Here is a 226,707-nt window from a genome sequence, read left to right as displayed (position 1 = left end):
GGCCAGCGAGAGCAGGTTTTCGGTCTCGGCAATGGTGAACGTGTTGATCGGGGACGTGAAGTAGTAGTTGAGCAGCAGCGAGCCGGCCAGGGCGGTGAGCACCGCCGGCCACAGCCCGCCGACCAGGGCCACGAGGATGACCCAGGACAGGTAGAACAGGATGTCGGAGGCGAGCGCGAGATCTCCGCGCAGCGCGGCCAGCACGACGGTGAGCAGCGGCAGGCCGAACACCGCGAGCGCGAAGCCGGCGATCCGGCGCGAGCGGGACAGCGCGGCCTGGCCGGTGAGCAGCGGACGGCGGCGGCCCTGGCCGATCTGCTCGTGGGTGACCAGATGTACGTCGATCGGCCCGGACCGGGCCGTGGTGGTGACCCCGATGCCGGTGGAGAACAGCTGCGCCAGCCGGCCCCGGCGGCTGGCACCGAGCACGAGCTGGGTGGCGTTGACGCCGCGGGCGAAGTCGAGCAGGGCGTGTGGCACGTCCGCCCCGATGACCTGGTGGTACGTGCCGCCGAGGCTCTCCACCAGCAGTCGCTGCCGGGCGAGCAGGGCCGGGTCGGCGCCGGCCAGCCCGTCGGAGCGGGTGACGTGCACCGCGAGCAGTTCGGAGCCTTTGCTGCGGGCGGCGATCCGGGCTGCGCGACGGATCAGGGTGTCGCCTTCCGGGCCGCCGGTGAGCGCGACGACCACCCGCTCGCGCGTCTCCCAGGTGCCGCCGATGCGGTGTTCGGCGCGGTAGCGGTCCAGCTGCTCGTCGACCTTGTCTGCCAGCCACAGCAGGGCCAGCTCGCGCAGCGCGGTGAGGTTGCCGACCCGGAAGTAGTTGCCCAGCGCCGCGTCGATCTTGTCCGCCTGGTAGACGTTGCCGTGCGCCATCCGCCGGCGCAGCGCCTCGGGCGTCATGTCGACAAGCTCGACCTGCTCGGCCCGGCGGACGACCTCGTCCGGCACGGTCTCGTGCTGCACGACGCCGGTGATCTGCTGCACCACGTCGTTGAGTGACTCCAGGTGCTGGATGTTCACTGTGGACAGTACTGTGATGCCGGCGTCGAGCAGCTCCTGGATGTCCTGCCACCGCTTGGTGTTGCGGGAGCCGGGCACGTTGGTGTGCGCGAGCTCGTCGACGATCGCGACCTCCGGCCGGCGGGCGAGGACCGCGTCCACGTCCATCTCCTCGAAGGTGGTGCCCCGGTAGGCCATCTGTTTGCGGGGCACCACCTCGAGGTCGCCGACCATCTGCGCGGTGTGCTTGCGGCCGTGCGTCTGCACGAAGCCGACCACGACGTCGGTGCCCCGCTCCTTGCGGCGGTGGGCCTCTTCGAGCATGGTGAAGGTCTTGCCCACTCCGGGGCCGCGCCGAGGTAGATGCGCAGTTGGCCGCGTGCCATGAGGTCTATCCTGCCGCGTTACCGGGGAAACTCGCGGTCTAAGGCCAGGTTGAGCGCCAAGACGTTGACGCCCGGCTCGCCCATGAAGCCCAGCGCCCGCCCGTCGGTGTTCTTGTCGATCAGCGCTCGGACGGTCCGCACGTCCGCGCCGCGTTCCCGGGCCACCCGGGGGGCCTGCAACCGGGCGTAGGCGGTGCTGATGTGCGGGTCCAGGCCGCTGCCGCTGGCGGTGACCGCGTCCGCCGGGACGGCCGGCTCGGCCGGGGCGTCGCCGCGGACCGGGACGATCACGGCGCCTTCGGCGCGGTAGTCGACGCCGACCTGGGCGCTCTGCACCGGTACACCTTCGTATCGGGCGATGAACGGGGTGCCGGTCTGGTTGACGCTGACCACGCGGGTGACCGGACCGGTGAGGCCGTCGCGGTGGAAGACGGCCAGGACCGCGCCCACGCCGTCCGCGGTGCAGTACGGGCGGCTGCCGTCCACGCCCTCCAGCCGCCCGATGGCGAGGCTGCGGGCGCACACCTGGGTCAGCAGGCTCTGCGACGCGCCGTCCGGGTTGTCGGCGAGCGTGTCGACGATGCTCTCCGGGCCGAGGTTGCTGGCCGCGGTCGCGGTGGGGTCGTAGCCGTCGCCGGCGGCGGACGGGCGGGACTGGAAGTACGCCGGGATCGGGTTGCCGCCGGCGTCGGTGAACGCCTGCCCGATCAACGAGCTGCCGACGCTCTGGCCGGCCGCGTTTTGGACCAGCGAGCCGCGGGCGTTGTCGCGCAGCCCGGGCAGCTGGGCGACGCCGACCATGGCGAGCGGGTAAGCGAGTCCTAACAGGACGGTGAAGACGAGCAGCGCGCGCAGCGCGGCGAGGTGCTGGGCGAGCCATGCGGGTAGGCGCATCACGAGATCCCTGGGACGAACTGGACGAGCAGGTCGATGAGCTTGATACCGGCGAACGGCACGACCACGCCGCCGAGGCCGTAGATCCACAGGTTGCGGGTCAACAGCTTCGACGCGCTGGACGGCCGGTACCGCACGCCGCGCAGGGCGAGCGGGATGAGCGCGACGATGACGAGGGCGTTGAAGATGACCGCGGACAGGATCGCCGAGGTCGGTGAGGCCAGGCGCATGACGTTCAGGTTGTCCAGCGACGGGTACACCGCGGCGAACATCGCCGGGATGATCGCGAAGTACTTGGCGATGTCGTTGGCGATGGAGAACGTGGTCAGCGCGCCGCGGGTGATGAGCAACTGCTTGCCGATCTCCACGATCTCGATCAGCTTGGTGGGGTCGGAGTCGAGGTCGACCATGTTGCCGGCCTCTTTGGCGGCTGAGGTACCCGTGTTCATGGCGACGCCGACGTCCGCCTGGGCGAGCGCGGGCGCGTCGTTGGTGCCGTCGCCGGTCATCGCGACAAGCCGGCCGCCCTCCTGCTCCTTCTTGATGAGAGCCATCTTGTCTTCGGGCTTGGCTTCGGCGAGAAAGTCGTCCACGCCGGCCTCGTCGGCGATCGCCTTGGCGGTGAGCGGGTTGTCGCCGGTGATCATCACGGTACGGATGCCCATCCGGCGCATCTCGTCGAAGCGCTCGCGCATGCCGGCCTTGACCACGTCCTTGAGGTGGATGACGCCAAGCGCGCGGGCGGTGGTACCGCTGGGGTCGGTGACGCATTCGGCGACCACGAGCGGGGTGCCGCCGGTGGCGGAGATCCCGTCGACGAGCGGGCCGACCTCGTCCGTGGGGTGGCCGCCGTTGTCGCGTACCCATTTCATCACCGCCGCCGCGGCGCCCTTGCGGATCCGGCGCACCCGGCCGTCCTCGTTCAGGTCCACACCGGACATCCGGGTCTGCGCGGTGAACGGCACGAAGTGCGCGTGGGGGATGAACCCTTCGTCCCGGGCGCGCAGCCCGTACTCCGTCTTGGCCAGGACCACCACGGAGCGCCCCTCCGGTGTCTCGTCAGCCAGGCTGGACAGCTGCGCCGCGTCCGCGACCCGCGCGGCGGTGACGCCCTCGACGGCGAGGAACTCGGATGCCTGCCGGTTGCCCAGCGTGATCGTGCCGGTCTTGTCCAGCAGCAGGGTGTTGACGTCGCCGGCGGCCTCGACCGCGCGGCCGCTGAGGGCGAGCACGTTGCGCTGCACGAGGCGGTCCATGCCGGCGATGCCGATCGCGGACAGCAGCGCCCCGATGGTGGTGGGGATCAGGCACACCAGCAGCGAGACGAGCACGATGCCGGTGACGCCGTCGCCGTCGATCGCCTGGGTGTCCGGTGCGGCGGCCTGGAAGCCCTTGGCGAAGATCGCCATCGGCTGCAGGGTCACCACGGACAGCAGGAAGATGATCGTGAGCGCGGCGAGCAGGATGTTCAGCGCGATCTCGTTCGGCGTCTTCTGCCGGTTGGCACCCTCGACGAGCGCGATCATCCGGTCGATGAAGCTCTCCCCCGGCTTCTGGGTGATCCGCACGACGATGCGGTCGGAGAGCACCTTCGTGCCACCGGTCACCGCGCTGCGGTCGCCGCCGGACTCCCGGATCACCGGCGCGGACTCACCGGTGATGGCCGACTCGTCCACCGACGCGATGCCCTCGACCACGTCACCGTCGCCGGGAATCACGTCGCCGGCCTCACATACCACGATGTCGCCCTGCTTGAGGTCGACGGCGTCGACGCTCTCCTCGCGGATGCTGCCGGTCCCCCATCCCACCAGGCGGCGGGCGACCGTGTCCTGCTTGGCTTTGCGCAGGCTGGCGGCCTGTGCCTTGCCCCGCCCTTCGGCGACCGCCTCGGCGAGGTTGGCGAAGACCACGGTGAGCCACAGCCAGATCGTGATCAGCCAGGCGAAGGCCGTCGGTTCGGTGATGGCCAGCACGGTGGTGAACACCGCGCCGACCTCGACGATCAGCATCACCGGGTTGCGCCACAGGGTGCGCGGGTCGAGCTTGCGCAGTGCGTCGGGCAGCGAGGTCCACAGCTGCTTCGGGTCGAGCAGCCCGCCGCCCACCGGCTTTGCCCGCTCCAGCGGCGCCTGCGATGTCACTGACGTGACAGTCATTGTCTGTCTTTCCTTTGCTTGACGGGCGCTTGACGGGCGGCTCAGAGGCCCTCGGCCAGCGGGCCGAGCGCGAGCGCGGGCAGGAAGGTGAGCGCGACGAGAACGACCGTCACGCCGGCGACCATGCCGACGAACAGCGGCCGGTGGGTCGGCAGCGTGCCGGCCGACTCGGGCACCGGCTGCTGCTTGGCCAGCGAGCCGGCCAGGCCGAGGACGAGCACGAGCGGCAGAAACCGGCCCAGCAGCATCGCCAGCCCGAGCGCGGTGTTCCACCAGGCGGTGTTCACCGTGATGCCGGCGAATGCCGAACCGTTGTTGTTCGACGCCGACGTGAACGCGTACAGCACCTCCGAGAAACCGTGCGGACCGACGTTCAGCGCGGTGCCGTGGTTGCTCGTCGCCATCGCCGCCGCGGTCCCGATCAGGACCAGGGCCGGAGTGACCAGGAAGTACAGCGAGGCGAACTTGATCTCGCGGGCGCCGATCTTCTTGCCCAGGTACTCCGGGGTGCGGCCGACCATCAGACCGGCCACGAACACCGTGATCACGGCCAGGACGAGCATGCCGTACAGGCCGGCGCCGACGCCGCCGGGCGCGACCTCGCCGAGCATCATGTTGACCATCGGCATCATGCCGCCCAGGGCGGTGTACGAGTCGTGGAAGGAGTTGACCGCGCCGGTGGAGGTGAGCGTGGTGGCCGCGGCGAACGTCGCGGAGTTGGAGACGCCGAACCGGACGTCCTTGCCCTCCATGGCGGCGGACACCGCCTGCGGCACCGTGCCGTTGCCGGACAGTTCGAACGCGTTCGTCAACGCGATGCTGGCGATCGCCAGGATGCCCATGACGGCGAGGATCGCGTAGCCCTGGCGGTTCTGGCCCACCATGCGGCCGAAGACGCGGGGCAGGCTGAACGGGATCACGAAGATCAGGAAGATCTCGATCCAGTTCGTCCACGACGTGGGGTTTTCGAACGGGTGGGCGGAGTTGGCGTTGTAGAAGCCGCCGCCGTTCGTACCCAGCTCCTTGATGGCCTCCTGCGAGGCGACCGGGCCGCCGGTGACGTGCTGCGTCGCGCCGGCCAGGGTGGTGACGTCGGTGCCGCCGGACAGGTTCTGCACCGCGCCGCCGATGACGAGCGCGATCGTGGCGAGCACGCTGATCGGCAGCAGGATGCGGATGGTGATCCGGGTCAGGTCGACCCAGAAGTTGCCCAACCGGTCGGTCTTGCGGCGGGCGAAGCCGCGCACCAACGCGACCGCGACCGCGATACCGACCGAGGCGGAGACGAAGTTCTGCACGGCCAGGCCGGCCATCTGCACCAGGTGGCCCATTGTGGACTCGCCGGAGTACCACTGCCAGTTGGTGTTCGTCACGAAGGACACCGCGGTGTTCCACGCGCCGTGCGTCATCACGTTGTCGAAGCCGAGCGACAGCGGCAGGTAGCTCTGCAATCGCATGAACGCGTACAGGAACAGGATCGAGACCGCCGAGAAGGCCAGGACGCTGCGGGCGTACACGCCCCAGGTCTGCTCGCCGCTCGGGTTGACGCCGACAAGGCGGTAGATGCCGCGCTCGACGGCAGAGTGCTTGGTGCCGCTGACGACCCGGTACATGTAGTCGCCCAGAAAGCGGTACGCCACGGCGAGGGCGGCGACCAGCGAGAGGACGAAGAGCAGGCCCATCAGAACCGCTCCGGAAACAGCAGGGCCGCGACCATGAAGATCGCCAGGCCGGCGGCGACGATCAGGCCGATCAGGTTCACGGCGTTCACAGCCGCTCCACCGCCCGCACCACCAGGGCGAGGAGCGCGAACAGCCCCACCGTCAACAGCACCAGGGCTACATCGGCCACTGGAGCGCCTCCTTCGAAAAGCCGTAAAACGCGTATATCGGTTGTACCGCTCCGGACCCGCCGGCTACACCAACTCGCGGGTGGCCGCCGGGACGACCGTGCCGGGCAATAGAAACGCCTGCTCGCGGTCGCCGTAAGGGCCCTTGACGGGATCCATACGCCGGAAGGGCCTTTCTTGACGTGATCTTGACGCCGGCAGGGCTCCCGGGCAGTGGCGTCCCCGCCGGCTGGCCTCCGCGCCGGCTTCGTCGAGACAGGGCGTAGGCGTGGGACTTGATCTATAGAGCCGCGCCGGCTATCCGGGCGGCCCCATGATCAAGGTTTAGGGCCAGGGGATTCGGGAGCGAGCGCATGGACGGTGGACACCAGGGCTGATCGGCCGTGTTGCGGCCACCGATCGAGCCGATGCTGGCCAAGCCGGTACCCGACCTGCCGCCCGAGGGCCGTGGCGGCGGCCTGCTGCTGGAGCCCAAGTTCGACGGGTTCCGGACCATCGCCTTCCGGTTGCCCGACGGCGTACACCTGCAGTCCCGCAGCGGCCGCAACCTGACCGCCTACTTCCCGGACGTGGCCCGGACCCTGCGCCGGTGGCTACCGGTAAACGCCGTGCTCGACGGGGAACTCGTCGTCTGGGAGCCGGACCGCGACCGCACCAGCTTCGCCCAGCTCCAGCACCGCCTCGTCGCCGGCGCCGCCGTCCGCCAGCTCGCCGCGCGGTACCCGGCGACACTCGTCGCCTTCGACCTGCTGCAAACGCCGGACGGCGACAACCTCATGCCCCAGCCCTTGATCCGCCGGCGCGCCAGCCTCACCGACCTACTGGCGGACATGCCGGGCACCCTGACGCTGTGCCCGCAGACCACCGACCGGGACGAAGCCGCCGAGTGGGTGGCCGCCTGGACCGCCGCCGGGGTCGAGGGCCTTGTCGCCAAGAACCCGCACGGCCGGTACACGCCCGGACGGCGCGGCTGGCTCAAAATCAAGACAAGACTCGGTACCGAGGCAGTCATCGGTGGCATCACCGGCACGCTCAGCCAACCCGACACCGTCCTGCTCGGCCGCTTCGACGCCACCGGCCGCCTCCGGCACGTCGGCCGCAGCCACCCGCTGTCCCCCACACAGCAGCGCGAGCTCGCACCCGTGCTCTCCCGCGCCCCGCACCACCGCCGCGGCGGCATCGACCACCCCTGGCCGCAGCCGTTGCCGGCCGGCTGGTCCGGCCACTTCCAGAAGGCCGAACCCCTCTCCTACGTGCCGGTCGAACCGACCACCGTCGTCGAGGTCGACACCGACGCCGCACTCGACCGGCACCGCTGGCGCCACCCCGTCCGCTACCTACGCGTACGCCTGGACATGTCCGTCTACGACGTGCCGCTCCTGGTCGACGAATAACCGCGCACAAGATCCCAGACAGGCACGTTGACGCAGGTCACCGGCATTTCGCCGGTTGCCCCGAGCACACCCCGAGCCTTACCCTCGCTTCGAACATGTGTACGTACGACGGTGCTCCTCCCGCGCGCAGCACGCACCACCCAGGCGAAGGGACTCATGGTGTCGCAGCCCGCCTCCACCGCCGAGGGCTCCGGCCCCACGCGGCTGGCGCGGCTGCTGGAGCAGGTCAACCAGGCCGGCGGCCGGCGAGACCGGACCAGACACCTGACCCGCCTCGTCGAACGCGCCGCCAGCGTCGAGGACACCCCGCCGAGCACGGCGGACACGCTGCCCGTGGTGCCGGAGCTGGCACCGCTACTGCCGGCCGGCACGCTGCGCCGCGGCGGCGTGTACCAGGTGACGGGTTCCGGATCGCTGCTGTGGACGCTGATCGGAGGAGCGATGACCTCGGGCGCGTGGTGTGCCGTCGTGGGCATGCCGGCCATCGGGCACGCCTCCGCCGTGGCACCCGAGTACGCGGTCGACCTGACCCGACTGGCGTTCGTCAACGCACCCGGCCCCGAGTGGCCGGCGGTCGTGGCCGCACTGATGGACGGCATCGACCTGGTCATCCTGGCACCACCGCCACAGGTGAGCGCACCGCTGGCGCGGCAGCTGCGGGCAAAGGCCCGCACGCACGGCTCGGTCCTGATCTGCGCGAGCCAGTGGCCGCACCCGCCGGTCTCCTGGCCCGACACCGACCTGAGCGTGACCGTGACCCGCCAGCAGACGTTCGGCCTCGGGCTCGGACGCGGCCGGATCCGCAGCCGCGCACTCACCGTGCAAGCGGTCGGACGCGGCGCCGCCGCCCGGCCGCGCGAGGTCACGCTGCAGGTGCCACCCGCGTCGCTGCAGGCCGGTGCCGCGCCGACCCCGTCCACAGCGCCTCAGGACACCCGGGACGGCGGCGCCGTCGCCCTCGGCGCGGAGAGGCTGGCCGGCTAGCGCACCACCGCCGCCGGCAGGTCCGCCGGCGGTCGCCGATCGTTATGGAAGGAACGGATTCCAACTCTCATGATCAACGAAGCGGAACGGGGACGCGCGGTGAATACGGATGCGGCGGTGGTATTGCAGTGGGTGTTCGCGCCGGTGCTGGCCGGGCCGGAGGCGTCCCCGTACGCCGGGCAGGCCGGTAAGACCGTGCGGTCGGTGGGCCGGCGCGCGGCCGCCGACGGACGCGTCGAGGTCGTGCTGGCGGACGGCGAGACCGTGCGCGCCCTCCGCCACGAGCTGCGGCCCGGATGATCTACCGCTGCCGGGTCGGAAGGCTCTCGATGGCCCGCTGGAGAGCGCGGGAGACCTGGCCGAAGACGATGCCGTCGCGGGTCTTCAGCAGCAGCACGCGGCAGCCGCGATGATAGGCCCACAACTCCTGTCTGGGCGGCCACCGGTACACCGACACCACGGCGACCAGGCACGGCACGAGCACCGCCACCGCCGCCATCGCCCAGCCGGCGAGCGAGCCGACCATAGTCATGATCGGAATGGCGGCCGTGACGTCGAGGGCCGCCACGACCAGCGCCCCCTGCGCGGCGGGGTGTAACCCACCGCGTGCGCGAACCACCTGCTCAAGATCGGCCACTCGGTACCGGTGACCGCGCGTGTAGATCCACTGTCGTGTCACCACCAGCTCGGGCGTGGCGTAGAGGACGACCGCCGCGGCGTCATCGGGTTGTGTGACTGTCATGACCAGCTCCAATCTCGTCACGGAAAGTGTCCGAAGAAGGCGACGCGGAAAGCAGAGGTCGAGGGCCCTGCCGGCGGCGTGACCAAGGTCCCGAACCGGACGCGCACCACGAACCGGACTCCTCGGACCAGGGCCTCTACCAGCCAAAACATCGTGTACCGCGGAACGCCGTAACGATCAGTGACAAGAGCCGGCTGAACAGCCGACCACCGGCGGGCGACCGGAAGCCGGCCCGCTCAGTGGGGCGTGCCGAACCAGCGGGCGAGGTGGCCGTCCAGGTCCCGCTGCTCGTCGCCGATCCAGGCGACGTGGCCGTCGGGGCGCAGCAGGACGCACGGAGCGTCCAGTGCCGCGGTGGCGTCCCCGAGGTAGTCGACCCGATCCGACCAGCCGCCGGCGGTCAGCCGTTCGGTGCGGTCCAGCAGCAGGCCGCGGCCACCGTGCAGCAGGCCGTAGAGGCGGCCCTGTTTGACGTCGATGTCGGGCAGGCGGCGGCCGAGCAGGTCGGGGCCGGCGCCGAAGTCGTAGCGGATGCCGGTAGCGGCGATCTTCTCGATCAGGTGGCGGTTCACCTCGTTGAAGTCCATCAGCTCGGCGAGCAGCCTGCGCACGGCCCGCGGGCCCGGCTCGACGGACAGCAGTTCCATCTGGGCGCGGGTGTTGTCCAGCACGTCCTCGGCGACCGGATGGCGTTCGGCCTGGTACGTGTCCAGCAGCGCTTCCGGCGCCCAGCCGCGCACCTGCGCGGCAAGTTTCCAGCCGAGGTTGAACGCGTCCTGCACGCCCAGGTTGAGGCCCTGCCCGCCGATGGGTGGGTGGATGTGTGCCGCGTCGCCGGCCAGCAGCACCCGCCCGACCCGATAGCGTTCGGCCAGCCGGGTGGCGTCCCCGAAGCGGGACAACCAGCGCGGGGAGTGCACGCCGAAATCGGTGCCGGCGACGGCACGCAGCTGTTGCTTGAAATCGTCGAGGGTGGGCGGTTCGGCACGGGCGCTCACTCCCGCGGCGGGGACGACGACGCGGTAGAGCCCGACGCCCGCGGGCCCGATGATGAGCCGCTTGTCGGTCTCACGGACCTCGGTCACCTTGGCGGCGACCTCCTCCTGCGGCATCCCCACTTCCATCTCGCCCATCAGCGTCTCGGTCCGCGAGGGCTCCCCGGGAAAGCCGACGCCGAGCATTTTGCGCACCGTGCTGCGCGCGCCGTCACAGCCGACCAGGTACCGCGAGCGCAGCCGCTCCCCGCTGGCCAGCTCGACGGTCACGCCGTCGCCGTCCTGCGCGAAGCCGGCCACCGCGTCACCGTGCCGGACCTGCGCGCCGAGTCCGATCGCATGTTCCTCGAGCAGCTTTACGATGACCGGCTGCGGGATGCCCAGCAAATAGGCGTACGCGGAATTGAGGCCGTCCGGCACAGGCTTGTTGATGGCGGCGAAGAAGCCCGCGGCCGGACGCTGCCTTCCGCGTTCGTGAATGCGCTTTAGCAGGCCGCGCATTGCCATCAGCTCGATACTGCGAATATGCAGCCCGACGATGCGCACGAACGACGCGGGCTCGGTTGCCTTCTCCAGGACGAGCACCCGCACGCCGTGCAGCCGCAGCTCGGCGGCGAGCATCGCACCGGTCGGCCCGCACCCGACAATGATTACGTCGAACATAGGTGTTGCCTTTCAGGAGTGCCTTTGGCGAGGCGCTCCCGGCGACACCTACCTCAATCGCCCGACCGTGACGGCGAGTGGGAGCACCCACATCGATACAACGTTCATGGGTCTCACCTCCTCAGGCGGTGTCGCGGTCAGCTGCAAGCTACAAGCCCGCGCATCGTCCCGTCCACTCTTTTCCCCGCGCCCGCGGGCGTACGGTGTGGTGATGGAGCCAGGCGACCCGGCGCAGGTGTTGGTCGTCGGTGCCGGTCCGACCGGGCTGGCGCTGGCCGCGCAGCTGACCGCGTTCGGGGTGCGGGTGCGGCTTGTCGACCGGGCCGCGGATCGGGTACACGAGTCGCGCGCGCTGGCGATCCAGCCCCGAACCCTGGAGGTGCTGGCCGGCCTCGGAGTGACCGAGCGCCTGGTGGCGGCGGGAAACCGGATGGTGCGGCTGGTGCTGCACGTGCGGGGACGGGCGTTGAGCCTGCCGATGTTCGATTTCGGCCTGGCCGACACCGCGTACCCGTACCTGCTGTTTCTGTCCCAGGCCGAGACGGAGCGGATCCTGACCGAGCACCTGGCCGCCGCCGGGGTGGTGGTGGAGCGGCAGGTCGAGCTGACCGCGCTCACCCAGGACGGCGACGGGGTCAGCTGCGAGCTGTCGCACGGTGACGGCCGAGCCGAGGTGGTCGCCGCGCGGTACGTGGTGGGGTGCGACGGCGCGCACAGCAGCGTCCGCCGGCTGGCCGGGATCGGGTTCGAGGGCGGCACCTACCCGCAGACGTTCGTGCTGGCCGATGTGGACGCCGACGGGATCGAGCCTGGGGCGGCACACGTGTTCATCGGCGACCGCGGCCCGCTTTTCTTCTTCCCCCTGGGTTCGCCGGCGACCTGGCGGCTGCTGGCCATCCGCCCGCCCGCCGAAGTGGACGATGGCCGGCCGGTCGACCTGCCGGCGGTGCAGGACCTGGCCGACGAGTACACCGGCGGTGGTGTGCGGCTGCGGGATCCGGTGTGGATGACCGACTTTCGCATACACCTGCGCGCCGCTACCGCCTACCGGAGCGGCCGGGCGTTCCTGGCCGGCGACGCCGCGCACATCCACAGCCCGGCCGGAGCACAGGGCATGAACACCGGTATCCAGGACGCGGTCAACCTTGCCTGGAAGCTCGCACACACCCTGCGCGGCGCCACACCTCGGCTGCTGGACACCTACGAGACCGAGCGGCTTCCGGTGGGCCGGACGGTGTTGCGGTTTACCGACCGGGCGTTCACCGCCGCCACCTCCACCACGCCCCTGGTGCGCGCGGCCCGCGCCCGCGTGCCCGCCCTGCTTGTCCCGCTGGCCGCGAGGGCCAAGCGGGCACGCGCGTTCGTGTTCCGCAACGCCGCCCAGTTGGGCATCCGCTACCGCAACAGTCCACTGTCGACCGATAACGCCCGGTCGTGGCGGCGTGGCCCGCGACCGGGAGACCGGCTGCCCGACACCGCCGTGCTGCACAACGGCGAACGGACCACGCTGCACGCCGCGGTCGCCGCGCCAGCCTGGCATCTGATCGTCTGCGGTGCCAGCCCGCCACCGGCGGCCCTGGTGGAGCTCACGGGCCGGTACGAGGGGTGCTGGTCGTGCACCGGCTCACCGCCCAACCCGACCCGGGCGTCCTGCACGACCCGAGCGGGCAGGCCCTGCGCCGCCTCGGCCTGACCACCACCGACACCGCCCTACTGCTGGTCCGCCCGGACGGCCATGTCGGCTTCCGCACCGCTGAGCTGGCCGATCCCGGGCTGCCGGCCTATCTGGCCCGCTGGCTCTGACCGCGTCAGCCGACCACTCCACCGGATGTGCTCGGTACGGGGCCGACGCAATGCCTCGCGGACCGCGGCACCAGGAGCAGGGTGAGTCCGGTCGCCGAGATAAGGACCAGCGGCGTTCCGATGACCATCGCCGCGAACGAGAGCATGCCCTCACGCGCGTCGGCTGTCGCCGCCGCGACCATCACAGACGCGTACCCCGCCGTCGCCAGCAGTTGCACCGCGACGGCGACCATCCAGCTCCACCGGCGCGCCGCGCCCAACCGGACCGCGGAGCCGACCGCGAGGATGAGCAACCCGACCGGGCCCGCGCCCAGCAGAAGGCCCAGCCAGAGCGGACGCAGCTCCGGATCGGCCAGGAACAGCCCGGCAGCGTCAACACGGTGATGAGCGAGAGGATCAGGGCCTGAGCCACGAGGAGCATCCGGGCAAAGGGAAGAGGGGGCGGCACACGGCGATTCTCGGCCGGCGACGTCACGATCAAGCATCCGAATCCGTAACGAGCTCAGGCGCAACGCCAACCTGGTGGGGCGGTCCCGTTTCGGGTGGTCCGGTAAACGGGTACCGGCGGGCATGGACCGCAACTTCGTAAAGGCGCTGCTGTTCGCCTGGGACCGGCCGCAGTTCCGGTCCGGGCTACAGCACCTGATCGACCTTGACGAGGTGACCGCCCTGCTGGCGGCGCTTGCGGTCGAGGGCCACGACCACGAGGTCGAGCTGCGCGCGATGCAGCTGCTGCGCTCGGCGATGGACACGGCGGAGATCCGGCGGGCGACGCTGCTGCTGGTCGAGGCGGACGACGTCCGGCAGGGCCTCGTGGACGGGATCACCGAGAGCCTCGCCGACCGCCCGGGTTTGGCGCGGTCGATCCGGTCCGCATTGGACGACCCCGCTGTACGCGTCGAGATCCGCGCCGTGCTCGAATCCGCACCCGTGCGCGCGGTGATCTGGCAGGTGACAGAGGACCAGTTCCGGGGCCGGCGCTGGGCACTGATCCGGCAGGCCGTGGTGCTGCTGGTGCGGCACCGGCACGCCCGCCGCCTGGTGTGGGCCTTGAAGCGGCACGGGGTCCTGCGCGAGCTGCGGCGCCGGCCCGACCAGCAGGACCTGGTCGCCTGACCGCGCCGCAAACCCACGGGCTACGCCGGCGTGCCCTGTGCTTCGAGGATCTCGTCGAGCTTGCGCAGCGCCTCGTCGGCGGCCGCGGCCACGTCGGCGTCGTCGGGCTTGGCGCACACCTCGCCGAAGAGCTCCACGATGCGCTGCTGCAGCTCTTCGGTCGTCGCGGGCGCGAGGGTCTCGGTCATCGGTTGCCTCCTGTCAGAGCGCGTTACAGGCGCGGAAGATGTGTACGAAGGCGGGAATGCTGGCCGGGCCCTGAAACGCCGCGTACTCCGGCAGGACGATGCTCTGGTTCCACTTCCGCTTGTAGTCGAGCTGGGTGGCGGCCGGGTACACCGCTTCGCCGTGCTCCCACAGGAAGCTCATGAACCAGCGGAAAGCCGGGCTGCTGCCGGGCAGTTCCAGTTTCTCGTCGAGCCCGGTAAACGGGGTGAAGCCGAAATGCAGCCAGCGGACGCCCTCTTCCTGAAACTTGTCGATGGCGGCCTTGTTGATGGCTTCCATGACACCCGGAGAGAGGTCGGGGCGGCGCCGGCTCAGGTCGTGCATCCAGCCGGGCCGGCTGCCGTACACCGGCGAGTAGAGGATGTAGCCCGCCATCTTGCCGTCGACGAGCCCGATGAAGAGCCGGCGGTATCGCTGCGCCGGCCCACCGCATTGTCCGACAAGGAATTCGAGCTGTCGCTTTCCCTCGCCCTTGAGCGGCAGCCAAAGCCGGTCGATCTCTTCGACGGAAGCCTGCCACTCGTCGTAGTCGGCCTCGATGATGGTCAGGCCGTTGCGCAGCGCGCGGGAGATCTTGTTGCGCAGCTGCATGAACCTGGTGCCCGCGAGCGTGAACGTCTCCAGGTCGACCGCGTAGGAGGCGCCGATCTGGCTGACGCTGAACCCGCAGTCGGCGTACGTGAGCGCGTCCGCGCGCTGCAGCTGGACGGCGACGATCTCGCGCTCCTGCTCCTTGGCGAACGCCACGAACTCCGCGAGCAGCTCGCGGTACGACTCCTCAGGTGCGAACGGGCCCCCGAACTGTACGAAGTACCGGCCTGTCGCGCGGTACACGATGACGCCTTTTCGCCCTGGCGAAATAAAGTACGAGTTGCCCTGGCTCATTGCTAGAAATGAGCTCGGGTTGTCTGCTGACGCGTACTCCATGATGGTGTTTCGTACGTACTCAGTGGTCTCGACTGCCGTAATCATAGGTCACCTAATCCCATGTTGATCTTCGACAACCGGCATCGACAATCGTCACACGGCTACGCGGCCCTCCGCAAGCTCCCGACTGTGCCATGACGAGCCGAATCCCCATATCAGCTCGACGTCAGCGAATTGTCAGCTCGCCATCGACGTGGTCAGCCTTCAGTCAGTCGGCGGTCAGGAATCCCTATTAGCGTCCACGCTGAATCAACAGGAAATCGGAATCCCCCGGGAGAACTGACGTGACGGTGACTGGGATTACGAGCACCCGTGCATCCGAGAGTCCACCGGCCCGCACCAAACCATTGCTCAGCTATTCCCTGTATATCGGAGGAAAAGACGTAGAGGGAGTCGGCTGGGTATACACGGTCAGCGCGAAGTCGCTGCTGGAGGACGTCTTCACAAGCGTCCGCCTCAAGCGGGCCCTTGAACGGGACCCCGACCCGGCCTCCCCCGCCGCCCAGCACCCGTACGTGGTCGGCCGGTGCGCGGTCGTCGGTGACGACGAGATCGACCTGGCGACCGAGGCGGCCGCCGGCGCGGTCCGGGAGTGGGCGGCGTTTCCACTGGCCCAGCGGCTGGAGTTCGGCGCCCGCTTTCGCGAGCAGCTGATCGCACACCGGGAGACCATCCTGGAGATCCTGGTCGCCGAGGCGCACCCGATCACGCTGGCCCGCTGGGAGCTGACCTGCCTGCTGCAGGGCCTGAGCCCGGAGAGCATCTCGTACTACGAGTCGCAGATGCACGCCGAGTACACGCACGGCGGGCGGCGGCTGATCATCCGGCGGCAGGCGGACGGGGTCGTCGGGATCCACCCTCCGCAGAACGCGCCGCTGCCCAACTCCGGCCTGGCCATACCGATCCTGATGGCCGGCAACGCCGTGGTCGTACGCGCGCCGCGCAGCATCGCGCTGAGCACCCTCTACATCCTGCGCGGCCTCGCGGCGCCGCTGCTGGAGGAGATGGGCGCGCCGCCCGGCACGCTCAACGTGATCTGCGGTCGTCCACAGCAGACACTCGACCGCTGGCTCGAGCACCCCGCGATGAACGACATCCTCTACTCCGGCGGCAGCCCCGAAGGGCTGCGCTTCGAGCAGGAGTGCCTGAAGCGCGGCAAGAAGCCCATCCTCGAACTGGCCGGCAACGACGGCGTGGTGGTCTGGAAGGACGCCGACATCCCCAACGCCGTGCAGGCCATCACCGAGAGCTTCTTCGGCTCCGGACAGATCTGCATGGTGCCCAACTACGTGATCGTGCACCCGGACATCGCGGACGAGCTGATCGAGCGGCTGCGCGTAGCCACCGAGGCTGTCCGGCCCGGCTACCCCGACGACGAGAGCGTGCTGCTGTCGCCGGTGCGGCGCAGCGAGCGGTTCTTCGCGCTGCTGCGCCAGGCCCTGGAAGCCGGCGGCCAGCTCATCGCAGGCGGGCACCGGGTCGAGCTCGACGGCAGCCCGTCGCAGGCCGGCCAGTTCCTGCAGGCGACGGCGGTACGCACCGACGGTCTCCTGGACGCCCGCGAGCGTTTCGACATGGTCCGCGAGGAGACGTTCTTCCCGCTGCTGCCCGTGGTGGTACCCGAACCGACCCCCGACGACGTGCTGCTGGACCAGGTCATCGACTTCGTCAACGCCAACGCGTACGGGCTGCGGAACTCGCTGTGGTCCCGGTCGCCGGCCGTGGTCGACGAGTTCGTCCGGCACGTGCGCAACGGCGGGATGTTGAAAGTCAACGACTCGCACATCGGTTTCCTGCCCTACCTGCCGACGCACGGCGGCACGGGCCTGACCAGCGGCGCCTTCGGCGAGGCGAACTACCCGATCCTCAAGGCCTCCCACCTGCAGGGCGTGAGCATCAGCGAGGGTGTCTCACCCCGCGTCGCGATGCTCGATCTCTGACCGGACCACGACGGAAAGGACTGCGATGCGTTCGTTGGACATCGCGCGCGAGACCTGCGAGCGGTACCACCCCGGGCTCAACAAGAGCCTCGGCGAGATCCCCCTGCTGGAGCGCGAGGCCAAGGGAAGTTCGGTCGTCGAGGCCTTCCGCACCCACCAGGGCGCCTCGTTGCTGGTACCGGCCAAGTACGGAGGCTGCGGCGCCGACCCCCTCGAAGCCGTGCGGGTGACCCGCGCGATCGGCTCGTACTCGCCGTCGCTGGGCGCGGCGGCGACCATGCACAACTTCACCGCGGCCATGCTCTTCGCCCTCGCCGACCGGGTCGGGAAGCCCACCGAGTCGCAGGTGGAGCTGCTGTCCCGGATCGCGCCCGACGGGCTGCTGCTCGCCTCGGGATGGGCCGAGGGCAAGACCGAGCAGAACATCCTCAATCCCAGCGTGGTGGCCGTGCCGACGAACGACGGGTTCGTGGTCAACGGCGCCAAGAAGCCGTGCAGCATGTCCGCCTCGATGGACCTGCTGACCGCGAGCGCGATACTGCCCACAGAGGACGGTGCGCAGGCGCTGGCCATCCTGCTGATCCCCTCGGACTCCCCCGGCATCTCGATCCGGCCGTTCTGGTCGAGCAACATCCTGGCGGCCGCGCAGAGCGACGAGGTGCGCCTGGTCAACGTGCACGTGCCGGACCGCCTGATCATCCGGGCCACGCCGGAGGACCCGGGCCGGCTGGACGACCTGCAGGTCGCGGCGTTCATCTGGTTCGAGCTGCTCGTCACCTCCGCGTACGTGGGCGCCGCCAGCGAGCTGGTGACCCGGGTGCTCGAACGCTCGCGGGGCAGCATCAGCGACCGGGCGGCGATGTGCGTGCAGCTGGAGTCCGCCGTGTCGCTGACCGAGGGGACGGCCCGGGCCGTCCGCGACGGCATCGCCGGCGACGACGCGGTGGCGGCCGTCCTGGTCACCCGGTTCGCGGTACAGAAGGCGCTTGCCGCCGCTACCGAGATGGCGGTCGAGCTGCTGGGCGGCATCGCGTTCATCTCCTCCGGCGAGATCGCCTACCTGGCCGCGGCGGTGCACCCGCTGGCCTACCACCCGCCGTCGCGTACCAGCACAGCGGAGGCGCTCGTCGACTACTTCGCCGGCGGGCCGCTCGTGCTGTCCTGACCCACGTCCAAACCACTTGCACGGCTTCGCAAGGAGGACAACCGTGACCCTCTCCTTGGGCATCGACCAGAAGGAGTCGGCCGAAAACCAGATCCTCGGCCTGTACCGCAAGCATCTGAGCAAGGGCCGCGCGACGGTCGCCGAAATGTTCGGCAGCCGCATGGAAGTCGCCTCGTCCGGCGCGTGGCTGGAGACCGCCGAGGGCAGGAAGTACCTCAACTGCGGCGGGTACGGGGTGTTCATCGCCGGCGCCCGCCACCCGATCGTGATGGAGGCGGTGCGGCGCCAGCTCGAGCTGCACCCGATCTCGACCCGCATCCTGCTCGAGCCCACCGTCGGGCGCGCGGCGGAGGCGCTCGCCTCGGTCGTGCCGGCCTACCTCAACCGCATCCACTTCGCGGTCTCCGGCGCCGAGGCGGTGGAGACCGGCCTCAAGCTGGCGCGGGCACACGGCAAGCGCCGCCTCGTCTCGACCCAGATGGGCTACCACGGCAAGACGCTCGGCGCGCTGTCGGTGACCGGCAAAGCGGTGTACCAGAAGCCGTTCCGGCCGCTGCTGCCCGACGTCACCCACGTGCCCTTCGGCGACCTGCAGGCGTTGGAGCCGGAGCTGGCCGCGCACCCGGGCGAGGTCTGCGTGATCCTGGAACCGGTGCAGGGCGAGGGAGGCGTGCACCTGCCGCCTCCGGGCTACCTTCCGGCAGTCGAGGCGCTGTGCCGCAAGTACAACGGCTTCCTGATCCTGGACGAGGTACAGACCGGGATGGGACGGCTGGGCGAGTGGTGGGGCGCCGACCTGTACGGCATCACCCCTGACGTCCTGCTCACCGGCAAGGCGCTGGGTGGCGGTGTCATGCCGGTCTCGGCCGCGCTGGCCAGCCGCGAGGTCTTCGCCCCGTTCGACAAGGACCCTTACCTGCACACCGGCACGTTCACCGGCGCGCCCATCCTGATGGCGGCCGTGCAGGGCGCGATCGCGGCGGTCAAGGAGGACCGCTTGATCTCGAAGGCGGCGAGCCTCGGCGCCAAGCTGCTGCCGGAGATCACCCGCATCGCCAAGGAGAACTGCGACGAGCTGGTGGCCGAGGTCCGCGGCCAGGGCCTGATGATCGGCGTCGAGTTCCACGAGGCGGGCATGGCCGGCGAGATGCTCATGGAGCTGTTCAACCACGGTGTGGTGGCCAACCACTCGATGAACGGCAGCTCGGTGGCCCGGTTCACGCCACCGGCGATCCTCACCGACGGCGACGTCAACTTCCTGCTCGAGGCCTTCGACCGGGCCACCCGCGACCTTGTCGAGCACCAGGCCCGCGTCCGGGAAGGGGGCAAGTGACATGCGCAAGGTCATCCTGGACGCCGTGATCTTCGGCGAGCGCGCCGAGACAGTCTTCGAGAACGTGCTGCAGTTCCGGCTGTACCCCGAGCTGTCGCCGCACGTGCAGTCGACCACCGTCTACGAGTCACGCCCCAACCCGACCGGGTCGTCAAGCTGGGAGCTGCTGTTCCGCAGCGGGCTGCTGACCTGGTCGGAGACGGAGCGCTACCTCAAGGAGGAGCTGCGCGTCGAGTTCGAGCAGACCGACGGCGACTTCGACGAGTTCGGTGGCTTCTGGACGTTCGAGCAGGACGGCGACGACTGCGTCCTGCACTTCGAGTGTGACTTCGACTTCGGCATCGACAGCCTCGCCGGAATCCTGGACCCGATCGCCGAGCGGGTCATCAAGGAGACGGTGGCGTGGGCGATCGTCGGCCTGCACGAAAAGGTCCGGCTCGGCGGTGACCTGGAGCTCGTACCCGTAACCGATGGCGCGGGCATGGCCGGCGCCAGGAATTCCAACTAGAGGTGGTCCACCATGGACATGGCCAACCAGTTCGAAACCCCCAACACCTACCGCCTGCACCGCGCGGAGTACCTCTTCGGGCTCCTCGTCGCCCTGGTGCTGTTCATCATGCACATCGGCGAGATCAGGTGGATCCCGGCGATCCTGCTGTTCGTCTACATCGACCTGATCGGGTACATCCCCGGCGCGATCGCCTTCCGGCGCAGTAAGACCGGGCACATCAGCAAGGGCTACTACGTCGCCTACAACATCATGCACAGCATGGTGACGCAGGGCGCGGTGGCCGTGGTCTGGACGCTCGTCTACGGTCCAGATTGGACTCTGCTGGTGCTGCCGCTGCACCTGTTCGCCGACCGGGGCATCTTCGGCAACTTCCTCAAGTCGTTCAAGCTGCCCTTCGAGCCGGTGCCGAACCCCGCGTTCCAGCAGTTCATCCAGAAGCTCACCGGTGGCGGTGCCCCGGCCGCGTCCGAGCAGCCGGTGGCCACCGGCGCGGGTGCGACTCGATGACCGTCGACCAAAGGCCGAGCACCAAGCAGAACGCCCGCCGCCGCGCACTGCAGGCGGCGGCGGCGCGCCTGACCACCGGGGTGACCCTGCTGACCGCGGCGCACGAGGACACCGTGCACGGTGCCACCGTCAGCGCGGCGAGCCTTGTCTCCCGCGGCCCGCTCATCGTGGCCGCCGGGCTGCGTACCGGCTCCACGCTCACCAGGCTGGCGGTGGCCAGCGGCCAGTTCGCGGTCAACGTGCTGTCGGAGCGGCAGTCGCTGATCGCCGACTGGTTCGCCAATCCGGCCCGCCCGGCCGGGCACAAGCAGTTCGCGCTCATCGACTGGGAGCCGGACCCCGCCACCGGCCTGCCGCTGCTGCGCAGCGCACTGTCCGTACTGATCTGTCGAGTCCACGGCCACGTCGGCGCCGGCGACCACGAGCTGCTGCTCGGCGAGGTGGTCGACGGCACCGTCGGGGTCGGCGGCCCGCTGCTGAGTTTCGCCGGGGCCCTGCACGGCGCCGAGCTGCGCGACGTGATCCGTGGGCGGGCCGGCACCAGCCCTTGCACCACGACGCTGGACTGACCTTCGAAGGGACGTCGAATGACCACACCCACGAACGCGGAGACGGACTGGGACACCGCTCCCGGACTGCTCGACGGCGCGATGAACCTCAACCTCACGGCGAGCCAGTGCGACCTGAGCTACTGGCTGCGCAACGTCGCACAGGGCACCCTGGCCGGCCGGGCCGCCACCGGCCACGCCGAGCACGAGGGCACGCCGGAGCACATGCGCCAGCCCGGCCCGCTGCGCGACGCGCTGGTGATGGAGCTGGCCTACCGGTCGGTCGCCGAGGAGCAGGCCACCCGGGTGCTGTCCTACTACGTGGCCAACGCGCCGACGGTGCCGGACATGGAGTTCTACGCCACCCAGCTGCTGGACGAGGCGCGGCATTCGATGGTGTTCCGCGGCCACCTGCTGGAGATGGGCGTACCGGCCGACACCCTGCACGCCACCATCGCCGAGATCTCCGCCGACTACCGCCGTGACGTGGTCGACCCGATCCTCGACTTCGCGCTGAGCGCGGTCCGCGACGAGGACGACTTCATCGGCGGCGTCGCGGTGTTCACCATCGTCATCGAGGGTGTGCTGGCTCCGGCGGCAGAGCTGAGCGAGCGGAAGTGGAACGTGCTGGACCCGGCGGCCGGCGCGATCGCCCGCGGCGCGTCGATCGACGAGATCCGGCACCTGTCCGTCGGCAGCTCGATCGTCCGCGAGCGCCTGATCCGCGAGCCCGGCTACCGCCCGCGCCTGCTGGACATCCTGACCCGGGGCCGGCAGCTGTGGGACGGGATCCCGGACCGCAAGTACGTGCTGGAGCGCGAGGAGCTCTTCCAGGCCGGGATGCACGAGCACGCGCACCTGATCGCCGACTACGAGGCGTGGCCCGGCGTGCGGCTTCTGGACACCACCCCCGAGGGGCGCTACGACACCGCCGAGCAGTGGACCGACGAGATGGCCAAGGTGCGCCTTTCGTACATGGGCATCCCGGAGGCGCTGCCGCTGATGCTGACCAGGCAGGAGCCATGAGCGCGGCGCGGGCGGGCACGCACGCCGTGGTGGCCGGGCTGGGCTCGTACCTGCCTCCCCGGATCGTCACCAACGACGACCTGGCCGCCCATCTGGACACCTCCGACGAGTGGATCCGCAGCCGCACCGGCATCGCGACGCGCCGCTGGGTGGAGCGGGGCGTGAGCACCAGCGACCTGGCGGTCGAGGCGGGCATGCTGGCCATGAAGGCGGCCGACGACGACATGGTCGACGCGGTGGTTTTGGCCACGACCACCCCGGACCGGCTCTGCCCGGCGACCGCGCCGGAGGTGGCCGCCAGGCTGGGCCTGACCGGCCGCGCGGCGTTCGACGTCTCGGCGGTTTGCGCCGGCTTCCTTTACGGCGTGGCCGTCTCCGCCGGGCTGGTCGCCTCCGGCGCCGCGACCCGGGTGCTGCTGATCGGCGCCGAGACGTACTCGACGATCCTCGACCCCGCCGACCGGACCACCCGGGCCATCTTCGGTGACGGTGCCGCGGCGCTGGTGCTGCGCGCCGGGCGCGCGGACGAGCCCGGCGCCATCGGGCGCTGCGTGCTGGGCAGCGACGGCGAGCACAGCGAGCTGATCAACATTCCGGCCGGCGGGTCCCGCCAGCGCTCGTCCGGGGTACCCGCCGCGCCGGCGGAGCACTACTTCCAGATGCGCGGCGGCGACGTGTACCGGCACGCGGTGGAGCGGATGACGGCGGCGGCCCTGGAGTCGCTGGAGCTGGCCGGTTGGGAGCCCGGCGACGTCGACCGCTTCGTACCGCACCAGGCCAACGCCAGGATCGCCGCCGCGGTGGCGGAGCGGCTGGGCATCGAGCCCGCCCGCGTGCTCGGCAACATCGCGGAGGTCGGCAACACCGCGGCCGCCTCGGTACCCCTGCTGCTCACCGAGTCCGCGGCGGACGGACGGCTGGAGCCCGGACACCGGGTGCTCGTCGCCGCGTTCGGCGGGGGCCTCGCCTGGGGCGCGACGACGCTGGTCTGGCCTCACGTCACCGCCCTGCCGAGCCGCTGACGCGACCCGCACATCGATCGAAACCCAGGAAGGTTGACCATGTTCGAACCATTGAAGAGCCTCATCGCCAGCAAGTACCAGGTGGAGGTGGACCGGATAACACCGGACGCCACGCTGGATGACCTGGGTCTGGACTCCCTGGACGTGGTCGAGCTGGCGATGGCCGTCGAGCACGAGTGGGGGCCGAAGGTCACCGACGACGAGCTGCTCGAGGCGCAGCGGCTGGACGCCATCATCGACCTGATCGAAAGCCGAGTGGCGAGAATCTGATGGCCACCAACCCGACCGCGGCCGCCACCCACCTGAAGCCGTCGCTGTCCACCGGCAAGATCGTCTTTCTGATCGTCGCGGCGGCCACGCCCCTCGGGGCCATGGTCGCCACCGTGCCGCTCGCGTTCGTCATCGGCAACGGCGCGGGCGTACCGGCGATGTTCGCGTTCGCAGGGCTGACGCTGCTGTGCTTCTCGGTCGGATACGCCGCGATGAGCCGGCGCATCGTCAACGCCGGCGGCTTCTACACGTACCTGTCCAGCGGCCTCGGCAAGCCGGTGGCCGTCGCCGGCGGCCTCATCGCCGCCATCGCCTACAACGCCATCACCATCGGCGTACTCGGCGCGTTCGGCTACTTCACCCAGTCGATCGCGCGCTCGCACGGCCTGGACGTGCACTGGGTCGTGTGGGCCGCCGCCGGCGGCCTCGTCGTCGCGGTGCTCGGCTACCGCCAGGTCGATCTCAGCGCGCGGGTACTGGCGCTGCTCATCGTCGGCGAGGTCGGGATCCTGGTGGCGCTCGACATCGCGGTGGTCGCGCACGACGGCCTGTCGGCGCTGCCGGCGACGACGTCGTTCAGCCCGGGCGTGGCGTTCGGCAGCGGGGCGGCGGTGGCGATGATGTTCGCGTTCGCCTCGTTCATCGGCTTCGAGTCCGCCGCGCTGTACGGCGAGGAGGCACACGACCCGACGCGGAGCGTGCCTCGGGCCACGTACATCGCGGTGGTGGTCATCTCGCTCTTCTACACGCTCACGAGCCTGGTGGCGGTCGGCGGCGTCGGCGCGGACCGGGTGCGCGAGGTGGCCGGCGAGCAGCTGGGTGACCTGTTCTTCGTGCTCAGCGACCGGCACATCGGCGGCGCGGCCACCACGATCATGCAGGTGCTGCTCTGCACCAGCCTCTTCGCGTGCATGCTCGCCCTGCACAACGCGACCAACCGGTACGTCTACGTCCTGGGCCGCGAGCGGGTGCTGCCCGGCTGGCTCGGCGGCGTCCACAGCAGACACCGGTCGCCGCACCGCGCCAGCCTGGTGCAGATCACCATCTCCATGGCCGTCATCGTGGTGTTCGCGATCGGCGGCCTGGACCCGTACGTCGCGCTGGCATCCAGCATGATCGGCCTGGGCACGCTCGGCATCGTGCTGCTGCAGGGATGCGCGGCCATCTCCGTCATCGCGTACTTCCGCCGGCATCCCGACCGGCACTGGTGGCGCACCACGCTCGCTCCGGCGCTCGGCGCGGCCGGGCTGATCGCCGCGACGGTGCTGCTCAGCCTCAACTACTCGCTGCTGACCGGCACAAGCCTGGCGGTCATCAACTACATGCCCTGGCTCTACGTGATCGCCGCCGTCGCCGGCTTGGTCTACGCCAGGTGGATGCGCACCGCCCGGCCCGAGCGGTACCGGGATCTGGCCGAGGTGCAGGCACAGTCCGATCCGGCCCCCGTCCCCGCCCGCCCCGAGGTGGTGCTCGGGTCCAGGCGCTGACCCACCGGAACCGGGGCGGCGGGCTGTCCCGCCGCCCCGGTGTTCTCATGCCGTGGGTCGCAGCACCGCCTGCGTCTGTAGGGTCAGCGACACCCGCCGGTCCTCGTCGTCGACCAGGTCGGTCTGCACCACGATGAAGGACCTGCCGGCGTGCAACGGCCGGCTCGTCGCGTGGACCGCGCCGGCGCGCACGGCGCGGAAGAAGTTGGTCTTCGACTCCACCGTCGTGGTGCTGGCGCCCCCCGGCAGGTTCAGGTACGCACTGATGCCGCCGGTGGCGTCGGCCAGGCTCATCAGCGCCCCGCCGTGCAGCACGCCGCCGGTCGTGCAGCGCTCCGCGGACCAGTCCAGGCTCCCCCGGACCACCTCCGCGGTGGCCTCCCGCAGGCGGATGCCGAGCGCCAGACCATAAGGCATCAGGGCGATCAGCTTGTCGATGTCACCCTGGCGGTCTGCCGCCATGCGGGTCCTCCGAGTCTCGCGGCGCGGTCGAGCCGGATTCTAGCGGCCGGCCAGCACGAGCTCGCGCACCTCGGCGGCCCGCTCCAGCTGGGTCACCGGCCGCATCGCGCCGATGCGCAGCACGATGTGGCGGGCGCCGGCCTCGACGTAGCCGGCCAGCCAGCGGGCGCAGTCGGCCGCGCTGCCGCCGTGGTACGCCTGGATGGAGGTCATGAACTCGAGGGAGCGCGCGTAGTAGCCCTGCACGTAGCGCTCGAGCTCGGCTTCCGCACGCGCCGGGTCGGGGTTGACGTGGACGGTCGCGTAGAGGCCCGGTGTGATCGACTCCAGCGGCCGGCCGCGCTCACCGGCCAGCTCGCCGATCCGGCGCCAGGCGCGCTCGTACTGCTCGGCGCTGGGCACGAAGGGCAGCCACCCGTCGTACAGCGCGGCGACCCGCTTCAGCACGCGGGGCGTGTCGCTGCTGGCCAGCCAGAGCCGGGGACCGCCGGGCGTGGCCGGTGGCAGCAGCCGGTCGATGCCCTTGATCTGCCAGAACCTGCCGTCGAAGGCGGCCGCCCGGTGCGTACCGTCGCGCCAGGTCTCCCGCCACAGCCGCACGATCTCGTCGAGCCGGGCCGCGCGCGCCTCGAACGGCAGTCCCACGGCGGCGAACTCCTCGACCGACTCGGGGATCGGGAAGCCCGAACCGAGGCCCACCCGCAGCCGTCCGCCGCTGGCGTGGTCGAGGCTGGCGAGCATGTTCGCGCCGATCAACGGATGCCGCAGCGCGGCGGTGAGCGCGGCCGTACCGATGGTGATCCGCTCGGTCACGGCGCTGACCGCCGACAGTACGACGATCGGGTCCAGCCGCGGCCGCGCGGTCAGCGAGTCGCCGGTCCACACCGAGTCGAAGCCGAGCCGCTCCGCCTCGCGCGCGAACTCCAGCAGCGGCGGTACCGAGCTGTCGCCGGTGATCGCCATCTCCCGGGTCGGCAGTTGGACTCCGATGCGCACGCTCATCCTCGCTCCCTACGGTCTGTCAACCAGCAACGTCAGCCGAACAGGGCCTGGCGGATCAGCGAACCCATCGCCGCCGGGCCGATGTCGCACAGCTCGGCCACCGCGTCGGCGACGTCCGGTGGCCCGCCGGCCGCCAGGAACTTCTCCCGGGTCAGCTCGTAGTGCGTGGCGTACCGCTCGGACCCGGCCGCGCCGACCGGGATCAGCCGCCCGCGGGAGACGACGGTGCCGTCGCGAAACTTGACGGTCACCCGCGCGGGGGTGCGCTTGGTGGCGTTGGTGAACGACTTGCGCGGTGGGGCCGGCACGTCGAGCAGCTGTACCAGCTCGTCGCCGCCGACCGACCGCAGCCACGGGTCGGCGCGGCTGCCCGCCTGCCGGATCGCCTCGCCGAAGGGCGCGTCGCCGGAGAACAGCTCGCGGGTCATGACCTCGTCGTGGTCCAGCTTGATCTTCGCGGCCAGCCGCCACCGCTCGTGCCGGCCGACGGCCGGCGGCAGGAAGTCGTCCGGCCGCAGGCCGCCGGTCATCAGAGCCGTCGCGACCGAATACTCGGTCCGCAGCAGCAGCGCGCCCATCGGTGTGGCGGGCCCGTCGACGTACGCGGCGGCGGTGCGGTCGGCCAGCGTCGTGTAGAGCGAGGCCCGCACGGTCACCTCGGCGATGTCGTCGACGCCCCGCTCGGCCACGGCGTCGTGCAGCTCGATCGCGCAGTCGACCGCGGTGTCGATGCCCGGCCCGCCGGGATGCAGCTTGAACGACAGCGTGTCGGTGTGCCAGCGCTCGCCAAGCCCCGCGGTGACCGACTCCGGCAGCGGCACCGTGGCGAACTGGTCGAGGAAGCCGCCCGGGTGCTCCAGGATGTCCGCTGGTCCGGTAAGCCCGACCGCGGCCGCGTCGCACGAGTCCATCGCCGACCGGATCGGGTTGAACGCGTGCAGCACGCGCGCGTCGCTGGTCATGAAGCCGTGGTTCAACGCCCACGGCGCCATCGTGAAGGCGATGCCCAGCGCGTTGCTCCACTGCTCCAGCGGCGCCCGCTCGCACCGCAGCCGGCCGGCCACCGCTCCGGCCAGGTGCGTGTGCATGGCGGTCTGGCCACGGAACGGGCCCAGCGTCGCGGCGGCGCTCAGCCGGGCGGCGCACTCGTTGGCGGCCAGCACCCCGGTGATCAGCTCCGGTCCACCGAGCCGCCGGGCGTACGCGTAGGCGAGCGGCACACCGACCGCGGAGCTGGACAGGTGGCCGACGAAGCAGGTGTCCTCGAGGTTGAGCCAGGACCCGATGGCGCCGAGCACGCACGCCGAGCGCTGGACGTCCGACTGCAGCGGCGGGCCGAACGCCTCGATGAGCTGCCGGCCGTAGGTGTTTCGCATGCCGATCCGGATCGTCGCGAGCTGCGAGAGGATCTGGCTGGTCACGAGATCGACGACGCGCGATGGCACGTCGGCAAGGTCGAGACCACCGAGAAACTCCGACAAATCCTCGATCAGCGTAGACATGCGGAAGCCATGTCGAGTCTGGCCGGCGTGTGCCCGAAGGCGCGTCGGACGGACCGCTGGACATGGTGTGCCATCTTGCCTCCGGGGTTCGGCACTCAATTCCTGCGCGCTGAGCGACACGCCGATTCTGGCCCCCCTCACTGACCCGCGACTGACACGGCGCTGACGCACGAAAAACAGGCAGGGAAAGGGCGTTCGCTGGCATTTTCTTTGGTGCTGCGCACATATCACAGTCGTTTGTCCCGGCGACCGCGTGCCATAGACTCGGATTTCGTTTCGCGGCCAACGCCGCGCAACCTCCACCGTCACCTGTTGAGGGCCGATGCCATGAGGATCTTTCCGAGCCCCGACCATCTCTCGCCGTTCGTCGGCCAAACATTGGGCACCAGCGCGTGGCATCAGGTCACCCAGGCCAGGGTCGACCGGTTCGCCGAGGTGACCGCGGACCATCAATGGATTCACGTCGACCCGGCGCGCGCCGCGCAAGGGCCATTCAGGACAACGATCGCGCACGGTTTTCTCATCGCGTCGATGCTGCCCGCCCTGCTCGCGGAGGTCGTCTGCGTGAAGGGGTGTGAGTTGGCGTTGAACCGCCGCGTCGACAACGTGCGTTTCGACACGCCGGTGCCGGTCGGCTCACACATTCGCGCGCGTTTCGTGCTGGCCGACTCGCGCGCCCGCCCGCGCGGTTTCTGGCAGGCCGTCTACGACGCGTACCTCGACATCGAAGACGGCGCCGAGGCGGCCTGCTCCGCGCGGTTGACCTGGCTGTACGGGCAGGCGCCCGCGTCGGCCGGGGCCTGAGACCTCTCGCCACCGGCGCCGCCGGCCACCGTAAGGTCGGACGCGCCCACCCCCGCGTCAGCGCTCAATCAGGGAGTCGTCAGTATCGGCTGTTTGTATGAGCCCATGACCATCAGCCAGCGCCTACGCGAAATGTCCTCATTGGAGCGTCGAGACGCGCTGGAGGAACTCGTCCTGGCCTACCTGCGCAATGTCTTGTCGATGACCGACGATGAGGATTTCGCGGTGGACCGCAGCTATTTCGACATGGGCATGACCTCCCTGACGCTCACTGACGCCAGGGATTACCTGCAGAGCCTGCTCGACGTCACGATCGACGCGACGGTCCTCTTCAACGAGCCCACTGTCGGGCACCTGGTGAACTACCTGACCGACGCGCTGTCGGAGGTACCGGCCGATGAGGAGACAATCCATGCCGCGTGAGTTCGAGGCATCGGCAGCGTACGGGACTGATCTGCACGAGCCGATCGCGATTATCGGCATCGGGCTGAAGTTTCCGGGTGGCAGCGAGTCGGCGGACGACTTCGACGAGTTTCTGCGCGATGGGCGAAGCGGCATCCGGCCAATTCCTGAGGACCGCTGGGATGTAGCGGCGTTCCAGGCGAACGGCACGGAGGAAAAGGGCAAGATCACGCCGTCGGCGGGCGGCTTCCTGGACCGGATCGACCTTTTCGACGCGCCGTTCTTCAACATCTCGCCGAAGGAGGCGGCCTACGTCGACCCCCAGCAGCGCATGGTGCTGGAGACGGCGTGGCAGGCGCTGGAGCACGCCGGCGTGGACCCGACGCCGCTGCGCCGCGGCAACGGCGGTGTCTACATCGGAGCGACGTCGTTCGACTACGCGCTGGCCCTGGACAGCCTGGCGTACGAGGATCTCGACGGTCACCTCGCCGCCGGCATCACGATGTTTCCGATCTCCGGCCGGCTCTCGTACTTCCTCGGCTGGCGCGGCCCGAGCGTCAATGTGGACACTGCCTGCTCCTCCTCGCTGAGCGCGCTGCACATGGCGATGCAGGGGCTGCGCCTGCGCGAGTGCGACATCGCGCTGTGCGGCGGGGTCAACGCGCTGCATCACCCGCGCATCATGGTCATGTTCTCCCACGGCCAGATGCTCGCCGCCGACGGGCGCTGCAAGACGTTCGACGAGTCGGCGGACGGCTACGCGCGGGCCGAGGGCTGCGGCATGGTGGTGCTCAAGCGGCTCGCCGACGCCGAACGCGACGGCGACAACGTGCTCGCCGTCGTGCGCGGCACCGCGATCGGGCAGGACGGCGACAGCGCCGGCCTCACCGTCCCGAACGGTCCGGCCCAGGAGCTGGTCTTCCGCAACGCGCTGGCCGACGCGGGCCTCAAGCCGGCGGACATCCAGTACGTGGAGGCGCACGGCACCGGTACGCCGCTGGGCGACCCGATCGAGCTCGGTGCGATCAGCAACGTCTTCGCCGCCTCGCACACCAAGGACCACCCGCTGATCGTGGGTTCGGCCAAGACCAACGTCGGGCACATGGAGCCGGCCTCCGGCATCGTCGGCGTGATCAAGTCGGTGCTGCAGCTGCGCTCGGGCACCATCTACCCGCATCTGAACTTCGAGGAGCCCTCGCGCCGCATCCCGTGGGACGCGTACCCGGTGAGCGTGCCGACCGAGTGCCGGCCGTGGGACGCGCCGGTACGGCGGGCACTGGTCAACAGCTTCGGTTTCGCCGGCACGATCGCGGCCGCGGTCCTGGAGCAGGCGCCGGAGCGGGCCGAGCCGGACGCCCCGCCGCGGCGGCCGGCGGTACCCAGCGTGTTCACGCTGTCCGGCAAGAACGCGGCCGGGCTGCGCCGCCAGGCCGAGACCTACCGGGCCTTCGTCGACCGGGAACCCGACATCGACGTCGCCTCGCTCTGCTTCACCGCGGCGCTCACCCGCGCACACCTGCCCCACCGCCTCGCCGGCGTCGTCACCGACCGGGCCGACCTCGTCAAGCTGCTGGACGCGGGCATGGCGGCGGACCGCCCGGCGGCCGGCTCCGGCGTACGCAAGATCGCCTACATGTTCGCCGGCCAGGGCTCGCAGTACGCCGGGATGGGCGCCCGGCTCTACGCCCAGTTTCCGGTGTTCCGCCGGCACGTGGACGAGTGCGACCGGCTGTTCGCCCGGCACCTGCCCGAGTCGGTGCGCGCGGTCATGCACGGCCAGGCCGCCGACGCCACGCTGCTGAACCAGACCGGGTACACGCAGCCCGCGCTCTTCACGCTCGAGTACGCGCTGGCCCAGCTCTGGATGTCCTGGGGCGTGCGGCCCAACGTGCTGATCGGCCACAGCATCGGTGAGGTCACCGCGGCCACGATCGCCGGCCTGTTCAGCCTCGCCGACGCGGTCACGCTTGTCGCGCACCGGGCCCAGCTGATGCAGGCGGTACAGGCGCCCGGCGGCATGGCCGCGATCAGCGCGCCGGTCGCCACCGTGGAGCCGCTGCTCGCCGCCCACCCCGGGCTCGCCCTCGCGGCCGTCAACTCGCCCAACCAGACCGTCGTGTCGGGCGCAGAGGCGCCGCTGGTGGAGCTGATCTCCCAGGTGCGCGACCTCGGCCACCAGGTCGAGCGGCTGACCGTGTCGCACGCGTTCCACTCCCCTCTCATGGTCGAGGTCTTCGACAGGTTCCGGTCGGCGATCGCCGGCATCACGTTCCGCCGGCCGGCCATCCCGCTGATCTCCAACCTCACCGGCGCGGTGGCCAAGTTCTCCGAGATCGGCACGGCGGAGTACTGGGTGCGGCACATCGGCGAGCCCGTGCTGTTCATGGCCGGCCTGCAGGCGATCGAGCAGCGCGGGCGGCACGCCTTCATCGAGATCGGGCCGTCGACGGCGCTGACCGCGATGGCCAGGCTGTCGCTTCCGGCCGGGGACCACCGCTGGATCGCCAGCCTGCGCCGCAGCCAGCCGGACGGCGACCACGCCCTGCGCGGCCTCGCCGAGCTCTACTCGGCCGGCGTCAACGTCGCCTGGCCGGCGGTCTACGCCGACCAGGAGCACCCGAAGGTGCCGCTTCCCACGTACGCCTTCGAGCGCAAGCGGTACTGGCTGCCGGCCAAGAGCCGCACGGCGAGTCCCGCCAGTGCGGCGAGCCACCCGCTGCTCGGCCCGGAGGTGCACGAGGACGTGCCGCGCGACGGCGGCGTACGCGAGTTCGTCGCGCACTACGCCGCCGACCAGCCGGCGACGCTCAACGGGCACGCCGTCGGCGACGAGCCGGTGCTGCCCGCGGCCGCCTACGTCGAGCTGTTGCTGGCGCTGCGCGACGCCGTGTACGGCGACACCCGCGCCGCGATCCGCGACCTGCGCGTGCACGAACCGCTGCCGCTGTCCACCGAGGCGACCGTCGAGGTGCGTACCCGGCTGCGCCCCCTGCCGGACGGCGGCGCCGAGGTCGAGGTGGTGGCCGGGCCGGACCTGCAGCGGTACGCCACCGCGACCCTCACCGGCGACGAATCCGCGGCTGGCGTCGACGAGCGCCTGCGCGCGCTCGCCAGCGAGCCGGGTGCGGTGCTGGAGGTCGCGGACGCCGACGACATCTACACCGACCTGGCCTCAGTGGACCGCCGGTACGAGGGCGCCTACCGCCTCGTCACGTCGGCGAGCCGCCATCCGGACGGCGTGGTGACCGCGACGCTCACCGGCCGCACCGGCACCGCCGTGGAGCACCTTCCCGTCGAGATCCTGGAGTGCGCCCTGCACAGCGTCGTCGCGCTGGACACGCAGAGCCCGGCGTTCACGCCGGAGCGGTTCGGCAGCGTGCGGCTGCTGCGCAAGCCACGCGGCGAGCACCTGCGCGTGGTGGCCCGCGTCGAGGCCGTCTCCAGCGAGCAGCGGCGCGCCGACATCCTGCTGCTCGACGGCGCCACGCCGGTCGCCGAGCTGCTGGACGTGCGCCTCGTGCTGCCCGGCGCACCGCAGAAGCGCCCGGCGTTCCTGCACCGCCTGAACTGGCTGCGGCAGCGTGCCACACCCGGCCCGGCCGGGCGCGCCCGCCACGTGGTCGTCCTCGGCGGTGACCGGGCCCGGCTGGCCGCCCTCACCGCGACACCGGGACTGCGACTGTCCTACCCGGACGGTCACAACAGCCTGGCCGTCGCGCTCGCCGACAACTCGGTCACCGACCTGTGCTGGTTCTGGCAGCCGGCGGAAGGACCGCCGTCGGTCGAGCGCTGGCACCGGGAGTGGGAGACCAACTACCGCGACCTGCTGGCCGTCGTGGGCACGCTTCTGGCCGCCGGTACCGGCGTTTCGGCGCGCCTGTGGCTGGTCACCGAGTCCGCCCAGTGGCTGCCCGGAGACCGCCCCGGGACCGGTGAGCAGCTCGGCGCCGCCACGCTCTGGGGCTTCGCGCACTCCCTGCTCAACGAAAACCCGAAGTACCGCACGACGCTTGTCGACCTCCCGCTCGGCGGCGACCTCGCGGTCCTGGCCGAGGAGTGGCAGGCACTGGACAGCGGCGAGTTCCAGGTCGCCTACCGCGACGGCCAGCGGTACGTGCGCCGGCTGCTCGCCGGTGAGTCCACGCCGCCGTGGGACGGCGAGTTCGAGCTGCGCCGCCAGGACGCCGGCGAGCCGGAGCTGGCGCCGGTGCCGGCGGACGGCGCCCCGGCCCGGGGACAGATCCAGATACGGGTACACGCCGTGGCCGTGGAGCAGGACGAGTCCGGCGAGGCCGCCCCCGTCACGGGTTCGGGCTTCGCGGGCACGGTCGTCGCCGCCGGCGAGGGTGCCACATTCGCCGCCGGTGACCAGGTGATGGCCTATCACGTCGGCGCCGTACGGAAGACCGTCACGGTGCCCACCTTCGCCGCGGCCGCGGTGCCGGTCGGTGTCGGGCTCGACGCCGCGGCCGGGCAGCCGGTGCCGTACGTCGCCGCGCATGTCGCTCTGGTGGAGCGTGCGAAGGTGGCGGCCGGAGAGCGGGTGCTGGTCCGGGCGGGCGGCGGTGCCGGCCAAGCGGTGGCGGCGCTGGCGGTCCGCGCGGGCGCCGAGGTGATCGCCGTGGCCGGGCCGGAGGCACGGCCGTGGCTGGCCCGGGCAGGCGTACGGCACGTTGTCGACCCGCACGCCGCCGACCTGCCCGGCGAGGTGCGGCGGCTCACCGGCGGGCACGGCGCGGACGTCGTGGTCGACGGTGGCCAGCTGGCCGATCCCGGCCCCCTCGCCGAAGGCGGCCGCCACGTAGCGGTCGAGCGCACGGCGGACCCGGTGAAGGCCGGCGAGCTGATGCCCCGGATCGCGGACCTGCTCGACTGCGGCGAGCTGCCGCCGCTGTCCACCGTGGTCTACAGCTTGGACGAGGCCGGCGAGGCGCTGGCCCACGCGCCAGCGGTCATCTCGACCGTGGAAGCGCCGAGCACCGAGCGGGCGCCGGTGACCATACGGCCCGACCGGGTGTACCTGGTCACCGGTGGCCTGGGCGGTCTCGGCCTCGTGACCGCCGCACGCCTCGTCGACCTCGGCGCCCGGCACCTGGTCCTGGTCAGCCGCAGCGGCCAGCCGCGAGACGAGTACGCCGAGCTGCTGCGCGGGCTCGGCGAGCGGGCCGACGTGCGGCTCGCCCGCGCCGACCTCGGCTCCCCGTCGGACATCGCGCGGGTCATGGCGGACATCCGGAACGGCGCGGTACCGCTGGGCGGCATCGTGCACGCCGCCGGTGTGGCGGGCACCTCGCTGGTCTCCAACCTGACCTGGGAAGCGATCGAGGAGCAACTGCGGGCGCAGGCGTACGGCGGATGGCTGCTGCACGAGGCGAGCCTGGACTTCCCGGAGCTGGAGCTCTTCGTGGTGTACTCGTCCATCTCCGCGGTGATCGGCGGCGCGACCCAGTCCCACTACGCGGCCGCGTTCGCCTTCCTGGACAGCCTCGTCGCCTGGCGCACCCGGCAAGGGATGCCGGCGCTGTCGATGAACTGGGGCGTGTGGTCCCGGGTCGGCGTCTCGGCCCGGCTGGACGACAACCTCGCGCAAGGCCTGGAGCGCGGCGGTATCCGGTACTTCTCCCCGGCTCGCGCGCTGCGTACCTTCGAGCGGCTGCTGTCGGCGCCGCCGTCGCAGCCGGTCGTCGGCCAGTGGGACTGGGACGCGCACGTGTCCACAAGCCCGCTGGACAACGCGCTGTACTCGCGGCTCGTGGGCGAGCGCACCGTCGGCGAGTCCGGTGTGGACCTGAGCGGGCTGATGGCCCAGCCCAAGCAGCAGCGGATGGAAGCCATCGAGAAGCTCGTGCTGGCCAGCGTCGCCGCCGCCCTGCACGCCGACGACCCGGACGGCATCGACAGCACCACGAAGTTTGTGGCCCTCGGCCTGGACTCGCTGATGTCGCTGGAGGTCAGGACGCGCCTGGAGTCCGCGTTCCGGCTGCCGCTGCCCGCCTCGCTCACGTTCGACCACCCCTCGCCGCAGCAGCTCACGGAGTTTCTGGACGGGCAGCTCGCACCCGGTGCGGACGACGCCCGCGGACCGCAGGCATCCGGCTGATCCGGCACCAGTCACCTATGGAGGAGACGATGCAAGACTCTCCATCGTGGACGTTGGTCGCGACGTCCGCCGCGCACGCCCGCGATCGGGCCGAGCACACCGCAGTCATCTGTCAAGGGCGCAAGGTGGACTACGAGTGGGTGCACCGGTCCAGCAACCGGGCGGGGCACGCGCTTCTCGCCGCGGGAGTCGGCCGCGGCACGCGAGTGGCCTACCTGGGCCGCGAGTCCGAGTACTACTACACCGTCATCGTCGGCTGTGCCAAGGCGGGCGCGGTGCTGGTGCCCATCAACTGGCGACTGACCGCGCGCGAGGTCAAGCACATCCTGATGGACTCCGGGGCGGCGCTGCTGTTCGTGGACGCCGAGTTTCGGGCGGTGGCCGAGCAGGTGCGGGCTGAGCTGCCCGCCCTGCGTACCCTCGTCCAGGTCGACCAGGTGGGTGTCGACGATCCCGGCGCCGGCGTCAAGCAGTGGTGGTCCTCGATGCCGGAGACCGACCTCGACCCCGGCACCGGGCCCGGCGACGCGGTGGTGCAGATCTACACCAGCGGCACCACGGGCCTGCCCAAGGGTGCCGTCGTGCCGCACCGCGCCTTCTACACGTTCCCCGCCATCATGAAGGACGCGGGCGTGGACTGGATCGACTGGTTTCCCGAGGACATCAGCCTGATCTCCCTGCCCGGCCTGGGCACCGCCGGCATCGCCTGGTTCTTCCTCGGCTTCAACGTCGGGCTGACCAGCGTCGTGATGCGCATGTTCGAGCCGCAGGAGGCGGTACGGCTGATCAAGGCGCACGGCGTCACGATCACGTTCGCCGCCCCGGCGATGCTCCGGATGATGCTCGACGAGCGGGAGGCCTCGCCCGAGACGTTCGCCTCGATGCGCAAGATCTCGTACGGCGGCGCGCCCATCCCCACCAACCTCCTGCTGCGCTGCCTGGAGGTCTTCGGCTGCGAGTTCGCGCAGATCTACGCCAGCACCGAGACGGCGAGCGTCGCGGTGTGCCTGCCACCGGAGGACCACAAGCCCGGGCCACGGCTGCGCTCGGCGGGACGGATCTGCCCCGGAAACGAGCTGAAGATCATCGACAAGGACGGCAACCCGCTGCCGCCCGGCGAGATCGGCCAGGTCTGCATCCGCACGCCGTCGCGGATGCTCGGCTACTGGAACCTGCCGGAGGCCAACAAGAAGACCATCGTCGACGGCTGGCTGCTGATGGGTGACATGGGGTACGTCGACGAGGACGGCTACCTGTTCGTCGGCGACCGGATCAACGACACCATCATCGTGGCGGGCCAGAACATCTACCCGGCCGAGGTGGAGATGCAGCTCGCTGAGCACCCGGCCGTCTCCGACGTCGCCGTCGTCGGCATCCCCGACGAGCGCTGGGGCGAGGTGGTGCACAGCTGCATCGTGCTCGCCGAGGGTGCGCGGCCCACGCCCCGCGAGCTGACGCTCTTCCTGCGCGAGCGGCTCGCCGCGTACAAGATCCCTTCCGTGTACCACTTCGTTCCCAGCCTGGAGCGCAACCCCGCCGGCAAGGTGCTGCGCCGCGCCATCCGGGACCGCCTCAAAGCCGAGGCCTCCTGACCCGCGCCGCGCTCGCGTGCCGGTCCGCACCAACCCCGCAACCACCCGTGAAGGAGCTCGACAATGACCATCTCTCTCGCCGGGAAGGTGGCCACGCCAGGTCAGTGGTTCCACCCGGCCGAGCCCGACCCCGAGGCCCGGATCCGCCTGCTGCTCTTCCCGCACGCGGGTAGCGGGGCCATCATCTACCGCGACTGGAGCGACCTGCTGCCGGACGACATCTCCGCGCAGGCCGTGACGCTGCCCGGCCGGCAGGAGCGCCGCGAGGAGGTCGCGTACACCGCCTGGAACTCACTCGTGGAAGGGCTGTACGAGGCCGTCCTCAACGAGCTCGACGACCGGCCGTTCGCGTTCTTCGGCCACTGTCTGGGTGCTCAGCTGTCGTACCAGCTGGCCGTGCAGATGGAACGGGACGGCCTGCCCGTGCCTCTCGTCGTCGGCATGTCGGGGTGGGCGCCGAAGGGCTTCTTCAACCCGACCGAGGAACACATCAACATGCCCCAGGAGGAGCTGGTCGTCTGGATCAAGCGGCTCGGCTCCTTCCCCGCCGAGATCTACGACAACCCCGAGATGCTCGCGATGGTCGTGCCGGCGCTGCGGGCCGATCTGTCGGTGGCCGCGCAGCGGGTCGACGAGGGCGCGACGGTGCCCTGCCCCCTGGTGTCGTACGGCGGGCGCAACGACCCGCTGCAGGAGGAGGACGACGCGTTCGAGTCGTGGCTGCCGCGCAGCCCGCAGCACCTCGGGCACCGCGAGTACTCCGGCGGACACTTTTTCATCGACCGGCACGCCGACGCGGTCACGCAGGACTTCTGCGGCCACTTGTACCGCCAGCTCGACGCCCTCCAGCGAAACTGACGCCCCCCCCCGGCGCCCCGGTTCACGGTCCACTTCGGATCGTGGACCGGGGCGCAGCCCGTGTCTCGCCTTCACGACACGCGAGTACGCCCCTCCACTGTGGAGGGGCGTCGCTGTCGTTCGGATCAGGCGTCGCCGGCGGCAGAGCGGGCCAGCGGACCGGCACCCGGCGCCGCGAAACGGTCGTCGTCCGGCTGTGGCGTGCACAGCGCGGGCAGGGCCGCGGGGACCACTTCGAGCGTGACCTTCGCGCCGGCGTCGGCCACCAGCTCGCCGTCGTGCTCGAAGCAGAGCGGCTCGCCGTCGGTGCGCTCGATGACCACCTGCCGGCCGCGGGTGTAACGCACGCCCGGCTCGGACAGGTGCGCGCCCGAACGCAGCAGTGCGGGCACGCCGGCGACCGGCACCGCGGCACCGACCACGCACACGTCCAGCAGTCCGTCGTCGAGCCCGGAGTGCGGCAGGATGAGGTACTGCCAGGCCCGGTACCGGCCGCCGCCGGCGTTGGCGAACACCGTGGGGCCCTCGTGCAGCACCACGCCGTCCACGGTGACGCGCCCCGGGTACGGGACGAACCGGAGCGCGGCCAGCTCCAGGCCGGCGCGCAGCCGGTCGCGGCCCTTCATCGACTGCGGCGCGAGGTTGAGCACGTCGGCGGTCAGGCCCGCGCCGGCGCCGAGCACCACCAGCCGGTCACGCTCGACGAAGCGGGCGACGTCGAGCCGGCGCAGCGAGTCCTGCGGCGCGGACAGGGCGGTGTCCAGCGCGGTGCGCCAGTCCGTCTCACCCCAGTGGGCGCGGTAGTTGGAGTTGCCGGTGCCGGCCGGCACGATGAACAGCGCGTGCCGCGTCGAGGCGTGACCGCCGCCGACCACGCCCTCCACGACCTCCCTGGTCGTGCCGTCGCCGCCCACCGAGATCACCACGCGCAGCGTGCCGTCGTCGGGCTCGGCCAGGACCGCGCGGGCCAGCAGCGTGCCGTCGCCTTTGCGATGGGTCCGCAGCAGGCGCGTCGGGCCGTGCCGTCCGCACCGGTCCATCAGGTCGTCGAGGATGCTCGCCGTGATGGTGCCGGCGGCGGGATTCGCGATGACGACACAACTGACCGCGGTCAGGTCTGCGGACTGCGCCATTCGTCACTCCAAGACGTCGTCGACGTGGATTCTCGACCGTGTGTTTCGGCCACCGGTGCGAAACAGCGACGAGGAGACGCGGCGACGGCGCCGTCGCCGCGTCTCCATCGGCTCGTGTGGAGCGGAGAGGGCAGGATTCGAACCTGCGAAGGGATCAGATCCCTCACCAAGCCGAAGCTCGGTTCCGTTAGGCCTCTGCGGTACCTCTCCCAGCTTCCCGGACTTTTTCTTTTTCCCGTCCGGCTTCGCTGATAACAACTATGGCAGACCGCGCTGAGCGCGCACTGACAGCACACTGACGGCACCTGGGACGCATTATCACTGAACCGGGTATTCGCAGGATCGACCGATCAGCGCCATATCACCTGACTGTCAGCGACACGGACGATTATTGTGATGGCATCCGGTGCAGTTGACGGCCGGATGAATGGTGGCGTGAAGCCAAGTATGGCGTGCCATTCGCAATCTCGCATGCCGGCAGGATCCGCGCATGCGACTGTTCCGGCGGTTCTCAATTCTTGGCCCGGCCTGGGGATGGGTCAACCGATCAACGCGCCAGTCAAGAAGGGAAAGTGATGGCCAGTCTCACCGAGGAACTGTCCGAGTGGGCGAGCTCTTTACGTCTTGGCGACATACCCGACCGCGTGGTCAGCTTGGCGAAAAGCCAGATCCTCTCGCAGCTGGCCGCGATACGTGCCGGTATGGCGCACCCGCTCGGCGCGTCGCTGGTGCGCGCGTTCGGCCCGCCGCTGCAGGCCGACCCGGCCCGGTCGGCGTGCATCCTCGCCGGACTCGGCTCCTGGCTCAACCTCGACGACACCGCCTACGCCGGGCACCTGTCCAACTCGACCGTTTCGGTCCCGCTCGCGTTCGCGTACGCACGCCACCTCGACGGTGCGGACCTGCTCACCGCGGTCATCGCGGCGAACGAATGCGCCGCCCGCATCACCGCGAGCGCGACCCTCGGGCCGTTTCGGGGGCAGACCGCGCCGCAGACAAGCCTCGCCGGCGCGGTGAGCGGGCGCCTGCAAGCCGAAAACGCGCCCGCCCGGCAGTGGGTCGACGCGTTCGGGCTGGCGTTCTCCATGCCGCCCTGGACGCTGTTTCACGCCTTTTTGGGAAGTGACGCCCGCGTTCTGAGCGCGTTCATCCCGGTGCGTATCGGCATGGACGCGTGCGACAGCGCCCGGGCCGGATTGGCCGGGCCTTCCGACATCTTCGAGCACGCCGACGGATTTCTGTCGCGCTTCGCGTCCGTGCCACTGCCGGAGACGATCGTCAATGGCCTGGGACGGCGGTGGCACACCGAGACGCTGTCTTTCAAGGTGCGCCCCGGAGGGCCCGGTATCGACGCGGCGGTCGACTGCGCCATCGAGATCAATCAGCAGATCGGCAACGTGGCGCCGGACGATGTGGCGGAGATTCTCGTGGACGCGTCGTTCTACACGACGTACGCCAGCCGGATCTCCGGCTCCTACACCGGCGCCGCGGTGCCGGTGACCAGCACGCTTCCGCTGTCGGTTCCGTACACCGTCGCGACAGCGCTGATAAGAGGCGACCTGGCGGTATCCGACTTCGCCCGGCCGGCCATCGACGACGCGGCTCGGTGGGCGCTGGCGAGCAAGGTGCGGCTGTCGCACAGCCCGGAGATGACCCGCAAGCTGCTCGCCTCCGACGCCCCGCTCGGCGAGGCGCTGCGGCAGGCCGGCGAGCGGGCGACCGGGTGGCTGAGCCAGTTCGGCGGTTCCGCGCTCGTCGACGCGTTCGAGGCGGCGGCGCCTCCGGTAGCGACCTTCGAGGCGGCGACCAAGCAGACGGCCGCGCGGGTCACGGTCCGGTTCGCCGACGGCCGCTCGATCAGCCGGGAGCGGGACATCCCGATCGGAGCCGCCGGGCCGGACACCCGCGTCCACCACCACCAGCTGGTACGCAAGAAGTTTCTGGCCAACGGCGGTGGCGCCGACATCGCCGCGGCCTGCGCGGACCTCGACCAGCTGAACTCCGCGCAGGTGCGCAGCCTGCTGCAGGACGCGCTCAGCCCGCCGAGCACCACCGCGTCGCAGGCGGGGCTGTCGATGGCGTGAGCGCCCGGTGGCTATGCGGCCCGGCCGCTGCGGTAGGACAGCCAGGGAAGCTCGGTGTTCTCCTGTCGCATCCGGATGTCGTGGTTGAGGATCGCCCGCTCGAGATCCTGTACCGCCGGCGACGGCTCGATGCCCAACTCGTCGATGAGGTTGGTGCGCAGCTGCCGGGCCACCGTGAGCGCGTCGGTCTGCCGGCCGGAGCGGTACAGGGCGATCATCAGCAACGAGCTGAAGCACTCCTGGGAGGAGTTTTCGGTCACCAGCTCACGCAGCTCCGGCACGATCTTGGCGTGCTCGCCGCCGGCGAGCTCGGCCTCGTAGAGCATCACCAGCGCGGCGGTCCGGTACTCGTCGTACTTGGCGACGGCGGCCTGGCAGATCGGACCGCCGGTGAGGCCGCCGAATACGGGACCGCGCCACAGGGCGAGCACCTCCCGCAGGTCGGCGACGTCGCGGCGGCGGTAGTTGCCGGCTCGGGCCCGGATCGAATCGACGGTTTCGAGCATCTTCGCCGCGTCCAGCTCGGCGCGCTCGAGGTTGAACTGGTATCCGGAGGTCCTGGTGGCAAGCCGCGACTCCTGGCGGCGGGGCTCCAGCCGCGCGAGAGTGCGGCGCAGCCGGCTGATGTTGGCCTGCAGTGCGTTTTCCACGGTTGCTGGTGGTGTGGTGCCCCAGAGCTCCTCGATGAGCGCGTTGACGGTGATCAGCTTCTCACCGCTGCACAGGAACATGGCGAGCAACGTTTGCTGGATTGGCCCTTTGAACGTCACTGTGCGGTCATGAGTGCGAACCTCCATAGGACCGAGCACCAGAAAGCTCAACATCACTTACTCCCCCATTGGCTTGCACGCGACAGGCCCCAACACCGTGCTTCGACGCACCGGTGGACAAAAAAGGTGTACCCGGAAAAGGCGGCGCCGACACTTGGCGACCAACTGCCCGAGGATATTTGGGTCTCGCGGCCAGACCAGGCTCGGGCAGCATTTACCGATGGGGAAACCATAGATGATGATCAACCCAATGTCAACGGGCGATCACGCTGCGCAACCACGCAGTTTCCCGAATGAAATTGCGCATGCACGCCCATCCTATTTGATAAACATAGACGTCGCCGAAAGTTTCGAATGCTTCAACAGATCATCGCGAGGCCCATGCATTCAGCCGTTTCGCCACTTTTCACCGCGGCGAAAGCCACTCCACCCGGCGATGTAACCAGCCAAATAGGCAGGCCACCGTACCCGTCAGCGCGCGGTCAGGTCGGCGCAACAGCCGGGCGGGATGCTGCAAGCCGGGGTACCAACCGGCACCGCGCCCACGAAGACGAGGTCCGCTGATGCACGATCCACGAGCGTTGCTCGACCCCGCCACGAACTCCGTCCAGAAGCTGGCCCGGCGCGGCTACCAGCTTGATCTCGACCTGCTGGGCAAGATGTCGGCGGAGCGCACCGCCGCGGCACAGGCGGTCGACGCACTGCGCACGCAGACCAAAAGCCTCGCCGAGCAGGTGCGCCGGGCACCCTCGGCCGCCGAACGCGACGGCCTGGTGGCCCGCGCCCGCGACGTGAAGTCCGCGCTGTCCGAGGCGGAGGCCCGGCAGCGACGGTGCGACGAGGAGCTGCGCGACCTGCTGCTGACCATCCCGAACCTGCCGGACGACGCGGCGCCCGACGGTGCCTCGGACGCGGACGCCCAGGAGATACGCAGGGTCGGCTCGATACCGGCGTTCGACTTCGCACCGCAGGACCACGTGAGCCTGGGCGAACGCACCGGCATCCTGGACCTCAAGCGGGCCACCAAGCTGGCCGGAGCGCGTTTCGCGGTCCTGTCCGGGGCGGGCGCGGCCCTGGAGCGGGCACTGACCACCTTCTTTCTCACCATGCACACCACCCGGCACGGCTACGTCGAGCACTCGGTGCCCGTCCTGGTCAACCGGGCCACCATGACCGGCACCGGTCAGCTGCCCAAGTTCGAGGAAGACCTGTTCAGCACGAGCGTCGCCGACCGCGAGCTGTTTCTCGTTCCCACCGCCGAGGTGCCCCTGACCAACCTCTTCGCCGGCGAGACCATCGCCACGGAGTCGCTGCCACTTGCCCTGACCGCATGCACCCCGTGCTTTCGCTCCGAGGCCGGCTCGTACGGCAAGGACACCCGCGGCCTGATCCGGCTGCACCAGTTTTCCAAGGTGGAGCTGGTGCGCATCTGCGAGCCCGCGCGGGCCGGCGCCGAACTCGAGGCCATGGTCCGGCATGCCGAGGCGTGCCTGGCCGAGCTCGGGCTGGCCTACCGGGTGGTGGTGCTGCCCGCCGGCGATCTGGGCTTCGCCGCGCAGTACACCTACGACATTGAAGTCTGGCTACCCGGGCAGAACAGCTACCGGGAGGTCTCCAGCTGCTCCAACATGGGCACGCTGCAGGCACGGCGGGCGAACATCCGCACCCGAAGCCGCGACGGCGCCCGGGGGTTCGCCGCCACCCTCAACGGCTCCGCGCTGCCGATCGGCCGCACGCTGGCAGCGATCCTGGAGCAATTCCAGCAAGCCGACGGCTCGATCCGGATACCTGACGCATTGACGGCGCTGACCGGCTTTACGCACATCAGACCGGACGGCACGACGACGTAGAGATTACCTCCAAGGTAATCGACACGATCAGTTGCCTGGTGACAAGATCGGACCTGCCGGAGTGGTCGCGGCGACCGCGCTCCGGAAAGCCTCATATCTGCAAGGGAGAAGAACCCGTGAGCGACAAAGAAGCGATGGTCGGAAAGTATGTCGCGTCTTGGCATATGCCGGATCCCGAGCTTCGCCGGAAAGCCATCGCCGAAGTCTGGGACGAGGCGGGGGTTTACCGTAACGCTGGCGCCGAATTCCACGGCCACAAGGGCGTCGAGGAAGCGGTTACGGAGGCGTACGAGGCTTTCGTCAAGAAGGGCTTCGTCTTTCAGGTCGCCAAGGTGGACGTCAACCACGACGCCGTGCGCTACGTGTGGGAGATGAGGCCGGCCGCCGGCGGTGAGCCGGACTCGGTCGGCACCCACGTGGCCATGGTCGGCCCGGACGGTCGCATGGTGCAGGACCACCAGTTCGTCGACAAGGCACCCAGCGGATGGTCTCCACTGCCCGACGGGCAGTGACCCACCACGACACCGAGCAAGGCTCCGCGCCCCCGGCTACCCGGCGCAGCACGTTTCTGCGAGCGCCTGCCAGTCGGTGGCGCGGAGCACCTCGGCGGTCTGCGGATCGGCCGGGAAGAAAGACTCGATGGCGAGCTCGGCGACCGTGATGTCAAGCGGTGTGCCGAACGTGCTCACCGTGCTGTAGAAGACCAGCTCCTTCTCTTTGTGCCGCAGCCGGAGCGGGACCGCGATCTCCCCTGGCCCGGGCAGCTCCACCTCCGGCTCGGGCTGGTCGCACGGGTACTCGACCAGCTCGTCGTAAAGCTTGATGAGTGCGGGATCGGCGGTCATCGTGATCTGCTGGCGCACCCGGGCCAGCAGGTGAGCCCGCCACTCGCCGAGGTTGGCGGTGCGCGGAGCGAGCCCCTCGGGGTGCAGGGCCAGCCGCAGCACGTTTACCGGCTCCTCGAGCAGCACGGGTGATACGCCCACCCGAAAGAGCCAGGCGGGGTCGTTGGCCTCCACCCGGTTCCAGTAGCGGTCCAGGACAAGGGCCGGAAACGGCTCGTGCGCGGCCAGCACCTGGCGCACCATCTCGCGAACCGATGCCATGCGCGGATCCTCCATATTGGACTCCCGGTATGCCGGGGCGTAGCCGGCCGCGAGCAGCAGCTGGTTGCGCTCCCGCAAGGCCAGATCGAGCGCCTCACCAAGCCGCAGGACCATGTCGCGGCTGGGCACCGAGCGGCCGGTCTCCACGAAGCTGAGGTGGCGCGCGGAGATCTCGGCATGCACCGCCAGCTCCAGCTGGCTCAGCTTGCGACGCTTTCGCCACTCCCGTAGAAGATCGCCAATAGGCTGCGTGAGCTGCGATTGCATGGTCACGTGATCATCACCTTGTCACTGACGGGTAGTCGGCCCGTACATTCTCCGCTACGCCGGCATGATTCTCCGACACCGAACCCTCCAAACTGGTCCGGTGCCGGCGCAGGTGGTCACTCAGCTCGCCAGAAACGACAGCAGATCCTCGTTGAGGCGGCCGGGGTGGGTCGCGAACAGGCCGTGTGCGGCGCTGTCGTAGATGACGAGGCGGCTGCCCGCGATCAGCTGGGCCGTACGCCGCCCGCACAGGTCGAGCGGGGCGGCCAGGTCGGCGGCGCCGTGGATGATCAGCGTCGGCACGGTCACCTTCTCCGTGTCGGCGCGCAGGTCGGTGATGGCCATCGTCCGGTACAGCTCGACCGCGGCCTGGGGCGAGCAGGTCAACGCCAGCTCCACCAGCCCTCGGGCGACCTCGGGCGGGATGAACAGGCGGTCGGGCGTCGCGCCCGCCCCGCCGAAGAACGGCCCGGTGAGGCTCGCCAGCCAGCCGGCGCGGTCCGCCTTCATACGGGCGATGTCCCCTTCGAAGAAGTCGAGGTCGACGCCGTCGGGATTGTCCTGCGTACGCATCAGGAACGGCGTGACCGGGCTGACCAGCACGAGCTGGCGCACCCGTGCGTCGCCGTGGCGGGTCAGGTAGCGGACCGCCTCGCCGGCGCCCATCGCGCCGCCCACAAGGGTGACCTCGCGCAGGTCCAGCCGCTCGACGAGCGCGGCGAGGTCGTCCGCGAGGGTGTCGTAGTCGTACCCACCGCCCGGCCGGCCCGAGCGCCCGCAGCCGCGCCGGTCATAGGTGACGCAGCGGTAGCCCCGGTCCACCAGTACCGGCACCTGGAAGTCCCACATGGCCGAGCTCATCATGGCGTTGTTGAGGAAGACGACCGGCCGGCCCTCTCCCCTGTCCTCGCACCGAAGGCCCGTACCGTCGCCAGTGACGACTGTCGGCATCGTAATCCTCCACCGTGGACGATCAGGCGGCAGCCGGCTGTGCGGACCGGCGACTCATGAGCGCCACCAGCGCGGCGGCGCACACACAGAAGACGATGAGCGGCACGAGGGCCGTCTGGAAGGCGTGCGGGTAGGCCGCACGGTCGGTCAGCTCACCCAGTACCGGGAAGAAGACGGCCCCGGCGATGGCCACGCCGACCGCCGCGCCGCCCTCCTGCGCCGTGTTCGCGACCCCGGCGGCCGAGGCGGCGTGGTCGGGTGCCACACCGGTCAGCACGGCGTTGGTCAGCGGGCCCGTCGTCATGCCCATGCCCACGCCGGCGATCACCAGCGGGAGGATCAGCCACCCCTCGCTGCCGCTCACGCCGGTGCGCGCGGTGACGAGAATGACCAGCAGGTAGCCGACCGCGACGGTGAGCGGGCCGAAGACGATCAGGCGGTGCCCCACCTTGGCGGCCAGCTTGCTGAACACCATCGAAGAGATGAAGAAGCCGGTGCCGAGCGTAAAGAACATGAGCCCGGACTCAAGGGGCGACAGGCCGTGCCCGTCCTGCAGGTACACGGCCAGCAGGAAGAAGAACGAGCCCAGAGCCATGAAGTAGACGACCATCGCGGTCACGCCGGCGGTGAAGGACCGCTCGCGGAACAGCGCCGGCTCGATCACCGGGCTGCCGCCGAGCCGCTCGCTGCGGCGGGCGTGCCGGACGAACGCCGCCAGCAGCGGCACCGCCGCGGCGAGGCAGAGCCAGCTCCACCACGGCCAGCCGAGCTCCTGGCCCGAGAGGAAGAAGAACACGACCGCGCCGAGGGCCGCGGTCACCAGCACCGCACCCGGCAGGTCCAGGCGGGCCGCTCGCGGGTTGCGCGACTCGGGGACCACCCGGCGGGCGGCGACCAGCGCTATGCCGCAGACCGGGACGTTGATCAGGAAGATCGCCCGCCACCCCACGGCGGCGACGTCGAGCGTGATCAGGAGGCCGCCGATCACCTGCCCGAAGACGGCGGCCATCCCGATCACCAACCCGTAGATGTTGAACGCGCGGGCACGGCTCTCGTCGGTGGTGCAGATGGTGCTGACGATGCCGAGCACCTGGGGGACCATCAGCGCGGCCGCCGCTCCCTGCGCGATCCGGGCCACCACGAGCGTCGTGGCCGACGGGGCGAGGCCGCAGGCGGCGGAGGTCAGCAGGAAGAGCGCGAGGCCGAGCACGAACAGCCGCCGGCGGCCGTAAAGGTCTCCGAGCCGCCCTCCGGTGATCATGCCCGCGCTGAAGGCCACCCCGTATCCGACGATGACGCCCTGGATCTGCGCCGAGGTCGCCTGCAGGTCTTCCTGGATGGAAGAGACCGCGACGTTGGCGACGAAGTAGTCCAGCACCGTGACGAAGGTGCCCACCATCACCACAGCCAGGGCGCCGCGCGGGAACCGGTTTGCCGGCGGCTCCCGCTCCGCCAGCGTGGTCGCGTGCGCGTCGGACTCAGCGGTCATCCCTGGTGCTCCCGAATGGTTGGTCAGCCTATGTACGACGCCATGCTCTCAACACCGGCGGTGCACCGTCGATTACCTGGCAGGTAATAAATGCACCCCATCGGCAATGGCGAAGGTCACACCCATTACCACGTAACCGGCAGCTCGTACACGCCGTGGAAGACAGTCTCCCGACGAAACAGCCCGTCCGGCTTGTCGATGGCCAGCTTCAGGGTGGGAAAACGCTGGAAAAGGATCTTCACAGCGAGCTGCATCTCCAGCCGCGCGAGCGGCGCGCCGGTGCAGTAGTGTGGACCGTTTCCCCATTGCATGTGGCCGTGCGTGTCACGGTGGACGTCGATGTGACCGGGGTCGGGAAACTTCGACTCGTCATGGTTGGCCGACGGAATCGAGATGACGACCGCGTCGCCCTTCTTCATCTGCACGCCACCCAGCTCCATGTCCTCCAGCGCCATCCGAAGAATGCCGTCCTGCGAAATCGACCAGAAGCGCAGAGCCTCCTCGACGAACTGCGGAATCAGCGCTCCGTCGTTAGCCATGACCGCGTCACGCAACTCATCGTCGAGCAGCATGCTGAGCACGTTCAGCGCGATCTGGTTGGTCGTGGTCTCGTGGCCGGCGATCAGCAGCAGGCGGACCAGCGCGACGAGCTCGTCCATCGTCAGCTCGCCCTTGGCCATGTAGTTCACGGCCAGCCGGCTCATCACGTCGTCCTTGGGGTCCGCGGCCCGCTCGGCGGCCAGCTCACGCAGGCGCTCCGACATCGTCATGAAGGCCGCGTACGACCGCTGGGGGTTGCCCTGCGAGATCGAGACACGCGTGCTCTCCACGAAGAAGGGCGACTCCTCGTCCGGGACCCCCACCAGGCGCGCGATGACGAGCGTCGGCAGTTGCCGCGTGAAAGCGTCCTGCAGATCGGCCGGCCGTGGCTTGCTTTCGAAGTCGTCGAGCAGTTCGTTGATAAGCCGCTCGATGGCGGGTCCCATGGTCCGGACCCGGCGCGCGGTGAACTCCGAAACCACCATTCCGCGCAGCCGGTCGTGCTCCGGGTCGTCCGCGCGCAAAAACGAGGACGGTTTCTCACCCGGTGGGAGTTGGATTCGCACCGGCGCGCCCGGCAGTGTTTCGTCGACGCTCAGTCGGGGATCCTTCAGCGCCTGTGTGACATCGGGATACCTCGTCACCAGCCACGCCCGCCGGGACGGAACCGCGCCCGCCGGAATGCGGATGACACACGGCGGCGCCTCACGCAGTTCCGCGAGAATGTGCGGCACGTGCCCGTTGCTGGGGCGGGGAAATGGCCAGTCGAGTACCTGTTGTGCTTCGTCGAGCATGGTCTGATTCCCTTGCTGTGTCGATTGGCGTTTGGCCTTCACGCCAATATCGTCGCCACACCTGACCCGAGACTGATCTCTCTCTGACAGCACAGTTGTTTTTCGCGTATCAGCCGCCGTCCCGCGCAAATCCTCCGCGCATGGGTTACTGTTCAGGACGGATCGCCACCCCGGTGTATCAGTAGGCGAGGTGCGCAGGCCCACACGGCGACCGCCAGCCAGGGTCTGCTCTACATGGCCGAGGCACTCTACAACGCCTCCCGACTAGGGCTGCCGATCGTGATGACCGTTGCCAACCGGGCCATCGGCGCGCCGATAAACATCTGGAACGACCACAGCGATGCGATGAGCCAGCGGGAACTCCAGCTCTACGCCGAGGACGACCAAGCCGCCACCGACCTGCTCGCGTTCCGGCTGGCCGAGGAGCTGTCCACGCCGCCCGCGGCACAGAAGACGACGGGCCTCGGGATGCCCGAAGGTCACGAACGGGCGCGCTGCCCTGCGCTGGAAGCTGGACGAGGGCGCCCGGGAGGCCGTGCAGAGTTTCGACACCGGCATCGCCGATGCCTTCCACAGCCCCCGCCCGGTGTGGACGTCGTAGCGGCGGGCGAGTTGGCGGCTGGGTCGTCCGGGTCCTGGCAGGGTGGGTTTGGCGCGCTGGCGGGACAAGCGCTTGTCGCGCGTAGGTGCCGAAATCGGCGGCGGACCCGGGCGGGGTGAGTTGTTCGGGTGGGGCTGCGGCGTTCCCATGGGCAGCGTGGGTCGGCGGCGAGTGATCGGGCCAGCCGCGGTGCGCATCCGCGCCAGGACCCGCACCGGCGGGTCCCGCAGCAGATCAGCCAGCCGGGCCGCGTCATAGCCGGCGTCCATCACCACCCAGACATCTGGGTCACCGGGCCGCCAGTGCCCAGCCGCGACAAGCCACCCACCACGGCCCGCAACTACGCGGCGGTGACCGCAGCCGTTCCGCCACGTCCAACGACTCTGTTGGGAGCTCTAAGCGATCTACCGGGCGCCGCCGCCGAAACCTTGCGGAAGGCCGTCCGGCCCTCCGCCACGGGCTTCCCGGCCGTGTTTGCCGCCGTCGCCGACCGTCGACTCTGGAGCGTAGGAGCGTGCGTGAGACGACACGCCCTCCGGTTCTGCGTGCACGGCGCCCCCAGGGCCGCGTCACGCCCGCGATGAGGGAGATGACGAGTCGTGACCACCGTTGATGCCGATACCCTTCCGCTCGGGCCACCGCCGGCCGGAGACCCACCGGACCAAAGCGGCGGCGGTCGGGGAGGCAGCGGCCGCGGCCATGGACACCCGCGCCGACTGTGGCTGATCATGGCGACTGTCGCCGCGCTGGTGCTGCTCGTACCGCTCGTGGCCTACGCGGTCACGCGCTCCAGCGGGGCGGACCGGCCGGCGACCACTTCCCGAACGGGCCAGCCAGCGGCCACTTCCACGGCGAGCCGGCCAGCGGCCGATCCGAGCTCGGGCCAGTCGGTCACCACACCCGATCTGAACCAGCCTGCGCCTGACGCGCCGGCGCCCGGTGCACGGTCCACCAGGCCACCCGTGGCCCCGGACGGCCGCATCCCGATGAGCGTCCTGCGCAACGCCACCATCTTTGTCCCACCGTGGCCCGCGGGCGGACCATCCGGCTGGTTGACCTTCAACGACGGCCTGTTCGTTGAGCCTCACATCGGGGACGTCCGCGTCACCGCTGTGGCGTACGGTGACGTCGACCGTGACGGCGCACAGGAGACGGTCGTTAACGTGCACGGCGGTTACACGTACGGCAGCTGGCAGCTGTTGGCGCTCGACCGGACCTCGGCTGGCAAGATCCGCACGATCGGCCCGGTTGTCGCGACTACCGGACAGGTCAAGCGCATCAGCGACAGCTTCACGGTGACGCCAGCCGGTCTGGTCAAGGCCAACCTGGCCGACTTCCTGGTCCGCGCCGACGAGGACCAGACGATCCCGCAGTGGCAGACCCGGGTGTACGGCTGGCGTTCGAGCCGGTTCGTCCAGGTGGCGGGACCTCGGTCGTTTCCGCCCAACCCGCGCGTGACCGAGTTGTCGGTGACCGCGTCAGCACTGGTGCTCGGGCAGGCCGAAAGCGGGTTGCGGCATGGCACCTTGCGGGTCACGGTAACAGTGAATAAGCCAGTCGCGCCGCACCATGTCGCGCTGACCTTCGATATGGCGCCCAGCCTCCTACGGGAGGGCAACGGTTGGACCAGTGCGCGGGTCGAGGAGGAAGGCCATGGGTGGCTCCAGGTGCATCTGGACAACCTGCCCAGCCCCACACTCGGTAAGTCCCAAACGTTCACCTTCGGCTTTGCGCGCGCGCAGAGCGTGACCCGGGACAACTTCGTGACGGTCACCGCCGAGAGCTGGGCCGCGAAGAACAAGTACATGGTGGACCTGGCGACCTGGAACAACGCCACGACGGTCGAGATCTCGACCGTCGGGTGAGGTGCCCACGGCCACACGGCCCGTCACCGTGCGGAAGGCTGTCCGGCCGCACCACCTGACAATGATGTTCGCGATGCCCGCCGATCTCATCTGCGAGGGCGACGGATGGACCGCCGAATGGGTTGAGCCGAAGGGAACCAACATCGTCTGGCTGCGCTGGACAAACGTGCCGCCGCCGGCGGCGGTCGGCGCGTCCCGCGTTGACAGTCCCGGTGGCGCAGGACAGGCGGCCTTGTCCCCGCCGAGCCTGCGCCCGCACGCTGGGTGAAGGAAGGAGATCCCGATCCTGCGCCTGCTTCCCGATCCCTGCACCACCGGCGGGGCTGGTCACCGCGTGAGATGTTCGCCCATCGGGTGGAGAATGTTTGGATGAGCCGGCGTCCCGCGTACTCAGTGGAGCCTTGGCGGGTGCGGGAGACTCACCTCGACCACGAACTGCTGGCGCAGTCTGAGTCGATCTTCGCGCTCTCTAACGGGCACATCGGGCTGCGCGGCAACCTCGACGAAGGTGAGCCGCACGCCATGCCTGGTACGTATCTCAATTCGTTCTACGAACTGCGGCCGTTGCCGTACGCCGAGGCCGGGTACGGCTATCCCGAGTCGGGCCAGACAATCGTCAACGTCACCAACGGCAAGCTGATCCGCCTGCTGGTCGATGACGCGCCGTTCGACGTACGGGACGGCCGGTTGCGCAGGCACGAGCGGGTGCTCGACCTCCGCGACGGGGTACTGCGCCGGGATGTGGAGTGGGAGTCCGGGGCCGGCCGCGCGGTCCGCGTGCGGTCGACCCGCTTGGTGTCCTTCAGCCAGCGCTCTATCGCCGCGATCGAATACGAGGTGGCGCCGGTGGACGACACGGTGCGTGTGATCGTCCAGTCCGAGCTCGTGGCCAACGAGACGCTGCCTGGCCCCGTCAAGGATCCCCGGGTGGCGGCGGTGCTGGCGGCACCGCTGATGGCCGAGGCCTGCTACGCCGGCGGCACCCGAGCGGCGCTGGCGCACATCACCCGCGAGAGCCGTCTGCGTATGGCCGCCGCGATGGACCACATCCTGGACGGGCCGCCCGACATGCGGGTCAAGAGCGACGCGGACGCGGACCTCGCCCGCACCACGGTGGTCTGCCGGCTGGCGCCCGGCCAGCGGCTGCGCCTTGTCAAACTCGTGGCCTACGGCTGGTCGAGCCGCCGGTCACTGCCCGCGATCCGCGACCAGGTCGCCGCCGCGCTCGAAGGCGCGCTATTCGACGGGTGGGACGGCCTGTGCGCCGCCCAACGGTCCTATCTGGACACGTTCTGGGACGGCGCCGACATCGAGTTGGACGGCGACGCCGAGGTGCAGCAGGCGGTCCGCCTAGCCATGTTCCACGTGCTCCAGGCCGGAGCGCGGTGCGAGCGGCGGCCGATCGCGGCCAAGGGCCTCACCGGGCCCGGCTACGACGGGCACGTTTTCTGGGACACCGAGCGCTTCGTACTTCCCGTGCTGACCTACACTCAGCCCGGTGCGGCGGCGCAGATGCTGCACTGGCGGCACGCCACGCTCGACCTCGCCCGCGAGCGCGCGGAGACGCTGGGCTGGGCAGGCGCCGCGTTTCCGTGGCGGACAATCCGCGGGCACGAGTGCTCCGGCTACTGGCCCGCCGGCACTGCGGCCGTCCACATCGGAGCTGACATCGCTGACGCCGCGGTCCGGTACGTGAACGCAACCGGCGACAAGGTGTTCGAGCGCCACGTTGCGGTCGAGTTGTTGGTGGAGACCGCGCGGCTGTGGCTCTCGTACGGCCATCACGACCGGTACGGCGCCTTCCACCTCAACGGCGTCACGGGCCCGGACGAGTACACCGCGGTCGCCGACGACAATGTCTATACCAACCTGATGGCGCGGCGTAATCTCACCGCCGCGGCCGACGCCGCTACGCGCCATCCCGAACAGGCTAGTGCCCTCGCCGTGGACGAGCAGGAGATCACCGCCTGGCGCGCCGCGGCGGCGGCCATGAGCATCCCGTACGACGATCAGCTCGACGTGCACCCTCAGGTCCGCAACTTCACGCTCTTCAAGGAGTGGGACTTCGAGGCCACCGGCCCAGAGATGTACCCTCTGCTGCTCAACTTCCCGTACCTCGACCTGTACCGCACGCAGGTGGTCAAGCAGGCCGACCTGGTCCTGGCGATGCACTGGTGCGGCGACGACTTCAGCGCGGAAGACAAGGCCCGCAACTTCGCCTACTACGAACGGCGCACCGTGCGCGACTCCTCTCTGTCCGCCTGTACTCAGGCCGTCCTGGCCGCCGAGGTCGGCCACCTGGAGCTGGCGCACGACTACATCGGCGAGGCTGCGCTGATGGACCTCTACGATCTGCACCGCAACACCCGCGACGGGGTACACATCGCCTCCCTCGCGGGCGCGTGGCTGGCGCTGGTTGCCGGGCTGGGCGGCATGCGCGACCACGGCGGCATGCTGTCCTTCGCACCGCGGCTGCCCAGCCGGATCGACCGGCTCGCCTTCTCCCTGCTCTGGCAAGGGCTGCGTCTGCGGGTGACCGTCCGCCCGCACGAGGCTGTTTACTCGCTGCGCACGAGCGACGGCGACGCCACGCTGCGGCTGTGGCACCACGGCGAGCCGGTGCTCCTCACCGCGGCCACCCCGGTGGCCCGCCCCATTCCGACCGCGACACCTCTGACCGAAGAGCCGGTCCAGCCACCGGGCCGCCGACCCGCCCGCCGGCGAGACCTCATCCGCCAGGCGGGGAGCGACACGGCGCCGGCGCCAGCCTGATACGGCTGGCGCCGGCGTGGAGGTGGTTCACGGGGTGGTCACGGTGATGACGTTCGACCACTCCGACGGTATGCCCAGGTCGGCGGCCCGGACCCGGTAGCGGTAGGTCGTGCTCGCTCGCCTGGACACTAGCGTCCACATAGGAGTGTGCTGGTGATGACCCTGGGCGGATGAGGTCGCGACCGGCACGGAGGCGCCGATGCCGTTGGCCCGTTCGACGACGAAGCCGGTGTCGGTCGTGACCTACACCATCCTCACCGCCCCGCCACCACTCGCCGAAACGCGATCAACGGGTTGACGTCCATTGGGCATCACGGCCTTACTGAGCCCGATTAGAAGAGCCGACACCACTACAGGCGGGAGCGATTTCCGCATCCCGCCGAGCACGCAAAGCCGGTGAGGCCGAAGCGGGACCCGACCCGCACCGACACCTGCGTGCGCGAACCGCCATGCGAGGGCCGTCCCGTCCCGCGCCCAGGACCATGACTCTCTCATCGGCCCGCCGCCCAGCCGCGTGACCTTTGGCCCTGCCGCGAACCGCACCGGCCGCCGCACGCTTGCGGCATGTCGACAAACAAACCACTTCCTTCGCTCGACGATCTGCTGACTGGGATGGGCGTCGCCGGCAGCCGCATCTGCGAGATCGACGCCAGCGAGGCCGGCGCCGGAAACATGTCTGTCCTCATCGGCTGGGAGGTCGATCTGCGAGGCTTTTTTCCCGCACAGCAACGGATCGACCTGCCGCTACCCGCCCCGTCGTTAGCCGGCCACACCTTGCTGGTCACCGGCTCCGGTCGCCGGCTGCGTCAGATCGGCACAGACCCACTGGGGAACGTCGGCGCCGTACGGGTCCACGACGGCGGTCGGACGGCCACGCTGCACACCGCCCCACGTCGCCTGTTCGACAAACTGACCAGCGAGTTGAACTCACACCTGGCCGTACACGACGACCAGGTCTCGCGTCAGGGCCTGCACTTCCAAGCCATCGTGCACGCCCAACCACCGCACCTGACCTACCTGAGCCACATTCCGACCTACCGGAACACTGGCGTGCTCAACCGGCGGATCTTGCGCTGGGAACCCGAGACGATTATCAGCCTGCCACAAGGCGTTGGCGTGCTCGATTTCATGATGCCGGGCTCACCTGAGCTCATGGCGGCCAACGTCGATGGGCTGCGCATCTTCGATGTCGTGCTGTGGAGCAAGCACGGGGTCATGGCCCGCTCTGACCACTCCATCACCAGAGCGGTCGACCTCATCGAGTACGCCGAAACCGCCGCCCGCTACGAGTACATGAACCTGATCGCCGGCAGTCCGGCCGAAGGTCTGACTGCCGACGAGGTCAAACAGATCGCCGCCACGTTCGGCGTCACCTCACCCTGGATCGACTGACGTTGCCCGTCGCGGCCGCCTATTGGAAGCCTTCCTAGATCTCCTGTTCGCCGGCCGTCTCGGAGACGATGAGCAGCTCGTCTCCCGGACGGAGGCGGAATCCCGGCCCGGCGGCGAGCGGGGTCTCGTCGCGGACGACCGCGGCCACGAGCGTGCCGGGCGGCGGCGGTATGGCGGCGAGGTCCCGGCCGGCACTCCGCGACCAGCTCGTGATGACCGTCGTGATCAGCGAAACCTCGGCTTTGGCGAGCCCCAGCAGCAGGACGGTGTCCGCCGTCCCGCTGCTGAAGACGTAGACGAGGAACTTGCGGATGTTGTGGTACACCGATCGGCCCAGCCGCACCGCGGCGGCGATGCTCGCGAAGGAGTCGTCCAGCAGCACAATGACGGACGCCTCGCGGGCGACGTCGGTGTCGCACGCGCCCATCGCGACGCCGATATCGACGTGCTTGAGCGCGGGTGCGTTGTTGGCGCCGTCGGCGGTGACCGCCACGACCTCGCCCCGGCGGCGCAGCGCGGCCACCACCCGCAGCTTGTGCTCCGGGTAACCCGGCTGACGAGCCGGTCGCCCGGCGCCGCCAGTAGTGAGTCCAGCGCCGGCTCGTCCATCGCCTCCAGACGGGCGCCGGTGACCACGGTCAGTGCGCCGCCGGCGACGATGCCAGCCTGCCGGGCAATCGCCTCGGCGGTCAGCGGGTGGTCGCCGCTGACTATGACGATGCGGATGCCGGCGCGCCGGCAGTCGGCGACCGCGTCCGCGACGTCCGGGCACGGCGGATCCGTCATCGCGGTCAGGCCCAAGATTGTCAGGCCCGACTCCGCGACCTCGCGGGGCCCGCGGGTCGTCCAGAGGGCGTTCCGCGACGGCGCGAGCACGCCGGTACGGGCCGGTTCTGCGCATCGACGAGGAGGACTACGCCAAGCTCGCCACCCTCGCCACCGCTACCGCGTTCCTAAGCGCGGTCGATGTAGTAGGTCTGGCTCGTCGCTCAAACGGCCGGCACGTCGACCTTGACCAGTGATCTGCTCAAGCGGCGCACGGTCGGCACGACCGTATCCAACGATGGAGGCACGTAAAGCTGGAACCAGGTGTCCGGCCCGACCACACCGTCGACCACCAGGCCGAAGGAACTCTGGTAGGCCCAGACACTGGCCAGTGTCCGATCACCGAAGGCGCCGTCGGCAGGCCCCGGATCGTGTCCCGCGACGGTGAGCATCTGCTGCAGATGGCGCACCCATTCGCCATGATCACCACTACGCAGGATCGGCTCGTCAGTCATGTCCTCACCCCCTCGTCGGCGCCCGGCAACCCACACCCGGGCTCGTAGTTCCGTTTTCACGCAGACGCACGCTCCGCAACAAGGGCCGATTGTCGCTACGGGCAGGGTCGGACGGCACAGCGGTGCGATCTCACGCAGCAAGTGGAGAGCCTGACGGAACGAGTCAGACAAATATCGGTGAACCTCTATCGCATGAGGTCAGCTAGCCGAACAATCGTCCTGAGACCTTGGCCCGGTTGGAAAGGAATGAGATGTTTCGGCGATTCGGGATCCTGCACTCGTCGCTGTGCGTTCTGGCGCTGGTAGCCGTGCTCGCTGTCTCCGTGAGGTCCGCATTCGCCGACCCCGTCGGTGGGTTGGCCAGGGGTACCGAGCTCATGAGCGACGGCGCACGCCCGGCCGGCATTCTCCGTGTCTCCTGCCGGAAGATCGTCGACGACGTGGGCCGGCCGATCCCGCTTCGCGGCGTCGCATTCGGAAACGCGGTCTGGTCCGACGTCGAGCTGCCCACCGCACACCATGGCGAGATCGACTATGAGCGCGTGCGAGGCATGGGGATGAATCTCGTCCGGTTCTATCTGAACTACCGGACGTTCGAGGACGACGCCGCACCCGGCGTCTGGAAGGAGGCCGGCTTCCGGTGGATCGATCAGAACATCGCCTGGGCGAAGGCGCATAACATCCGACTGCAGCTCAACATGCACGTGCCGCAGGGCGGGTTTCAGTCACTGGGGAAGGGTGTCGCGCTCTGGAACGACGTGCGTAACCAGGATCGACTTCTCGCGCTGTGGCGGGAGATCGCCCGACGGTACCGCGCAGAGCCAGCAGTCCTCGGCTATGACCTGCTCAACGAGCCGATCACCGCCGGTGAGAAGGAGCAGTGGGTACAGCTCGCGCACCGCCTCGTGGACGCCATCCGCGAGGTCGACCCCTGGCACATCGTGACCGTCGAGCGCCTGAACGGGAAGAACGCCGACGGCAGTGGCTCCTCCGAGCCGGTGACTGACGAGGACCACGGCTTCGTCCTCGTCGACGACCCCAACATTCTCTACGAGTTCCACACTTACACGCCTATCGAGTTCACCCATCAGCTCGCGCCCTGGGTGAGCTGCTGCCAGATCCCGACCTCGTACCCCGACCCCTCCGCGATCACTGTCTCCTGGAGCAACCTCACCTGGAGACACTGGACCTTCGACGGCACGCCGCCGGCCGACGTGTTGCGCGTCCCCGACGGCACCACACCATGGACCCCGTACAGCGTCCGGTACACCGTCACGGATCCCACCTGGAACGTCGGGCGCCCCACTTTCATGTCCCAACACAACGCCGGGACCGTGTACTTCGACGACTTCGAGGTCAACGAGTACGACTCAGAGGGCCGCCTGGTCCGGCAGCTGGCCAAAGTGGACATCGAGGACCCTGTCTCCTGGTACCTGTGGCTCGACACGAGCACCCCGGGCGCAGGCGGCACCCGCGTCGCCGGTGCCGACGGCCACTCCGGCACTCGCTCCGTCGGCATCTCGGAGACCAACACCGACGCGTCCCTGTCATCCGACGCCTACTGGTTCAAAGTGCGGACCGGAAACACCTACGAGCTCAAGTACTGGGCCCGGGCGGAGGGCAGCGCCACCGGCTCGACGTCGCTGGGGCGGCTGGAGTTCCTCACCAGCGCGGTGCCGGTCGTCGGACGGGAGAAGGCAATGCTCGCCGCGGAAGTCGACCGGTACGCGGCCTGGGGCGAGGCCCACGACGTTCCGCTCTACCTCGGCGAGTTCGGCACCATTCGCTCATCGTTCGAGCGCGGCGGCCTGCAGTGGTTGACCGACATGCTCGACCTGCTCGCCACGCGCGACCTGGCGTGGACCTATCACTCGTACCGCGGCGACGGCGGGCTCGGAATCTACTATGACGACTACCCAACCCCGGTGAACTCCGCGAACGCAAATGACGCACTCATTGAGCTGTTCCGGCGCACCCTGTCGTGCCACCGCTGAACGGTCTGTTCCTCGTCGCCCGCCGCCGCGTCATAGCCCTCGTCGTGGGATCGCTCTGGGCGCCGTCCTGCTCGGCTGGCTCGCGCCGCTGTGGCTGTAATCGACTGCGTGGACGTTCGGCACAGGCGCCGCGGACGCGTTCCTGCCCGCGACAGTGCCGGGCCGCCTGCGGCGACCCGGCACGGCCTCCCGGAGGGGAGTCAGATCATCCAGCGGTTCTTCTGGACGAAGGGCAGGCGGGCCCAGAACCGGCCCAGGCCCCAGGTGTGCCCGGCGTAGGTGAGCGCCAGCACCACCAGGACGATCGCGTAGATCAGGTGGTAGTCCATGAACGGGTTGGTCGAGCCCGACGCCTCACCAGCAGCGGTGAACCGGTCCGGCGGGAACTCCGCCGCCCACATCATCACCATGATCAAGGAACCGGCGGCCGCCGCGACGCGCAGGCCCACACCGGCGATCAGGGCCAGACCGACAGCACCCATACCGATCATGAACAGGGCGTCGACCCACCACAGACCGGCCATGTCGTGGGAGATCGACTGGAACGGGCCGACCTCCACGCGGGACAAAAAGCCCTTCGTGGGGGAGCCACCGTTGATCCACGCCCGCTCGTCCGGCGTGGCGAAGCCGAATCCGAACGTCTTGTCCAGGAACGCCCACAGGAACACGATGCCGGTGCTGATCCGCAACACCGCCAAAGCCCGGGCGGCGACAGTAGTAAGCATGTGGCCGGGAGCCTCGGCCTTCTCCAGCGCGTGCGCCGGGACCTTGACCCGGCCGGTGTTGGTGGTCATCGTTGCCTCCGGGAGCGGAAGTCGTACCTCTTGACACCCACAGCCTCCCGGCGACAACGCGCATCGCACCGCTGCCGAAACTCCTGAGGTTGCCGGGACGGAAGTCCCGAACAATCCCGCCGTGCCTACAGGACGGTCATCGCCGAACGCATCGGCGCTCGCTGGTTGAGCCGGCAGCTCGGCGCCCGAGGCTGTCGGGCATCCGACAACCACTGGCGCTCATCGGCGAGGCTGGCACTTGTACCACGCCTCGTACGTTGGAAAAGATGACGTCCCGACGTGATCCGTCCTGTTTGGCCTCGGAGAGTCGATGTCGCTTCGGCTGGTGTTCGTCCACGGCATCGGCGCCGCACGCCGTGCCGACGAGGAGTGCGCGCGGTGGAGCGCGGCGCTGGCCGAGGGCTTTCGCCGGTCCGGACACTCGGACCTGGCCGACCGGCTCGCCGGCGGCCGGCAGGTAGACGTGCACTTCTGCCACTACGGCGACCTGTTCACCCCCGGCCAGGCGCAGGGCGCGGGTGCGGCCCCGCTCGGCGCGGGCGAGGCGCAGATCCTTGTCGAGCTGCTCACCGAGACGGTCGAGGAGCATCTGGCGGAGGTGTCGCAGGAGCAGGTGCGGGCGCAGCTGCTCGCGGCCCGCGCGCAGTTACGCCCGCCCGGCCCGGCGCAGGGGGCGGGCGACCTGCTCCGCCGGGCGATCAACGCCGCCACGACCTTGCTGGGCATCGGGCCGCTGCGGCGCTCCGGCCAGTGGGTCAGCGCGAAGTTCCTCGTGGGAGACCTGGCCCAGGTGGCGCGCTACCTGGCCCGCGGCGAGCACGATGCGAGCGGGGCCACATTGGACGTACGCATCCGGGCCAGGGTGCGCGCGGCGTTCGGCGACGGGCCGGTGATCGCCGTGACGCATTCGCTGGGCACAGTCGTCGGCCTGGAGGCGCTGCACGAGTACACCGGCGAGGTGCCGCTGCTGGTGACGCTGGGTTCGCCGATCGCGATGCGTACCGTCGTGCTGCCCCGCCTGGTGCCGCAACCACCGCGCACTCCGCGGGCGGTGCGGCGGTGGCTCAACTTCTGGGACCGCGACGACGTCGTCGTCAGCCGGCCGCGGCTGGCCGAGGACCTCAAGCCCAACGAGACGGGGGTACTGCCGCAGAGCGCGCGGATCGACTCGGACGGGCTCTGGGTGCACACCGCGACCAAGTACCTGAGCAAGGCCGACGTCGCCGGTCCGATCGCGGAGACGCTGCGCCGCCATGTGAGTGCCCGATGACCACGCATCCGCGGCGTCACCTGCTCGTGGTCGCGTCCCAGTGCCGGGACCTGCCGTTCCTCGACGGGCTGGAGGAGGCGGCGCGCGGCCTGCACGACGCCTTGGCCGACGCCGCGGTCGGCGGCTGCGCGCCCGGGCTGCCCGACGGCGGGTCGCTGCACCACGGCGAGCTGGCCGCCGAGCAGATCGAGCAGCTGGTACGCGCCGCCGCCGGGCACGCCGCGCGGCACGAGGCAACCCTGGTACTGGCGCTGCTGGGGCACGGCTTCATTCCCGGCACCGCACCGACCCTGTACCTGATGGGGCTGCACTCGCGGCAGGGAGTGCGGGAAGGCGCGGTCGACGTGCGGCGCCTGCTGCTGGAGGCGGCCGACCGGCCCGGTGTCAACGGCGTCGTCGGCATCATCGACACCTGCACCGCGGCCGCTGCCCAACCCTCGATGGCGGAGCTGGCCACCGGCACCCGGGGCGGCCGCACCCGGCTGGCGCTGCTGATGGCCGCCGCGGTCGGGCAGGACGCGTACGAGCTGCGGCTCAGCCGCGGCGCGACCGGGGTCCTGCGGGCCGGGGTCGCCGACGCGGGACTGCTGCTCGACGTCCACAGTGTCGCGACCCAGCTGCGGCGGCCGGGCCTGGGGCAGGACATCGTGGTATCCGCGTTCGACGGCGACCCGACGGCGGTCGGTGGCCTGTGGCTCGGACACAACGTCGCCTACCGAAGGCCACACCGCTCGGGCACGGCACGGGCAGCGCTCGGCCGGGTCGGCGCGGCGGAGCTGCGCGCGGCGCTTTCCGGGCTGCCCGAGCACGTCCCGCTACCCGCGGAGTGGACGGAGTCCGCGCTGCGTCAGCTGAGGGAGCAGATGGAGGCGGCCGCGCCGGCCGGGCCGGAGTATGTGCGGGCAGCGCGGGCCGCGGACAGCCTGCTGGTGGCGCTGCGCACCACAGCCTTCCTGCGTACCTGGCTGGGCGCCGCGCTGACCAGCACGCGGTTGCGCCGCGCCGCGGCGATCCTGCGCATCCCGGTGGCCGACCGGCAGCTGACCACGGACGCCGACCTTGTCGAGCATGTGGCGCTCTCGCACCCGGTGAGCCAGACCTGCCGTATGACGATGGTCCGGTTTTTGATCCTGCTCGCCGCCGACGCCGGCCTCGACGTCGAAGGGCCCGAGCTGCGCGGTTGGGCGGAGTCGGTCGGCGCGACCGTGCAGGCCAACGACGCGGCCGAAGCGATCCGTACCCGCTCCCGGGAGCAGCGCCTGCGCCTGATCGTGAGCCTGCACGCGTCCATCGCCGGCGACTGGCCGGAGACGCTCGGCGGGTGGCTGCTGTGTGACGGTGACCTGTACCAGCGCGAGGAGTTCCCCTGCGAGCCAAGCCGCGCCGGCGTGGAAGCGGCGCTTGCCTCCGCCATCGACTGGGCGGAGGAGCACGCCGCGGAAGGGCGGCTCACCCTGCGCCGCGTCGACGTGGCGATCCCCACGCCGCTGCTGCTGCGCTGGCGTCCGGAGGAAGTGGAGTACGGCGCGCGCCTGGGGGTCGACTACGACGTGGTGACCCGGTGGAGTGAACGGCTCAGCCCGCCGCACGGCCTGCGGTGGATCAACACCTACGCCGCCAAGCGGCTGGAGGAGATCTCCGCGTACGAGGGGCAGGCGCCGATCGACTGGCTGGCCGAGCAGGACACCCGCGAGCTGCGGGCGCTGCACGAGCGGCTGCGCTCCGGCGCGTACACCCGGGCGATCGGGCTCAGCAGCAGCCCGGGCGAGGACCAGCGGCTGATGGAGATGCTGCTTGCCTTCAGCCCGATCCTTCTGTGGCCCGACGACACGGCGGAGTTCCGCGCTCAGCACCGCGACGGGCTGGACACGTCATGGCCGGACCTGCCGGCCGGCTTTCTGGTCGCCTACCGGCAGCGGTGGCGCGCCGAGCCCGCCGAGGCCATCGCCGACCTGCGTGCCGTCTGGGACGACCGCGACTGGCTCGAGTTCTGCCGCTACTTCCAGCGCCGCCTCACCGACCCACCGAGGAGCCCGTGATGACGTGGAGCCCCTACTACCGCGGCGACGGCGTGCCCCGCGACGTCACGCTGCACCGGCCGCCACCGTGGCGCGAGTTTCCCCGGCGGCCGCTGGCGACGGTGTTTCAGCCGCCGCCGGGCCTGACCGACGCGGTCAATGCCGCCCTGAGCCTGCGCCGCCCGCTGTTGATCACCGGCGCGCCGGGTTCGGGAAAGTCCACAGTGGTCGACTCCGTCGCCGCCGAGCTGAAGCTGGGTCCGGCGTTGCGCTGGCACATCACCTCGCGCAGCACGCTGCTGGAATCCCTGTACCGGTACGACGTGCTGGGCCGCATCCACGCCCGCCAGCTGGGGCAGCCGGCGCACACCGACGACATCGCGCCGTTCATCCAGCTCGGCCCGTTGGGCACGGCGCTGCTGCCCGCCGACCGGCCCCGCGCGCTGCTCATCGACGAGATCGACAAGAGCGACCTCGACCTGCCCAGCGACCTGCTCGACGCCCTGGAACGGGGCGAGTTCGAGATCCCGGAGCTGGCCCGCCACGAACATCCGGTGGTCGCCGTGCGTGAATGGGGCGGCAGCGCCACCCATCCCATCGAACGCGGGATGGTGCGCTGTACCGAGTTTCCGGTCATCGTGATGACCAGCAACGGCGAGCGGGACTTCCCGGCGCCGTTCCTGCGGCGGTGCATCCGCTACACGATGCCGCTGCCGACCCGCGACATGCTGCACCGCGTGGTCCGTGCCCACCTCGACCTGGCCGTGCCCGGCTCCGGTCCGCTGGCCGACCTCGTCGACGACTTCCTGCAACGCCTGCGCGACGGCGAAAACCTCGCGATCGACCAGCTGCTCAACGCCGTCTTCATGCTCTCCGGCGACCAGCCACCGCAGGACGGGCAGCGCGAACACCTTGTGGCCATGCTGCTGCGCGAGCTGTCCCGTGCCTGACCCGCCGCGCGGCCTGGTCGGTTGGTTGCGGACGGTCGCGCCGGAGCTCGACGCGACCGGCATCGCCGAAGCCATCTGGCTTGCCGCCGCGCAGTCCGCGGCCCTCGACCGCGGATCCGGGCCGGCCGCCGCGCAGGTGCCGGCCGGCGCCGCCACCGCCGCGTCCGCCTCGGCCGAGCAGCAGGCACCCTCCACATCACCACCCGATGCGGTACAGCAGCTGCACGACGCCTCCGAGGAAGCGGAAGCCGAGTCGACCGGCCGCCGGGTGCGGGTGCGGCACAGCCGGCTGCTGCCCCGGCCGCTGGAGCTGGCCCGGTCCCTGCGCCCGTTCAAGACGCCGTGGCGGACCGGGCGGCGTTCCCAGCTCGACCTGGACGCCACGGTCCGCGACTACGCGCGGGTCGGGCAGCTCATCCCCGCCTTCGTGCCCGCGCCTGAACGCTGGTTCGACGCCGTCCTCGTCGTCGACGAGTCGCCGTCGATGGCGGTCTGGTCGGACGTGATCGGCGAGCTGACCAAGCTGCTGCAGCAGCTCGGCGCGTTCCGTACCGTGCAGACCTGGCGGTTGACCGCGACCGAAAACGGCCCGGTGCTGCGCGACCACCGCGACCGGCCCACCCCCGCCGACCGGTTGTGCCCGGCGGGCGTCCGGCGGCTCGTGCTCGTCGTCTCGGACTGCTCGGCGCCCGCGTGGCGCCGACCGGCGATGTGGCGGGCGCTGCGCGGCTGGTCGGCCTCGGCCTCCACCACCCTGCTCAACCCGCTGCCGGCCAAGCTGTGGCGGCAGACCGGGCTGGACCTGCCCGGGGTGCGCGTCGGTCCGGGCACGCCGGGCACCCGCAACACCGGACTTCGGTACGGCGTGCCGCTGCTGCTGCAGACGCAGGCGTCGCAGTGGACACCGCTGCCGGCCGTCAGCCTCACGCCCCACTCCCTCGGCCGCTGGGCACGCACCGTCATGCGCGGCGACCCGGGCGGCTGCGACGCCGTGCTGATTCCCGCGCAAGGGCGCCTGGACGCCTCCTCCGCCGACGGCGGGCACATGACCGGCGCGCAGCTCGTCCAGACCTTCCAGCTCGTCGCCTCACCCGCGGCGGTGCGGCTGGCCGTGTTCTGCGCCCCGTACCAGCAGGTCAGCCTCCCCCTGCTCAACCTGATCCGCCAGGAGCTTGTGCCCGAGGCCACGGTGTCCGACCTGGCCGAGGTGGTCATCGGCCTGTTCAACGCGGTCACCGAGGCGGGACAGCCGCCGATCCTGCGCCCAAGGCCGGGCGTGCAGGAGCGGCTGCGGGAGATGCTCGGCGCCCAGGACGCCTGGCGCATGTACGCCGTCCTGAGCAATCACGTCGCCTCCAGCGCCGGCCTGCCTGCGGGCTTCGCCGCTGTCATCTACGACCCCACCGGCGACGTGCGGCTCCCGGCCGGGCTGCACCCCTTCGCCGAGGCGACCCGGGACACCTTGCGCCTGCTCGGCGCCATGCCGGGCGGCGCGCCGGCCGACCCGGAACGGTCACCCGAGCCCGACGACGAGCCCGAGGAAGAGGGGCGCCCAGAGATTTGGAACCTGCCCAGCACCAACCTGACGTTCAGCGGCCGCGAGGAGCTGCTACGTGAACTTCGCGAAAGGCTCACGCAGGGCTCGAAGGTATCTGTCCTGCCCTTCGCGCTGCACGGCATGGGCGGCGTGGGCAAGACCCAGCTCGCGCTCGAGTACGCGCGCCGTCACGCCGACTCCTACGACGTCGTCTGGTGGGTCCCGGCCGAGGATGGCGCGTCGGCCCGGCAGTCGCTGCGCGAACTCGGTCGCCGCTTGGGCCTGCCAGAGGCCGTCGACCAGCAGCAGGCCGCCATGATGCTGCTGGACGCCCTGGCGGCCAGTCCGTTGCGCTGGCTCCTGATCTACGACAGCGCGAACGACCCCGACGACCTGGCGCACCTGATCCCGTCGGTCGGCGGTCACGTCATCCTCACCTCCCGAAACCTGGCCTGGAGTGACGTCTGGTCCGCCGTCGAGGTCGACGTCTTCATGCGCAGGGAGAGCGTCGAGCTGGTCCTGCGCCGCGCACCCCACCTCTCACCCGAGGATGCCGACCGGCTGGCCGACAAGCTCGGCGACCTGCCCCTCGCGATGGGCCTGGCCGCGAGCCTCCTGGAATTCACCGGCATGCCCACCGCGGAGTTTCTGGCCCTATTTGACGCTGAGGTGCGGGAGCTGCTGTCCGAAGGAAGGCCCGCCTTCTATCCGGTCACCCTCATCGTGCTGGTCAGCATCGCCCTCGACCACATGGAGGCGACGGACCCGACGGCTGCCTACCTACTGAAGCTCTTCGCGCACCTGGGGTCGGAGGCGATCTCGACGTCTTTGCTGATCGGTGGTCTGTCCGACCGGGTCGCCGCGCACGGCGCCATCCGCAATCTCCAGCGATCTGGCCTGGCGGACACCGGCCCGATGAACGACTTCATCCAAGTATCGCGCCTCGTGCAACTCTCGCTACGAGAGTGGATACCGGAACAGGATCTCGGACAAGGGCGGGCGGATGCGTGGCAGCTACTCGCCACGGCCAACCCGGGCGATCCCGAGAATCCCGCGACCTGGTCGCTGCACGCACAGATCGGCCCGCACATCGCCCCTACCGGACTGATCGACGCCCCCGGTGACGAGGCGCGTCAGGTGATCCTGGACCAGATCCGCTACCTGTGGGCGATCGGCGACTACGACGCCAGCCGCCGGCTGGGCGAGCGCGCGGTGGAACGATGGCCACAGGCACTCGGGCCGGATGCCCCACACACGCTCCTTGCCACCGCTCACCTCGCGGCCGCCCTGCGTGCCCTCGGTTTCAACGAGCGAGCCCGCGAGCTGGCGGCCGACGCCTACCGGCGCATGCGGCCCGTCTTCGGCACCGCCGACGAGTACACACTTGCTGCCGGCCGGTCGCTCGCCGCCGACCTGCGGATCGCCGGCGACTACGTGCAGGCGTACGAGCTGGACCAGGAGCTCCAGGCGCAGACGGAGCGCAACTTCGGCCCGAACCATTCGCTGACCCGGGCGGCGAGACAGGCCCTCACGGCGGACCAGCGCCTGCTCGGCGACATGTTGACGGCGCACGACGTCGACGAAGGTCTTCTTGACGCGGACCAGCCCGAGACGGCGTTCGCCCTCGCGCTGGACCTCTATGAGCTGGGCAGGTACGAGGCCGCGCTGAACCTGCTGCATAACCGGCCGCCGGGCCACCGCGCGACGCTGACGTTCGCGAACTGCCTGCGCAAGCTCGGCCGCCACGACGAGGCGCTGCGCCACGCGAGGGAGAACTACATGGCCTTCCGCACCCGCTTCGGCCGCGACCACCAACACACCCTGGCCGCCACGACGAGCTACGTGAACACATTGCGCGCCACCGGCGCCCTGTACGAGACGCGGGAGCTCGCAGCCGAGGTCAGCGAAGGGTACCGCCGCGCCTTCGGAGGTCGGCATCCGCTCACCCTCGCCGCAATGGTGAATGAGGCGATCGTCCTGCGGGCGGCTGGCAAGGATCGCGAGGCCCGGGCATTGGCCGAGTCGGCATTGGAGGGCCTTACCGGGGCGCTGGGTGAGCAGCATCCACACACGCTGTGCGCTGCCAACAACCTCGCCAACGACCTGGCCCGAGCCGGCGAACGGGCACCAGCCCTGGCGCTGTCCGAGCAGACGCAACACTTCTTGCGGCAGACCCGCGGCGAATACCACCCGTACTCGCTGGTCTGCGCCCTCAACCTCGCGGTGCACATCAGGGCGGCCGGCGACGAGGAACGCGCCGACGAGCTGCACGCACTGTCCATTGAGGAGCTTGTGAGGCAGCTCGGTCCGGAGCATCCGGAGGCGGTGACCGCACGCGCTGGCGTCCTGATCGACTGCGACATCGAGCCTCTTCCGATCTGAGGTCGCCGCGTCCATTCGAGGTCCAGTTCCCGTCCAGTGGCGGCTGAAAGCCTGCCCGCACCCAGGTACGACGGACGGGAGTGGGACATGAGACAAAGACCGGCCATCAGACGGACCCTGGCATCGGCGGCGGTGATGGCGCTCGCGCTGCTCGGCGCGGTGGGACACGGGCTCCCGGCACAGGCCGCGCCGGGCGCTGACGCCCCGAGCCTGCCCGATCGGGCGGTCACGGCGGCACCCGGCGTGTCGGCGGAGAAGCCGGACGCCGCCAAGCGACCCGCGGGCCGGCGATCCGTGGCGGAGCTTGCGGACGGCTCCGCGATCGCGCTGCGCCCACCGGCCGCCGGCGAGGCGCCGCGCATGGTCACCGGCGCGCGGCCGGCGGACGCGGGCTGCACGCCCTACATCAGCGGGTCGATCAGCAAGGTCGGGCTCACCGTGCGGATCGACTACCTGGCCGAGGTCCTCTGCAACTTCTACCTCGCGGGCGCCGGGCAGGCGTACCTGATCGAGCGGACGTCCGGCTCGCCGTACAACGGGCAGGTCGTCGCGGCGGCGGCGCCGTTCTCGTTCGTCAACGACTACTACGGCTACAGCTACGGTGCGGTGATCATCGACGGGCGCGTGTACGACGGCGGCGCGCAGATCGAGGTCGGGTTCAACCTGGCGCTGCAGACGCTCGACGGAGGCATCTGGATCGGCTGCCTCGCACTGCCGAACGGGCTGCGCTACCTGGGCGCCTGCTCGGGTCTCGGCACCAGCACGGTGTCGGCATCGGTCGGTTCCGGCGAGATCTCCACCGGCCTCGCGCCCAACCGGCTGGCGGTGCTGGAGAGCCTGACGTCGCCGGGTTCGGGCAGCTACGACGCGTGGAACGTGGGGCGGTTCTTCCCGGAGACCTACGGGGCGTACCAGTTCGACTGGTCCACCGACCTCTGCACCGGCGCGCCGGACAACCCGCTGGGCTTCACGTTCGAGTCGGCCTGCGCCCGGCATGACTTCGGGTACCGCAACTACAAGGCGGCCCAACGGTTCGAGGCGAACAAGGACCGGCTCGACCTCGCCTTCTACGGCGACATGCAGCGGGTGTGCGCCAACTACGGCGACGCGGTGCGGCCCGCCTGCTACGCCCTGGCGACGGTCTACTACGAGGCGGTGCGCATCTTCGGGTTCCAGAGGGTCACTCCCGAGCAGATCGACGCGGCCGCCGACCTCCTGCCGGCCACCACGTCCGGCAAGGCCCCGCGGACCTGACCGCGCCCATCACCCGAGTTCATGGCGGAGCCCGCGGCGGCTCCGCCATGAGCCGTCGTAGGTTGGGCGGACGCGCACCGGGTACCCAGGCGTGCGGGTGGAGGTGAGTGGCGGTGAGAGTGCGGCGCGGTGCCGGCAGGATGTGGGGTCTGCTGGTCGCGGCCTTGTTTTTCGGCCACGCCGTGGCCGGCTGTTCCGGCGGCCCGCCGCCCGGCCCGCGGCCGAGTGGACCACCCGCTCCGACCGCCTCGCCCACCACGCGCGCTCCCTCCCCCAGCCCGACCACCACCCGCATCGGGAACGCCACACCCGCGCCGCGCTGGCTGGGGACGCGCGTCCTCCCGGTGGGGCCCAACGGGTTTCCCGCGGCCCGGGACACCCCGCCTGAGCTGCGCAACCGCTCCATCATCACGGTCGACGACCTGCCCCCGCCGCCCGATGGCCGCTTCCACGCGACCGTCGAGGCGGTGCCCGCCGGCGTGCTCGCCCGTTCCAGCTGGACCAAGGCGTGCCCGGTGGCGGCGAGCGACCTGCGCTATCTCACGGTCGGCTTCCGCGGCTTCGACGGGCGCGCGCACACCGGCGAGCTGCTGGTCAACGCACGGGCGGCCGACGACATGGTCGCGGTGTTCGGCCGGCTGTTCGCCGCCAACTTCCCGATCGAGCGCATGCGCATCTCGAGCGCGACGGACATGGACGCGCCGCCGACAGGCGACGGCAACACCACCGAGGCGTTCGCGTGCCGGCCGGTGCGCGGCAATACGGCGTGGTCGCAGCACGCCTACGGGCTGGCTGTGGACGTCAACCCGTTCCAGAATCCGTACCACAAGGGTCGTGTGGTTTTGCCGGAGCTGGCCACCGCCTATCTCGATCGCGCGAAGGCGCGGCCCGGGATGGTGCGGCCGCGCGGGCCGGTCGTGCGCGCCTTCGCCGCGGTCGGCTGGAAGTGGGGCGGCGACTACCGGTCGCTGAAGGACTACATGCACTTCTCCGCCACCGGCGGCTGAACCCGACACGGGGGTGGTGGATAGGTTCGGAGGGTGCCGATACCCGAGATCACGATTGCCACCCCGGCGGACCGCGAGGTGGTCGTCGGCTGCACGGTCGCCGCGTTCGCCAAGGACCCGGTCCTGCGGTACCTCTTCCCCGACGAGGTCACCTATCCGCGGTACGCCGCCGCGTTCTTCGGGCACCTCTTTGACAAGAGGGTACAAAAGCAGACGATCTGGACCATCGAACGCGGTGCTTCGACCGCGATCTGGCAACCGCCGCAGACCGGCACCGCGGCCGGGGAGGACGACCTGTCCGCTCACCTGCCGGCCGGCCCGCTCGCCCGTGTCCTCGCCTACGAGGAGGCTGTGCACGCCGCCTTGCCGGCCACGCCGTTCTGGTACCTCGGCGTGCTGGCCACACACCCCGCCAGCGCCGGTCGCGGCTGGGGCCGCGCGGTCATGAACGCTGGCCTGCGCCGGGCCGCCGACGACGGCCTCCCTGCGGTCCTGGAGACCAGCAACCCGGCCAACGTCGAGCTTTACCGCCGCGCGGGGTGGCAGGTCGTGCGCACCGTCACCGAGCCTCTCACCATCTGGGTGATGCAGCAGTGATCAAGGACTACCGGTAGGGTGCCGGCGTGGCCGTCCGCATTGACATCGAGGCGTTTCGTGAGTCCATCCCACCGGAGGTGCGGGAGGCGGCGGAGCGGCTGCGTGAAGACGACGGGATCGGCGAGCCCGAGCCCGCCGGCGGGGGTGTCCAAGCGCTGGTGCAAGCCCCGGACGGCGCCTTCCATGCGTGGGTGGGCATCGTCGACGGGGCCGTCATCGGCAGGTGCGCCTGCGCGGCGGCCGGCGACGAGCTGTGCGCTCACGCCGCCGCCCTCATGCTGACGGCCGTCACCGGCGGCATGCCCTTCTCCTCGTCCGCCGAGCCTCCGCTACAAGACGACCTTGACGGCCCGGACCGCGCCGTATACGCCGAGGCCGTGCGGCGGCTGGCACCCGAGGACCTGGCCGAGCTCGTCGTGACGTACGCGTTGGATGACGACGCCTTCGCCGCCCGGCTGCTCGACGAGGCGGACATGCTCCCCGCATGACTCCCGAGGTCCAGCAGCTGCGCGCGGTGCTCGACGGGCTACGGGCCGCGGTGCTCAGGAAGCTGGCCGGACTGAGCGACGACGACGCGCGGCGCAGCACGGTCGACTCGGGCACCAACCTCGCCGGGCTGGTGCAGCACCTCACTTTCGTCGAGTCACTGTGGTTCGAGGAGGTCGTCGCCGGTGGGAAGGCAGGCAGGGGCAACCGGTCGATGCAGGTCGACCCATCGGTCTCGGTGCGGACCCTCCGGGCCGAGTACCGCGCCGCCTGTGCGGCAAGCAACGAGATCATCGCCGCCGCCGGCGACGCGGACTCGCCGGTGCACCGACACGGCAAGGTGCGCGACCTTCGATCGGTGCTGCTCGCCGTCATCGAGGAGACCGCCCGCCACGCCGGGCACGCCGACATCATCCGCGAGCAGATAGACGGCCAGACCGGCCGTTGAGCCGCCGAGACCTTTCGCGGTCAGGGTGAGCTTCTGGTAAATGTCCAACCCAAACGAGATGTGAGCTGCCGCGATGTCCGCCGTCGTCCGGACCACGGCGGACGTCGCGGTAGCCCGGATCTGTTTTGAACTGATCGTTCTGAACCGGGCTACCACGATCGCACCCCACCCCTGACGTCGAAGGTCTCTAGCGCAAGGTCTACTCCGCCGCGAGCAGTTCGAGCGTGTCGATCACGCGGTTGGAGAAGCCCCATTCGTTGTCGTACCAGGCGACCACCTTGACGTGGCGGCCGTCGACGCGGGTGAGGGCCGAGTCGAAGATTGACGACGCGGGGTTGGCGACGATGTCGGAGGAGACGAGGGGGTCGTCGGAGTACTCGAGGATGCCGGCGAGCGGGCCGTCCGCCGCGACCCGGTATGCGGTCAGCACCTCGTCGCGGGTCACGTCACGGGCGACGGTCGTGTTGAGCTCCACGATCGAGCCCACCGGTACCGGCACTCGGATCGAGTCGCCGGACAGCTTGCCGGAAAGGCGTGGCAGCACCTTGCCGATCGCTTTCGCCGCACCGGTCGTGGTCGGCACGATGTTGACCGCGGCGGCGCGGGCGCGGCGGGCGTCGCGGTGCGGGCCGTCCTGCAGGTTCTGCTCCTGCGTGTAGGCGTGCACCGTGGTCATGAAGCCGTGCTCGATGCCGGCGAGCTCGTCGAGCACCGCGGCCAGCGGCGCCAGCGCGTTTGTCGTGCAGGAGGCGTTCGAGACGATCGTGTGGACGGCCGGGTCATACGCGTCGTTGTTGACCCCGAACGCGAGCGTGACATCGGCACCCTCGGAGGGCGCGCCGACCAGCACCCTCTTCGCCCCCGCGGCGAGGTGGGCGCGGGCGGCGTCCGCCGAGGTGAAGCGGCCGGTGACCTCGAGCACGATGTCGACGCCGAGCTCGGCCCAGGGCAGCTCGGACGGCTCCCGCTGGGCGAGCACCGTGATGCGGCGACCGTCGACCACCAGGGTGTCCCCGTCGACGGTCACCGGGCGGCCGAGCCGTCCCGCCGTGCTGTCGAACGCGAGCAGTCGGGCAAGTGCCGCGGGGTCGGTGAGGTCGTTGACGGCGACGACGTCGAGCTTGCTGTCGCGTTCCAGCAGAGCGCGCAGCACGTTGCGGCCGATGCGGCCGAATCCGTTGATGGCGATGCGTGTCATGACCCAAGATTCGCGGTACGGCACGCGTCCGGACAGCGGCGTGCGCGCCACGGTCCGCAAGGATCACGCCAGCTGTTCGCCGGGTGCGAAGGTGCGGCGGTACTCGCTCGGAGTGGTGCCGAGAATGCGCTGGAAGTGCAGCCGCAGGTTGGCGCCCGTGCCCAGCCCGACGTCGGCGGCGATCTGCTCGACGCTGCGCTGTGAGCGTTCGAGCAGCTCGCGGGCCAGGTCGATGCGGGCGCGCAGCACCCACTGCATCGGCGTGTAGCCGGTGTCCTCGACGAACCGCCGGGAGAACGTGCGCGGCGACACCGCCGCGTGCCGGGCGAGCGTCTCAAGCGTGAGGGGCTTGTCCAGCCGGTGCAGCGCCCACTCGCGGGTGACCGCGAACCGCTCACCGAGCGGCTCGGGCACGCTACGCGGCACGTACTGTGCCTGGCCGCCGCTGCGGTACGGCGCCGCGACCAACCGCCGCGCCGCGTGGTTGGAGGCGCCCACCCCGAGATCACCCCGCAGGATGTGCAGGCACAGGTCGATGCCCGAGGCGGCGCCGGCCGACGTCAGCACGCTGCCCTCGTCGACGAACAGCACGTTTTCGTCGACCCGCACGGCCGGGTGCTTCTCCTTCAGGGCCCGGGTGTAGTGCCAGTGCGTGGTCGCGCGCCGCCCGTCGAGCAGGCCGGTGGCGGCCAACGCGAAGGCGCCGGTCGAGATGGCGGCCAACCGCGCGCCCCGCTCGTGCGCGGCGACCAGCGCGTCGACCACGACCCGCGGCGGGTCCTCGCGGTCCGGAAAGCGGTAACCGGGCACGAAGATGATCTCGGCCCAGGCGAGCGCGTCGAGGCCGTCGGCGACGTGGTACGACAGGCCGTCGCCGCCGGTCACCAGGCCAGGCGCCGCCCCGCAGACCCGCACCTCGTACGGCATGCTCGCCCGCGTGGTGAACACCTGTGCCGGGATGCCCACGTCAAGCGGCTTTGCCCCCTCAAGCACCAGGACGGCGACACGATGCAGGCGACCAGCAGCCACAACCAAAAGACTAGTGCGGTGACCACTATGGTTCGCCGGGTTCCCTGGCGAACCATGCCCCGCCGGGCGCAGGGTTTCCGGGGTAAGCAGGCCCAGCGCGGCGTCGGCGAGGTGCGGAGCGACGTCGCCGTAGAACGCGTCGCGAACCTGCTGGCGGTAGGCGGGGTCGTTCGAGGCGAGGTCGAGCCGCAGCGCCCCGAATGCCTCGGGATCGCCCCGGAGTGCGGTCAGGACGAGTGCGCCCGCGTTTTCCGGCAGCTCGAAGTACGGGCCGGCCGCCTTGCCGGAGGCGGGCATGACCGCGGCGAGGTACACGGCGTGCGCCACCAGGTCGGGGACCTGCTGCGCCACCCGGGTCAGCACGGGGCCGCCCATGCTGTGGGCCACCACGGTCACCGGGCCGCCACGTCCGAGGTGTCTGATCTGGGAGACGAGCAGGGTCGGCCGCCTCACCGAGGTCCACAGTGGTCACTGGCGAGACCTCGGTGGCCAGCCCCGCCGGGTCGAACGGACGGGTGGTCAGGCACTCGGGTCGGCGCGCGCGCAACCCGTGCCCGGCCATGTCGACCGCCAGCGTCGGGCGGCCATCCGGTACGAGGTGGGCGACGACCTCGTTCCAGCACCAGGCGCCGTGCCAGGAGCCGGGTAGGAGAAGGATGGGCACGCGCCCAGGATCGCGGGTCACAGCAGCTTGTCCAGGGTGAAGGGGACCTCGCGCAGGCGGCGGCCGGTGGCGTGAAAGATGGCGTTGCCGATCGCGGCCGGTACCCCGGTCATGGGGGTCTCGCCGAAGCCCTTGGCGCCGATCGCCGTGCTGCCCGGGTCCTGCTGGTCGACGAAGAGCACGTCCACCCGCGGTGGCGCGTCGGCGTTGACCGGCACCAGGTAGGTGGACAGGTTCGGATTGACCACCCGCCCGGTCGCGCGATCGACCGCCGTGTGCTCCATCAGGGCGAGCCCGACGCCCCAGGTCACCCCGCCGAGGACCTGTCCGCGCAGCGTCCGCCGGTTCAGCACGCGACCGGGGTCGTACGCGCCGACGACGCGGGTCACCCGCACCCGGCCGTACCGAGCGTGCACCCGCACCTCGACGAAGACCGCACCGTAGGTGTGCCCCGGCGCGTTCTCGACGGCGGCCTCCGCCACGACCGGCCGGCCGTGGCGGCCGACGACAGCGCGGTAGGTGTCGGATCGCGACCGCCTGCGGGAGTCGAACAACCGGCCCTGCTCGACGACGACCCGGTCGACCGGGACGCCGTACAGCGGCGAGCGGCGGTCGGCGACCGCCAGCCGGACCACGGCGTCGCGGACGTCACGGGCGGCCTTGTCCACCGACGGGACGACGCTCGGCACCGTCGACGAGGCGACCGACAGTCCCGCCTCCGGCAGTGCGGTGTCACCGATGGCTGTGGTGACCTGCTCCAGCGGCACGCCCGCCGCGTCCGCCGCCACTTGGGACAGCACCGTGTACGTGCCGGTGCCGATGTCCTGGGTGGCCACGCTCACCCGTATCCGGCCGTCCGTCAGCACGCTCGCGCTGGCACTCGCCGGGAAGTTGCCGAAGGTGTGCGTCTCGGTGGCCATGCCCCAGCCGACGTACTCGTCGCCGTCCCGGCGGACACCAGGGCGGCTGTCGCGCCGCCGCCAGCCGAACGCCTCGGCGGCCAACCGGTAGCACTCGGCGAGGTGCCGGCCGGTGTAGGGCTCGCGGGTGCGCTGGTCGACGTGGACGTCGTTGCGCAGGCGCAGGTCGACCGGGTCGATCCCGAGGCTGTGGCTCAGCTCGTCCAGCGCCGTCTCCAGCCCGAACTGTGCCGTGAGCTCCGGTGACCGCATGAAGCTGGAGGTCGGCATGTCCAGCCGGACGCCGAGCTGCCGCACGTGCACGTTCGGGCAGGCGTAGAGGGTGTGTGTGGCGACGCTCGGGTTGAATACGGACTCGTCGGTGCGGGTGAGCTGGGCGGTGGTGGTGTGCTCGATCGCGGTCAGCCGCCCGTCTCTGTCGGCGCCGATGCGCAGCCGCTGGCGAAACTCGGACCGGTGCCCGGCCGAGGTGTACATCTGCGCCCGGGTCAGCACTGTCCGCACTGGACGGCCCAGGTCACGGGAGACCGCGGCGGTGAGCAACGTGTGCGGCCAGACCAGCCCTTTGGCGCCGAACCCGCCGCCAAGATAGGGCGAGATCACCCGTACGTCGTCCTCCGGCACGCGGCAGGCGGCGGCCACCATGGCCCGGGTGGCGTTGACGCCCTGCGCGGTCTCGTACACCGTCACCCGGTTTCCCTCCCACACCGAGGTTGTGGCGTGCGGCTCGATCGGGTTGTGGTGGTGGACCGGGGACCGGTACTCGGCGTCGAGCAGGACGGCCGCGCCGGCGAACGCCCGCTCGACGTCGCCGCGGATCACCTCGTTCGCCTCCCCGTGGAACGGCAGCGGAACGAAGGGGTCCTCGGTGGCATCGGCGAGCGCGACGGCCGGCGTTTCCGTCCGGTACTCGACGTGTACGCGGGTGGCGGCGTCACGGGCCTGTTCGAAGGTGTGCGCGACGACGAGTGCCACCGGCTGCCCGTTGTGGTGGATCCACGCCTGTTGCATCGGCAGGAAGCCCTTGACGAAGAAGCCCTCGGGCACTGTGAGCGGCGGCATGTTTTCGTGGGTGTAGACGGCGACCACCCCGGGGCTGCGCCGTGCCTCGTCCGTGTCGATGCGCGCCACGTCACCGCGGGCGATCGTGCTCAGCACCAGAAATCCGTGCAACAGGCCCTCTACGGGTTGGTCCGCCGCGTACCGCGCGGTGCCGGTGACCTTCGCCCGGCCGTCGACCCGGGCGACGTCCCGTCCGACCAGGTTCCTGCTCATCGAACGCCTCCCAGCTCGCTGAGCACGCCGGCCAGGGCACGCTGCACCAGCTCCACCTTGAACCCGTTGCTCGCCCGCGGGACCGCGTCACGCACCAGAACGCGACCCGCCTCCCGCATCCGTTCGTCCGTCAGGCGGTGCCCGACCAGGGTCGCCTCCACCTGCGCCGAGCGCCACGGTGTGGTGCCCACGCCACCGAAGGCCAGCCGGACTCCCCGCACCCGCCCACCGCGGACGCGCAGCACGGCGGCGACGGATACGACGGCGAACTCGAACGTGGCGCGGTCGCGGAGCTTGAGGTATCGCGACAACGGCTCCGGAGGGCCGATCGGCAGGCTCACACCGGTGATCAGCTCGCCGTACCGCAGGTCGTTTTCGAGGTGTGGGGTGTCGCCCGGCGGCAGGTAGAAGTCAGCGATCGGTATCCGCCGTGCGCCGCCCGGCCCCAGCACGTGAACCGTCGCGTCCAGCGCGGTCAGGGCCACCGCCAGATCCGACGGATGCGTGGCGATGCAGTGATCGCTCGTACCGAGGATCGCGTGTATCCGGTTCTCACCCTGGATCGCCGGGCAGCCGCTGCCGGGCACGCGCTTGTTGCAGGCGGAGCCGGTATCGCGAAAGTAGCCGCACCGCGTGCGCTGCAGCAGGTTGCCGCCGATCGAGGCCATGTTGCGCACCTGAGGCGACGCCGACGCCAGCAATGCCTGCGACACCACGGGAAAGCGCTGGAGCACGCGCGGGTCTTCGGCCACCTGGCGCATCCGGGCGAGCCCGCCGATATGCAGGCCGTCACCGTCCACTGTGACGTCGGCGAGCCTCAACCGGTTGATGTCCACCAGGTCCCGGTGACTCTCGGCGCCGTCCCGCATCAGGTTCAACAGGTCGGTACCGCCCGCGATGTACGCCGCATCCGGCTGTGCGGCGAGGCGCACAGCGGCCGCCGGGTCCGTGGCCGTCACGTAACCGAACGGTCTCATGCGCCCATCTCCCTGCTCGCGTCGCGGACGGCGGCGACGATGTTCTGGTACGCCGCGCAGCGGCAGAGGTTGCCGCTCATCCACTCCCGCACCTCGTCGTCGGAGCGGGCGTGGCCTTCGCGGATGCACGCCACCGCGGACATGATCTGGCCGGGAGTACAACCTCCACATTGGAACGCGTCGTGGCGGATGAAGGCCTCCTGGACGGGATGCAGCTCGCCGTCTCGGGCCAGGCCTTCGACCGTGGTGATCTCGCTGCCCTGGCGCATGACCGCGAGGGTGAGACAGGACTTGATCCGCTCACCGTCCGCGAGCACGGTGCACGCACCGCACTCGCCGCGGTCACAGCCTTTCTTGGTACCGGTCAGCCCCATCCGCTCGCGCAACGCGTCCAGCAACGTGACGCGCGGCTCGACGAGCACCCGCCGCGGCACACCGTTTACCGACAGGGCGATCTGGACCGTCGCTCCTGCTGGTATCGCACCCAGGGACACTTCGGTCGGCGGGCCTGCGGGAGTCTGCATCGCCGCCGGCCCCGCGGCCACGACGGACCCTGCCGCCCCGGCCGCCTTCAGAACCGTCCGGCGCCGCACCGGCACGGCATCCTGCTCAGACACGCTTGCCTCCCTCGGAGGTGTGTTAGCGGTGCTACCACCATACGAGGTAGACGTGATTCCGGTCAAGGTGCTACCGAGAGTTTGTTAGCAGCTTGACCGAAGCGTCACTACTGGCTAGCTTGGTATCAGCGCTAACACACAAGGGTCCGGGAGGCAGATCGTGTTACGTCGACCGTTTCGGCGCGCCGCGACAGGCGCCTACGTGATCGCCGTTCTTGCCCTTCCAGCCTGCGCGGACGACTCCCCCACGACGCTCGGCGAGCCCGTGGAGATCGTCAACGGCCTCAACGCGCCGTGGGGCCTGACCTTCCTGCCGGATGGATCGGCCCTGGTGTCACAGCGGATCACCGGCGACATCGTGCGAGTTCCGTCCGGTGGTGGCACGCCACAGAGAGTCGGCTCTGTGCCCGGTGCGGTGCCCAGCTCCGAAGGCGGGCTGCTCGGCATCGTCGCCTCACCCCACTTCGCCACCGACCGCACGGTGTACGCCTCGGTGTCCGGAGCGCGGGAAAACGCCATAGTCGCCCTGCGCGTCGCCGACGATTTCCGATCGCTGCGGCAGGAGCGGGTGCTGCTCGACGGCATCCAGACCGCCGACCGCCACCACGGCGGGCGCATCGTGATCGGCCCGGACGGCAACCTGTGGATCGGGACCGGCGACGCGTTCGAGCCGCGGAACGCCGCCGACGACGCGACGCTCAACGGAAAGATCCTGCGGATCCGCCCGGACGGCTCCATCCCGCCGGACAACCCTTCGCCAGACTCGCCGATCTACTCCTCCGGCCATCGCAACGTCCAGGGGATCGCCTTCGGGCCCGACGGGACGGCGTACGCCACCGAGCTGGGCCACCGCACTTGGGACGAGGTCAACGTGCTGGGGCCGGGCCGGGACTACGGCTGGCCGCAGACCGAGGGCGTGCAGGGCAGCACGGGAGTGCCGCCGATCTTCACCGTGCACCCCGACGACGCCTCACCCTCGGGTGTCGCCTACGCCGCCGGCTCCCTCTGGATCGGCGCGCTCGGCGGTCAACGTCTCTGGCAGCTGCCGGTCGCGGGCGACGCCGCGAACGGGGACGCCACCCCCACTTCGAGGACGACTACGGGCGCATCCGGACCGTCGAAGTCGCACCCGACGGCGCGTTGTGGCTGGTCACCTCCAACACCGACGGCGCCACCTGGGGCGGCACCGACGCGCGTCCCGGCGACGACCGCATACTGCGCGTCGAGATCCAACCAGGCTGAGCGGATGTACATTACGGCCATGTCCGCCAAGGCCCCCCGCGACCGCATCATCGAGGCTACGGCCACGCTCCTCGCCGAGGGCGGACGCGACGCCGTCTCCACCCGCACCGTCTGCACGGCGGCCGGCGTGCAGGCACCAGCCATCTACCGGCTGTTCGGTGACATGCAGGGCGTGCTCGACGCCGCCGGCAGCTTTGGCCTCGCCAGCTACCTCGCCGACAAGGCCGCGCTGGAGGAGACCGACGACCCCGTCGAGGACCTGCGCGCCGGGTGGGACCTCCACGTGGAGTTCGGCCTCACCCAGCCAGCCCTCTACACGCTCATCTTCGGCGACGTGCGCCCCGGCCACGAGCCACCGGCCGCCGCGCAGGCCAGCGCGATCCTCGCTCACCGGATCCACCGCATCGCCCAGGCCGGCCGGCTGCGCGTCACCGAAGAACGTGCCGCTCAGCTCGTCCACTCCACCGGCAAAGGCGTCACCCTCACGCTCATCGCCACACCGCCCGAGGCGCGCGACCTCAGTCTGTCCACAATGGCCCGAGAGTCGATTCTCGCCACCATCACCACCGACCCCGCGGCCGCCACGTCCACCGGTCTGCTCAACGCCGCGGTGTCACTACAAGCCCACCTCGACGAGGCCACCGCCCTCACCGACCGCGAACGCGACCTGCTCGACGAATGGCTACGCCGCATCGGCAAGGACTCATGACGGCAGGCCAGGACCGCTCGTACGTGCCGGCAGCGGCGCGGCCGCCGCGGGTGCGGTGGGGACGGCACGGCGGAACATGCCGCGCAGCACCCGCAGTGCGGTGCCCGGAGCCAGCAGCCTGGTCGGTGGGTCGACGAGGTTGAGGACGCGCAGGAAAGCCGCGCCGAGCACCGGGTCGGCGGTCGCGCCCAGGTGCACGCGGTGGACGTAGGCGTTGACGAACCGGACCCTCGGCCCGCGACGACCCTCGACCTCGGCGAACCGCAGGTCCGTGCCGACCGCGATCGACCAAGGGGCGTCGATGAGGCGGGAGGCGCCGCGGAAAAAGCGCCGTGCCAGGTCGTGGGTGCCCGTGGTGACCAGCCGTCGCAGCAGGAGGGCCTCCAGCGCCGCGACCGTGATGCCCTGGCCGTAGATCGGGTTGAAGCTGCACAGCCCGTCGGCCACCACCAGGTAGCCGTCAGGGAAACGGCGCAGCCGCTCGTACCGCCGGCGCACGCTCGTCGGGAAGCGCATCGCCACCGCGTCCGAGGTCGGTTCGGCGGTACGGATGATCTCGGCCATCTCGGGCAGCGGCAGCGTACCGGCGAAGTCGGCCATCCCCGCGTCGTCAGTGGGTGGTTCCTCGCCGAGCATGCCGCTGAGGGCGATCGCGAACCGGTCGCCCTCCATCGCCGCCACGATGCCGGCCCGGGGCGAACCCGGCACGGCGTTGGTGATCGCACCGGCCAGGTCTCCGATGAGTCCGGGGTGGCGCCGGTACGTCCGGGTCACATAGGTGACGCCGACCCGCACCCGCTCCTCGGCGGGCCGGTCGTAGCCCAGCTCGCCCAGCCACACCGGCGTACGGCAGGCCCGGCCGCCCGCGTCCACGACCAGGTCGGCCTCGACGATGCCGGCGGAGGTGCGCACGCCGGTGACGCGACGCCGGTCCGAGTCGGTCACGAGCCCCACCACCTCGGTCCCCGACCGGACCTCGACGCCGGGCAGCGCCGCCACCCTCGCCCGCACCGCGTGCTCCAGCAGCGGCCGGCTGAGCCCGAGCGCCAGCAGCGACGACGGTGCCCGGCGCATCAGGTAACCGTCGTTGTGCCAGTTGACCTCGCTGTGCAGGTCGACAAGGGGCGCGCCGGCGAGTCGCAGTTCGTCGGTCAGGCCGGCAAACAGCTCCTCCAGCGCCTCGCGCCCCCGGGAGAGCAGGACGTGCAGCTGCCGGCCCTGAGGCACGCCCCGCCGGGCCGCCGCCGAGTCCGGCAGCGCGTCGCGGTCGACGATCACGACCTTTCCGTACGCCTCATGAAGCGCGCGGGCCGCCAACAGCCCGCCCATGCTCGCGCCGATGACCACCGCCGCACCCGAGGATGACATACATCAGATGCTATGTCCGCCGGGAACGGCCACCCTCTCCGAGCTTGCTGAACCACGCCCGCACCCCGACGCGCGACGCTGCTTGACGTCCCGGCCAAGGTCAAGGCGCGGCCTGGTGCGGTGGGCGGGCTGGGCCGCCGTGCCAGCGGAGCAGGCCCTCCTGGGCCACCGTGGCGACCAGGTCGCCGTCCGTCGTGTACAGGCGTCCGGTCGCCAGGCCACGACCGCCCGCCGCCCACGGGCTGCGGCAGTCGTACAGCAGCCATTCGTCCGCGCGGCAGGGGCGGTGAAACCACACCGTGTGGTCGATGCTGACGCCGGCGTCAGCTGGTCCCCACTCCTGCTCGTGCCCGGCCACCATCGAATTGATCAACAGTGGCAGGTCCGAGATGAATGTGAGCGCGCTGGCGTGTACCAGCGGGTCGTCGGGCAGCTTGCCGGCCACCCTCACCCATGCCTGGCGCGGCATGCCGGCCACTTGCTCCGCCGCCTCCTGCGCCCACGGCGGGGGTCCGATGTACCTGGCGTCGAACGCGAACAGCATGTGCTCCACGGCGGCCAGCCGGCGTGGCTCGCCCGCGAGCAGCTCGGCCAGTGTCGGTACCTCGTCCGGTGCGGGCACCTTCGGCGGCGGCTGCTCGTGCTCCAGCCCGGTGTCCGGGTCGTGGAACGAGGCGCTCAGGAAGAAGATCGGTGTACCGCGCTGGATCGCGACCACGCGCCGGGCGGACATGGAGCGGCCGTCGCGAAGGGTCTCGACCGCGTAGGTTATCGGTCTGCGGCTGTCGCCCGGGCGGGTGAAGTACGCGTGCAGCGAGTGCACCGGCCGACCGGGCCTGACAGTGCGGCCGGCCGCGGCCAGCGCCTGCGCGGCGATGAGCCCACCGTACCGGCGTGTGGGCCCACGCGCCGCACCGCGTCCGGCGAAGACGCCGGCGACGGGTACCAGCGGATCCATTGTGGTGGGTTCGCCATCGGGTGCGAGCGGTGCCAGGTCGAGCAGCTCGACCAGCTCGTCGACGGCCGATTCGCCGTTCATGCCGCGAGGTACTTGTCGACTTCGTCGGCGGCGGCCAGCGTGCCGTGAGGTTCGGCGCGCATCCGCTCGCCGAGCTCCGCCGCGCGCCGCCGCACCGGCTCCTCCGTCAGGCGGGACATGCCGGACCGCAACCTCTCCTCGGTCAGGTCGGTAAACCGTATGTGCACGCCGGCACCGAGCCGTTCCAGCTGACGGCCCCAGAACGGCTGGTCGGTGAAGGATGAGCAAACCATCGTCGGCAGGCCCGCGCGCACACCGGCGGCGGTGATCGTGGCGCTGCCGTGGTGCACCACCATGGCACAGCGTGGCAGCACGACGTCATAGTCCACATAGGGCACGACACGCAGCTCGGGTGTCGTGGACGGCTTGATGCCGGACAGGCCCCAGCCGGTGACCACGAGGCCGCGCAGGCCCAGCGACCGGCAGACCCGCCCGATGGCCGCCATCATCGCGGCCGGGTCCGGCACCAGGGTGCTGCCGAACGTTATCAGCGCTGGCGGCTCACCCGCGTCCAGCCACCGCGCGAGCTCGGGGTCGAGTGTGGACATGCCGGCGCGGTGCAGGTCGGCAGGGGTCAGCCGCAGGTCGCCGACGATCGGCCGGTAGGCGTCCCAGGTCAGGCCCGGAACCAGCGTGGGGCTGTAGCCCTGCAGCTCCAGTGGGCGCCGGCCCAGCCGCGTCGGGCGCGGCGGCATCGGCGGAAGCCCGAGGCGCCGGCGAAACCGGAACACCTGGTCGCGCCGGTACCGCCAGTCCCGCCGGGTGAAGTTCACAAAGGTCGCCCGGGTCGCGGCGGCATCCGGCAGAGGATCGGGGGTCATCAGCGGATGCGGCACCACGTCGTTCGGACGGGCCGGCGCGAGGTCGTACGCGACGAGGGGGACGTCCCGCGCCTCCGCCACCGCCGCGGCCCACTGCTCGCTGACCACGGCGCACACGACGGCCTCGCAGCCGGCGCTGATCTCGATCGCCTCGTCGTCGAACCGTTCGCCGTACTCCCGATAGATCTCGTGCGTGCGCCGGAGGAAGGAGTCGATGTCGGTCATGGTGACCCACTCCCGGCCGCGCTCGGACTCCAGTACCTTCTGCTGGTCCCACCCGACCGGCACCACGTCGAGCCCCAGCCGCCGGGGCATGTCCACCAGGTTGGGCGACACGCCGATGCGCACCTCGTGGCCGCGGCGGGCCAGCTCGGCGGCGAGCGCCATCAGCGGGTAAACATCACCGCGGGTGCCGAGCGCCAGGACGGTGATGCGCATCCTTGTTCCTCCTGCTTCATGCCGCGAGGTACTTGTCGACTTCGTCGGCGGCCGCCAGCGTGCCGTGAGGTTCCGCGCGCACTTGTTCGCCGAGCTCCGCCGCACGCCGCCGCACCGGATCCGCCATCAGGCGTGACAATCCCGACCGCAGATGCTCCTCGGTCAGGTCGATGAAACGCATGTGCACGCCGGCACCGAGCCGCTCCAGCTGGCGGCCCCAGAACGGCTGGTCGCAGAAGGATGAGCAAACCATCGTCGGCAGGCCCGCGCGCACACCCGCCGCCGTGATGGTGGCGCTGCCGTGGTGCACCACCATCGCGCAGCGTGGCAGCACGACGTCATAGTCCACATAGGACTCGACACGCAGCTCCGGCGTCGCGGACCGCTCCACGCCGGACAGGCCCCAGCCGGTGACCACCAGGCCACGCAGGCCCAGCGACCGGCAGGCCCGACCGATGCCCGCAAGCATCCCGGCCGGATCCGGCATCGGTGTGCTGCCGAACGTTAACAACACCGGTGGCTCGCCCGCGTCCAGCCACTCCACCAGGCCGGGGTCCAGTGTGGACACCCCGACGCGGTGCAGGTCGGCCTCGGTCAACCGCAGGTCGCCGACGATCGGCCGATAGGAGTCCCAGGTCAGGCCCGGAACCAGTGTGGGGCTGTAGCCCTGCAGCTCCAGGGGCCGCCGCTTCAGCAGCGTCGAGCGCGGCGGCATGGGCGGAAGCCCGAGGCGGCGACGGAACCGGAACACCTGGTCGCGCCGGTGCCGCCAGTCCCGCCGCGCGAAGTTCAGATAGGTCGCCCGGTTGGCGGCGGCGGTCGGCAGCGGGTCGGGGGTCATCAGCGGATGTGGCACCACATCGTTCGGCCGGTTCGGCGCGACGTCGTGCGCGATGAGCGGGACGTCAAGCGCCTCCACCAGAGCCGTTGCCCACCACTCGCTCATGGCGGCGCAGATGACCGCCTCGCAGCCGGCGCTGATGTCGATCGCCTCGGCGTCGAACCCCTCGCCGTACTCCCGGTAGATCTCGTGCGTGCGCCGGACGAAGGAGTCGACGTCCGTCATGGTGACCCACTCCCGGCCGCGCTCTGACTCCATTGCCTGCTGCTGGTTCCACCCGGCCGGCACCACGTCGAGCCCGAGCCGCCGGGGAACATCCACAAGGTTGGGTGACACGCCGACGCGCATCTGGTGGCCGCGGCGGGCCAACTCGGCGGCGAGCGCCGTCAGCGGATAGACATCACCGCGGGTACCGAGCGCCAGGACTGCGATGCGCATCCTCTTCCCCCTCCTTCATGCCGCCCACGGGACGTCATGCGTACGATGTGTCGGTGGAGAGCGCGATGTGCTTCTGCTCTTCCAGCTCCGCCAGGCGCGCCGTCAGCCCGTGCCGGATCAGCCGGTACGCGTCGCTGCCGAGCGCGAGCCGCAGCGGAGCGGTCGGACGCGTGGCGGCGTCGACGATCGCGCCGGCCATCTTCGCCAAGTCGCCGCGACACGACACGCGACCGTCCTCGACCCGGTCACGAAGAGCCGCGACCGGGGTGCCCGCGTAGGCCGGCAACGCGGCGGTCACCTCCTTGCCGCGGTCGAAGAAGCTTGTGCGCACCGAGCCGGGCTCGACGATCGTCACGCCTATCCCGAAGCTCTTCACCTCGGCGGCCAGCGACTCGAAAAAGCCCTCCACGCCCCGCTTGGTGGCGCAGTAGACCGCCATGCCGGGGGCCGCGCCCTGTCCGGCGATACTCGAAATCTGGATGATCCGCCCGTGGCCCCGCGCCCGCAGGTGCGGCAGCACCGCCTGGGCCAGGTGGATGGGCCCGGTCAGGTTGGTCTGGATCTGCCGCTCGACCTGGTCGCGGGTGGCCTCCTCGGCCGCGCCGAACAACCCGTACCCGGCGTTGCTGACCACCACGTCGATGTGGCCGAGCGCGTCGACGGCGTCGTCGACCACCTGCCGGATCCGCTCCGGGTCGGTGACGTCCAGCTGGGCCGTCCACAACAGACTCGGTGGCGAGGGTCGCAGGTCCGACAGCGCGTCTGGATTCCGCGCGGTGGCCGCCACCGTCTCGCCCCGTGCGAGCAGCTCGGTCACTATCGCCCGGCCGAGACCGGCCGAGCTTCCGGTGACGAGCCAGGTGCGGGCGCCCGCGGTCATTCCCGCGCCCACCCGGGGATGTCCAGCACCTCCAGGACCGCGCAGGACATCGTGGCCGGCGCGCCGCCGAACAGCAGCAGGTGGTCACCGGCCGCGAGCTGACCGGTCACCAGCAGGTGGTTGATGGACAGCAGCTGGTCGCTCGCGCCGGTGTGCCCGACGCCGCGGCCGAACTGCCAGGTGGTGCGCTCCATCGTGATGCCCAGCGGCTCCAGCAGGTCGTGCTGCACCATGTAGGCCGCGGAGTTTCCGCAGACGACCCGGGTCATGTCGACAAGCTTCCGGTCCGCCTCGTCCAGCGTCCGTTCGATCAGATCCAGCCGAACCCGGGTCCTCAGCTCGGCGGCGTCGGTCAGCGACATCACGTTGTCCCGGAAGTACTCCGCGCGCTCGCGCATGTCGATTTTCCGGCCCTGCGGCACGGTGGGCGGGTAGAGCGGCTCGCCGCCGCGGTACAGCGGCTCGACCTCGGGCACCACCGCGCTGCCCACGGCCCGCAGCCGGGCGAAGCCGTCGCCGCGGTCCAGCAGCAGCGCACTGCCGGCGTCGCCCAGGATGAACCCGGGCGCCGAGTTCCACCGGTCCATCAGCGGCGAGCCGAGGTTTTCCGCCGTGGTCACCAGCACCGTCCGGTCGTCCGCCGCCGCGGACATGCGGCCGGCCGCGATCTCCAGCGCCGCGAACACGCCGTTGCAGCCCAGCCGGATCTCGAACGCCGGTGCCGACGTGCCGGCGACCTCCCGCTGGATGTACGGGCCGGGCAGCCACATCTCGGGCCCCTGGAAGAAGACGGACGCGTGCAGCACCATGCCGATCCGGGCCGGATCGGCGGCGGCACGGGACAGCGCCTGGCGGGCCGCGCGCACGGCCATCTCCGGGGGCGAGATGTCGCCGGCGACGCCGGCACCGGTCAGCCTGTTCTCCAGGTACGCGGCCGGGCTGTACTCGCCGCGCCGGGCGGCCTGCCCGGCGTCCTGCACCGGAGGCTGAAAGACACCCAGGCCGGAGATGTAGACGTCGTTGACTTTCAAACGCATCTCCCAAATCGGCCGGCCATAGCGCGATAACTGTCTTTCGGACAGACTCTAATGGCCCTGATGGATGGACTTGGTACAGGTGGCCTCGACCCTGGACTGAGGACCGCTTGAATCTTGCCACCGTTTCGGCTGCAGCATGCGTTGAGACCGTAATGCCCGACGTTGACCGGTACAGCAACCCGCTGATAGCTTCGAAGCACGCATTTTGGAATGTGTTATCGGCATGAGCAATAGTCCTGGGGGCCGTCGGTGGCAGAATTCGACTTTATCGACTGACTCCACCCTGTCCAGTGACGTCGCGGTCGATCTGGGCTGGGCCGACATTCGCTGATTGGCCGGCTGCGCACGTCATAAGCCGGCTCCGCGGCGGAACGCTGGAGTCGGTGGCTGGCCATTTACCAGGGATGCCGGGACGTCCACTCCGGACGCCGGCTTGCTACCCCGCACCTCCGCCCGAAAGGAAAGGTAGCTGAACCATGTCAGCCGACGACGTCATGGCGTTCACCATCCAAGCATTGCGTGAAATGAACTTCTACACCGAAGAGACAGGTCCGGAGACAATGCTCGGACCGTCCGGTGCGGACCTTGACTCACTCGCGGTGTCCGAGCTGGCGCTTCGCATCGAAGAGCAGTACGGCGTGACGTTCGACGACGATGACGTCGAGACCTTGGCCATCATGACGCTCGGCGAGTTCGCCGCGGAGGTCGCCAAACGAGCGGAGTCGGTCGCGCAGGCCGGCGGGGCGCCCAGGTGACCACGGGTGAGGCGCCCGGCCCCCCGACCGGGGACGGGCACGCGCAGCTGTACCGGACCATCCGGCTGATCCGCCGCTTCGAGGAGCGCGCGATCGAGCTCGTGCAGTCCGGCGACATCCCCGGCATCCATCCGTGCATCGGCCAGGAGGCGGCCGCCGCCGGCGTGTGCGCGGCCCTGCGGCCGGACGACGTCGTGCTGTCCAACCACCGCGGGCACGGGCACCTGCTGGCCAAGGGTTGCGACCCGGGCCGGCTGATGGCCGAGATCCTCGGGCGGGTCACCGGCGTCGGGCGCGGAGGCGGGGGCTCGCTGCACCCGGCCGACCTCGACAGCGGCGTGTACGGCGCCACCGCCACCGTCGGCCACGGTGCCGCCATCGCCACCGGGGTCGGCTGGGCGCTGGCGCAGGAGGGCGGCGACAGGGTGGCCGTCGCCTTTTTCGGTGACGGCGCGGTCAACCAGGGCGCGCTGCTCGAGTCGTTCAACCTCGCGGCGCTGTGGCGGGTGCCGGTGTTGTTGGTGTGTGAAAACAACCTGTACGCGACCACGCTCGCCGCGCACGTCGGCAACGCCGGCTCTGTCGTCGGAAGGGCGGAGGCCTTCGGCATCCCGGCGTCCACTGTAGACGGGCAGGACCCGGTCGTGGTCCGGGACGCGGCACGGCAGGCAGTAGACAGGGCGCGGGCCGGCGGCGGACCGAGCGTGCTGGAGCTGCTGACGTACCGGTACCAGGGCCACCACACCTTCGAGCTGAAGACCCACCTGCTCTACCGGGACAAGGCGGAAGTGGCGCGTTGGCAGGAGCGCGACCCGCTGCGCATCCAGGCAGAGCGGCTGGGTGCGCAGGAGCGGGAGCTGATCGACGCGGAGATCGAGGCGACGCTCGAGGAGGCGGTCCGGTCAGCGCTGGAAAGCCCGGAGCCAGATCCCGCCGACCCGCTGCGCTACCTGTACGCCGACGGACTGCGTACCCGTGGAGGAGTTTCCTATGCCTAAGCTTCACTACCTCAAGGCAATGAACCTCGCGCTCCGCGATGAGATGACCCGCGACCCGGCGGTCTTCCTGATGGGCGAGGACATCAACCTCGCACTGACCAATGTGGCCACCGGCCTGCTGCACAAGTTCGGGCCGAACCGCGTGCTCGAGACGCCCCTGTCCGAGCAGGGCTTCACCAACTTCGCCACCGGCGCGGCCCTGACCGGGCGCCGGCCGGTGGTGGAGTACCAGATCCCCTTCCTGCTGATGCTCGTGCTCGAACAGATCGTCAACCAGGCCAGCAGGTTCTCACTCATGAGCGGCGGCCAGTTCCGGGTACCGGTGACCTACCTGCTGCCGGCTTCGGGCTGGAAGCCGGGCTGGGGTGCCCAGCACTCCGACCAGCCGTACCCACTGTTTGTCCACATGGGAGTGAAGGTCGTCCTGCCGGCCACGCCGAGGGACGCGTACGGGCTGCTCACCAGCGCCATCAGGGACGACGATCCGGTGGTGGTGTTCGCACCGGCCGCGGCGCACGGCGTACAGGAGACCGTCGCGTTCGCGGACCTGGTGCCGATACCGCTCGGCGTGGGCCGGGTGCACCGCGCGGGCGACGACGTGACAGTGGTCGCGATGGGCCACCTCGTCCATGACGCGCTGGCGGTGGCCGAAGACCTGGCCGACGAGGTGTCCGTGGAGGTGTTCGACCCCCGCACGCTGCATCCGTTCGACTGGGCGGGCCTGGCCGCCTCGGTGGAGCGCACCGGGCGGCTTGTGGTGCTGGACGACGCCAACCGGGCCTGCGGGATGGCGGGCGAGATCATCGCCACCGCGTCCGAGGAGATGCGGCTTGTCGCACCGCCGAGGCGGATCACCCGCCCGGACGGAGCGGTGCTCGGCAGCGTGCCCGCGCTGGACCTGGCCATGCAGCCCAACCGTGAGCAGCTGGCCGCCGCGATCAGGCGCGTCATGAAGGGCGTGTGATCAGGCCGGCACTGCCTCGATCGCATCCTCGGTGACGCTCTTCACGGCGAATCCGTTGTCCGCCAACAGCTTCGTGTACTCCTCCGCGGTGCGGTCGCGCCCCTCCATCAGGACCAGCATCAGCAGGTCGACGATCCGGGTGCGGGGCGCCGCCCAGGCGCCCGCGCTCGCGCTCCGCGGCTGCGCGGTGGTCGGCAGCAGCTCCTCCAGCACCACCAGGCGGGCAGTCGCCGGCATCGCCACGCGGACCCGCTCCAGCACCCGCCCGGCGTTCGCGTCGTTCCAGTTGTGCAGCACGCGGCACAGCAGGTACAGGTCGCCGCTGCCGGGAACCTCGTCGAAGAAGCTGCCCGGCACGATCCGCACCCGGTCGAGCACGCCGGCCTCGGCCAGCCGCTCACGCGCCTGCGCGGCGGCCTCTGGCAGCTCCGCCAGCACCCCCCGCCGGTCCGGGTCGTCCCGCAGCACCTCGGCGAGCAGCCCGCCGTCGCCGCCGCCGACGTCCACAATGGTGTGTGCGCCGCCGAGCAGGTCGGCGGTGAGGGCCCGCGACACCGGTGCGGTGGCCATCGCCGTGTTGAAGGTCGTGGCGAAGTCCGGATTTCGGTCAAGATACTCGTAGAACGGAAGCCCGAAGACGTCGCCGAAGCTGGGCCGGCCGGTGCGCACCGTCTCCAGCAGCCCGTCGAACGACCGGTAGACCTCCTGGCCGTACAGCACCGCGGTGGAGCGGGCCGAGCCGGGCACGTCCGAGCGCAGGTACTCGCCCACCGGGCTCAGCTCGTACCGATCGGTGGTGACCTCGCGCAGGATGCCGGCCTCGGCGAGCGCACCCAGCAGCCGCCGCAGGGCCACCGGGTCGACGTTTGCCGCGGCGGCCAGCTCGACCGCGGTCGTCTCCCCCGCCGCGATCCGGTCCGGCAGGCCCAGGATGGTGAACACCGAACACGCCTGCGCGACCCAGGTCGCACGCAGCATGCCGAGCAACCGCTTCCGGTGGTAGTCGCGGTCACCTGCCATCGACGCCTCCCTCTCCACGCCGCCGCAAGTCTACCGGCGGCGGCCACGAGTTCGAGCGGGCCGCGTCCTATGTGTAGCTGTGCTCAAGGTGATCCCAAGTCGGGCCCGATAACGTCGGAACGGGACAGCCGAGTCACGCGGAGGCGGATGGCCGTGGCAGATGAGTCCTATGTGGACTGCGTATGAAGACCGCTCTCGTTCTCGGCGGTAGCATCGCCGGCCTGATCGCGGCACGCGTGCTCGCCGACCACGCCGACGAAGTGTGGATCGTCGAGCCGGACGAGCTCGGCGACGCTCCGGCGATCCGGCGCGGCGCGCCGCACGGCAGCCAGGCGCACAACCTGCCTGGGCTGGGCCGGCGGACCATCGAGCAGTTGCTGCCCGGGATCGTCCGCCAGATGGTCCGGGAGGGCGGCCAGCTGCTGAACAGCGGCGCCGGCGGTGCGCAGTGGCTGCTGGACGGCCGGCCCAAGACGCCGGTGCGCGGTGGCAGCGCGGTCAGCGTGTCGCGCCCGTTCCTCGAGTGGCACATCCAGCGCCGGGTGCTCACGCTGCCGGGCGTCGCGCTGGTACGCGGCACCGCGACCGGGTTGACCATGACCGGTGACCGGGTCGACGGCGCGCTGGTCCGGCCGGCGGGCGCGGTCGAGCCCGTGCGGCACGCGGCCGACCTCGTCGTGGACGCCACCGGGCGGTCCAGCCGGCTCGGCGACTGGCTCGCCCGCCACGGGTACCCGCCACCGGCCAAGCGCAGGATGGTCCTGGATCTCGGGTATGCGACCTGCCTGTTCCGCCGCACGCCCGGACAGCGCCTGGCCGGGCACACCGCGGTGTACTCGGTCTACACGCCCAGCCGGGCGTACGACGGGCCCAGCTCGCTGGCGCCGGTCGAGGGCGATCGCTGGCTGGCGCTGCTCAGCGGCTACGGCGAGCGGCGTCCGGGTCGCGACCTCGCCGAGTTTCTCGACCTGTGCCGGGCCAGCCCGGCCGCGCCGATGCGCGCGCTGGCCGACACGTGCGAGCCGGTCAGCGAGGTGTACGCGCACCGGTTCCCGGAAAGCGTCCGGCGTGACTTCGACCGGCTCGACCGGCTTCCGGCCGGCGTGGTCGCCATCGGTGACGCGGTGGCCTCGTTCAACCCGGTGTACGCGCAGGGCATCTCGGTGGCCGCGCGGCAGGCCGTCGCGCTCGCCGACTGGCTGCGGCAGCCGGGTGCCGTGGACGCCCCGGCGTACCCGTACTTCCGGCAGGTGCGCCGGATGGTGGACGAGGCCTGGCGCACCTCGGCGGAACAGGACTGCTACCTCCCGCACGTCAACGCGCCGAAGCCGTTCGGCTGGCGGGTCCGCCGTGGCCTCTTCGAGGCGACCCTCGCCGCCACCGTCACCGACGAGGTGGTGCACCGCGCCTTCCTGGAGGTGGTCAACATGACCGCCGGCCCGGAGCGCCTGCGCAAGCCGCGAATCCTGTACCGGACCGCGGTCGCGGCGCTGCGGCGCAGCCCGGCCGGTTGATCCGAGGCTGGCGCTGAGCCCCCCGTGATCAGCCGTGGCCGGGCTCGCCCAGCTGGCTGAACACCTCGCCGGCCAGGTCGGAGACGCTGTGGCCGCCCAGCATCTTCGCGATCGGCAGCATCATGCCCAGGTCGCGCTGGACCCGGGTGCGGACCTCCACGGCCATCAGCGAGTCCAGGCCCTGCCGCTTGAGCGGGCGCCGCAGGTTTACCTGCCCCGACGACATGCCGAGCACGTCGGCGAGGACCTGGGCGAGGTAGCGTTCCACGGCGGCCTGGTCGGTCAGCGTGCCAGCGACACCGTTGCCGGCCGCGCCGTTGCCCGTTCCCCCGTTGCCGGTTCCGGCGATGTCGGCCTGCGGCGGGCTCACGGGCGCCGGGGTCGGCGGCTCCCACGGCACGGCGGGCGCCGGAGTGACGGGAGCGGGCGGCAGCGTCGCGGCGGTGGGGCCGGCGAGCAGGTCGCGCAGCAGCGGCGACGCGGCCGCGTCCGGATGCGCGGCGGCCCACCGCGACCAGTCCGCGGGCAGCACCACGCCATGGGTGGCGTCCCTGGCCAGCAGCAGGCGCAGCACCTCGATGCCCTCCCGCGGGCTGAACGTGTCCATCCCGGTCGGGTTGATCGCCCGGCCCTGCTGCTGCCCCGCCCGGGCGGGCATGCCGACCGACCAGAATCCCCAGTTGACACTGAGCGCGGTGAGCCCGGCCAGGCGGCGCTGGTCGGCCAGCGCGTCCAGGGCGGCGTTCGCGGCCGCGTACGCGCCGAGCATCGGGGAGCTGAGCACCGCCGAGCCGGACGAGAACAGCACGAAGAAGTCGAGCGGCCGCTCGGCGAACAGCCGGTGCAGCACGGCCGCGCCGGTGACCTTCGGGCGCAGGACCGCCGACAGCGTCCCGGCGTCCAGATCGGACAGAGCGCGGTACTCGATGACGCCGGCCACGTGCAGCACACCTCGGATCACCGCGCCATCCCGCTCGTGGCGCCGCACGACCGCCCGCATCGCGTCCTCGTCGGCCACGTCGACCGCCTCGTACGCCACGCGCACCCCGTGCCGCCGCAGGTCCTCCAGCCACCCGGCGGCACCGGTCTGGTCGAGCGGGGTGCGGCCGGTCAGCACGATGTGCCGGGCGCCCTCGCGGACCAGCCAGTCCGTGACCACCCGGCCGAGGTCGCCCAGCCCGCCGGTGACCAGGTAGCCGGCGTCCGGATCGATCCGGACCGGCCGGTGCGCCGTGGCCGGTGCCTCGTCCTGCTTCGGTGCGGTCAGCTCCACTGTGGATACAAGTACCTTGCCGATGTGCCTGGCCTGTGCCATGTGCCGGAACGCGCCCACCAGGTCGGCGGCGGGGAAGACCCGGTGCGGCAGCGGCCCGATCAGGCCGGCCTCGACAAGGGCCAGCGTCTCATCCATGATCGCGCCAAGCCGGCGCGGGTCGCTGAGCCCGATGTCCACGACATCGACCACGAAGAACGAGGCGCCACGCGCCAGCAGCCGCATGTCCAGCTGGGTCCCCTCGATCAGGTCTCGCCGGCTCAGCTCGATGTACCGCCCTCGGTCGGCCAGCAGCTCCACACTCTTGCGCAGTCCCTCCCCCGCGAGCGTGTTGAGCACCACGTCCACGCCCTCGCCCCGGGTGGCCTCCCGGATCTCGTCGGCGAAGTCGGTGCTCCGCGAGTCGGACACGTGTGCGACACCCATCATGCGCAGCATCGCGCGCTTTTCGGGACTCCCCGCGGTGGCGTACACCTCGGCGCCGCGCCAGCGGGCCAGCTGCACCGCGGCCATGCCCACGCCGCCGGTGGCGTGATGGATCAGCACCCGCTCGCCGGGCCGCAGCTGAGCCAGGTGTACCAGCGACTGGTACGCGGTGACCAGGCCGACCGGGACGCTGGCCGCCTCCTGCGCGGTGAGCCGGGCCGGACGCCGGCGCACCAGATGCGCGTTGACACACATGTAGGTCGCCGCGGGCGTCTCCAGCGAGATCGCCACCACCTCGTCGCCGGGCCGCAGCCCGGCCACGCCCGGACCGACCCGGGTGACCGTGCCGGCGCACTCACCGATGATCATTGCGGGCCGGTCGGACAGGCTCGGGTACCGGTCCATGGACACCAGCACGTCGCGGTAGTTCAGCGCGAGGTAGTCGGCACGCACCTCCACCTCGCCCGGTCCCGGCGCGCGCCGCGGCACCGGCTCCAGGCGCATCCCGTCCAGCATGCCGGGCGTCGTGGCCTGCACCTGGTGGGCGAGCTCGGTGCCGTGCGGCCGGCCCGCACCGGCGGTGCTTCGCAGCAGCCGCGCGGCGTACCGCTGGCCGCCGCGCACCGCCAGCTGGTCTTCCAGGCCGGCGCCGGCCAGCTCCCGGCCCAGCGCGGCGGCGAGGTCGGCCGGTGTCCCAGCCGGATCCAGGTCGATGAGGGCGCACCGCAGCTCCCGGTGCTCGTGTGCCATCACCCGGCCCAGGCCCCACACGGCGCCCTGCCACATCGACACGCCGCGGTCCGTGTCCAGGACCCGGACCGCTCCCCGGGTCACCAGCGACAGCCGGGGCGGCTCGGGCAGGCCAGCGTCGGCGAGCGCCCGCAGCAGGCGCAGGATGCTGGCGCAGCCGAGGCGCTCGGCGTCCTCGGCCAGGCTTTGCGCCGACGTCGACGGGTCCGGCTCGTCGGCGTCCAGCGCCCAGAGGTGCACGATCTCGGTCGGCGCCAGGCCGTCGAACTCGGCCCTGACGTCGGCGAGCAGCCGCCGGTACTCCGCCGGCGCGGCGGGGTCGATCTCGTACCGGTCGGGTGCGAGCCGCTGGTAGCCGGCGCCCGCGTAGACCCGGACCTCGGCGTCGAGCGCGGCGCCGACGCCGGACCGGTCGGCGAAGACAAGGCGGCGGCCGCCCGCCCTCGCCGCGCCGGGCTGCGCCGGCAGGGGCTGCCACCGCAGCTCGTGAAGCCAGCCGTCGGGGTCGCGCACCGAGTCCGGCGGCTGCAGGTACTGCAGGCGCAGCCCCTTGATCTCGACGATCACCCGTCCGTCCACGTCGGACACGACGAGGTCGCCGCAGAACGAGTCGGATCGCCACGCGGTGACGTGGACCGCGTGCGCCCAGGCGGGGGTACCGGGGCTCGGGTGGATCGCCACGTCGTCGATGCTGCCGAGGACGAAGGCGGACGACCGGTCCTCGGCCGGGATCAGCGACGCGAGCACCTGCCCGCACGCGTCCAGGAGCGCCGGATGGCACGCGTACCCGGTCGGGTCGACGCCGGTCGGCACCTGGATGCGGCCCAGCGCCTGGCCGTCGCCCACCCACAGCTCGGCGATGCCCTGGAACGCACCCCGCCACTCGTTGCCCCGCGCGGTGAAGCGGCGGTAGAAGTCGGCGCCGGTGAGATGGTCGGGGCAGGCCGCCCGGACCGCGTCCAGCGGCAGCCGGCGCTCCTCGGCGGGTGACGTCCGGGTCACCGTGCCGGTGACGTGCACGGCTTCCTCGCTGGTCACCTCGAAGTCCCAGGTGTCCCGACCGCTCGACGTGAACACAGTGGACAGTGCGGGCGCCGGCTCGTCCGGTCGCAGGAACAGCGCGTCGAGGTACCGGATGTCGCGCAGCAGAGGCACCTGCCCGCCGCAGAGCTGGCTGGCGGCGCCGTGCACCATCTCCACGTACGCCGTGCCGGGCATGACCACGGTGCCCTGCACCTGGTGGTCGAGCAGGTACCGCTCGCGGTCCAGGTCGACGACCCGCTCCACGCGATGCCGCGCCCCCCGGTCGGCGGCGGGCGCGGCCGCGGGCGGGGCGAGCCAGTATCGCTGGCGCTGCCAGGGATAGGCTGGCAGCCGCACGTACCGGGGCGACGGCTCGCCGAACACGCGGTGCCAGTCGACCGGACATCCGGCCCGGTGCAGCGCGCCGGCGGTGTCCAGCATGCTGGCGCGCTCCGGCTCGTCCCGGCGCAGGCACCCGACAGCCGTGCCGCCGCTCTGCGTGAGCGCCAAGGCTTCCCGGATGGCTGGCAGCAGGATCGGGTGCGGGCTGATCTCCACGAACACCGTCTCGCCCTGTCCGGCCAGGCGCGCCACGGCGGCGCCGAACCGCACCGGCTCGCGCAGGTTGCGCACCCAGTAGGCAGCATCCAGCCCGGAGCCGTCACACGACGCGTCGTCTACTGTGGAGTACAGCGGGATCTGCCCGGCCCGTGGGATCACCCCGCCGAGGCTGGCCAGCAGATCATCGCGCAGCTGGTCCATCTGCGGGCTGTGCGAGGCGACGTCCACCTTGACCTGCCGGCAGAACACCCCGCGCTCGTCCAGGCCCTTGACGATGGTGGCCAGCGCCTGCGGGTCGCCGGAGATGACCGTCGAGGTGGGACTGTTGCTCACCGCCACGGACACGAGGTGCTCGTGGCCGGCCAGCGCGGCCTGCGCGTCGGCGGCGGACAGCTCCACCGAGTACATGGCACCCTGCCCGGCGACGGCCTTCAGCAGCCGGCTGCGCCGGCAGATGACCGCACCCGCGTCGGAGAGGCTGAGCGCGCCGGAGGCGGACGCCGCGGCCACCTCACCCATGCTGTGCCCCACCACATGGTCCGGCTCGATGCCCCAGTCCCGCAGCATCGCGCAGAGCGCGGTCTCCATCGCCCACAGGGTCGGCTGGATCGTGTCGATCGACGCGGGGGCGTCCGCCGCCCCGGTCAGCCGGTCCAGCACCGACCAGCCCACCTCGGACCGGATCACCTCGTCGCAGCGGGTGAGCACCTCCCGGAACACCGGCGAGCTGGCCAGCAGCTCGCGGCCCATGCCCTCCCACTGCGAGCCCTGTCCGGGGAAGACGAAGACGGTCTGTGGCCGGCCGTCCTCCACCGGCGCGGAGGCCGTGGCACCCAGGCGGGGCCGGGACTCGCCCGCCGCGTACGCCCGGAGCCGCTCGACCAGCTCGTCCGGCGTCGCACCGACCGCGGTCAGCCGGCTCTCGTGGTGATCGCGCCGGGTGGCCGCGCTGAAGCACACGTCGCGCAACGGCAGCTCCCGCCCGGCGCCGCCCGGCTCCAGGAACCGTGCGTACCCGGTGGCGAGCGCGGCGAGCGCGTCCTCGGTGGGCGCCGAGAGCACCAGCAGCTGCGCCTCGTCTCCGCCACCGGTGGCGGGTGCGGTCGGCGCGGCCGGCTGGTACTCACCGAGCACCACGTGCGCGTTGGTCCCCGAGATGCCGAACGAGCTGACCCCGGCAAGACCCGGCCGGCCGGTTTGCGGCCACGGGGTGCTCTCGCGGACCAGCCGCAGTGGCAGCCGCTCCCAGTCGACCGCGTCGGTCAGCTCCTCCGCGTGCAGGCTCGGCGGGATCTCCCGGTGCTGGAGCGCGAGGACCGCCTTGATGAACCCGGCCAGCCCAGCGGTCGCCTCGGTGTGGCCGATGTTTGTCTTGACCGAGCCGACCAGGCACGGTGCCTGCGCCTCCCGGCCGTCGCCGAGCACCGCGCCCAGGGCGCCGAGTTCCACCGGGTCACCGGCGGCGGTGCCGGTGCCGTGCGCCTCGACGTAGTCCACCTGCCCGGCCGGCACGCCCGCGTCGGCGTACGCCGCGCGCAGCGTCTCCTCCTGCCCCGACTGGGCCGGCGTGAGCAGGTATCCGCCGGACTGGCCGTCGTTGCCGACCGCGGACCCGTAGATCACGGCGTGGATCGCGTCACCGTCCGCCTCGGCCCGGTCCAGCGGCTTGAGCACCAGCACCGCGACGCCCTCGCTGCGCACGAAACCATCACCGTGGGCGCTGCCGAACTTGCACCGGCTGTCGGCCGCGAGCATCTTGGCCGCCGAGAACGGGATGGTCTCCGCGGGCGAGATCACCAGGTTGACCCCGCCGGCCAGCGCCAGCCCGGTCTCCCCGTTGCGGACGCTCTGGTACGCCAGGTGCAGCGCCGCCAGGCTGGAAGAGCACGCGCAGTCCACCGACACGCTGGGCCCGCGCAGGTCGAAGGCGAAGGACACCCGGCCGGACAGGAAGCTGCGCGCACCGCCGGTCGCCGCGTGCAGGTCCAGCACTCCGGCGTCGTCCAGCATGTGCCCGTACGCCGAGGACATCCCACCGATGTAGACACCCGTGCGCACTGTGGACAGTCGCTCGCGGGTCAGTCCGGCGTCGGCCATTGCCTCGGCCGCGGTCTCCAGCAGCAGGCGCTGCTGGGGGTCCATGCGCTCCGCCTCCCGCGGCGCCACCCCGAAAAAGCCCGCGTCGAACTCGTCGATCTGGTCGAGGAAGCCACCGCCACGGCTGACGATCCGATTCGGCGTACCCGGCCGCGGGTCGTGGTAGGCGTCGATGTCGTATCGGCTCGCCGGGACCTCGATGATCGCGTCACCACCACCGCTGAGCAGCTGCCAGAACTGCGCCAGCCCGTTGGCGCCCGGGAAACGGCAGCCCATGCCCACCACGGCAACCGGTGTCCCGGTCGGCGTCGAGACCTTCGACTGTGCCGACCTGCCACGTCTGGTCATCCGTCTCGCCTCTCGTGTCGGCGTCGTGTGATGGCTCCGACCCGAGTCTTCCGGCCGTTGCTAGGAAATGACTTGAGCAACTGCGGACAGCGGCGGTGAAACGAGCTAGCCTCTCGGTCGGGCCCATCGATGTAATGTTTCGTATCGATTTCGGGGGTGGGTATGGAAATTCGAATCCTCGGTCCACTTGTGCTCAGCCACGCTGGTCACACCGTCGCACCAACAGCCCCGAAACCACGTAGTGTGCTGGCGCTGCTTCTGCTTAACGCAGATCAGACGGTGCAGGCTTCTGCATTGACGCAGGACCTGTGGGGTACGAGCCCGCCGATCAGCGCGCAGACGACGCTGCAGACATACGTCCTGCAGGTCCGCAAGTGCCTGGGCCGGCTGCTGGGCGCCGCGGTGAGCGAGGTCGCCAAGCGGGTGCTGGTCACCGTGCCCGGCGGATACCAGCTCCGGGTCGACTCCGCCGACTTCGACCTGCGGACCTTTGAGCAGCTCGCCACGGCCGGGCGACGCGCGCTCGCCGCCGGTCGAAACCTCGAAGCGGCAACGCTGCTGACGCGTGCCCGCGACCTGTGGCGAGGCCCGGCGCTGGCCGACATCCGGGCCGGCACGGTCACCGAGCCGCGGCTGAAGGCGCTGGAAGAGGTCCGTCTCCACACGCTGGAACAGTGCATCGAGGCGCGCATGCGGCTCGGCCACCACCAGGACGTGCTGGCCGAACTCACCATGCTGATGACCGAACACAAGCTGAACGAAAACCTGTGCGCGCAGCTGATGGTGGCCTTGCACCGCAGCGGGCGGCGGCAGGAGGCGCTCGCGGCGTTCCACCGGTTGCGGGCCACCATGGTCGAGGAGCTGGGCTTGGAGCCGTCCAAGCGGCTGCACCTGCTGCAGCAGGCGATCCTGGCCGAGGATCCGGTGCTGGAGGTGGCGCCGCGCGACGACGGGTTGACCCAGGTCCTCGACCATCTCATACTCCGGCAGACCCGCGGCCGTTGAAGCGTCCACACGAGACAGTCATCACCCCGCGCCGGCGGCGAACCGGCTCGAGGACGGCTCGACAACACGTCTCGCTTCTCGACAGCGATGGTCATTGATGGGTAGCTTGGCACTTGTCTGGCCAGCACGATTGGATGCCGCGGATGAAGGTTGTAACAATTGCGAGCGACCTTGAGCATCCCTTCCTCACTAGACTGTTGATGCCGTCCTGCGAGGCGGTGGGGCTCAATCTGGTTGTCCTGCATGCGACCAAGAAGTCATTCAGGCCCAGAGACAAGCGAGCGGTCCTGACGGACTATCTCGCCCGGTCCGCCGCCCCGGATGAGCTGGTCATGTTCACGGATGCGTACGACACGCTGTTCATCCGGGGCGAGGAGTACGTCCGAAAGACACACGCGGGCCTTTCCCACCCGGTCGTCTTCAGCGCCGAGCGAAACAGCTGGCCAATGGGCCACATCGGCCTCGCGATCCAGAAGGACCCACCCGTCCGCCCCTACCCGTACCTCAACAGCGGCGGCTTCATCGGGCTGGCCGGCGACATCCTGGCGCTCTGCGCAAAGTACCCGGAGCCTCCGAGCGAGCACTTCCCACTCCTGCGGCACCTGCGGACGCACGACTTCGACACGGACAAGGTCTACGGCTTCAGCGACCAGTACTACTGGACGCTCGTCCAGCTCCTCGAGCCCGACATGGTCGGCCTCGACAACGGCGCGGCCCTGTTCGAAAACTTCGCGCCGGCTGTGGCCAACTTCTGCGAGCTGCCGCGCTGGACCAGCGACTATCGCGCCAACGGCAAGCAGGCGGCCAGCTATCGCCGGGAGCATGCGAGACTTCAGGCGCGGTTGCAGTCACCAAGCGGCGCGGCCCAGATTCATTTCGCCGCCTCCTTGACCAAGGCGGTGGTGCTGGACCTGCTCGACGAAGGACAGTTGCCCTCCTGGCTGGTTGGGGTGTTGCGGCATTGAACGGGGAAATGAACTACGACGATCGGGCGCGCACAACGCTGCAGCGCGGCGAGCTCCAGCGCAACGACATGCTGGCGATGCAGGCGCTGGCTCCGCTGTCGTCGAGCTACCTGCCGTGGAGCACGAGTGCCATGCGGCCCAGCGGGGTCGTCGCGGTGCTCAACGAGATGTTCGTCAACCGGCGCAGCTTCGTCGTCGAGCTGGGCAGCGGTGTCTCGACGTTCTACATTGGCCGCCTGCTGCGACAGCGCGGCGGGCACATCTGGACCGTGGAGCACGACGAGCGCTGGGCGGACCTGCTCGCGCGGGAGCTGGCGAGCGAGGGCCTGGACGACGTCGTGACCGTGGTGCACGCTCCCCTGGTGCCCGTCCAGTCGGTGTGGCCGGACGAGGAGGCCGCCTGGTACGAGCAGAGCGCCCTCAAGGAGATGACCGCGGGCCAGCCCATCGACCTGCTCGTCGTCGACGGCCCTCCCGCCTACCAGGCCGGGTACGAACATTCCCGGTACCCCGCCGGCCCCTTCTTCGCCTCGACGTTCGCCGACGACTACGCCATCGTTCTCGACGACATCGACCGCCGCGGCGAGCAGGACATCATGGAGCGCTGGGAGAGCGAGCTAGACGTCACGTTCGAACGCCGCCTCGCCAACGGCCGCATCGGCATCGGCCGCCCCGGAGCCGCTTTCACCGTATGAGCGGGTGACCGAGCTTTCGGCGTCAAGGTGGTCCGAGTTAGAGGTGAGCTGCCGCCAGGCCCGCGGTCGCCGCCTCACCCTCCGCAGTCGCCCAGCTCAACCCAGGAGCCCGCTCCGGCAGATCTTGGCAAGCTAGCGTCGAAATGGCGCGCTAACCCACCAAGATCTCGAAGCTCACACCGCCTGTACTTGATCGACAGTCACCGACCGCGACGACGGCGCCGAACTGCGGGCGGACTCGTGCACTCCCGCTTCGAAAGAACCATGAGCTGGGAAGACACAGGAAGCTGCCGCACGGGAGGTAGACCCAACTCCGAAGTCGAGGGCTAAGTCTCCACGATCTGCGGGAGCGGGGTGAGCTGGTCGGACGCGGAGGGTGAGGCCGCGGGAGCAACGGTCCGGACCACAGCGGACATCGCGGTAGCTCGCATCTGATTCGGGTTGGATTCTGAAGACCGCCGAGCCGTCGGGCACAAGCGGCACCGCAAGCGAAATCTAGGCTAGTGGCGGCTGTCGATCAGGCCGAGGCGGAAGTCGGCCACCCGGACCGGTGAGGGCGTCGTGCCGGTCGAACGCCGCTGGTAGAGGACGGACAGGACGCCGTCGGCGGTCCGGGTGCGGTCGACGACCACCTCGCCGTGGGCGTCGAGGCCTGCCCCGTCGAAGCGGAGCGTCCAGTCCGTCCAGCCGGTGGCCTTGCTGGCGGCGACGATCCGGCCGTACGGCATGACGACGTAGGCGTTGTCGGCCGCGTCCAGGACGATCTGCGAACGTCCGTACGCGTTGAGCGGCACCGGCAGCTCCCTCTTGTGCCACCTGCGCTGGGCGTCGCGGTACAGGTGCAGGGCCCTGCCGTGAGACCGCCTTTGCCGCGCGAAGTCGGTCACGCAGCCGGTGAAGCGGCCGGGCACGTAGCTGATGATCACGTGGGGGTTGCCGGTGGAGTCGACGGTTTGGCTCTCGTCGTTCATGAGCCCGTGGTCGACGTCGAGGGGATCGACCACCAGCCCAGGTGAACGGATCCCGACGAGCGTGCCGGAGCCCGTGGTGGCCACGCGCGTGCCGGAGCCGTTGTGCCAGGTCCTGCCGCGGTCGTCACTGTAGACGTAGCCGGTGTCGTGGTTGGTGACGCCGCCGCGGTGGCACAGGACGGCCGGATTGCCTTCCCGCCACGTGAACGCGGCATGGAGCCGTCCGCCGGGTTCGTAGGTGAGTCCGTGCAGGTACATGTTGCGGGTGTTGCTGGTGGCCCTGTGGAAGGTGTAGGCGCCGCTCGCGGAGGACCACTTGCCGAGCTTGTGCCAGGTGCCGTCGTACTCGGCCAGCTCGGACCAGCCGTTGCCGGAGACGCCGGTGCGGTAGCTGAACAGCAGTTCGCCGCTGGGCGCGGCAGCGAAGCGCGGGTACGTGATGGACCCCAGGTCAACGCCGTCGAGCGTGTGTTGCAGGGCTCCGAACCGGGCGGCGGACCAGCTGACCCGGGCCGGGTTGCTGACGAGGTTCCGCTCGGACTTGACGTAGAAGATCGGGTTGTTGTGGGTGTCCATCGCCACGTGCAGCCGGCCGTCGGTGGGCGAGACTCCGAGCGAGATGGAGTTGTGCGAGTCGTTGGTGCTGAGCTGGTGCGGAAGGCGGACTGTCTCCCAGGCGCCGGTGGGCAGCTCTCGCCGGGCGACCATGGCGTGCCGGCTGCCGGTGTACCACGCCGCGTACTGGAACCCACCGTGGGTGATCAGGCCGTGCTGCTGGTAGGAGGTGCCGTTGACCAGTCCGTTGTAGGAGACGAAGTAGAGACCGGTGGGATCGAGCTGGGTGTCGCCGAGGCGGGTCACGGGCGGCGCCGGACTGGCCGCGGCCGGCGTGGTGCCGAGCCACGGGACCGCGACGACGAGTACCGCTGCCAGGGCGCGCGCGGGACCACTGACCAACGCCGAAGCCTCCTCGGACGATGCCCAGCATCGCGGGTGGAATGTCCTAAATGCCCCTTCAAGATAGGGCGCTTGCCTCCGCATGCGGAGCCGCCACGCCCAGCGGCCGGCGCCGACCCGGCCACTTCGCGGTCAGCCGGTCGCCACGGGCCGTCGAGGTCGGTGCCGGCCGCGCGGCCGCGGGCGAAGACGTACAGGCGCAGGACCAGAAACCGCCCGATTCCGGCGAGCGCGGAGGCGCTGAGGTAGACGGCCTGTTCCCAGCGCATGCCGGCGGACGGCTGCACCGCGTGCAGGACGAGGACGGCAGCGGAGGTGACCAGGTACGCGGCCAGCGCCGAGCTGGCGGACTGCACGTGCTGGTGCCACTGCGCGCGCCGACCCGCACCGAAGGTGAACCGGGCGTGGAGCTCCGTGCAGAGCAGGGTGGACGCGACGGTGATCAGCGCGTTCGCGATCACCCAGGGCATGAGCGTGGCCACCAGCGGCACGGCGGCACTGCAGGCGAGCCCGACACCGCCGCCGAACATCACGAACCTGACAAAAGAGCCGAACGGCCCGACCGCGGCGGGCGCGGGGGTGTCGAACTGCTGCATCGTCCACTCCGGTGCTCAGCGGCTCGAACGTCCGCCGTGCGCACCGACAATCGACGCCGCTCCTGACACCTCACCTACAGCGCGTTGACACGCGCGCTCAGCCCGCGTCAGCGCGACGGCAGCAGCGAGCTAAGGGCGGCGAGCGGTGGTGAAGCGGATCGAGGTGGTCCAGCCGAGGGTGCCGTCCGCGGCACGTAGGCGCTCGGCGACCAGGGCGGTGAGCGCGGTGCGGACCGCGTCGTGGTCCTGCGGCGCGATGCTCTCCATCATCCCCCGCATGCCGGCCGACCAGAGCCAGTCCCAGAACTGCTCGGGCCTCGCGAACACGGTGCGATGGGCGATCTCGGCGAACCGCAGGTCGCTGAACCCGCCATCCGTCAGCACGTCGGCCAGCGACTGCTGGGTGCGCAGTCGCGCTTCTGGCGGGGGTGGCGAGCCCGGCGCCGGCTCCGGCGATGCCGGCAGGTAAGGCCCCAGCGCCGCGCCGAGGTGCTGGAACCACTCCTTGTCGGCGTCGGTCACCTCGGTGAACGTGCTGAGCACGAGCCGTCCGCCCGGACGCAGCAGCCTGGCGTACGCGCGCACGGCCGCCGCCGCATCGGGCAGGAAGAACAGCACCAGGCCGCCGAGGACAGCGTCGAAGGAGGCATCCGGGAAGTCGGGGCCTCGGCGTCACCGACCTTTACGTGTACCTGCGTCAAGCCCCGCCGCCGCGCTTCCGCCGCCGTGGCCGCGACCATCCCCGGAGCGAGGTCGATGCCGGCGGCGACTCCGGAGGGACCGACGGCCTCGGCGGCGGGCAGCAAGCTGGCACCGCGCCCGCAACCGACGTCCAGCACCCGCTCGCCCGCGCGCAGGCCGGCCCGCTCGGCCAGGGCCGCGCCGATCGGGTCGAAGAACGCCACCCCGGTCTGCTCGTACGTCGGTGCCGCCCGGTCGAAGACGCCGGCGATCCGTTGCTTGCCCGCTTCAACCGCGCTCACCGCCGCAGCGTAGCGCACCGTGATCGCCGCGTTGCCGGGCCGGAACGGCGACCAGCAGATGTCGTTGCGCAACCGCTGGTCGTCGAGCACGAACTCGCGGATCGCCGCCGGGAGCTGGGCACGCTGCCACCGGCACTCCAGGCGCCCGGCGGCATCGCTGTCACCTTCCGGCGCGGCCGCACGCGCCGCCTTGATGGCATAGGCGGCGCGCCGACGGGCGGCGCTAACGGTCCGATGTGGAATCGGCCGCCAACGGCACCGCCACCTCGCCGGGTGTCTTGCTGTAGCCGAGCGCCTCGACGACCTTGCTGTCCCGCACCCGCATCAGGTTGACACCGCGCACGTAGTCAGCCTCGCCCGTACCGTACGTGTAGCGCCATTTGATGGTCGCCCGGTCGCCGGCCACCGCGATCTCCTCGTCCTCGAACTGGGTGGTGCGATCAGCGGCGAGCGCCCGCCAGAACTCCAGGCACGCGGCCCGCCCCTCGTAGCGCGCTCCGTCCGGAGCCGGCTGGATCGCCTCCATCACGCATCCCTCGCCGACCAGCTCGTCGAGCTGATCCGGCTCGTGCCGCAGGAACGCGTCGTTGAACCGCCGGATGACCTCGCTGGTGTCGGACATGGCCGACCCTCCTTCAAGTAGAACGATCAGTCTACTCGGCGACTATACCGACCGGTTGTTCTACTTTTCAAGGTGTGGCACTCTTTCCTGGTGGCACGGACCCAGCCTGGCCCGCGCGAGCGCCTGCTCACCGCGGCGCAGCAGCTGAGCTACCAGCAGGGCGTCAACGTCGGAGTCGACGCGCTCCTCAGCGCGGCCAACGTGGCCCGCCGCTCGCTGTACGAGCACTTCGGCGGCAAGGACGGCCTGATCGCCGAGGTGCTGCGCCGCGCCGCGGCCGAAGACCTCGACAGATACCGCTCGGCGATCGCCGCCGCCGGCGACGACCCGCGCAAGCGGCTGCTGGCCGTCTTCGACATGCTCGACGAGGTCGTCAGCGCGCCCGACTTCCGCGGCTGCCGCTACCTGAGCGCGGACCTCGCCCTCGCCGATCCGGCCCATCCCGCGCACGCCGTCACCCGGGAGTACCGGCAGGCGCTGCACGAACTGCTCGCACCCGAGGTCAAGCGGCTGGGCCTGCCCCGCCCGGCGCACGTCACCGACCAGCTCATGCTCCTCATCGAAGGCACCCTCGCCACCGGCGCCGCCCGGCACACGAGCCGGCCCGCCCGCGACGCACGCGAGCTCGCCCAGGGCATCCTCGGCTGAGCCAGCCCGCGCCAACGGGCTGTTGGAGAATCCGGTCATGCCTTCGCGCGCGGAAAACTACCTCGCTCATCTCGATCGGCTCAGCGGTCGCGCGCCGGCCGGATGACGATGAAGAGGGTGGCGAGCGGGCCAAGCACCAGCGACGACAGCCACCACACCAAGCCGCTGCGGCCCTTGCCCTGCGCGAGGCCGGCGTTGATCAGCGAGAGGGTGAGCCAGAGCAGCACCCTCCAGGCGGAGTCGTTCACCGGGCAGCTTCTCCTTCCACCGGCACTCCCGCGCCGCTCGCGGGCCGGACAGCGCTGACCGTACCGGGAGACGGTGCTCGGGACAGCATGCCGCCGGCGAGCGTGGCGGCCAGTGCGGCCAGGCCGGCGGCCACGAAGCCACCCGCTGGCGTGGAAAGGTCGATCGCCGCCCCGGCGAGCGGGGCGCCGAGTGCGAAGCCCGCGCTCTGCGCCGATGACTGCAGGCCGGTGGCCTCGCCCCGCACGCTGGCCGGTGCCAGCTGGCTCACCGCGTCGGCCACTGTGGACAGGGTCGGCGCGGTGAGAAGCCCGGTGCCGACGATGGCGACGCACAGCCAGGGCCAGTCCTGGGCGATGCCGGCGGGAATCGTCACGAGCCCGAGCAAGCCGAGCAGCAGCCAGGTGGGCAACGGCCGGGGCAACGCGCCGTAGATCAGCCCGCCGGCGACGGACGCCAGGCCGAGCACCGCCACCACCGCGGCGGCCCAGGAGACCTGACCCGCTTCTTCGAGCGTGGCGACAATGGCGAGGTCGACTCCGCTGAGCAGCATCGTGGTCCCGAACGCCATTGCCAGTACCGCGATCATGCGGGCGCCCAACCACTGCCGGCGTCCTGGTCGGGCGGCCGCGGCTGCCTCCGCCTCGTGTGTCGCCCGCACCGGCGGGTTGAGCAGGGCAATCCCGGCTCCGCCGGCCACGATCGCGGCGCCGACTCCCCACGCCACCACACCGGAGGACGCCTTGGCCGCGCACAGGATCACCACGGCCGGGCCCACGATGTATGACAGCTCGCCCTGCACCGATTCCAGCGCGAACGCGGCCCGCCGCTGGTCCGCCGTCGTCATCGCGGCGATCGCCTGCCTGGTCACGGCCTGGGCCGGCACCATCAGCAGACCCGCGGCCAACGCGGCGCCCAGCAGGAACCCGTACGCCAGGAACGGCACGCTGAGCCAGAACACGGCCTGCAGGGCGACCGTGGCCAGCACCACCACGCGCAGGCCGCGCCGGTCGATCACGCGGCCGAGCAGCGGCCCGCCCAGCGCCACACCGGCGGTCATGGCCGCCGCGACACCACCGGCCGCCGCATAGCTCAGGTCCAGGCCCAGCACGACGTACAGCGTCAGCGCCATCACGTCGGCCGTGATCGCGGTACGGGCGAGCAGCGAGATGCCGAGCAGCGGCGCCATCCCCGGCACGGCGAGCACCTGCCGGTATCTGGTCACCTGCGTGACGCTAGATCAACCGCCGCGCGATAGGAACCGTTGATTTCATTGGAGTCGACATAATGAACGCTTATGGCCAAGGATCTGGAGTTCGCGCTGCTGCGGTCGTTCGTCACCGCCGTGCGGGAGGGCAGCATCAGCCGTGCCGCCACCGCGCTCGGCCACACCCAGCCCGCGATCAGCCAGCAGCTGCGCAAGCTCGAAAGCGCTGTCGGCCATCCCCTGCTGTACCGATCGTCGTCCGGCGTCCTGCCCACACGGGCTGGCGAGGAGCTTCTGCCCTACGCGGAGCGGATCCTCTCGCTCGCCGCGCAGGCGCTCAGCGAAACCGGGCGCGCGCTGACCGGCCACTGTGGCGTCGGGCTGCTCGAAGACCTCGCCGCGTCCCCGCTTCCGCAGGCCCTCGCCGACCTCGCCCGGCTGCACCCCGGCGCGACGCTGGAGGTGCTCAGCGTCTCCACCGCCGCGATGCGGGAGGCATACGAGGCGGGCCGCGTTCACCTCGTGCTCGACGAGGTGCCGGACCTTCCCGGGCCGCCGCGCTGGACGGTACGGCGACCGCTCGTCTGGGCGATCGGCCAGGGCGTGGACGTCACCGCCGATCCGCTGCCGGTGGTGCTGTTTTCGAACACGTGCGCCTGGCGTGCGGCGGCGGTGGACACCTTGGAACGCAGCTCTCGGCGCTGGCGGGTGGCGTTCGAGAGCAACAGCCTCGTCGGCGTGCTCGCCGCGCTGCGGGCCGGGCTCGGCGTCGGGGTGCTCATGCCCGTCAACGTCGAACCGGCCATGGCCTTGCACGACGTGGACGCCCTGCCCGCCCTGCCGGACGTCGAGCTCGGCCTCGCCCGTCACCCCCGCACCGAAGCGGATCCGCTGGTAGACGCCGTCGAAACGGCGCTACGGCGCAACATCTGAGCCTCCCCCGCCGCGGCCGTCACGCCGAGTGTGCGTGGTCGAGGGTGGCCAGCCGGGTACGGATGCCGTCGGCGTCGGGCATGCCGAGGCGCGTGTAGGTGGCGAGGGCGTGGTCGTAGTGTGCGCGCGCGACGCCGTGGTTGCCGAGCGTGTGGTGGGCGCGGCCGAGGCCGGCGTGGGCACGGGCCTGCTGGTCCTCGGCGCTGAGCTCGGTGGCGAGGGTCAGGGCGGCGGTGTGGTGGGTGAGGGCGTCGCCCGGGCGTCCCAGCGTGTGGCTTGCCTCGCCGAGGCCGTTGAGGATCCACGCCTCGCCGCCCCGCTCCCCGATCTCGCGAACGATGGTGAGGGCCTGCTCGAAGTACCAGATCGCCTCTTCGGGCTGGCTGAGTCGAGTGTGGACGATGCCGAGGTTGTCCAGCGCGCTCGCCTCGCCGTCGCGGTGTCCCAGTGCCCGGAACTGGGCCAGCGCCTGCTCGTGGTGCTCGGCGGCCGGCCGGTGCTCACCGAGCTGCTGCTCGATGAGGCCGAGGTTGTTGAGCGTGTGCGCCTCGCCGTCCCGGTCACGGGTCTGCCGGTACAGGATGAGGGCCTGCCTGTGGTGGTCGGCGGCCCGCACGTAGTCGCCGAGCCGCCGCCAGAGCAGGCCGAGGTTGTTCAAGGCGTTGGCTTCGCCGTGCTGGTCGCCGGTGCGCCGAAACAGGGCCAGGGCCTGCTCGTGGTGCTCGACGGCCGGCCCGTACTGGCCGAGCCGCCGCTCGACGGTGCCGAGTCCGTTGAGCGCGCGGGCTTCGCCGTGCTCGTCGCCGGCCTGCCGAAACATGGGTAGCGCCCGCTCGTAGTGGTCGGCGGCCGGCCCGTAGTGGCCCAGCCGCCGGTGGGCGGCGGCGGCGCCGAGCAGCGCGTGCGCCTGTCCGTCCGGATCCCCGGCCTCCTGGGCGGCCTGGTGGGCGTGGGTGTGTACGGTCAGCGCGTCGGTGTGGTGGCCACCGTCGAGGTAGCTGAACAGGGTCGCGGCGAGTCGCGTCGCGTGAGTGGTCCAGCCGTGCGCGGCGGCGTACGCGACGACCGCGACAAGGTTGGGCAGCTCGGTGTCCAGCCACGTGCGGGCGGTGTCCGGGTCGGTGAGGGCCGGTACCGGCGTGCTGGCCGGCCGGACGCGAGGCCGGTAGTGCGCCTCGGCGGGATACAAGGGGCGCATCGCGGCGGACGCCGTGGCGAGGTAGTAGTCGAGCAGCCGGCCCAGGGCCGCCTGGGGATCCTGTGCCGGGTCGCCGGCCGTGGCCAGACCGGTGGCGTAGGCACGCAGCAGGTCGTGCATGCCGCAGCGGCCCTGGCCGGCCGGATGGACCAGGTGGGCCCGGGCGAGTACCCCTTGGATGCGGCGCGCGTCGTCGAGGCTGGTGCCGGCCAGCGCGGCGACCGCGTAGGCGTCGAAGTCTGCGCCGGGGTGCAGGCCGAGCAGGCCGAAAGCCGCGGCGGCGTCCGGGGGGAGGTGCCGCACCGACCAGGAGAACACGGCGGTCACCGCTCCGCGCGGGTCGCCGCCCGCGTTGAGCATGTGCAGCCGCCGCTGCCCGTCTGCGAGCTCGGCCACCAGGTCGGACAGTGGGGTCGTGGGGCGGGAGGCGGCCAGCTCGGCGGCGACCCGCAACGCCAGCGGCAGCCCGGCGCACTGCTCGGCGAGGGCGAGCGCGGACTCGGGTTCGGTGTCGACACGGGAGCCGACGAGCCGGCGCAGCAGCGCCATCGCGTCGTCGGTCGGAAGCGGGTCCAGGCTGACCCGGTGGGCGCCGTGCACGGCGACGAGTCCGGCCATCGAGTCGCGGCTGGTCACCAGCACCGCGCACGAGGGCGTGCCGGGCAGCAGCGGGCGCACCTGCTCGACGGTGGCCGCGTTGTCCAGGACGATCAGCATCCGCCGGCCGGCGATCCCCGTGCGGTAGAGGGCGGCACGCTCGTCGGCGTCCAGCGGGATGTCGGAGGCGGCGACGCCCAGCGTGTGCAGGAGCCGGGCCAGCGCGTCCGCGGCCTTCACCGGCTGGTCGGGGTCGTAGCCGCGCAGGTTCAGGTACACCTGCCCGTCCGGGAAACGGCCGGCCGCCCGGTGGGCGCACCGCAGCGCCAAGGCGGTCTTGCCCACCCCGGCGGTGCCGGAGACCGCGGTGATCACCACCGCCGTGGGCTCCGGTTTCGGACCCTCCATTTCGGAGTGGCCGGACAGGAGGGCGTCGACCTCGGCCACCTCACCGGCGCGGCCGGTAAACGCGGCCACGTCCGCCGGCAGCTGTGCCGGCACCCGCCGCGGGGCCGCGCCGGACGGGGCGGCGACCGGGGGCGGCGGCTGGTGCGGGTCGCCGCGCAGGATCGACCGGTACATGGCCTGCAGCTCCTGGCCCGGGTCCACGCCGAGCTGCTCCGCCAGACGCTCGCGGATCACCGTGTAGTGCTGCAGGGCGTCGGCGGCGCGCCCGGCGGTGAACAGCGCCCGCATCAGCACCGCGGCCAGCGGCTCGACGAGCGGGTGGTCACCGGCCAGTTCGGTCAGCGGGCCGATGACGGCGTCGGGGTCGCCGGCCGAAAGCTCGGCCCGTGCCCACGCGAGCGACGCGTCCAGGTACTGCTGGCGCCACGCGTCGCGGGTGCGCGCCGCCCATTGCCCCGGCACGTCCGCCAGCGGGTCGCCACGCCACAGCTCCCGGGCCTGCCGGAGCATCTCGACCCGGTCGTGGCCGGGCAGGTCAGCGCCGCGGGCCGACGCGACGAGGGCGAGAAAGCGGTGCACGTCCACCTGCGGCGGGTCGATCTCCAGCACGTATCCGCCGGAGCGGTGCGTGATCCGCGCCAGTGTCTGGTCGCCGTCGCGCAGGACCCCGCGCAGGCGGGTGATCAGCACGTGCAAGGTGTGGCGGGCGCCGCTGGGTGCCTCGTCCCACACCCGGTCGATCAGCGCCTGCACTGTCACCATCCGGCCGGTGTCAGCCGCCAACGCCGCCAGCAGGCGGCGCTGCTGGGGTGGTCCTGCCGGGAGGAGCCTCTTTTCGGAGTACACCTCCACCGGCCCGAGTAAGCGGACCTCCAGCAACTGGCCGCTCATGCCAGACGGCCTCCTCGTTGATCGGCCATTAAGAATACGTTGAGTATCCGGCCTAGCCTCGCCCACCACCCTGCTGATGTCGATGAGTCGACAGGCTCTCTGACGGCTGGCGCCGCAGCGGCCGGAGTACGGGGGCCGGCCGGTGCGGCGCCAGCCGTCTCTTGACGCCGTGCGGGACAACCACGTCCAAATAGGGGGACACGTCCAAATAGGGGGATAGGCATGGGTAATACCCGCAGGTTCTTCACCGCCGCCGTGGCCGCATTCATGGCGGCGGCCTTGTGGCCGGCGGCGCCCGCCGCCGCCGATCCATCCTGCCCACCCAGCCACCATTGCGGCTTTGTCCTGGGTATCGGCAGTGACCGGCACGCGTTTTTCAACAGCGACCCGGACTTCCGGGACAACTACTTTCCCAGTGGCGTGACGGTGGACAACAACATCCAGTCCGCCAGCAACTCCTCCTCCGGCAACTATCGGAGCGTCTACTACTACGGCTACAACTACTCCAACTACAACTTCTGCGTAAACCCGGGCGGCCGGGTCGAGTCGTGGGAGCTGAGCAACAACGGCGTGCGTGGCGACTACATCGGGCAGGCCGACGAATCAGGTTCACTACGCATGATCGTCGGGGCCTCGGCGGCATGCTTCTCCTGAACCGCGCGCAAGGGTCCGGCGGCCAGCGGCCGCCGGACCGGTTCAACTACCGGGTCGCGAGCGTGCTCGCCGTCGCGGCACTGGTCGCGGTGGTCGCGACCGTCGCCACACGCAGCACGCCAGGCTCCTCGGCCGCCGGCCGGCCACCGCAGCACCGGCCACCGCCGATCGACGTCATCTACGAAACCACCCCGGCCACGCACCGGGTCGCGCTTGCCGAGCACCGCCTCACCTCCGCCTGCATGACCAGGCAGGGGTACCAGTACCGCGCCGCGCCGCCCTCCGACGGGCAGGTGGCCGACCGACCCACCCCGTTCGGCTACGAGACCCTGCCGGCCGCCGCCGGCACGTCGGCTCCGCCAGCGGCCGAGACGGGTACCGAGGATCCGGCCTACGGGCGCGCGCTGCACGGCGACCCCGCGAAACGGCTCACCGTCGAGGTCGACGCCATGCGCGTTTCCGGGCCCGGCGGGGGATGCATCGCCGAGGCCAAACAGCGCCTCCTCGGCGACCGGCGGGCGCGGTGGATGGAGCTGCAGATCCAGCTCTTCAAGATCCAGGACCGGGCGCTGCGCGGGCTGCCTGAGGACGGCCGCTTCCGGGCCGCGACCGACCGGTGGCGCGCGTGCGTACGCGAGCGCGGCTTCACCTGGGCCAACCCGCTGGAGGTGCAGCGGGACCTGCCCGTCAACGCCGATCCACGCACCGACCCGGGTACGCGGGCCGATGTCGAGTGCAAACAGGACACCGGCTACCTCGCCGACGCGTACGCCAGCCTCGCCGACGCCCAGCGACGCGAGCTCGGAGACGAGCCGACCGCGCTGACCGAGTGGCAGGGCCTCCTACGCGGTCAGGACGAGGCCGCCACAGCGGTGCTCAACGGGGCGCGCTGAGCCGTATTCGCGGGCCGACCGCCGGAGGGGAAATCGCATGCGTTTGGCCGACGAGCTCGAACCGAAGCTGGTTGAGATCCGCAGGTGGGCGATGGAGCTGTTCGCCGCCAACGAGCTGCACAAGTACGGGCTGCACTTCGACGACCGGGGCGAGGTGGCCTTCGACTGGGCAAATCCGATGAACCAGCCGACGCTCGGCCAGCAATGGGACGAGGAGGCGCAGAGGCAGCTCATCGCCACCGCGCAGGAGCAGACGTCCCGGTTCAACAGCGACCTCGACGCGCTCCTGGCCCGGTTCCGGGCGTACTACGACCTGGACTCGCTCAACCTGACCGCGCTGGTGGGTCTGCTCGGTGGACAGAGCGCCGAGCCGCCGCCCGACGGGCCGCCAGCCACCATCCACGACCGCATCGGGTACGCCGACCTCACCGTGGCGGAGGTCAGCGCGCTGATCGTCGAGTGGCAGTGGCAGGGTGATGCCGCACAGACCTTCCACAGCAGGTTCCTCGTGCCGTTTCACGACACCTCGCTGCGGCAGAGGGCGTACGTCTACCAGATGGCGGTCACGGCACAGACGCTGCACGACTACGTGATCGCCATCGGCAACGCGCTGCTCATGGCCGCGGAGGAGTGCCTCGCCGCACTCGGCAAGCCGGGCATCCCGCCGACGGAGGAGGAGTTCGCCAGCGCGATGCTCGGCCTGTCCATCGCGTCGGTCGTGTTCGGCGCGCTGTCGCTGTTTCCGCCTCTCGCGCCGGTCGCCGGGCCCATCTCGCTGGGCGCGGGTGTCGTCACGCTCGCGGCGCCGTACGTCGTCGATCCCCGAGCGAACCCCGGAGTCGCCGAGGTGGGGGCCGACGGCGGCACCGTCTGGGAAGTCATCCAGGCCACCTGGCAGACGCTCACCACGATCGAGCAGTCCTTCACCGACGGGGACGTCAAGCTGTCGGCCGCCCTCGCGGAAGTCCTGACCAGCGAAAGGGCGCTCGCCAACCCCGGCATGGCCATGGACCCGCCACAGATCGCCAACCCGGGCGCGGAGACGTTCGAGGCTCTGACGCTCAACAGGTCCACCGGCGTACCACTGGACCGGGATCCCGTCGTCCTGACCGTCGTCGCGCTGTACCGGGCCGGCAAGGTCAACCTGGCCGGTGCCGCTGGCCAGTACGCGCAGGCCTCGCGGGAACTCGCGTTCTGCATGACGCCGGGGTCGCTCGCCCGGTTCTTCCCGCGGTCGGTGGAAGAGTTCGAGGACGCCCGGATCAGGCTCGACGGGCTGCTGACCCGCACCGAGGAAGCCCTGGACGCCGCCGGTGTCGCCGTGGTGGATGCCGCGACGGCGTTTCAGCTCAGCGACGATCAGGCCGCGGAGTTCATCCGCAGGACGGCCGACCTGCGCACGCCCTCCGCCGTCCCGGAGCCCGGCCGCGTGGGCGGCGTCTGACCGCGTCAGATCAGGCCGGTGAACTGGCTTTCGACGTACGCCCGCTTGGCCTGCTCGTCACGGTCGGAGCGCAGATATCGCGTCCAGGCCAGGTGCTCGTGCGCCACCGCGCCGAACTCCCAGACGCAGATGGCGCCGCGGTGCGTGCCCTGCGGAAGCAGCCGGAACGGCTCACCGTCGCGGACGTCCATGTAGTACACCGACTCCCACATCTCGTTGTTGCTCCGCCAGGTGAACACCAGCAGGAGGTGGATGTGTTCGCCGGAAAGGTGGTCGATGACGAACCCGAGGTCGCCGGAAATGGGCAGCCGGCCGGTGGCCGCCTCGGCGCGCAGAAACTCGCGCGCCTTGAGGTCGACGTCGGGATCGACCCGCTGGTCCTCGCGGTGGAGGTCGTACCACTTCAGATATGCGTCGGGCAGGACCAGCGCCGGCCGCGGGACAATCGCTTTCGTGACGTGGTGATAGTCCTCGTCCACGACGTTTCCCACGCTTGCCAGGCTGCCGATCGTCGACGTCATAGGCTCGACCGTAGCGCGACCGGCAGCCGCGGCCTGCCCCAAGCTCAGATCCGCGCTCTGGCCTGCTCGATGTGCCGCACGATGGCGTGGGCGTCGTGGGCGCGCGCGATGGCAAGCGCCTCGTCGAGCGTGGCGAACGCGTCCGCCCGGCGGTCCTGAGCCGCCGCGATGTAGGCCAGCCCGACCATGTTGGAGGCGACGCCCGGCAGGGCACCGACCTCCCGGCGCAGCCGCGACGACTCCTCCAGCCGCTCACGCGCCTCGTCCAGCCGGCCGGCCGCGTGCGCCGCGATGCCCAGGTGACGCAGCGCCTCGGACCAGGTCGGCTTGTCACCGGCCTGCGCCGCGAGCCGGCGGGACCGCTCGAGGTACGGCAGCGCGGTCTCGTCGTCACGGCGGATGAACTGGTGCAGGCAGCCGATCCAGAACGACGCCTCGGCCTCACCGCGCGTGTCCCCCAGCGCCTGGTACAACTCGAACGCGCGCTCGAAGGACGCCAGCTCCTCGGGATCCTCGACGGGCGGAGAACCAGCGTCGGCCGGCGCGCTCTGAAACCGCGCGTGCAGAAGCAGCCCACGCGCCAACGCGGCATCGGCCTCGACTGCGGCCAGGCCCTTTTCAGCGTCGCCAAGCGCGCTGGTATCGCCGCCGTAAACAGCCCGCGCATAGGCAACTCTTGCGCGTTCGATCCGCTCGTCGGTGCTCATCGCCGCCCCCGTTGGCATCGCCACCACCGGCCAGGTCACCTCGCCGCCCGGCCGGGCCTCCAGCGGGCGACAAATGTCGCGGCCGCGTGGACCGGTGATGCGTTGGCGGCGACGGCCATGGCCGCCAACGCGTCAACCGGCACTACTTGTTTGCGGCGTGGTACTCGTCGACGATGGCCGCGGGGATCCGGCCACGGTCCGACAGTTCCTTACCCTGCTTGGCCGCCCACTTGCGGATTGCCTTGTTTTCATCCCGGCCACCTGCCCGGCGCCCACCGACCGTTCCCCGCGGTCCTGATGTGGACGTCCCCGACCGACCGATTCGCGTACCAGCCTCCTGATACACCGCCAGCAGCGAGCGGAGCTTACCCGCGTTTCTGCCCGATAGATCGATGGAGTAGTCGACCCCGTCAATGCCGAACCTGACGGTCTCGTCCGCAGCCTTACCGTCCATGTCGTCAATCAGCGTCTCGATTACCTGCCGCGCCACGACTCCACACCCCCACATGCAAATGTTTCCGGGAAGACTACCCCGAACCGCTACACCAGCGGTGCGCGACTCGGCCCTCGTGCGGTCCCACCGTGTAGTGCGCACAATGCCAATATGCCGATCGGTACCAGAACCGGCGGCCGCATGGGATCAAATGGAAGTACGCCTGACGGACCCGATCAGTCGGGCGGCTCGGCCAGGCGTTCCGACCGGGTCCAACTGGCCCAGCCACGCTCGCGCATCAGGTCGAACATCCGCCGCGCGCGGGGATCGGACTCGATGGCGAGGGCGTCCAGGAGGTGAAACGGCAGGTCGTCGTGGGCCATCTCCTCGGGGAGGACCTCGCCGGAGGTGTACGCCCGCTCGGCCAGGCCGGCCATGATGTCGGCGACCTCCTCCAGGCGGGGGTCGTCGGCCTCGGCGTCGTTTTCGAGCATCTCCGACAGCAGCCGGTAGAGCCGGATGACCTGCGGGTCATCGAGCTGCGCGTGTTTGGCGGACATGACGTCCCGCATGCGATCGGGCCAGCGTGCCACCACCAGGATCCAGCCGTCCCGCTCGGCCTGCACGATCCGCTCTGAGACCCCGATCTCCCGCAGCCGATCGAGATAGGCGGTCACCTCGGGTGGCAGCGCCAGACCGTCCCCGGCGGTGAGCTGCGCGATCTGCTTGCGGCTTGTCTCGAGGCGCTCGATCTCCTCGCGCAGGCGGCTGTCGATCCGCTCGACCGCTTCGGCGAAGGTGGACGCGTCGGCTTCGAGCATCCGGCCGATCTCGGACAGCGGCACACCACCGTTGGCGAGGGTGCGGATCTTGATCAGAGACACGACCGCCGTCGCGCCGTACCGGCGGTACCCCGAGGCGTCGCGCTCCGGCTCGGGCAGGAGTCCGACCTGGTGATAGTGCCGCACGGCCCGCACCGTGACGCCGGCGTACTCCGCCAGTTGACCGATCGTCAGCATGCTCTGATCCTGCCCTCGACGCGCCCGGCCGGCGCCGGCTCAGGAGATCCTGCGGCGGTAGGCGCCGGAGGCGAACATGTAGGCGACGACCAGGATGCCGGCGCACCAGGCGACGGCGGTCCAGATGTCGGTGCCCACCGGCTGCTGGGTGAGCAGGTCGCGGATCGTGTTGACGATCGAGGTCACCGGCTGGTGTTCGGCGAAGACGCGCACCGGGCCGGGCATGGTTTCGGTGGGCACGAAGGCCGAGCTGATGAACGGCAGGAAGATGAGCGGATAGGAGAACGCGCTCGCGCCGTCCACGCTCTTCGCGGTGAGGCCGGGGATGACGGCGATCCAGGTCAGAGCCAGGGTGAACAGGATGAGGAGGCCGGCGACCGCGAGCCAGGCCAGTACCCCCGCTCCCGAGCGGAAGCCGATGAGCAGCGCGACGCCGACGACGACCGCGAGCGAGACCACGTTGGCGACCAGCGAGGTCAGCACGTGCGCCCACAGCACCGACGAGCGGGCGATCGGCATGGACTGGAACCGCTCGAAGATCCCGCCCTTCAGGTCCATCAGGAGCCGGAGGGCGGTGTAGGCGACCCCCGATGCGACGGTGATGAGCAGGATGCCGGGCAGCAGGTAGTTCACGTACGAGACCGACCCGGTGTCGATCGCGCCGCCGAACACGTAGACGAACAGCAGCATCATGGCGACCGGTGTGATCGCGGTCGTGATGACGGTGTCCAGGCTTCGCGTGACGTGGCGCATGGTCCGTCCAGTGAGGACGGCGGTGTCGCCGAAAAAGCGTGTGGCCATTGTCGCTCCTCAGTTCCCATCTTCGCCGGCGTCGCCGACCACAGCGAGAAAGACGTCTTCGAGGGAGGGCTGTTTCTCGACGTACTCGACCTTGGCGGGCGGCAGCAGCTGTCTGAGCTCGGCCAGCGTGCCGTCGACGATGATCCGGCCCTTGTGGAGGATCGCGATCCGGTCGGCCAGCTGCTCGGCCTCGTCCAGGTACTGCGTGGTGAGCAGCACCGTCGTGCCGCCCTCGGCGAGCTTCCTGACGGCCTGCCACGCCTCGATGCGCGCCTGCGGGTCGAGCCCGGTCGTCGGCTCGTCGAGGAAGATGACGGGCGGGCTCCCGACCAGGCTCATCGCGATGTCCAGCCGGCGGCGCATGCCACCGGAGTACGTCGCCACCCGCCGCGCGCCGGCCTCGCTCAGCGCGAAGCGACGGAGGAGGTCGTCCGCGATCGCGCCCGGGTCGTCGAGCCGCCGCAGCCTGGCGACCAGGACGAGGTTCTCCCGCCCGCTGAGGATCTCGTCGACCGCCGCGAACTGCCCGGTGAGGCTGATGGACGCGCGTACGTCGGCCGCCTGCGTCGCGACATCGAAGCCGTTGACCCGGGCGGTACCGGCGTCGGCCCTGAGCAGCGTGGACAGGATCCTCACCACCGTGGTCTTGCCCGCCCCGTTCGAGCCGAGCAGGGCGAAGATGCTGCCCGGCGCCACGTCGAAGTCCACGCCGCGCAGCACGTGCAGCTCCTTGTACGACTTCTCCAGGCCCTGCACATGGATCGCGGGCCCACGGGCCTGACCGGTTGCCGGCGGGATGCTCATGGCGGCCAGCATGGAGGGTTGACGCTGCGTCAGGGTCAAGCCCGCTTCTTCGGCGGTTCTTCACGACCCACCTGTACGGTGCGGGCATGGTCGACGGGTGGCACCGCTGGGTCGGCACGTTCACCGGCGTCGTCCTTCTCACGGTGCTCGTCCTGCCGCTGGCCGCGCTGCTGGTCTGGGTCATGGCACGCCGTCGCACCCGCACTGGCGCCACGCCTGCGTGGGCGTGGCGGATGTCGCTGGCCGAGGTCGGCATCGTCTACGGGACGGTGCCGTGGGTATGGATGATCATGTTGCCGGGCGAGAAGGCCGGCGAGGTTTCCGGCCGGCTGAGCCTGGTACCGCTGCGGGATCTGGTCACGATCGTCTCCGACGGCGGGCCGGTGACGCTGGTCGGTCAGGTCGTCGGCAACCTGCTGGTGTTCGCGGCGCTGGGCTTCTTCGCGCCGATGCGGTTCGCGGCGCTGGCGTCGGTACCGCGGATCCTGGCACTGGCGGCGGGCTGCTCGGTCCTGGTCGAGACCGCGCAGTACCTCCTGCGACTGGATCGGGTCTCGTCCGTGGACGACGTCCTGCTCAACGCCGCCGGCGCCGGACTGGCCGCGCTGGCCTCGCGCCGCTGGTGGCGCGCTACGGCGCGAGAGCGTCGGCCAGAGCCTTCGCCAGCCACTGCTCATATTGGTCGGGCGACCAGCCACGGTCGTTGACGAGCAGCTCGTAGACCTCTGGGGAGATCAGCGTCCAGACGATGTCGCGGGCGCGGTCGGCGTCGAGATCGGCACGTAGACCGCCGGTCGAGGCCAGGTGGCTCACCATGTGACCGGCTCCGATGAGCCGTTCGCCGTTGATGGTCGTGCGGAACTCGGTCAGTTCGGGATCACCGCCGCGGGCGGCGGCGAGCACCTTGGCGAGCATCGGTCCGACGCGTTCGCCGATCTGGCGCGCCGCGGCGGCGTATCGGGCGAGCTTGTCACGGGGGTTGGTGGCGGCACGCACGGCCTTGATCTCGGGCCGGTCGATCATCGGGATGGGCTCGTCGTCGCCGGCGAGCGTGACGTCGTACACGGCCTTGATCAGCGCCGTCTTGGTGCCGAACGCCTTCTTGACGGTCTCGGCGGACACGCCCGCGTGCGCGGCGACGTCACGCATGGTGACGGCCGCGGGGCCGCGCTCGGTGAGCAGGTCGCGGGCGGCGTCGAGGACGCGGCGGCGGGTCAGCTGCGCCTGCTCGGCACGGCGGGTGTTGTCGTATGCCCGACGGGACATTGCGTACCACCAAACGGTATTCAATACTTGCGTGGTGTACCCGATACTATCGAGGAGCCATCTTGCGCACCATCGACAGTGACGCCTGCGTCGCGTCCATGAAGATCATGGCCTCCGGCGACCTCGGCGAGCTGGCCCGGGTCGTCCACCCGGAAGCGGTCAACCGCGAGGCGAAGGACGAGCCGCTCGACTGCCGCGGCCGCGGACCGGCCGCGTTCGCCGCCACAGCCCGGTGGCTGCGATCCGCGTTCGCGGACCTGGACTTCGACATCCACGATGTCGCGACCGACGGCGACCTGGTCGTCGTGCACTGCACCATGTCCGGTCGCCAGACCGGCACGTTCCTGGCATACGACGAGCGCGGCGAGGTCGCCCAGGCGTTCCCCTCCCGGGGCCGCACGATGGCGATCACGCAGACGCACTGGTTCCGGCTCCGGGACGGCCAGGTCGTCGAGCACTGGGCCAACCGCGACGACCTCGGCATGGCCAGCCAGCTCGGCTGGGTGCCGCCGACGCCGGGGTACCTGTGGCGGATGGTTCGCGCCCGGCGAAGCGCCCGCCGCCAGCAAGCCCGCTCGTCGTAATCGCGGCTCCTGCCATTGTTGGAAAACTGCGCTGCCGCCTCACGGCGCTTGGGGAAAATGTGTGGAAGGGAAGCTCAAAACGGGGGGAAACAGCATGGAGTCGAGGCGAAGATCAAACCTGCTGTACGTGGCCGTCGCGATTACACCGCTGGTCCTGGTCGGATGTACCTCGCACAACAGTCCGGACGGCCGGCCGACCGGGGCGCCGGTCGCGCCGCTGGAACTTGTCGTGACCCCAGCCGACCAGGCACGCGACGTGCCGATCAGCGCCGAGCTGGGCACCGCCGTCAAGGGCGGGCGGGTCACCGACGTGCGGATCACCGACGACAAGGGCACACCGGTCAAGGCCGAACCGCGCGAGGACGCGTCCGCCTGGGTCCCGACCACGCCCCTGCAACCCCGCCGGACCTACACCGCCGAGGTGACCGCCACCGGCGATTCCGGAAAAACGGTCACCCAGAAAACAACATTTACCACGATGCCTAAATCGACGAAGCCGGTCGTCACCACTACGCTCTATTTCACCGACGACCGGACGTACGGCACCGCAATGCCGGTAACCGTGCGATTCGACCCACCAATTGCGAAAGACGCCAGGGCGGATGTGCAGCGCAGGTTGTTCGTAAAGACCAACCCGCCCCAGCCCGGGACCTGGTCCTGGCTTGCCGACGGCGGCGAGGCCTACTACCGGGCGCCCGACTTCTGGCGTCCCGGCACGACGATCAGCGTCCGCACCGGCCTGCAGGGGCTGCCGATCGGAAAGGGCCACGTCGGAGACGTCGACCGCACCGCCACCGCAAAGATCGGCCGCCAGGTCGCCTTGGAGATCGACAACGCCACCAAACAGATGTCGGTCCTGCGCGACGGCAAGCTGATCCGCAAGATCCCGGTCAGCCTCGGCAGGCCGAACACGCCGACCTCCAGCGGCAAGATGGTGATCATGGAGAAGCACGACTACACGCGGTTCGACACCCGCAACGAGCCGAACGGCGGCTACGTGGTCGACGTCGCGGACGCCCAGCGGCTCACCTGGGGCGGCGAGTTCATCCACGCGGCGCCGTGGTCCGAGGGCGATCAGGGCCACACCAACGTCTCGCACGGCTGTACCAACGTCTCCTCGGCCGCGGCCGACTGGCTGATGAGCGTCACTCAGGTCGGCGACCTGGTCACGGTCAAGGGCACCGGGGTGGACCTGGCACCGGGCAACGGCTGGACGGCCTGGAACGTCAGCTGGGACGAGTTCGTCGAGGGCAGCGCGCTGCCCGTGCCAGCCGAACTGCGACCGGCCCCGCCCGCGGAGGAGCGCCCCAACACCGCCGGCGGCGGCGGAACGCCGGCGCCGGTCCCGTCCACAAGTGCCGGCGACTGATCAGGCCGGCGCGGCGGGTAAGGGATGATCATTTCATGGCAGACGTGACCATCCACAAAGTAGGCGCGGAGGCGGTCGACCGGCTGGAGCCACTGTGGCTGGCCTTGCACGAGCACCACCAGTCGGTCGCACCGCCTGCGGTCTATCAGCCGCCGCATCGCTCGTGGGCCGCCCGTCGCGGCGCGTACCTGGAATGGCTGGCGTCGCCGGGCTCGTTCATCCTTCTCGCCGAGAAAGGGCAGGAGGCGGTCGGCTACGCGATGGTCCACGTCAAGCCGGGGCCGGACGACACCTGGGTCACCGGTGACCGGATCGCCGAGCTGGAGACGCTCTCGGTAGCGCCAGCCGCACGCGGGGCGGGCATCGGGACCATGCTGCTCGACGGGGTGGACGCCGAGCTTGCCGCGCAGGGCATCGGCGACCTTTTCATCGCTGCCCTGCACGGCAATGACGCCGCGATCCGCCTCTACCAGCGCCGCGGCCTGCGTCCGGTGATGGTCCACCTTGCCCGCTTCGCCGCGGAACCCACCGGCTGATCTGATCACGCCGGCGCGGGCCGCAGGTGGAGCCCTAATCTCAGGCGCCGCTGGCCTGCTGCCACTTGCTCAGGCCGCTCTGCACGTCGTCGACGTTCATCACCGGCAGGAGCTCGATCTTCGCGCCCATCTCGACGAAGAGCGGCTCGGCGAGCATCGGGATGTCCGACGGGTCGTTCAGGTCGAACACGATGAACGCGCCGCGGTGGCCGTTGATCGTGGTGAAGTAGGCGGCTTCGGGCTTGAGCTGCTCCATCGTCGCGCCGAGCACCTGCGACAGCCGGCCCTCCTTGATCGCCCGGTTGCCGGCCTCCGTGTCGAACTCTGCCTTCATCAGCACGCGCATCTCATCACCCCTGGCGGCTAGGTGGCGGTGCCGGAGCATCCGTACACCGGTCCTCACCAGCAGTATTTCGGCGGCGGTGCTCCCCCGGCGGCGGTATTCACACATTCATGGGACTGGCTCCCGGCAGCTGACAACCTCCGGCAGTCCGCGCCGCGGTACGAGACGGCGGCGACCTGAGGCGCGGCCCAGCTCACGCTTGGGCGGCGAGGCTGAGCGAGCCGAGCAGCGCGGCATCCTGCGCGAACGTCGAGAGCACGACCTCAGGCGGGTACGGCAGGGCGCGCGCGAGCCGCTCGATCAGCAGGTCGCGGACAAGCTCGTCGCGGGCGACGCCGCCGACGAGCACCACGCGCTTCGGGTCCAAGAGCAGGCAGCAGGTGACCACGTGGCGGGCAAGTTCGTCGATGCGCGGCATCAACGCGTCCCGGGCCGGGCCGGGAGACCGGGCGGCGGTGCACAGGCCGGCCGCACCGCCGGGCAGATTGAGCCGGTCGGCCAGCTCGTCGAGGGCTCGGCCGGAGAAGTCGGCCTCCAGCCGCGCCTCAGCCGAGGTCGGCCAGCCGGGGCCGCTGACGGCGTACGCGATCTCGCCGGCCGCGCCGCGGTGTCCGGGTATCACCGCGCCGTTGACCGTGATGGCGGCCGCGACGCCGGTACCGAGCCCGATCACCAGGCCGGGGTCCGCGTCGCGCAGCGCACCGCGGTCCAGTTCGGCGAGGGCGGCGGCATTGAGGTCGTTTGCCACTTGTACGCGGGTGATGCCGAGATGGTCGCGGACCGCTTCGGCCAGTCGCAGCTGCTCCCAGCCCGGGACGTTGGGGGCGAGGTCGATCCCATCGTCACGGATCACGCCCGGTGAGGCGATACCGGCCGCGTGCAGGGTGCCGCCCGTGTCGGTGACGAGCTTCTGCGCCAGGTCGAGGGCGCGGGCCAGGGCTTGCCGCGCACCGCGTGCCGCGCGGGTCGGTACCCGCTCGGAGATCAGCAGGCGTCCGTCGGCGTCACCGATCCCGATCGCCATCTTGGTACCGCCGAAGTCGATGCCCAGGAGCCGCCGGTCGTGCTGGAGGTTCACTTGGCGGCCCTCTCCGCGACGGCGGCCGCGAGCGTGACGTCGGCATCTTCGAGCCGCTGGCGCAGAGCGGTGGCGCGCCCGACCACGTCGTCCAATGTGGAGCGGATTCGAGTGACCTGTGCGCGCACGGCCGCCTCTCCCGGCCCGTCGACCTGCTCCCGGGCCAGGACGAGCTCGGGGCGCAGCGCCGCGGCGACGAGGTCGCGGACCGCGTCGTCGGTGAGCGTGCCGACGCCGGCGGTTTGCGCCACCTCGCGTACCCCCGCGTCGGTCCACGTCGAAGGCGCGCCGGCGCGGACGAGCCGGCCGACGACGGAGTGGGCGGCGCGGAACGGCACGCCGTGCCGAGTCAGCGCGTCAGCGGCGGCGGTCGTCGTCGCACCGGTCGCCACGATGGCCTCGCCGGTCGGCGTGTGCAGCGGCTCCAGCCGCTGGAACAGCCCGCCGAGCAGGGCGAAGAACCGGTACGCGCGGTCGTTGCTCTCCCAGAGCCGCACCTGAACGTCCGTGGTGGCGTTGTTGGAATCCTCCCACCACGCCGCGCCGACGTTGTTGTAGACGGACGCGGCGTCAGCGGCCGCGGCTCCGGCCATCGAGACGAGATGCTCCATGACGACGGGGTTTCGCTTCTGCGGCATGATCGTGCTGCCCTGCGTGAAGTCTTCGGGCGTGCGCACCCACTCCCAGCTGAGCCAGTCCATGAGCGTGCGGGTGAACCGGGCACCGGTCGCCATCGCCTGCGCGTTGAGCGCGGCGGTCCGCATGAGGTGGTCGGCGCCGGCGACCGCCTCGTACGAGTTGACGATCAGCTCGTCGAAGCCGAGCAGCTCGGCCAGCCGGCGCGGGTCGATGTCGAGGTCGGTGCCGGCGAAGGCGCACGACCCCAGCGGCGAGCGGTTCATCTCGGCCAGCAAGCTCGAGTAGGCCGCGGCCTGCCCCGCCAGCGCCTCGGCGTACCCGGCGAGCACGTGCCCCATGCTGGTTGGTTGGGCCGGGCGCCGGTGCGTGTACCCGACGACGACCACGTCGGCGTAGCGGTCGGCACGGTTCAGCAGCTCGGCGCCCGCGTCTATGATCGCGGCCAGCACGCGGAGCAGCTGGTCGCGCAGGATCATCCGGAACACGCCGGCATCCAGGTCGTTGCGGCTGCGGGCGAGCTGCACGTTGAGCTCGCTGGTCGGTATGCCGCAGGCTTCGGCGAGGCGTTTTTCCAGCGTGTAGTAGACGTCCTCGACGGAGCCGTCATAGGTGAACGTCTCCGGCCGGTCATCGCGGAGGGTGATCAGCCCGCCCAGCATCTGCGCCGCGGACTCGGCGGGGATCAGGCCCCGCTCGGCCAGCATCACCACGTGCGCCTCGCTCGCCTTCACCATCGGCCCGTACAGCTGGGTCGCGTGGTGATCGAAGGTGAACCGCAGGTGATGCTGCTGGTACGTGGTCAACGACGGACGGGTCATGGCGTTTCCCCCGGTTGTGATGGTGGTACCGGATCGGTGCTGGGCGGGCTGGGCAGCGGCGCCGCGACCCAGGCCCGAAGGATCTCGCCGAGCCGTGTGGCGGCCAGTTCGCGTACCCGCCGGCCGGCCGTCTCGCTGGCGAGTGAGACGTAGCCGCTCCAGCCCTGCCATGGCTCGGGTCGGGACTCGATCAGGGCGTACGGGTGGGGTGTCGGCAGCTTGGGCCGGGGCGGCAGGTCGGCGGCGGCGCCCGGGTTCACCGCCGCCGGGTCGAAGCCGAGTACCGCCGAGGTCTCGTACGCGCCGCCGTGACCGCGGGAGGTCAGCTCGCCGAAGATCTCCGTGGTCTCGTCGGCGCCGACGAGCTGAAACCAGTTCACCAGCATGAGGCTGGCCTGCCGGCGGCCGGACACCCACTCCATCGCCGCCCGCGCCACGGACATGTTCGCGTCGTGCGCGTTGACCACGAGCACGCGCGGGAAGCCGGCGGCCACGATGCCTTCGAGCACGTCGCACAGGTAGGCGACGGCGGTCTCGGGGCGTACCGCGACGGTCCCGGGCCACGGCCGGGTCTGGCCGGGGCAGGCCGCGTACGCCACGGGCGGGAAGAGCACGGCCCGCACCCCGGCACTGTCTACTTCGGACGCGAAACCCTCGGCGAGGATGAGGTCGGTGCCGAGCGGCAGGTGCGGCCCGTGCCATTCGACGGCGCCGACGGGCAGCACGGCCAGGTCGGCCGCCTCGGCGACACGGGCCAGCTCGTGCCCCGGCAGCCGGCTGGCCGGGACCAACCCGCCGCGGGCCTGCCAGGTGTCGATCAGTTCGTCCATTGCTCCGCCTGCCGTGACGCGGCTCGGCCGCCGCCGCTTTCGAGCCGTCCGGAAAACCACATCACCACGAAGATGAGGACGACCTGGAGCATGCCGTAAGCGGCCGCGGTGCCCATCTCGAAGGAGTACATGCGGTTGTTGATGGCCACGGAGATGGGGACCGTGGACGAGGTGTAGATGAGCACCGAGGCGACGAACTCGCCGACACCGTGCACGAAGGCGAGGAGCGCACCGACGATCACGCCCGGCAGCATGAGCCGCACGGTGATGTTCAGGAACGCCCGCGGCCAGGACGCGCCAAGGTTTCGGGCCGCCTCTTCGAGCGAGTGGTCGACCAGCGCCAGCGACGCCGAGCTGGCCCGGAACACAAGTGGCAGGAACCGCACGAAGTAGGCGAGCGGCAGGATCCAGAAGGTGCCGATCAGCGCCTGCCCGAAGCTGAACCCGTTGCCGGTGCTGAAGGCGGAGATGAGGTTGATGGCCACGACGGTGCCGGGCAGCGCCCAGGCGATCATGACACCGATGTCGAGCAGGCTCCGTCCGACGAACCGCAGCCGCCGCACGGCGTACGCGATGAGCACGCCCACCACGACGCAGCCAGCGGTGGCCAGCAGGCTCATCTGGAGCGAGTTGAGAATCGGCTCGAAGGCTTTCGGCTCGGTCAGGATCGTAACGAAGTTCTCCATTGTGTACTCGGAGGGATGACCTCCGTGGTCCACGACCCGTCAGCGGAGAGGGCGACCAGCGCGATCGTGGCGACCGGGGCGAGCAGCACGATCGTCGCCAGGACCGAGGCCACCGGGGCGAGCCACCGCCCGACCGGGTTGGCGATCTCCCGGCGCTGGGCGGAGATGCCCTTGGACTGCGACATGTAGCTGCGCCGCCCTTCGTACCAGCGCATGATCAGCAGGAACGCGATCGACACCAGGCCGAGCACCGCGGCGTATGTAGAGGCCATGGGCAGGTCGCCGTTGGTGCGGTTGATGTAGATCTGCATGGTCATGGTCTGGTCGACGCCGAACAGCAGCGGCGCCGTGTAGGACGCGAGCGAGGTCATGAAGACCAGCAGTGAGGCGGAGACCAGCGCGGGGGTCAGCATCGGCAGCAGGACCGTGCGCCACACCCGGACCCGTCCGGCGCCGAGGTTGTAGGCGGCCTCCTCGATCGAGGGGTCCATGCCGGCGAGTGCGGCCGACGCCGCGAGATAGAAGAACGGGTACATGGTGAAGGTGTGCACGACCAGCACGCCGGCGATGCCGTCGAACGCCAGCACCGGCTGCTCGGTGCCGAAGAGTTTCTGCAGCGCGCGCGGGAGGATGCCGATGTCGCTGTACAGCATCTGGAAGGAGACCGCCCCGATCAGCGGTGGCAGCGCGGCGGGCACCAGGATGAACGCCTCGATGAGGCGGCGGCCGGCGAAGGAGAAGCGCTTGAGCAGGAACGCCATCGCGACGCCGACGACCCCGCAGAGCAACACGCTGGCCGCCGAGATCACCAGCGAGGTGAGCAGGGACGTGCGTGCGACGCCGGAGGACGTGAAGAACTGGGTGTAGTTGGCAGTGCCGTCCTCGCTGACGCTCTCCACGAAGGTGGCGAGCATCGGCTGCACCACGTAACCCCAGAGGATCAGCACGAGCGGGGCGACCAGCAGGTACGGGAACCAGGCCGAGTTCGCGCCGCCGCGCAGTCGCTGTTTCAGCCGCACAGCGGTCACGGCCGTACCACCCACAGCCGCTGGGCCGAGGGCAGGCGCAGCCCGACCCGGTCGCCGACGCCGATCCGCTCCGGCGTGTCGACGGCGGCGACGGTCATCTGCGTCTTCTCGCCGCCGGTGTCGACGTCGCGGGTAGCAACGTCGCGGGTAGCAACGTCGCGGGTAGCAACGTCGAGGGTGAGGTGGGTGGTCATGCCGGTGAACTCGACCGCGGTGACCTGTCCCCGCAGGGCGTCGGCGTCGGTGGCGCTGACCAGGGTGACGTACTCGGGGCGGGCCGAGACCAAGGCGGTGTCGCCTTCGCGCAGCCCGTGTCCCTCGGGCGCGCCGGCGGATACCTGCCCACCGCTGGGCAGCACCACGTCGACGCGGGTCGCCTCGGCGGCGGCGACCGGCAGCGACAGCACGTTGCTGCGGCCGATGAATCGCGCCACGAACGCGTTGGCCGGCTGGTGGTAGACCTCGCGCGGCGTGCCGACCTGCTGTACCCGCCCGGACTGCATGACCGCGATGCGGTCGGACATGGCCATCGCCTCGGCCTGGTCGTGGGTCACGTAGATCGAGGTGGTGCCGGACTCTCGCTGGATCCGGCGGATCTCGGTGCGGGTCTCCTCGCGAAGCTTGGCGTCCAAGTTGGACAGTGGCTCGTCGAGCAGCAGCATGCGCGGCCGGATCACCAGTGCGCGGGCCAGCGCGACGCGCTGCTGCTGGCCGCCGGAGAGCTGGTCGATGCGGCGCGGTCCGTACCCGTCGAGATGCACCTCGGCGAGCGCCTCGGCCACCCGCCGGGCCGCGTCGGCCCGGGAGACCTTGCGGACCTTCAGGCCGTACGCGACGTTCTGCGCCACGGTCATGTGTGGAAACAGCGCGTAGTTCTGGAACACCATGCCGGTGTCGCGCTTGTTCGGCGCGAGCCGGGTGACGTCCTGGCCGCCGAAGCGGATGTTGCCCGCGCTCGGGAAGTAGAACCCGGCGACCATGCGCAGTGTGGTCGTCTTCCCGCATCCGCTCGGCCCGAGGAGCGTGAAGAACTCGCCCGCGCCGATGGTGAGGTTGACGTCGTCGACGGCGGCGGCGTCGCCGGACTTGGCGAAGCGCTTGCTCACCGATTCGAGCTCGACGTCGATCATCTGTCCTCCAGGTCAGCTCCCGGGCCGGGCCGCCGCGAGTGCGCGGCGGCCCGGCTGCCGGTCAGCCCTTGTTCTTGATCTCGGCGTTCCAATGGTTGATCCACTCGGTTTCGTGCTTGGCGATCACGTCCCAGTCGACGTCCATCGGCTTGAGACCGAGGTTGGCCAACCACTCCGGCTGCTCCGCGATCGGTACGGCCGGGATCTGGAAGAAGTCCTTGGCCAGGCTGGCCCGCAGCGTGCCGTCGTAAAGGAACTCCAGGAAGGTCTTTGCGCCTTCGGAGTTGCCGCCCTTGATGACGGCGACACCGTCGACCAGGACCGGAGCGCCGGACGCGGGCATCACAAACCCGAACGGCATGTTGGACTGCTCGGACTGCAGCAGGATGTCCTGCAGGTTCCAGGCGCTCAGCACGCCCTGCTCGCGGGACATCTTGAGATAGAGGTCAGCGGGGTTGGCGGCGTACTCGACGGTGTTGGCGTCGAGCTTCTTGAGCCAGTCGTAGCCGGGCTGCGGGTTGCTGCCGTCCGCCGACAGGCGCTGGATCATCGAGGCGTAGATCGACCGCATGGTGCCGGACGCGGGCACGTCGCGGATGATGACCTTGTCTTTCCACTTGGGATCGATCAGCTCGTCCCAGTCCTTCGGCGCCTGGTCGGCCGGGATCGCCTTGTTGTTGTACATGATGACCTCGGGCAGCAGGATCTCGCCGAACCAGCGGCCCTGTGCGTCCTTGTACCTGGCGTCCATCTCGCCGGCGAAGGCCGGCTGCCACGCCTCGAGCAGGTCCTCGTTCGCGCCGCTGGACAGGCCCTGCTGGGTACCGCCCCACCAGACTGAACCCTGCGGGTTGGCCTTCTCCGCGCGGGTGCGTTCCAGCACCTCCTGGGCGCCCATGTTGAGCACCTCGACCTTGCCCTTGTACTCGGGGTGCTTGGCGACGAACTGCTCGACGACGTAGTCGGTGACCTTCTTGTCGCGGGCGCTGTAGACGACGATCTTCTCGGCCGCGGCGCCGCCGCCGCTCGGGGTTTCGGTCTCGTCACTGTCGCCGCCACACGCGGCCAGGCTGGCGACCATCGCGCCGAGCGCGATGCTGAGAGCCAGGCGACGTCTCATGGGTACCTCCGGGGGGTGGTTTATCGGTTTGCGCCAGGAATCGGTCAGGTGAGGGCGGGGAGGCGTACCGCGGCCGACAGGGCATAGCTGATCGCGCCGTGCAGCACCGCCTGGTCTCCGAGCACTGCCCGCCGTACCTCCGTCGAGGCGGGCGCCTTGGCGGAGACCAGGTTCTGGATCTTTGCCAGCGCCGCGTCGTCGAGTTGGGCCGCCGCGCCGCTGAGCAGTACCCGGCCCGGGTCGACGACGCAGGCACAGGTGACGATGAGCCGGGCCCAGGCGTGCAACACCTCATCGAGGTAGTCACGGGCCGCGGCGGAGGTGTCGGCGAGGCCGATCAGCTCGCTGACCGGCGTTTCGGGTCGCCGGCCGGGATGCAGGGCAACGACCCGTTCGGCGATGGCGTTGGCCGACCAACGCGCCTCGAAGGGACCGACGCCGCCGTATGCGGGCGCCGGCTCGGGGTCGAGCGGGAGGAAGCCGACCTCGCCGGCCGCGCTGCTCGCCCCGCGGCGCACCTTGCCGTCGAGGATGAGCCCGGCGCCGATCCCGTCGGCTACGTGTAGCAGCAGCAGGTCGTCGACGTCCTTACCCGCGCCGGCCACCCGCTCCCCCGCGGCCATGAGGTTGACGTCGTTGTCGACGACGACCGGCACGCCGAGCTCGCGCTGCACGGTCTGGCCGATCGGCTCGGCTTCCACGAGCCCGACCGACGGGGCGAGCCGGACCGCGCCGTCCGAAGAGACCCCGGGCACCGCGATCGCTACGCCGCACAGCGCGGGGCGGCTGTCCCCGACGAGTTCCGCGACGAAATGGCAGACCGTCTGGACCATGTCGCCGCCGAGCCGCGACGTCCGGTGCGCGATCACCGTGCCGTTGCTGTCGGCGATCTCGCAGGTGATCCGCGGCGGCTCCAGGGAGACCGCGGCGACAAGTTCGGCGCGGGGGTTGAACTCGAGCATCGCCCGTGGCCGGCCGGTGGTCTGCGCGGCCGTGCCCCGCTCGATGAGGTAGCCCTCCGCGATCAGCTCGCGCACCAGGGCGGTCAGGGTTGCGGGCGGCAGCCCGGTGCGCTCGGCCAGGTCGACGCGCGACAGCAGGCGTGCCTGCCGAGCAGCCGAGATCACCGACTGGCGCTTGATCTCACGCGACCGCTCGCGGCTGACCGGACTGGTCGGCGTCTTCCCCTCGGTGATCATGCTTTCTTACTAGTGCGAAGAAACTCCCCCGGTCAAGTCACGAAATGATCTCGACTGAGGGCGCTGACCTGGCACTTCTCATGTCCACATAGGGCTTCACATCGGGCATACCAGATGTTTCGACCCATGACTCGCCATGATTCTTTCCATAGCGAAGAAAGTGCCCAGACGGGTATTGACGGCCCTCCGAAGTGATCTTTAGCGTTACGGCTCGAAGGTCCTTCCAGCGCCAACGGGGTGCGCCGTGGTGCTGTGACATGCCGCGCCGGCCGTTCCGGACGCGGACGGCACGCGCGGGTCGACACCGCCTGCGCATGGCATTTTTTCTGATCCGAATTAACCGGCGGCCGAGGCTCTCCCGCCGGACGCCGGCCCTCTGGTACCCCCGTCCTCCACACGAAGAGGTATGTCCACATGAGATGGCGCGCCAAAGCCGTGATCGCCGCGTGCGGTCTGCTGCTGACGGGCCTGGCCAGCCCCGCGCAAGCGAAGCCAAGCCAACCGATCGACCTCGACATCATGTTCATCGGCGCACACCCGGACGACGAGGCCGGACAGCTCGGCATGTTCGGCTACTGGAACGAGACTCACGACATGAAGGCGGGCGTCATCACGATGACCCGCGGTGAGGGCGGCGGCAACGCGGTCGGTCTCGAGGAAGGTCCGGCGCTCGGCATCCTGCGTGAGGCCGAGGAGCGGCGCGCCGTCGGCTGGGCCGGCGTCAAGAACGTGTACAACCTCGACGCGCTGGACTTCTACTACACCGCGAGCGCGCCCCTGTCCGAGCAGATCTGGGGCTACCAGAACTCCCTGTCCCGCATCGTGCGGACCATCCGGACCACCAGGCCCGAGGTCATCGTCACGATGAACCCGTCGGCGACGCAGGGTAACCACGGCAACCACCAAGAGGCCGCGATGCTCGCCGTCGAGGCGTTCTATGCCGCGGCCGACCCCAACGCCTTCCCGGAGCAGATCAAGAAGGAAGGGCTCCGGCCGTTCCGGGTGGCCCGGCTCTTCCAGGCCGGCGGCAGCGGGAGCAGCCAGAACGGGCCGGCCTGCGAAACCACGTTCACCCCGGCCCAGCCGACCAACGTCATCTTCGGGACCTGGCAGGGCTACGAGTCGGCCACTCACGACGGCACGCGGTGGAACCAGGTCAACGTGTGGGCGCGCCGCGAGTACGCGTCCCAGGGCTGGGCCGACACCGCGGACGCGCAGACCAACCCCGCGAGCATCGGCTGCAACCGCATCACGATGATCGACAGCCGGAGCCCGTACCCCGACCCGAACGTCGGCGGCACCGCGGCGCTGCAGGGCACCAGCATCCGCGCCAAGGGCGGCCTCCCGCTCGGTACCGAGGTGCACGTCCGTCCGGAGAGCTGGGAGGTGCTGGCCGGGCAGCCGTTCGTGGTCAAGACCCACGTGCGGGCCACGCAGGCCATCCCGGGCGCGCGGGTGACGCTCGACGTCCCGTCGGGCTGGACCGTCAAGGGTGACGGCAACATCGGCACCGTCACCAAGAACGGCGAGTCCATCGCCCGGTTCACCGTGACGCCGTCGCAGAACCTGACCGCCGGCACGCGGTTCCGGCTGCGGGCGCTCATGACCACCAAGAAGGACGGCACCGGCAGCAACACCGCGCTGGTGCAGGCCACCGCACCGGTACGCGGCACGCTCGAGCCGCTACCCGAGGTGGGCGACTTCCGCGAGTGGACCGAGCGCAACCAGGTCCAGTCGCTCGACGCGCTGATCGACTCCATGCTGAGCATCCCCAGCGGGGGTACCCGGCCGGTCCGCGTCGACCTCACCAACCACAGCACCACCGTGCAGTCCGGCGCCGTGAAGCTCACGGTCCCCGCCGGCTTCACCGTGGCGGAGGCGCAGCAGACATACAGCGGCCTGCAGCCCGGCGCCCGCGGCTCGGTCACATTCACCGTGACGAACAGCGACGCGTCGCTCCCGACCGCCAACCGCGCGCCGAACGACGGCCGCTACCCGGTACAGATCGAGACCAGCTACAACGGGGGCAGCGCGGTCGAGCCTGGCATCCTCAACATCGTGCCGGTCACGAGCGTCCCCAGGGCCGCGGCCGCACCGACGGTCGACGGCACCGCGAGCCCCGGCGAGTACACCGGTGAGGTCATCGACATCTCCACCCGCTGGGAGGGCACCGCGGCGCCGGCGACCGACATCTCCGGCACCGCGCAGCTGACCTACACCGACGACGCCGTCTACGCGCTGTTCACCATCACGGACGACGTGCTCGGCACGGTACTCCCGCCGGAGGACTGCAAGCGACCGCGGCGCAACGACAACATCGAGTTCGGCATCGACCCGCGCGGCGGCTCGCCGAACACGTCGACGGTGTTCAACGTGGCGCTCTTCCCGGCCACGAAGGACCCGGCCAACGGCAACCCGCCCTGCTACGCCCGGGAGCGGGACAACCACCAGGGTCCCGGCCCGCAGACCGCGCCCGGCATGAGCGTCGCGTCGGTCGTCACCAGCAACCCCTACACGGGGTACCGGATCGAGGTGAAGGTCCCGTTCAGTGTCCTGCCCGACGGCGTGGACGCGGAGAAGATGGGCATGAACATCCTGGTCAACGACTCCGACACGCAGGACCTGGCAGCGCAGACCCGCGTCGGCTGGTCCACCTGGAGCGGCGTGCGCGCCGACCCGTGGCGGTGGGGCGTGGCCAAACTGGCCGGGTACAGCACACAGCCATCCGCGCCCAAGGAGCCGATCATCCCGGACACCGCGGCGCTGAGCGTGAACTCGCCGCAGACCATCCTCCAGTCCAGTGAGGACGGTGTAGCGCCGGGAGGCTGGACTGCCCTCACCGCCAACACGATCCGCATCGAGGATGTCGCGAAACGGCGCGACGGCGTCGGAGTGGATCTCAAGGCACGCCAGTCCGGTACCGCCCGGGTATTCATCTGGGACGGCAGCAGGATCCTGGCGGAGTCGACGGTGCCGTTCAAGCAGAGCGGCAAGCGGTACGTGTGGCTCCCGCTCAGCGAAGCGCTCCCGACCGGCAGCGTCGTGCTGGTCTCTTACAAGTCAGGTGACGCCACCACGGGCATCAGCCAGCCGCTGCGCTGACGACGCCTGGCGGCATGCGACGGAGGGGCCGGCCACGCCGGCCCCTCCCACCCCTATTGCCTCAGAAGCATCCTCAACCGCGACGTGGGCGACGGCGCCTCCAGACGCCCAGGACCATCCCGCCGCCGACCGCGACGCTGATCAGCGCCGCCCCGCCGGCGATCGCGATCGTCGTGCCGAGGATGCGCAGGAGCCGCCCGTTGTCCGGCATCTCTCCCACTGCCAGCAGCTCAGCGCCGCGCCCCGCGGGTGCCACGCAGGTGAGCTGCCCGGTCCCGGTCTGGTCGGCGACCAGCTCGTAGCGCGCCGCCCAGGTCTGCAGCCCGCTGAAGAACGTGAACGTCCGCGACTCGGTCACCTGGATCGGCGAGCCCGCGACCTCGCCCTCGCACACGTACTCCGCCGGGGCGGAGTCCGGGCTGGCGTACAGCATGACGGTCTCGCCGGCCCGCACGTCTATCCGCACGGTCTCGCCGCCGCGGAAGCGCTCGCCCAGGTCGGGAAAGCCGTCGAGCCACGAGCGCACGCCGATCACCAGCACGACGGTCGCGGCGATCAGGCCGAGTGCGGTGACGGTACCCGCGACCGCGTACCAGCCGCGGCCGGGAGGAGGCTTCGCCATGGCCGACATCATGCACGGGCCGCGCGGCGATCCGGTCGATAGGGTCGAACAGCCGAGCCAATGGATCAACGATCGTGGATACGCTGCGGGAAACAACGATCGGAGGGGTTTGATGCGCCGGATCGCGACCACCCTCATGCTCGCCGTCTCCCTCCTGCTGACCCTCGCACCAGCCGCCACGGCCACTGCCGCCGCTGACGCCGGCCTCACGGTCACCGCCCGCTGGGCCCTGCTCAGCGACGCCCCCGCGACGGCGGTCCTTGTCGGGCAGTACACCTGCGGCCCGTTCCCGGGCGGCGTCCCGGACCGCGGCGTCATCGACCTGAGCCTCAACCAGCAGGTCAACGGCGCGACCCGCCGCGGTATCGGCTACCTCACGCCGACCGTCTGCGACGGCACTCCACAGTGGTACGCGGCCGGCGTGTCCACCGTCGACGGCACCGCCTTCCGCCGCGCGAGCGCGACGTGGAGCGCCTCCGGCTACGTCGAGGGAGGCGGCGGCCTCCAGCACGGCTCCGTACCGCCGACCGCGATCCAGATCCGCTGAGGCCGGTGTCGCGGGGAACGATCGATGTACGACTCGTTCCGGCCCGGGCAGGTGTGGCACGACACCAAGGGTGAGCGCATCCAGGCGCACGGCGGCTCGCTGCTGTTCGTCGACGGCACCTACTACTGGTACGGCGAGAACAAGGAGCGCTCCACGCCGGGCAGCGGCATCTGGCACTGGGGTGTGCGCTGCTACTCCTCCACCGACCTCTACAACTGGGACGACCGCGGCCTGATCATCCCACCGGTGCCGCACGACCCCGACTCCCCGCTGCACCCGGCCCAGGGGATGGACCGGCCGCACATCGTCCACAATGCGCGTACCGGGAAATGGGTCTGCTGGTTGAAGGTCTGGGCCGACGACGGGTCGCACCTCAGCACGGTCCTGACCGCCGACTCGGTCCTGGGGCCGTACCAGATCGTGCGCACCGGCCTCGCACCGCTGGGCATGTACGCCGGGGACTTCGACCTTGCCGTGGACCCGGTCGACGGCAAGGGCTACTACTTCTTCGAGCGGGTCCGCAGCGAGCTGATCTGCGCCGACCTCACCGACGACCTCACCGACGTCACCGGCCGCTACTCCAGGCACTTTCCGCAGCCGCACCCGCCGCTCGTGCGGGAGGCGCCCGCGTACTTCCGCCGCCGCGACAGGCACTACCTGATCACCTCGGGCACGACCTGGTACTACCCCAACGCGTCCGAGGTGGCGGTGGCCGGGACGTACCACGGGCCGTACACCGTCCTGGGAGACCCGCACCCGACGGACCCGAGCGGCACCTCGTTTCGCTCGCAGGTCAGCTCGGTCTTCCGTCACCCGAGCGAGCCGGACCTCTACATCGCGCTCGCCGACCGGTGGCTGCCGCACCTGGCCGAGGAGCAGTCGAACCAGACCGAGGCCTTCCACCAGCTCTACGCCAGCGGCGGGGCTTCCTTCACTCCCCCGCCGGTCGACACCTCGGTCGCCGACTACGTCTGGCTCCCCATCCGCTTCGACGGCGACATGCCGCTCATCGAGTGGCACGACGAATGGCGCGTCGACGCCCGCTGAGGCGATGAATGGATCGATGCCGTTTCGATGAAGGCCACCCACGACGCTGTTCGGCAGTGGCACGAGGTCCGGACGGTCCGGACCACGAGCGTCGTGGAGGCAGGGATGAAAACTCTCGCTGGGCGGCTGCTGGTCAGCAGCGCCATCGTCACGGCCGGGATGCTGGGCGGCGGCGCCACCGCGGCCCAGGCCGTGCCGACCGGCTGCGTCCTGCAGATGGAAACGCCCGTGGATGGCGCCAACGTGTGGTGTTCGGGCGGCACGGGCGAGTCCCGCGTGGTGCTGGAGTGCATCACCATCAAGCCCGGCAGCGATCCGATCATCGCGACCCGCCCCGGTCCCTGGGTCAACATCCAGGCGACGTCATCGGCCACCTGTTCCGGCCCGCCCCGCCTCTACGACGCGTGGTACGAGGTGCGCTGACCCATGCGACCGTTCACCTGGATGGTGCGGACCGCGCTGGCCGGCACGCTCGTCGCGGGCACAGTCGCCGTGACGGGAGCGCCGGCCGCGGCGTTCTGCACCAGCAACCTGACCACGTGGAAAAACCCGACGACCAGCCGCGGGATGGGGCTCGACCCGAGCTTCCCGAGCGGCATGCGGTGGGGGCTGGAGCACGGCACCAGCCAGTGGAACCGCAGCGAGTCCGTCCTGCGCTACAACGCACCCTCCTATCAGGACGGGTGGCTGCTGTTCAAGTTCCGGGGCGAGCACGCGTACAGCTCGATCATGGGGACGGCGCCCGGGTACGCGCAGCGGTCGTTCATCAGCGGCACGACCCACGACCAAGGCGACCTGTGGCTGTCCGACCGGTACGAATGGATCAACGGCAACCAGAACGTCACCGGCGGCGTGGCCGACACGGCGACAGTCGTGGTCCACGAGATGGGGCACTTCACCGGCCTCGCCCATCCCAACCCAGGGCCGTGCACCGACGGTACCGACTACACCGCCGCTGAGCAGTTCGCCGTCATGACGACCGTCAACACGGGTACTCGACGGTTTCTGACCACCGACGACATCGCCGGCGTGCGCTCGCTTTACTGAGGAGGTTGGGATGAGAAGCAACTGGCCGGTGCTCTTGGTGGCCTCGACCGCGGTGGCGCTCGGTGCCACCGGATGTGCCGATCCGGCCCCCGCGGGCGACCGGGTGGTCCGGGCGCAGGCGTATGCCGTGGACAGCAGCCCGGACAGCGCGCTGGCCTTCTTCGACAACGCGTACGTCTTCGAGGGGACGGTCACCGCCGTACGGGCCGACCGCCGGGTGGCTGACTCGCTGTCCGGCGGCCGGACGATCGAGGCGGTCTACACGCCCGTGACCGTCGTCGTGGAGCGCAGCTATGTGGGTGACGCGGCGGCCGGCTCGAAGGTCACGGTGCGCTCGATGGGCGGAAAGGCCGGTGGCCTGCGGTACGTGATCGACGAGGCGCCGGCAAAGAGCACGTTCACCCCCGGCACGCGGCTGGTCATCTTCGGCGGAGTCCGATCCACTTTGGACCTGGAGCCGGAGCCCGCCATCACGCCGCATTTCGTGTACAAGGCCGCCGGTGACGTGTTCGTCGACGTGACGTACGCCGAGACGCCGGACCCGGCTCGGACCAGGATCCCCGCGGTCGACCTGCGTCACAAGCTCGAAGCGTTGAGCGCGAAAGCGGGCCCACGTGGATAGCCGAAGGTGCCGGGCCTGCTGCCAGGCCCGGCACCGACGAGCATTGCTTAACTGCAGGTGGCGCCGTTGAGGGTGAACCCGCTCGGCGCGGCGGTATTGCCGGTGTGTGTGCCTTGGAAGCCGATCGTGGTCGACCCGCCAGCCGGTATCGAGCCGTTGTAGCTGACGTTGGTGGCCGTCACCTGGCCGCTGTTCGGTGAGTACGAGGCGTTCCAGCCGCTGGTGATGGTCTGCCCGGAGGCCAGGTTGAACCTCAGCGACCAGCCGTTGATCGCGGACGAGCCGGTGTTCGTGATCGTGATGTTGTTGGTGAAGCCGGTGTTCCACGCGCTGACCGAGTTGGTCGCCCGGCAGGCGCCGCCCTGGTTCGGGGCGGGGTGGTGTTGTTCGGGGGCGGGGTGGTCACGTTCGGGGTCGTCGGCGGGTTGGGGCCGGGACCTTGGCTGACCGTGATGTTGGAGCTGCCGCTGCTCTGGTACCCCTCGGTGGCCATGATCTGGTAGTAGTGCGTACCGAGGTTCAGGCCGGCCTGGGACCACGCGTTGAAGTGGTTCGCGGTGGTGATGGTGCCGCTGGTCCGGTGCTGCTGCCGGACGCTCCAGTACTGGTAGAACGTAGCGGTGCCGTCGATCGACGGCTGGTTGACGCGCTGCGTGCGGTAGAGGTCGTAGGTGCTGCCATCAGTGGTGATGGACCCGAGCCGGGTGGCGCCCGAGCTGGGGTTGTAGCTGCCGAAGTCCTCGACGACGTAGTACTCGATGAGCGGGTTGCGCGTCCAGCCGTACAGCGCCAGGTAGCCGTTGCCGTTCGGGCTGAAGGTGCCCGAGTAGTTCACGGTGCGGCTCGAGCCGGGGTTCCAGCCCTTGCCGACGACCATGTTGTTCATGTTGCTCCACTGGACCCGGTAGTTCCCCTCGGGACCCAGCACCATCGTGACGTTGCCGTTGTCCTTCCAGTACGAGAAGAAGTAACCGTTGTGGGTACCCTCGACGTTCGAGGTGACGGTCCGGTCGGCCTCGGCGTGGGCGACGGTGGCCAGGGTCGCCGACGTCGCGGCGAGCACGACGGCACTGGCACCGGCGACGAGCAGTCTCGTGCGGGTGCGCCAGCGGCGCCTGGCGATGGTGGGGTTGTCATTCACGCGCGTGCATCCTTTTCGTGAGGCGGCCCGAGGGCCGCTGCAAGACACGACTCGCGATGAACTGCGCTGCCCGTGGCCCGGCGGCGGCAGACGTAGAGGTTCATCAATGTTCGCAGTATTGATCAACCCGACTGCACTTGTCAACAAGTTCCCGGAAGGATTGCGGAAGGTGCGGTTGTCGCCAACTCCTGGAGAACGCGGCACGCACTCGACAGGTCTCGATAAGTCAATGCGCCGTGACGCCATGCGACTGATCGATTATTCCGGCACGTCTCCGGAAGTTTCGGAGGGGTAGAGCGGGCATCTTGATTCCGCCGGTGCGTGCGCGGTCGCGGGGCTGACCGCGCACCTTCGTGCCCGCCGCCACGCCGGCCGGCAGGATGGCCAGCTGCGCGCTGGAGGTGGCCAAACAGTTCACGGGCGCGGACGCCGAGGCGGATGGGCTCGCCGTCGGCGGCGGGCCGGCAGCGGGCTGAAGACGGCCGCTGTCGGCCGCGCCCAGCCTCGACGCCGTGCGGCCGGTCGCGGGTGGCTGAGCGGCGCAGCGGCCCCCGTCCGGATCGCCGCGGTCATGGACGACCACCTGGCCGAGGGCGGTGTCAACAAGGAGTCTTGGGAAAGTCCCTCGTGGACCACGACTGGTAGGGTCCTGAGCTACCGCGAGGCAGGCGAAGCGCCGGGAGGGTGTGCCGATGGATGTCGACGACACGGACGCTCGGGGATGGGGCCTCGCTGACGCGATCGAGGCGCTGAAGGCGGATCTCGCGGCGGCCGCCGCCAGCGGGTCCGGCTTCCCGACGTTTCCGGTGACGTCGGCGACGATCGAGCTGAAGGTTGTCGCGACCCGCAGCAAGAGCGGCAAGGCGGGCTTCAAGGTGCCGTTCGTCAACGCGGAGCTGGGCGGCGAGGTGGGCCGGCAGGACGAGGCGGTCAGCACGATCATCCTAGAGTTGGGCGCTCCTGTGGACGCGCACGGAAATCAGGTGAGCGTCACAGACACGGCGGACCAGTTGAAGCGGTGAGGCGTTCCACAGGCAGCCTCCAATGCGGGTCGCAGAGCGTGTCCTCGGAATAGTCGCCGATCGCGGCAGCGGTCGCCCAGGTGGCCGTTATGCCTACGGTTCGGGCTTTCTTGTGGCGGGCCGGGCGGTGCTCACCTGCGCGCACGTAGTCGCCGGTGCCCGGACGGTGCTGCTGGACGACGCGGTGGGCAACCGGTACACCGGGCAGGTGCGGTGGCGCGGCGACCCGCGCGCTCCCGGTGCCGGCACCGCCCCGGACCTGGCGATCGTGGAGATCGACGACCCCGCGCTGGACGCGCCGCCCTTTCCGGTCGCGGAGATCGACCGCGGCGGCATGGGCGCGCTGGAGTCGGTGCGGGTGGTGGGCTGGCCGCGGTTCATGGACGGCCCGGTCGGGGCGCGCCGCAGCACCTACTCGGCGGTCGGGAGCATCGACGTCATGAGCCGGCTGCGGGACGGCCTGCTGCGCATCGACGTCGGCGGCAGCCCGCCGGCGACCACCGGGCCGGGTTCGCCGTGGCAGGGTTTCTCCGGGGCGCCGGTCCTGGTCGACGGTCACTTGGCGGCCGTCGTGACGACACACGGGTTGTCCGAGGGTCCGGGTGCGCTGATCGCCATTCCGCTGACCGCGCTGGACGGCGCGGCGGAGGCGGACCAGTGGTGGTCGGCCCTCGGGGTCACGCGGAGCGCCTCGTTGAGTGTCGTACGGCCTGGGCCCGCCGGCCCGCCGTGCGTCGTGCATCACCAGACGATCCTGCGGTCGCTCGAGGGGTACCGGTCCAGCCTGCTGTACGACGTGATGCCTTACGTCGAGCCACCGTCCACGACCGCGTGGCATCCACGCAACATCTGGCGGCGGCTGCGTGCCGGCGACGGGGCGAACTCCGTGCTGGTGAGCGGGCACGGTGGCGTCGGCAAGACCCGCACGCTGCTGGAGGTCGCCGGCTTGGCGGTCGAGGACGACTGGACCGTCCTGCACGTCCGCCCGGGAAACGCCGCCGCGGTGGTGGATCACGTGGCCGCGGTCGTGCGGTCCTCGTTTACGCCGGTGCTGCTGGTCGTCGACTACCTCAACCAGAGCATGGCCAAGGACCTGGACCTGGCGCAGTTGCTGGCACTGGTGCAGCAGAGCCGGCGGGGCGCAAGCCCGCGCCTTGCCGTCGTGGCCAGTGCGCGTACCGGCTGGCTGCTCACGGCGGCCCACGCGCGTGACGTGGTCGCCCTGGAACAGATCCGCCTGGAGCCCGAAGGCGAAGATCTGAAGGCCATCTGCGCGTCGCTCGCACAGGCGGCCGCCCCGCGCGCGGCGAAGACGCTGGGACCGGAGACGCTGCTGGCGTACACCGGCGCCATCCGCCCGATCCTGACCCTGCTGGTGGCCCGGCAGATCGAAGACCGGATCAAGCGCGACCTGCCGCCGCTGCCCCGCGCGAGCATGGACGCCAGCGATCTGCAGCAGTGGCTCGACATCCGGCTGGACGAGGACCAGCTCGTACCCCGGCTCGACACCCCGGACAGCCTCTGGGGTCCGCAGGTGAAGGTACACATCCAGGCGGCCGCGGCGGTCTTCCTCGCCACGCCGGCGGACGAGCCGGCGCTGCTGGAGGCCGCCACGCACCTGTTCGGCGACCGCGCCTCCGCGGCGAACCTGCTACGCCTGCTCACCGAGATGGGCTGGCTCACCAAGGTCGACGACGTCCTCGAATCCGTGCACGACGTCGTCACCGACTTCCTCGTCGCAGGCGTCATGTTCTGGAGCACCACGCACGCCCTGCGACCGGCGATCACGGCTCAGCTGCTGGACGCCGTCAGCGGGCGGCCGGGCTCCCTGGAGCACGCCCTCGTCGCGCTCAGCCGGCTTGTCGACGACCTCGACGAGCAGCAGCACGCGGCGGTGGTCGCCGAGACCGACCGGTGGTTCGCGCAGCGGCGCGAGCAGGTGGCGCAGCTGCTGCTGCAGGATCCGGGTGCGGGGGCGCGGACGGCGGCGGTGCTGCTGAGCAGCGGGATGCTCACCACCACCCGGCAGGAGTACTGGAAGCATCTGTTCAGCCCGCTGCTCGCCGCGCTCGGGCACCGGCACGAGGCGTACACCTTGCTTCTGGCGGCCGCCCGCAGCCTGCCCCCGCAACGCCGGGACACGGCCGCCGAACTGGCCGACTACGCCCTGGCGTGGCTGACCGGACGCCCTCTTGGCGGCGTCAGCCAGCTCATGCGCATCCTGGTCAGGCGCGACGACCTGCCGCCGGAGCAGGGCCGCGCCGCCGTCCAGCTCGGACTCAACTGGCTGCAGTTCCACGCCCGCGACGCGCAGTCCGACTTTCTGCTCAGCGCGATCCTGTGGTGCGACGTCGTGGACCACGACGGGGACCCCGACCTTGAGCGGCTGGTCGACTTCGCCCTGGAGTGGCTGGCCGAAAACGGCACCCAGCTGGGGGCGTCCTACCTCCTGCAAGCGCTGAGCAAGGTCAAAAACCTGCCCGCCCACGCCATCGACCCCCTCGTCACGTTCGCCCGCGCCTGGCTGCGCCCGCACGGCCAGAGCGTCGACGCGAGCTATGTGCTGCCCGGGCTGCTCAGCGACTCGGGCGTACCGGAAGACCGCTCCTCCGGTCTGATCGGGTTCGCCCGGCGCTGGATCGCAAGCCACTCGACGATGCCGGAAGCCAACTACGTACTGGCGCACCTGCTGGGACGGCGCGACCTCACCCACGCGACGCTCACCGAGACGCTCGGGCACGTCCGGGAGTGGCTCGAGGAAAACTCGGACAGCGCGACCGCCGACTACCTCATCCGCAGGGCGCTGGCTCAGCCCGCGATGTCCGCGGACATGGTCGCGGTCGTCCGTGCCGCGGCGCAGGACTGGCTGAGCCGGTACGGGACGACGGAGACGGCAAACTACCTGTTGCAGGCGCTGGTGCAGGACAGCGGGCTGCCCGAGGAGCTGCGCACGGCCACCCACGGCACGGCCGAAGCCTGGCTCGGTGTCCACGGCGAGCACCTCGGCGCGAACTTCCTGCTGCAGGTACTCCTGAAGGCCAAAGACCTGCCCGAGAGCCTGCGCACCGCCACCTTCAGCACGGCACGGGCCTGGCTGCAGATCCACGGCGAGCACCTCGGGGCGAGCTTCCTGCTGCAAGTGCTCCTGAAGGCCAAAGACGCCCCTGAGGACCTGCGCACCACCACCTACGCCACGGTCGAGACCTGGCTGCAGACCCACGACAAGCACCCCGACGCGCGGTACCTCATCGAGGTGCTGCTGCAGACCGAAGGGCTGCCGGCGGACCTGCGCGCCACCGCCCTGACCGCGGCGCGGACGTCGCTGCGGACCCACGGCGCCGACGTCGGCTCGGCCTTCCTCCTCCAGATCCTGTTCCGCCTCGCCGACCTGCCCGACGACCTGCGCACCACCACACACACCACCGCCCTCACCACCTTGCGGACCCACGGCAAGCACCTCGGCACCAACTACCTGCTCCAGGTGCTCCTCCGGCAGGCCGACGACCTGCCCGAGGAGCTGCGCGCCACCACCTACAGCACCGCCCAAACCTGGCTGCAGACCCACGACAAGCACCCCGACGCGCGGTACCTCATCGAGATCCTGCTCCGGGCCGACGGACTGCCGGCGGAGCTACGCACGACCACGTTCACCGCGGCCCTGACCTCTCTGCGTGCCCATCCCGACGACCCCGGGACCAACTTCCTGCTGCAGGTACTCCTGAAGGCCAAAGATCCGCCCGAGGACCTGCGCACCGCCACCTACAGCACCGCACAGACGTGGCTGCGGCGCTACGGCGAGCACCCCGACGCGCGCTTTCTCATCGAGGTACTGCTGCGCGTCACCGGGTTGCCGGCGGACCTGCGCACCACCACGTACAGCGCGGCGGAGACCTCGCTGCGGATACACGGCAAACTGCCGGACTCGCGGTTTCTCATCCAGGCGCTGCTGCAGGCGCACGAGCTGCCGGCGGCGTTGCGCACCGCCGCCTTCACCACCGCGCAAACCTGGCTCCACGACCACGGCAAGCTGCCGGACACGCGCTACCTCATCGACGCCCTGCTGCAGATCGCCCGCCGGCCGTCCGCGCTTCGCCAGGCCGCCGTCAACGCGGTGATGTCCTGGCTGGACGCGTGGTGGCAGGAGGCGACCGCCGGCGCGGCCCTCCGAGCCGTTCTCCAGGACGGCCCGGACGAGGGCAGTTGGGACCTCACCGACGACCAGCGCCTGCGGCTGACGGAACGGGCGCTGCAGTGGCTCTCGCACTTCGAATCCACCACGGAGGCCCGCCAGGTCATCGTCCTGATGCTGCAGCCGCACGTCTCGGACGCCCGGACGCGACGCCGCGTGCTTCGGGCCGCGGTGGGCTGGCTCGACGAGTACGCCGGAACGCCGCGCGCGTCCGAGATCATCTCCGACGTGCTGGGCAGCCAGGACCTGCCGGATGACCTGCTACCCCGGGCGTTCAAAGCGGCGGAGCTCTGGCTGAGCCGGGAGAAGCTGCACGCTTACGGTGCACGGTTCGTCCTCCAGGCCCTCTTCCACCGGCAGTCCGCGCAGCCCGACCTCGTCCGCGACGTCCTGGCCGGGCACCTGCGGGTCATCGAGCAGCGGATCAGCGCGCCGAAGAGCCGGTTCACCCTGGGAGTGATCGTCGGCGAGCCGGCACTGGACCCCGACATCCGGCAGACGGTCATGCGCCTGGCCCGCACGTGGCTGGCAACGTTCGCCGAGGTCACCAACGCCCATCTGGTTATCGCGTCCGTCGCGCGGCGCGACGACCTGACCGGCGACGAGGTGCGGTGGCTGGAGGACGCCACGCGCGCCTGGCTCGGCAGCAACGCGGACGGGCCAGCGGCCGCACCGCTGGCTCAGACGCTGCTCGAAAGCGGCGTCCCATTCACCGCCGAGCTGAAGGGGACACTGTGGACGATCCGCGCCGACTCGGACCCCACGGACCCCACGCCGGCGTGATCTGACCGTCGGCCATCCGACAAGAACGGGCGCGTCGCCGCCGCAGCCGATGCACTGACAACGTGCACGGAACCGAGGAGGCCCGCGACATGGCAGCAGGCACACCGGAGCGGCGGCGGACCGGCTTCCGGCGGTGGTGGCGCTCCCTGAAGGCGGGCGGCCAGGTCGCGGCGCTCGGTGTGGCGGCGACCCTGATCGTCGGCGTCTTCGGCGCCCTGCCGACGTACCTGGTGCTCGCCGCCGACAAGCCTGGGCCACAGACTTCGACGACTCCACAGGGCACACCCACGACTCCCCGGCCTCGCCGCAGACGACGGCACCGGCCACCGAGCCGCCGGTGAGCCAGTCCCCGACCCCGTCACCGACTGCGTCACCATCGGCGACGCCCACGCCCACCCTGGCCAAGCCGAGCACGCCGGCGCCCCCGCCGCCGGTGGCGTTCAGCTTCACCAGCGCGGGGACGGTGCCCAACTGCTCGGACGTGCACGGCACGGGCGACTCGCCGCCGAGAGGTCGCACCGCGGTGCTCTTCGTCCGCGTCCCCGGCCACACGCGTTACTACTACGAGCAGCCGCTGCGCTTCGACGCCGCCCGCCAGACGTGGCGCGCCAACCGCGTCGTGGTCGGCGACCAGACGAGCGCGGGCCAGCGGTTCGAGCTGCACGCGTACGCCGTCAGCGACTCGTACGCCGCCGAACTGTCCACACACGACGGAGAGCCCTACTGGGTGCCATCGGTACCGGGCGAACGGCTCGGCTGGACCACAGTGAAACGCGACGACAACGCCGGCAGCTGCTAGCGACCGCCTGTCCCGCCCCGGCTCGCTGGGCTACCGCTGGCTGCTGGCTTACACGCTGGACCACATCGAGGCCGGCCAGCTCCCCCAGCCCCGGCCTGAGCCGGGCGCGTACCCCCTACTCGACGTCCCACACCAGGCAGAAGGGCTTGCCGGCCGGATCGGCGTAGACCCGCCAGTTTTCCCCTTCACCCGGCAACCGGGTGGCGCCGAGGGCCAGGGTTGCCTCGTCCGCCGGCTCGACGTCGTCCACGACGACGTCGAGGTGGAACTGCTGCGGGTACGCGGGGTCCGGCCACCTCGGCGCCTGGTACGACGACACCTGCTGGAAGAGCACCGGATGCTCGCCGTCCGCGCCGATCATCGCCATGCCGTCGCCCTCGTACGTGATCGGCTTGCCGAGCAGCTCGGCGTAGAAGCCGCTCAGCTCCTTGGCGTCCGGGCAGTCGATCATGACGCCCATCAGCGTGGTCTTCGGATCGTCCGCGTTCAGGCACAGGTCGAACGGGTGCCCGGCCGGGTCGGCAAGCGTGTGCCAGCTCTCGTTCTTTCTGAGCAGGGTCGCGCCGAGCCCGACCGCCCGCGCTGTGCCCACCTCCAGGTCGGGCACCCGCAGGTCGAGGTGGGCCTGCTGCGGCCGGGCCGGATCGGGCCAGGTCGGCGGCACGTGGTCCGGGGCGGCCTGAAAGCCGATCCGCCAGCCGTCGTCGGTGGTCATCGTGATCCACTCGTCGTCGGCGTACCGCTGCGTCCATCCCGCGAGCCCGGCGTAGAACGCCGAGAGTCCGGCGATGTCCGGCGCGTCGAGCACGACCGTCTTGAGTCGGCCAATCATGGTGAGGTCACCCCTTTCGTGGCACCCCCTATCTTGCCCTGCGTCACCTGGCCGGCGGCGGTGCGGTGCTGCTTCGGACCGCGAGGGTGGTCGCGAGCTCGAGGCCGACCTGCGGCGTCTTCTCCCCGCGGCCGAGGGCGAGCGCGAGCTCGGTGGCCGCCACCGCCATCTCGGTCAGCGGCTGGTGGACGGTGGTCAGCGGCGGATCGACAAGGGCGGCGAGCGGCAGGTCGTCGAAGCCGACCACGCTCAGATCGGCCGGGATCCGCAGACCACGCTCGCGCGCGGCCTGGTACACGCCGAGGGCCTGCAGGTCGTTGCTGGCGAAGATCGCGGTCGGCCGCTGCGGGCGGTCGAGCAGCTCCAGCGCGGCGGCGCGGCCGGACCCGGTATTAAGGTCGGTACGCACGATGAGGTCGGTGTCGACGGGCAGGCCGGCCGCTTCCATGGCGGCGCGGTACCCGTCCAGCCGGGCGCGGCAGCACAGGACCCGGTCGGGACCGGCGATCATCGCGATGCGGCGGTGCCCCAGCTGGACCAGGTGGCGGGTGGCCGAGCGGCCTCCGGACCAGTTCGTCGCGCCGACGAAGGGAACGCCGTCGGGCAGCTCGACGGTCGGGTCGAAGACCACGAACGGGATGCCCCGCGCGCGCAGCTGGTCGCGCTGCTCGTCGGAGAGCTGCGCGACGGAGACGACGCAGTCCGGCCGGCGGGCGAGGGTGTCGTCGATCCAGTAGTGGATCGCGCTGCGCTGCGGGCCGAACTCGGTCAGCACCACGCCCACCCGCTGCTCCCGGGCCACCCGCTCCACACCCCGGATGATCTCGACGCCCCACATGTGCTCGAGCTGGTCGAAGACGAGCTCCATCATGTTGCTGCGGGTGGACGGCGGCGGCCGGCGGTACCCGTACCGGCTGATCAGCGCCTCGACCTTGGCGCGGGTGTCCGGAGAGACGCCGTTGCGCCCGTTGATGACCTTCGACACCGTCGGGATGGAGACGCCGGCGCTCTCGGCGATGTAGGCGATCGTCACGGGCCGGGCTGCGTCGCCGCGCGGGTCCTCCCGGTCGGCCACGACCTCACCCGACTCGGCATGTGACAACCTGGCTCCCCTCCCTACCGGCAGCGCGCCGCGTTCGTCGGGCAAGGATATCGGCTTCCGTCTCATCCGCGCCCGGCCGCGCGTCCCAGCGACCCGCCGCGGGCGTGCAGGGGTGAGCCAGCCCGGGCGGTCGCTCCTCGACCAGCACCCGGCTGGCCGGGAGCGCACCGACACCCAGCGCGGGTGCAGCTCTTCGTCGTCGAAGTCGTCCCGCGCCGGCGCGGCGGGTGCCGGCCGCGCGGGCCGCTGCAGCGCTGATCTTCGCCGTCGCCGCCCTGGTTTCCTCGTTCGGTCGCTGAGTTGGGCGCGCGCCGGCGGGCGTCGAGGAGCAGGTGCCTCCGTCGTCCTGACCGGGGGCCCTGCTCCTTCGTGGACCGTCAGGTGAGGGTGAAGCGCCAGCCCTCGTTGATGGTTGGCACGTGCGCGGTATGCCGTTCCGCGCCGCCTTCGCGGTAGGCGCAGGTCACCCGGTCCTGCATCATCGACACGACCTGGACATCCATCACGATGTCCAGGCTGCGCAGGCCGTACTCGCCGAGCATCGTGCGGCGCGGCGGTACCTCGGCGGTGGCGCCGACGCCAATCGTGGTGGTGTAGGAGACCGCGACCTGGATGCCGGTGGCCAGCGTGACGCTGAGCGCGATCGCCTCCGGGTTGGCGCGGCCGCCGTTGCCGGCGATGGTCAGCGCGATGCTGGAGGTCATGGTGACCATCCGCTGCTGGGTGGCGGTCCAGTTGCCGGTGATGGGCTGATCGGTGGGGTTCTCCACGAACCGGCCGTACGCCACGTCCAGGGTCGGCGTGGACGAGACGATCGTGTAACGCACGCCCGACTGGACGAACGGCGGCCCCTGGTTGAAGAACCACCAGTCGATGGGCCCGAGCTGCGAGCAGGGCACGTACACGATGCGCGGCGGCGGCCAGGGGATCGGACAGTTTCCGCACGTTCCCGGGTCGGCGCGGGCGGCGCCCGGCGTACCGGCGACGAGCGCTGCTGCGACGAGCAAGGCCAGCGACACGAGGACGCTGAGCCGCGCGCGCAGCGACGAGACTTGCTGCCTGAAATTCATGGCGGCAACGGTCGCACGGGCTCGGCGGCCTCCACATCGGAAGATCTCCTACGCGGCGTCCACGAAGGACCTTAGGCGGACCGGGGTAGGACCTTATCCGGTGAAGGCGACGGCCCGGATGGCCGGGTCGCGGACCAGCGCGAGCGACGCGTCCGGGCCGCCGTGGACGAGCCGGAAGGTGTCCGGGGTGAGGACGGTGGCGGCGATGCCGGCGAGCAGGTCGGCCGTTTCGGGCTGCGCGGGATGGGCCTTGACGACGACCGGGCAGCCGGCCGCCAGGGCGGACGCGGTGTCGCCGCCGAGCACGCCGAAGGTGAGCGGGAAGTTGGGCGCGGCGAACACCGCCACCGGGCCTATCGGCACCTGTACCCGGGTGATGTCGGCACCGTCCGGCGCGGCCCGTGGTGAGCGGATCAGCTGGCGGGCGCCGGCGGCGGCCTCGCCGAGCAGGCGCAGCTGGCCGGTGGTCCGGTCAAGCTCCGCGGCCAGCCGGGCCCCGGTGAGCCCGGTCTCGGCGGCCGTGACCTTGAGCACCGGGTCGCGCGCGGCGTCGAGGGCGTCGGCGACGTCGTGCAGGGCGTGGCTCACGTTCGCTCCAGTATCTTCGCGACCGCGCGCATGGCCTGCTGGCCCTGCGGTGGTGCGAGGCCGAGGTGGTAGAGGTTGATGCCGCTGGCTCCGGCGTCGACGAGCCGCAGGACGTGTTCGGGAAGGTCCGATGTGGAGGTTGGCGCGAGCGCGGTGACGTACGCGTGTACCGTGTCGCCGCGCTGGACCGCCGTCCGGACCGCGCGGACCGGTTCGGGCGAGACGGCCCACGCGTTGAGCAGCAGCCGGCCAGGCGTCGCCGCGGCGCGGCCGGGTGACGGGCCGGTGGCCCACCGATCGACGCTGGCGTGCAGGATCACGGGTGTGCCACCGAGTGCGGCGACGCACTGGGCACGCAACGTCTCCGCCGCGCGCAGCCGGCTGTCCACTATGGTCTCGGCGTCGTCGACCGGTGTTCCGGCTCGCACCCCTGCGCGCAGCTGCGCCACGATCCGCTCGGGGTCGGCGCCCGCCGCGTCCCAGCCGCGTCGGCAGGCGGGGCAGCAGCACACCGACAGCCAGCGCCGTGCCTGCTCGCTCCAGGCGCCGGCGGTCTTGTCGTGGTGGGCGGCGTGCACGACACCGAGCTGCCCGCACGCCTCCAGGGAGACCGCGGCCACCGGCACGTCGCGGATCGCCTCGGCGGCCAGCAGCGCCGCGTAGTCGCGGACCTCCTCCCAGGACGGGCAGAGCGCGTGGCGGTACGGGTCGCCGAAGCAGTTGACCACCGCGAGGTCCGGGTGCGCGGTGCCCAGCCGGCTGTTGTGGGTGAGCACCACCCACGCCGCGACCTCGATCCCGCGCACCGACAGCGCCGAGGCCGCCGCGCGGAACGGGTCCGGGCCGTCCATCCAGTCCGGCGCGAGTGGCCGCAGCCGCCGGCCGCGCCAGACGGACTCGCGCACCGGCCGGTAGAGCACCGCGTACCGGGCGTCGACAACCTGGTGGCGCGGGTGCAGCGGGGTCGCGGCGCGGACACTGTGGTACGCGGCGGCGAGGGTGACGAAGTCGAGGCCGAGGTCGGCGGCCCGGTCCGCGAACGCCGGGTCGCCGAGCACATCCCAGCAGTACGCGTGGCCGCTGAGGGTCACCACCGCGGGCGCAGCTTCCGGAACGCCGGATCGAAGGTGCGCATGTACGCGGTGTCGTCGCGGACCCGCACCCCGCAGCGCAGGTAGTTTTCGTGCAGGCGGGCCAGCGTGTCGCGGTCCAGCTCGACGCCGAGGCCCGGCCCGTCCGGCACCGCGACCGCTCCATCCACAATGGGCAGTGGCGCGGTGACGACGTCGAGCCCATCCTGCCAGGGGGTGTGCGTGTCCGCCGCGTACGTGAGGTTGGGCAGGGCGGCGCCGAGCTGGACCATGGCGGCGAGGCTGATCCCGAGGTGGCTGTTGGAGTGCATCGAGACGCCGACGCCCCACGTGTCGCAGATCCGGGCCAGGTCGGCCGAGGCGCGCAAGCCGCCCCAGTAGTGGTGGTCGGCGAGCACGACACCGACCGCGCCCTGGGTGAACGCGGGTCGGATGTCGGCGAAGCGGACGACGCACATGTTCGTGGCCAGCGGCATCGCCGCCTCCCGGGCGACCTCGGCCATGCCTTCGATGCCCGGAGTCGGGTCTTCGAGGTACTCCAGCAGCCCGGCCGTCGACGCGGCGACCGAGTGCGACGTGGCGACCGACCAGGCGCAGTTGGGGTCGAGCCGCAGCGGATGCTCCGGAAAGGCGGTGCGCAGCGCCTGGATCGCCTCGACCTCGGCCCCCGGTTCGAAGACGCCGCCCTTGAGTTTGATCGACCGGAACCCGTACCGGTCGACGAGCATCCGCGCCTGCGCCACGATCCCGTCCGGATCGAGCGCCGGGCCGAACGCGTCGGGCGGCGCCGAGGGGTGGCCGGCCCACTTGTAGAAGAGGTAGGCGGAGAACGCGACCGAGTCCCGGCAGCGCCCGCCCAGCAGCGCGTACACCGGCCTTCCGATCGACCGCGCCTGCAGGTCCAGGCAGGCGACCTCGAACGGCGCGAACACCTTCGCCACCGTGTCGGGCAGGCCGGTCAGCCCGTGCCGGTCGGCGGCGTCCTGCCCGGCCACCGCGACCGTCACCGTCCGGCGGATCGCGGTGAGATCGAACGGGTCGGCGCCGGCGAGCGCCACCGCGGCCTTACGTACAAGTTCGAGGTGCGGCGCGTCGCCGTAGGTCTCCCCCAGGCCGATGAGGCCGTCGCCGCAGGAGAGCTCGACGATCGTGCGCAGCGCCCACGGCTCGTGCACGCCCGCGGAGTTCAGCAGCGGCGGGTCGGGAAACGCGATCGGCGTGACCACCGCGTCGACGATCCTCATGCCGCCCTCCTCAGCCCGCGCAGCGCCGCGCGACCGGCCTCGATTGTCGCGGCGAGGCGTTCCACGTGCTCGGGTGTGGCGTCGACCAGCGGCGGCCGCACCGCGCCCACGTCCAGGCCTTCCAGCCGCGCGCCGGCCTTGACCAGGGCGACGGCGTAGCCGGGCACCAGGTCGCGCAGCGCCACGAACGGCAGGTAGAACGCCGCGAGCAGGGCCTGGGTGGCAGCGCTGTCGCCGGTCTCGACGGCCCGGTAGAAGGCGGTGGCGATGTCGGGCACGAAGCACAGCACGGCCGAGGAGTAGCTGTCGACGCCGATGGCCCGGTACGCCTGGACGGACAGCTCGGCGGTGGGCAGCCCGTTGAGGAAGCCGAACTCGGCGGCTCGCGGGTGCCCGCTGGCGCGGATCGCGGTGACCAGCTGCAGCATCGCGCTGACATCACCGCGGCCGTCCTTGATCCCGACCACGGTCGGCACGTCGAGCAGCGCCACGGCGGCGGCCGGGTCGAGCACGGCGTTTCCGCGCTGGTACACGGTGATCGGCAGGCCGGTCGCCTCCGCCACGAACCGGACGTGTTCGACGAGGCCGGCCGGCGTGGAGCTGACGAGGTACGGCGGGAGCAGCAGCAGGCCGTCGGCGCCGGCCTCGGCGGCCGCGGCGGCGAAGTCGCGCGCCAGTTGGGGCCCGCCGCCGGTACCGGCGAACACCGGGGCGCGGCCCGCGGCCACCCGCACGACCGTGCCGACCACGTCCCGGTACTCCTGCGTCGACAGGCTGGTGAACTCGCCGGTGCCGCAGGCCACGAACAGCCCGGACGGTCCCGCGGCCAGCTGCCGTTCGATGTGGTCGGCGAGCACGGCGAGGTTGACCTTGCCGTCCTCGGTGAACGGCGTCAGTGGAAACGACAGCAGGCCGTGGAGGCGCATGAGCGAATGTCCCTTCATCCCTTGACGGCGCCGGATGTGAGGCCCCGCATGAACTGGCGCTGGAAGCCAAGGAACGCGACGACCGACGGCAGCAGCGCGAGCAGCGCGGCGGCGAGCACCACGCCGACGCCGACCTGTTCGTCCGCGCGCAGGCTGCGCAGTGCCAGCGGGAGCGTGAACTGGGCCGAGTCCCGCGCGACGAGCAGCGGCAGCATGTACTGGTCCCAGATCATGTTGAAGCCGAAGATGCCGATCACGCCGAGCGCGGGACGGCACAGCGGCAGCACGACCGACCAGAAGATGCGCAGGTCCCCGGCGCCGTCGATGCGCGCGGCCTCCTCCAGCTCGATCGGGATCTCGCGCATGAACTCGGTCATCACCAGGATCGAGAACGCCCAGGCGCCGACCGGCACGATCATGCCGAACAGGCTGCCGATGAGGTTGACGTGTACGACCGGCACGTCGGCGAGGACCAGCGACAGCGGGATCGCGAGGATCTCCTCGGGCAGCATCATCGTCGACAGGATCAGCAGGAACACAAGTCGCATGCCTGGGAAGCGCTTGCGGGCCAGCGCGTACGCCGCGGAGATGCTCACCAGGATCTGCAGCAGCAGTCCCCCGCCGACGACTATGAAGGAGTTCAGCAGGTACTTCAGGACGTCCTGCTCGATCGCGGCGCGGAAGTTGTCGAGCGTGAGCCGCCGCGGGATGAGCGTGAAGCCGGTCGGGTCCTGCACCGCGCCGAACGCGCTGACCAGCAGTGCGAGCAGCGGTCCGGCGAAGACCAGCACCATCGCGGTGTACACGACGAACCGGACGATGCGGGCCGGTACGCCGGACAGGTCGGCGAAGCCGAGGGCGGTGTCGTGGCGCGACGCCTTCACCGGTCCGCCCTCCGGGCTCGGCCGTACTGGACCGCGAGGGTGAGCACCACTGTGGCCAGCAGCAGCACCACCGAACCGGCGGCGGCGACGCCGAGCTCGTTGCGTTCGAGGCCGAGCTTGTAGATGAGCGTCATGAGCACCTCGGTCGAGCCGTTGGGACCGCCGTTGGTGAGCAGGAAGACCTCGGTGAACACCCGCATGCCGCGGATCGCGGCGAGGGTGAGCAGGATGGCGAAGACCGGCCGCAGCGCGGGAAACGTCACGTGCCACAGGCGCCGCCAGCCGCTGGCCCCGTCGACCGACGCGGCCTCGTAGAGGGTCCGGTCGACGCCGGCGAGGCCCGCAATGAAGATCATCATGTCGTACGGCGCGCCGCGCCAGATGCCGACGGCCATGACCGACCACAGTGACGTGTCCTGCGAGTTGAGGAACTGCGAAGGCCCGAGCCCCACCCAGCCCAGGATGCTGTTGATCGTGCCGTCGGCCGCCGGGTAGTACAGGATGCGCCAGACCTCGGCGACGACGGCCATGGCGGCCACCGTCGGCAGAAACACCGCGGTGCGCACGAACCACAGGCTCTTGGCCTGGCCTTCGACGAGCAGCGCGAGGATCAGGCCGATGACGATCGAGCCGCCGGTCTGGCCGACGGCCAGCAGTACCGTGTGCCAGATCGCGGCCAGGAACGTGTCGTCGGTGACGACCTGCCGGTAGTTGTCGGCGCCGACCCAACGGTCGCCGAGGTACGGCCGCACCTCGTAGAGGCTCATCTCGATGGCGCGGGCCATCGGCACGAACTTGAAGAGCGTGAACAGGATCAGCGCCGGTGCCAGGAAGACCCAGGGAACGAGGCCGGCGCGCATCCGCACGCGCCGGGTGCCGGGCGGAGCCGGGGCAGGGGTGCGGCGCACCCCTGCCCGCGGCGGTGCGATGGCCGCCATCAGCCCGCCGCGTCCTGCTTGGTCAGCTCCTGCTGGAACGTCGAGGCCAGCTCGGTGAGCTCCCGCTTGGTGTCCGAGCCGCAGTCGGCGACGATGGCGTTGATCGTGTCGGATGACGCCTGCCGGAACGGGGTCCAGTCGGGCACGGTGGGGGTGTACCGACCGACGTCCTTGTAGACCTTGTCGAAGACCGCCCAGCGGGTGTCCTTGCGTACCGAGGCGAGCGTCACCTCGGAGTTGACCGGCAGCCGGACGATGTTGCCGTCGGTGTCGCCGGCCATGCCGAGGGTCTGTCCCTCGACGGAGATGGCGAACTCGGCGAACTTCTCCTGCCCGGCCTGGTTCTTCGAGCCGGCCATCAGGTAGATGTTCTCGCCCTCGGCCAGCGAGGCCGAGGTGCCGTCGGGACCGGGCGGGGCCGGCACGACCTCGTACTTGTCGGCGCCAAGGTTCTTGTCGAAGCGGGCCATGTTGTACGGCCCGGTGAAGTAGATGCCGGCCTTGCCGGTCTCGAAGACCGGGTGCGCCTGCGTGGTCTCCATCGTCACCGCGCCTGGCGCGACTGTCTTGGCCGCGCAGAACTGGGCCTTGAACCACTCGACCGCCGCGACCGACTTGTCGCTCGCGATCGCCGGGGTGAACTTGCCGTCCTTCTCGGTGAAGTAGTCGCCGCCGCCGGCCCACAGGAAGCTCGTGAAGTACCACGAGATGTAGCCGCGCTTGGTGGATCCGGGCACGACGTAGCCGTAGGTGTCGGCCTTGCCGTTGCCGTCCGGGTCCTTGGTGGTGAAGGCGGCCGCGAGCGCGTCCAGCTCGGCCCACGTCTTCGGCGCGGCGAGGCCCAGCTTGTCCCGCCAGTCCTTGCGGATGAACAGGGCGAACGACTGCGCGCTGTTGGGCACGCCGTAGAACTTGCCGTCGGCGCCCTTCGCGGCGTCCCAGGAGGCGGGGGTGAGCTTGTCGTGGCCCGCGATGGTGTTGCGGTCGACCTCGCGCACGAGGCCCTGCTTGACGAGCGAGCCGAGCTGCGCGGTGTCGTTGATGACCACGTCCGGCAGCTGCTTCTGCGCGGCGGCCTGCTGCAGCTTGGTTTCGAAGTCGTCGAACAGCGCGGTCACGTGGGTAGGTACACCGGATTTCGCGGTGAACGTCGCCGCGAGCTCCTTGGTGGTCTTCTCCGTGTTGGAGCCCGGGGGCTTGCGCACCCAGATCTCCAGCTGCGCGCCGGCGTCCTGATCCGCGGCGGGGTCCGCGTCCGCGCCGCAGGCGGCCAGCAGGCTCGCGAATGCGAGCAGGGCGACAAGTCCGAGCGTGGGGTGCCGTCCAGACACTTCCTTGCCTCCTGTCCATATATGTGGACGCTATCTCTGCATGTGAAGGCATGCACAGACAAGCTAACGTCCTGTAACATGGCCGTCAACACACTGGGGGCAGGGGATCGCACATGGCAGCCAGGCGCCGGGACTCCAATGAGGACCAGACCGGATCCGACACTTCGCTGGTCAAGTCCGCGGAGCGGACGGTCCGGATCCTCGAGGCACTCGCCGCGTCACCCACCCGGCTCACGATCGCCGAGCTGCAGGAGCGGATGGGGTATCCCCGATCCAGCCTGCACGCCCTGATCCGCACGCTGCGCGAGATGAAGTGGGTCGAGGCCGACACCAGCGGCTCGGCGTTCGGCGTCGGGCCGCACGCGCTGCTGTCCGGCACCGCTTACCTCGACCGCGACCCGGCCCTCCCCTTCGCCTACGCGACGCTGGAAGACCTGCGCGCCGAGCTGGGCCACACGATGCACTACGCGCGCCGCGACGACGCGCACGTGCTCTACCTGGCCAGCCGCGAGTCGCGCGGCGGCACGTCGGTCGTCTCACGCGTCGGCCGCCGCCTGCCGGCGCACGTGACCGCGCTCGGGCAGTGCCTGCTGTCCTGCCTGACCCAGGCCGAGGTCGAGGCCGTCCTGCCGGAGCGGCTCGACGCGCTGACCGTCAACACGATCACCGACAAGGACGAGCTCTACGCCGAGCTGGAGGCGGTCAGGGCGCGCGGCTGGGCGTTCGAGCGCGAGCAGGGCACCGAGGGCGTGGCCTGCATCGCCGTCCCGGTCGACTACCGCATCCCGGCCACCGACGCGATCAGCTGCTCGATGCCGGCCAAGCTCGCCGACGCCGACGAGGTCGACCGCATCGCCGACGCCCTGACCCGCCACACCGGCCTCCTGGCCGCGGCCCTGCGCCGCGCCGGCATCCGCTAGAGACCTTCGGCGCCAGGTGGGCGTTTCATAAGACCCAATTCGAAACAGATCCGGGCTACCGCGACGCCCGTCGTGGTCCAGACCGTTGCTCCCGCGGCCTCACCCTCCGCAGTGGGCGAGCTAAACCCGGGTCCCCAAGGAACCAGTGCGGTCCAGACCGTTTGTTCACCCCTGCCGTCACCCTCACTCTCCGCAGTCGCCCAGCTCATCCCAGGAGCCCGCTCCGGCAGATCTTGGCAAGTTGGCGTCGCGCGTCGAAATCGCGCGCTAACTCACCAAGATTCGAAGCTCGCACCGACCCCCACTTCACGATTTGCGGGAGCGGGGTTAGCTGGGCCACCGCGGAGGGTGAGGCCGCGGGAGCGACGGTCCGGACCACCGCGGGCGTCGCGGTAGCTCGCGTCTGCTAGGTCACGCAGCGCTGGCCGAGCGGGATCTCGCACCACGGGCCGCCGACGCGGCGCAGGGCCGGGTCGTGCGCGAAGTCGGGCGCGCCGTGCCGGGCGACGAGGTCGTCCAGAAAGCGCTCGGCGTCGTCCTGCGGGAAGTACCCGATCGCCTCGCCCTCGGCCAGTGAGCACCAGCGCCGGGTGTTGCGGCTGATCCCCCACACAAGCCGAAAGCCCGGATCCGGCGCCGACAGGCACGCCTCGACCAGCCGTGCGCCGTCGTCCGGCGACAGCCACATCGCCAGCCCTCGCAGCCCGGGCGGCACCGCGACCCACAGGCCGATGCGCAGGCACAACACGTGCATCCCGAACCGGTCCGCGTAGAGGCGCCCGGCCGCCTCGCCGGCCACCTTGCTCCAGCCGTACATCGTGTCGGGCCGGCCCGGGATGTCGGCCGGCACCTCGGTGCGGCCGGCGACCTCCTCGAACCCCACGGCGTGGTTTGACGACGCGAGCACGACCCGGCGCACGCCGGCCAGGCGGGCCCCCTCCAGCACGCAGAACGTGCCGTAGGCGTTGACCCGCAACACGTTTTCCACGGTGTCCTCTTTGGCCAGTCCACCCAGGTGGACGACGGCGTCGACGTCCTTGCACGCCAGGGTCATGGCCTCGAGGTCGTCGACGCTGGCCACGACGACCTCCTCCTCCTCCTGCCCCGCGTGCTCGACCGGCGCGGCCGTGCGCACGTCGAGCAGCCGCAGCGCACGGCCCGGTCGGGCCAGCCGCGCCCGCAGCAGCGCCGCCACCTTGCCCGCGCCACCGGTGATGAGAATGCGCTGCAACCCGCCTCCTCCTGTCCACATATGTGGATGCTAAATCTAATCACGGACGCCTATTGACGCGCTGGACGCCGTTCACTTTACTAGCGCATTACTGAGCTGTTAAGCCCGGAGGTTTCCGATGTTCCGAAGAGCCCTCGTCCTTCCCGCGGCTGCCCTGCTGCTCGCCTCGGCGAGCATCGTCTACCTGGCCCAGACCTCCAGCGCCCGGGCCGGCCCCGGAGCGCTCACCAACCTCAACCTGTCCGCCGCAAACCGGCGCCCGCCAGTCGCCGGGCTCTACGACTGGACGAAGGCCGGGTACCGCGGCGGCGCCGACCTGCCTGGCGCCGCCAGCATCAACCCGAACGCGGCGTGCCAGATCACGGCCGCCGAGCTCGACACGCAGTACGGCGTGCGCCCGAACGACGGCACGGACGACACCACCGGCATCCAGGCCGCGATCGACGCGATCAAGTCTGGCTGCAGCCCGTCGGCCTCGCACTCCAGGCTGAGCCTGCTGTCCCTGCCCGCCGGCACGCTCAACGTCACCCGCGAGATCCACGTCGACGCCGACTACCTGATCCTGCGCGGCACCGGCTCCGGCACCGGGACGGACGCCACGCGCCTCGTCTACCGGCCCGACGCGAACACCGCCTACGACACGCTCACCGCCGACGGCTCCGACTGGGACGAAGACGGGATGACTTCGGGACAGGGCAAGGGCGGCTGGCTGTGGCCCGGCCGCGGCATGTTCCGGGTCCAGTCCCGCGGCGTGCACTCCTCCTACGCCGGCGACCACGCGGCCGCGCCCGCCAACCGCAAGGACATCTTCGAGGGGACGGTGAACGTCCACTGGAAGGTCGGCGTCGCGCTGCGCGCCAAGCCCGGCGACACCGGGTTCGCCGCGCGTACCGGCGACCGCACGATCTACCTGGCGAGCTCCGGCTCGCTGGCCAACCTCGCCGCCGGCGCGCTGGTCAACGTCCGCGCTGCCAACACGGTCAGGTTCTACGCCGAGCAGGATGTCGCGCCGTCCGACGGGACACTGCTCAACCAGCACATGCGCCAGCAGATCCTCACGGTCACCGCCGTGGACGCCTCGGCCCGTACAGTCACCGTGGACAAGCCGCTGGAGTTCGACGTGCCCGTCGACTCCACATCGGACGGATCGCCCGCGATCGGCGGCGCCACGTACGCCTCGAAGGTCTCGCCGCTGGTGGACCCGGTCGTCGGCGTCGGCTTCGAAAACCTCTCCTTCACCCAGGACATGCCGGGCCTGAACCGGGCGGCGGCGAAGTACAACTACGGCAACATGGCACCCGCGTACCAGATGCACGGCATCGTCTTCAAATGGGCGGCCGACTCGTGGGTCAAGGGCGTGCGCGCCGAGATGACCGGCTCGCACCCGATCGTCACCGAGGAGGCGTACCGGCTGCAGATCGTCAACAACGAGCTGGACGGCTCGTGGAACAAGGGCAAGGGCGGCAACGGGTACTTCCGCGGCTCGCGCGTGTGGGACTCGCTCTACGCCGGCAACACCTCGCGCGACCTGCGCCACTTCACGTTCCAGTGGTCGGCGTCCGGCAACGTCGCCGTCGGCAACGACTTCGACTCCGACCTCAACCTGCACGGCGGTTGGGAGCGCAACAACCTGTTCGAGAACAACACCGTCACCGTGCCGTACGAACACCGCTCGGCCAGCTGCACGGCAAACTGCGGCGAGGAGGGCGGCGGCGGGGTCGACGCCTCGACCTGGTTTCCGATCTGGTGGGCGGCCGGGAAGAAGGCCGTGAAGTGGTCCGGCTCGTCCGGCCCGCGCAACGTCTTCTTCAACAACGCGATGACCAAGCAGGTGACCGCCGGCGCCGCCTTCACGGCCTACTACCCGGACCGCACGCGCGTTTACCAGTTCGGCTGGAACGGCAGCGGTTTCAAGCACCTGGACATCGGCGGCGTACCGATCGCCGACTGGGCCGCCAACGAGCGGCGCGACTACACCGGCGGGCACGGTGTGGACGCGACGAGGACCGACACCGCGCAGTCGCTGTTCCTGCGGTCCCTGAACGGATCCACCTCGCAACCGCCCACGTCCGCGCCACCCACGTCCGTGCCATCGACCTCGCAGCCGCCCGTGGGGTGCCTGCGCGCTACCTTCACCCGGACGTCCACGTGGTCCACCGGATACGGCGCCGACTACGTCATCACCAACAACTGCACGAGCGCGACGACCACGTGGAAAGTCGAGTTCGACCTGCCGGCGGGCACTACCGTGTCGAGTTCGTGGAGCTCGGTGCGCACCCGCGACGGCCAGCACTACACGTTCACAAACGCCACGTACAACGGCGACATCAACCCCGGTGCCTCGGAGGAATTCGGGTTCAACGCAAGCGGTACCGGACTCCCCCTCAACTGCCGTGTCAACGGCCTCCCCTGCTGAGGACAGCCATGAGAAGACTCGCCATCGCCGCGGCCATCGGATCCGCGACCGCGCTGGCCGTGGGCATCGCCGCCACCGCGCACGCCGCGGCGCCGCAGCTCACCGCCACGTTCGTACAGACCTCGACCTGGAGCACCGGGTACGGCGCCGACTACGTCATCCGCAACACCGGTGACGCCGCGTCGACGTCCTGGCGGGTGGAGTTCGACCTGCCGGCCGGCTCGATCGTCGCCAGCTCGTGGAGCTCGGTGCGCACCCGCGACGGCCAGCACTACACGTTCACAAACGCCACGTACAACGGCGATGTCAACCCCGGCGCCAGCGAGACGTTCGGGTTCAACGTCTCCGGGCTCGGCACGCCGCTCAACTGCACCATCGACGGCCGCCCCTGCGCCGGCGGCGGGCCAGCGCCGACCACCGCCCCGCCCACGACGGCACCACCGCCGACCACCGCGCCGCCACCGACCACGCCGCCACCCAGCGGCCCGGTGGTGGACGTGTCGACGGCCGCCGAGCTGCGCAGCGCCCTGGCGTTCGCACGGCCGGGACAGACCATCAACCTCGCCGCCGGTACCTACCGGGGCTCGTTCGTCGCCACCGCCGGCGGCACGGCGTCCAGCCCCATCCGGCTCACCGGGCCGTCGAACGCGATCCTGATCAACGACGGCCCGTCCGGCACCGCGCCGAGTTGCCCGGTACCGGCGGCCGGCTGGGACTCCGGGTACGGCCTGTGGCTTTACAACGCGCCCTACTGGACACTGACCGGCTTCACCGTCGCCGAGTCGAAGAAGGGCATCGTCGCCGACAACTCGCACCACACCACCATCGACGGCGTGTACGTCCACGACGTCGAGGACGAGGCCGTGCACTTCCGCCGCTCGTCCGCCGACAGCGCCATCCGCAACTCGCGCATCGAAAACACCGGCCTTGTGCAGCCCGGGTACGGCGAGGGCGTGTACATCGGCTCGGCCAACTCCAACTGGGCCTGCCACGGCAACAGCGGCGGCGTCGACCGTTCCGACCGGGTACAGGTCATCGGCAACCGCATCGGCCCGAACGTCGCCGCGGAAGCGATCGACATCAAGGAAGGCACGTTCAACGGCGTGATCCGGGGCAACACGTTCGACGGCCGGGGCATCACGGGACAGAACGCCGGCGACTCGTGGGTCGACGCGAAGGGCGTCGGGTACGTCATCGAGGACAACACCGGCACCTTCCGCAGCCCCGGCACGTTCGCCAACGGGTACGAGACACACAACCCGAGCACCACGCCGTCGTTCGCCAACGGGTGCGGCAACGTCTGGCGCAACAACCGCTCCGACCTGGGCGGCGTCGGCAACTGGGCGATCAACGTGACGTCGACGTCCAAATGCTCGGGCAACCTCAACGTCGTCTACGCCTCCAACACGGTGACCAACGCCGTGCGGGCCCTGACGAACATCGCCGTCACCCCGTAGCGGGCCCCGGCGTCACACGGTGCTGGCCCGGCAGGTGCCGGGCCAGCATCTCGGCACTGAAGGCGAAGGCCGATGGGCACGCTGGTTCCCGGACTGTGTTCGGTCACGCTGCGCCGCGGCGGGCGAGCAGCACCGAGTCGCCGATGTCGACCGGCGCGCCGTCCCGCACGACGGTGCGCGGGCGCTGCTCGACCACCAGGGCCTCGAAGTCCTCCGGGAGGCCGGGCAGCATCTGCTCGGCGAGGAACATCGCCCGCCGATGGCTCTCGGTCAGGTGGGTGAAGTGCGCGGACGGCTCGTGGCCGACGACTAGCAGGTGGCCGCCGGGCGCGACGGCCTCGGCGAGGCGGCCGACCACCTCGACGATCGCGCCGTCCGGCGGATGCAGGTAGTGGCTGGTGACCAGGTCGTAGGAGCGGCCGCCGGCAGCGAAGGTCCGCGCGTCGACCTGCCACCAGTCCACGCGGTCCGCGACACCGGCCTGCTCGGCGTGCCGGGCGGCGCGGGCCAGGCCGTTGGCGGAGAAGTCGGCGCCGGTGACGGTCCAGCCCTGGCGCGCCAGCCAGATCACGTCGCCGCCCTCGCCGCAGCCGACGTCGAGCGCGGTGCCCGGCGCCAGCCCGGCCACCTCGGCGACAAGCTGCGGGTTGGGGTTTCCGCTCCACACTTTTTCCGGGCCGGAGTACCGCTCGTCCCAGCTCGGCGGCTCGAACAAGGCTGCCGCCTCGTCCTCGGTGAGCTGGTGTCCGTGTCCACTCATGTTGCCGCTTTCCTTCCGGTGCGCAGCCGCGGCTGCTCGACGACGGGCTCGCCGTCCAGCTTCCGCGACACCGCCGCAGGCGGCAAACAATCTTGCGGTTTTGGCAAACTCCGGCGGCGGTCAGATGACGCGTTCGTTGCCGCCGTCGATCGGGATCTGCGCGCCCGTGGTGGCGCCGAAAGCGTCCGAGCACATGACCGCGACAAGCTCCGCCACGCGCGCGCTGGTGATCTCCGTGCGCAGCAGGTTGCGCCGCTTGTACGCCTCGACGCTCATGCCGTAGTGACCGGCCCGCTCCTGGAGGATCTCGTCCGTCCACAGTGCTGTGTCGAAGACGGCGTCGGGATGCACGACGTTCACGCGGATGCCGTCGGCGGCCCATTCGAGCGCGGCCACCCTCGCGAGCTGGACCACCGCGGCCTTCGACGCCGAGTACGGCGCCGCGCCAGGGCCCGGTGCCGGGGCGTTCTTGGAGGCCACGACGACGGCACGGCCACCCCGTGAAGCCAGCGCGAGGTAGGGGTGGAGGCGGGAGAACAGGTAGGCGATGGAGTCGGTGTTGACGGCCATCGTGCGCCGCCAGGTCGACATGTCCAGTTCGGCGAGGCGCCGGCTGTCCGGGAAGACACCCGCGGCGGCCACGACAATGTCGATACCCCCGAATCGGTCCACAGCCTGGCGGACCGCGGCGTCGACGGCCTCCGGATCGGTGACGTCGGCGCTGACGCCGAGGTGGTCTTCGCCGCCGGATTCGGCGATCCGCGGGTCGACGTCCACCCCCACGACGGCCGCGCCCCGGGCCCGCAGTGCCTCGGCGCAGGCGCGCCCGATGCCGGAGGCCGCGCCGGTCACGAGCGCCACCTCGCCGGTGAACTCCGGCGCCGCCCGCCCGCCGCGCAGCTTGGCCTGCTCCAGCTCCCAGTACTCGACGTCGAATATGTCGGCCGCGGGCAGCGCCTGGTACCTGCCGATCGCCTCGGCCATCTCGATGACGCCGATGGTGTGCCGGTAGATGTCCTGCGCGATGCCGGCGTCCCTGGCCCGCCGGCCGGCGGTAAGCAGGCCCAGCTCCGGGTCGAGGATCACCCGTGGCGCCGGATCGAGGGCGGTCAGCGCGGCCCCCCGCCGCTCGCGGTGCTCGTCGAAGTAGCGGCGGTAGTCCCGGACGTACCCGGCGACGTCGGAGCCCACCAGCGGCGTCCGCTTCGTGCGCAGCACGTGGTCGGGTGTGACGGGGCCGCGGGCGGCGACCGCGCCGAGGTCGGGGCGCTCCAGAAACGCCTGTACCGCGGGATCGCTGTAGCGGGTGAGGAGCATGGGCGCGCCGGCGGCGTCCGACACCTCCCGCCGCAGCCGCGCGAGCCGCAGCGGGTCCACCGGTGGCAGCCCCGCGGGCGTCCGCGCCACCGGCGGGTGATCGGCGATGTGCCGCTCGGCGAGGGTGATCAGCGCGATGTGCCGGCGGTACGCCTCCTCGACGTCCACACCGACGGTGAACAGGCCGTGGTGCAGCAAAACCACACCCTCGGTCTGCGGGCTCAGGCGCCGCGGCACGATGTCGGCGCACCGGCGCGCCAGGTCGAAACCCGGCATCGTGTACGGAACGACGACGACGCTCTCCCCGAACACCTCCTTGACGATCTCGGCGCCGTCGGGCTGGTTCGTCAGCGCCAGCAAGGCGTCCGCGTGGCTGTGCAGGACCGCGGGGTGCGGCAGGAGGGCGTGCAGGAGGGTCTCGACGCTCGGGTCGGGCGCCGCCGCGTCGATGGAGGCGCAGCGAAGCTCGTTCATCATGTCGGTGTCGCTGAGCCGCTCCAGCGTCAACAGCCGCCGCAGGCGGTCGAGGCGCAAGGGGGCGAAGCCGGCCACCTCGATCGTCGCCAGGTCCCAGCCGCTGCCCTTGACGTGCAGGAGGTCGACCGCCTCGCCGGTCAGGTCGGTCACCGTCGTCTTCACCGAGGTGTTGCCGCCGCCGTGCAGCACCAGGCTCGGCTCCCGGCCGAGCAGGCGCGAGGCGTGGACGAGCTGTGCGAGCGGCTGATCCGCAGCGGGTGCGGTCGCGGCGTCCCACGCGTCGCGCATCGGTCGGGCTCCTTCGGCGTGCGGGCTACTGGCCGGTGACGGTGGAATCAGGGCGCCCGCCCGTGGCGGGCTCGATGACACGACGCTCGGTGACAATCGCGGTGACCAGTGCCGCCGGCGTCACGTCGAAGGCGAAGTTGAGCGTGCCGGTACCGGCCGGCGCGACCTCACCGCCACCCCACCGGACGATCTCGTCGCCCCCGCGCACCTCGATCTCCACATCGTTGCCGGTCGGTGTGGACAGGTCGATCGTCGACTCGGGCGCCGCCACCACCATCGGCACCCCGGCCTGCGCCGCCGCCAGCGCCAAGGGGTAGGTGCCGACCTTGTTGATCACGTCGCCGTTGGCCGTGATGCGGTCGGCGCCGACGACGACGGCCGTGGCCAACCCTCGCGCGAGGACGGTGGCCGCCGCCGAGTCGACCACCAGCGTGTGCGGGACGCCCATCTGGGCCAGTTCCCACACGGTAAGCCGCGCGCCCTGCAGCAGGGGGCGGGTCTCCGCCGCGTACACGTGGGCGAGCGCGCCACGATCGTGCAGGGCCCGCACGACACCGAGGGCGGTCCCCCACTCGACACACGCCAGGGAGCCGGCGTTGCAGTGGGTCTGTACGGCGAGGGGCGCCCCGACGCGCTCGGTGAGCCAGCTGGCGCCGCGCGCGCTGAGCGCCCGGTTGCACGCGACGTCCTCCTCCAGCACTGCCAGCGCCTCGGCCACCACCGCTTCGCTTCCCTCGGGCAGCCGCGCCAGGGCGCGGTCGACACCCCAGGCGAGGTTTACCGCGGTCGGCCGGGCCGTGCGGATGGCCGCGGCGGCGGTGGCCACCATCGCCGGGTCACCGGGGCCGAGCCGCGCAGCGAGCGCGACACCGAGCGCACCGGCGGCGCCGAGCGCGGGCGCACCCCTGATCACGAGCCGCTTGACCGCGTCGACGAGGCCCTCGACGGTGTCGATCTCCATCAGGACGAGCTCGTGCGGCAGCCGGGTCTGGTCGATCGCCACGATCCGGTCGTGCCGCCAGTCGATGGTTCGCATGTGGACCCCCCAGGCGTCGGACCTCGAACCTACGCGGGAGGGCGAGCTTCACACCACACCGCGCCGTCCGCCGTGAAGCCGAACGCGCTGACGTGCGCGGCGCTGTACCGATCGAGCCCTCCCCGCGCGGTGATCGCGGCGATCAGCCGCTCGGCCGCGCCGTGCGTGCCGGCGTCGACCTCCGCCCGCAGCTCGTCGATGCGCTCCTGTTCGGCGAGCAGGTTGGTCAGCCGCTTCGCGGCCTCGTGGTCACCGGCGTCGGCGCGTTCCTTCAGCTCGCCGGCACGGCCCTGTCCGGCGAGCAGGTCGCGCAGCCGCCAGAGGGCGTGCGAGTCGCCGGCGTCGGCGCGCGCCCGCAGCCCGTCGATGTCCCCTTGGCCGGCCAGCAGGTCGGCCAGGCGCCGGGCGGCCTGCTCGTGCCCGGCGTCGGCGCGTTCGCGCAGCGCGTCGAGGCGCCCCTCGTCGGCGAGCAGCTCGTCCAGCCGCCGGTTGGCGGGCCAGTCGCCGGTGCCGGCGAGGGCCTGAAGCGCGTGGATGGCCTCGTCGAGCTGGCCGTGCCCGATCAGCAGGTCAACGAGCCGCCAGGTCGCGTAGTCGTCTCCGGCGCCGGCGCGCTGGCGCAGCTCGTCGATACGGCCGTGCTTGACGAGCAGGTCGGCGAACGCATGCCTGGCGGTCAGGTCGCCGGCCTCGACGGAGGGCCGCAGCGCGTCGATCGCCTCGGCAGTGCGTGTCTGCTTGGCCAGCAGGCCGGCCAGCAGCCCACCCGCGCCGGCGGCATCGCCCCACGCCCGCAACATCTCGATGGCCTCGTCGACCCGGCCCTGCCCCTCCAGGTGCTGGGCGAGGCGCCAGGTGGCGGCGTGGTCACCGGCCTCGACGCGTTCTTGCAGGTCCCGCATGCGTCCCTGGGCGATGAGCAGCTCCGCGAGCCGCCAGGGCGCGCTGCGGTCACCCGCGTCGGCCCGCACCCGCAGCTCGTCGACCCGGCCCAGCTCGAAGAGCGTCTCGGTCAGCCAGTCCGAGTAGTCGAGGGGCGCGTACGCGCGCCGGCTGTCGACAAGTGCCGTGAGCTCCTCGATGCAGGCGTTGTCGGCCAGCCAGTCCGCGAGCGGCCGCACCGCCCACTCGTCGCCGGCCGCGACGCGCTGGCGCAGCTCGTCGATGCGCCCGTGCTCGGCGAGCAGCATCGCGAAGTGCGGCGAGCTGTCCGGGCCGCCGGCGTCCATGTGCGGCCGCATGAGGTCGATGATCTCCTCGCTCCGCCCCTCCCGGTCCAGCAGGGAGGCGAGCCGCGAGTCGATGTCCGAGTCGCCGCTGTGCGCCCGCAGCACGGTGATGGCCTCGCCGGTGCGGCCCTGGTGGACCAGCAGCGCGGCAAGGTGGTAGGCGGCGTCGGCATCACCCGCGCCGGCGCGGGGCCGCAACACCGCGGCGGCCTGCTCCGCGCGGCCCAGCCGGACCAGTTGCTCGACGAGCTTGTCGGCACCGCTCCACGAAGCGCGACTGGGTCTGTCCGGCGGCCACAGCACGGCGATCGCCTCGTCCGCCCGGCCGTGTGCGAGGAGCAGGTCGACAAGGTGGTCTTCGGCGTAGGGGGTGCCGGCGGCGTGCGGCCGGAGTGCGGCGACCGCCTCGTCGATGCGATCCTGGCGCTCCAGCAGCGTGGCCAGGCTGTCGGCGGCCTCGGCGTCGCCGGCCGCGAGGCGCCGGCAGAGGAGCTCTTCGTAGAGGTAGCGCATCCGCGCCTGGGCGGCGGCGGCAAGGCGCAGCGTGTCGTCGCGATCGTGGATGTGCTCCACCATGGCCTGCCAGCAGGCGGCCGGCAGGCAGGCCGCCCGGCGCGTGCGGCGGGCGTGCTGCAGCAGGTAGTCGGCGATCGCGTAGCCACCGATCCGGCCCGGCTCGCCGCCCGCCGCTGGTACCGGCGCGAGCGTGGCGGCCGCCCCGTGCAGCGGGGTCAGCGCGTAGGACAGGGCGGCGTCCACCCAGCCGGGCGGGGCGGTGGCCCACTGGGCGGGTGTCAGGTAGCCCGCGGCCGCGGCGGCCAGGAAGGCAGTGGTCAGCGGCGTACGCGCACCCAGGCGGCGGGCGTCGACGGCCGCGGTGATGACCGCCTTGGCGTACGGGTCGGGCGACTGCTCCCACCAGCGCACCAGCGCCGGGCCCGCGGCCAGTACCTGGATCGTCCCGGCACCGGCCGTCTCGAGCGCGACCCGCAGGCGGCTGTCGGTGGCGGCGAGGGCGGCCGCGCGCCCCCGTTCCTCACCGCTGAGCGTGTCGGCAACGTCGACGACCTCGGCCAGGTCCAGCAGCGCGCGGTCGCCGGCGTACGGGTCGTCCGTCCCCGGAGCACGCGGGACGGTGCGGGCCAGGTACTCGTCGGGCCACAGCGTGCCGATCACGACCGCGCCGGCGCGGCGCAGCTCGCGCACCGTCTCGGCGGCCAGCCCCCGCTCGCCGAGGTAGCGCTGCAGCTCGTCCAGCCACACGACGGTGCGCGGCACCGGCGCGGCGGCCAGCCTCCACACGCCGTCCGCGTCCGCCGGCTGCACCAGCCACCAGTCCGGCGCGCACGCGAGGACCGCTTCGTAGGCCGACCGCGTCTTGCCCACCGACGACGACCCCACCAGCAGCAGGAAGCAGCCCCGCTCCGCGCCTGCCGACACCGCCGCCCGCAGGCCTGCGTCGACATCACGGGGTACGTACACCGGAAGCTCACCGCTGTCGCCGGCGCGGCCCTGGATCGCCGCGTGTACCCCCAGCTCCCTCGGCGAGGCGTCGCGGACCCGCACGCCTCCCGGCGGGCGGCGCGGGTCGTCGTCGCGGACCCGCTGCCACGCCGCCAGCCACCGCTGCTCGTCGGCCGCGCCGACCCCGCACACCGCCAGGAAGGTCACCAGCGTCTCCCTGGCCGGCACCTTGCCGTTGAGCATGTCGCCGAGCGTGCTACGCGGCAGCGCCCGCAGCCGGCCCCCGGCGCGGGCAGCGCCCGTGCCCGCGCGTCGAGCTGGCTGTAGGACAGGCCACGACCTCGGTACAGCGATTTCAGGCTGGCGGACAGCTCGGCGGCGGTGTGCACCTCGGACGGGTCGGCCGGCTGCCGCACCATCGCCCAGATCACCCCGCTGCCCGCTCGCCAGACCACGCAGACTCCGGCGGACAGCGTAGCCACCGCCGCCCGCCGGCAGGTCCCGTCCGGCGGCCCTCCGGGTTCCTCCGCGGCACTGGCCGGAGACCGGAACCAGCCGCTGCACTGGCTCCCATGCCTCAGGACTGGTTCACCACGCTCCACGCGCTGATCACGTTCGCCACCGCGGTCGCCAACCTCGCCGCCGCGATCCGTAACCGCCGCCCGCCACTCATTCCCACAGCCGCCGCAACAAAGCCCGCGCCTCGGCGTCGGTTTCGCGCGGGATCTGGAGATCCTCGCCGCTGAGCGGCGTAAGCAGGTCGGGCGCCTCCAGCACCCGGCCCTGGACCACGACGGCGATCTGGTGGCCGACGGACTGCGCAGTCCACGCGGCGTAGGTGCCGCGGTCCGCCGCCACGAGGGTCAGCATGACGGCGACGCCCCCGCTCTGATCCCAAACCAACTCGACCCGTTCCGCCCGGGTGAACTCAAGGCCCGGATCGAGGAAGTAGCACCAGTCCCCACCGGCGCCCGGGCCGGGGACACCGCCATCGGTGAGGCCGCACGGTGCCTCGACCTTCCGGGCAACCACGTGCACCGACACGGCGGTGCGCAGCTGCCCCGGCGCCGTCGTCGGCGCCGGTCGCGGATCCTGCTCGGCCGTGCACGCGCCCGCCCCGACGACCACGACGCTCGCGAGAAGGGCGGCAACCGCCTTGCGGCCGCGGGTCAACTCAGTGCCCCGTGTCGCTGAGCTGATGCCGCAGCTCGGTGGCCCGCTCGATGACCGCGCGCAGCACGCGGTGCGCGGTCGTCAGCTCCGCGCCGTCCATGCCGCCGTACAGCCGTGCGGTGACGGCGGCGACCTTGTCGTTCAGCGCGGCGAACTCTGCCGCTCCCGTCGCGCTGAGCCGGACCGGACCGGACGCCCGCGGAGGCCAGCCCGTGATGAGGTCCTTCTCCGCGAGGCCGCCGAGCAGGTCGAGGACGCCGATCTCGTCGAGGTCCAGCTGCCGCTGGCCCTGCAGAAACTCGGTGAGCGCCGCCGGTGCGAACTCGCCACGGGCGCTGATCACCCGGAGGACGACGTACTCGGTCGCGGTCGTGCCGGTCGTCGCCAGGACGTTGTCCAGGAGCCCGCGGACGGCACCCTGGGCTTCCGCGATGTCCTGGCCGGTCAAGGTTGCGTTGGTCATGCCCACTCCTCTTCGGATAGTTGACATGGCTACTATAGCCATGTTTACGGTCGGGCCGCCGCCACGGCCTGTACCTGCTAGTACGCTCCTCGCATGGATCAGGCACGCGGTTCGGCAAACGTCGGCTATCTCGTCTGGCGGCTCTCAAACCGCTGGCGCGCCGCCACCGATCGCCTGCTTGCCGATCACGGCCTGACCCACGCGCAGTACGCGGCGCTCGCGTCCCTGCACGGCCTGTCGGTCGGTGGCACCCGGCCCAGCCAGCGCGAGCTGGCGGACTTCACCGGCCTCGAACCCGTCTACATATCGAAGCTCGTTCGCAGCCTCGAACAGTCAGGTTTCATCACCCGCGCCGTCCACCCGGCCGACACGCGCGCCATCGAGCTCTCCCTCACGGACCGCGGCCGCGAGGTGGTCGCGGCGGCCATGCCCAAGGTGCAGGAGCAGGTGGACCGGTTTACCCAACCGCTTGGCGGCACCGGCGGCGCCGGCACCCAGCGACTGATCGCCACCCTGCAGAAGCTGCTCGACCACGAGCCTTCCGCCTAGAGATTTTCGGCGTCAGGGTGGGTGCGACCGTGGTAGCTCTTGGGCAACGGCGACCACTCCTCTCGGTTGTGGACGGATTCGCCCACCTCGACCCCAAGGCTCTCTGGACTAGAGAGACCCCTTCGGGGTCGGCGTGGATGGGATCTCCGCGGCCTTCAGTGAATCCAACCCAAGCAAGACGCGAGCTACCGCGACGCCCGCGGTGGTCCGGACCGTTGCTCCCGCGGCCTCACCCTCCGCGGCCGCCCAGCTCACCCCAACCCCCGGTAGCCGGCCGTAGGCCGTAAGGCGGTCGATGACTGCCGATCGGTCGCATGCGGTGTGAGCTTCGAAATCTTGGTGAGTTGGCGCGTTATTTCGACGCTAACTTGCCAAGATCTGCTGGAGCGGGCTCCTGAGTTGAGCTGAGCGACCGCAGAGGTGAGACGGCAACCGCGGGTATAGCGGCGACGGTCCGGACCACGACGCACATCGCGGCAGCTCACATCTCGTTCGGATTGAAGTTCGAAACAAGGCTCACCCTGACCGCGAAGGTCTCTAGCGGGACCCGTTCAACCCTGGCAGCTGGCCGACCGCTGGCCTTGGGGCGAGGAACGTGCGCGCGCCGCGTAGCAATGTGGACAGTCGGGACTGCGTTCTGGTGCAGTCGAGGCGGACGTCGAGCGGGCCCGGAACACCGGCGTCGGCGCGCTTTCCGGTGGGCAGGGCGGCCTCGTCGAGACCGTCCCGGCGTGCGATGAGCAGTCCCAGCTCGTAGCGGCTGACGGCGTCGGTACCAGCGACGTGGTGGATGCCGGAGTGTGAGGAGCTGGCCAGTTCTAGCAGCGCCGAAGCCAGGTCCGCGACGTGGACCGGGCAGCGTATGTCGTCGGTGAAGAGGGCACCGGCGGTGGCACCGCGGGCGAGCGCGTGCACCAGCTTCTCGTGGGGTGAGCCACCGTCTCCGACGATCAACGAGGTCCGCGCGATGACGGCGGCCGGGTCGAGGCCCTTGATCGCGGTCTCGGCCGCGGCCTTGGCGGCGCCGTACGGTGTCGTGGGGTCGGGGTTGCACGTTTCGTCGTAGCGCGCGGCGGTGCCGGAGAAGACCGCGTCGCTGGACACGTGCACGAGTCGGGCACCGGCGGCCGCCGCCGCGGCGGCGACGTGCATGGCGCCGTCCGCGGTGGTGGCCCAGTCGGCCTGCCGGTACGCGGCATTGACGATCACGGTGGGACGGGTCTGCTCGACCAGGGTGGCGACGCCGTCGCGGTCTCTGATGTCAAGCGGCCGCCAGTCGACATCGGCGATGGGCAGCGCGTGACTGTGGAAGGTTGCCACGACCTGGTTGCCCGCGAGCCGCGCTTGGCGCGTGATCTCCTGGCCGAGAAAGCCGCTACCACCCACCACGAGAAGATCCATCGGTCCACGGTAGGCGGTACACCCGTACGCGACGCGGACCAGGCCGCAGTGCGGTCGATGCCGGCGGCCGGCAGGCGGTCGGGGTGCCTCGGGCGGAGGCACCCCGACCACGAACCGTTACTCGACGACGGTGATGATCCGGCGTCGGCGGATCATCACGAGCGCCACCACGCCGGCGGCCACGAGCAGCGCGCCCGCGCCCGCGACGAGACCGGCGCGCGGGCCGGTCACCGGCAGGCCGCCACCGGTGCCGCCCTGGGTGATGACGATCGCGGCGGTGTTGTTGGCCGGGTTGGACTCCTTGGCCTGCACGGCGATGTTCTCCGCGTGGATCGCGCCGTCGGTACCAGGCGTCGACTTGATCTTCACCTGGACCGAGCCGGTGAGCCTGCCGTAGCCGGAGTGGATCGTCAGCCACTCGCTCTCGACCACGCAGCGCAGCTTGGTCGCCTCGGCCGGCTGGTCCTCGACGTCCGGCACGCGGCACCACCCACCCGGGTGCACCAGCACCGTGCCGCTGGGCGCCGTGATGTCGTAGGCCGGGCCGCCGCCGTCGGACGGACCGTTGTTGACGATCGTGTACTTGACCGTCACGGTCTGGCCCACCTCACCGGCCACCGGCGGCACGGTCACCTCGACGTCGATCGTGTTCGCCTTGCTCCAGATGGAGAAGGTGGCAAGGTTGTTCGAGGTGTCCAGCTCCTCCGCCGCGGCGAGCCGGTTGGCCTTGCTCACCTTCGCGAGCGCGCCCACCTCCTTGGCGAAGGTCTTGTCGCCGGCGGCCCGCTTGCCGCCCAGCTTGGCCGCCTCGTCCTCGGTGGGCAGCCGGGTCTCGAAGTACGCGAAGATCTCCTCCGGCCCGCGCAGGTTCTTGCCGAAGACCGCGTTGAAGATGGCCTCGCCCGACTCGGGGTCGAAGAGCGGGAAGCCCTCGCCGGGCGCGAGCGGGAAGTCGGCCACGCACGTGACGGTCGTCGGGCCGTAGATGTACCCGGCCGGCGGGTCGCGGTCGATGCCGCCCAGGTAGACGCAGTCGCTGTACTGCTCGGCGAAGGTCGCGCCGTACGGCAGGCTGAACGTCACCGCGAAGCCGGGCGCGGGCTCGTCACCGTCGTTGAAGACGGCGGCCAGCAGCGGCGCCGTGTCGCCAGGGCCGACCCGGTCCTGCGCCGACCCGATGCCGTCAGCGGCCGCGACGAGGTCCGGCCCGGAGGCGATCACGGTGACCGGGAACGTCGAGCTGTTGTTTTCCGAGTCGCTCTCCTCCTCGGCGCCCTCGATGCTCACCACCATGTCACCGGCGCCACCGACCGCCGCGCCCTTGACGCTTTTGAGCTCGACGTCGTAGACGATGTCGGTCTGGCCCGGCTCCAGCGTGCCGTACTCGCAGACGATGATCGCCGCGTCCTGCGTGCAGTTTTCGTTTTCGCCCCACTCGGGCAACGAGACCGCGACATCGTCACTCACGCCGCTCGCGTCGTACTTGACCTTTACCGAGGTGGCCGTGGCATCACCCTGGTTGTACACGTAAACGCCGAGCTGCATTCCAGCGTTGTTCACCTCGGCGACCGGGTCACTGGTGAACGAGACGAAAAGATCCGGCGCGGCCGCCTTCGCCTGCGCGGGTGTCGCGATACCGAGCAGTGCGGCCATCGCCAAAACGGCGCCGCCGGCACCGACCCGCCGCGCGGTGCGGGCAAGATGCTTCATGGGTAGCATGACGCCTTCCAATCAGAATTGAATGACTCCACACCCGACACAAAGTGGCGGCCGGGCAGGGACAGCGCACGCTAGCCATCGACACTCTCTGTTCGCAACCCCGGTAGTAGGTATCGGACTAAGAGGGCTATTCCGCCGGAGTGGTCGGCTCGTACGTCAGCAGCAGTGCACCTCCGGCGAATTGCCTCGTGCCGGTCAACCGCATGGCGGTGCGCGGAATTGGGCCGTCGAACAGGCGCGTGCCCCCGCCGAGCAGCACCGGGTTGACGACGAGGCGGTATTCGTCGATGACGCCCCGCGAGGCGGCGCTGCTCGCCGCTCCACCACCGGCAAATAGCGCGATGTCTCCGCTGCTTTGTTGCTTCATTTTGCTGATTACCGCAATTGGATCACCGGCGATGATGTGGGAGTTGTGCCAGTCGGTGTGTTGAAGGGTCCGCGACAGCACGTATTTGGGTAGCTCGTGCATGCGCCGAACCTGCACCGCCGAGGCTTCCGGTCCGGCATTCGGCCAGTAGGCCGCCAGCTCCTGGAATGCCACCCGCCCGAACACCATGCCCTCGATCCCGTTGAGCAGGTCGTCGATGTAGCGCTGAAACTCCTCGTCCGCGAAGTGCCAGTCAATCTGGCCTTCGGCGTCGTTGACGTAGCCGTCCAATGACACGTTGACGTGCAGAAAGAGTCGCCCCATGGCTTCCTCCGGTAGCTCGCGTCCACTTCTTGGTCGGGCGACCAAGAAGTCACACGGTAGCCGTTCTTGAACGAGCGATCAAGAAGCCGGTACGATCGTGCCATGACACGCATCGGCCGGCCGCGCTCCTTCGACGACGCCCAGGTCGTCGACCAGGCGAAGGAGATCTTCTGGCGCCGGGGTTACGCCGGCACGTCGATGCGCGAGCTCAAGGGCGAGCTGGGCGTGCTGCCCGGCAGCCTCTACGGAGCATTCGGCGACAAGCACGCGCTCTTCCTGCGAGCCCTCGATCGGTACGCGGAGCAGGCGGGTGAGGCGGCCGCCGCGCTCCAGCCGAGCGGGCCGGGCCTGGCCAGCGTGCGGCAGCTGCTGACCGACGCGGTGGACGCGGCGCGGTCCACGCCCGGCCGCGGCTGCATGCTCGGCAACACGGCCATGGAAGTGCTTCCCGACGACGAGGAGGCTGGGCAGATCGTCCGGCGCGCACTCGGCGAGCTCGAATCCGGGATCGAGCGGGCGCTCGTCGACGCGCAGCGCGCCGGCGAAATCCGCGACGACGTGGACTGCGGTGCGTACGCCCGCGTGCTACTGGCGTTGCTCCAGGGCCTGCACGTCATCGCCCGGGCCGAGCGCGAGCCGCACCGGCTCGGCGACGCGATCGACGCTGCCCTGGCGGCGATCACGACTTAGAGTGGTGCATGCCCTTGGACGCCCATCACGTCAGAGCTTCGATCGCCGTGTCCGACATCGCGCGCGCGGTCGCGTTCTACGAAGGCAAGCTGGGCCTGCGGGCGCTGGAGTCCGGCCCCAGCGCCCACATCGCCGACGGCAGCCGCGTCTACGGTTCCGGTGGCGGCCCCGCGCTGAACGTGTACGAGTCGGCCACCGCGGGGACGACGGCGGCGACACTGGCGACCTGGTACGTCGACGACCTCGACCAGGTCGTCGACGAGCTCGTCTCCTCCGGCGTCGAGTTCACCCGCTACGACCAGTTCGAGCACGACGCCAAGGGGATCACCGCTCGGGCCGGCGGCGGCCGCATCGCGTGGTTTCAGGACCCGGACGGCAACACCTTCGCCCTCGAGGCCGACGCCTGATCCGATGTGGACGGCCGCGTCGTCACGCCGGACGGCGGCGCGCGGTGACCAGCCAGGCGCGGGAGTCGAACCAGACGCCGTCGTCGCCCAGATGCGCCGCGAGCATCGCGCTCAGGCGCCCGACCGCTGCCGCGGCGTCCGCGGCATCCAGCCGCTCCAAAGCCTCGCTGGTACACGTGAAGCCGCGCACCCAGTCGAGCGCGGCGTCCACGTCCGGGCCGAAGTAGACCGGCTGGTTGACATCGGTCAACGCGATGTCGGCGAACCCCGCAGCCGCCAGGATCCGCTCCACCGTCGCGGGATCGGCCAGCGTAAACGCGTCGGGTCCGGCCGTGTCCTCCTCGGAGACCCCGAGGCACTGGCGGATCGCGACGTCCCACTCGTTGCGTGAGCGGGACTGCCAGACGATCATCGCCAGCCGCCCGGCCGGACGCAGCGCCCGCCCGACGTTGGCGAACGCGGCGACCGGGTCGTCGAAGAACATCGTGCCGAACCTGCTGATCGCCAGGTCGAAACGCTCCGGCGCGAAGCGGTGGGCCTGCACGTCGGCACGCTCGAACGTCACGTTGCCGAGCCCTTCGGCCCGCGCGAGCTCGCGGGCCCGCTCGATGGCCGGCGCGGAGATGTCGAGGCCGAGCGCACCGCCGTCCCGCGCGGCACGCGCGGCCTCCCGGGTCGTCTGGCCGCTCCCGCAGCCGATGTCGAGGACCTGCTCGTGCGGCCGCACGCCACACGCCCTGTGCAGCACCTCGTTGTACCGCTCCAACTCGGTGTCGTAGCTGACAGATTTTCGCACCATGCTCCCCTCCGCATGGCACCTTGCCACATGCCTACCCCGCGTGTTCGCCCAGCACGTCGAGGACCCAGACGACGCCGAAGCGGTCGCGCACCATCCCGTACGCGGGCGCCCAGCCGGCCGGGCCCATCGGGACCACGACGGCCGCGCCGTCGCAGAGCTTGTCCCACAAACCGGTGACCTCCTCGACCGTCTCGCCGCGCACGGAGACGAAGAAGGAGTTCTCCCCTGCTCGTAGCCCAGCTGCGTGGGTACGTCGTAGGCCATGACGTGGAAGCCGTCGTCGGCGCGCACCTGCCCCCACATCACCTGGTCGGCCGCGGACTCCTCGGGCACGTTCCCGGCGTCCTTGTACGTGACGACGGCGAGTTCGCCGCCGAATACGGACTTGTAGAACTCCAGCGCCGACCGGGCGTCGCCGCGGAAGTTCAGGTGGGTCGTGGTCGTGATGGACAAGATCGGCTCCTCTGCTCAGCGCTCGTTGCCTGACCCGGGCAACGTTCGCACCGGAAGCGGCCAGGGCGTGTCCTCTTCTTCGGGCAGACTGAGAAACATGCCGAAGACCTCCACGCGGCTGCTGGCGCTGCTGTCGCTGCTGCAGGCGCGCCGGGACTGGCCGGGAGCCCTGCTCGCCGAGCGGCTGGCGGTCAGCCCGCGCACCGTGCGCCGCGACGTCGACCGCCTGCGCGAGCTCGGCTATCCCATCGCGGCCGTCAAGGGGCCGGACGGCGGCTACCGGCTCGGCGCCGGCACCCACCTCCCGCCGCTGCTGTTCGACGACGAGCAGGCCGTCGCCCTCGCCGTCGCGCTGCAGAGCGCCAGCGCAAGCGGTGCGGGCATCGAGGAGGCGGCCGCACGGGCGCTGCACACCGTCCGGCAGGTCATGCCCTCGCGGCTGCGCCACCGCATCGACACCCTCCAGGTGGTCGCGGCCGAGCGGCCCGCGGCGCCACGGGCGGACAGCGGTGTACTGATGGCGCTCGCCGCCGCCATCCACGCCCACCAGGTGCTGCGCTTCGACTACCGGCCCGCGTCCCCGCCAGAGGCCGACCACGGCGGGCCGCCGACCCCGCCCCGCCGCGTGCAGCCGCACCACCTCGTCACCTGGGGCGGCCGCTGGTACCTCGTCGCCTGGGACCTGGACCGCGACGACTGGCGCACCTTCCGCGCGGACCGCATCGTCCCGCGCAGCCCGACCGGGCCCGCCTTCGCCCCGCGGACGCTTCCCGGAGAAAGCGTCGCCGCCTTCGTCACCAGCAGGTTTCGCGGCTCGAGCAGCACCGGCGACTGGCCGTGCCGCGGCGAGGTGATCCTCGACCTGCCCGCCGCCGGGGTGGCACCGTTCGCCGGCGACGGGATCGTCGAGGCGCTCGGGCCGGACCGCTGCCGGCTCACCCTCGGCTCGTGGTCGTGGCCGGGCCTGGCCGCGGCGATCGGCAGGTTCGACGCCGACATCGAGGTGGTCGGACCGGCCGAGCTCAAAACCGCCTTCGCGGACCTGGCACGCCGCTACAGCCGCGCCGCCTCGGGTTGCGCGCCTGGCTGATCATTGAACGGTGACGAGCCCTGCCGCACCGCCGGGAAAGGCGGACACGTTCTCGCTGGCCGCTCCTCCACTCCTCGCCGCTCTCGCCCCCGCCCGCAACATCCTGATCGCCGGTGCCGGCGGCGGCTTCGACGTGTACGCGGGGCTGCCGCTGGCCCTGTCCTTGTGGCACGGCGGCGCGCGGGTGCACCTGGCCAACCTGTCCTTCTCCGAGCTCGAGCTGGTCGACCGCGCCACGTGGGAGACCGAGCACGTCGCGGCCGTGACGCCGGACTCGGCCAGCCCGGACTGGTACTTCCCCGAGCGGACGCTCGCCCGCTGGCTGGCCGCGCAGGACCTGCCGTCGACGGTGTACGCGTTCCCGCCGCTCGGCGTGCAGACGCTGCGCGAGGCGTACCGCCACCTGGTCCAGCGCCTGGACATCGACGCGGTGGTGCTGGTCGACGGCGGTACTGACATCCTGCTGCGCGGCGACGAAGCGGCCCTCGGCACACCGGTGGAGGACATCACCAGCCTCGGCGCTGTGGCCGGCATCGACCTGCCGGTGAAGCTGGTGACCTGCCTGGGCTTCGGCATCGACGCGTACCACGGCGTCAACCACGTCCAGGTGCTGGAAAACCTCGCCGCGCTCGACCGCGACGGCGGCTACCTCGGCGCGCTGTCCATCCCCGGCCGCAGCCGGGAGGCGGCCCTGTACCGCGAGGCCGTCGCCCACACCCAGGCGGCCACGCCGCAGCGGCCGAGCATCGTCCACGGCCAGATCGCGGCCGCCACGAGCGGCGAGTTCGGCGACGTCCAGTTCACCCGGCGCACGCGGGGCAGCGCCCTGTTCGTCAACCCGCTGATGGCCATCTACTTCACCGTTGACCTGGACATGCTCGCCGCACGCTGCCTGTACCTCGACCGCATCGAGAACACCTACGGCCGGCGCCAGGTGATCGGCCGGATCGAAGCGTTCCGCGATGAGGTCTCGACCCGACTTCCCCGCGCGTACCCCCACTGATCGGGCGATCAGCCTCCTCGTCCGTGCCTCCCGCGGCCCGCAGCGGCCGCGGCACCGGACCGCCTAGGTCCGGCCCACGCCGGCGAACGGGATGCGCGCTTCCGCCACCGGTTGGGTGCCGTCCGGATGCCGCCACAGGCCGCGCGCCGCGAGGATCGGCAGGACGCCCTCGCCGAACCAGTACGCCTCCTCCAGGTGCGGATAGCCGGAAAGGATGAACTCGGTCAGGCCCAGCGCGTGGTATTCGGTGATGCGGTCGGCGACCTCGGTGTGGCTGCCCACGAGCGCGGTGCCGGCGCCGCCGCGGACGAGGCCGACTCCGGCCCAGAGGTTGGGCGAGATCTCGAGGGAGTCGCGCTGCCCGCCGTGCAGGGCGAGCATCCGCTTCTGCCCCTCGGACTCGCTGCGGGCCAGGCCTTCCTGCACCGCGCGGATGTCACTCTCGCTGATCCCGGCGAGCAGGCGCCGCGCCTGCGCCCACGCCTCCTCGCTCGTGTCCCGGGAGATGACGTGCAGGCGGATGCCGTAGCGCAGTTCGCGGCCGGCCCGCTGGGCGAGCCCGCGGATCCAGGCGAGCTTCTCCGCGACCTGGCCGGGAGGCTCACCCCAGGTGAGGTACACGTCGCTGTGGCGGGCCGCCACCGGACCGGCCGCCCGCGACGAGCCTCCGAAGTAGACCGGCGGCAGCGGGTCCGGCGGGTTCGTGAGGCGGGCCTGCTCCACCCGCAGGTGCTCGCCGTCGTGGGTCACTTCCTCGCCGCTCCACAGTGACCGGACGATGTGGAGGAACTCGTCGGTGCGGGCGTAGCGGTCGTCCTTGTCGAGAAAGTCACCGTAGCCGCGCTGCTCTCGCGACTCGCCGCCGGTGACCACGTTGAGCAGCAGCCGCCCACCCGACAGCCGCTGGTAGGTCGCGGCCATCTGCGCCGCGAGGGTCGGCGACAACAAACCCGGGCGGAACGCCACGAGAAACTTCAGCCGTTCGGTCACCGGCGCCAGCATCGCGGTGGTCAGCCACGCGTCCTCGCACCACGCACCCGTAGGCGTCAGCGCGCCTTCGAAGCCCAACTGCTCGGCGGAGCGGGCGATCTGGCCGAGGTACGCGACCGACGGCGGGCGGGCGCCGCCGGCGCGGCCCGTGGGCACACCATGGCCGCCGCCGACGACGTCGCGGCTGTCACCGTTTGTGGGCAGAAACCAGTGGAACGTCAGTGCCATGGAGTCCTCCTGGGCGTAGGGGGTTCGGCGGGGCGCCCTGCCGGTCTACCCGCTCGCGGGCGCGCGGCTCCAGATGTCGTTGCACTCGGCACAGACCGCCTCGGGGATCCACCCCAGGCGCATGAGCCCGGCGAAGATCGTGCAGCCGACGCAGAAGGCGAACACCGACTCCAGGACGGCCGCCACGATGACGGCGCCGAGCAGGGCGTACGCCGCGGTGTGCTGGGCGAAGCCCAGCGCCAGGACGGCGGCGCTGACGGTCAGCACGGCACCGATCCCCTGCGCGAACCGCTTGGGCGGGCCGGGCACGAGCTTGGCCGGTACCGGCAGCCGCGGCGTGACCACCCGGGTGACGAGCAGGCCGAGCGGGCTGAGCTTCGGCCCGGTGAGCACGCGCGCGACGAAGCCGTAGGCGATCACGGCCGTGAGCCAGGGCAGGTCCAGCGCAATCGCCGCCACCGACAGGACCACCACTCCGCCGGCGACGAGCCGGGCGGAGACCTCGTTGACCGGATTGGGAAAGCTGAACAGCGAGCCGACCATGACCCAGACCTCCTCGGGCTCGCCGACATCTTACCCATCAAACCCATCACTTTAGTAGGAGACTTGGCCGGCGGTCGCGCAGGTCACCCCAGGGGCGTCGGCCGCCGAGCCAGCGGACCGACGCTCGCCAAATCGGCAGCGGCGGCGTGGCCGCTGGGGTTTGATGGTAAGAACGGCGGACGGGGGCGTGATGCGAGCGCTGCTGGGGTCACTGACCGACAACGAGCGGGCGCTCGTGCGCGAGACCGAGCGCGAGCAGCTCACCGGCCTCGACGAGGACGCGCTCGTCGCGCTTCACGCGCGGGTGCGGCAGATGCGCGACAAGTCCGTGTCGGTCTACCGCCGGGGCGCCGCGGCGAGGATCGACGACCTGGGTGCCCGTGGCAAGGCGTACCCGAAAGGCACCCGCGACCGGGCGAAAGCGGAGATCTTCGAGGACGCGCTCGCCCGCGTCAGCCGCAAGCTCGCGGCCGCCGCCCGGGCCTCCGCTCAGGAGCTGAAGGCGGAGCGGCTGGCCGAGGCGCGCATGGCCCGCAACACCGACGTCCCGCCCACCGCGCGGCCGTCGGCGGTGCTGCCCGAGCCGCAGCGAAAGGACCGGCGCCCCCGCACCCCGGACCGCCTCAAGCGCCACGCCACCACCCGCGCGGCCACGAAGCGGGTACAGGCTCGCCGCGACAGCCGCTGACCCGGCTCACCTCGGCAGGAGCGGGCCGAGCGGGCCGAGGTCGATGTTCAGGTCCTCGGGTGAGAGGCCGAAGTGCTCACGCAGGCGGACCATCTGCTCGTCGAGCGCCATCAGCGTGAGTCCGATCCGCTCGACCTGTTCGTCGGTCAGGTCGCCGACGTCCATCCGGCGCAGCGCCTGCCGCTCCATCAGCTGGCGCAGCAGCTCCACGATCGTCAGCACCAAGCCGGCGAGGCCGCGCTCGACGGAGTCGCGGTCGATCGGTACGCGCTGGTCCAGCGGCGTCACCCGCGGCGGACGCCAGCCCTGCCCGCCCGGATCGCCTCGCGGCTGCGCGGTCATCCGGCCGTACCCACCGGATCGGGCGGGGACGACGTCCCCACCGAGGCGACGAGAGCCCGCAGCGATATGCGGACCAGGTCGACGTCCGCGATGGAGATGACGACGTCGCCGGAGACCACGACGCCGGTCGCGAGCAGCCGGTCGAGCAGGTCCACCAGGGCGATCGAGCCGTACAGCCGCGGATCGCTCGCGGCGTCCGGCAGCGGTACCTCTGTCATCGCCCCGCCTCCTCGGCCGGCCCCTGATTCGGCCCGGCCTCCGGGCGGTGGCTGGCGAGGTCAGCCATGCCGTTGCTCCCCGAAAGCGTTCTTGACGCGCTCCTTGACTCCGGCGGTGGCCGCGCTGACCGCCGCTCGCACGGGGACTTTCCGCTCGCCAGCTGGCCAAGGCCCGCCGACAGCGCGGACCCACCCGGTGTGCCCTCGTTGCTGGCCAACGACGTCAGGTTGCCGGTCAATCCGCCGATGCGCTGCGTGATCTCGCGGGCAGCGCGCTCACCGAGGGCCGACAGCAGGTTGCGCAGCTCCGCCGTCACCATGGCGGCCAGCTCCTGCCCAGTGTCTCGGGCTTGTTGGACGCGCTGGTCATCGCTCACTCGTCCCTTTCCGCCGACGTACCGGTGCTCTCGACTCCGCCGCCTTGCGGGCGAAGCGCCGGGCGGGTGCGTCCTAGCGGTCGGCGGCCGCGGCGGGCTGGCGGCGGGTCCGTCCTGAAGCGGCCGGACGCGGCCCTTTTCTACCCGCCCGGCCCTACGTGAGGGCAGCTCACGTTACGGGACCTGACGATCACGGCATGCCTGCTAGCCTGGCGCGGTCTTCTCGGGGGGAATCGATGTCGCACCGCGATCAATGGCAGCCGAGCGGTTACAGTCCGCAACCTGACCAGCATTACGGCCACAACGGCCAGCCGCGGGGAGTCTGGCCGCCGGCGCAGGATCAGGTCAGCGCGCCGCCGGGCTATCCGCCGGTCTCGGCGCAACCGGGCTACGCCCCGCCGGCCTACCCGCAACAGCAGCCCTATGGACAGCAAGAGCCGTACGGACAGCAAGAGCCGTACGGACAGCAGCCGTACGGACAGCAGGACCCCTACGGCCAGCAGCAGCAATACGGACAGCAACCCTACGGCCAGCAGCCGTACGGGCAGCCCGCGCAGTACGGCACCGCACCATCCGGCTACCAGCAGGCCGGCTACCAGCAGCCGCCGACGCCGTGGCAGCAGCCGCGGCCCGGGCAGGCGGCGCCATCGCAGTGGCAGCAGCCGGCGCCCGCCACGCCGCCGGGCGGCAAGTCGCGCGTCGGGCTCTGGATCGGCATCGCCGCCGGGGCCACGGTGCTCGTCGTCCTCGCCGGGTGCGGCCTGGTCTACGGCTTCATGCGATCCGCGGGCGACTCGCTGGCCGGCCCTCCCGCGCCCTCGCTGAGCAGCTTGGCCCCGACCGAGGCCACGCCGCTGGCGAGGCCGCCGGCCGACGTGGTGCTGGTCCGCCCGAACCGCGTCGGCGACCGCGCCCGCATCACCAAGGGCGAGTACGCCACCAAGGCGACCAAGGCCGAAAAGGAGCTCAAATCGTCGTTGAGCGCCGGCGCGAGCCTCGTCGTCGCGTACTACGGGACCGCCGACCGCAAGGTCGACCAGATCTACATCGTCGGCTCGACCATCCCCGGGCCACTGCGAAAGTCCACATTCGACAAGCAGTTCACCAACACCGGGCCGTCCATCGGCGGCAAGCCGGTCACCGGCATCGTGGACGTGCGCACCGCCCTCGGCGGCTTCACCGCGTGCGGCCAGACCACCCAGTCCGGGATGTCCGTGGCCGTGTGCGCGTTCAGCAACCAGTACGACTTCGTCGTCGTCCAGTGGTACAACCGCGAGCTGAACGAGGAGATCAAGCGCGAGATCGTCACGATTCGCACGCTCGTGGAGAAATGATGGCGGACCGGGCACCGGCGGGCGCCGGGCCCGCGGGAGCAGGGCGCCGTTAAGAAACCGGTCGATCTGGGTACCTGTCTGGCTGCAGACAACCCACATCGGACCGTGTCAGGAGGCGACCCGTGCGCATCGGAGCAGTAATCGTCGTGATCTGGTTGATCATAGGACTTCTCGCTGCCGGCCAGCGCGGGTACCTCGGCGGGGACGCCAGCAGCTGCACCGAGGCCGGCACCATCGCGGTCACGGTCATCGCCGGACCGCTGAACTACGTCGGCGTCAACCCGAGGGTCAAGTGCGACGTGCCCGAGCCGTCCCAGTGACCTGAGCCTGCCGGTGTGTCGTTGGAGGGAAGGGCACCCTGCCACAGGTGCCCTTCCCGGAGTGCGCTCAGGCGGCTCGCACGTTGAAGGTCGCCATCATCGCCATGTCCTCATGCTCCAGCATGTGGCAGTGGAACATGTACGGACCGACGTGATCGGTGAAGGTGGTCAGGACGGAGAACCCGGTCTGCGGCGGGATCAGGAAGGTCTCCTTCAGCCCCGCCTCGGCCGGCTGGATGGGCAGCTCGGCTCCCGGCACTGGGTTGCCGCCCGCGTCGAAGGCAAGCTGGAACCGCCGCACCAGCCTCCAGTCGACGTCGTGCAGGTGGATGGCGTGTGGCTGCGGTGAGTCGTTGAAGAAGTTCCACCGCTCGGTCGAGTTCAGCACCGGGTCGGCGTCGATCCGGCCGGACTGGAACGGCTGACCGTTGATCGTCCACTGTGTGGGGACACCGGCGGCGTCGGTGGTCGCGCGGAGCACGAACGACCGGTCCTTGGACGGTGCCGGGAACACCGGTACCGGGCGCAGTGACGCCGGCACCGAGCTGGTCTCCCTGAGGTCACGGCTGACCCGGAACTGCATGAGCTCCTTCGGTGGGTTGCCCGGCGTCGCCGGGGTGTTGGTGTCCATCAGCAGCAGGTTCTGACCCAGCAGGCCCGCGAAGTCGAGTACGACCTCCACCCGCTCGGCCGGCTGCACGATGATCGACGTGCGCTGCACCGGTGCCGGCAGCAGGCCGGCGTCGGTGCCGATCTGGGTGATCGGAGCGCCGTTGCTCAGACCCAGCACGAGCGGTCGCCGGTTGGCCGCGTTGAGGATGCGGACCCGGTACTTGCGGTCGCCGACGTGGAAGTACGGCTGCGGCCGGCCGTTGACCAGCCACGTGTCGCCCAGCGTGCCGACGATGCTGAAGTTGTAGGGGATCTGGTTGTTGGCGTCGAAGGTGCGGTCGGCGATGACCAGGGGTATGTCGAACTCACCCTTCGGCAGCGGCAGCGCGGAGTCGAAGGCGTCGTCGAGGATGAACAGGCCGGCCAGTCCGTTCCAGACGTTGCGTCCGGTCACGTCCATCCGGTGGTCGTGATACCACTGCGTGACGGCCCACTCTGGCTCGCCGCGCTCCATGTGCTCGTACACGTACGTGCGTTGCCTGCCCCGGGGGATGAGGAAGTCGTCGGGCTGGCCGTCCTCACTGGGCCGTGAGTGGCTGCCGTGGTGGTGGATGGTCGCCTGGCCGAAGTTCGCCGGCAGGTCGTTGCGGAAGGTGATCCGGCTGGTCTGGCCGGAGGGCCGCCGGATCGTCGGGCCGGGGAATATCCCGTTGTAGGTCCACATGCGAGTTGGTGGGCCGGTCGGCATGATCTGCACGTCGGCCTGGCGCATCTGGATGGTCACCTGCGATCCCTGCAGTACCGGCGGGATGCGCAGCGGCACGCTGAACGGCACGACCGCCTGCGCTGTGGCGGCCGAGGAGAGTACGAAGTTGCCGACCACGGCCACCAGCACGGCGACCCCGGCGGCGGCCCAGCGCGTGCGCACCCGCACCAGGCGGGTACGGCGCTGTCGTGCCGGCACCACGGCGGAGGGTGCCAGGCGGACGGTCAGGAAGAGCCCACCTGCGGTGAGCGGTAGTGCGAACAGGAACACCACGAACGAGTCCTGGATGGCGAAGGCCATCGCGTCAGGTCCGAGGGCGGCGTCCTGCCGCGGGTCGAAGGGTGCGGTGATCGCCGCGTGCTCGGCCGGCGAGTGGTCGGTCTCCCGCATCATCGCGTGATGCACCCGGGCGAGGCTCGCCGCGTCCAGGTTGCCGTAGTCCGCGAGGTACTCACGGCACTCGGCGGCGTTGAACATCGCCGAGCAGGACGTGTCGTAGCCGACCGCGGCGAGGTTGGGCGCGAGGGGCCCCTGGGCCAGCCGTTGCGAGGCCATCTGCTGCAGGGGCGCGGTGGCCAGCACGAGCGCGGTGAACAATCCGGCCGCGACAGCCGCTTGGACCAGCAGCCGGCGGGGACCGCGGTCGTGCCAGCCCTGCCGCCGCGCCAGCCACGCCATGGCACCGACGGCCAGCAGGGCCAACGGCGCTACGACGAGTGCGGCGACACCGATCTGCCGTACGCCCGACGGGTCACCGCCGCCGAGCACGTCTGGTGGGAGGACCAGCCATACGGCGGCTGTGCCGACGGTCAGGAGAATCGCGACGAGCAGCGCGCGGGCGCCGCCCACCGCGGGTCTTCTCTCGACCGTCCTCTGTGGTGGTTGCATTCTGCCCACCTTTCTCGGCTCCTTGGGCGGAGCCGGTCGTCCAATTTAGGCAACCACCTATTGACAGATTGAGACCGTGGCCAAACAGACGGGAATCCCTTGGTGGTGGAACGAGTGTCCAAACTGGAGACATGGCGAACTGCCCGACATGTCGTCGGGCAGTCCACAGTAGACAATACCCCGTCGTTACCGGACGAAAACCTCCCGCTGGAAGTAGTCCTGCCGGCCGCTGTCGTCCGAAAACTCGTTGAACATCACGAATGGCAGGATGCCTATGTTGAACCGCGCCTGCATGTGCACCCGCATGAAGCCGTGGTCGAACGTGGCGAACAGAGCCGGTCCACCATCAGTCGCGGAAACGTCGGCGTAGTGCGGTGTCGGCCGCCCGTCGACCGTCGGATCGGCGGCCGAGCGCCCTCCCCCGGTCACGCTGATGTCGGTGTAGAGCCGCACCGGGGCGTCGCCCCAGTCGATGGAGCCGTCCGGACCGACCGCGGTGACCCGCAGGTGGGTCTGCCCGTCGCGCAGGTGGAGCTCGACCTCGGAGATGCCCGTGGTGCCCGCATCGGTGTTGCGCCACCGGGTGAGCAGGCGGTCCGGGACTATCGGCGCCCGGAGCATGGGCAGCCGGTCGTCGCCGCGGGCGTAGCCGATACCGTCGCGCGTTTCCTGGTCCGCGATGCCGTCCGCGGGAGTATCCATCGTGGACTGCGGCCCGCGCCGGTGCAGGAACTCCCGCGAGAAGTAGTCCGCTCGCCCGCTGCCATCGGTGAAGGTGGTGAACGCACCGCACACCATCACGCTGTGCAGCATGTTCGCCTGGATCTGCGTGCGGGCGTGGCCCAGCTCGAACGTGGCCCGGTAGCCACACACGTCGTTCGACGTCGGCCCGAGCGCGTACAGGCCGTCGACCAGCACCTCGCCCCAGTCGCGTGTCCGGCCGGTGTGCGGGTCGACGGCCCAGGCGTGTGCCCACACCTGGCCGTCGCGCTCGGTCAGCTCCACCGTGGAGATTCCCCACGTCTGGTGGTTGGCATTGCGCCACGTGCCGATCAGCGCTCGCGTGTCGATCGGCGCGACCCGTGCCGGTCCGCCGTCCGGGAGCCGGTCGATCTCGCGGAGATACTTGGCGGTCGTACCTGTGGTGGTCATGCGATTCCCCAAACTGATTGTTGGAGTTCAATGTCATGCTAGGTGGACCCGGCTGGTGACCCGACTGGTCAGAACCCCCCGGGGGTGGCCGCGTCCGCACGGATCCCGGCGAGCGCGTGCGCCTCCCGGCGGTACCAGATAACCGGATCGATGCCCGGGTCGCCGGCCAGCCACATCGGCCGTCCGAGCACCAGCACGTGGTCGGCGACAGTGACCGTTCTGCCGACCACGCAGACGGCGCCGGTGGCTGTCCCCTGCAGGAGCGGCACTCCGAGGTTCCAGCGGAACGGCACCCCGTCGAACCGGGCGGTCGGCTCGCCCGCGGCGAACGCGCGGGCCAGGTGGTGCTGCGCCGCCGACAGCACGCAGACACCGAACCGCCCGTTCCGCTGTACCGCGGCAAGCGTGCGGCTGCCCGTGGCGAGCGAGACGAGCAGCAGCGGCGGGTCCACCGACACGGAGGTGAGCGCGGTGACGGTACAACCGAGCGGCCGTGCCCCGTCCGTGCCGGTGACCACCGCCACCCCGGTGGGCCAGGCAGCCATGAGGTCGCGGAAGCGGTCCACCGGCGGCGCCGTGCCGATCAGCTCTCGCGCGCCGCCGACCCGCGCCTCAGGGCTTGAAGAAAGAGGCGTCATGTTCGCGTCCCAGGGCCGCGCGGCCGATCGTGGCCAGGAGGTGGTCGTCGTTGTCATGCCGTACGTAGAAGGTCAGGTCGCGCAGGATCCGCTCGACCGGGCTGGGCCGGACGAGCGAGCGCGCGCCGCAGGCCCGGATGCAGTGGTCCACGGTGGACAGCGCGAGGTGCTCGACCACGTGCCGGGCTCGGCTGCCGGCGATGCGGGCCTCGTCGATGCGCCCGGTGTCCCACAGCCGGGCCACGTGCCGCAGCCACAGCCGGGCGGTGTCCAGGTCGACGGCCATGCTGCCGACCCGCTGCTGCACGTACGGGTCGCCGCCCTTGTCCTGCTTCTCCACGTACTGGATCGCGTAGTCGTACGCCCCCTCGGCCGCGCCGAGGAAGCTCGCCGCGTAGTGCGGGATGAACGCGGCCTGCCAGCTCTGGCGCACGTAGTCGCCGGGCTGGCCGAGCTGCCAGGCCGCGGGCACCGGCGTCCGGTCGAAGCGGACCACGTGGCTGGCCGTGGCCCGCATGCCGACCGGGTCCCACCACGACGTGTCCACAGTGACCGAGGGATGCCGCAGGTCGCAGCCGAGCAGCAGCACGCTCTCCGGCGCCGCCGCGTGCCGGGCGCCGCCCGGTCCGGCGAGGCTGACCAGCAGGACCGCCCAGTCCGCGCCGGTCGCGCTTGTCGCGAAGGCCTTGGTGCCGTCGACGACCCAGCCGTCCTCGGTACGGGTGAGCGTGGTGCCGAAACGGCGGGCCTCTCCGGGCTTGGCGGCCTGCGGCTCGCCGCTCCAGGCCACCCACTTCTCCCCCGCCGCACGACACCGTCGAACCACCGCTCCCGCTGCTCCCCCACGGCGAACGCGTCGAGGAGCACGAGCGCGTTCGCGTGCCCCTCCCAGCAGCGGGCCAGGGAGAGGTCGACCCGGGCCAGCTCGCGGGTCATCTCCCACAGCGCGTGCGTGTCGCCGCGCCGCGGTCCGAGGCCGAGGCCGCCGTGCTCGACCGGCACCGTCGGTGCGAGCAGCCCGGCGGCGAACAGGTCCTCCAGGTCGGCGGCCGGGAACAGCGCGTCACGGTCGTACCCGGCGGCCCGTCCGGCGAACCGGTCACGGGCCAGGTCGGCGGCGCGGCGTACCGCTGCCGCGCCGGTCAAGCGTGTCTCGAATTCGACGCTCATGGTCCCTCAGCTCGGGTAGAAGTGTTCGCGGACATAGAAGGGATAGCGGCCGCCGCCGTCGGTGAGGGTGCTGGCGGTCTCGATGGTGAGCAGCCGGCGGTCGAGGTACCCGACCATGTCCACCCGCCCGGCGGCGAGCTCGAAGAAGGCGGTGAACGCCACGGCGGCGGTGTCGCGCACGTCGCCGGCGTACGCGCTGCCGACGGTCTCGTGCCAGTCGTGGCGGCGTGGTGCCCAGACGCCGTGGGGACGCACCGCGAGGTAGCCGTCCCGCTCGCGGAGCAGGACCCGGGCCAGGCGGGTGGCGGCCGGGTCGACGTTGTGCCACATGCCCACCAGGGCGGTCGGGTCGAGCTGCCACGGCCCGAGCGGCGCCGAGGTGGGCAGCGCCGTGCCGTACTGGCCGGCCGGCTCGCCGTCCGGCGCGGGGGCCGCCGAGTCGTCGCGGTGGAAGAACTCCCGGGTCCAGTACGGCGACGGCCAGCCCGGGCCGCTGAACGCCTGGTAGGTGGTGACCACCAGCAGCCCACCCCGGGAGTACGCGCACAGCCGCAGGCCGCGCAGCCCGGTGTCGTGCACGGCCGTGAACGCCCAGGCGGACGGCGAGCCCGGCGCGGTCGTGTACGCCCGCGCCTCGATCTCGCCCCAGTCGTAGGGTTTGTGCCGCCCCGCGCCGAGCAGCCGCAGGCGCAGCCCGCCGCCGCGCTCGGTGAGGACCATCCGGCGCACTCCGCCGGCGCCGGCGTCGGTGTTGCGCCACACGCCGAGCAGCGCGGCGTGGTCCAGGACGGACCGTCCGTCATGGAGTGCCGAGGCTGTCATGTGTCACCATCTCCGGGGTCTTGGGCATTGAACGGCCGGTCATGAGCCGAAACTGGTGTTCCGCCTCGACGGCGAGCACCCGCCGGCCGTCGACCACGCGCAGCCCTCGCCGGCGCGCGGCCGTGACGAGCGCGCTCAACCCGTCCGGCGGGCAGACCATGTCCAGCACGGCGGAGCCGGAGCTGAGTCCGTCCAGCGGAAACGGCAGTCCGGTGTGTACGGACGTGGCGTGCACGACGACCATCGATCCTGTCGGGCGGAAGCTCTCCAGCGGCGTGAACGGCAGTCTCAGCAGGTCGGCGGCGAGCCGGCCGCGGGTCCGGCCGCGGTTGACCATCGTCACCGCCGCGCCCGCGTCGCACAGCGCCACGGCGGCGGCCCGGCCGGCCCCGCCGCAGCCGACGACCGCGGCCGCGCGTCCGGCGAGCGGTACGCCGGCCGACCGCAATGCCGCCCCGACCGCGGACATGTCGGTCGTCGCCGCCCGCCAGCGACCGCCGCGCCGGGTGAGGGCGTTGGCCGCGCCGGCGGCCCGGCTCACCGGGCTGACGACGTCCGCGACGTGCAGCGCCACCTCCTTGAGCGGCCCGCTGACCGTCAGTCCGCGCAGTGGCAGGCCGAGCTCCCGCAGCCCTTGCGGGACGGCGGGCCAGAAGCCGGTGAGGAAGTCGCCGAGCCCGGCCAGGTGAAACGGCAGGTAAAGGGCCGGGATGCCGTGCTCGCGGTAGGCCCGGTTGTGCAGCCCGGGAAAGCCGGACCCGAGCGCCACCGGGCCGATCAGCCCGTACAGCTCCCGCACCGGCGGCCGGGCCGGGAGCGGGTAGTCGGCGCAGAGCCGGGCCACGTCGGGCGCGCCGCTGCCGCTGCCGTCCTCGTCGAGGCGCCCCGCGATGGTCGGCGCGCCGAGCCACGGTGCGAGCAGGCGGCTCCAGGCGCCGAACGGGCCGGTGCCGTAGGCGGTGACGTCGTCCCGGCCAAGCTCGGCCAGCACTCGCAACGGCACCAACGCGTCCGCGGAGGACCGGGTCCCCGGTGCGAGCAGGTAGCCGGCCGCCGGCACGGCCGCCATGCCGGCGAACCGCTCGCGCAGTGCTGCCAAGGGCATTGTCGGCCCGTGCCAGGAGATCCGCCGCCGTGAGGCGGGCACCGCGGCCAGCACGTCGGGTACGAGGTCGTGGTCCGCCTCCAGGTCCACCGTGTCGTACCCGAGTGCCGCCGCCGCCAGGCGGATCCGCCGGGCCGCCGGCGGGTCGGCGCACTGGCCGCCGTGCGCGCGGCTGCGAAGCGTGTACACCAGCCGGCCGCCGAACGCCCGGCGCAGCATCGCCGGGTCGAGGTCGCCCAGCAGGTCGGCGCGCACCTCCAGCCGCGTGACGCCTTCGGGCACTGTGGACAGATCCCGCCGGCGGGTCAGCGTCGCGGTCATCTCGGTCATGAGGGCACCACCCCGGGGGTATTTGGCGTCTCGACACGGCAGCCGCGGCCGCGCAGACTTCCCAGGCTGTGGACGACAACTGGTCCGGGTTCGCCGCGATCGCCACCGCGCGGCACTGCAAGCGCGCCTTCCTCGACCGACCGGTGCCGCGTGAGGTGCTCGAACGGGTCCTCACCGCGGCCGGACACGCGCCGTCCACCCGCAACGGGCAGCCGTGGCGGGTCGCCGTGGTGACCGGCGCGTGCCGGGACGCGCTGGGCCGGCGGCTGCGTGCCGAGTTCGACCGGGGCGTCCCGCCGCACCCGGACTATCCCAACCAGCCGTCCACCGTGGACGAGGTGACGAGGCGACGGGCCGGGGCCTTCGGCGCCGGCATCCTCGCCGCGATGGGCATCGCCCGCGACGATCCGGCCGGGCGCCGGGCGCACCTGCGAGCCAACCTCGATTTCCACGGCGCGCCGGCGACGCTGGTCTTCCACCTGCCCGCCGACGCCGCGCCCGGCACGTTCCTGGAGATGGGCTTCTTCGTGCAGAACACAATGCTCGGGCTTGTCGCCTGCGGCTTGGGCAGCTGCCCGCAGTACAGCGTCGCCGGCTACCCGGACGTGCTGCGCGACGCGCTGGGCCTCGCCGGCCGCCTGATCGTCTGCGGTCTGGCCACCGGATATCCGGACCCGGCGGCGGGTGTCAACGGTTTCGTACCGGAGCGGGCCCCGCTGTGCGACTACGTCACCTGGCATGATCAGCCACCCGCCTGAGGCTGGAGCTGGGGCGCGTTCTCGCGCAGCCGCGCGCGCACCTGTTCGCGCAGCACGGTGGCCGTCCGCACGTACGCCGCGTTGTCGGCGGTGCCCGACGGGTCGGGGATGTCCCGCTCCGGGTCGAGGCAGAACGTGCGGCCCCGCGCCTCAGGCGCGAGCTGCTCGACCGCCGTGCGCTGGGCGCGGGTCATGCAGTACACCGCGTCGGCGTCGCGGCACATCTGCCGGGTGAGCTGCCGGGTGCGGTGCCGCCGGGGCGGTACCCCGATCTGCCGGAGGGCTGCGGTCGCGCCGGCCGCCATCGGGGCTCCGGAGATCCGCGGCGCGAGCCCGGCGCTGCGCGGGCTCCACGTGCCGTCCCCGTCGGCGCGGGCGATCGACTCGGCCATCGCCGACCGGCCGGTGTTGCCTCCGCAGACGAAGAGCACGCGGCGCCGCCGCGCCCACGCCCACCGGCGGGCGGCCGCTTGGCGCAGTGCCGGATAGCTGAGCGCCAGCACCGCCCCGACGATGAACGCGGTGCCGACGAGCTGGCCCGCGCCGGGCGCCGCGATGCCGGTCAGCCAGGTGAGGCCGAACGAGGCGACCAGCCCGGACAGCAGGCTGGCGACGCGGTTCGCCGGCACGCACCAGGTGTACTCGCGCGGGTCGAGGTAGATGAGCGTGCCGAAGATGAACAGCGCCTCGTACAGCAGGCCGACCGCGAACGCCGGGATCACCGCGGGGGTCAGCAGGAACGAGGTGAACCCCTCGCGCAGCGCGCCGAGCACCGGCCCGATCCCGATCAGCGCCAGCGCGGCGCAGAGGCCCACCTGCCACAGCGCCGCCGACAGCTGCTCCTCCACGAGGTACCGGCGGTCGATCGCCGGGTCACCGGTCTTCGCGACCCGGCTCATGATCTCGAACCGTCCGATGTAGCCGAACAGGTAGATGCCCAGGCTGACCACCGCGGCGATGCCGAGGTGGTAGCTGTCCACATCGGAGAGCGCGGCGACGACCGCGAGCAGGCTGAGCCCGAGTGCCACCCACGAGTACACGCGGACCGGGCGGCGGCGGGCGGCGTCCACGATCGGGGAGAGCACCAGCACGCCGCCGCGCATCATCAGCAGCATGAACAGGATCGAGACGCCGGCGAACGTGTAGTTGAGCGTCGTCGTCGCGATGATCAGTGCCATGAACAGGCCGGCGGTCACGGTGGCCGGCCCGGGCCGGATCGTCTGGCGCCCGGCCACCGTTGCCCGCCCGGCGTACCGCCACCAGCCGGAGACGCTGAGGAAGATCAGCGAGCCGGCGAGCGTGCCGAGCGCGGCGGCCGGCAGCAGCACCAGGCCGCCCACCCGCGAGTCCATGCCGGGCAACAACCCGCTGGAGAGCGCCTTGGTCAGCCCAGCGTAGGGCGTGTACCAGGCGAAGTAGCCAATCGCCAAGCCGAGCATGCCGAAGCCGACGACGCTTCTGCGGGTGGTCACCACGACCATTCCTCCCTCAAAATAAATAGGCGGATGCAATTGCAACGGGCGCCGGAGCAACACCGTCCACACGAACGCGCGTCGCATCTAATCTGGCCTATCACGGGCCCGAAATAGCCGCAACTCCGGAGCAGATAAATTCCGCCGGCAGCCACAGATAAGCGCCAATTCCACCACCCCGGGGGGTTCCGTATATGCGAGGTCCCCCGGGGGATTGGCAGCTAAAGGCGACCACACATAGGCTGCGGTGAACGGCTTTTCGTGCCGGCCCGATCAATTCGCTTTCCACGCCGCAGTGGACTCGATCTATACCTGGCCCGGCCATTAAGTCCGTCCAAATTCGGCGATCAGCGCGTTTGGAGGCCCATCGTGACAAGCGTCGAACAGCTGTGGAGGTTCTACCTCTGCGACGAGGATCTCAGCCTCTTCGACATCTGGGAGGGCGGTGCGGCAAACGGTGACTCGGTCACCCCGTCCACGTACAGCGCACCCTACCGCGCCTGGATGGTCGACCACCTGTGCGGCGTACTGGACCGGACGGACCCGCCGACCCTGCTCAGCGTCGGCTGCGGCAACGCCACCGTGGAGGCCGAGGTGGCCCGCGCCGGCTACGACGTGCACGCCGTCGACGTCCTGCAGCGCGCGGTCGACATCGCCCGCCGCAAGGGCCTGTCCGCCGAGGTGGCCGACGCCCGCTCGTGGTCGCCGCCGGAGGGCCGCTGGGGCGTCGTGTACGCCGACGGGCTGATGGCACACCTCTACGACCCGGAGGGCAGCCTGGCCCCGGTCCTCAAGCACCTGCACGGATGGCTGGTACCGGGCCCGGGCGTGCTGGTCATCTCCAACGACGGCACCCAGCAGGGGCAGGACGCGCAGCAGGCGCCCGGCATCCCCGCACACTGGCTCTCGGCCGGCTACCTCGTCGAGCAGTGCCGCGAGGCGGGCTTCGCCGACGTCTCGTCCACCACCTTCACCTACACCCGCCCCCTTTCCGGACCGCGGGACCGGGTGGTGGTGACCGCACGCACCTAGCTCAGGCCCGGATCGGGCACCGCGTCGGTGGGCTGCAGCAGGCCCAGCGCGTACGCCTTGGCGAGCGCCGCCGCCCGGTTGTGCACGCCAAGCTTGCTGAACAGGTGGCCCTGCGCGTTCTCCACGGTCTTCATCGCGATGCCGAGCACGCGGGCGGTCTGCCGCACGGTCTGGTTGCGCCCGATCTGCCGGAGGATGTCGTGCTCGCGCGCGGTCAGCTGCGGCGCCAACGGCGGCAGGTCGGCCGGCCAGGTCCACATCGGATCGGTAAACAGCTCGGACGAGGTCGGATCCATCACCATGTAGCCGCCGGCCGCCAGGTGCATGGCGGGCATGAGGCGGGACTCGACGTGGTCGGCGTGCACCAGCGCGAGCACGCCGTTGGTGAGCGCCTCCCCATGGCGTGCCGGTCGACGCGGCCGTCGTGCACCATGACGGCGGACCAGCCGAGCGTGCCGCCGACCCGCCAGTGCTCAGCCGTCGGGTCGACCAGCACGCGTACCACCGGCCCGCGGTGCGAGCGCGCCCAGTGGACCTGCGGTGCCGACTGTGGACAGTGCTCGCGCACGACCGCGAGCTGGTGCCGGATCAGCGTGGTGACCACCCGGTCGAGCACCGGGCTGGCGTAGCCGACCACGACGGCGAGCGGCGCCTGTTCGCCTTCTGGGCGCCGCTTCTCCGCCGAGGGCGCGGGCTGCGGCGCCGAGGTGCTGTCGATGATGCCGAGCGAGGCGGCCCGGGCCACGGCGTGCGCGGCGCTTGTCGCGCTCAGCTTCGCGTACACCCGGCGCTTGTGGTTTTCCACGGTGCCCGGGCTGATGTCCAGCATCGCGGCGATCTCGCTGACCTGGTGGCCGGAGGCGACCAGCAGCAGGATCTCGCGCTGGCGGGCGGTGAGCCCCACCCCGTTGCCGTTGGGCACGGGGCCGGTGGCGAGCCCGCGCAGCACCGAGACCAGCCCGCCGAGGCCGTGCGCGTACGGCACCACGGCTGCGACGCCGGTCGCCTGCAGGCCGGCGAGGTCCTCCGCGGAGAGCTTTTCGTACACCAGCACGAGCCGGACCGACGGGTGCCGGGCGTGTACCTGCTGGAGGGTGGGTCCGGCCTGGCCCGGGCTTCGCTCCCCGTCGATCAGGACGATGTGTGGGCGCTCCAGGTCCACCAGCGGGATGAGGTGGTGGCCGTCGACCACCCGCCCGACCACGCTGAAGTCGGGTAGACCGCTCAGGTAGGCCGCCAGCGCGTCACGCCGCAGCTGGTCGCTCGAGCACACGGCGATCCGGCTCATACCCTGTCCGCTTCCCCTGCCCATGAGGGCCCCCAACCGAGGAGCACACGCAACCATCTAAATATGTAGATGTTGCTCGACAACCGTGCTGCTTTCCCACGGCGGCCGCCGGCTAAACCTCACCCCTGCCGGTTTTCCGAAAAACTCTCATTCTTCGCGGCCGACGCCCGCGCCGCCAGCCATCCGGGCCACAGCCGGCGGGCCACGTCCACCGGCAGGCGTCCGCCCAGGTGCATCGAGCGGGCCACGCCGCGGTAGCCGGGCAGCAGACCCGCCGCGATCAGGATGTGGCCGAGCAGCACCGGCGTGACGAGGTACGTCGCCCAACGGTGCACGCGGTGCAGCCATACGAACGCGGCACCGCCGCCCACCTGGGTCAGCCCGACACCGCTGCCGACGAGCGCGGCGAGCAGCAGCACCAGCACGAGGTTGGCGATCCGCTGCCCCGGGTCGAAGTGTCCTTCGTGCCGCGGGAAGCGCCCGCTGACCGCGGCGCCGGGCCAGCGCCGCAGCCAGGTCGCGTCGCCGCGGTCGTACCGTATCGACTCCCGCGCGAAGGTCCGCGCGCCGCGGACGCCGAGCGTGACCGCGGCGACCGCGATGCCGGTCAGGCCCCAGCCGGCCCAGAAGTGCAGGTCGGTGTCGGGCACGCCGGTGATGCGGGCGGCCGGGCTCGGCCGCCCCTCCTGGCCGGACAGCAGCCACCACCCGGTGCCCAGCAGGGCCAGCACGACCACGTAGGTGGCGGCGTGAAACCACCGGGTGCGGCGGTTGTACCGCTCGACGGTTCGCCGCATCAGTAGCCGTATCCGGGGCCGCCGGTTTCCTCCCCGCCCGGCACGGACTCGCCCTCCGCGACGACCACGCGGGTGGTGGCCTCGACGCCGGCGGCCGAGTGGTTGGCGTTGCGCAGCGAGACGTGCATGACGTGCTCGCCCGTCGGCGCCGCGTTGATCTGCGTGGTGTCCGACTCGACGATCACGTAGTTGTCCTCGTCGCCGTCGAACCAGACGTGCACGTGGTGCTTGCCCGACTCGCTCGGGCCGAGCGGCACGCTGGAGTCCACCTTGACGGTGAACGGCACGCGGACGTCCGCGCCGGCCGACGGTTCGAGCACGGAGACGGTCATGCCCCCACCGGCCCCGCCGCTGCCGGCGCTCCCGTCGTCGCCGCAGGCCACGAGGCCACCGGCGGCCAGCGTGAGCGCGGCCGCCGCGGCGATGTTCCTGATGTGCATCATTATCGATCCCATACCGGTACTACCGGCCGGGCCGCTCCGCCGGATTCATCGCCGCCGGATGGATCCCGCGGGGCCCGCCCCGCGTAGTACCTGACGTGGGGGTCAGTGACGAGGCGCTCGTGGCCGGCATGGCGGCCGGTGACGCGCAGGCCGCTGCCGGCTTCGTGCGCCGCTTCCAGCCCCGCGTGTACGGCCTCGCGTTGAGCATCGTCGGCGTGCCGGCGACGGCGGAGGACGTGGCCCAGGAGGCGTTTGTGCGTGCGTGGCGGTTTGCCGGTGGGTACGACCCGAGGCGCGGCGGCGTCGCGCCCTGGCTGCTGGCCATCGCGCGCCACGCGGCGATCGACGTCGTGCGGATGCGGCGGGACCAGCCGTACCAGCCGGAGGTGCTGCTGGCCATGATCAGTGGGACCGAGGCGGCGGCGGGTGGCGAATGGGCGGCGGACGAGGTCGCCGAGGCGGACCGCATCCGGTCAGCGCTCGCGGTGCTCTCTCGGGAGCAGGCGACCGCTGTCGTACTGGCCATCTTCTACGGACTGACGGCCAAGGAGATCGCCGAACGCGAAGCGGTGCCGCTGGGTACCGCCAAGACCAGGATCAGGCTCGGGATGGCCCGGCTGCGCGAACACTTCGAGGTGCTTGATGAGTGAGCCGCACGGCTGCCCCGAGGTGCGCGAGCTGCTGCCCGAGCTGGCCACCGGCGCGCTCGCCGGCGACGAGCGGGCGCTCGCGCTCGGCCACGTCGGCGGCTGCGCGACGTGCCGGCGGGAGTTGGCCGCGTTGTCCCGCGCCGCCGACGCGGTGCTGCTGCTGGCGCCGCCGGTGGAACCGCCGCCCGGCTTCGAGGGCCGCGTACTGGCCCGGCTGGACACCGGGTCATCCCCGGGCAGGAGACGACGGCGGAGTCTCCTGCCCGGGGGCTTGCGTCTGTGGCCGCGACCGCGCCTGGCGATCGCGTTCGCCGTCGCGGTCGTGGTGGCGGCGGGGGCCGGCGCGCAGGCCGTGCGGTGGCAGACCGAGGCCGACCGGGAGCTGGCCCGCCAGTACCGGCAGACCCTCGACGTGGCGGACGGCCGCTATCTCAAGGCGATCCGGATGACCACAGTGGACGGACAGCCGGCGGGCACGGCATTCCTGTACCAGGGCAACCCGTCCTGGCTTCTCGTCACCGTGTACGCCGCTCCGGCCGACGGCGCGTACGACGTGCTCGTAATCGACCGCGGCGGCGCCGCCCACCCGGCCGGCACCTGCGAGGTGGCCGACCGCAACGGCACGTCCGGCTACCGCCTCGGCGTCGCCGTGTCCGCGGTGGGCCAGATCCAGCTCCGCTCCCGCACGGTCCCCGATGCCGTCCTCGCCGGCACGGCCCGGTGACCGCCGCGCGGCCGCGAAGCCGCGCGGCGGTACGCGCTCAGCGGGTGCGGGAGGCGCGGCGGGCGGCGTGCTCGGCGCGGGCCGGTACGCCCACCTCGTGCAGGAACCGCAGGGCCTGGCGGTAGGAGGTCAGGAGGCTGGTCTCCTCGTAGGGGACGCCGACCTCGGCGCAGTACGCACGCACGATCGGTTGGGCCTTGCGCAGGTTCGGGGTCGGCATCGCGGGAAACAGGTGGTGCTCGATCTGATAGTTCAGGCCGCCGAGCGCCGCGTCGGTCAGCCAGCCACCGCGGACGTTGCGGGAGGTCACGACCTGCTTGCGCAGGAAGTCCTCGTCGCCGGTCGGGTGCGGCATGCCCTTGTGGTTGGGCGCGAACGTCATGCCGAGGTAGACGCCGAACAGTGCCTGATGCACGAGCAGGAAGGCGATCGCCTGTACGGGGGACAGGACGATCAGCAGCGCCGACAGGTAGCCGACGGCGTGCAGAATCAGCAGCGCGGCTTCGAGCCGGCGCTGCTTGACCGTGCCGTTGCGCAGGGCCTTGACGCTGGAGACCTTCAGGTCGATGGCGAGCAGGGTGAGCAGGGGGAAGAACAGGGCGGCCTGATGCCGGGTTATGAACCCCTTCAGACCGCGGCGGCCGAGTGCGGACTCCGTGGCCCAGATGAGTACTTCGGGCGTGACGTCCGGATCGAGGTCGTCGTGGTTGGGGTTGTTGTGGTGGCGGGTGTGCTTGTCCATCCACCAGCCGTAGCTCATGCCGATGCCGAGGTTTCCGGCGAGCCGCCCGGCGATTTCGCTGGGGCGCTTGGTGCGGAAGACTTGGCGGTGTGCCAGGTCATGCGCCACGAGCCCGAGCTGGGCGAAGGTGACGGCGAGAAACACTGCCGTGACCATCTGCCACCAAGAGGAGCCGATGACGAAAAACGCGGTCCATCCCCCGATGAACATGAGGGCGACGACGCTCAGCCGGGCGCTGTAGTAGGCGGGCCGGCGCCGCATCAAACCTTCGCCGTTGATCCGGCGAGAGAGAGCGGCGAAGTCACTGCCCGTCGTTGCCCGTGGCGGCGGCGTCGTGGTGATCGTCATGTTTCTATCCAACCGCCCGCTGTCCGAAAAGTCAGGAGCGCTAGAGCCTGCGGCCCGGTGGTGCTAGCACCACCATCGGACCAGCAAGGCGGGACTATATGAGCTGTGCAGATGTCTGAGGCCCGGGTACGGCTGCTGCGGTGGGTAATCCGCGGCGTGCGCTCCGTAGTGGGCGGGCTCGCCGCGATGGGCCTGGCATTCACCAACCTGCCGCTGCTGGCCGCGTCGGTGGTCGCGCTGGCGCTGGCACCAGTGCCGTTTCTCGGCCTGGCGCTGGCGCCGTGGACGATGACGCTGGTCCGGATGCGCGCCGACCTCGAGCGCCGGCGCGCCTCACGCATCGGTGTCCTGGTGACCCGCCCGTACCATCCGGCGCCGGAAGGGGCGATGGCCGGCGGGTGGAAGCGGTTCCGGTGGATCGTGACGGACCCGGCCACCTGGCGCGACCTGGCCTGGCTCCTGCCCGGTGCGATCATCAGTTTCGGGCTAGGCCTGGTCACCGTGCTCGTGCCGCTGTACGGCCTGGCCGGCCTGACGTTGGCGCCGCTGTGGATCTGGCTCGGCACCGGCTGGTACGGCTACGGCGCGCTGTGGTCCATCGACTCGTTCAGCGAGGGCCTGCTCTGCGTGCCGAAAGGCGCCGTCATCCTCGCGATCGGCCTCTGGATCGGGCCGTGGCTGCGCCGCGTCGACGCTCTCTTCGCCCGGCTCCTGCTCGCGCCCACCACCGCCGCCGGCCTCCGGCTGCGGGTCACCCAGCTCACCATCACCCGCGCCGACACCGTCGACGCCCAGGCCGCCGAGCTGCGCCGCATCGAGCGGGACCTGCACGACGGCGTCCAGGCCCGCCTCGTCTCGCTGCGCATGGTGATCGGCCTTGCCGACACCCTCATCGACCACAACCCGGCACAGGCGCACAAGCTGCTGGCCGAAGCGCGCGCCTCCAGCGGCGCGGCGCTGGTCGAGCTGCGGCACCTCGTCCGCGGGATCCACCCCCCGGTGCTGGCCGAACGGGGGCTCGCCGGCGCCGTCCGCGCGCTGGCGCTCAGCCTGCCGGTACCCATCACGGTCGACGTCGACCTGCCGGGACGGCTGGACACACCCGTCGAGTCCGCGGCCTATTTCGCCGTCGCCGAGGCGCTGACCAACATGGTCCGGCACAGCCACGCGCACACCGGATCGGTGTCCGCGCGGCACAGCGAAGGGACGCTGACCATGATGGTCACCGACGACGGCGCGGGCGGCGCCGACCCGGCCGCCGGCACCGGGCTGCGAGGCATAGAGCGCCGCCTGGCCGCATTCGATGGCAGGATGGCTCTGTCGAGCCCTGCCGGTGGACCCACCGTCATCACCATGGAGCTGCCGTGCGCGTTGTCATCGCCGAGGATCACGCCCTCCTCCGCGACGGACTGACCCGGCTTCTGCAGGCATTCGACTTCGACGTCGTCGCGGCCGTCGACAACGGCCCGGCCCTGCTGCCCGCGCTCATCACCCACCGGCCCCAGGTGGCGATCATCGACGTCCGGCTGCCGCCGACGTTCACCGACGAGGGCCTGCAGGCCGCCATCGCCGCCCGGGCGCAGATGCCCGGCCTCCCGGTCCTGATGCTCTCGCAGCACGTCGAGCCCATGTACGCGCACGAGCTGCTCAGCGCCCCGAACGGCGGCGTGGGCTACCTGCTCAAGGACCGCATCTCGGACGTCGAGGAGTTCGTCGACGCCGTCCGCCGGGTCGCCGGCGGCGGTACCGCCATGGACCCCGAGGTCATCTCCCAGCTGCTTGTCCGCCGGGAGCCGCTGGCCGTGCTCACCAGCCGGGAGCGTGAGGTGCTCGGTGTGATGGCCGAAGGGCGCTCCAACGCCGCCATCGCCGCAAAGCTCCGCATCACCGAAAAGGCGGTCAGCAAGCACATCAACAACATCCTGACGAAACTCGACATGCCACCGTCAGACGACGACAACCGCCGCGTCCTCGCCGTGCTGGCCTACCTCGACGCCTAGCGCGCGGGCTCGACCACCCACGGAGGCTCGTCGGGCAGGGTCACGGTAAACCCGATCCACCCGTTCGCGAACTGCTCGGCCTGCTCGCCACGCAGGCGCGTCATGAGAGCACCCGCCCATACTCCGGTGGGGGTGGTCGGCAACGAGTCCAGCTGGATCGCGGCGGTGCCGGGCGGTTGGTCGAGAAAACGAGGAACCGTCGGGCGGACGCCATGCGGGTTGTGCGGCTGCGCGTCGCTGCCCACCGCGACAAAGACCTTCGGGCGCACCCTGCCGCCGTAGCTGTCGGACCACTCCGCCAGCGCCGGGATCACGGCGAGGCGGGTCAGCTGGTCACCGTCGTCCCAGCCGGTCGTGATCTCCCACTCCAGGATGCCCTGGAACTCTCGCGGGCCATTGCGGTCCGACTGGGCCTCGAACATCTGGCGGATCACGTTTTCCAGGAACGCTGCCGCCTGGTTCGGTAGCACGGCGACCTCACCTCCTGTCGTGCGCGGCGAGCGATTCCAGATCGGTGAAGAAGTCCGGGTAGGTCTTGGCCACGCAGCCCGGGTCGAGGATCTCGGTGCCCGGCACCCGCAACCCGATCAGCGACAGGCTCATCGCCATCCGGTGGTCCTCGTACGTCTGGAAGGCGGTCGGCCGCGGGAGGCCCGGCGTGATCGTGAAGCCGTCCTCGTCTTCGGTGGCGTCGATGCCGGCCCGCCGCAGCTCGGTCACCACCGCGGCCACCCGGTTGGTCTCCTTGCCGCGGATGAAGCCGATGCCGCGCACCCGGGTCGGCGAGTCGGCGAAGACGGCGACGGCCGCGAGCGTCTGCGCCGTGTCCGAGATGTCGGCCATGTCGACGTCGACACCGCGTAGTGCGCCCGACGAGCTGACCGTCAGCGAGTCCGCGGTCCGCGACACCGAGGCGCCCATCCGCTCCAGCACGTCGGCGAACCGCACGTCCCCTTGCAGGCTGCCGGTGCCGAGCCCGTCGACCGTCACCCGCCCGCCGGCGATGGCGGCCGCGCCCAGAAAGTACGACGCGGTGCTGGCATCGGGCTCGATGTCGTAGTGGCGGGCCCGGTAGCCTCCCGGCCGCACCGAAAGCCCGTCGACGCTCACACCGAACGCGGCCATCACCGACTTGGTCATCTCCACGTACGGCACGGACACCAGCTCCGAGGTCACCGAGACCTCGAGGCCGTCACGCATGAGCGGTCCGGCCATCAGCAGGCCGGACAGGAACTGGCTGGAGACGTGGCCGCTGACCCGCACCGGCCCGCCACGCATCGGGCCGCTGACCGCGGCGGGCAGGAAGCCCGGCTCGGCGAGCTCCTCGACGGTGGCGCCGAGCTGCCGCAGCGCGTCAAGGACCGGGCCGAACGGGCGGGCGCGCAGCTGCGGCGCTCCGTCGACGACCGTGCGCGTGCCGAACAGCGCCGCAGCGGGAAGGACGAAACGGGAGGTCGTGCCGGACTGCCGCGCGAAGATCACGGCGTCCGGCGCCGGCGAGCCGCCGCCGCGTACCACCAGGGTGCGGGCGTCGGGGTCGGCCGTGACCGCCGCTCCCAGGGCGACCACCGCGTCGGTCATGGCCCGGGTGTCGTCCGCGAACAGCGCCCCCGTCAGCGTGGACCGGCCCGGGGCGAGCGCGGCGCACAGTAGTGCCCGGTTGGTGATGCTCTTGGAACCCGGCGGGCGCACCACCGCGTCGAGCTGGCAGGTCAGCGGGTTTACGGCACGCGATCGGGTCACGCGGACATTGTCGCTTACGGCCGCGCCTGGCCCGATCCCCCGGCCGGCGCGTAGGACCAGACCTCGCTGTGCACCCCGATCGGTGGCGGCGGGGCGTCGCCACCGCGCTCGGCGGCCGAGCGGTGCCCGTGGGCGAACGCCGGTGAGCTGACCCACGCCTGGAACGCCTCCTCGTCGCGCCAGCGGGTGACGACGAGCCAGGTCGTCCGCTCGTCTGTCGGCCGGAGCAGCTCGAAGCCTTCGAACCCGTCCTGGTCGTCGACGGCCCCGGCCCGCGCGGCGAACCGGCGTGCCAGCTCGTCGCCGCTGTCGGCCGGCACGGTGATGGCATTGATCTTGACGATGGTCATGCGGCCATTCTCTCAAGCCGCGAGCGGACCGGTCACGACGCCGGACCGGCGGCGAGACGCCGGTAGTGGCCGGGCGCGTCGCCGAACTCGCGCTTGAAGGCCCGGGCGAAAGCGAACTGCGACGTGTACCCGGCGTCTTTGGCGATCGCGCTGAGCGGTGCGTCGGACTCACGCAGCCGCCGTGCCGCGGTCGTCATGCGCCACCAGGTCAGATAGGACAGCGGCGGCTGGCCGACGGTGTCGGTGAACCGGCGCGCGAAGGTGGCCCGGGACATGCCCGCCCGCCTCGCCAGCTCCGCCACGGTCCAGGGCCGCGACGGTCCACTGTGGATCTCCTGCAGGGCGCTCCGGATCGGCTGGTCGCGCAGCGCCAGCACCCATCCGGTCGGGTTGGCGCCGGCGGCCTGGTCGTCAAACCAGGCCCGCAGGATGTAGAGCAGCAACAGGTCGACCAGCATGGGCACGCCGGAGCCGGAGCCGAAGCCGGGCGTGTCGAGCTCGCGGCCGAGCAGGTCGACAGCGGCGCGCAGTGACGGGTGCCGGCCGAGCCGGCTGGGCAGGTGGATGACCTCGGGCAGCTGGGCGAGCAAGGGATGCGGGCGGGCGAGATCCAGGTGATAGGCCCCGCAGAGCAGCACGGTCCGGATGTCCTGGCCACCGCCCGCGTCCAGCGGGTCGGCGGGTGGAAACGGGCCGAGCGCGGTGCCCGGGTCGTCGGCAAGCCCGTGGCGGCGCCCGCTGCGCAGGAAGACGACGTCACCGGTGCCCAGCGGGACGGCAGGTCCGAGCGGCGGCAGCAGCCAGCACGAACCCTGCAGCACCACGTGGAAGCCGGCGCCGGGGATCTTGTCGAACCGCAGCCCCCACGGCGGGCGCAGCCGGGTGAGCGTCGAGCCGGGTCGCGCCACCCGCATCGCGGCCAGGGCGTCGCCGAGCAGGTCCACCAGGTGATGGTAACGAACATCTCGGCGCTGAGACGCACAGCAATAAAACCCGGACGTACTGTGCTGGAACGTCTCACGAAGGCGCCATACGGTCGAACGATGTCAACCACCATGAACGCGATCCGGTTCCACGACTTCGGCGGCCCGGAGGTGCTGGAGGTCGCGCAGGTCGCCCGGCCCGTCGCCGGCCCGGCCGACGTGCTCGTCGAGGTGCGGGCGGCCAGCGTCAACCCGGCGGACTGGAAGATCCGGTCCGGCGTGGCCGCGCTGCCGGTGACCCTGCCCTTCACACCCGGCTTCGACCTCGCCGGCGTCGTCGTGGCCGCCGGCGACCGGGTCACCCGCTTTCGACCGGGCGACGAGGTCTTCGGGATGCCGGCGCCATTCGTCGGCCCGTACGCCGACTATGTGCGGGCACCGGCCGCCGACCTCGCCGCCAAGCCCCGCGCGCTGTCGCACGCCGAGGCGGCCGCCGTGTCCGCGGTCGGGCTGACCGCGTGGCAGGCCCTGGTCGGCATCGCCGAAGTGGGCGCCGGCCAGCGGATCCTCGTGCACGCGGCGGCCGGCGGGGTCGGCCACGTCGCCGTCCAGATCGCCAAGGCCCGCGGCGCGTACGTGATCGGCACCGCCCGCACCGCGAACCACCCCTTCCTGCGCGACCTCGGCGCCGACGAGCTTGTCGACCACACCCTCGAAGACTTCACCGACGCCGTGCGGGACGTCGACGTGGTGCTGGACAACATCGGTGACGCCTACGGCGCCAGGTCCCTCGACACGCTGGCGCCCGGCGGCCTGCTGGTCAGCGCGATCTGGGACCACCCCGGCGTGACCGAGGACGACGCCGCACGGCGGGGTGTCCGCTTCGAGACCGTCAAGGTCGCTCCTTCCGCCGCCGACCTCGAGGAACTCGGCAAGCTCACCGACCGCGGCCTCGTCAGGGTCCACATTGAACAGACATTGCCGCTGCGCGAGGTCGCCGAGGGCCACCGGCTGAGCCAGACCGGTCGGGTACGCGGCAAGCTCGTGCTCGTGCCGTGAGCACCGTCAGACCGTGGCGATCGTGAAGGCCACCCGGTTGTCCTTGGCGTTGGTGTCGCCGGTCTCGGAGACGTGGGCGTACTGCGAGACCGGGTGTCCGAGGTCCGGGTCGGCGCCGCCCGGTATCTCGAACAGGAACATGTGTTCCCGGGATGTCCCGGCCTCAAGGGCGGCGTAGCTGCAGTGGACGACGCTGTAGGTCACCTCGCCGCCGCCGGCCGCTTCCCGCTCGGGCTCGCCGTACCGGCAGTTCTCCCACGAACCGCTGCCCATCTGGACGTCCGGCGGGATCGCGGCCAGCCACCGCAGCGTCAGGGTGCCGGCCGGTGCCGCCGCCCTGCCGTTGTTGCAGACCGTGATGGCGATGTCGCCGCGCCGCGCCTGCCCTTCGGCGGGCGCCGGGCCCAGGGTGAGCGGGGTGGCGACCACGGACAGGTCGACGCCGTTGCGCGCGGTCTTCGCCGTGCACGAAGGCCTGGCCGGCTGCGTGACCGTGCCGACCGCCTCGGCCGGCCGGTTCTTGAACAGCGCGCGGTTGTTGCCGGTGTCCACGTCACCGCCCGCGGGCGCCTCCGCGTACTGCTCGATCGGGCGCTCGAAACCCGGGTCGTCCTCGCCGGGCATGTCGAACAGGAACATCCGCTCCCAGGCCGTCCTCGGGGGAAGGGCGGGATGGTCGCAGTGCACGACGGTGTACGTCACGCCGCCGGCGCTCTCCGGCTCGCCGGCCCGGCAGTCCCGCCACGAGCCGCTGCCCAGCGGGACGTCCGGTGTGACAGTGGCGAGCCAGCGCAGGGTCAAGGTGCCCGCGGGTGCCGCCGCGCGGCCGGCGCTGCAGACCTCGACGACCATGTCGCCCCGCCGCCGCTTGCCCGCCGCGCCGTCGAAGACCGGGCCCATCGCGATGTCCGTGGCGGTCACGGAGACGTCGACACCCTGCCGCGCGGCGCTCGACGGGCAGCTACCCAGCACCTCCGGCTCGGACGGCGTACGCGACTCGACCGGCGTGGCCTCGGGCGTGCCGACCGGCTCGCCGCGCGCGAGCACCGCCGGCGTCACGGCGAGCGCGGTGGCCAGCAGGCTGGCGGCGACAAGCCCGGTGGCCCGCCGCCGCCGTCGCCGCCGGACGGTGGCCTCGACCGCCACGAGGCGGCCCGGTGGCGGGCCGGGCACCAGGACCCGGAGATCGGTGAACGCCGACCGCACCAGAGCTTCGTCGTCGAGAGGGTCAGTCATCACCCGTCTCCTTTCCGGTTTCTCGCAGATGGCTTGCCAGTGCGGTCCGGCCCCGGTGCAGCCACGACTTGACGGTGCCTGGCGCGACGTTCTCCTGCTGTGCGATCTCCGCGATGGGCAGGTCCGCCAGGTAGTAGAGGATGACCGCCCGCCGCTGCCGCGGTGGCAGCTGCGCCAACGCGGCCGCCAGCGCCACCCGGTCCGGGCCGGGCCCCTCCACCGCCTGGACCCGCTGCCGCCGCAGGAAGTCCGCCGCGACCCGAAGCCGGCGCCAGCGGTTGCGGGCCAGGTTCCACGCGACCAGGCGAACCCAGGCCACCGGGTTGTCGTGCACGCGGACCCTGCTCCACCGGCTCAACGCCCGGCAGAACGCCTCGTGCACCAGGTCTTCAGCGACCGCGAGGTCGCCGGTGTAGGCGAACAGCTGCACGGTAAGGCTGTGCACGTGCGCCGCGTACAGCTCCGCGAACCCGTCCGCCGCACCCGGCGTCACCTGCGGCTTCGCGGTCGCTGGCCCCTTCACGATCGTCAACAGTCCCTCCCCGGCCGGCGGCCCGCTCTGGCGGGTGCCGCACGTAGAACCACCGGGAGGTGGAGAAGGTTGCAGCCGTCTTCGGCCTCAATCGCTTTCCAGGAACGCTGACAGCGTCTCGAGGTACGCGTCCGGAACGGTCTCGTGGACCAGGTGGCCGGCGTCGACCGTGACCAGTCGGGCGTCGGCGAGGCGATCGGCGAGCTCGGCGACGTGCCGCTGCGGGACCGGGCTCGCCGCTCCGCCCGCGATGAGCAGTGTGGGCGCCGTGATCCGGGCGACGATGCCGGCCCACCCCGGGTCCGGATCGTCGATCTCGGGCCGGACCTGCTCCACCACGCGCCAGTCGAACGGCAGGTCTCCCGCGGGACGGGCGGGGTGTCCCGGCGGTCGAGGGTGCGGGAAGCCGATGTCTTCCAGCACGAGCCTGCGGACGTGCCGCGGCCGGTCGGCGGCCACCGCGCAGGCCACCAGACCGCCGAGGGAGTGCCCGACCAGGTCCACCGCGCCGGCGTCCAACCTGTCCAGGATGCCGGCGACGTCCTGCGCGAGAAGGCCCAGGCTGTACGTGCCGGGCCAGTCGCTGGCGCCGTGACCCCGCAGGTCGACGGCGTACACCGTCCGCTTCGCGCACAGGCCCGAGGCGATCGTGTCCCAGTCGCGCGCGGTCTTTCCGGTGGCCGGCAGCAGTACCGCTGGCGCCGTTGGCGCCGCGGTCGCCGCGCCCTGGTCGTCGGGCCGCCACACCCGCAACGAGAGCCTGAGCTCCCCGACCGTGACGTCCATCAGCGCAGGCACACTGCGAGCCTGACCAACCGCCGCCTCGGGCTCAAGCAATTCCGCCACGAGCAGAGCGCGCTATGCGGGTGAGGTCCTCGGAGACCTGCCAGATCCGCCGGGCGTCGTCCTCGCCGCGGAGCCGGGAGTAGATGGGCTGTTCGGCCGGCCCGCCGGACAGGTGCTGGAAACCGCTGGGACCGTAGAAGCGACCGCCGCGTGCGTCCGGGGAGGTCGCGGCGTACAGGGCCGGCAGTGCCGCGCTCTCGACCGTGCCGAGGATGCCGCGGCGGGACAGCACGCGGATCAGGCGCACGCCGGCGGTGTCCCGCGCCCGGCCCACCTCGGGGCGCGCGGCCAGAAGGCTGGTGGGCGCGACACCGGGGTGGGCGATGTTGCTGGTGATGCCCCAGCCGGCGGCCCGGCTGCGCCGGTCCAGTTCCAGACCGAACAGGCCGAACGCGATCTTGGATTGGCTGTACGCGCGCCGGCCGTTGTAGGACCGTTCCCAGTTGAGGTCGTCCCAGTTGATGGCGTTCCCGTTCGCGGCGACGCTGAGCTGGGAGGTCACCCGGGCGCCTCCCGCGCGCAGCAGCGGCAGCAGGTGGGAGACCAGGGCGAAGTGCCCCAGGTGGTTGCTGCCGAACTGCAGCTCGAACCCGTCTTCGGTGGTCTGCCGCTCCGGTGGCGTCATCACGCCGGCGTTGTTGATCAGGATGTGGATCGGGCGGTCCTCGCCGATTAGGGTGGCGCCCAACGCGGCGACGGACCGCAGCGACGACAGGTCGAGGTCCCGCAGGGACAGCGTGGCCTTCGGGTACCGCTGCTTGATCTTCGCGACCGCCGCTTCTCCCTTGCGGCGGTTGCGTACGGGCATGACGACCTCGGCACCCGAGGCGGCCAGGCGGGCCGCCAGGACAAGTCCCACGCCATCGCTGGCGCCGGTGACGACGGCAAGCTTTCCGGAAAGGTCGGGAACGGTGATGTCCGGTCGTGTGCGTGCCATGCCTCGTCCTCGCTTGTCTGAGTCGGTTGCGACTCAAGGCTGCGCCGCATCACGAGGGTTATCCACGGCCTCACAATCCGAGGCTGCGCCCCGGCGCCGGTGGTAGAACGAAAGGGACGCCGGTACCCCAGGAAGGAGGCAGCCGTGATCGACCGAGCCGGGCTTGCCGACTTCCTGCGGCACCGCCGGGAGTCACTGCAGCCGGAGGACGTCGGTCTGCCGCGCGGGCGGCGGCGCAGGACCGCCGGCCTGCGCCGCGAAGAGGTCGCCGCCCTCTGCCACATCTCCGCCGACTACTACAGCCGGCTGGAGCGGGAGCGCGGCCCTCACCCGTCCGAGCAGATGATCGCCTCGATCGCGCAGGGCCTGCACCTGTCCCTCGACGAGCGCGACCACCTGTTTCGCCTCGCCGGTCACCGCCCGCCCACGCGGGGCGCGACGAGCGAGCACATCAGTCCCGGCCTGTTGCGCATCTTCGACCGGCTCACCGACACGCCGGCCGAGATCGTCACCGAGCTGGGCGAGACCCTGCGGCAGACCGCGCTCGGCGTCGCGCTCACCGGCGACCTCACGCGTTACACCGGGCCTTCCCGCAGCATCGGCTACCGCTGGTTCACCGATCCGGACACCCGCGCGCTGTACCACCCCGACGACCACGAGCTGCACTCCCGCGTCTTCGCCTCGGGGCTACGCAGGCTGGTCACCCTCCGCGGACCCGACTCGCCGGCCGCTCACCTGCTGCGGCTGCTGACCGCCCGCAGCGAAGAGTTTCGCGCCGTATGGGACGAGCACGAAATCGGCGTCAGCTACAACGACCGCAAGCGCTACGTACACCCCGAGGTCGGCGCTCTCGAGCTCAACTGCCAGATACTTCTCGACCCCGACCAGTCGCATTCTCTGCTGGTCTACACAGCCGTACCCGGCAGCGAAAGCCACGAGAAGCTTCAGCTTCTCTCCGTGATCGGGTCACAGCAACTAGCCGGGGCGAGCCTTAAACCCTAGTCGGTCTGGTCGTCGACGGTGGCGCCGCCGGCCTTGGACTTGATGGACTCGATGGTGTCCATCGCGGACTGCTTGCGGGTGTAGGTCTCGCTGGTGGCGACGACCTGGCCGTTGGACGCGACCAGGTTGAACCGGAACTGCCCGCTCGTGGTCTTCTTGACCTCAAACTTCATCGCCCCTCCTCGGGTTTGGCATCGCTCTGCGTCACTGTTTCCCAGACGCTCGTGGCGAAACCTGCCGCGCGCCCGACTCAGCGAGCGTCCCTGGTCCGTCAGTCCTCCGGGGTCTCGGTGGTCTCGACGCGCGCGATGAGCAGCTTCAGCCGCCCGATCTCGTCGGCGAGCGCCGCGCTGCCGGCGGCGGTGAGGGTGATCCAGGTGCGGCCGCGCCGGCCGGCGTAGCCCTTTTCGACCTCGACAAGGCCGGCGGTCTCCAGCACGCCGAGGTGCTGGGAGAGGTTGCCGGCGGTGAGCTGCAGCTGGGTGCGCAGGTAGCCAAACTCCACCCGGCGCGCCTCGTGCGTGATCGTGAGGATGCCGAGCCGGACCCGCTGGTGCACCACGTCGTCGAGGCCGGTGACCGGATGCGGGGTCTCGGTCTCGTCCGGGGCCGGTGCTTCGGCGGGGCCGCTCACCGGGGCCGCCGCAGCCGCTGTGCCAGCGCGAAGCCGGCGCTGCCGAGCAGCAGCAGGCCGCCGTTGATGACCAGCTGCGGCGCGAACGCCCACAGTGGACCCCAGCCCACGCCCCACCCGAAGTTGACCGGCACCAGCACCACCACCAGGTATACGGAGGCGAACAGCAGCAGCGCGGCCCGCCGCTCCAGCCAGGCCAGCACGAGCAGCGCCAGCCCGATCACGCCGGTCGGGTCGAGCAGCCGGAGCAGGAACTGGACGGAGGTGGGCGGGGCGTCCGGGAAGTACGGGTGGTCGAGGATGCTCCACGTCACCGAGACGGCGGCGGACAGCGCGATGAGGGCGACGCCGGCGAGCACGTACGGCAGCACGCGGCTGCCCAGGCCCCGTGCACGGGCGACCCGCAGGTAGCCGGCGGCAATCACCACGTAGGCCGCCGCCAGCGCCGTCCACCAGTAGAGCAGCGCGGCCTGGTAGCGGGCCTTGCACACCTGGCCGTCGGCCAGCGCCCGGCAGTCGGTGAGGACCGGCTCGGTGAACCGGTACACGAGGATCGCCCCGAACGTCACCAGGGCCAGTGCCAGCAGCGGCAGCCACGTCACCCGCTGGTCAAGGCGCACGCGGCGGGCGAGGTCGCGGGCATCGGCCAGCAGCCGGCGCGGATCGGCACCGGCGGGGATCGAGTCAGCGGTCATGCCAATAGGTTTCCATCACAAACCTATTTGCGCTAGTACCAATTTTGCGGCGCCTCCGCTGTCGTTAACCGGGCGCGCGGCCGTGCTGGACCAGCAGTGCCGCCACGGGGTCGGTGGAGACCGGCGTTTCTCCAGAGCGAGGCCGACCGGGGTGCCTGCCGGGCCACACCTGGAACTCGGCCACGGGCGCGGCCACCGCCGCTGTGTCACCGGTCGGGGCCGCGCAGGTGCGCGCTCAGCGTCGGCGGAAACGGCTGGCTGCGGCAGGAGCGCGGAGTCCACAGTGACCGATCCGGCTGTCCGATCCCGCACCGGCGCGAGCCAGCATGTCGCGGGTCTGCGGCCAGATGCAGGCGCCTCGCTTGCCAGACCTCACCCTACGCGCGTTGCGGCGCACGGGATTGCCGAGTCCCGCAACAGCGCATCCGCTTGCGGCGTAGGCTAAGTGGGCGCTGTCCCCGAAGTAAGGGGGCCAGGATGGCTGACGCGAAGCGCGAGCGGGAAAAGTGCGATCTCATCATGAAGGGCGGAATCACCAGCGGTGTGGCCTATCCCGCCGCGGTGATGCGCCTGAGCCAGCGCTACGACTTCGCCTCGATCGGTGGTTCCTCCGCGGGAGCGATCGCGGCGGCGGTTACGGCAGCGGCCCAGTTCGCCCGTAATGACAAAGGGTTTGAGCGCCTCGACGACGTGCGGCGCGAGCTGCAGACGCCGGATCTGATGCCACGGCTGTTTCAGGCGACGAAGGAGTCTCGCCCGCTGCTCAACCTGATGCTTGCGGCCCAGACTGCCAAACCCTGGTGGCGGAAGGTGAGAGTGTTCGCTCACCGGGTGCTCGGCAGGCTCGCGCTGCCGGCGGCGGTGTGGCTCAGCGCCGGGTTCGCCGTGCTGGCCCTGCTGCTCGGGCGGGCGGGCGCCACCTGGTCGTCGTTCACCTGGCGTGCGTACGTGTTGCTTGGGTTCGTGTTGCTGTTCCTCTTCGTTCTGGCGCTGGTCGGCCAGATCGCCTTGCGGTTGGGGCGAGCCGTCACGACCTACCTGCCGACCAGCAACTACGGCATGTGCCTGGGCCTGTCGGAGCAGGCGGGCGACCCACCACCGCCCGCCCTCACCGAGTGGCTGCACCAGAAGATCCAGGGCATCGCGGGGCTCGACGCCGGCGAGCCGTTGACCTTCCGCGCGTTGCGGGACAAGGGCATCAGGCTGACGATGACAACGACCAACCTGACCTGGAGCCGGCCGGTGCGCCTGCCCTGCGACGACCAGACCTACTACCTGGACGTCGACGAGTTCCGGGCGCTCTTTCCCGAGCCGGTGATCGCCCACCTCGTGGCGTGCGGTCAGGAGCGGGCACAAACCTTTCCCACGCCGGAGGGCGAGCGCACGTTGCTGCCGTTGCCGGGACTGGACCTGCCGGTCATCGTGGCCACCCGGATGAGCCTGTCGTTTCCCGTGCTGCTGGCGGCCGTGCCGCTGTGGGCCGAAGACCCCGACGGTACGGCCCGCCGGCACTGGTTCTCCGACGGCGGCATCAGCAGCAACTTCCCGATCCACCTCTTCGACGCCTGGGTGCCGACCCGGCCGACGTTCGGCCTGAACCTCGTCCAGATCGACCGAAACAACCCCAGCAAAGAGGCGGCCGACTACGTCCAGACCTATATGGACGGACCGCCCCGCCGACCACCGTGCCGATCCGTTCGTTGGCCGGCTTCCTGGGGCAGATCGTGGCCACGATGCAAAACTGGCGCGACACGCTCCAGTCCGAGCTGACCGGCTTCCACGACCGGATCGCGCACATCGAGCTGTCGTCGAAAGAGGGCGGGCTGAACATCACGATGCCGGCCGACGTGATCGCGTTCATCGACGAGAAGGGCGCTCGCGCCGGCGAAGAGCTGCGTGACGACTTCGTCTGGGAAAAGCATCAGGCGCGGCGGTACGAGGTTTTCATGGGCATGCTCCAGGACGGCCTGTCGCCGCCGCAGGGAGACAGAGCCGGCCGGCCCGGACAGTCCAGGACGCGTGGAACGCGGGACTGGCGGACCGGATCGCTTGCTACGCGCAACAGCCGCCGGCGGGTGGACGGCTCCCCGAGTGGTACGCCGCCGCCGGGCCGGCCACCGCTGCACTCCTCCGGGACGCGGACCAGTGGCTGGGAACCCTCCCGCCGACCGACGGGGATGACGCGACCGTCGAGCTGAAGTTCCGACCCGACCAGCCGCTCAGGCCGCCCGCCTGCATGCGTATCTCGCCGGACGTGTAGCCATGACCGCCCTGACCGTGGTGATGGCGGCCGCGCTGGTGGTCGGAAGCTGGCCGCTGGCGATGATGCACCGCGCGGAGCGGATCATGCGGGGCACCGGCGGTCCGGGCATCGTGCCGTTCGAGCTCGCCGAGAGCCCACGCGAGGCCGACCGCTACATGCGGGCGTGGGGCACGACCGGCCGGCGGGCGGCACGGCAGTCCATCCACTGGGACTTTCCGTTCATCGCGGTGTACGTGACGCTGCTCGCCGCCGCCGCGCTGCACGTGGCCGACCGCGCCGACGCCGCTGGCTATTCCGTCCTCTTGGTGATCGCGTGGGGCGCGGCCATCCTCGCCGTGGCGGCCGGCGTGCTGGACGTCGTCGAAAACGTCGTCCTGCTGCGCACCCTGAGCGAGCACGACGGCGTACACGCCGTGCCCCGAGGACGGATCCGCGTGGCCCGGTTGTGCGCGCAGGTGAAGTTCGCCTTCGTCAGCGTCGTGGGCGTAGCCGTCCTGGCCGGGTTCGGCATCGTCCAGCTGTCCCGGCATCCGACCTCCGACGCGACCGTCCTCGCGCTGCTGATCGCGACGGGGGTGGCCGCCGGCGTGTTCACGCTGCTGATCCGCAGGCGTCCGAGGCCCCAGCAGCCGTCGGTCCCGGAAACGACGGGGCTGGCCGAGAGTCAGTGACCGAAACGGGCCCAGCCCTTCGCCGTCGTCGTCCAGTGTCACGGTCACCGACACGCGCCCGTAGCGGACGTCGGCGGCGGGGCCGTCGACGGCCAGGGGCTCGGACACGGCGGCGGGCGTCAGCCGCGGGCCGTCACCCGCTCGTAGCCGGCGTCCGACCACGCGACGATGGCGCCGCCGGTCCGGTCGTCTGGAGGGCGCCCACGGTGCCGACCGACGAGATGCGGCGCCCCACCACCACGCCGTCCTGCTGCCACGCCACGGCCGCGTCGCCGTCGTCACCGGTGGCCAGCTCGACGAGCTGCCCACCGGTGACAGAGTCAGGATCGGCCCGAGCGGACCGCCGCCGGCCGGGGCGATCCGCGCCTGCGCCTGGAAATAGCAGTACGGCTTGGTCTCGTCGCAGCCCGCCCACACCAGCAGGGCGTCGCCCTGCCTGTCGAACGCGACGGTCGGCGAGTCCTGCCCCGACCAGCCGGCGGCGCTGACCTGCTGTATCGGCGTCCACGTGGCCGCCGAGGCCGGCGTTGCCACAAGGACCGACGCACCGGCGGCGCCGCAGGCCACCGCCCAGGCGGGCCGCATGCGCCACCCCTCGCCAAACCCGAATGCACCCCGCATGGCACGTCCCAGAATCGACGATCCTCCGTGGCGTGCCCGATCATCCCCGCTTCGGCGGATGTCGCCCGGTGAGCGAGCAGCAGGCGGTGGGCGTCCAGAGTGGACACCCACCACCGCTGTGGAACGCTGTCAGTCGACGATGGACAGCTCGAACGACACCGCGTCCCTACCCGTGGCGACAGCGCCGCCCGCACAGGCGGTCACCTCGGTGATCTCCGGGTCCAGGACGAAGGTCTGGTCGATGCCGCCGTCGGTCGCGGTGTAGAGCACCGCCCAGTTTCCCTCGTAGTTGTTTGTGGAGCCGGTGACGGAGATGATCCAGCCGGTCCGGCCGGTGCCGGTGCCGACCAGCCGGATCGTGTCGCCGGGAGACACCGGGGTACGGTCGCCGCAGGCCTGGGCGTTCAGCGACAGGTTCGCCGTCTCCGGGCCGAGGTCGCTCACTGCGGTGGAGCTCGTCGAGGTGAGCAGGGCCTGGTAGTGGGTCACGCTGAAGACGCTGACCTTCATGATCTTGTGGACGACCACGCACGCCCGGTACACGAAGGTGCCGGACGCGGTGGGCGAGATGGTCTTGTCGATGGGCGTCTGCGCCCCGCTCCGCGCACCCGCGGGAGCTCTGAAGACGACGGTCTCCGGCCCACCCATGGTGCTCGACCGCAGCACCGTCCACTCACCGGTGCCGTTGGTGAAGAACCCGGTCAGCCGCGCCCCGTTGTCCGACTGCACGGAGTCGGTACACCGGCTGTCGCCGACGCCCAAGGTCTGCCCGGTGGCGATGCCGGCCGCGCCGGCCGGTGCCGTGGTCGCGGCCAGCAGCAGCGCGGTGGCCGCCACGCACACACCCGCCCGTATCCAGGTCTTTTTCCTCATCAATCCTCCTCGCGGGGTTAATGCCTCGCGATCAAACATGCCGGCCAGGCGTTAAGGACTCGTCAAGGTTGGCTGGGGAGCACGGTGGGCGGCGGCACATAGAATCGGTGCCGCTCGCCGCTGCCGGACGATAGGTGACCCGATGACCCAGGCTGAGACGCTCGTACCCGTGGAAGCCGGCGGCCGGACGGTCTACCTGGCGGCTTCGGGCGGCGCCGCCCGGCCCGGCGCCGAGGTGGAGATCGCTGCCCGCCGCCCCACGCTTGACCGTGGAGGAGTTCCAGGCCGCCCGGTACGCGAGCGCCGGCCGCCTGCTCATGACCTGTGCCCGCGCGTTCGGCTTCCCGACGCCCTCACGTTGCTCGCCGCCGTGGGCAGCGGCGGTGTCAGCGCGGACGACCTGGTAGACCGATTGATCGCCGACGCGGACCGCCACGACCGGACGCCCTGACTCGGTTGCGGGTACGAACGCGACCTGCCACTGTGGACATCGTGTGGAAGCGGCTCGCCGCGTACGCGGCGCTCGGCCTGTTGGCCGCCTGCACCACACCGGCTGCTCCTCCCGCTCCCCTGCCCGCGCCCGTGGTCCCTTCGTCGTCGCCCGCGCCACCCTCCCCACCGCCGCTCCCCCGGTCAGTCCGGCGCCGACTCGGCCGACACTGATCGTCTTCGCGAGGATCGAGTGGGACACCGACCGAGGTTTCATCGGCGAGGTCACGACGCCGGAGCAGCTGGCCCGGATGCGCCTGCGCTCCGGCCGTGAGGCGACGGTCAGCGCGGGCGTCCTGCCGTACCAGCGGCCCGGCGTGCGCGTGTTCGTCTACGAAGGACTCGACGGGTGCTCGAACGAGGACGCCACGCTGCGCATCGCACCACCCGTGATGTTTCCCGAGCTACCGTTCGTGGCCAACTGCATGGTGCCGCAGTGGTACCTCGTGGTCTTCGCCGTCCCCACCAAGCTCGTGCCCGACCCGCTCGACATCGGCTGCGCTCCCGGCCCGATCACCTGCCCACGGCGCGGGCCACCTCGCTAGCTGGCCTCGCGACCGAACTGCCGGGGATGTAACGCCCGCCGCGCGTTCGTCGTTCTTTCCCGATGTGCCCGGCGGCACGCGTCGCGCGGCCGCCGGACATGTAGTTGTTCGCTTACGGGGAGGAGTGGTCGTGCGCCGCATGGCAAAGCTGGGCATACCTTTTTGGGCGCGGGTCGCGGGCATCGGGACCGCCGTCGCGCTGGCACTCGGTGGAGGCGTCGCCTTGGCGCGCGACGGCCAGCCGGGCGATGGCGTCGCCCGCGGCAAGGAGTCGGTGTCCGTCAAGGCAGCACCCGCCGCCGGCGCGACGTCCCCGAAGCCGGGGAAGAAGCCGCGCCCGACACCCACGCCGACGTCGAGTCCGACGCCCACCGCGGCGCCCACGCCGACGGCGCCCACGCCCGCGCCCGGCGCAGGCATCAACGTCCAGATCCCGCTGCCAGGGTTCGACTTCCCGAACCGCTTCGGTGAGATCCTCGTGGACGAAGCCCGTGGCCAGATCTACATCACCGGCGGCCGGGGCACCGACGATCTCGTCGTCACCGACCTTGACGGCAACATCGTGCGCCGGGTGAGTGGCATCCCGGGCGCCGCGGGATGGCGCTGAGCCCGGACGGTACCAAGCTCTACGTCACCGCCGGTGACCAGTGGTGGATCACGATCGTCGACCTGACGACCTACGAGACCGGCGGGCTCTTCGCCGGACAGACCGACGGGTCCAACACCTGCCCGCGCGACGTGGCCTTCGCCGCCGGGCAGCTCTGGTTCTCCTGGGGATGCGACAACGCCCCGGCCAACATCGGCAGGATCGACCCGGAGACCCGCCTGTACGACCTGAGCGCCACAGTGGTGGACTCGCGGATCGGCACCGCACCGCTGCTGACCACCGTCCCGGGCCAGCCGAACATCATCATCGCCGGCGAGACCGGCAGCAACCCGGCCAACCTGTACCGCTTCGAGGCCACCTCCACCGAGCTGGTCCAGCGGGCGTGGCGGCGTACCGACGGGGGCTCGGTGCGGCAGCTGGCGGTCACCCCGGACGGCAGCCAGGTGATCGTTCCCTCCGGCGCGCCGTACTACCACCCGGTGCTGAACACCACCGACCTCGCCGAGGTGCACCGGTACCCGACCGTCCCGTACCCCAACGCGGTCGCCATCCGCGGCGACGGCCTGGTCGTCGCCGGTGCCAACGCGGCGTACGAAGAGGACGTGTGGGTCTTCGAGCCCGGCGGGACCACGCCGATCGCCACGTTCGAGTTCGGGCACCTGCCCAACCAGGAGACGTGGGCGCACACCCTCGTCGACGGCGGGCTCGCCGTGCATGGCGACCGCGTCTACGCGGTCACCGAGCAGTCGTCCGAGCCCAACATGGTGACGCTGCGAATCCGGGAGCTGCCCTAGAAGATCCGGCCTGTCGCTGCGGTCCGGACTACAGGTTGCCCGCGGTTGCCGCCTCACCCTCCGTGGTCGCCCAGCCCAACCCCTGAGCCCGTTCCAGCAGATCTTGGCAAGTTAGCGTTGAGATATCGCGCTAACTCACCAAGATTCGAAGCTCACACCGCCTGCACCTGATCGGCAGTCACGGAGCGCGACGACGGCGCCGAACTGCGGGCGGACCCGCAAGGCTGTCACTGCGGCGCGGACACCGTGAGTCTCCACGATCTGCGGGAGCGGGGTGAGCTGGGCGACCGCGGAGGGTGAGGCCGCGGGAGCAACGGTCCGGACCACCGCGGACATCGCGGTAGCTCGCATCGGTTTCGGGGTTGGGTCTTCTGAAGGCCGTCCGGGGTCGGCGGTTAATGGCGGGGCCGGCCACGGGCTGTGCGGTACGATTCGGGTCGCGAAAAGGCGTTGATGGGACGAGTACCGCTGAACGCAGCTGGCAGCGACCCGGGGATGGTGTGAGCCCGGGAGCGTGCGCGGCGGGAAGATCACCCCGGAGCCGGTTCGTGGCACGGCCTTGAGAGGGCCGCGGAGGTTGCGCGGTCAAGGAGGGTGGTACCGCGGGGCCCTGGCGGCCTCGTCCCTCCGTTGGTGAGCACGCCTGACGGAGGAGCCGATTCGATGTACCGACCCGTGCCGGCGCAGGTCGACCTGCCCGCCCTCGACCACGAGGTGCTGCGCTTCTGGCGCGCCAACAGCGTCTTCGCCCGCAGCCTCGCGCAGTCCGAGGGGCGGCCCCACTGGGTCTTCTACGAGGGGCCGCCGACCGCCAACGGGATGCCCGGCACCCACCACATCGAGGCGCGGGTCTTCAAGGACGTGTTCCCGCGCTACCGGACGATGAAGGGTTTCCACGTCCCGCGCAAGGCCGGGTGGGACTGCCACGGGCTGCCGGTGGAGCTGGCCGTGGAGAAGGAGCTCGGCTTCGCCGGCAAGCGGGACATCGAGGCGTACGGGATCGCCGAGTTCAACGCCAGGTGCCGCGAGTCGGTGACCCGCCACACCGACGCGTTCGCCGAGCTGACCGAGCGCATGGGCTACTGGGTCGACATGGACGACGCGTACCGCACGATGGACCCCGAGTACATCGAGTCCGTGTGGTGGTCGCTGAAGCAGATCTTCGACAAGGGGCTGCTGGTCGAGGACTTCCGGGTGGCGCCGTGGTGCCCGCGCGACCAGACCGCGCTGTCCGACCACGAGCTGGCGCAGGGCTACGAGATCGACCGCGACCCGTCCGTCTACGTGCGCCTCCCGCTGTTGTCCGGCCCGCTGGCCGGCGAGGCTTCGCTGCTGGTGTGGACGACCACCCCGTGGACGCTCGTCTCGAACACGGCCGTGGCGGTGCACCCCGAGGTCACCTACGTCGTGGCCACCGACGGCACCGAGCGGCTCGTGGTGGCCGAGGCGCTTGTCGAACAGGCGCTGGGCGAGGGCTGGACGCCCACCGGCCAGAGCTTCTCCGGCAAGCAGCTGGAGCACTGGCGGTACCGGCGGCCGTTCGACCTGGTCGACATCCCGGAGGCGCACATCGTGATCCTGGCCGGCTACGTCACCGTCGACAGTGGGACGGGCCTGGTCCACCAGGCGCCCGCGTTCGGCGCGGACGACCTGGCCAGCTGCCGCGCGTACGGGCTGCCGATGGTCAACCCCGTCCGCCCCGACGGCACGTTCGCACCGGACGTCCCGCTCGTGGGCGGAAAGTTCTTCAAGGACGCGGACGCGCCGCTCGTCGCCGACCTGCGCGAGCGCGGGCTGCTGTTCCGGGAGCAGACCTACGAGCACAGTTACCCGCACTGCTGGCGCTGCCACACGCCGCTGATCTACTACGCGCAGCCGTCCTGGTACGTGCGTACCACCGAGATCCGGGACCAGCTGCTGCGCGAGAACGAGCGCACCAACTGGCAGCCCGAGACGATCAAATACGGCCGGTACGGCGACTGGCTCAACAACAACGTCGACTGGGCGCTGTCGCGCTCGCGGTACTGGGGCACTCCCCTGCCCATCTGGCGCTGCCCGGACGGTCACCTCACCTGTGTCGGCTCGCTCGCCGAGCTGGGTGAGCTGGCCGGCCGGGACCTGTCCGGCCTCGATCCGCACCGCCCGTTCGTCGACGGCGTCACGGTGACCTGCCGCTGCGGGGCGACGGCCGCCCGGGTGCCCGAGGTCATCGACGCCTGGTACGACTCCGGCGCCATGCCGTTCGCCCAGTTCGGCTACCCCCACCGCGACAAGGAGCAGCAGTTCGAGCGCGGCTACCCCGCGCAGTTCATCTGCGAGGCGATCGACCAGACCCGCGGCTGGTTCTACACGCTGATGGCCATCGGCACGCTCGTGTTCGACCGCTCCGCGTACGAGAACGTGGTGGTTCTCGGCCACATCCTGGCCGAGGACGGCCGCAAGATGTCCAAGCACCTGGGCAACATCCTGGAGCCGATCCCGCTGCTGGAGCGGCACGGCGCCGACGCCGTGCGGTGGTACATGGCGGCGGCCGGGTCCCCCTGGGCGGCCCGCCGGGTGGGGCACGCGACGCTGCAGGAGGTCGTCCGCAAGACGCTGCTGACCTACTGGAACACGGTCGCCTTCCAGGCCCTCTACGGGCGCACGGCCGGCTGGACACCGTCGGCCGCGGACCCGGCCCCGGCCGACCGGCCGGCGCTGGACCGGTGGGTGCTGTCCGAGGTCAACCTCCTGGTCCGCCGGGTGGACGCGGCGATGACCGCGTTCGACACCCAGGAGGCCGGCAACCTGCTGGCCGCGTTCGTCGACGACCTTTCCAATTGGTACGTGCGCCGCAGCCGCCGCCGCTTCTGGCGCGGCGACCCGGCCGCCCTGGCCACCCTGCACGACGCCCTGCGCACGGTGACACTGCTGCTCGCGCCGATCGTCCCGTTCGTCACCGAGCGCGTCTGGCAGGACCTGGTCGTCGCCGTCGATCCCGCGGCGGCCGCGTCGGTGCACCTCGCCGCCTACCCCGAGGCCGACGGGTCGCTGATCGACCCGGACCTTGGCGAGCAGATGGCGCTGACCCGCCGCCTGGTCGAGCTCGGCCGCACCGCCCGGGCCGAGTCCGGCGTCAAGACCCGGCAGCCGCTGGCCCGCTCGCTCGCGTCGGCCAAGGGCTTCGCCACGCTCGACCCGGAGCTCGTCGCGGAGATCGCGGCAGAGCTCAACGTCGCCGCGGTGCTGCCCGTCAGCGCCTCCGAAGAGTCTCTTGTGGACACCACCGCGAAGGCGAACTTCCGGACGCTCGGCAAGCGGTTCGGCAAGCGCGTGCAGGCGGTGGCCAAGGCGATCGCCGCCGCGGACGCCGCCGCGCTCAAGCGCGACCTGGCCGCCGGCACCGCCAGCGTGACCGTCGACGGCGAGCCGATCGCCCTCGGCCCCGACGAGGTCGTCGTCACCGAGACACCGCGCGAGGGTTGGGCCGTCGCCTCGGACGCCGGCGCCAGCCTGGCCCTCGACCTGCACCTCACGCCAGAGCTGCGCCGGTCCGGGCTGGCGCGGGACGCGATCCGGCTCGTGCAGGAGGCGCGCAAGTCCAGCGGGCTGGAGGTCACCGACCGGATCGAGCTGCGGTACCAGGCCACCGGCGACCTCGCGGCCGCGCTCGCCGAGCACCGCGATCTCGTGGCCGAGGAGGTGCTGGCGACGAGCTTCGCGCCCGGGGCGCCGGACTGGCCGGCACCGGCACACCAGGACGCCGGACTGGACCTCACCTTCTGGCTCCGAAAGGCGCTTTAGCATTGACGTCTGTCAATTGGCTGCGTCCCGACGCGTCGCCTGGCCCTACCAGAGCGCCGGTTGGTCCGACCTCACAGTGGCTGCGGTTTCCGGGCCGGCCTACCGGGTTGAGGCCGGCGAAAACTACGCTCTGTCGGTGGCAATGTATCTTGAGGTACATCCGGACAACCCGCAGCCGCGCTCGATCCGGCGGGTCGCCGACGTGGTGCGCGCCGGCGGACTGATCGCTTATCCGACGGACTCGTGCTTCGCGCTCGGCTGCCAGATGGGCAACAGCGGCAGCCTGGATCGCCTCCGCGAGATCCGCAAGCTCGACGCCAACCACCACTTCACGCTGGTCTGCCGGGACTTCGCCCAGCTCGGCCAGCTAGTCAAGATCAATAATTCGGTGTACCGGCTGATCAAGGCGGCAACGCCCGGCCCCTACACGTTCATACTGCCGGCCACCAAAGAGGTGCCGCGCCGGCTGATGCACCCGCGCAAACGCACGGTCGGTGTGCGCATCCCGGACCACCGGGTCGCGCAGGCGCTGCTGGCCGAGCTCGACGAACCGCTGCTGTCCAGCACCCTGCTGCTGCCCGACCAGGACGAGCCGATGACGAACGGCCAGCAGATCAAGCAACTGCTCGACCACCAGATCGACGCGGTGATCGACTCCGGCGACTGCGGCACCGAACCCACCACGGTGGTCGACCTTTCCCAGGACGAGCCGCAGATCCTGCGCGCCGGCGCCGGCGACCCGTCACGCTTCGAGTAGCGACTCTCGGGGTCAACCCATCAGGTCAGCCGGCCCGTCCGAGCCGGCCGGGTACTCGTCCAGGGGCACGAGGTCCTTGGCCCAGGCATCGAGCACGGGCGTGACGGCCTGCCACGACTGCTCGGCCTCGTCGGCGCGGATGGACAGCGCGGTGTTGCGGTGGAGCACGTCGAGCAGCAGCCGCCCGTACGGCGGCAGGGCAGCCGGCTCCAGGTCGGCCGCGAGGTTGAGCGGCGCGAGCGTGCCCGCCCGCAGGCCTGTGCCGGTCAGCTCCAGCGTCACGCTCTCGGGTTCGAGGTGGAAGCGGAGCACGTTGGGTTGTACCTGCCCGTCGTGTTCAAAGGGAAGATGGGGAACGGGCCGGAAGTGCACCGCGATCTGCTTGCGGTCGGTGCGCAGCGCCTTGCCGGTGCGCAGCCGGAAACGCGTGCCGGCCCACCGCCAGCTGTCCAGCTCCAGGTGCAGCTCGGCGAACGTCTCGGTGCGATGGGCGGGGTCCACATCGGCTTCGTCGACGTAGGCGGGGATGGCACGGTCGCCGATCTGCCCGCTGGTGTACCGGGCGCGGCGGGTCCGCTGGATCGCGTCCTCAAGGCTCAGCGGGCGGATGGACCGCAGTACGTCGACCTTGCGGTCGCGCAGGTCGCGGTCGCCGAGGCTGATCGGCGGCTCCATGGCGGTCAGGCACAGCAGCTGCAGCAGGTGGTTCTGCAGCATGTCCTTGAGCGCGCCGACCCCGTCGTAGTAGCTGGCACGGCCCTCCAACGCCAGGGACTCGTCCCAGACGATGTCCACCTTGGCGATGTGGGCGCTGTTCCAGATCGGTTCGAGCACCCGGTTGGCCAGGCGGATGCCGAGCACGTTCTGGACGGTGGACATGGCGAGGAAGTGGTCGACCCGAAACACGTCCTGCTCGCCGTAGAGGCCGGCGAGGAGCCGGTTGAGCTCGATCGCGCCGGCCAGGTCCTCGCTGAACGGCTTCTCCAGCACCACGACGCTTCCATCGGTGCTGCCCGCGTTGTAGACGGCGGTCACGGCCGCGGGGAAGACGGACGGCGGGAGCGCCAGGTAGGCGGCGACGGGCTCGTCCCCGGGCAGGACGGTGGCCATGCTGGCCGGGTCGGTGACGTCCGCCCGGTGGTAGCGGGACGCGCTCACGATCGCCTGTTTCGCGGCGGCGGGAAGCTGCCCCGCGTGCCGGTCGAGTTGGCCGGCCGCCCACTGCCGGAACGCGTCGTCCGACAAGTCCTCCCGGCCGACCGCGTCGAGCCGGAAGCGTTCGCCGATTTCGCCGGCAGCGCGCAGCGCCGCCAGACCCGGCAGCAGGAACCGGGCGGTGAGGTCGCCGGTGGCGCCAAGGATGGCCAGCCGCTGGATCATCGCGTGACACCTGCCCTCGCGCTCGGGTGGTTGACCGGCGACCGGGGCGGCTCGCCGCTGAGGACGCGCACGGCCTCACCGGCCGCGATGGTGCGGATGGTCTGGATCGACTCCTCGGAGTAGTACGCGGCGTGCGGCGTCACCACCACGTTGGGGTGGCGCAGGAGGCTGTTGCCCGGCGCCCACTCGGCCTGCTTGGCGGGCTCTTCCTCCAGGTCGTCGAGCGCGGCCGCGGCGATCGTGCCGGCGCACAGAGCCCGGTCGAGGGCGGCGTCCTCGATGATGGGTCCGCGGGCGGTGTTGACGAGGATCGCGGTGGGCTTCATCCGCGCCAGCGTGGCGTCGTCGAACAGGTGCCGGGTGTCCGTGGTCAGCGGCGCCTGGATGGTGAGGTAGTCGCTCTCGCGGATCAGCTCGTCCAGGCTGACCGGGCGCACCTTGTCGATCCGCAGCTGATCGGCTTCGACGAACGGGTCGTGCGCCCAGACCTGTACGCCGAACGCCTGCGCCCGGGCGGCGATGAGCCGGGCGATGGCGCCGTAGCCCAGCAGGCCGAAGACCCTGCCCCGCAGCCGCCAGATCGGCGCACCGGTCTGCCACCGCCACTCGCCCTGCCGGGTCGCCGCGTCGTACCTGCTGATCTTCCGGGCGGCGGCGAGCCAGAGCGCGATCGCGTGGTCGGCGACCTCGTCGGCGCACCAGTCGTTCGGTGCGTTGGTGACCTGGATGCCGCGGCGGGTCGCCTGTTCGACGTCGACCGTGTCGACGCCGGTGCCGTATCGCGAGATGACCCGCAGCCGGGGCATGCCGTCCATTGCCGCGGCGCCGATGTGCGCGTACTGGGTGAGGATGCCGGCGGCGTCGCGGCCGCGGGCGATGATCTCCTCCTCGGACGTGCACTGGTGGGCCTCGAGCGTAAACCCGGCACCTTCGACGATCCCGCGTTCGATGTCCACATCACCGAAGTCGGAGTCGGCGATCATGATGACGCCACGGCTAGTGCGAGTCACGGGGCATCCCCTTCGTGACGACGATGTCCTGGTAGGCCGTGGCGAAGTCGAGGCAGCTGCCGGTGTCCATCTGGCCGGTGTACCTGCGAAAGAGCTCCTGCCACGGGGTCTGGTGGTCGAGCGGGGGCGGCTCGTACTCGCGCCACCGTTCGGCGATCTCCTCGTCGGTGAGATCCACGTCGAGGCGGTGGTTGGGGATGTCGAGGGTGATCCGGTCGCCGGTGCGCAGGATCGCGATGTTGCCGCCGACCGCTGCCTCGGGGCTGATGTTGAGGATGGACGGGGCGTCGGCGGTGCCGCTCTGCCGGCCGTCACCCAGAGTGGGGATGGCCTCGATCCCGCGCATGATCAGCTCGGTGGGCGGCTGCATGTTGACCACCTCGGCCGAGCCCGGGTAGGCGATGTTGCCGCTGTTGCGCACGACGAGGATGCAGTCCTCGTCGATGTCGAGCGTGGGGTCGTCGATCCGCCGGTGGTAGTCCTCGGGGCTGTCGAACACGACCGCCCGCCAGGTCAGCGCGGGGCTGGTCAGGTAGCGGGCGTGCAGCTCCTCGGTGATGACCGACATCTTCATCATTCCCGAGGAGAAGACGTTGCCGTGCAGGACGAGCACCCCGCCGCGCGGGCCGAACGGCTTGTCGTAGTCGGCGATGACGTCGGGGTTGGTGCTTGCCGCGCCGGCGATGTTCTCGCCGATGGTGCGGCCGGTGACGGTCATCGCGTCGGCGTGCAGCCGCCCGGCGCTCAGCAGGGCGTGCAGCACGGCCGGCACGCCACCGGCGTGGTAGAAGTCCTCGCCCAGGTAGTCGCCGGCGGGGGCGCAGTTGGCCAGGATCGGCACGCTGCCGCCGACGCTCTCCCAGTCGCTGTTGC

208 protein-coding genes, 1 tRNA gene and 4 pseudogenes (2 of these 213 only partly in view) are annotated in these 226,707 nt (G+C 71.0%); 95 read left to right on the top strand and 118 right to left on the bottom strand.

The window, feature by feature from the left end:
• The 5 genes and pseudogenes from Phou_RS27280 to kdpF form a co-directional block, all read right to left on the bottom strand.
• Positions 1 to 1,388 (bottom strand): annotated as a pseudogene (locus Phou_RS27280) (sensor histidine kinase) (its annotated part extends 1,140 nt beyond the left edge of the window); the annotation flags it as partial.
• A gap of 18 nt (positions 1,389 to 1,406) precedes the next feature.
• A complete protein-coding gene (locus Phou_RS27275; RefSeq protein ID WP_173060677.1) occupies positions 1,407 to 2,282 on the bottom strand; it encodes a potassium-transporting ATPase subunit C in 876 nt (291 codons plus the stop codon).
• Complete coding sequence (gene kdpB / locus Phou_RS27270) at positions 2,282 to 4,438, bottom strand: potassium-transporting ATPase subunit KdpB (RefSeq protein ID WP_173060674.1); 2,157 nt, start codon at positions 4,436 to 4,438, stop codon at positions 2,282 to 2,284. Before kdpB ends, Phou_RS27275 begins: the two co-directional genes overlap by 1 nt.
• A gap of 41 nt (positions 4,439 to 4,479) precedes the next feature.
• Positions 4,480 to 6,120 (bottom strand): potassium-transporting ATPase subunit KdpA, encoded by a 1,641-nt coding sequence (kdpA, locus tag Phou_RS27265; RefSeq protein ID WP_173060671.1) that lies wholly within the window; start codon positions 6,118 to 6,120, stop codon positions 4,480 to 4,482.
• The gene (gene kdpF / locus Phou_RS27260; protein WP_173060668.1) at positions 6,120 to 6,209 is read right to left on the bottom strand and encodes a K(+)-transporting ATPase subunit F; all 90 of its coding nucleotides are present in this window, start codon (positions 6,207 to 6,209) and stop codon (positions 6,120 to 6,122) included. The genes kdpA and kdpF overlap by 1 nt, the downstream gene beginning before the upstream one ends.
• A 461-nt stretch (positions 6,210 to 6,670) precedes the next feature.
• On the opposite strand from kdpF, the gene Phou_RS27255 reads away from it, so the two are divergent.
• The 3 genes from Phou_RS27255 (at position 6,671) to Phou_RS27245 (ending at position 8,965) form a co-directional block, all read left to right on the top strand.
• Positions 6,671 to 7,681 carry an ATP-dependent DNA ligase gene (locus Phou_RS27255; protein ID WP_246273891.1) on the top strand — a complete coding sequence of 337 codons (1,011 nt, stop codon included), beginning with the start codon at positions 6,671 to 6,673 and terminating at the stop codon, positions 7,679 to 7,681.
• Positions 7,682 to 7,837: 156 nt separating this feature from the next.
• Positions 7,838 to 8,665, top strand: coding sequence for a DnaE2-dependent mutagenesis accessory factor ImuA' (imuA', locus tag Phou_RS27250; protein WP_173060665.1), 828 nt, complete (start codon positions 7,838 to 7,840; stop codon positions 8,663 to 8,665).
• 117 nt (positions 8,666 to 8,782) lie between these two features.
• Complete coding sequence (locus Phou_RS27245; RefSeq protein ID WP_173060662.1) at positions 8,783 to 8,965, top strand: hypothetical protein; 183 nt, start codon at positions 8,783 to 8,785, stop codon at positions 8,963 to 8,965.
• Between the two features lies 1 nt (position 8,966).
• Here Phou_RS27245 and Phou_RS27240 read toward each other — a convergent pair whose 3' ends face one another.
• Together Phou_RS27240 and rox are read right to left on the bottom strand one after the other, a co-directional pair.
• Complete coding sequence (locus tag Phou_RS27240; RefSeq protein WP_173060659.1) at positions 8,967 to 9,407, bottom strand: DUF6232 family protein; 441 nt, start codon at positions 9,405 to 9,407, stop codon at positions 8,967 to 8,969.
• 236 nt (positions 9,408 to 9,643) lie between these two features.
• The gene (gene rox / locus Phou_RS27235; protein WP_173060656.1) at positions 9,644 to 11,065 is read right to left on the bottom strand and encodes a rifampin monooxygenase; all 1,422 of its coding nucleotides are present in this window, start codon (positions 11,063 to 11,065) and stop codon (positions 9,644 to 9,646) included.
• 211 nt (positions 11,066 to 11,276) lie between these two features.
• On the opposite strand from rox, the gene Phou_RS27230 reads away from it, so the two are divergent.
• Positions 11,277 to 12,758 carry an FAD-dependent monooxygenase gene (locus Phou_RS27230; protein WP_173060653.1) on the top strand — a complete coding sequence of 494 codons (1,482 nt, stop codon included), beginning with the start codon at positions 11,277 to 11,279 and terminating at the stop codon, positions 12,756 to 12,758.
• Positions 12,680 to 12,868 (top strand): aromatic-ring hydroxylase C-terminal domain-containing protein, encoded by a 189-nt coding sequence (locus Phou_RS27225; RefSeq protein ID WP_173060650.1) that lies wholly within the window; start codon positions 12,680 to 12,682, stop codon positions 12,866 to 12,868. Before Phou_RS27230 ends, Phou_RS27225 begins: the two co-directional genes overlap by 79 nt.
• A 5-nt stretch (positions 12,869 to 12,873) precedes the next feature.
• On the opposite strand, the gene Phou_RS27220 is transcribed toward Phou_RS27225, so the two are convergent.
• Complete coding sequence (locus Phou_RS27220; RefSeq protein ID WP_173060647.1) at positions 12,874 to 13,101, bottom strand: hypothetical protein; 228 nt, start codon at positions 13,099 to 13,101, stop codon at positions 12,874 to 12,876.
• A gap of 337 nt (positions 13,102 to 13,438) precedes the next feature.
• On the opposite strand from Phou_RS27220, the gene Phou_RS27215 reads away from it, so the two are divergent.
• Complete coding sequence (locus tag Phou_RS27215; protein WP_173060644.1) at positions 13,439 to 13,984, top strand: hypothetical protein; 546 nt, start codon at positions 13,439 to 13,441, stop codon at positions 13,982 to 13,984.
• A gap of 20 nt (positions 13,985 to 14,004) precedes the next feature.
• Here Phou_RS27215 and Phou_RS27210 read toward each other — a convergent pair whose 3' ends face one another.
• A complete protein-coding gene (locus Phou_RS27210; RefSeq protein WP_173060641.1) occupies positions 14,005 to 14,172 on the bottom strand; it encodes a hypothetical protein in 168 nt (55 codons plus the stop codon).
• 13 nt (positions 14,173 to 14,185) lie between these two features.
• A complete protein-coding gene (locus Phou_RS27205; RefSeq protein WP_281365121.1) occupies positions 14,186 to 15,139 on the bottom strand; it encodes a bifunctional lysylphosphatidylglycerol flippase/synthetase MprF in 954 nt (317 codons plus the stop codon).
• 347 nt (positions 15,140 to 15,486) lie between these two features.
• Between Phou_RS27205 and Phou_RS27200 the strand changes: the two genes are divergently transcribed.
• From Phou_RS27200 to Phou_RS27155, 10 genes are read left to right on the top strand one after another with little or no spacing between them, the layout of a single operon-like run.
• Entirely contained in the window at positions 15,487 to 17,079 is a 1,593-nt protein-coding gene (locus tag Phou_RS27200) for an aldehyde dehydrogenase family protein (protein ID WP_173060636.1), read from the top strand.
• Between the two features lie 25 nt (positions 17,080 to 17,104).
• Complete coding sequence (locus Phou_RS27195) at positions 17,105 to 18,244, top strand: acyl-CoA dehydrogenase family protein (RefSeq protein WP_173060633.1); 1,140 nt, start codon at positions 17,105 to 17,107, stop codon at positions 18,242 to 18,244.
• Positions 18,245 to 18,287: 43 nt separating this feature from the next.
• The gene (locus Phou_RS27190; protein ID WP_246273889.1) at positions 18,288 to 19,577 is read left to right on the top strand and encodes an aspartate aminotransferase family protein; all 1,290 of its coding nucleotides are present in this window, start codon (positions 18,288 to 18,290) and stop codon (positions 19,575 to 19,577) included.
• A 1-nt stretch (position 19,578) separates the two neighbouring features.
• Positions 19,579 to 20,085, top strand: a complete 507-nt coding sequence (locus Phou_RS27185; RefSeq protein ID WP_173060630.1) for a type II toxin-antitoxin system RatA family toxin — start codon at positions 19,579 to 19,581, stop codon at positions 20,083 to 20,085.
• 12 nt (positions 20,086 to 20,097) lie between these two features.
• Positions 20,098 to 20,595 carry a hypothetical protein gene (locus tag Phou_RS27180; protein ID WP_173060627.1) on the top strand — a complete coding sequence of 166 codons (498 nt, stop codon included), beginning with the start codon at positions 20,098 to 20,100 and terminating at the stop codon, positions 20,593 to 20,595.
• Positions 20,592 to 21,164, top strand: a complete 573-nt coding sequence (locus Phou_RS27175; RefSeq protein WP_173060624.1) for a flavin reductase family protein — start codon at positions 20,592 to 20,594, stop codon at positions 21,162 to 21,164. The genes Phou_RS27180 and Phou_RS27175 overlap by 4 nt, the downstream gene beginning before the upstream one ends.
• A gap of 18 nt (positions 21,165 to 21,182) precedes the next feature.
• Entirely contained in the window at positions 21,183 to 22,169 is a 987-nt protein-coding gene (locus Phou_RS27170) for a VlmB-like protein (RefSeq protein ID WP_173060621.1), read from the top strand.
• Positions 22,166 to 23,191, top strand: a complete 1,026-nt coding sequence (locus Phou_RS27165) for a beta-ketoacyl-ACP synthase III (protein ID WP_173060618.1) — start codon at positions 22,166 to 22,168, stop codon at positions 23,189 to 23,191. Before Phou_RS27170 ends, Phou_RS27165 begins: the two co-directional genes overlap by 4 nt.
• Before the next feature lie 39 nt (positions 23,192 to 23,230).
• A complete protein-coding gene (locus Phou_RS27160) occupies positions 23,231 to 23,461 on the top strand; it encodes a phosphopantetheine-binding protein (RefSeq protein ID WP_173060615.1) in 231 nt (76 codons plus the stop codon).
• Complete coding sequence (locus tag Phou_RS27155) at positions 23,461 to 24,948, top strand: APC family permease (RefSeq protein ID WP_173060612.1); 1,488 nt, start codon at positions 23,461 to 23,463, stop codon at positions 24,946 to 24,948. Before Phou_RS27160 ends, Phou_RS27155 begins: the two co-directional genes overlap by 1 nt.
• Positions 24,949 to 24,993: 45 nt before the next feature.
• Here Phou_RS27155 and Phou_RS27150 read toward each other — a convergent pair whose 3' ends face one another.
• From Phou_RS27150 to Phou_RS27140, 3 genes are read right to left on the bottom strand one after another with little or no spacing between them, the layout of a single operon-like run.
• Positions 24,994 to 25,410, bottom strand: a complete 417-nt coding sequence (locus tag Phou_RS27150) for a PaaI family thioesterase (protein ID WP_246273888.1) — start codon at positions 25,408 to 25,410, stop codon at positions 24,994 to 24,996.
• Between the two features lie 39 nt (positions 25,411 to 25,449).
• Positions 25,450 to 26,412, bottom strand: a complete 963-nt coding sequence (locus tag Phou_RS27145) for an LLM class flavin-dependent oxidoreductase (protein WP_173060608.1) — start codon at positions 26,410 to 26,412, stop codon at positions 25,450 to 25,452.
• Positions 26,413 to 26,444: 32 nt separating this feature from the next.
• Positions 26,445 to 27,914 carry an MmgE/PrpD family protein gene (locus tag Phou_RS27140; RefSeq protein WP_173060605.1) on the bottom strand — a complete coding sequence of 490 codons (1,470 nt, stop codon included), beginning with the start codon at positions 27,912 to 27,914 and terminating at the stop codon, positions 26,445 to 26,447.
• 327 nt (positions 27,915 to 28,241) lie between these two features.
• Between Phou_RS27140 and Phou_RS27135 the strand changes: the two genes are divergently transcribed.
• The 5 genes from Phou_RS27135 (at position 28,242) to Phou_RS27115 (ending at position 37,670) form a co-directional block, all read left to right on the top strand.
• On the top strand, positions 28,242 to 28,718 hold the full coding sequence (locus Phou_RS27135) for a MaoC family dehydratase (RefSeq protein ID WP_173060602.1): 477 nt from the start codon (positions 28,242 to 28,244) through the stop codon (positions 28,716 to 28,718).
• Positions 28,719 to 28,823: 105 nt separating this feature from the next.
• The gene (locus Phou_RS27130) at positions 28,824 to 29,141 is read left to right on the top strand and encodes an acyl carrier protein (RefSeq protein WP_173060599.1); all 318 of its coding nucleotides are present in this window, start codon (positions 28,824 to 28,826) and stop codon (positions 29,139 to 29,141) included.
• On the top strand, positions 29,131 to 35,220 hold the full coding sequence (locus Phou_RS27125) for a type I polyketide synthase (RefSeq protein ID WP_173060596.1): 6,090 nt from the start codon (positions 29,131 to 29,133) through the stop codon (positions 35,218 to 35,220). Before Phou_RS27130 ends, Phou_RS27125 begins: the two co-directional genes overlap by 11 nt.
• 29 nt (positions 35,221 to 35,249) lie before the next feature.
• On the top strand, positions 35,250 to 36,812 hold the full coding sequence (locus Phou_RS27120) for a long-chain-fatty-acid--CoA ligase (RefSeq protein WP_173060593.1): 1,563 nt from the start codon (positions 35,250 to 35,252) through the stop codon (positions 36,810 to 36,812).
• A gap of 63 nt (positions 36,813 to 36,875) precedes the next feature.
• Positions 36,876 to 37,670, top strand: a complete 795-nt coding sequence (locus tag Phou_RS27115) for a thioesterase II family protein (protein WP_173060590.1) — start codon at positions 36,876 to 36,878, stop codon at positions 37,668 to 37,670.
• A 125-nt stretch (positions 37,671 to 37,795) separates the two neighbouring features.
• Here Phou_RS27115 and Phou_RS27110 read toward each other — a convergent pair whose 3' ends face one another.
• Complete coding sequence (locus Phou_RS27110; protein ID WP_173060587.1) at positions 37,796 to 38,803, bottom strand: diacylglycerol/lipid kinase family protein; 1,008 nt, start codon at positions 38,801 to 38,803, stop codon at positions 37,796 to 37,798.
• Positions 38,804 to 38,925: 122 nt separating this feature from the next.
• Positions 38,926 to 39,013, bottom strand: a tRNA-OTHER gene (locus tag Phou_RS27105).
• A 365-nt stretch (positions 39,014 to 39,378) separates the two neighbouring features.
• Here Phou_RS27105 and Phou_RS27100 point away from each other — a divergent pair.
• The gene (locus tag Phou_RS27100; protein WP_173060584.1) at positions 39,379 to 40,887 is read left to right on the top strand and encodes an MmgE/PrpD family protein; all 1,509 of its coding nucleotides are present in this window, start codon (positions 39,379 to 39,381) and stop codon (positions 40,885 to 40,887) included.
• An 11-nt stretch (positions 40,888 to 40,898) separates the two neighbouring features.
• On the opposite strand, the gene Phou_RS27095 is transcribed toward Phou_RS27100, so the two are convergent.
• Entirely contained in the window at positions 40,899 to 41,711 is an 813-nt protein-coding gene (locus Phou_RS27095; protein WP_173060581.1) for an AfsR/SARP family transcriptional regulator, read from the bottom strand.
• A 509-nt stretch (positions 41,712 to 42,220) separates the two neighbouring features.
• On the opposite strand from Phou_RS27095, the gene serS reads away from it, so the two are divergent.
• Positions 42,221 to 43,507, top strand: a complete 1,287-nt coding sequence (serS, locus tag Phou_RS27090; RefSeq protein ID WP_173060578.1) for a serine--tRNA ligase — start codon at positions 42,221 to 42,223, stop codon at positions 43,505 to 43,507.
• Positions 43,508 to 43,623: 116 nt separating this feature from the next.
• The gene (locus tag Phou_RS27085) at positions 43,624 to 44,019 is read left to right on the top strand and encodes a nuclear transport factor 2 family protein (protein WP_218579216.1); all 396 of its coding nucleotides are present in this window, start codon (positions 43,624 to 43,626) and stop codon (positions 44,017 to 44,019) included.
• Positions 44,020 to 44,055: 36 nt separating this feature from the next.
• Here the strand turns inward: Phou_RS27085 and Phou_RS27080 are convergent, their stop codons facing one another.
• The 4 genes from Phou_RS27080 to Phou_RS27065 form a co-directional block, all read right to left on the bottom strand.
• Entirely contained in the window at positions 44,056 to 44,880 is an 825-nt protein-coding gene (locus tag Phou_RS27080; RefSeq protein ID WP_173064582.1) for a helix-turn-helix domain-containing protein, read from the bottom strand.
• Between the two features lie 120 nt (positions 44,881 to 45,000).
• Positions 45,001 to 45,831 carry an alpha/beta fold hydrolase gene (locus tag Phou_RS27075; protein WP_173060573.1) on the bottom strand — a complete coding sequence of 277 codons (831 nt, stop codon included), beginning with the start codon at positions 45,829 to 45,831 and terminating at the stop codon, positions 45,001 to 45,003.
• Between the two features lie 22 nt (positions 45,832 to 45,853).
• Positions 45,854 to 47,320: an MFS transporter gene (locus Phou_RS27070; protein ID WP_173060570.1), complete on the bottom strand. Its 1,467-nt coding sequence runs from the start codon at positions 47,318 to 47,320 to the stop codon at positions 45,854 to 45,856.
• Positions 47,321 to 47,445: 125 nt separating this feature from the next.
• On the bottom strand, positions 47,446 to 48,696 hold the full coding sequence (locus tag Phou_RS27065; RefSeq protein WP_246273887.1) for a cytochrome P450: 1,251 nt from the start codon (positions 48,694 to 48,696) through the stop codon (positions 47,446 to 47,448).
• 192 nt (positions 48,697 to 48,888) lie between these two features.
• On the opposite strand from Phou_RS27065, the gene Phou_RS55665 reads away from it, so the two are divergent.
• From Phou_RS55665 to Phou_RS27035, 5 genes are all read left to right on the top strand, one after another.
• The gene (locus Phou_RS55665) at positions 48,889 to 49,374 is read left to right on the top strand and encodes a hypothetical protein (protein WP_371872203.1); all 486 of its coding nucleotides are present in this window, start codon (positions 48,889 to 48,891) and stop codon (positions 49,372 to 49,374) included.
• Positions 49,375 to 50,217: 843 nt separating this feature from the next.
• Positions 50,218 to 51,120: a hypothetical protein gene (locus Phou_RS27050; protein ID WP_173060567.1), complete on the top strand. Its 903-nt coding sequence runs from the start codon at positions 50,218 to 50,220 to the stop codon at positions 51,118 to 51,120.
• 61 nt (positions 51,121 to 51,181) lie between these two features.
• Positions 51,182 to 51,388, top strand: coding sequence for a hypothetical protein (locus Phou_RS27045; RefSeq protein ID WP_173060564.1), 207 nt, complete (start codon positions 51,182 to 51,184; stop codon positions 51,386 to 51,388).
• A gap of 101 nt (positions 51,389 to 51,489) precedes the next feature.
• Positions 51,490 to 53,892, top strand: a complete 2,403-nt coding sequence (locus Phou_RS27040) for a glycoside hydrolase family 65 protein (RefSeq protein WP_173060561.1) — start codon at positions 51,490 to 51,492, stop codon at positions 53,890 to 53,892.
• A gap of 564 nt (positions 53,893 to 54,456) precedes the next feature.
• A complete protein-coding gene (locus Phou_RS27035) occupies positions 54,457 to 55,284 on the top strand; it encodes a class II aldolase/adducin family protein (RefSeq protein WP_173060558.1) in 828 nt (275 codons plus the stop codon).
• Between the two features lie 34 nt (positions 55,285 to 55,318).
• Here Phou_RS27035 and Phou_RS54550 read toward each other — a convergent pair whose 3' ends face one another.
• From Phou_RS54550 to Phou_RS27025, 3 genes and pseudogenes are all read right to left on the bottom strand, one after another.
• Entirely contained in the window at positions 55,319 to 56,056 is a 738-nt protein-coding gene (locus tag Phou_RS54550) for an HAD-IC family P-type ATPase (RefSeq protein ID WP_371872202.1), read from the bottom strand.
• Positions 55,957 to 56,160: pseudogene (locus Phou_RS55660) on the bottom strand (HAD family hydrolase); the annotation flags it as partial. The pseudogene Phou_RS55660 and the gene Phou_RS54550, both read right to left, overlap by 100 nt.
• A 113-nt stretch (positions 56,161 to 56,273) precedes the next feature.
• Positions 56,274 to 56,564: a peptidoglycan-binding domain-containing protein gene (locus Phou_RS27025; protein ID WP_173060555.1), complete on the bottom strand. Its 291-nt coding sequence runs from the start codon at positions 56,562 to 56,564 to the stop codon at positions 56,274 to 56,276.
• Positions 56,565 to 56,941: 377 nt separating this feature from the next.
• Between Phou_RS27025 and Phou_RS27020 the strand changes: the two genes are divergently transcribed.
• Positions 56,942 to 58,558, top strand: a complete 1,617-nt coding sequence (locus Phou_RS27020; RefSeq protein ID WP_173060552.1) for a glycoside hydrolase family 5 protein — start codon at positions 56,942 to 56,944, stop codon at positions 58,556 to 58,558.
• Between the two features lie 200 nt (positions 58,559 to 58,758).
• Here Phou_RS27020 and Phou_RS27015 read toward each other — a convergent pair whose 3' ends face one another.
• Positions 58,759 to 59,352 carry a DoxX family protein gene (locus Phou_RS27015; protein ID WP_173060549.1) on the bottom strand — a complete coding sequence of 198 codons (594 nt, stop codon included), beginning with the start codon at positions 59,350 to 59,352 and terminating at the stop codon, positions 58,759 to 58,761.
• 310 nt (positions 59,353 to 59,662) lie between these two features.
• On the opposite strand from Phou_RS27015, the gene Phou_RS27010 reads away from it, so the two are divergent.
• From Phou_RS27010 to Phou_RS26970, 9 genes are all read left to right on the top strand, one after another.
• A complete protein-coding gene (locus Phou_RS27010; protein WP_173060546.1) occupies positions 59,663 to 60,622 on the top strand; it encodes a lipase family protein in 960 nt (319 codons plus the stop codon).
• Positions 60,619 to 62,661, top strand: coding sequence for a vWA-MoxR associated conflict system protein (locus Phou_RS27005; protein ID WP_173060543.1), 2,043 nt, complete (start codon positions 60,619 to 60,621; stop codon positions 62,659 to 62,661). Before Phou_RS27010 ends, Phou_RS27005 begins: the two co-directional genes overlap by 4 nt.
• Positions 62,661 to 63,590, top strand: a complete 930-nt coding sequence (locus Phou_RS27000; RefSeq protein WP_173060540.1) for an AAA family ATPase — start codon at positions 62,661 to 62,663, stop codon at positions 63,588 to 63,590. Before Phou_RS27005 ends, Phou_RS27000 begins: the two co-directional genes overlap by 1 nt.
• The gene (fxsT, locus tag Phou_RS26995) at positions 63,583 to 67,509 is read left to right on the top strand and encodes an FxSxx-COOH system tetratricopeptide repeat protein (protein WP_173060537.1); all 3,927 of its coding nucleotides are present in this window, start codon (positions 63,583 to 63,585) and stop codon (positions 67,507 to 67,509) included. The genes Phou_RS27000 and fxsT overlap by 8 nt, the downstream gene beginning before the upstream one ends.
• Positions 67,510 to 67,596: 87 nt before the next feature.
• Positions 67,597 to 68,763 carry a phospholipase gene (locus tag Phou_RS26990; RefSeq protein WP_246273885.1) on the top strand — a complete coding sequence of 389 codons (1,167 nt, stop codon included), beginning with the start codon at positions 67,597 to 67,599 and terminating at the stop codon, positions 68,761 to 68,763.
• A 113-nt stretch (positions 68,764 to 68,876) separates the two neighbouring features.
• Positions 68,877 to 69,770, top strand: coding sequence for a M15 family metallopeptidase (locus Phou_RS26985; protein ID WP_246273884.1), 894 nt, complete (start codon positions 68,877 to 68,879; stop codon positions 69,768 to 69,770).
• Between the two features lie 33 nt (positions 69,771 to 69,803).
• Entirely contained in the window at positions 69,804 to 70,367 is a 564-nt protein-coding gene (locus Phou_RS26980) for a GNAT family N-acetyltransferase (protein ID WP_173060534.1), read from the top strand.
• A 26-nt stretch (positions 70,368 to 70,393) separates the two neighbouring features.
• The gene (locus Phou_RS26975) at positions 70,394 to 70,855 is read left to right on the top strand and encodes a hypothetical protein (protein ID WP_173060531.1); all 462 of its coding nucleotides are present in this window, start codon (positions 70,394 to 70,396) and stop codon (positions 70,853 to 70,855) included.
• On the top strand, positions 70,852 to 71,301 hold the full coding sequence (locus Phou_RS26970) for a DinB family protein (RefSeq protein WP_173060528.1): 450 nt from the start codon (positions 70,852 to 70,854) through the stop codon (positions 71,299 to 71,301). The genes Phou_RS26975 and Phou_RS26970 overlap by 4 nt, the downstream gene beginning before the upstream one ends.
• Before the next feature lie 199 nt (positions 71,302 to 71,500).
• Here the strand turns inward: Phou_RS26970 and gap are convergent, their stop codons facing one another.
• The 5 genes from gap to Phou_RS26945 form a co-directional block, all read right to left on the bottom strand.
• A complete protein-coding gene (gap, locus tag Phou_RS26965; RefSeq protein WP_173060525.1) occupies positions 71,501 to 72,499 on the bottom strand; it encodes a type I glyceraldehyde-3-phosphate dehydrogenase in 999 nt (332 codons plus the stop codon).
• A 63-nt stretch (positions 72,500 to 72,562) separates the two neighbouring features.
• Positions 72,563 to 73,981 carry a helix-turn-helix domain-containing protein gene (locus tag Phou_RS26960; protein ID WP_246273883.1) on the bottom strand — a complete coding sequence of 473 codons (1,419 nt, stop codon included), beginning with the start codon at positions 73,979 to 73,981 and terminating at the stop codon, positions 72,563 to 72,565.
• 228 nt (positions 73,982 to 74,209) lie between these two features.
• On the bottom strand, positions 74,210 to 76,387 hold the full coding sequence (locus tag Phou_RS26955) for a xanthine dehydrogenase family protein molybdopterin-binding subunit (protein WP_173060522.1): 2,178 nt from the start codon (positions 76,385 to 76,387) through the stop codon (positions 74,210 to 74,212).
• Positions 76,384 to 77,364 carry an FAD binding domain-containing protein gene (locus Phou_RS26950; RefSeq protein WP_173060519.1) on the bottom strand — a complete coding sequence of 327 codons (981 nt, stop codon included), beginning with the start codon at positions 77,362 to 77,364 and terminating at the stop codon, positions 76,384 to 76,386. The genes Phou_RS26955 and Phou_RS26950 overlap by 4 nt, the downstream gene beginning before the upstream one ends.
• Positions 77,361 to 77,888: a (2Fe-2S)-binding protein gene (locus tag Phou_RS26945; protein WP_173064567.1), complete on the bottom strand. Its 528-nt coding sequence runs from the start codon at positions 77,886 to 77,888 to the stop codon at positions 77,361 to 77,363. Before Phou_RS26945 ends, Phou_RS26950 begins: the two co-directional genes overlap by 4 nt.
• Before the next feature lie 295 nt (positions 77,889 to 78,183).
• Between Phou_RS26945 and Phou_RS51300 the strand changes: the two genes are divergently transcribed.
• Complete coding sequence (locus tag Phou_RS51300; RefSeq protein ID WP_218579214.1) at positions 78,184 to 79,932, top strand: PQQ-dependent sugar dehydrogenase; 1,749 nt, start codon at positions 78,184 to 78,186, stop codon at positions 79,930 to 79,932.
• Here Phou_RS51300 and Phou_RS26930 read toward each other — a convergent pair.
• The 6 genes from Phou_RS26930 to Phou_RS26905 form a co-directional block, all read right to left on the bottom strand.
• Positions 79,927 to 81,300 carry an FAD-dependent monooxygenase family protein gene (locus tag Phou_RS26930; RefSeq protein WP_173060513.1) on the bottom strand — a complete coding sequence of 458 codons (1,374 nt, stop codon included), beginning with the start codon at positions 81,298 to 81,300 and terminating at the stop codon, positions 79,927 to 79,929. The two genes, Phou_RS51300 and Phou_RS26930, sit on opposite strands and share 6 nt — an antisense overlap.
• A 100-nt stretch (positions 81,301 to 81,400) precedes the next feature.
• Positions 81,401 to 82,339 carry an acyl-CoA thioesterase gene (locus Phou_RS26925; protein WP_173060510.1) on the bottom strand — a complete coding sequence of 313 codons (939 nt, stop codon included), beginning with the start codon at positions 82,337 to 82,339 and terminating at the stop codon, positions 81,401 to 81,403.
• On the bottom strand, positions 82,336 to 83,598 hold the full coding sequence (locus Phou_RS26920) for a glycosyltransferase (RefSeq protein ID WP_173060507.1): 1,263 nt from the start codon (positions 83,596 to 83,598) through the stop codon (positions 82,336 to 82,338). The genes Phou_RS26925 and Phou_RS26920 overlap by 4 nt, the downstream gene beginning before the upstream one ends.
• Positions 83,599 to 83,614: 16 nt before the next feature.
• Complete coding sequence (locus tag Phou_RS26915; RefSeq protein ID WP_173060504.1) at positions 83,615 to 84,877, bottom strand: glycosyltransferase; 1,263 nt, start codon at positions 84,875 to 84,877, stop codon at positions 83,615 to 83,617.
• A gap of 34 nt (positions 84,878 to 84,911) precedes the next feature.
• A complete protein-coding gene (locus Phou_RS26910; protein ID WP_173060501.1) occupies positions 84,912 to 85,757 on the bottom strand; it encodes an SDR family oxidoreductase in 846 nt (281 codons plus the stop codon).
• A complete protein-coding gene (locus Phou_RS26905; RefSeq protein ID WP_173060499.1) occupies positions 85,754 to 86,794 on the bottom strand; it encodes a ketoacyl-ACP synthase III family protein in 1,041 nt (346 codons plus the stop codon). The genes Phou_RS26910 and Phou_RS26905 overlap by 4 nt, the downstream gene beginning before the upstream one ends.
• Before the next feature lie 476 nt (positions 86,795 to 87,270).
• Here Phou_RS26905 and Phou_RS26900 point away from each other — a divergent pair, with 476 nt between their 5' ends.
• The 3 genes from Phou_RS26900 to Phou_RS26890 are packed head-to-tail and all read left to right on the top strand — an operon-like array spanning position 87,271 to position 89,511.
• Positions 87,271 to 87,549: an acyl carrier protein gene (locus Phou_RS26900; protein ID WP_173060496.1), complete on the top strand. Its 279-nt coding sequence runs from the start codon at positions 87,271 to 87,273 to the stop codon at positions 87,547 to 87,549.
• The gene (locus Phou_RS26895) at positions 87,546 to 88,547 is read left to right on the top strand and encodes a thiamine pyrophosphate-dependent dehydrogenase E1 component subunit alpha (RefSeq protein ID WP_173060493.1); all 1,002 of its coding nucleotides are present in this window, start codon (positions 87,546 to 87,548) and stop codon (positions 88,545 to 88,547) included. The genes Phou_RS26900 and Phou_RS26895 overlap by 4 nt, the downstream gene beginning before the upstream one ends.
• Positions 88,540 to 89,511, top strand: a complete 972-nt coding sequence (locus Phou_RS26890; RefSeq protein WP_173060490.1) for an alpha-ketoacid dehydrogenase subunit beta — start codon at positions 88,540 to 88,542, stop codon at positions 89,509 to 89,511. Before Phou_RS26895 ends, Phou_RS26890 begins: the two co-directional genes overlap by 8 nt.
• On the opposite strand, the gene Phou_RS26885 is transcribed toward Phou_RS26890, so the two are convergent.
• Positions 89,512 to 90,531, bottom strand: a complete 1,020-nt coding sequence (locus tag Phou_RS26885) for a methyltransferase (protein WP_173060487.1) — start codon at positions 90,529 to 90,531, stop codon at positions 89,512 to 89,514.
• A gap of 182 nt (positions 90,532 to 90,713) precedes the next feature.
• Here Phou_RS26885 and Phou_RS26880 point away from each other — a divergent pair, with 182 nt between their 5' ends.
• Positions 90,714 to 92,045, top strand: a complete 1,332-nt coding sequence (locus tag Phou_RS26880; RefSeq protein ID WP_173060484.1) for an FAD-dependent oxidoreductase — start codon at positions 90,714 to 90,716, stop codon at positions 92,043 to 92,045.
• A 28-nt stretch (positions 92,046 to 92,073) separates the two neighbouring features.
• On the opposite strand, the gene Phou_RS26875 is transcribed toward Phou_RS26880, so the two are convergent.
• Positions 92,074 to 98,523, bottom strand: a complete 6,450-nt coding sequence (locus Phou_RS26875) for a type I polyketide synthase (RefSeq protein WP_173060481.1) — start codon at positions 98,521 to 98,523, stop codon at positions 92,074 to 92,076.
• A gap of 294 nt (positions 98,524 to 98,817) precedes the next feature.
• On the opposite strand from Phou_RS26875, the gene Phou_RS26870 reads away from it, so the two are divergent.
• From Phou_RS26870 to Phou_RS26860, 3 genes are all read left to right on the top strand, one after another.
• Complete coding sequence (locus Phou_RS26870) at positions 98,818 to 99,528, top strand: AfsR/SARP family transcriptional regulator (RefSeq protein ID WP_246273882.1); 711 nt, start codon at positions 98,818 to 98,820, stop codon at positions 99,526 to 99,528.
• A gap of 134 nt (positions 99,529 to 99,662) precedes the next feature.
• Positions 99,663 to 100,493, top strand: coding sequence for a glycosyltransferase domain-containing protein (locus Phou_RS26865; RefSeq protein WP_173060476.1), 831 nt, complete (start codon positions 99,663 to 99,665; stop codon positions 100,491 to 100,493).
• A gap of 8 nt (positions 100,494 to 100,501) precedes the next feature.
• Entirely contained in the window at positions 100,502 to 101,188 is a 687-nt protein-coding gene (locus Phou_RS26860; RefSeq protein WP_173060473.1) for a class I SAM-dependent methyltransferase, read from the top strand.
• A 500-nt stretch (positions 101,189 to 101,688) separates the two neighbouring features.
• Here Phou_RS26860 and Phou_RS26855 read toward each other — a convergent pair whose 3' ends face one another.
• The 5 genes from Phou_RS26855 to Phou_RS26835 all read right to left on the bottom strand — a co-directional run bounded on the left by Phou_RS26855 (position 101,689) and on the right by Phou_RS26835 (position 105,317).
• Positions 101,689 to 103,116 carry a BNR repeat-containing protein gene (locus tag Phou_RS26855; protein WP_218579213.1) on the bottom strand — a complete coding sequence of 476 codons (1,428 nt, stop codon included), beginning with the start codon at positions 103,114 to 103,116 and terminating at the stop codon, positions 101,689 to 101,691.
• Positions 103,017 to 103,712: a GtrA family protein gene (locus Phou_RS51295; protein ID WP_218579212.1), complete on the bottom strand. Its 696-nt coding sequence runs from the start codon at positions 103,710 to 103,712 to the stop codon at positions 103,017 to 103,019. Before Phou_RS51295 ends, Phou_RS26855 begins: the two co-directional genes overlap by 100 nt.
• Positions 103,713 to 103,841: 129 nt before the next feature.
• The gene (locus Phou_RS26845; RefSeq protein ID WP_371872201.1) at positions 103,842 to 104,330 is read right to left on the bottom strand and encodes a hypothetical protein; all 489 of its coding nucleotides are present in this window, start codon (positions 104,328 to 104,330) and stop codon (positions 103,842 to 103,844) included.
• The gene (locus Phou_RS50675; RefSeq protein WP_178134981.1) at positions 104,231 to 104,785 is read right to left on the bottom strand and encodes a class I SAM-dependent methyltransferase; all 555 of its coding nucleotides are present in this window, start codon (positions 104,783 to 104,785) and stop codon (positions 104,231 to 104,233) included. The genes Phou_RS26845 and Phou_RS50675 overlap by 100 nt, the downstream gene beginning before the upstream one ends.
• A gap of 133 nt (positions 104,786 to 104,918) precedes the next feature.
• Positions 104,919 to 105,317, bottom strand: a complete 399-nt coding sequence (locus tag Phou_RS26835) for a nuclear transport factor 2 family protein (RefSeq protein WP_173060467.1) — start codon at positions 105,315 to 105,317, stop codon at positions 104,919 to 104,921.
• A gap of 90 nt (positions 105,318 to 105,407) precedes the next feature.
• Here Phou_RS26835 and Phou_RS26830 point away from each other — a divergent pair, with 90 nt between their 5' ends.
• Positions 105,408 to 105,965: a TetR/AcrR family transcriptional regulator gene (locus Phou_RS26830; protein WP_173060464.1), complete on the top strand. Its 558-nt coding sequence runs from the start codon at positions 105,408 to 105,410 to the stop codon at positions 105,963 to 105,965.
• Positions 105,966 to 106,045: 80 nt separating this feature from the next.
• On the opposite strand, the gene Phou_RS26825 is transcribed toward Phou_RS26830, so the two are convergent.
• Positions 106,046 to 106,213 (bottom strand): hypothetical protein, encoded by a 168-nt coding sequence (locus tag Phou_RS26825; RefSeq protein ID WP_173060461.1) that lies wholly within the window; start codon positions 106,211 to 106,213, stop codon positions 106,046 to 106,048.
• Positions 106,210 to 107,436 carry an MFS transporter gene (locus tag Phou_RS26820; RefSeq protein WP_218579211.1) on the bottom strand — a complete coding sequence of 409 codons (1,227 nt, stop codon included), beginning with the start codon at positions 107,434 to 107,436 and terminating at the stop codon, positions 106,210 to 106,212. Before Phou_RS26820 ends, Phou_RS26825 begins: the two co-directional genes overlap by 4 nt.
• A gap of 72 nt (positions 107,437 to 107,508) precedes the next feature.
• Here Phou_RS26820 and Phou_RS26815 point away from each other — a divergent pair, with 72 nt between their 5' ends.
• Positions 107,509 to 108,351, top strand: a complete 843-nt coding sequence (locus Phou_RS26815) for a LysR family transcriptional regulator (protein WP_173060458.1) — start codon at positions 107,509 to 107,511, stop codon at positions 108,349 to 108,351.
• 19 nt (positions 108,352 to 108,370) lie between these two features.
• Here the strand turns inward: Phou_RS26815 and Phou_RS26810 are convergent, their stop codons facing one another.
• Positions 108,371 to 111,445 (bottom strand): AfsR/SARP family transcriptional regulator, encoded by a 3,075-nt coding sequence (locus Phou_RS26810; RefSeq protein WP_173060455.1) that lies wholly within the window; start codon positions 111,443 to 111,445, stop codon positions 108,371 to 108,373.
• Between the two features lie 222 nt (positions 111,446 to 111,667).
• On the opposite strand from Phou_RS26810, the gene Phou_RS26805 reads away from it, so the two are divergent.
• From Phou_RS26805 to Phou_RS26795, 3 genes are read left to right on the top strand one after another with little or no spacing between them, the layout of a single operon-like run.
• Positions 111,668 to 112,099, top strand: coding sequence for a hypothetical protein (locus tag Phou_RS26805; RefSeq protein ID WP_173060452.1), 432 nt, complete (start codon positions 111,668 to 111,670; stop codon positions 112,097 to 112,099).
• Positions 112,087 to 112,992, top strand: a complete 906-nt coding sequence (locus Phou_RS26800) for a hypothetical protein (protein ID WP_173060450.1) — start codon at positions 112,087 to 112,089, stop codon at positions 112,990 to 112,992. Before Phou_RS26805 ends, Phou_RS26800 begins: the two co-directional genes overlap by 13 nt.
• A 37-nt stretch (positions 112,993 to 113,029) precedes the next feature.
• On the top strand, positions 113,030 to 114,436 hold the full coding sequence (locus Phou_RS26795) for a hypothetical protein (RefSeq protein WP_173060447.1): 1,407 nt from the start codon (positions 113,030 to 113,032) through the stop codon (positions 114,434 to 114,436).
• 5 nt (positions 114,437 to 114,441) lie between these two features.
• On the opposite strand, the gene Phou_RS26790 is transcribed toward Phou_RS26795, so the two are convergent.
• The 6 genes from Phou_RS26790 to Phou_RS26765 all read right to left on the bottom strand — a co-directional run bounded on the left by Phou_RS26790 (position 114,442) and on the right by Phou_RS26765 (position 118,721).
• Positions 114,442 to 114,957 (bottom strand): hypothetical protein, encoded by a 516-nt coding sequence (locus tag Phou_RS26790; protein ID WP_173060444.1) that lies wholly within the window; start codon positions 114,955 to 114,957, stop codon positions 114,442 to 114,444.
• 44 nt (positions 114,958 to 115,001) lie between these two features.
• Positions 115,002 to 115,664, bottom strand: a complete 663-nt coding sequence (locus tag Phou_RS26785; protein WP_173060441.1) for a tetratricopeptide repeat protein — start codon at positions 115,662 to 115,664, stop codon at positions 115,002 to 115,004.
• A gap of 142 nt (positions 115,665 to 115,806) precedes the next feature.
• Complete coding sequence (locus Phou_RS26780) at positions 115,807 to 116,154, bottom strand: histone-like nucleoid-structuring protein Lsr2 (protein ID WP_173060438.1); 348 nt, start codon at positions 116,152 to 116,154, stop codon at positions 115,807 to 115,809.
• Positions 116,155 to 116,333: 179 nt separating this feature from the next.
• A complete protein-coding gene (locus tag Phou_RS26775; protein ID WP_173060435.1) occupies positions 116,334 to 117,116 on the bottom strand; it encodes a MerR family transcriptional regulator in 783 nt (260 codons plus the stop codon).
• Between the two features lie 39 nt (positions 117,117 to 117,155).
• Positions 117,156 to 117,917 (bottom strand): ABC transporter permease, encoded by a 762-nt coding sequence (locus Phou_RS26770; RefSeq protein WP_173060432.1) that lies wholly within the window; start codon positions 117,915 to 117,917, stop codon positions 117,156 to 117,158.
• Positions 117,918 to 117,926: 9 nt separating this feature from the next.
• Entirely contained in the window at positions 117,927 to 118,721 is a 795-nt protein-coding gene (locus tag Phou_RS26765) for an ABC transporter ATP-binding protein (RefSeq protein WP_246274076.1), read from the bottom strand.
• 86 nt (positions 118,722 to 118,807) lie between these two features.
• On the opposite strand from Phou_RS26765, the gene Phou_RS26760 reads away from it, so the two are divergent.
• A complete protein-coding gene (locus Phou_RS26760) occupies positions 118,808 to 119,428 on the top strand; it encodes a VanZ family protein (protein WP_173060430.1) in 621 nt (206 codons plus the stop codon).
• On the opposite strand, the gene Phou_RS26755 is transcribed toward Phou_RS26760, so the two are convergent.
• The gene (locus Phou_RS26755; protein ID WP_173060427.1) at positions 119,352 to 119,987 is read right to left on the bottom strand and encodes a TetR/AcrR family transcriptional regulator; all 636 of its coding nucleotides are present in this window, start codon (positions 119,985 to 119,987) and stop codon (positions 119,352 to 119,354) included. The two genes, Phou_RS26760 and Phou_RS26755, sit on opposite strands and share 77 nt — an antisense overlap.
• A 62-nt stretch (positions 119,988 to 120,049) precedes the next feature.
• On the opposite strand from Phou_RS26755, the gene Phou_RS26750 reads away from it, so the two are divergent.
• From Phou_RS26750 to Phou_RS26740, 3 genes are all read left to right on the top strand, one after another.
• Positions 120,050 to 120,571: an ester cyclase gene (locus Phou_RS26750; RefSeq protein ID WP_246273880.1), complete on the top strand. Its 522-nt coding sequence runs from the start codon at positions 120,050 to 120,052 to the stop codon at positions 120,569 to 120,571.
• A 94-nt stretch (positions 120,572 to 120,665) separates the two neighbouring features.
• On the top strand, positions 120,666 to 121,940 hold the full coding sequence (locus Phou_RS26745; protein WP_173060424.1) for a L,D-transpeptidase: 1,275 nt from the start codon (positions 120,666 to 120,668) through the stop codon (positions 121,938 to 121,940).
• 35 nt (positions 121,941 to 121,975) lie between these two features.
• Positions 121,976 to 122,476: a GNAT family N-acetyltransferase gene (locus Phou_RS26740; protein ID WP_173060421.1), complete on the top strand. Its 501-nt coding sequence runs from the start codon at positions 121,976 to 121,978 to the stop codon at positions 122,474 to 122,476.
• Positions 122,477 to 122,516: 40 nt separating this feature from the next.
• Here the strand turns inward: Phou_RS26740 and Phou_RS26735 are convergent, their stop codons facing one another.
• The 9 genes from Phou_RS26735 to Phou_RS26700 all read right to left on the bottom strand — a co-directional run bounded on the left by Phou_RS26735 (position 122,517) and on the right by Phou_RS26700 (position 131,347).
• Positions 122,517 to 122,822, bottom strand: coding sequence for a hypothetical protein (locus tag Phou_RS26735; RefSeq protein WP_173060418.1), 306 nt, complete (start codon positions 122,820 to 122,822; stop codon positions 122,517 to 122,519).
• Positions 122,823 to 123,012: 190 nt separating this feature from the next.
• Positions 123,013 to 123,897 (bottom strand): ROK family protein, encoded by an 885-nt coding sequence (locus Phou_RS26730; RefSeq protein WP_246273879.1) that lies wholly within the window; start codon positions 123,895 to 123,897, stop codon positions 123,013 to 123,015.
• Positions 123,894 to 125,354, bottom strand: coding sequence for an argininosuccinate lyase (locus Phou_RS26725; RefSeq protein ID WP_173060415.1), 1,461 nt, complete (start codon positions 125,352 to 125,354; stop codon positions 123,894 to 123,896). The genes Phou_RS26730 and Phou_RS26725 overlap by 4 nt, the downstream gene beginning before the upstream one ends.
• The gene (locus Phou_RS26720; RefSeq protein ID WP_173060412.1) at positions 125,351 to 126,184 is read right to left on the bottom strand and encodes a creatininase family protein; all 834 of its coding nucleotides are present in this window, start codon (positions 126,182 to 126,184) and stop codon (positions 125,351 to 125,353) included. Before Phou_RS26720 ends, Phou_RS26725 begins: the two co-directional genes overlap by 4 nt.
• Entirely contained in the window at positions 126,172 to 126,870 is a 699-nt protein-coding gene (locus Phou_RS53065) for an ABC transporter permease (RefSeq protein WP_246273878.1), read from the bottom strand. The genes Phou_RS26720 and Phou_RS53065 overlap by 13 nt, the downstream gene beginning before the upstream one ends.
• Positions 126,846 to 127,898 carry an ABC transporter permease gene (locus tag Phou_RS53060; protein ID WP_246273877.1) on the bottom strand — a complete coding sequence of 351 codons (1,053 nt, stop codon included), beginning with the start codon at positions 127,896 to 127,898 and terminating at the stop codon, positions 126,846 to 126,848. Before Phou_RS53060 ends, Phou_RS53065 begins: the two co-directional genes overlap by 25 nt.
• Positions 127,895 to 129,028 carry an ABC transporter ATP-binding protein gene (locus Phou_RS26710; protein ID WP_173060409.1) on the bottom strand — a complete coding sequence of 378 codons (1,134 nt, stop codon included), beginning with the start codon at positions 129,026 to 129,028 and terminating at the stop codon, positions 127,895 to 127,897. The genes Phou_RS53060 and Phou_RS26710 overlap by 4 nt, the downstream gene beginning before the upstream one ends.
• A gap of 61 nt (positions 129,029 to 129,089) precedes the next feature.
• The gene (locus tag Phou_RS26705) at positions 129,090 to 130,148 is read right to left on the bottom strand and encodes an extracellular solute-binding protein (RefSeq protein ID WP_173060406.1); all 1,059 of its coding nucleotides are present in this window, start codon (positions 130,146 to 130,148) and stop codon (positions 129,090 to 129,092) included.
• A 44-nt stretch (positions 130,149 to 130,192) separates the two neighbouring features.
• Positions 130,193 to 131,347, bottom strand: coding sequence for an ROK family transcriptional regulator (locus tag Phou_RS26700; protein WP_173060403.1), 1,155 nt, complete (start codon positions 131,345 to 131,347; stop codon positions 130,193 to 130,195).
• A 414-nt stretch (positions 131,348 to 131,761) separates the two neighbouring features.
• On the opposite strand from Phou_RS26700, the gene Phou_RS26695 reads away from it, so the two are divergent.
• Complete coding sequence (locus Phou_RS26695) at positions 131,762 to 134,449, top strand: sugar-binding protein (RefSeq protein WP_173060399.1); 2,688 nt, start codon at positions 131,762 to 131,764, stop codon at positions 134,447 to 134,449.
• A gap of 73 nt (positions 134,450 to 134,522) precedes the next feature.
• Here Phou_RS26695 and Phou_RS26690 read toward each other — a convergent pair whose 3' ends face one another.
• The gene (locus tag Phou_RS26690) at positions 134,523 to 135,071 is read right to left on the bottom strand and encodes a hypothetical protein (protein WP_173060397.1); all 549 of its coding nucleotides are present in this window, start codon (positions 135,069 to 135,071) and stop codon (positions 134,523 to 134,525) included.
• A 112-nt stretch (positions 135,072 to 135,183) separates the two neighbouring features.
• Between Phou_RS26690 and Phou_RS26685 the strand changes: the two genes are divergently transcribed.
• The 5 genes from Phou_RS26685 (at position 135,184) to Phou_RS26665 (ending at position 138,334) form a co-directional block, all read left to right on the top strand.
• Entirely contained in the window at positions 135,184 to 135,618 is a 435-nt protein-coding gene (locus Phou_RS26685) for a hypothetical protein (protein ID WP_173060394.1), read from the top strand.
• A 24-nt stretch (positions 135,619 to 135,642) separates the two neighbouring features.
• Positions 135,643 to 136,665 carry a family 43 glycosylhydrolase gene (locus tag Phou_RS26680; protein ID WP_173060391.1) on the top strand — a complete coding sequence of 341 codons (1,023 nt, stop codon included), beginning with the start codon at positions 135,643 to 135,645 and terminating at the stop codon, positions 136,663 to 136,665.
• Between the two features lie 105 nt (positions 136,666 to 136,770).
• Positions 136,771 to 137,088: a hypothetical protein gene (locus tag Phou_RS26675; RefSeq protein ID WP_173060388.1), complete on the top strand. Its 318-nt coding sequence runs from the start codon at positions 136,771 to 136,773 to the stop codon at positions 137,086 to 137,088.
• Between the two features lie 3 nt (positions 137,089 to 137,091).
• On the top strand, positions 137,092 to 137,712 hold the full coding sequence (locus Phou_RS26670; RefSeq protein ID WP_173060385.1) for a matrixin family metalloprotease: 621 nt from the start codon (positions 137,092 to 137,094) through the stop codon (positions 137,710 to 137,712).
• Between the two features lie 10 nt (positions 137,713 to 137,722).
• Positions 137,723 to 138,334, top strand: coding sequence for a hypothetical protein (locus Phou_RS26665; RefSeq protein ID WP_173060381.1), 612 nt, complete (start codon positions 137,723 to 137,725; stop codon positions 138,332 to 138,334).
• Between the two features lie 47 nt (positions 138,335 to 138,381).
• Here Phou_RS26665 and Phou_RS26655 read toward each other — a convergent pair.
• Positions 138,382 to 139,475, bottom strand: a pseudogene (locus Phou_RS26655) (glycoside hydrolase family 11 protein).
• Positions 139,476 to 139,828: 353 nt separating this feature from the next.
• Between Phou_RS26655 and Phou_RS54545 the strand changes: the two are divergent.
• The 5 genes from Phou_RS54545 (at position 139,829) to Phou_RS26635 (ending at position 146,268) form a co-directional block, all read left to right on the top strand.
• Positions 139,829 to 139,951 carry a hypothetical protein gene (locus tag Phou_RS54545; RefSeq protein WP_281365086.1) on the top strand — a complete coding sequence of 41 codons (123 nt, stop codon included), beginning with the start codon at positions 139,829 to 139,831 and terminating at the stop codon, positions 139,949 to 139,951.
• A gap of 216 nt (positions 139,952 to 140,167) precedes the next feature.
• Positions 140,168 to 140,497: a trypco2 family protein gene (locus tag Phou_RS26650; protein ID WP_173060375.1), complete on the top strand. Its 330-nt coding sequence runs from the start codon at positions 140,168 to 140,170 to the stop codon at positions 140,495 to 140,497.
• Between the two features lie 22 nt (positions 140,498 to 140,519).
• Entirely contained in the window at positions 140,520 to 145,469 is a 4,950-nt protein-coding gene (locus Phou_RS50670) for a S1 family peptidase (protein ID WP_281365085.1), read from the top strand.
• A gap of 62 nt (positions 145,470 to 145,531) precedes the next feature.
• Positions 145,532 to 145,810 carry a hypothetical protein gene (locus Phou_RS26640; RefSeq protein ID WP_173060372.1) on the top strand — a complete coding sequence of 93 codons (279 nt, stop codon included), beginning with the start codon at positions 145,532 to 145,534 and terminating at the stop codon, positions 145,808 to 145,810.
• The gene (locus tag Phou_RS26635; RefSeq protein WP_173060369.1) at positions 145,807 to 146,268 is read left to right on the top strand and encodes a hypothetical protein; all 462 of its coding nucleotides are present in this window, start codon (positions 145,807 to 145,809) and stop codon (positions 146,266 to 146,268) included. Before Phou_RS26640 ends, Phou_RS26635 begins: the two co-directional genes overlap by 4 nt.
• A 115-nt stretch (positions 146,269 to 146,383) precedes the next feature.
• Here the strand turns inward: Phou_RS26635 and Phou_RS26630 are convergent, their stop codons facing one another.
• From Phou_RS26630 to Phou_RS26585, 10 genes are all read right to left on the bottom strand, one after another.
• On the bottom strand, positions 146,384 to 147,100 hold the full coding sequence (locus Phou_RS26630; protein WP_173060366.1) for a VOC family protein: 717 nt from the start codon (positions 147,098 to 147,100) through the stop codon (positions 146,384 to 146,386).
• A gap of 43 nt (positions 147,101 to 147,143) precedes the next feature.
• On the bottom strand, positions 147,144 to 148,202 hold the full coding sequence (locus Phou_RS26625) for a LacI family DNA-binding transcriptional regulator (RefSeq protein WP_246273876.1): 1,059 nt from the start codon (positions 148,200 to 148,202) through the stop codon (positions 147,144 to 147,146).
• Between the two features lie 377 nt (positions 148,203 to 148,579).
• The gene (locus Phou_RS26620; RefSeq protein WP_173060359.1) at positions 148,580 to 149,272 is read right to left on the bottom strand and encodes a hypothetical protein; all 693 of its coding nucleotides are present in this window, start codon (positions 149,270 to 149,272) and stop codon (positions 148,580 to 148,582) included.
• Between the two features lie 93 nt (positions 149,273 to 149,365).
• Positions 149,366 to 149,860 carry an aldehyde dehydrogenase family protein gene (locus tag Phou_RS26615; RefSeq protein ID WP_246273875.1) on the bottom strand — a complete coding sequence of 165 codons (495 nt, stop codon included), beginning with the start codon at positions 149,858 to 149,860 and terminating at the stop codon, positions 149,366 to 149,368.
• Positions 149,857 to 150,954: an alpha-amylase family protein gene (locus tag Phou_RS26610; RefSeq protein WP_218579210.1), complete on the bottom strand. Its 1,098-nt coding sequence runs from the start codon at positions 150,952 to 150,954 to the stop codon at positions 149,857 to 149,859. The genes Phou_RS26615 and Phou_RS26610 overlap by 4 nt, the downstream gene beginning before the upstream one ends.
• Complete coding sequence (locus Phou_RS26605; RefSeq protein WP_173060355.1) at positions 150,948 to 152,195, bottom strand: glucarate dehydratase family protein; 1,248 nt, start codon at positions 152,193 to 152,195, stop codon at positions 150,948 to 150,950. The genes Phou_RS26610 and Phou_RS26605 overlap by 7 nt, the downstream gene beginning before the upstream one ends.
• Positions 152,192 to 153,139 carry a 5-dehydro-4-deoxyglucarate dehydratase gene (locus tag Phou_RS26600; protein WP_246273874.1) on the bottom strand — a complete coding sequence of 316 codons (948 nt, stop codon included), beginning with the start codon at positions 153,137 to 153,139 and terminating at the stop codon, positions 152,192 to 152,194. Before Phou_RS26600 ends, Phou_RS26605 begins: the two co-directional genes overlap by 4 nt.
• Positions 153,136 to 154,005 carry a carbohydrate ABC transporter permease gene (locus tag Phou_RS26595; RefSeq protein WP_218579209.1) on the bottom strand — a complete coding sequence of 290 codons (870 nt, stop codon included), beginning with the start codon at positions 154,003 to 154,005 and terminating at the stop codon, positions 153,136 to 153,138. Before Phou_RS26595 ends, Phou_RS26600 begins: the two co-directional genes overlap by 4 nt.
• Positions 154,002 to 154,943 (bottom strand): carbohydrate ABC transporter permease, encoded by a 942-nt coding sequence (locus Phou_RS26590; protein WP_173060352.1) that lies wholly within the window; start codon positions 154,941 to 154,943, stop codon positions 154,002 to 154,004. The genes Phou_RS26595 and Phou_RS26590 overlap by 4 nt, the downstream gene beginning before the upstream one ends.
• Positions 154,943 to 156,274 (bottom strand): ABC transporter substrate-binding protein, encoded by a 1,332-nt coding sequence (locus tag Phou_RS26585; RefSeq protein WP_173060349.1) that lies wholly within the window; start codon positions 156,272 to 156,274, stop codon positions 154,943 to 154,945. The genes Phou_RS26590 and Phou_RS26585 overlap by 1 nt, the downstream gene beginning before the upstream one ends.
• 113 nt (positions 156,275 to 156,387) lie before the next feature.
• Here Phou_RS26585 and Phou_RS26580 point away from each other — a divergent pair, with 113 nt between their 5' ends.
• Positions 156,388 to 157,194, top strand: coding sequence for an IclR family transcriptional regulator (locus Phou_RS26580; RefSeq protein WP_173060346.1), 807 nt, complete (start codon positions 156,388 to 156,390; stop codon positions 157,192 to 157,194).
• Positions 157,195 to 157,600: 406 nt separating this feature from the next.
• Here Phou_RS26580 and Phou_RS26575 read toward each other — a convergent pair whose 3' ends face one another.
• A complete protein-coding gene (locus Phou_RS26575; protein WP_218579208.1) occupies positions 157,601 to 158,425 on the bottom strand; it encodes an NAD-dependent epimerase/dehydratase family protein in 825 nt (274 codons plus the stop codon).
• Between the two features lie 118 nt (positions 158,426 to 158,543).
• Between Phou_RS26575 and Phou_RS26570 the strand changes: the two genes are divergently transcribed.
• Together Phou_RS26570 and Phou_RS26565 are read left to right on the top strand one after the other, a co-directional pair.
• Positions 158,544 to 160,841 carry a cellulose binding domain-containing protein gene (locus Phou_RS26570; RefSeq protein ID WP_173060340.1) on the top strand — a complete coding sequence of 766 codons (2,298 nt, stop codon included), beginning with the start codon at positions 158,544 to 158,546 and terminating at the stop codon, positions 160,839 to 160,841.
• An 8-nt stretch (positions 160,842 to 160,849) separates the two neighbouring features.
• Positions 160,850 to 162,298: a cellulose binding domain-containing protein gene (locus tag Phou_RS26565; RefSeq protein WP_173060337.1), complete on the top strand. Its 1,449-nt coding sequence runs from the start codon at positions 160,850 to 160,852 to the stop codon at positions 162,296 to 162,298.
• A 103-nt stretch (positions 162,299 to 162,401) separates the two neighbouring features.
• On the opposite strand, the gene Phou_RS26560 is transcribed toward Phou_RS26565, so the two are convergent.
• From Phou_RS26560 to Phou_RS26535, 6 genes are all read right to left on the bottom strand, one after another.
• Positions 162,402 to 163,058, bottom strand: coding sequence for a class I SAM-dependent methyltransferase (locus Phou_RS26560; RefSeq protein WP_173060334.1), 657 nt, complete (start codon positions 163,056 to 163,058; stop codon positions 162,402 to 162,404).
• Positions 163,059 to 163,178: 120 nt separating this feature from the next.
• Positions 163,179 to 165,140 carry a bifunctional aldolase/short-chain dehydrogenase gene (locus Phou_RS26555; protein WP_173060331.1) on the bottom strand — a complete coding sequence of 654 codons (1,962 nt, stop codon included), beginning with the start codon at positions 165,138 to 165,140 and terminating at the stop codon, positions 163,179 to 163,181.
• A 25-nt stretch (positions 165,141 to 165,165) separates the two neighbouring features.
• On the bottom strand, positions 165,166 to 166,176 hold the full coding sequence (gene mtnA / locus Phou_RS26550) for an S-methyl-5-thioribose-1-phosphate isomerase (protein WP_173060328.1): 1,011 nt from the start codon (positions 166,174 to 166,176) through the stop codon (positions 165,166 to 165,168).
• Between the two features lie 29 nt (positions 166,177 to 166,205).
• Entirely contained in the window at positions 166,206 to 169,112 is a 2,907-nt protein-coding gene (locus Phou_RS26545) for a hypothetical protein (RefSeq protein WP_173060323.1), read from the bottom strand.
• A 426-nt stretch (positions 169,113 to 169,538) separates the two neighbouring features.
• Positions 169,539 to 170,042, bottom strand: coding sequence for a SecDF P1 head subdomain-containing protein (locus Phou_RS26540; RefSeq protein WP_173060320.1), 504 nt, complete (start codon positions 170,040 to 170,042; stop codon positions 169,539 to 169,541).
• Position 170,043: 1 nt separating this feature from the next.
• Positions 170,044 to 170,505 carry a winged helix DNA-binding protein gene (locus Phou_RS26535; RefSeq protein WP_173060317.1) on the bottom strand — a complete coding sequence of 154 codons (462 nt, stop codon included), beginning with the start codon at positions 170,503 to 170,505 and terminating at the stop codon, positions 170,044 to 170,046.
• 93 nt (positions 170,506 to 170,598) lie between these two features.
• Here Phou_RS26535 and Phou_RS26530 point away from each other — a divergent pair, with 93 nt between their 5' ends.
• Positions 170,599 to 171,054: a MarR family winged helix-turn-helix transcriptional regulator gene (locus Phou_RS26530; RefSeq protein WP_173060314.1), complete on the top strand. Its 456-nt coding sequence runs from the start codon at positions 170,599 to 170,601 to the stop codon at positions 171,052 to 171,054.
• 537 nt (positions 171,055 to 171,591) lie between these two features.
• Here the strand turns inward: Phou_RS26530 and Phou_RS26525 are convergent.
• The 3 genes from Phou_RS26525 to Phou_RS26515 form a co-directional block, all read right to left on the bottom strand.
• Complete coding sequence (locus Phou_RS26525; protein ID WP_173060311.1) at positions 171,592 to 172,455, bottom strand: SDR family oxidoreductase; 864 nt, start codon at positions 172,453 to 172,455, stop codon at positions 171,592 to 171,594.
• A 117-nt stretch (positions 172,456 to 172,572) separates the two neighbouring features.
• Positions 172,573 to 174,165, bottom strand: coding sequence for a CARDB domain-containing protein (locus tag Phou_RS26520; protein WP_173060308.1), 1,593 nt, complete (start codon positions 174,163 to 174,165; stop codon positions 172,573 to 172,575).
• A 136-nt stretch (positions 174,166 to 174,301) separates the two neighbouring features.
• The gene (locus tag Phou_RS26515) at positions 174,302 to 174,865 is read right to left on the bottom strand and encodes a dihydrofolate reductase family protein (protein WP_173060304.1); all 564 of its coding nucleotides are present in this window, start codon (positions 174,863 to 174,865) and stop codon (positions 174,302 to 174,304) included.
• 102 nt (positions 174,866 to 174,967) lie between these two features.
• Here Phou_RS26515 and Phou_RS26510 point away from each other — a divergent pair, with 102 nt between their 5' ends.
• The gene (locus Phou_RS26510) at positions 174,968 to 175,555 is read left to right on the top strand and encodes a TetR/AcrR family transcriptional regulator (protein WP_173060301.1); all 588 of its coding nucleotides are present in this window, start codon (positions 174,968 to 174,970) and stop codon (positions 175,553 to 175,555) included.
• Between the two features lie 8 nt (positions 175,556 to 175,563).
• A complete protein-coding gene (locus Phou_RS26505) occupies positions 175,564 to 175,962 on the top strand; it encodes a VOC family protein (protein WP_173060298.1) in 399 nt (132 codons plus the stop codon).
• 22 nt (positions 175,963 to 175,984) lie between these two features.
• On the opposite strand, the gene Phou_RS26500 is transcribed toward Phou_RS26505, so the two are convergent.
• Together Phou_RS26500 and Phou_RS53055 are read right to left on the bottom strand one after the other, a co-directional pair.
• Positions 175,985 to 176,761 carry a class I SAM-dependent methyltransferase gene (locus Phou_RS26500; protein ID WP_173060295.1) on the bottom strand — a complete coding sequence of 259 codons (777 nt, stop codon included), beginning with the start codon at positions 176,759 to 176,761 and terminating at the stop codon, positions 175,985 to 175,987.
• Between the two features lie 31 nt (positions 176,762 to 176,792).
• A complete protein-coding gene (locus tag Phou_RS53055) occupies positions 176,793 to 176,963 on the bottom strand; it encodes a VOC family protein (protein WP_246273872.1) in 171 nt (56 codons plus the stop codon).
• A gap of 348 nt (positions 176,964 to 177,311) precedes the next feature.
• On the opposite strand from Phou_RS53055, the gene Phou_RS26490 reads away from it, so the two are divergent.
• A complete protein-coding gene (locus tag Phou_RS26490; protein WP_173060293.1) occupies positions 177,312 to 178,304 on the top strand; it encodes a helix-turn-helix transcriptional regulator in 993 nt (330 codons plus the stop codon).
• A 10-nt stretch (positions 178,305 to 178,314) separates the two neighbouring features.
• On the top strand, positions 178,315 to 179,307 hold the full coding sequence (locus Phou_RS26485; RefSeq protein WP_173060290.1) for a DUF1152 domain-containing protein: 993 nt from the start codon (positions 178,315 to 178,317) through the stop codon (positions 179,305 to 179,307).
• Between the two features lie 63 nt (positions 179,308 to 179,370).
• Here the strand turns inward: Phou_RS26485 and Phou_RS26480 are convergent, their stop codons facing one another.
• Together Phou_RS26480 and Phou_RS26475 are read right to left on the bottom strand one after the other, a co-directional pair.
• Positions 179,371 to 180,525 (bottom strand): LLM class flavin-dependent oxidoreductase, encoded by a 1,155-nt coding sequence (locus Phou_RS26480; protein WP_173060287.1) that lies wholly within the window; start codon positions 180,523 to 180,525, stop codon positions 179,371 to 179,373.
• A gap of 45 nt (positions 180,526 to 180,570) precedes the next feature.
• Positions 180,571 to 181,068 (bottom strand): DUF4395 domain-containing protein, encoded by a 498-nt coding sequence (locus tag Phou_RS26475; protein ID WP_173060284.1) that lies wholly within the window; start codon positions 181,066 to 181,068, stop codon positions 180,571 to 180,573.
• 190 nt (positions 181,069 to 181,258) lie between these two features.
• Here Phou_RS26475 and Phou_RS26470 point away from each other — a divergent pair, with 190 nt between their 5' ends.
• On the top strand, positions 181,259 to 181,756 hold the full coding sequence (locus Phou_RS26470) for a hypothetical protein (RefSeq protein ID WP_173060281.1): 498 nt from the start codon (positions 181,259 to 181,261) through the stop codon (positions 181,754 to 181,756).
• A 6-nt stretch (positions 181,757 to 181,762) separates the two neighbouring features.
• Here the strand turns inward: Phou_RS26470 and Phou_RS26465 are convergent, their stop codons facing one another.
• Genes Phou_RS26465 through Phou_RS26455 form a run of 3 tightly spaced genes read right to left on the bottom strand, consistent with a single transcriptional unit; the run spans position 181,763 to position 182,636 of the window.
• Positions 181,763 to 182,098 (bottom strand): gas vesicle protein K, encoded by a 336-nt coding sequence (locus Phou_RS26465; RefSeq protein ID WP_173060278.1) that lies wholly within the window; start codon positions 182,096 to 182,098, stop codon positions 181,763 to 181,765.
• Complete coding sequence (locus tag Phou_RS26460) at positions 182,095 to 182,316, bottom strand: gas vesicle protein (protein WP_173060275.1); 222 nt, start codon at positions 182,314 to 182,316, stop codon at positions 182,095 to 182,097. Before Phou_RS26460 ends, Phou_RS26465 begins: the two co-directional genes overlap by 4 nt.
• Positions 182,313 to 182,636 carry a hypothetical protein gene (locus Phou_RS26455; RefSeq protein ID WP_173060272.1) on the bottom strand — a complete coding sequence of 108 codons (324 nt, stop codon included), beginning with the start codon at positions 182,634 to 182,636 and terminating at the stop codon, positions 182,313 to 182,315. Before Phou_RS26455 ends, Phou_RS26460 begins: the two co-directional genes overlap by 4 nt.
• A 293-nt stretch (positions 182,637 to 182,929) precedes the next feature.
• Between Phou_RS26455 and Phou_RS26450 the strand changes: the two genes are divergently transcribed.
• Both Phou_RS26450 and Phou_RS26445 read left to right on the top strand, forming a co-directional pair.
• On the top strand, positions 182,930 to 184,027 hold the full coding sequence (locus Phou_RS26450; protein ID WP_173058957.1) for a hypothetical protein: 1,098 nt from the start codon (positions 182,930 to 182,932) through the stop codon (positions 184,025 to 184,027).
• Positions 184,028 to 184,149: 122 nt separating this feature from the next.
• A complete protein-coding gene (locus Phou_RS26445) occupies positions 184,150 to 184,347 on the top strand; it encodes a hypothetical protein (protein ID WP_173060269.1) in 198 nt (65 codons plus the stop codon).
• A 67-nt stretch (positions 184,348 to 184,414) separates the two neighbouring features.
• Here the strand turns inward: Phou_RS26445 and Phou_RS26440 are convergent, their stop codons facing one another.
• The 7 genes and pseudogenes from Phou_RS26440 to Phou_RS26415 form a co-directional block, all read right to left on the bottom strand.
• Positions 184,415 to 186,613 carry a multicopper oxidase family protein gene (locus Phou_RS26440; protein ID WP_173060266.1) on the bottom strand — a complete coding sequence of 733 codons (2,199 nt, stop codon included), beginning with the start codon at positions 186,611 to 186,613 and terminating at the stop codon, positions 184,415 to 184,417.
• Between the two features lie 186 nt (positions 186,614 to 186,799).
• A complete protein-coding gene (locus Phou_RS26435) occupies positions 186,800 to 187,765 on the bottom strand; it encodes a hypothetical protein (RefSeq protein ID WP_173060263.1) in 966 nt (321 codons plus the stop codon).
• A 68-nt stretch (positions 187,766 to 187,833) separates the two neighbouring features.
• Positions 187,834 to 188,403, bottom strand: coding sequence for a flavin reductase family protein (locus Phou_RS26430; protein WP_173060260.1), 570 nt, complete (start codon positions 188,401 to 188,403; stop codon positions 187,834 to 187,836).
• Positions 188,378 to 189,193 carry an acyl-CoA dehydrogenase family protein gene (locus tag Phou_RS26425; RefSeq protein ID WP_218579207.1) on the bottom strand — a complete coding sequence of 272 codons (816 nt, stop codon included), beginning with the start codon at positions 189,191 to 189,193 and terminating at the stop codon, positions 188,378 to 188,380. Before Phou_RS26425 ends, Phou_RS26430 begins: the two co-directional genes overlap by 26 nt.
• Before the next feature lie 29 nt (positions 189,194 to 189,222).
• Positions 189,223 to 189,573: pseudogene (locus Phou_RS55655) on the bottom strand (acyl-CoA dehydrogenase family protein); the annotation flags it as partial.
• A gap of 6 nt (positions 189,574 to 189,579) precedes the next feature.
• The gene (locus Phou_RS26420; protein ID WP_173060257.1) at positions 189,580 to 190,395 is read right to left on the bottom strand and encodes a hypothetical protein; all 816 of its coding nucleotides are present in this window, start codon (positions 190,393 to 190,395) and stop codon (positions 189,580 to 189,582) included.
• Entirely contained in the window at positions 190,373 to 191,830 is a 1,458-nt protein-coding gene (locus Phou_RS26415) for a type I 3-dehydroquinate dehydratase (protein ID WP_173060254.1), read from the bottom strand. The genes Phou_RS26420 and Phou_RS26415 overlap by 23 nt, the downstream gene beginning before the upstream one ends.
• A 68-nt stretch (positions 191,831 to 191,898) precedes the next feature.
• Here Phou_RS26415 and Phou_RS26410 point away from each other — a divergent pair, with 68 nt between their 5' ends.
• A complete protein-coding gene (locus tag Phou_RS26410) occupies positions 191,899 to 192,588 on the top strand; it encodes a nitroreductase (RefSeq protein ID WP_173060251.1) in 690 nt (229 codons plus the stop codon).
• Here the strand turns inward: Phou_RS26410 and Phou_RS26405 are convergent.
• Positions 192,573 to 194,060 (bottom strand): arsenate reductase/protein-tyrosine-phosphatase family protein, encoded by a 1,488-nt coding sequence (locus Phou_RS26405; protein ID WP_173060248.1) that lies wholly within the window; start codon positions 194,058 to 194,060, stop codon positions 192,573 to 192,575. The genes Phou_RS26410 and Phou_RS26405 overlap by 16 nt on opposite strands.
• A gap of 369 nt (positions 194,061 to 194,429) precedes the next feature.
• On the opposite strand from Phou_RS26405, the gene Phou_RS26400 reads away from it, so the two are divergent.
• Positions 194,430 to 195,092, top strand: a complete 663-nt coding sequence (locus Phou_RS26400; RefSeq protein WP_218579206.1) for a class I SAM-dependent methyltransferase — start codon at positions 194,430 to 194,432, stop codon at positions 195,090 to 195,092.
• Here Phou_RS26400 and Phou_RS26395 read toward each other — a convergent pair.
• From Phou_RS26395 to Phou_RS26380, 4 genes are all read right to left on the bottom strand, one after another.
• A complete protein-coding gene (locus tag Phou_RS26395) occupies positions 195,089 to 195,427 on the bottom strand; it encodes a helix-turn-helix domain-containing protein (RefSeq protein WP_173060245.1) in 339 nt (112 codons plus the stop codon). The genes Phou_RS26400 and Phou_RS26395 overlap by 4 nt on opposite strands.
• A complete protein-coding gene (locus Phou_RS26390) occupies positions 195,388 to 196,380 on the bottom strand; it encodes a response regulator transcription factor (protein ID WP_173060242.1) in 993 nt (330 codons plus the stop codon). The genes Phou_RS26395 and Phou_RS26390 overlap by 40 nt, the downstream gene beginning before the upstream one ends.
• 119 nt (positions 196,381 to 196,499) lie before the next feature.
• Positions 196,500 to 197,177, bottom strand: coding sequence for a cytochrome b/b6 domain-containing protein (locus tag Phou_RS26385; protein WP_173060239.1), 678 nt, complete (start codon positions 197,175 to 197,177; stop codon positions 196,500 to 196,502).
• Positions 197,177 to 197,620, bottom strand: coding sequence for a hypothetical protein (locus Phou_RS26380; protein WP_173060236.1), 444 nt, complete (start codon positions 197,618 to 197,620; stop codon positions 197,177 to 197,179). Before Phou_RS26380 ends, Phou_RS26385 begins: the two co-directional genes overlap by 1 nt.
• 95 nt (positions 197,621 to 197,715) lie before the next feature.
• Between Phou_RS26380 and Phou_RS26375 the strand changes: the two genes are divergently transcribed.
• Together Phou_RS26375 and Phou_RS26370 are read left to right on the top strand one after the other, a co-directional pair.
• The gene (locus Phou_RS26375; protein ID WP_218579205.1) at positions 197,716 to 198,270 is read left to right on the top strand and encodes an RNA polymerase sigma factor; all 555 of its coding nucleotides are present in this window, start codon (positions 197,716 to 197,718) and stop codon (positions 198,268 to 198,270) included.
• Positions 198,263 to 198,994, top strand: a complete 732-nt coding sequence (locus tag Phou_RS26370) for a zf-HC2 domain-containing protein (RefSeq protein ID WP_173060233.1) — start codon at positions 198,263 to 198,265, stop codon at positions 198,992 to 198,994. The genes Phou_RS26375 and Phou_RS26370 overlap by 8 nt, the downstream gene beginning before the upstream one ends.
• A gap of 37 nt (positions 198,995 to 199,031) precedes the next feature.
• Here the strand turns inward: Phou_RS26370 and Phou_RS26365 are convergent, their stop codons facing one another.
• Positions 199,032 to 200,084: a fatty acid desaturase family protein gene (locus Phou_RS26365; protein ID WP_173060230.1), complete on the bottom strand. Its 1,053-nt coding sequence runs from the start codon at positions 200,082 to 200,084 to the stop codon at positions 199,032 to 199,034.
• A gap of 111 nt (positions 200,085 to 200,195) precedes the next feature.
• Here Phou_RS26365 and Phou_RS26360 point away from each other — a divergent pair, with 111 nt between their 5' ends.
• Positions 200,196 to 201,497 carry a sensor histidine kinase gene (locus Phou_RS26360; RefSeq protein WP_173060227.1) on the top strand — a complete coding sequence of 434 codons (1,302 nt, stop codon included), beginning with the start codon at positions 200,196 to 200,198 and terminating at the stop codon, positions 201,495 to 201,497.
• The gene (locus tag Phou_RS26355) at positions 201,449 to 202,084 is read left to right on the top strand and encodes a response regulator transcription factor (protein ID WP_173060224.1); all 636 of its coding nucleotides are present in this window, start codon (positions 201,449 to 201,451) and stop codon (positions 202,082 to 202,084) included. The genes Phou_RS26360 and Phou_RS26355 overlap by 49 nt, the downstream gene beginning before the upstream one ends.
• Here the strand turns inward: Phou_RS26355 and Phou_RS26350 are convergent.
• From Phou_RS26350 to Phou_RS26335, 4 genes are read right to left on the bottom strand one after another with little or no spacing between them, the layout of a single operon-like run.
• On the bottom strand, positions 202,081 to 202,554 hold the full coding sequence (locus Phou_RS26350; protein WP_173060221.1) for a hypothetical protein: 474 nt from the start codon (positions 202,552 to 202,554) through the stop codon (positions 202,081 to 202,083). The two genes, Phou_RS26355 and Phou_RS26350, sit on opposite strands and share 4 nt — an antisense overlap.
• Before the next feature lie 7 nt (positions 202,555 to 202,561).
• Complete coding sequence (aroA, locus tag Phou_RS26345) at positions 202,562 to 203,827, bottom strand: 3-phosphoshikimate 1-carboxyvinyltransferase (protein ID WP_218579204.1); 1,266 nt, start codon at positions 203,825 to 203,827, stop codon at positions 202,562 to 202,564.
• 14 nt (positions 203,828 to 203,841) lie between these two features.
• Complete coding sequence (locus tag Phou_RS26340) at positions 203,842 to 204,177, bottom strand: antibiotic biosynthesis monooxygenase family protein (protein ID WP_173060218.1); 336 nt, start codon at positions 204,175 to 204,177, stop codon at positions 203,842 to 203,844.
• A 32-nt stretch (positions 204,178 to 204,209) separates the two neighbouring features.
• A complete protein-coding gene (locus tag Phou_RS26335; RefSeq protein WP_173060215.1) occupies positions 204,210 to 205,121 on the bottom strand; it encodes an AraC family transcriptional regulator in 912 nt (303 codons plus the stop codon).
• Positions 205,122 to 205,220: 99 nt separating this feature from the next.
• Between Phou_RS26335 and Phou_RS26330 the strand changes: the two genes are divergently transcribed.
• Positions 205,221 to 206,159, top strand: coding sequence for an NADP-dependent oxidoreductase (locus Phou_RS26330; RefSeq protein WP_173060212.1), 939 nt, complete (start codon positions 205,221 to 205,223; stop codon positions 206,157 to 206,159).
• Positions 206,160 to 206,165: 6 nt separating this feature from the next.
• Here the strand turns inward: Phou_RS26330 and Phou_RS26325 are convergent, their stop codons facing one another.
• From Phou_RS26325 to Phou_RS26310, 4 genes are all read right to left on the bottom strand, one after another.
• Positions 206,166 to 207,395: a hypothetical protein gene (locus Phou_RS26325; RefSeq protein WP_173060209.1), complete on the bottom strand. Its 1,230-nt coding sequence runs from the start codon at positions 207,393 to 207,395 to the stop codon at positions 206,166 to 206,168.
• Complete coding sequence (locus tag Phou_RS26320) at positions 207,388 to 207,921, bottom strand: RNA polymerase sigma factor (RefSeq protein ID WP_173064531.1); 534 nt, start codon at positions 207,919 to 207,921, stop codon at positions 207,388 to 207,390. The genes Phou_RS26325 and Phou_RS26320 overlap by 8 nt, the downstream gene beginning before the upstream one ends.
• A gap of 93 nt (positions 207,922 to 208,014) precedes the next feature.
• Positions 208,015 to 208,725 carry an alpha/beta fold hydrolase gene (locus Phou_RS26315; protein WP_173060206.1) on the bottom strand — a complete coding sequence of 237 codons (711 nt, stop codon included), beginning with the start codon at positions 208,723 to 208,725 and terminating at the stop codon, positions 208,015 to 208,017.
• A 31-nt stretch (positions 208,726 to 208,756) separates the two neighbouring features.
• Complete coding sequence (locus Phou_RS26310) at positions 208,757 to 209,710, bottom strand: SDR family oxidoreductase (RefSeq protein ID WP_173060203.1); 954 nt, start codon at positions 209,708 to 209,710, stop codon at positions 208,757 to 208,759.
• A gap of 144 nt (positions 209,711 to 209,854) precedes the next feature.
• Between Phou_RS26310 and Phou_RS26305 the strand changes: the two genes are divergently transcribed.
• Positions 209,855 to 210,712 (top strand): helix-turn-helix transcriptional regulator, encoded by an 858-nt coding sequence (locus tag Phou_RS26305; RefSeq protein WP_173060200.1) that lies wholly within the window; start codon positions 209,855 to 209,857, stop codon positions 210,710 to 210,712.
• Here Phou_RS26305 and Phou_RS26300 read toward each other — a convergent pair.
• From Phou_RS26300 to Phou_RS26290, 3 genes are all read right to left on the bottom strand, one after another.
• Positions 210,709 to 210,885: a YegP family protein gene (locus tag Phou_RS26300; protein ID WP_173060197.1), complete on the bottom strand. Its 177-nt coding sequence runs from the start codon at positions 210,883 to 210,885 to the stop codon at positions 210,709 to 210,711. The genes Phou_RS26305 and Phou_RS26300 overlap by 4 nt on opposite strands.
• 98 nt (positions 210,886 to 210,983) lie before the next feature.
• The gene (locus Phou_RS26295; RefSeq protein WP_173060194.1) at positions 210,984 to 211,346 is read right to left on the bottom strand and encodes a transcriptional regulator; all 363 of its coding nucleotides are present in this window, start codon (positions 211,344 to 211,346) and stop codon (positions 210,984 to 210,986) included.
• A complete protein-coding gene (locus Phou_RS26290) occupies positions 211,343 to 212,041 on the bottom strand; it encodes a hypothetical protein (RefSeq protein ID WP_173060191.1) in 699 nt (232 codons plus the stop codon). Before Phou_RS26290 ends, Phou_RS26295 begins: the two co-directional genes overlap by 4 nt.
• A gap of 477 nt (positions 212,042 to 212,518) precedes the next feature.
• On the opposite strand from Phou_RS26290, the gene Phou_RS26285 reads away from it, so the two are divergent.
• The 3 genes from Phou_RS26285 (at position 212,519) to Phou_RS26275 (ending at position 214,975) form a co-directional block, all read left to right on the top strand.
• Positions 212,519 to 213,811 (top strand): patatin-like phospholipase domain-containing protein, encoded by a 1,293-nt coding sequence (locus Phou_RS26285; protein WP_173060188.1) that lies wholly within the window; start codon positions 212,519 to 212,521, stop codon positions 213,809 to 213,811.
• Positions 213,775 to 214,239, top strand: coding sequence for a hypothetical protein (locus Phou_RS26280; protein WP_173060185.1), 465 nt, complete (start codon positions 213,775 to 213,777; stop codon positions 214,237 to 214,239). Before Phou_RS26285 ends, Phou_RS26280 begins: the two co-directional genes overlap by 37 nt.
• Positions 214,240 to 214,303: 64 nt before the next feature.
• Positions 214,304 to 214,975, top strand: coding sequence for a hypothetical protein (locus tag Phou_RS26275; RefSeq protein WP_173060182.1), 672 nt, complete (start codon positions 214,304 to 214,306; stop codon positions 214,973 to 214,975).
• Positions 214,976 to 215,725: 750 nt separating this feature from the next.
• Here Phou_RS26275 and Phou_RS26270 read toward each other — a convergent pair.
• The gene (locus Phou_RS26270) at positions 215,726 to 216,469 is read right to left on the bottom strand and encodes a hypothetical protein (protein ID WP_173060179.1); all 744 of its coding nucleotides are present in this window, start codon (positions 216,467 to 216,469) and stop codon (positions 215,726 to 215,728) included.
• 142 nt (positions 216,470 to 216,611) lie between these two features.
• Here Phou_RS26270 and Phou_RS26265 point away from each other — a divergent pair, with 142 nt between their 5' ends.
• The 6 genes from Phou_RS26265 to Phou_RS26240 all read left to right on the top strand — a co-directional run bounded on the left by Phou_RS26265 (position 216,612) and on the right by Phou_RS26240 (position 223,444).
• Positions 216,612 to 216,920: a hypothetical protein gene (locus Phou_RS26265; protein WP_173060176.1), complete on the top strand. Its 309-nt coding sequence runs from the start codon at positions 216,612 to 216,614 to the stop codon at positions 216,918 to 216,920.
• A 43-nt stretch (positions 216,921 to 216,963) separates the two neighbouring features.
• Positions 216,964 to 217,503 (top strand): hypothetical protein, encoded by a 540-nt coding sequence (locus Phou_RS26260; protein ID WP_173060173.1) that lies wholly within the window; start codon positions 216,964 to 216,966, stop codon positions 217,501 to 217,503.
• 130 nt (positions 217,504 to 217,633) lie between these two features.
• A complete protein-coding gene (locus Phou_RS26255) occupies positions 217,634 to 218,110 on the top strand; it encodes a hypothetical protein (protein WP_173058954.1) in 477 nt (158 codons plus the stop codon).
• Positions 218,101 to 218,904 carry a WD40 repeat domain-containing protein gene (locus Phou_RS26250; protein ID WP_173060170.1) on the top strand — a complete coding sequence of 268 codons (804 nt, stop codon included), beginning with the start codon at positions 218,101 to 218,103 and terminating at the stop codon, positions 218,902 to 218,904. Before Phou_RS26255 ends, Phou_RS26250 begins: the two co-directional genes overlap by 10 nt.
• A gap of 663 nt (positions 218,905 to 219,567) precedes the next feature.
• On the top strand, positions 219,568 to 222,687 hold the full coding sequence (gene ileS, locus Phou_RS26245; RefSeq protein WP_173060166.1) for an isoleucine--tRNA ligase: 3,120 nt from the start codon (positions 219,568 to 219,570) through the stop codon (positions 222,685 to 222,687).
• A 136-nt stretch (positions 222,688 to 222,823) separates the two neighbouring features.
• Positions 222,824 to 223,444 carry an L-threonylcarbamoyladenylate synthase gene (locus Phou_RS26240; RefSeq protein ID WP_173060163.1) on the top strand — a complete coding sequence of 207 codons (621 nt, stop codon included), beginning with the start codon at positions 222,824 to 222,826 and terminating at the stop codon, positions 223,442 to 223,444.
• A gap of 12 nt (positions 223,445 to 223,456) precedes the next feature.
• On the opposite strand, the gene Phou_RS26235 is transcribed toward Phou_RS26240, so the two are convergent.
• The 3 genes in view from Phou_RS26235 to Phou_RS26225 are tightly spaced (each overlapping or abutting the next) and all read right to left on the bottom strand, a layout consistent with a single transcriptional unit that may run on beyond the window.
• A complete protein-coding gene (locus tag Phou_RS26235; RefSeq protein WP_173060159.1) occupies positions 223,457 to 224,824 on the bottom strand; it encodes a glucose-6-phosphate dehydrogenase in 1,368 nt (455 codons plus the stop codon).
• Positions 224,821 to 225,834 carry a C-terminal binding protein gene (locus Phou_RS26230; RefSeq protein ID WP_173060156.1) on the bottom strand — a complete coding sequence of 338 codons (1,014 nt, stop codon included), beginning with the start codon at positions 225,832 to 225,834 and terminating at the stop codon, positions 224,821 to 224,823. Before Phou_RS26230 ends, Phou_RS26235 begins: the two co-directional genes overlap by 4 nt.
• Positions 225,821 to 226,707, bottom strand: the 3' portion of a protein-coding gene (locus Phou_RS26225; RefSeq protein WP_173064528.1) for an IlvD/Edd family dehydratase. Its footprint extends 880 nt past the window's final position; only the last 887 of its 1,767 coding nucleotides appear in the window; its start codon lies beyond the right edge, outside the window; its stop codon occupies positions 225,821 to 225,823. The genes Phou_RS26230 and Phou_RS26225 overlap by 14 nt, the downstream gene beginning before the upstream one ends.

This window comes from Phytohabitans houttuyneae (assembly GCF_011764425.1).
Classification (GTDB): Bacteria; Actinomycetota; Actinomycetes; order Mycobacteriales; family Micromonosporaceae; genus Phytohabitans; species Phytohabitans houttuyneae.
The sequence above is the reverse complement of the archived record's forward strand: the minus strand, read 5'-3'. Positions and strand labels throughout refer to the sequence as shown.

Coding starts and splice junctions, on each gene's coding strand:
- Phou_RS26805 (WP_173060452.1), top strand. CDS start 111,668: ATGGGTAATACCCGCAGGTTCTTCACCGCCGCCGTGGCCGCATTCATG.
- Phou_RS26385 (WP_173060239.1), bottom strand. CDS start 197,177: ATGCGGCGAACCGTCGAGCGGTACAACCGCCGCACCCGGTGGTTTCAC.
- Phou_RS26580 (WP_173060346.1), top strand. CDS start 156,388: ATGGCAGCCAGGCGCCGGGACTCCAATGAGGACCAGACCGGATCCGAC.
- kdpB (WP_173060674.1), bottom strand. CDS start 4,438: ATGACTGTCACGTCAGTGACATCGCAGGCGCCGCTGGAGCGGGCAAAG.
- Phou_RS26675 (WP_173060388.1), top strand. CDS start 136,771: ATGAAAACTCTCGCTGGGCGGCTGCTGGTCAGCAGCGCCATCGTCACG.
- Phou_RS27045 (WP_173060564.1), top strand. CDS start 51,182: ATGATGTTCGCGATGCCCGCCGATCTCATCTGCGAGGGCGACGGATGG.
- Phou_RS26415 (WP_173060254.1), bottom strand. CDS start 191,830: ATGACCGAGATGACCGCGACGCTGACCCGCCGGCGGGATCTGTCCACA.
- Phou_RS27155 (WP_173060612.1), top strand. CDS start 23,461: ATGGCCACCAACCCGACCGCGGCCGCCACCCACCTGAAGCCGTCGCTG.
- Phou_RS26785 (WP_173060441.1), bottom strand. CDS start 115,664: ATGAGCACCGACGAGCGGATCGAACGCGCAAGAGTTGCCTATGCGCGG.
- Phou_RS27080 (WP_173064582.1), bottom strand. CDS start 44,880: ATGCAATCGCAGCTCACGCAGCCTATTGGCGATCTTCTACGGGAGTGG.
- Phou_RS50670 (WP_281365085.1), top strand. CDS start 140,520: ATGCGGGTCGCAGAGCGTGTCCTCGGAATAGTCGCCGATCGCGGCAGC.
- Phou_RS26475 (WP_173060284.1), bottom strand. CDS start 181,068: ATGGTCGGCTCGCTGTTCAGCTTTCCCAATCCGGTCAACGAGGTCTCC.
- Phou_RS26810 (WP_173060455.1), bottom strand. CDS start 111,445: ATGAGCGGCCAGTTGCTGGAGGTCCGCTTACTCGGGCCGGTGGAGGTG.
- Phou_RS27275 (WP_173060677.1), bottom strand. CDS start 2,282: ATGCGCCTACCCGCATGGCTCGCCCAGCACCTCGCCGCGCTGCGCGCG.
- Phou_RS27145 (WP_173060608.1), bottom strand. CDS start 26,412: ATGAGCGTGCGCATCGGAGTCCAACTGCCGACCCGGGAGATGGCGATC.
- Phou_RS27100 (WP_173060584.1), top strand. CDS start 39,379: ATGGCCAGTCTCACCGAGGAACTGTCCGAGTGGGCGAGCTCTTTACGT.
- Phou_RS26535 (WP_173060317.1), bottom strand. CDS start 170,505: ATGACCAACGCAACCTTGACCGGCCAGGACATCGCGGAAGCCCAGGGT.
- Phou_RS27160 (WP_173060615.1), top strand. CDS start 23,231: ATGTTCGAACCATTGAAGAGCCTCATCGCCAGCAAGTACCAGGTGGAG.
- Phou_RS26915 (WP_173060504.1), bottom strand. CDS start 84,877: ATGCGCATCGCAGTCCTGGCGCTCGGTACCCGCGGTGATGTCTATCCG.
- Phou_RS26970 (WP_173060528.1), top strand. CDS start 70,852: ATGACTCCCGAGGTCCAGCAGCTGCGCGCGGTGCTCGACGGGCTACGG.
- Phou_RS27025 (WP_173060555.1), bottom strand. CDS start 56,564: ATGACTGACGAGCCGATCCTGCGTAGTGGTGATCATGGCGAATGGGTG.
- Phou_RS27140 (WP_173060605.1), bottom strand. CDS start 27,914: ATGTCTACGCTGATCGAGGATTTGTCGGAGTTTCTCGGTGGTCTCGAC.
- Phou_RS26360 (WP_173060227.1), top strand. CDS start 200,196: ATGTCTGAGGCCCGGGTACGGCTGCTGCGGTGGGTAATCCGCGGCGTG.
- Phou_RS27165 (WP_173060618.1), top strand. CDS start 22,166: ATGAGCGCGGCGCGGGCGGGCACGCACGCCGTGGTGGCCGGGCTGGGC.
- Phou_RS26890 (WP_173060490.1), top strand. CDS start 88,540: ATGCCTAAGCTTCACTACCTCAAGGCAATGAACCTCGCGCTCCGCGAT.
- Phou_RS27215 (WP_173060644.1), top strand. CDS start 13,439: ATGGACCGCAACTTCGTAAAGGCGCTGCTGTTCGCCTGGGACCGGCCG.
- Phou_RS27120 (WP_173060593.1), top strand. CDS start 35,250: ATGCAAGACTCTCCATCGTGGACGTTGGTCGCGACGTCCGCCGCGCAC.
- Phou_RS26905 (WP_173060499.1), bottom strand. CDS start 86,794: ATGCGTTTGAAAGTCAACGACGTCTACATCTCCGGCCTGGGTGTCTTT.
- Phou_RS27180 (WP_173060627.1), top strand. CDS start 20,098: ATGGACATGGCCAACCAGTTCGAAACCCCCAACACCTACCGCCTGCAC.
- Phou_RS26665 (WP_173060381.1), top strand. CDS start 137,723: ATGAGAAGCAACTGGCCGGTGCTCTTGGTGGCCTCGACCGCGGTGGCG.
- Phou_RS26925 (WP_173060510.1), bottom strand. CDS start 82,339: ATGAACGGCGAATCGGCCGTCGACGAGCTGGTCGAGCTGCTCGACCTG.
- kdpA (WP_173060671.1), bottom strand. CDS start 6,120: ATGGGCCTGCTCTTCGTCCTCTCGCTGGTCGCCGCCCTCGCCGTGGCG.
- Phou_RS26755 (WP_173060427.1), bottom strand. CDS start 119,987: ATGTCCCGTCGGGCATACGACAACACCCGCCGTGCCGAGCAGGCGCAG.
- Phou_RS26815 (WP_173060458.1), top strand. CDS start 107,509: ATGGCCAAGGATCTGGAGTTCGCGCTGCTGCGGTCGTTCGTCACCGCC.
- Phou_RS26330 (WP_173060212.1), top strand. CDS start 205,221: ATGTCAACCACCATGAACGCGATCCGGTTCCACGACTTCGGCGGCCCG.
- Phou_RS26765 (WP_246274076.1), bottom strand. CDS start 118,721: ATGAGCATCCCGCCGGCAACCGGTCAGGCCCGTGGGCCCGCGATCCAT.
- Phou_RS26545 (WP_173060323.1), bottom strand. CDS start 169,112: ATGCTCAACGGCAAGGTGCCGGCCAGGGAGACGCTGGTGACCTTCCTG.
- Phou_RS26880 (WP_173060484.1), top strand. CDS start 90,714: ATGAAGACCGCTCTCGTTCTCGGCGGTAGCATCGCCGGCCTGATCGCG.
- Phou_RS27170 (WP_173060621.1), top strand. CDS start 21,183: ATGACCACACCCACGAACGCGGAGACGGACTGGGACACCGCTCCCGGA.
- Phou_RS26685 (WP_173060394.1), top strand. CDS start 135,184: ATGCGCCGGATCGCGACCACCCTCATGCTCGCCGTCTCCCTCCTGCTG.
- Phou_RS26710 (WP_173060409.1), bottom strand. CDS start 129,028: ATGATCGACGTCGAGCTCGAATCGGTGAGCAAGCGCTTCGCCAAGTCC.
- Phou_RS26790 (WP_173060444.1), bottom strand. CDS start 114,957: ATGACGTCGACGATCGGCAGCCTGGCAAGCGTGGGAAACGTCGTGGAC.
- Phou_RS27210 (WP_173060641.1), bottom strand. CDS start 14,172: ATGACCGAGACCCTCGCGCCCGCGACGACCGAAGAGCTGCAGCAGCGC.
- Phou_RS26695 (WP_173060399.1), top strand. CDS start 131,762: ATGAGATGGCGCGCCAAAGCCGTGATCGCCGCGTGCGGTCTGCTGCTG.
- Phou_RS27135 (WP_173060602.1), top strand. CDS start 28,242: ATGAGGATCTTTCCGAGCCCCGACCATCTCTCGCCGTTCGTCGGCCAA.
- Phou_RS26680 (WP_173060391.1), top strand. CDS start 135,643: ATGTACGACTCGTTCCGGCCCGGGCAGGTGTGGCACGACACCAAGGGT.
- Phou_RS26510 (WP_173060301.1), top strand. CDS start 174,968: ATGACACGCATCGGCCGGCCGCGCTCCTTCGACGACGCCCAGGTCGTC.
- Phou_RS26300 (WP_173060197.1), bottom strand. CDS start 210,885: ATGAAGTTTGAGGTCAAGAAGACCACGAGCGGGCAGTTCCGGTTCAAC.
- Phou_RS27220 (WP_173060647.1), bottom strand. CDS start 13,101: ATGGTCGCCGTCGCGGTGCAACTGCTGGCGACGGCGGGGTACGCGTCT.
- Phou_RS26770 (WP_173060432.1), bottom strand. CDS start 117,917: ATGGCCACACGCTTTTTCGGCGACACCGCCGTCCTCACTGGACGGACC.
- Phou_RS26480 (WP_173060287.1), bottom strand. CDS start 180,525: ATGGCACTGACGTTCCACTGGTTTCTGCCCACAAACGGTGACAGCCGC.
- Phou_RS26865 (WP_173060476.1), top strand. CDS start 99,663: ATGCCGCGGATGAAGGTTGTAACAATTGCGAGCGACCTTGAGCATCCC.
- Phou_RS26440 (WP_173060266.1), bottom strand. CDS start 186,613: ATGCAACCACCACAGAGGACGGTCGAGAGAAGACCCGCGGTGGGCGGC.
- Phou_RS26570 (WP_173060340.1), top strand. CDS start 158,544: ATGTTCCGAAGAGCCCTCGTCCTTCCCGCGGCTGCCCTGCTGCTCGCC.
- Phou_RS27125 (WP_173060596.1), top strand. CDS start 29,131: ATGCCGCGTGAGTTCGAGGCATCGGCAGCGTACGGGACTGATCTGCAC.
- Phou_RS26515 (WP_173060304.1), bottom strand. CDS start 174,865: ATGGGGCGACTCTTTCTGCACGTCAACGTGTCATTGGACGGCTACGTC.
- Phou_RS26605 (WP_173060355.1), bottom strand. CDS start 152,195: ATGAGGATCGTCGACGCGGTGGTCACGCCGATCGCGTTTCCCGACCCG.
- Phou_RS27040 (WP_173060561.1), top strand. CDS start 51,490: ATGAGCCGGCGTCCCGCGTACTCAGTGGAGCCTTGGCGGGTGCGGGAG.
- Phou_RS26520 (WP_173060308.1), bottom strand. CDS start 174,165: ATGAAGCATCTTGCCCGCACCGCGCGGCGGGTCGGTGCCGGCGGCGCC.
- Phou_RS26505 (WP_173060298.1), top strand. CDS start 175,564: ATGCCCTTGGACGCCCATCACGTCAGAGCTTCGATCGCCGTGTCCGAC.
- Phou_RS26875 (WP_173060481.1), bottom strand. CDS start 98,523: ATGACCAGACGTGGCAGGTCGGCACAGTCGAAGGTCTCGACGCCGACC.
- Phou_RS26735 (WP_173060418.1), bottom strand. CDS start 122,822: ATGCGCGTGCTGATGAAGGCAGAGTTCGACACGGAGGCCGGCAACCGG.
- Phou_RS26990 (WP_246273885.1), top strand. CDS start 67,597: ATGAGACAAAGACCGGCCATCAGACGGACCCTGGCATCGGCGGCGGTG.
- Phou_RS27095 (WP_173060581.1), bottom strand. CDS start 41,711: ATGTTGAGCTTTCTGGTGCTCGGTCCTATGGAGGTTCGCACTCATGAC.
- Phou_RS26560 (WP_173060334.1), bottom strand. CDS start 163,058: ATGAGTGGACACGGACACCAGCTCACCGAGGACGAGGCGGCAGCCTTG.
- Phou_RS26760 (WP_173060430.1), top strand. CDS start 118,808: ATGGTCGACGGGTGGCACCGCTGGGTCGGCACGTTCACCGGCGTCGTC.
- Phou_RS26275 (WP_173060182.1), top strand. CDS start 214,304: ATGACCGCCCTGACCGTGGTGATGGCGGCCGCGCTGGTGGTCGGAAGC.
- Phou_RS26565 (WP_173060337.1), top strand. CDS start 160,850: ATGAGAAGACTCGCCATCGCCGCGGCCATCGGATCCGCGACCGCGCTG.
- Phou_RS27010 (WP_173060546.1), top strand. CDS start 59,663: ATGTCGCTTCGGCTGGTGTTCGTCCACGGCATCGGCGCCGCACGCCGT.
- Phou_RS26270 (WP_173060179.1), bottom strand. CDS start 216,469: ATGAGGAAAAAGACCTGGATACGGGCGGGTGTGTGCGTGGCGGCCACC.
- Phou_RS55665 (WP_371872203.1), top strand. CDS start 48,889: ATGGCCGAGGCACTCTACAACGCCTCCCGACTAGGGCTGCCGATCGTG.
- gap (WP_173060525.1), bottom strand. CDS start 72,499: ATGACACGCATCGCCATCAACGGATTCGGCCGCATCGGCCGCAACGTG.
- Phou_RS26465 (WP_173060278.1), bottom strand. CDS start 182,098: ATGACCGCGCAGCCGCGAGGCGATCCGGGCGGGCAGGGCTGGCGTCCG.
- Phou_RS27175 (WP_173060624.1), top strand. CDS start 20,592: ATGACCGTCGACCAAAGGCCGAGCACCAAGCAGAACGCCCGCCGCCGC.
- Phou_RS26340 (WP_173060218.1), bottom strand. CDS start 204,177: ATGACCATCGTCAAGATCAATGCCATCACCGTGCCGGCCGACAGCGGC.
- Phou_RS27205 (WP_281365121.1), bottom strand. CDS start 15,139: ATGGAGTACGCGTCAGCAGACAACCCGAGCTCATTTCTAGCAATGAGC.
- Phou_RS26945 (WP_173064567.1), bottom strand. CDS start 77,888: ATGCAGACTCCCGCAGGCCCGCCGACCGAAGTGTCCCTGGGTGCGATA.
- Phou_RS27005 (WP_173060543.1), top strand. CDS start 60,619: ATGACCACGCATCCGCGGCGTCACCTGCTCGTGGTCGCGTCCCAGTGC.
- ileS (WP_173060166.1), top strand. CDS start 219,568: ATGTACCGACCCGTGCCGGCGCAGGTCGACCTGCCCGCCCTCGACCAC.
- Phou_RS26630 (WP_173060366.1), bottom strand. CDS start 147,100: ATGATTGGCCGACTCAAGACGGTCGTGCTCGACGCGCCGGACATCGCC.
- rox (WP_173060656.1), bottom strand. CDS start 11,065: ATGTTCGACGTAATCATTGTCGGGTGCGGGCCGACCGGTGCGATGCTC.
- Phou_RS26530 (WP_173060314.1), top strand. CDS start 170,599: ATGGATCAGGCACGCGGTTCGGCAAACGTCGGCTATCTCGTCTGGCGG.
- Phou_RS26455 (WP_173060272.1), bottom strand. CDS start 182,636: ATGGTGACGGCGGAGCTGCGCAACCTGCTGTCGGCCCTCGGTGAGCGC.
- Phou_RS26600 (WP_246273874.1), bottom strand. CDS start 153,139: ATGAAGGGACATTCGCTCATGCGCCTCCACGGCCTGCTGTCGTTTCCA.
- Phou_RS26955 (WP_173060522.1), bottom strand. CDS start 76,387: ATGAGCAGGAACCTGGTCGGACGGGACGTCGCCCGGGTCGACGGCCGG.
- serS (WP_173060578.1), top strand. CDS start 42,221: ATGCACGATCCACGAGCGTTGCTCGACCCCGCCACGAACTCCGTCCAG.
- Phou_RS27020 (WP_173060552.1), top strand. CDS start 56,942: ATGAGCGACGGCGCACGCCCGGCCGGCATTCTCCGTGTCTCCTGCCGG.
- Phou_RS27075 (WP_173060573.1), bottom strand. CDS start 45,831: ATGCCGACAGTCGTCACTGGCGACGGTACGGGCCTTCGGTGCGAGGAC.
- Phou_RS26860 (WP_173060473.1), top strand. CDS start 100,502: ATGAACTACGACGATCGGGCGCGCACAACGCTGCAGCGCGGCGAGCTC.
- Phou_RS26775 (WP_173060435.1), bottom strand. CDS start 117,116: ATGCTGACGATCGGTCAACTGGCGGAGTACGCCGGCGTCACGGTGCGG.
- Phou_RS26280 (WP_173060185.1), top strand. CDS start 213,775: ATGCAAAACTGGCGCGACACGCTCCAGTCCGAGCTGACCGGCTTCCAC.
- Phou_RS26435 (WP_173060263.1), bottom strand. CDS start 187,765: ATGACCACCACAGGTACGACCGCCAAGTATCTCCGCGAGATCGACCGG.
- Phou_RS26740 (WP_173060421.1), top strand. CDS start 121,976: ATGGCAGACGTGACCATCCACAAAGTAGGCGCGGAGGCGGTCGACCGG.
- Phou_RS26390 (WP_173060242.1), bottom strand. CDS start 196,380: ATGAGCCGGATCGCCGTGTGCTCGAGCGACCAGCTGCGGCGTGACGCG.
- Phou_RS27000 (WP_173060540.1), top strand. CDS start 62,661: ATGACGTGGAGCCCCTACTACCGCGGCGACGGCGTGCCCCGCGACGTC.
- Phou_RS26745 (WP_173060424.1), top strand. CDS start 120,666: ATGGAGTCGAGGCGAAGATCAAACCTGCTGTACGTGGCCGTCGCGATT.
- Phou_RS26885 (WP_173060487.1), bottom strand. CDS start 90,531: ATGGCAGGTGACCGCGACTACCACCGGAAGCGGTTGCTCGGCATGCTG.
- Phou_RS26920 (WP_173060507.1), bottom strand. CDS start 83,598: ATGCGCATCACCGTCCTGGCGCTCGGCACCCGCGGTGATGTTTACCCG.
- Phou_RS26725 (WP_173060415.1), bottom strand. CDS start 125,354: ATGACCCGTCCGTCGTTGACCACGTACCAGCAGCATCACCTGCGGTTC.
- Phou_RS26490 (WP_173060293.1), top strand. CDS start 177,312: ATGCCGAAGACCTCCACGCGGCTGCTGGCGCTGCTGTCGCTGCTGCAG.
- Phou_RS26265 (WP_173060176.1), top strand. CDS start 216,612: ATGACCCAGGCTGAGACGCTCGTACCCGTGGAAGCCGGCGGCCGGACG.
- Phou_RS26950 (WP_173060519.1), bottom strand. CDS start 77,364: ATGAGACCGTTCGGTTACGTGACGGCCACGGACCCGGCGGCCGCTGTG.
- Phou_RS26370 (WP_173060233.1), top strand. CDS start 198,263: ATGAGTGAGCCGCACGGCTGCCCCGAGGTGCGCGAGCTGCTGCCCGAG.
- Phou_RS26310 (WP_173060203.1), bottom strand. CDS start 209,710: ATGGCACGCACACGACCGGACATCACCGTTCCCGACCTTTCCGGAAAG.
- Phou_RS26380 (WP_173060236.1), bottom strand. CDS start 197,620: ATGATGCACATCAGGAACATCGCCGCGGCGGCCGCGCTCACGCTGGCC.
- Phou_RS27110 (WP_173060587.1), bottom strand. CDS start 38,803: ATGGCGCAGTCCGCAGACCTGACCGCGGTCAGTTGTGTCGTCATCGCG.
- Phou_RS26500 (WP_173060295.1), bottom strand. CDS start 176,761: ATGGTGCGAAAATCTGTCAGCTACGACACCGAGTTGGAGCGGTACAAC.
- Phou_RS26365 (WP_173060230.1), bottom strand. CDS start 200,084: ATGACGATCACCACGACGCCGCCGCCACGGGCAACGACGGGCAGTGAC.
- Phou_RS27150 (WP_246273888.1), bottom strand. CDS start 25,410: ATGGCGGCAGACCGCCAGGGTGACATCGACAAGCTGATCGCCCTGATG.
- Phou_RS26900 (WP_173060496.1), top strand. CDS start 87,271: ATGTCAGCCGACGACGTCATGGCGTTCACCATCCAAGCATTGCGTGAA.
- Phou_RS27115 (WP_173060590.1), top strand. CDS start 36,876: ATGACCATCTCTCTCGCCGGGAAGGTGGCCACGCCAGGTCAGTGGTTC.
- Phou_RS26800 (WP_173060450.1), top strand. CDS start 112,087: ATGCTTCTCCTGAACCGCGCGCAAGGGTCCGGCGGCCAGCGGCCGCCG.
- Phou_RS26325 (WP_173060209.1), bottom strand. CDS start 207,395: ATGACTGACCCTCTCGACGACGAAGCTCTGGTGCGGTCGGCGTTCACC.
- Phou_RS27070 (WP_173060570.1), bottom strand. CDS start 47,320: ATGACCGCTGAGTCCGACGCGCACGCGACCACGCTGGCGGAGCGGGAG.
- Phou_RS27230 (WP_173060653.1), top strand. CDS start 11,277: ATGGAGCCAGGCGACCCGGCGCAGGTGTTGGTCGTCGGTGCCGGTCCG.
- Phou_RS27130 (WP_173060599.1), top strand. CDS start 28,824: ATGACCATCAGCCAGCGCCTACGCGAAATGTCCTCATTGGAGCGTCGA.
- Phou_RS26525 (WP_173060311.1), bottom strand. CDS start 172,455: ATGGATCTTCTCGTGGTGGGTGGTAGCGGCTTTCTCGGCCAGGAGATC.
- Phou_RS26420 (WP_173060257.1), bottom strand. CDS start 190,395: ATGACAGCCTCGGCACTCCATGACGGACGGTCCGTCCTGGACCACGCC.
- Phou_RS26285 (WP_173060188.1), top strand. CDS start 212,519: ATGGCTGACGCGAAGCGCGAGCGGGAAAAGTGCGATCTCATCATGAAG.
- mtnA (WP_173060328.1), bottom strand. CDS start 166,176: ATGCGAACCATCGACTGGCGGCACGACCGGATCGTGGCGATCGACCAG.
- imuA' (WP_173060665.1), top strand. CDS start 7,838: ATGGTGTCGCAGCCCGCCTCCACCGCCGAGGGCTCCGGCCCCACGCGG.
- Phou_RS27240 (WP_173060659.1), bottom strand. CDS start 9,407: ATGACAGTCACACAACCCGATGACGCCGCGGCGGTCGTCCTCTACGCC.
- Phou_RS26430 (WP_173060260.1), bottom strand. CDS start 188,403: ATGACGCCTCTTTCTTCAAGCCCTGAGGCGCGGGTCGGCGGCGCGCGA.
- Phou_RS27015 (WP_173060549.1), bottom strand. CDS start 59,352: ATGACCACCAACACCGGCCGGGTCAAGGTCCCGGCGCACGCGCTGGAG.
- Phou_RS26555 (WP_173060331.1), bottom strand. CDS start 165,140: ATGCGCGACGCGTGGGACGCCGCGACCGCACCCGCTGCGGATCAGCCG.
- Phou_RS26795 (WP_173060447.1), top strand. CDS start 113,030: ATGCGTTTGGCCGACGAGCTCGAACCGAAGCTGGTTGAGATCCGCAGG.
- Phou_RS26250 (WP_173060170.1), top strand. CDS start 218,101: ATGGCGCTGAGCCCGGACGGTACCAAGCTCTACGTCACCGCCGGTGAC.
- Phou_RS27185 (WP_173060630.1), top strand. CDS start 19,579: ATGCGCAAGGTCATCCTGGACGCCGTGATCTTCGGCGAGCGCGCCGAG.
- Phou_RS26700 (WP_173060403.1), bottom strand. CDS start 131,347: ATGATCACCGAGGGGAAGACGCCGACCAGTCCGGTCAGCCGCGAGCGG.
- Phou_RS26460 (WP_173060275.1), bottom strand. CDS start 182,316: ATGACAGAGGTACCGCTGCCGGACGCCGCGAGCGATCCGCGGCTGTAC.
- Phou_RS26705 (WP_173060406.1), bottom strand. CDS start 130,148: ATGAGACGTCGCCTGGCTCTCAGCATCGCGCTCGGCGCGATGGTCGCC.
- Phou_RS26670 (WP_173060385.1), top strand. CDS start 137,092: ATGCGACCGTTCACCTGGATGGTGCGGACCGCGCTGGCCGGCACGCTC.
- Phou_RS26395 (WP_173060245.1), bottom strand. CDS start 195,427: ATGCCCGCCATGCACCTGGCGGCCGGCGGCTACATGGTGATGGATCCG.
- Phou_RS26930 (WP_173060513.1), bottom strand. CDS start 81,300: ATGTCATCCTCGGGTGCGGCGGTGGTCATCGGCGCGAGCATGGGCGGG.
- Phou_RS26470 (WP_173060281.1), top strand. CDS start 181,259: ATGCGAGCGCTGCTGGGGTCACTGACCGACAACGAGCGGGCGCTCGTG.
- Phou_RS26650 (WP_173060375.1), top strand. CDS start 140,168: ATGGATGTCGACGACACGGACGCTCGGGGATGGGGCCTCGCTGACGCG.
- Phou_RS26450 (WP_173058957.1), top strand. CDS start 182,930: ATGTCGCACCGCGATCAATGGCAGCCGAGCGGTTACAGTCCGCAACCT.
- Phou_RS26910 (WP_173060501.1), bottom strand. CDS start 85,757: ATGACCGCGGGCGCCCGCACCTGGCTCGTCACCGGAAGCTCGGCCGGT.
- Phou_RS27035 (WP_173060558.1), top strand. CDS start 54,457: ATGTCGACAAACAAACCACTTCCTTCGCTCGACGATCTGCTGACTGGG.
- Phou_RS27195 (WP_173060633.1), top strand. CDS start 17,105: ATGCGTTCGTTGGACATCGCGCGCGAGACCTGCGAGCGGTACCACCCC.
- Phou_RS53065 (WP_246273878.1), bottom strand. CDS start 126,870: ATGGAGAACTTCGTTACGATCCTGACCGAGCCGAAAGCCTTCGAGCCG.
- Phou_RS26235 (WP_173060159.1), bottom strand. CDS start 224,824: ATGATCCAGCGGCTGGCCATCCTTGGCGCCACCGGCGACCTCACCGCC.
- Phou_RS26690 (WP_173060397.1), bottom strand. CDS start 135,071: ATGGCGAAGCCTCCTCCCGGCCGCGGCTGGTACGCGGTCGCGGGTACC.
- Phou_RS26290 (WP_173060191.1), bottom strand. CDS start 212,041: ATGACCGCTGACTCGATCCCCGCCGGTGCCGATCCGCGCCGGCTGCTG.
- Phou_RS26620 (WP_173060359.1), bottom strand. CDS start 149,272: ATGAATTTCAGGCAGCAAGTCTCGTCGCTGCGCGCGCGGCTCAGCGTC.
- Phou_RS26590 (WP_173060352.1), bottom strand. CDS start 154,943: ATGGCGGCCATCGCACCGCCGCGGGCAGGGGTGCGCCGCACCCCTGCC.
- Phou_RS26835 (WP_173060467.1), bottom strand. CDS start 105,317: ATGTCCGACACCAGCGAGGTCATCCGGCGGTTCAACGACGCGTTCCTG.
- Phou_RS51295 (WP_218579212.1), bottom strand. CDS start 103,712: ATGCAGCAGTTCGACACCCCCGCGCCCGCCGCGGTCGGGCCGTTCGGC.
- Phou_RS26720 (WP_173060412.1), bottom strand. CDS start 126,184: ATGGACGAACTGATCGACACCTGGCAGGCCCGCGGCGGGTTGGTCCCG.